This is a genomic window from Limnothrix sp. FACHB-1083 (assembly GCF_014696485.1).
Classification (GTDB): domain Bacteria; phylum Cyanobacteriota; class Cyanobacteriia; order CACIAM-69d; family CACIAM-69d; genus CACIAM-69d.
Map to the genome: position 1 here is coordinate 230,687 of NZ_JACJQD010000002.1, position 230,686 is coordinate 461,372.

203 protein-coding genes, 2 tRNA genes and 2 pseudogenes (1 of these 207 only partly in view) are annotated in these 230,686 nt (G+C 55.2%); 100 read left to right on the forward strand and 107 right to left on the reverse strand.

The features are described from left to right. From H6F46_RS02950 to H6F46_RS02970, 5 genes are all read left to right on the forward strand, one after another. Positions 1-171, forward strand: the 3' end of a protein-coding gene (locus tag H6F46_RS02950) for a PstS family phosphate ABC transporter substrate-binding protein (RefSeq protein WP_190353487.1). Its footprint begins 807 nt before the window's first position; only the last 171 of its 978 coding nucleotides appear in the window; its start codon lies off the left edge, out of view; its stop codon occupies positions 169-171. Positions 172-354: 183 nt separating this feature from the next. Further along, positions 355-1,281, forward strand: coding sequence for a phosphate ABC transporter permease subunit PstC (gene pstC / locus H6F46_RS02955; protein WP_099532366.1), 927 nt, complete (start codon positions 355-357; stop codon positions 1,279-1,281). Beyond that, a complete protein-coding gene (pstA, locus tag H6F46_RS02960) occupies positions 1,281-2,222 on the forward strand; it encodes a phosphate ABC transporter permease PstA (RefSeq protein ID WP_099532365.1) in 942 nt (313 codons plus the stop codon). Before pstC ends, pstA begins: the two co-directional genes overlap by 1 nt. 17 nt (positions 2,223-2,239) lie before the next feature. Next, positions 2,240-3,019, forward strand: coding sequence for a phosphate ABC transporter ATP-binding protein PstB (gene pstB, locus H6F46_RS02965; protein ID WP_099532364.1), 780 nt, complete (start codon positions 2,240-2,242; stop codon positions 3,017-3,019). 139 nt (positions 3,020-3,158) lie between these two features. Next, positions 3,159-4,085 carry a hypothetical protein gene (locus tag H6F46_RS02970; protein WP_190353488.1) on the forward strand — a complete coding sequence of 309 codons (927 nt, stop codon included), beginning with the start codon at positions 3,159-3,161 and terminating at the stop codon, positions 4,083-4,085. A gap of 53 nt (positions 4,086-4,138) precedes the next feature. Here H6F46_RS02970 and H6F46_RS02975 read toward each other — a convergent pair whose 3' ends face one another. The 6 genes from H6F46_RS02975 to H6F46_RS03000 all read right to left on the reverse strand — a co-directional run bounded on the left by H6F46_RS02975 (position 4,139) and on the right by H6F46_RS03000 (position 8,109). Beyond that, positions 4,139-5,083, reverse strand: coding sequence for an anti-sigma factor (locus H6F46_RS02975; protein ID WP_190353489.1), 945 nt, complete (start codon positions 5,081-5,083; stop codon positions 4,139-4,141). A 4-nt stretch (positions 5,084-5,087) separates the two neighbouring features. Then, positions 5,088-5,723: a sigma-70 family RNA polymerase sigma factor gene (locus H6F46_RS02980; protein ID WP_190353490.1), complete on the reverse strand. Its 636-nt coding sequence runs from the start codon at positions 5,721-5,723 to the stop codon at positions 5,088-5,090. A 324-nt stretch (positions 5,724-6,047) separates the two neighbouring features. Then, positions 6,048-6,764 carry a CHRD domain-containing protein gene (locus tag H6F46_RS02985; protein WP_190353491.1) on the reverse strand — a complete coding sequence of 239 codons (717 nt, stop codon included), beginning with the start codon at positions 6,762-6,764 and terminating at the stop codon, positions 6,048-6,050. A gap of 354 nt (positions 6,765-7,118) precedes the next feature. Further along, on the reverse strand, positions 7,119-7,526 hold the full coding sequence (locus tag H6F46_RS02990) for a peptide chain release factor 1 (RefSeq protein ID WP_190353492.1): 408 nt from the start codon (positions 7,524-7,526) through the stop codon (positions 7,119-7,121). 21 nt (positions 7,527-7,547) lie between these two features. Next, positions 7,548-7,961, reverse strand: coding sequence for a preQ(1) synthase (gene queF / locus H6F46_RS02995; protein WP_099534845.1), 414 nt, complete (start codon positions 7,959-7,961; stop codon positions 7,548-7,550). Then, positions 7,942-8,109, reverse strand: a complete 168-nt coding sequence (locus H6F46_RS03000) for a hypothetical protein (RefSeq protein WP_190353493.1) — start codon at positions 8,107-8,109, stop codon at positions 7,942-7,944. Before H6F46_RS03000 ends, queF begins: the two co-directional genes overlap by 20 nt. 88 nt (positions 8,110-8,197) lie before the next feature. Between H6F46_RS03000 and H6F46_RS03005 the strand changes: the two genes are divergently transcribed. Next, on the forward strand, positions 8,198-8,893 hold the full coding sequence (locus H6F46_RS03005) for a septum formation initiator family protein (RefSeq protein WP_190353494.1): 696 nt from the start codon (positions 8,198-8,200) through the stop codon (positions 8,891-8,893). A gap of 26 nt (positions 8,894-8,919) precedes the next feature. Here H6F46_RS03005 and ispF read toward each other — a convergent pair whose 3' ends face one another. Beyond that, entirely contained in the window at positions 8,920-9,402 is a 483-nt protein-coding gene (gene ispF, locus H6F46_RS03010; protein WP_190353495.1) for a 2-C-methyl-D-erythritol 2,4-cyclodiphosphate synthase, read from the reverse strand. 94 nt (positions 9,403-9,496) lie between these two features. Continuing rightward, the gene (locus H6F46_RS03015) at positions 9,497-11,155 is read right to left on the reverse strand and encodes a DUF2079 domain-containing protein (protein WP_190353496.1); all 1,659 of its coding nucleotides are present in this window, start codon (positions 11,153-11,155) and stop codon (positions 9,497-9,499) included. A 365-nt stretch (positions 11,156-11,520) separates the two neighbouring features. On the opposite strand from H6F46_RS03015, the gene psaK reads away from it, so the two are divergent. Beyond that, positions 11,521-11,787, forward strand: a complete 267-nt coding sequence (psaK, locus tag H6F46_RS03020) for a photosystem I reaction center subunit PsaK (protein WP_099534849.1) — start codon at positions 11,521-11,523, stop codon at positions 11,785-11,787. A 489-nt stretch (positions 11,788-12,276) separates the two neighbouring features. Here the strand turns inward: psaK and H6F46_RS03025 are convergent, their stop codons facing one another. Further along, a complete protein-coding gene (locus H6F46_RS03025; protein WP_190353497.1) occupies positions 12,277-14,085 on the reverse strand; it encodes a hypothetical protein in 1,809 nt (602 codons plus the stop codon). A gap of 441 nt (positions 14,086-14,526) precedes the next feature. Between H6F46_RS03025 and H6F46_RS03030 the strand changes: the two genes are divergently transcribed. Continuing rightward, entirely contained in the window at positions 14,527-17,103 is a 2,577-nt protein-coding gene (locus H6F46_RS03030) for an ATP-binding cassette domain-containing protein (RefSeq protein ID WP_190353498.1), read from the forward strand. A gap of 69 nt (positions 17,104-17,172) precedes the next feature. Here H6F46_RS03030 and H6F46_RS03035 read toward each other — a convergent pair whose 3' ends face one another. From H6F46_RS03035 to H6F46_RS03045, 3 genes are all read right to left on the reverse strand, one after another. Then, complete coding sequence (locus H6F46_RS03035) at positions 17,173-18,129, reverse strand: glycosyltransferase family A protein (RefSeq protein WP_190353499.1); 957 nt, start codon at positions 18,127-18,129, stop codon at positions 17,173-17,175. Between the two features lie 74 nt (positions 18,130-18,203). After that, positions 18,204-18,410, reverse strand: coding sequence for a hypothetical protein (locus H6F46_RS03040; RefSeq protein ID WP_190353500.1), 207 nt, complete (start codon positions 18,408-18,410; stop codon positions 18,204-18,206). A gap of 273 nt (positions 18,411-18,683) precedes the next feature. Next, positions 18,684-19,892 carry an RNA-guided endonuclease TnpB family protein gene (locus H6F46_RS03045; RefSeq protein ID WP_190353501.1) on the reverse strand — a complete coding sequence of 403 codons (1,209 nt, stop codon included), beginning with the start codon at positions 19,890-19,892 and terminating at the stop codon, positions 18,684-18,686. 239 nt (positions 19,893-20,131) lie between these two features. On the opposite strand from H6F46_RS03045, the gene ureE reads away from it, so the two are divergent. The 6 genes from ureE (at position 20,132) to H6F46_RS03075 (ending at position 23,486) form a co-directional block, all read left to right on the forward strand. Then, positions 20,132-20,728, forward strand: a complete 597-nt coding sequence (gene ureE, locus H6F46_RS03050) for an urease accessory protein UreE (protein ID WP_347278270.1) — start codon at positions 20,132-20,134, stop codon at positions 20,726-20,728. Continuing rightward, the gene (locus tag H6F46_RS03055) at positions 20,655-21,413 is read left to right on the forward strand and encodes an urease accessory protein UreF (protein ID WP_242027754.1); all 759 of its coding nucleotides are present in this window, start codon (positions 20,655-20,657) and stop codon (positions 21,411-21,413) included. The genes ureE and H6F46_RS03055 overlap by 74 nt, the downstream gene beginning before the upstream one ends. Positions 21,414-21,488: 75 nt before the next feature. Next, complete coding sequence (locus H6F46_RS03060; RefSeq protein WP_190353503.1) at positions 21,489-22,061, forward strand: Uma2 family endonuclease; 573 nt, start codon at positions 21,489-21,491, stop codon at positions 22,059-22,061. Positions 22,062-22,111: 50 nt separating this feature from the next. Further along, the gene (locus tag H6F46_RS03065) at positions 22,112-22,684 is read left to right on the forward strand and encodes a Uma2 family endonuclease (RefSeq protein ID WP_190353504.1); all 573 of its coding nucleotides are present in this window, start codon (positions 22,112-22,114) and stop codon (positions 22,682-22,684) included. 105 nt (positions 22,685-22,789) lie between these two features. Beyond that, the gene (locus H6F46_RS03070; protein ID WP_199291362.1) at positions 22,790-23,149 is read left to right on the forward strand and encodes a nucleotidyltransferase domain-containing protein; all 360 of its coding nucleotides are present in this window, start codon (positions 22,790-22,792) and stop codon (positions 23,147-23,149) included. Continuing rightward, positions 23,112-23,486, forward strand: a complete 375-nt coding sequence (locus H6F46_RS03075) for a HEPN domain-containing protein (protein ID WP_190353506.1) — start codon at positions 23,112-23,114, stop codon at positions 23,484-23,486. Before H6F46_RS03070 ends, H6F46_RS03075 begins: the two co-directional genes overlap by 38 nt. Positions 23,487-23,588: 102 nt before the next feature. Here the strand turns inward: H6F46_RS03075 and H6F46_RS03080 are convergent, their stop codons facing one another. Beyond that, positions 23,589-23,783: a hypothetical protein gene (locus H6F46_RS03080; RefSeq protein ID WP_190353507.1), complete on the reverse strand. Its 195-nt coding sequence runs from the start codon at positions 23,781-23,783 to the stop codon at positions 23,589-23,591. A gap of 396 nt (positions 23,784-24,179) precedes the next feature. Here H6F46_RS03080 and H6F46_RS03085 point away from each other — a divergent pair, with 396 nt between their 5' ends. Further along, the gene (locus tag H6F46_RS03085) at positions 24,180-24,599 is read left to right on the forward strand and encodes a type II toxin-antitoxin system VapC family toxin (RefSeq protein ID WP_099534855.1); all 420 of its coding nucleotides are present in this window, start codon (positions 24,180-24,182) and stop codon (positions 24,597-24,599) included. A gap of 51 nt (positions 24,600-24,650) precedes the next feature. On the opposite strand, the gene H6F46_RS03090 is transcribed toward H6F46_RS03085, so the two are convergent. Then, positions 24,651-24,830, reverse strand: a complete 180-nt coding sequence (locus H6F46_RS03090; protein WP_190353508.1) for a hypothetical protein — start codon at positions 24,828-24,830, stop codon at positions 24,651-24,653. Between H6F46_RS03090 and H6F46_RS03095 the strand changes: the two genes are divergently transcribed. Next, complete coding sequence (locus tag H6F46_RS03095) at positions 24,829-25,245, forward strand: hypothetical protein (protein WP_190353509.1); 417 nt, start codon at positions 24,829-24,831, stop codon at positions 25,243-25,245. The genes H6F46_RS03090 and H6F46_RS03095 overlap by 2 nt on opposite strands. Before the next feature lie 89 nt (positions 25,246-25,334). Here H6F46_RS03095 and H6F46_RS03100 read toward each other — a convergent pair whose 3' ends face one another. Both H6F46_RS03100 and H6F46_RS03105 read right to left on the reverse strand, forming a co-directional pair. Next, positions 25,335-25,748, reverse strand: coding sequence for a hypothetical protein (locus tag H6F46_RS03100; protein WP_190353510.1), 414 nt, complete (start codon positions 25,746-25,748; stop codon positions 25,335-25,337). Between the two features lie 231 nt (positions 25,749-25,979). Next, a complete protein-coding gene (locus H6F46_RS03105) occupies positions 25,980-27,275 on the reverse strand; it encodes a VWA domain-containing protein (protein WP_190353511.1) in 1,296 nt (431 codons plus the stop codon). Between the two features lie 314 nt (positions 27,276-27,589). Here H6F46_RS03105 and H6F46_RS03110 point away from each other — a divergent pair, with 314 nt between their 5' ends. From H6F46_RS03110 to H6F46_RS03125, 4 genes are all read left to right on the forward strand, one after another. Further along, the gene (locus tag H6F46_RS03110; RefSeq protein ID WP_190353512.1) at positions 27,590-28,138 is read left to right on the forward strand and encodes a hypothetical protein; all 549 of its coding nucleotides are present in this window, start codon (positions 27,590-27,592) and stop codon (positions 28,136-28,138) included. A gap of 512 nt (positions 28,139-28,650) precedes the next feature. Then, complete coding sequence (locus tag H6F46_RS03115) at positions 28,651-29,817, forward strand: FIST signal transduction protein (protein WP_190353513.1); 1,167 nt, start codon at positions 28,651-28,653, stop codon at positions 29,815-29,817. Positions 29,818-29,824: 7 nt separating this feature from the next. After that, on the forward strand, positions 29,825-30,904 hold the full coding sequence (locus H6F46_RS03120) for a sensor histidine kinase (protein WP_190353514.1): 1,080 nt from the start codon (positions 29,825-29,827) through the stop codon (positions 30,902-30,904). Between the two features lie 45 nt (positions 30,905-30,949). Further along, complete coding sequence (locus H6F46_RS03125) at positions 30,950-31,288, forward strand: nucleotidyltransferase family protein (RefSeq protein ID WP_190353515.1); 339 nt, start codon at positions 30,950-30,952, stop codon at positions 31,286-31,288. 448 nt (positions 31,289-31,736) lie between these two features. Here H6F46_RS03125 and H6F46_RS03135 read toward each other — a convergent pair whose 3' ends face one another. The 3 genes from H6F46_RS03135 to H6F46_RS03145 all read right to left on the reverse strand — a co-directional run bounded on the left by H6F46_RS03135 (position 31,737) and on the right by H6F46_RS03145 (position 39,599). After that, positions 31,737-32,477, reverse strand: a complete 741-nt coding sequence (locus H6F46_RS03135; protein ID WP_190353517.1) for a hypothetical protein — start codon at positions 32,475-32,477, stop codon at positions 31,737-31,739. Positions 32,478-32,677: 200 nt separating this feature from the next. Further along, complete coding sequence (metH, locus tag H6F46_RS03140; protein WP_190353518.1) at positions 32,678-36,286, reverse strand: methionine synthase; 3,609 nt, start codon at positions 36,284-36,286, stop codon at positions 32,678-32,680. A 295-nt stretch (positions 36,287-36,581) separates the two neighbouring features. Beyond that, positions 36,582-39,599, reverse strand: coding sequence for an S-layer homology domain-containing protein (locus tag H6F46_RS03145; protein ID WP_190353519.1), 3,018 nt, complete (start codon positions 39,597-39,599; stop codon positions 36,582-36,584). A 354-nt stretch (positions 39,600-39,953) separates the two neighbouring features. Here H6F46_RS03145 and H6F46_RS03150 point away from each other — a divergent pair, with 354 nt between their 5' ends. Then, on the forward strand, positions 39,954-40,532 hold the full coding sequence (locus H6F46_RS03150) for a hypothetical protein (RefSeq protein WP_099531474.1): 579 nt from the start codon (positions 39,954-39,956) through the stop codon (positions 40,530-40,532). A gap of 15 nt (positions 40,533-40,547) precedes the next feature. Then, positions 40,548-42,029 (forward strand): DUF3685 domain-containing protein, encoded by a 1,482-nt coding sequence (locus H6F46_RS03155; protein WP_190353520.1) that lies wholly within the window; start codon positions 40,548-40,550, stop codon positions 42,027-42,029. A gap of 109 nt (positions 42,030-42,138) precedes the next feature. On the opposite strand, the gene H6F46_RS03160 is transcribed toward H6F46_RS03155, so the two are convergent. The 3 genes from H6F46_RS03160 to H6F46_RS03170 form a co-directional block, all read right to left on the reverse strand. Beyond that, positions 42,139-42,603, reverse strand: a complete 465-nt coding sequence (locus H6F46_RS03160; protein WP_190353521.1) for a YggT family protein — start codon at positions 42,601-42,603, stop codon at positions 42,139-42,141. A gap of 128 nt (positions 42,604-42,731) precedes the next feature. Next, positions 42,732-43,484 carry a pirin family protein gene (locus H6F46_RS03165; protein ID WP_190353522.1) on the reverse strand — a complete coding sequence of 251 codons (753 nt, stop codon included), beginning with the start codon at positions 43,482-43,484 and terminating at the stop codon, positions 42,732-42,734. Positions 43,485-43,688: 204 nt separating this feature from the next. Then, positions 43,689-43,943 carry a CDGSH iron-sulfur domain-containing protein gene (locus H6F46_RS03170; protein WP_190353523.1) on the reverse strand — a complete coding sequence of 85 codons (255 nt, stop codon included), beginning with the start codon at positions 43,941-43,943 and terminating at the stop codon, positions 43,689-43,691. Between the two features lie 421 nt (positions 43,944-44,364). Between H6F46_RS03170 and H6F46_RS03175 the strand changes: the two are divergent. Further along, positions 44,365-44,694, forward strand: a pseudogene (locus H6F46_RS03175) (winged helix-turn-helix transcriptional regulator); the annotation flags it as partial. 378 nt (positions 44,695-45,072) lie between these two features. Here H6F46_RS03175 and H6F46_RS03180 read toward each other — a convergent pair. The 3 genes from H6F46_RS03180 to H6F46_RS03190 form a co-directional block, all read right to left on the reverse strand. Then, the gene (locus H6F46_RS03180) at positions 45,073-45,528 is read right to left on the reverse strand and encodes a Fur family transcriptional regulator (RefSeq protein WP_099531468.1); all 456 of its coding nucleotides are present in this window, start codon (positions 45,526-45,528) and stop codon (positions 45,073-45,075) included. Positions 45,529-45,973: 445 nt separating this feature from the next. Next, a complete protein-coding gene (locus H6F46_RS03185) occupies positions 45,974-46,642 on the reverse strand; it encodes a hypothetical protein (protein ID WP_190353525.1) in 669 nt (222 codons plus the stop codon). 234 nt (positions 46,643-46,876) lie between these two features. After that, the gene (locus H6F46_RS03190) at positions 46,877-47,734 is read right to left on the reverse strand and encodes a sulfurtransferase (protein ID WP_190353526.1); all 858 of its coding nucleotides are present in this window, start codon (positions 47,732-47,734) and stop codon (positions 46,877-46,879) included. A gap of 115 nt (positions 47,735-47,849) precedes the next feature. On the opposite strand from H6F46_RS03190, the gene H6F46_RS03195 reads away from it, so the two are divergent. Next, on the forward strand, positions 47,850-48,572 hold the full coding sequence (locus tag H6F46_RS03195; RefSeq protein WP_370567073.1) for an ABC transporter ATP-binding protein: 723 nt from the start codon (positions 47,850-47,852) through the stop codon (positions 48,570-48,572). A 294-nt stretch (positions 48,573-48,866) separates the two neighbouring features. Beyond that, the gene (gene rseP, locus H6F46_RS03200) at positions 48,867-49,967 is read left to right on the forward strand and encodes an RIP metalloprotease RseP (protein WP_190353527.1); all 1,101 of its coding nucleotides are present in this window, start codon (positions 48,867-48,869) and stop codon (positions 49,965-49,967) included. 219 nt (positions 49,968-50,186) lie between these two features. Here rseP and H6F46_RS03205 read toward each other — a convergent pair whose 3' ends face one another. Next, positions 50,187-50,480, reverse strand: coding sequence for a 2Fe-2S iron-sulfur cluster-binding protein (locus H6F46_RS03205; protein ID WP_099535489.1), 294 nt, complete (start codon positions 50,478-50,480; stop codon positions 50,187-50,189). A 635-nt stretch (positions 50,481-51,115) separates the two neighbouring features. Here H6F46_RS03205 and H6F46_RS03210 point away from each other — a divergent pair. After that, positions 51,116-52,111: a Gfo/Idh/MocA family protein gene (locus tag H6F46_RS03210; RefSeq protein ID WP_190353528.1), complete on the forward strand. Its 996-nt coding sequence runs from the start codon at positions 51,116-51,118 to the stop codon at positions 52,109-52,111. Positions 52,112-52,302: 191 nt separating this feature from the next. Beyond that, the gene (locus H6F46_RS03215) at positions 52,303-52,896 is read left to right on the forward strand and encodes a CatB-related O-acetyltransferase (RefSeq protein ID WP_242027768.1); all 594 of its coding nucleotides are present in this window, start codon (positions 52,303-52,305) and stop codon (positions 52,894-52,896) included. Positions 52,897-53,001: 105 nt separating this feature from the next. Here H6F46_RS03215 and H6F46_RS03220 read toward each other — a convergent pair whose 3' ends face one another. From H6F46_RS03220 to H6F46_RS03240, 5 genes are all read right to left on the reverse strand, one after another. Next, the gene (locus H6F46_RS03220; RefSeq protein ID WP_099535483.1) at positions 53,002-53,643 is read right to left on the reverse strand and encodes an LON peptidase substrate-binding domain-containing protein; all 642 of its coding nucleotides are present in this window, start codon (positions 53,641-53,643) and stop codon (positions 53,002-53,004) included. Between the two features lie 107 nt (positions 53,644-53,750). After that, a complete protein-coding gene (locus H6F46_RS19745) occupies positions 53,751-54,332 on the reverse strand; it encodes a CPBP family intramembrane glutamic endopeptidase (RefSeq protein WP_199291363.1) in 582 nt (193 codons plus the stop codon). 100 nt (positions 54,333-54,432) lie between these two features. Continuing rightward, positions 54,433-55,521 carry a DUF3326 domain-containing protein gene (locus H6F46_RS03230; protein ID WP_190353530.1) on the reverse strand — a complete coding sequence of 363 codons (1,089 nt, stop codon included), beginning with the start codon at positions 55,519-55,521 and terminating at the stop codon, positions 54,433-54,435. A gap of 167 nt (positions 55,522-55,688) precedes the next feature. Next, entirely contained in the window at positions 55,689-55,889 is a 201-nt protein-coding gene (locus H6F46_RS03235; protein WP_190353531.1) for a hypothetical protein, read from the reverse strand. A gap of 238 nt (positions 55,890-56,127) precedes the next feature. Then, positions 56,128-57,408, reverse strand: a complete 1,281-nt coding sequence (locus tag H6F46_RS03240) for a pyridoxal phosphate-dependent aminotransferase family protein (protein WP_099535478.1) — start codon at positions 57,406-57,408, stop codon at positions 56,128-56,130. A 586-nt stretch (positions 57,409-57,994) separates the two neighbouring features. Here H6F46_RS03240 and H6F46_RS03245 point away from each other — a divergent pair. Next, positions 57,995-58,186, forward strand: coding sequence for a hypothetical protein (locus H6F46_RS03245; RefSeq protein WP_190353532.1), 192 nt, complete (start codon positions 57,995-57,997; stop codon positions 58,184-58,186). Between the two features lie 624 nt (positions 58,187-58,810). Further along, positions 58,811-59,641, forward strand: coding sequence for a photosystem II manganese-stabilizing polypeptide (locus tag H6F46_RS03250; RefSeq protein WP_099535472.1), 831 nt, complete (start codon positions 58,811-58,813; stop codon positions 59,639-59,641). Positions 59,642-59,819: 178 nt separating this feature from the next. On the opposite strand, the gene H6F46_RS03255 is transcribed toward H6F46_RS03250, so the two are convergent. After that, a complete protein-coding gene (locus H6F46_RS03255; RefSeq protein ID WP_347278271.1) occupies positions 59,820-60,830 on the reverse strand; it encodes an Npun_R2479 family HD domain-containing metalloprotein in 1,011 nt (336 codons plus the stop codon). A 326-nt stretch (positions 60,831-61,156) separates the two neighbouring features. Here H6F46_RS03255 and H6F46_RS03260 point away from each other — a divergent pair, with 326 nt between their 5' ends. The 7 genes from H6F46_RS03260 to H6F46_RS03290 all read left to right on the forward strand — a co-directional run bounded on the left by H6F46_RS03260 (position 61,157) and on the right by H6F46_RS03290 (position 67,771). Then, positions 61,157-62,809, forward strand: a complete 1,653-nt coding sequence (locus H6F46_RS03260) for a hypothetical protein (protein WP_190353673.1) — start codon at positions 61,157-61,159, stop codon at positions 62,807-62,809. Between the two features lie 44 nt (positions 62,810-62,853). Next, on the forward strand, positions 62,854-63,927 hold the full coding sequence (locus H6F46_RS03265) for a lysylphosphatidylglycerol synthase transmembrane domain-containing protein (RefSeq protein ID WP_190353534.1): 1,074 nt from the start codon (positions 62,854-62,856) through the stop codon (positions 63,925-63,927). Positions 63,928-64,861: 934 nt separating this feature from the next. Further along, positions 64,862-65,380, forward strand: a complete 519-nt coding sequence (locus H6F46_RS03270) for a phycocyanin subunit beta (protein WP_099535468.1) — start codon at positions 64,862-64,864, stop codon at positions 65,378-65,380. Positions 65,381-65,671: 291 nt separating this feature from the next. Then, positions 65,672-66,160 (forward strand): phycocyanin subunit alpha, encoded by a 489-nt coding sequence (gene cpcA, locus H6F46_RS03275; protein ID WP_099535466.1) that lies wholly within the window; start codon positions 65,672-65,674, stop codon positions 66,158-66,160. 138 nt (positions 66,161-66,298) lie between these two features. Further along, on the forward strand, positions 66,299-67,165 hold the full coding sequence (locus H6F46_RS03280) for a phycobilisome linker polypeptide (protein WP_099535464.1): 867 nt from the start codon (positions 66,299-66,301) through the stop codon (positions 67,163-67,165). A 23-nt stretch (positions 67,166-67,188) separates the two neighbouring features. Continuing rightward, positions 67,189-67,401 carry a hypothetical protein gene (locus H6F46_RS03285; protein ID WP_190404974.1) on the forward strand — a complete coding sequence of 71 codons (213 nt, stop codon included), beginning with the start codon at positions 67,189-67,191 and terminating at the stop codon, positions 67,399-67,401. 115 nt (positions 67,402-67,516) lie between these two features. Beyond that, positions 67,517-67,771, forward strand: coding sequence for a phycobilisome linker polypeptide (locus H6F46_RS03290; RefSeq protein WP_099535459.1), 255 nt, complete (start codon positions 67,517-67,519; stop codon positions 67,769-67,771). A gap of 225 nt (positions 67,772-67,996) precedes the next feature. Here the strand turns inward: H6F46_RS03290 and H6F46_RS03295 are convergent, their stop codons facing one another. Then, positions 67,997-69,775: a M61 family metallopeptidase gene (locus tag H6F46_RS03295; RefSeq protein ID WP_190353536.1), complete on the reverse strand. Its 1,779-nt coding sequence runs from the start codon at positions 69,773-69,775 to the stop codon at positions 67,997-67,999. 107 nt (positions 69,776-69,882) lie between these two features. Continuing rightward, complete coding sequence (locus tag H6F46_RS03300) at positions 69,883-70,566, reverse strand: Crp/Fnr family transcriptional regulator (protein WP_099535455.1); 684 nt, start codon at positions 70,564-70,566, stop codon at positions 69,883-69,885. Positions 70,567-71,140: 574 nt separating this feature from the next. Here H6F46_RS03300 and H6F46_RS03305 point away from each other — a divergent pair. Beyond that, the gene (locus H6F46_RS03305; RefSeq protein ID WP_099535507.1) at positions 71,141-71,896 is read left to right on the forward strand and encodes a 2-phosphosulfolactate phosphatase family protein; all 756 of its coding nucleotides are present in this window, start codon (positions 71,141-71,143) and stop codon (positions 71,894-71,896) included. Positions 71,897-72,064: 168 nt separating this feature from the next. Here H6F46_RS03305 and H6F46_RS03310 read toward each other — a convergent pair whose 3' ends face one another. From H6F46_RS03310 to H6F46_RS03325, 4 genes are all read right to left on the reverse strand, one after another. Beyond that, positions 72,065-72,637 (reverse strand): Rab family GTPase, encoded by a 573-nt coding sequence (locus H6F46_RS03310; RefSeq protein ID WP_190353537.1) that lies wholly within the window; start codon positions 72,635-72,637, stop codon positions 72,065-72,067. A gap of 325 nt (positions 72,638-72,962) precedes the next feature. Then, positions 72,963-75,389, reverse strand: coding sequence for an OmpA family protein (locus H6F46_RS03315; protein WP_190353538.1), 2,427 nt, complete (start codon positions 75,387-75,389; stop codon positions 72,963-72,965). A gap of 173 nt (positions 75,390-75,562) precedes the next feature. Beyond that, positions 75,563-76,156, reverse strand: coding sequence for a hypothetical protein (locus H6F46_RS03320; RefSeq protein ID WP_190353539.1), 594 nt, complete (start codon positions 76,154-76,156; stop codon positions 75,563-75,565). A 323-nt stretch (positions 76,157-76,479) separates the two neighbouring features. Beyond that, positions 76,480-76,689, reverse strand: a complete 210-nt coding sequence (locus H6F46_RS03325) for a glycogen debranching protein (RefSeq protein ID WP_099535445.1) — start codon at positions 76,687-76,689, stop codon at positions 76,480-76,482. 707 nt (positions 76,690-77,396) lie between these two features. Between H6F46_RS03325 and H6F46_RS03330 the strand changes: the two genes are divergently transcribed. The 4 genes from H6F46_RS03330 to H6F46_RS03345 all read left to right on the forward strand — a co-directional run bounded on the left by H6F46_RS03330 (position 77,397) and on the right by H6F46_RS03345 (position 81,365). After that, positions 77,397-78,014, forward strand: coding sequence for a TetR/AcrR family transcriptional regulator (locus H6F46_RS03330; RefSeq protein WP_190353540.1), 618 nt, complete (start codon positions 77,397-77,399; stop codon positions 78,012-78,014). After that, on the forward strand, positions 77,968-79,266 hold the full coding sequence (locus tag H6F46_RS03335) for an HlyD family efflux transporter periplasmic adaptor subunit (protein ID WP_199291365.1): 1,299 nt from the start codon (positions 77,968-77,970) through the stop codon (positions 79,264-79,266). Before H6F46_RS03330 ends, H6F46_RS03335 begins: the two co-directional genes overlap by 47 nt. Before the next feature lie 138 nt (positions 79,267-79,404). Continuing rightward, the gene (devC, locus tag H6F46_RS03340; RefSeq protein WP_190353541.1) at positions 79,405-80,562 is read left to right on the forward strand and encodes an ABC transporter permease DevC; all 1,158 of its coding nucleotides are present in this window, start codon (positions 79,405-79,407) and stop codon (positions 80,560-80,562) included. A 74-nt stretch (positions 80,563-80,636) separates the two neighbouring features. Beyond that, positions 80,637-81,365: an ATP-binding cassette domain-containing protein gene (locus H6F46_RS03345; RefSeq protein WP_190353542.1), complete on the forward strand. Its 729-nt coding sequence runs from the start codon at positions 80,637-80,639 to the stop codon at positions 81,363-81,365. Between the two features lie 12 nt (positions 81,366-81,377). On the opposite strand, the gene H6F46_RS03350 is transcribed toward H6F46_RS03345, so the two are convergent. Then, the gene (locus tag H6F46_RS03350; RefSeq protein WP_190353543.1) at positions 81,378-81,902 is read right to left on the reverse strand and encodes a peptidase C15; all 525 of its coding nucleotides are present in this window, start codon (positions 81,900-81,902) and stop codon (positions 81,378-81,380) included. 131 nt (positions 81,903-82,033) lie between these two features. Here H6F46_RS03350 and hisH point away from each other — a divergent pair, with 131 nt between their 5' ends. Continuing rightward, positions 82,034-82,690: an imidazole glycerol phosphate synthase subunit HisH gene (gene hisH, locus H6F46_RS03355; protein ID WP_190353544.1), complete on the forward strand. Its 657-nt coding sequence runs from the start codon at positions 82,034-82,036 to the stop codon at positions 82,688-82,690. A gap of 45 nt (positions 82,691-82,735) precedes the next feature. Here the strand turns inward: hisH and H6F46_RS03360 are convergent, their stop codons facing one another. Both H6F46_RS03360 and argC read right to left on the reverse strand, forming a co-directional pair. Further along, the gene (locus H6F46_RS03360) at positions 82,736-83,776 is read right to left on the reverse strand and encodes a DnaJ C-terminal domain-containing protein (protein WP_099535435.1); all 1,041 of its coding nucleotides are present in this window, start codon (positions 83,774-83,776) and stop codon (positions 82,736-82,738) included. 371 nt (positions 83,777-84,147) lie between these two features. Then, a complete protein-coding gene (gene argC / locus H6F46_RS03365) occupies positions 84,148-85,206 on the reverse strand; it encodes an N-acetyl-gamma-glutamyl-phosphate reductase (protein WP_099535433.1) in 1,059 nt (352 codons plus the stop codon). A 332-nt stretch (positions 85,207-85,538) separates the two neighbouring features. On the opposite strand from argC, the gene ribBA reads away from it, so the two are divergent. The 5 genes from ribBA to H6F46_RS03390 all read left to right on the forward strand — a co-directional run bounded on the left by ribBA (position 85,539) and on the right by H6F46_RS03390 (position 93,572). After that, a complete protein-coding gene (ribBA, locus tag H6F46_RS03370; RefSeq protein ID WP_190353545.1) occupies positions 85,539-87,224 on the forward strand; it encodes a bifunctional 3,4-dihydroxy-2-butanone-4-phosphate synthase/GTP cyclohydrolase II in 1,686 nt (561 codons plus the stop codon). A 140-nt stretch (positions 87,225-87,364) separates the two neighbouring features. Further along, a complete protein-coding gene (locus H6F46_RS03375) occupies positions 87,365-89,182 on the forward strand; it encodes a hypothetical protein (protein WP_190353546.1) in 1,818 nt (605 codons plus the stop codon). Further along, entirely contained in the window at positions 89,155-90,927 is a 1,773-nt protein-coding gene (locus H6F46_RS03380; RefSeq protein WP_190353547.1) for a hypothetical protein, read from the forward strand. Before H6F46_RS03375 ends, H6F46_RS03380 begins: the two co-directional genes overlap by 28 nt. 99 nt (positions 90,928-91,026) lie before the next feature. Beyond that, complete coding sequence (locus H6F46_RS03385; protein ID WP_190353548.1) at positions 91,027-92,775, forward strand: glycosyltransferase family 39 protein; 1,749 nt, start codon at positions 91,027-91,029, stop codon at positions 92,773-92,775. Positions 92,776-92,792: 17 nt separating this feature from the next. Beyond that, positions 92,793-93,572, forward strand: coding sequence for a hypothetical protein (locus tag H6F46_RS03390; RefSeq protein WP_099533132.1), 780 nt, complete (start codon positions 92,793-92,795; stop codon positions 93,570-93,572). On the opposite strand, the gene H6F46_RS03395 is transcribed toward H6F46_RS03390, so the two are convergent. The 8 genes from H6F46_RS03395 to H6F46_RS03430 form a co-directional block, all read right to left on the reverse strand. Beyond that, on the reverse strand, positions 93,569-94,090 hold the full coding sequence (locus tag H6F46_RS03395) for an ankyrin repeat domain-containing protein (protein WP_190353549.1): 522 nt from the start codon (positions 94,088-94,090) through the stop codon (positions 93,569-93,571). The genes H6F46_RS03390 and H6F46_RS03395 overlap by 4 nt on opposite strands. A 24-nt stretch (positions 94,091-94,114) precedes the next feature. Then, positions 94,115-94,456, reverse strand: coding sequence for a DUF86 domain-containing protein (locus tag H6F46_RS03400; protein WP_099533130.1), 342 nt, complete (start codon positions 94,454-94,456; stop codon positions 94,115-94,117). Next, complete coding sequence (locus H6F46_RS03405) at positions 94,446-94,736, reverse strand: nucleotidyltransferase family protein (protein ID WP_099533129.1); 291 nt, start codon at positions 94,734-94,736, stop codon at positions 94,446-94,448. Before H6F46_RS03405 ends, H6F46_RS03400 begins: the two co-directional genes overlap by 11 nt. A gap of 82 nt (positions 94,737-94,818) precedes the next feature. Beyond that, positions 94,819-97,326, reverse strand: a complete 2,508-nt coding sequence (locus H6F46_RS03410; RefSeq protein ID WP_190353550.1) for a S8 family peptidase — start codon at positions 97,324-97,326, stop codon at positions 94,819-94,821. 46 nt (positions 97,327-97,372) lie between these two features. Then, a complete protein-coding gene (locus H6F46_RS03415; RefSeq protein ID WP_190353551.1) occupies positions 97,373-98,359 on the reverse strand; it encodes an AAA family ATPase in 987 nt (328 codons plus the stop codon). 447 nt (positions 98,360-98,806) lie between these two features. Beyond that, positions 98,807-99,184: a nuclear transport factor 2 family protein gene (locus H6F46_RS03420; protein WP_190353552.1), complete on the reverse strand. Its 378-nt coding sequence runs from the start codon at positions 99,182-99,184 to the stop codon at positions 98,807-98,809. A 190-nt stretch (positions 99,185-99,374) separates the two neighbouring features. Continuing rightward, positions 99,375-99,971 (reverse strand): CAP family protein, encoded by a 597-nt coding sequence (locus H6F46_RS03425; protein WP_242027756.1) that lies wholly within the window; start codon positions 99,969-99,971, stop codon positions 99,375-99,377. Between the two features lie 426 nt (positions 99,972-100,397). Then, complete coding sequence (locus H6F46_RS03430; RefSeq protein ID WP_190353553.1) at positions 100,398-101,966, reverse strand: SpoIID/LytB domain-containing protein; 1,569 nt, start codon at positions 101,964-101,966, stop codon at positions 100,398-100,400. Between the two features lie 217 nt (positions 101,967-102,183). On the opposite strand from H6F46_RS03430, the gene H6F46_RS03435 reads away from it, so the two are divergent. From H6F46_RS03435 to H6F46_RS03460, 6 genes are all read left to right on the forward strand, one after another. Continuing rightward, the gene (locus tag H6F46_RS03435) at positions 102,184-102,666 is read left to right on the forward strand and encodes a Dps family protein (protein ID WP_099533125.1); all 483 of its coding nucleotides are present in this window, start codon (positions 102,184-102,186) and stop codon (positions 102,664-102,666) included. Positions 102,667-102,780: 114 nt separating this feature from the next. Then, positions 102,781-103,950: an ATP/GTP-binding protein gene (locus H6F46_RS03440; protein ID WP_190404975.1), complete on the forward strand. Its 1,170-nt coding sequence runs from the start codon at positions 102,781-102,783 to the stop codon at positions 103,948-103,950. A gap of 2 nt (positions 103,951-103,952) precedes the next feature. Next, on the forward strand, positions 103,953-104,624 hold the full coding sequence (locus H6F46_RS03445) for a DUF3226 domain-containing protein (protein ID WP_190353555.1): 672 nt from the start codon (positions 103,953-103,955) through the stop codon (positions 104,622-104,624). Between the two features lie 85 nt (positions 104,625-104,709). Next, complete coding sequence (wecB, locus tag H6F46_RS03450; protein ID WP_190353676.1) at positions 104,710-105,849, forward strand: non-hydrolyzing UDP-N-acetylglucosamine 2-epimerase; 1,140 nt, start codon at positions 104,710-104,712, stop codon at positions 105,847-105,849. A 730-nt stretch (positions 105,850-106,579) separates the two neighbouring features. Next, complete coding sequence (locus H6F46_RS03455; RefSeq protein ID WP_190353556.1) at positions 106,580-106,786, forward strand: hypothetical protein; 207 nt, start codon at positions 106,580-106,582, stop codon at positions 106,784-106,786. Continuing rightward, entirely contained in the window at positions 106,770-108,125 is a 1,356-nt protein-coding gene (locus H6F46_RS03460) for a murein hydrolase activator EnvC (RefSeq protein WP_190353557.1), read from the forward strand. Before H6F46_RS03455 ends, H6F46_RS03460 begins: the two co-directional genes overlap by 17 nt. A 62-nt stretch (positions 108,126-108,187) precedes the next feature. On the opposite strand, the gene H6F46_RS03465 is transcribed toward H6F46_RS03460, so the two are convergent. The 5 genes from H6F46_RS03465 to tig form a co-directional block, all read right to left on the reverse strand. Beyond that, complete coding sequence (locus H6F46_RS03465; protein ID WP_190353558.1) at positions 108,188-108,799, reverse strand: class II aldolase/adducin family protein; 612 nt, start codon at positions 108,797-108,799, stop codon at positions 108,188-108,190. Next, positions 108,792-109,913, reverse strand: a complete 1,122-nt coding sequence (gene mtnA / locus H6F46_RS03470; protein ID WP_190353559.1) for an S-methyl-5-thioribose-1-phosphate isomerase — start codon at positions 109,911-109,913, stop codon at positions 108,792-108,794. The genes H6F46_RS03465 and mtnA overlap by 8 nt, the downstream gene beginning before the upstream one ends. 101 nt (positions 109,914-110,014) lie before the next feature. Beyond that, positions 110,015-111,034, reverse strand: coding sequence for an LOG family protein (locus H6F46_RS03475; RefSeq protein ID WP_190353677.1), 1,020 nt, complete (start codon positions 111,032-111,034; stop codon positions 110,015-110,017). A 364-nt stretch (positions 111,035-111,398) separates the two neighbouring features. After that, positions 111,399-111,725, reverse strand: coding sequence for a thioredoxin (gene trxA / locus H6F46_RS03480; RefSeq protein ID WP_099533117.1), 327 nt, complete (start codon positions 111,723-111,725; stop codon positions 111,399-111,401). A gap of 522 nt (positions 111,726-112,247) precedes the next feature. Beyond that, positions 112,248-113,744 (reverse strand): trigger factor, encoded by a 1,497-nt coding sequence (gene tig / locus H6F46_RS03485; RefSeq protein ID WP_190353560.1) that lies wholly within the window; start codon positions 113,742-113,744, stop codon positions 112,248-112,250. A gap of 197 nt (positions 113,745-113,941) precedes the next feature. On the opposite strand from tig, the gene H6F46_RS03490 reads away from it, so the two are divergent. Then, entirely contained in the window at positions 113,942-115,036 is a 1,095-nt protein-coding gene (locus H6F46_RS03490; protein WP_190353561.1) for an aspartate-semialdehyde dehydrogenase, read from the forward strand. Here H6F46_RS03490 and H6F46_RS03495 read toward each other — a convergent pair. Beyond that, the gene (locus tag H6F46_RS03495; protein ID WP_190353562.1) at positions 115,033-115,209 is read right to left on the reverse strand and encodes a hypothetical protein; all 177 of its coding nucleotides are present in this window, start codon (positions 115,207-115,209) and stop codon (positions 115,033-115,035) included. The two genes, H6F46_RS03490 and H6F46_RS03495, sit on opposite strands and share 4 nt — an antisense overlap. Positions 115,210-115,238: 29 nt before the next feature. On the opposite strand from H6F46_RS03495, the gene H6F46_RS03500 reads away from it, so the two are divergent. Then, the gene (locus H6F46_RS03500; protein ID WP_099533114.1) at positions 115,239-115,520 is read left to right on the forward strand and encodes a hypothetical protein; all 282 of its coding nucleotides are present in this window, start codon (positions 115,239-115,241) and stop codon (positions 115,518-115,520) included. A gap of 176 nt (positions 115,521-115,696) precedes the next feature. Continuing rightward, entirely contained in the window at positions 115,697-116,410 is a 714-nt protein-coding gene (locus tag H6F46_RS03505) for an energy-coupling factor ABC transporter ATP-binding protein (protein ID WP_190353678.1), read from the forward strand. 11 nt (positions 116,411-116,421) lie between these two features. Here H6F46_RS03505 and ppsA read toward each other — a convergent pair whose 3' ends face one another. After that, positions 116,422-118,884, reverse strand: coding sequence for a phosphoenolpyruvate synthase (gene ppsA / locus H6F46_RS03510; RefSeq protein ID WP_190353563.1), 2,463 nt, complete (start codon positions 118,882-118,884; stop codon positions 116,422-116,424). 1,427 nt (positions 118,885-120,311) lie between these two features. Between ppsA and H6F46_RS03515 the strand changes: the two genes are divergently transcribed. From H6F46_RS03515 to mgtE, 4 genes are all read left to right on the forward strand, one after another. After that, a complete protein-coding gene (locus tag H6F46_RS03515; RefSeq protein WP_234406874.1) occupies positions 120,312-120,704 on the forward strand; it encodes a helix-turn-helix domain-containing protein in 393 nt (130 codons plus the stop codon). A 253-nt stretch (positions 120,705-120,957) separates the two neighbouring features. Beyond that, positions 120,958-122,295, forward strand: coding sequence for a sensor histidine kinase (locus H6F46_RS03520; RefSeq protein WP_190353564.1), 1,338 nt, complete (start codon positions 120,958-120,960; stop codon positions 122,293-122,295). A gap of 121 nt (positions 122,296-122,416) precedes the next feature. Then, positions 122,417-124,342 (forward strand): WD40 repeat domain-containing serine/threonine-protein kinase, encoded by a 1,926-nt coding sequence (locus H6F46_RS03525; RefSeq protein ID WP_347278277.1) that lies wholly within the window; start codon positions 122,417-122,419, stop codon positions 124,340-124,342. Positions 124,343-124,623: 281 nt separating this feature from the next. Next, the gene (mgtE, locus tag H6F46_RS03530; RefSeq protein WP_242027757.1) at positions 124,624-126,033 is read left to right on the forward strand and encodes a magnesium transporter; all 1,410 of its coding nucleotides are present in this window, start codon (positions 124,624-124,626) and stop codon (positions 126,031-126,033) included. A gap of 7 nt (positions 126,034-126,040) precedes the next feature. On the opposite strand, the gene H6F46_RS03535 is transcribed toward mgtE, so the two are convergent. The 5 genes from H6F46_RS03535 to xth form a co-directional block, all read right to left on the reverse strand. Next, on the reverse strand, positions 126,041-127,213 hold the full coding sequence (locus tag H6F46_RS03535) for an alanine--glyoxylate aminotransferase family protein (RefSeq protein WP_190353566.1): 1,173 nt from the start codon (positions 127,211-127,213) through the stop codon (positions 126,041-126,043). A 92-nt stretch (positions 127,214-127,305) separates the two neighbouring features. Continuing rightward, the gene (locus H6F46_RS03540) at positions 127,306-128,115 is read right to left on the reverse strand and encodes a J domain-containing protein (RefSeq protein WP_199291385.1); all 810 of its coding nucleotides are present in this window, start codon (positions 128,113-128,115) and stop codon (positions 127,306-127,308) included. 232 nt (positions 128,116-128,347) lie between these two features. Continuing rightward, positions 128,348-128,944: an ATP-dependent Clp protease proteolytic subunit gene (locus tag H6F46_RS03545; protein WP_190353568.1), complete on the reverse strand. Its 597-nt coding sequence runs from the start codon at positions 128,942-128,944 to the stop codon at positions 128,348-128,350. A gap of 80 nt (positions 128,945-129,024) precedes the next feature. Next, a complete protein-coding gene (locus H6F46_RS03550; protein WP_099533894.1) occupies positions 129,025-129,675 on the reverse strand; it encodes an ATP-dependent Clp protease proteolytic subunit in 651 nt (216 codons plus the stop codon). 168 nt (positions 129,676-129,843) lie between these two features. Next, a complete protein-coding gene (gene xth, locus H6F46_RS03555; RefSeq protein ID WP_190353569.1) occupies positions 129,844-130,641 on the reverse strand; it encodes an exodeoxyribonuclease III in 798 nt (265 codons plus the stop codon). 150 nt (positions 130,642-130,791) lie between these two features. Between xth and H6F46_RS03560 the strand changes: the two genes are divergently transcribed. The 5 genes from H6F46_RS03560 (at position 130,792) to H6F46_RS03580 (ending at position 137,238) form a co-directional block, all read left to right on the forward strand. Beyond that, the gene (locus H6F46_RS03560) at positions 130,792-132,888 is read left to right on the forward strand and encodes a prolyl oligopeptidase family protein (RefSeq protein ID WP_190353570.1); all 2,097 of its coding nucleotides are present in this window, start codon (positions 130,792-130,794) and stop codon (positions 132,886-132,888) included. A 242-nt stretch (positions 132,889-133,130) separates the two neighbouring features. Then, positions 133,131-134,282 carry a glycosyltransferase gene (locus H6F46_RS03565; protein WP_190353680.1) on the forward strand — a complete coding sequence of 384 codons (1,152 nt, stop codon included), beginning with the start codon at positions 133,131-133,133 and terminating at the stop codon, positions 134,280-134,282. 29 nt (positions 134,283-134,311) lie between these two features. Beyond that, positions 134,312-134,974 carry a TVP38/TMEM64 family protein gene (locus tag H6F46_RS03570; RefSeq protein WP_190353571.1) on the forward strand — a complete coding sequence of 221 codons (663 nt, stop codon included), beginning with the start codon at positions 134,312-134,314 and terminating at the stop codon, positions 134,972-134,974. A 183-nt stretch (positions 134,975-135,157) separates the two neighbouring features. Beyond that, positions 135,158-136,288 (forward strand): glycosyltransferase, encoded by a 1,131-nt coding sequence (locus H6F46_RS03575; RefSeq protein ID WP_190353681.1) that lies wholly within the window; start codon positions 135,158-135,160, stop codon positions 136,286-136,288. A gap of 62 nt (positions 136,289-136,350) precedes the next feature. After that, positions 136,351-137,238, forward strand: coding sequence for an S-methyl-5'-thioadenosine phosphorylase (locus H6F46_RS03580; RefSeq protein ID WP_190353572.1), 888 nt, complete (start codon positions 136,351-136,353; stop codon positions 137,236-137,238). A gap of 147 nt (positions 137,239-137,385) precedes the next feature. Here H6F46_RS03580 and H6F46_RS03585 read toward each other — a convergent pair whose 3' ends face one another. Further along, a complete protein-coding gene (locus H6F46_RS03585) occupies positions 137,386-138,288 on the reverse strand; it encodes a pentapeptide repeat-containing protein (RefSeq protein WP_099533857.1) in 903 nt (300 codons plus the stop codon). A 273-nt stretch (positions 138,289-138,561) separates the two neighbouring features. Here H6F46_RS03585 and H6F46_RS03590 point away from each other — a divergent pair, with 273 nt between their 5' ends. Both H6F46_RS03590 and H6F46_RS03595 read left to right on the forward strand, forming a co-directional pair. Next, positions 138,562-138,723: a hypothetical protein gene (locus tag H6F46_RS03590; protein ID WP_190353573.1), complete on the forward strand. Its 162-nt coding sequence runs from the start codon at positions 138,562-138,564 to the stop codon at positions 138,721-138,723. Between the two features lie 375 nt (positions 138,724-139,098). Then, entirely contained in the window at positions 139,099-140,643 is a 1,545-nt protein-coding gene (locus H6F46_RS03595; protein ID WP_190353574.1) for an ammonium transporter, read from the forward strand. A gap of 230 nt (positions 140,644-140,873) precedes the next feature. Here H6F46_RS03595 and H6F46_RS03600 read toward each other — a convergent pair whose 3' ends face one another. Then, positions 140,874-141,011: a hypothetical protein gene (locus tag H6F46_RS03600; protein ID WP_190404976.1), complete on the reverse strand. Its 138-nt coding sequence runs from the start codon at positions 141,009-141,011 to the stop codon at positions 140,874-140,876. A 62-nt stretch (positions 141,012-141,073) separates the two neighbouring features. Between H6F46_RS03600 and H6F46_RS03605 the strand changes: the two genes are divergently transcribed. Beyond that, entirely contained in the window at positions 141,074-142,114 is a 1,041-nt protein-coding gene (locus tag H6F46_RS03605) for a GDSL-type esterase/lipase family protein (protein WP_190404977.1), read from the forward strand. 79 nt (positions 142,115-142,193) lie between these two features. Continuing rightward, on the forward strand, positions 142,194-142,919 hold the full coding sequence (locus tag H6F46_RS03610; RefSeq protein WP_099533861.1) for a carbonic anhydrase: 726 nt from the start codon (positions 142,194-142,196) through the stop codon (positions 142,917-142,919). 210 nt (positions 142,920-143,129) lie between these two features. On the opposite strand, the gene amt is transcribed toward H6F46_RS03610, so the two are convergent. Then, positions 143,130-146,966, reverse strand: a complete 3,837-nt coding sequence (amt, locus tag H6F46_RS03615; RefSeq protein WP_190353576.1) for an ammonium transporter — start codon at positions 146,964-146,966, stop codon at positions 143,130-143,132. 525 nt (positions 146,967-147,491) lie between these two features. On the opposite strand from amt, the gene H6F46_RS03620 reads away from it, so the two are divergent. Both H6F46_RS03620 and cobI read left to right on the forward strand, forming a co-directional pair. Then, positions 147,492-148,118, forward strand: coding sequence for a precorrin-8X methylmutase (locus tag H6F46_RS03620; protein ID WP_190353577.1), 627 nt, complete (start codon positions 147,492-147,494; stop codon positions 148,116-148,118). Further along, positions 148,115-148,816, forward strand: coding sequence for a precorrin-2 C(20)-methyltransferase (gene cobI, locus H6F46_RS03625; RefSeq protein ID WP_190353682.1), 702 nt, complete (start codon positions 148,115-148,117; stop codon positions 148,814-148,816). The genes H6F46_RS03620 and cobI overlap by 4 nt, the downstream gene beginning before the upstream one ends. Positions 148,817-149,065: 249 nt before the next feature. Here cobI and H6F46_RS03630 read toward each other — a convergent pair. From H6F46_RS03630 to H6F46_RS03665, 8 genes and pseudogenes are all read right to left on the reverse strand, one after another. After that, a pseudogene (locus tag H6F46_RS03630) lies at positions 149,066-149,785 on the reverse strand (TylF/MycF/NovP-related O-methyltransferase); the annotation flags it as partial. Positions 149,786-149,793: 8 nt separating this feature from the next. After that, on the reverse strand, positions 149,794-151,248 hold the full coding sequence (lpdA, locus tag H6F46_RS03635; protein WP_347278272.1) for a dihydrolipoyl dehydrogenase: 1,455 nt from the start codon (positions 151,246-151,248) through the stop codon (positions 149,794-149,796). A 137-nt stretch (positions 151,249-151,385) separates the two neighbouring features. Next, entirely contained in the window at positions 151,386-151,910 is a 525-nt protein-coding gene (locus H6F46_RS03640; RefSeq protein ID WP_190353579.1) for a DUF1993 domain-containing protein, read from the reverse strand. A 261-nt stretch (positions 151,911-152,171) separates the two neighbouring features. After that, positions 152,172-153,965, reverse strand: a complete 1,794-nt coding sequence (locus H6F46_RS03645) for an ATP-dependent endonuclease (protein ID WP_190353580.1) — start codon at positions 153,963-153,965, stop codon at positions 152,172-152,174. 124 nt (positions 153,966-154,089) lie between these two features. Further along, positions 154,090-154,863, reverse strand: coding sequence for a precorrin-6A reductase (gene cobK / locus H6F46_RS03650; RefSeq protein ID WP_347278273.1), 774 nt, complete (start codon positions 154,861-154,863; stop codon positions 154,090-154,092). 201 nt (positions 154,864-155,064) lie between these two features. Next, complete coding sequence (locus H6F46_RS19750; protein ID WP_099533871.1) at positions 155,065-155,346, reverse strand: IS1 family transposase; 282 nt, start codon at positions 155,344-155,346, stop codon at positions 155,065-155,067. Between the two features lie 121 nt (positions 155,347-155,467). Beyond that, positions 155,468-156,343, reverse strand: coding sequence for an Rpn family recombination-promoting nuclease/putative transposase (locus H6F46_RS03660; RefSeq protein WP_190353581.1), 876 nt, complete (start codon positions 156,341-156,343; stop codon positions 155,468-155,470). A gap of 207 nt (positions 156,344-156,550) precedes the next feature. Next, the gene (locus tag H6F46_RS03665) at positions 156,551-157,144 is read right to left on the reverse strand and encodes a flavodoxin family protein (RefSeq protein WP_190353582.1); all 594 of its coding nucleotides are present in this window, start codon (positions 157,142-157,144) and stop codon (positions 156,551-156,553) included. 143 nt (positions 157,145-157,287) lie between these two features. Between H6F46_RS03665 and H6F46_RS03670 the strand changes: the two genes are divergently transcribed. Both H6F46_RS03670 and H6F46_RS03675 read left to right on the forward strand, forming a co-directional pair. After that, positions 157,288-157,674 (forward strand): helix-turn-helix domain-containing protein, encoded by a 387-nt coding sequence (locus tag H6F46_RS03670; RefSeq protein ID WP_190353583.1) that lies wholly within the window; start codon positions 157,288-157,290, stop codon positions 157,672-157,674. 115 nt (positions 157,675-157,789) lie between these two features. Then, the gene (locus tag H6F46_RS03675) at positions 157,790-159,493 is read left to right on the forward strand and encodes a DUF262 domain-containing protein (protein ID WP_190353584.1); all 1,704 of its coding nucleotides are present in this window, start codon (positions 157,790-157,792) and stop codon (positions 159,491-159,493) included. 32 nt (positions 159,494-159,525) lie between these two features. Here the strand turns inward: H6F46_RS03675 and H6F46_RS03680 are convergent, their stop codons facing one another. Next, on the reverse strand, positions 159,526-160,200 hold the full coding sequence (locus H6F46_RS03680) for a Uma2 family endonuclease (RefSeq protein WP_190353585.1): 675 nt from the start codon (positions 160,198-160,200) through the stop codon (positions 159,526-159,528). A 189-nt stretch (positions 160,201-160,389) separates the two neighbouring features. Here H6F46_RS03680 and H6F46_RS03685 point away from each other — a divergent pair, with 189 nt between their 5' ends. Then, positions 160,390-160,974: a Crp/Fnr family transcriptional regulator gene (locus H6F46_RS03685; RefSeq protein WP_099533885.1), complete on the forward strand. Its 585-nt coding sequence runs from the start codon at positions 160,390-160,392 to the stop codon at positions 160,972-160,974. Positions 160,975-161,105: 131 nt separating this feature from the next. On the opposite strand, the gene H6F46_RS03690 is transcribed toward H6F46_RS03685, so the two are convergent. From H6F46_RS03690 to chrA, 3 genes are all read right to left on the reverse strand, one after another. After that, positions 161,106-162,044: a glycosyltransferase family 2 protein gene (locus H6F46_RS03690; RefSeq protein WP_190353586.1), complete on the reverse strand. Its 939-nt coding sequence runs from the start codon at positions 162,042-162,044 to the stop codon at positions 161,106-161,108. A gap of 192 nt (positions 162,045-162,236) precedes the next feature. Continuing rightward, positions 162,237-163,190 (reverse strand): glycosyltransferase family 2 protein, encoded by a 954-nt coding sequence (locus H6F46_RS03695; RefSeq protein WP_190353587.1) that lies wholly within the window; start codon positions 163,188-163,190, stop codon positions 162,237-162,239. Between the two features lie 101 nt (positions 163,191-163,291). Beyond that, complete coding sequence (chrA, locus tag H6F46_RS03700) at positions 163,292-164,536, reverse strand: chromate efflux transporter (RefSeq protein WP_190353588.1); 1,245 nt, start codon at positions 164,534-164,536, stop codon at positions 163,292-163,294. Between the two features lie 345 nt (positions 164,537-164,881). Here chrA and H6F46_RS03705 point away from each other — a divergent pair, with 345 nt between their 5' ends. Next, the gene (locus H6F46_RS03705; protein WP_234406980.1) at positions 164,882-165,802 is read left to right on the forward strand and encodes a PhzF family phenazine biosynthesis protein; all 921 of its coding nucleotides are present in this window, start codon (positions 164,882-164,884) and stop codon (positions 165,800-165,802) included. Positions 165,803-165,812: 10 nt separating this feature from the next. On the opposite strand, the gene cysC is transcribed toward H6F46_RS03705, so the two are convergent. The 3 genes from cysC to H6F46_RS03720 form a co-directional block, all read right to left on the reverse strand. Beyond that, the gene (gene cysC, locus H6F46_RS03710) at positions 165,813-166,376 is read right to left on the reverse strand and encodes an adenylyl-sulfate kinase (RefSeq protein ID WP_190353589.1); all 564 of its coding nucleotides are present in this window, start codon (positions 166,374-166,376) and stop codon (positions 165,813-165,815) included. Positions 166,377-166,555: 179 nt separating this feature from the next. Continuing rightward, positions 166,556-166,843: a photosystem II assembly protein Psb35 gene (gene psb35 / locus H6F46_RS03715; RefSeq protein WP_234406981.1), complete on the reverse strand. Its 288-nt coding sequence runs from the start codon at positions 166,841-166,843 to the stop codon at positions 166,556-166,558. A 46-nt stretch (positions 166,844-166,889) separates the two neighbouring features. Further along, entirely contained in the window at positions 166,890-169,325 is a 2,436-nt protein-coding gene (locus tag H6F46_RS03720; RefSeq protein ID WP_199291367.1) for a transglycosylase domain-containing protein, read from the reverse strand. 489 nt (positions 169,326-169,814) lie between these two features. Between H6F46_RS03720 and H6F46_RS03725 the strand changes: the two genes are divergently transcribed. Beyond that, entirely contained in the window at positions 169,815-170,273 is a 459-nt protein-coding gene (locus H6F46_RS03725; RefSeq protein WP_199291368.1) for a hypothetical protein, read from the forward strand. An 89-nt stretch (positions 170,274-170,362) separates the two neighbouring features. Here H6F46_RS03725 and H6F46_RS19755 read toward each other — a convergent pair whose 3' ends face one another. Then, complete coding sequence (locus H6F46_RS19755; RefSeq protein ID WP_347278274.1) at positions 170,363-172,912, reverse strand: prolyl oligopeptidase family serine peptidase; 2,550 nt, start codon at positions 172,910-172,912, stop codon at positions 170,363-170,365. 685 nt (positions 172,913-173,597) lie between these two features. Further along, positions 173,598-175,787, reverse strand: a complete 2,190-nt coding sequence (locus H6F46_RS03735; protein ID WP_190353590.1) for a calcium-binding protein — start codon at positions 175,785-175,787, stop codon at positions 173,598-173,600. A gap of 313 nt (positions 175,788-176,100) precedes the next feature. Here H6F46_RS03735 and uvrC point away from each other — a divergent pair, with 313 nt between their 5' ends. The 4 genes from uvrC to H6F46_RS03755 all read left to right on the forward strand — a co-directional run bounded on the left by uvrC (position 176,101) and on the right by H6F46_RS03755 (position 180,990). After that, positions 176,101-178,188, forward strand: a complete 2,088-nt coding sequence (uvrC, locus tag H6F46_RS03740; protein WP_190353591.1) for an excinuclease ABC subunit UvrC — start codon at positions 176,101-176,103, stop codon at positions 178,186-178,188. 431 nt (positions 178,189-178,619) lie between these two features. After that, entirely contained in the window at positions 178,620-178,994 is a 375-nt protein-coding gene (locus H6F46_RS03745; protein ID WP_190353592.1) for an STAS domain-containing protein, read from the forward strand. Between the two features lie 39 nt (positions 178,995-179,033). Then, a complete protein-coding gene (locus H6F46_RS03750; RefSeq protein WP_190353593.1) occupies positions 179,034-179,585 on the forward strand; it encodes a GNAT family N-acetyltransferase in 552 nt (183 codons plus the stop codon). Between the two features lie 268 nt (positions 179,586-179,853). After that, the gene (locus H6F46_RS03755) at positions 179,854-180,990 is read left to right on the forward strand and encodes a hypothetical protein (protein WP_190353594.1); all 1,137 of its coding nucleotides are present in this window, start codon (positions 179,854-179,856) and stop codon (positions 180,988-180,990) included. A gap of 287 nt (positions 180,991-181,277) precedes the next feature. On the opposite strand, the gene H6F46_RS03760 is transcribed toward H6F46_RS03755, so the two are convergent. Together H6F46_RS03760 and hslO are read right to left on the reverse strand one after the other, a co-directional pair. Next, positions 181,278-181,350 (reverse strand) — tRNA-Ala (locus tag H6F46_RS03760). An 87-nt stretch (positions 181,351-181,437) separates the two neighbouring features. After that, positions 181,438-182,340, reverse strand: a complete 903-nt coding sequence (gene hslO / locus H6F46_RS03765; RefSeq protein WP_190353595.1) for an Hsp33 family molecular chaperone HslO — start codon at positions 182,338-182,340, stop codon at positions 181,438-181,440. Between the two features lie 102 nt (positions 182,341-182,442). Between hslO and H6F46_RS03770 the strand changes: the two genes are divergently transcribed. Then, positions 182,443-182,853: a hypothetical protein gene (locus H6F46_RS03770; protein ID WP_190353596.1), complete on the forward strand. Its 411-nt coding sequence runs from the start codon at positions 182,443-182,445 to the stop codon at positions 182,851-182,853. A gap of 73 nt (positions 182,854-182,926) precedes the next feature. Here the strand turns inward: H6F46_RS03770 and H6F46_RS03775 are convergent, their stop codons facing one another. Beyond that, positions 182,927-183,382 carry an SRPBCC family protein gene (locus H6F46_RS03775; protein ID WP_190353597.1) on the reverse strand — a complete coding sequence of 152 codons (456 nt, stop codon included), beginning with the start codon at positions 183,380-183,382 and terminating at the stop codon, positions 182,927-182,929. Between H6F46_RS03775 and H6F46_RS03780 the strand changes: the two genes are divergently transcribed. The 6 genes from H6F46_RS03780 (at position 183,362) to H6F46_RS19220 (ending at position 190,361) form a co-directional block, all read left to right on the forward strand. Further along, positions 183,362-183,712 (forward strand): hypothetical protein, encoded by a 351-nt coding sequence (locus H6F46_RS03780; RefSeq protein ID WP_190353598.1) that lies wholly within the window; start codon positions 183,362-183,364, stop codon positions 183,710-183,712. The two genes, H6F46_RS03775 and H6F46_RS03780, sit on opposite strands and share 21 nt — an antisense overlap. A 29-nt stretch (positions 183,713-183,741) precedes the next feature. After that, entirely contained in the window at positions 183,742-184,740 is a 999-nt protein-coding gene (locus H6F46_RS03785; RefSeq protein ID WP_242027759.1) for an alpha/beta fold hydrolase, read from the forward strand. Between the two features lie 355 nt (positions 184,741-185,095). Beyond that, positions 185,096-188,611: a transcription-repair coupling factor gene (gene mfd / locus H6F46_RS03790; RefSeq protein ID WP_190353599.1), complete on the forward strand. Its 3,516-nt coding sequence runs from the start codon at positions 185,096-185,098 to the stop codon at positions 188,609-188,611. A gap of 292 nt (positions 188,612-188,903) precedes the next feature. Continuing rightward, the gene (locus tag H6F46_RS03795; RefSeq protein ID WP_190353600.1) at positions 188,904-189,302 is read left to right on the forward strand and encodes a hypothetical protein; all 399 of its coding nucleotides are present in this window, start codon (positions 188,904-188,906) and stop codon (positions 189,300-189,302) included. 229 nt (positions 189,303-189,531) lie between these two features. Further along, complete coding sequence (locus H6F46_RS19215) at positions 189,532-189,966, forward strand: transposase family protein (protein ID WP_242027760.1); 435 nt, start codon at positions 189,532-189,534, stop codon at positions 189,964-189,966. An 8-nt stretch (positions 189,967-189,974) separates the two neighbouring features. After that, the gene (locus H6F46_RS19220) at positions 189,975-190,361 is read left to right on the forward strand and encodes a transposase family protein (protein WP_242027761.1); all 387 of its coding nucleotides are present in this window, start codon (positions 189,975-189,977) and stop codon (positions 190,359-190,361) included. A 96-nt stretch (positions 190,362-190,457) separates the two neighbouring features. On the opposite strand, the gene cobM is transcribed toward H6F46_RS19220, so the two are convergent. From cobM to H6F46_RS03815, 3 genes are all read right to left on the reverse strand, one after another. Next, a complete protein-coding gene (gene cobM / locus H6F46_RS03805) occupies positions 190,458-191,267 on the reverse strand; it encodes a precorrin-4 C(11)-methyltransferase (protein ID WP_190353688.1) in 810 nt (269 codons plus the stop codon). 29 nt (positions 191,268-191,296) lie between these two features. After that, positions 191,297-191,890: a DUF1997 domain-containing protein gene (locus H6F46_RS03810; RefSeq protein ID WP_190353601.1), complete on the reverse strand. Its 594-nt coding sequence runs from the start codon at positions 191,888-191,890 to the stop codon at positions 191,297-191,299. Between the two features lie 147 nt (positions 191,891-192,037). Further along, on the reverse strand, positions 192,038-192,187 hold the full coding sequence (locus H6F46_RS03815) for a hypothetical protein (RefSeq protein WP_190353602.1): 150 nt from the start codon (positions 192,185-192,187) through the stop codon (positions 192,038-192,040). A 205-nt stretch (positions 192,188-192,392) separates the two neighbouring features. Between H6F46_RS03815 and pheA the strand changes: the two genes are divergently transcribed. Next, a complete protein-coding gene (gene pheA / locus H6F46_RS03820) occupies positions 192,393-193,250 on the forward strand; it encodes a prephenate dehydratase (protein WP_190353603.1) in 858 nt (285 codons plus the stop codon). 102 nt (positions 193,251-193,352) lie between these two features. Here the strand turns inward: pheA and H6F46_RS03825 are convergent, their stop codons facing one another. Next, on the reverse strand, positions 193,353-194,690 hold the full coding sequence (locus H6F46_RS03825) for a glycosyltransferase family 4 protein (RefSeq protein WP_190353604.1): 1,338 nt from the start codon (positions 194,688-194,690) through the stop codon (positions 193,353-193,355). A gap of 211 nt (positions 194,691-194,901) precedes the next feature. On the opposite strand from H6F46_RS03825, the gene H6F46_RS19520 reads away from it, so the two are divergent. Continuing rightward, positions 194,902-195,027 carry a hypothetical protein gene (locus H6F46_RS19520; RefSeq protein ID WP_255508879.1) on the forward strand — a complete coding sequence of 42 codons (126 nt, stop codon included), beginning with the start codon at positions 194,902-194,904 and terminating at the stop codon, positions 195,025-195,027. 1,068 nt (positions 195,028-196,095) lie between these two features. Here H6F46_RS19520 and H6F46_RS03830 read toward each other — a convergent pair. The 3 genes from H6F46_RS03830 to H6F46_RS03840 form a co-directional block, all read right to left on the reverse strand. Then, entirely contained in the window at positions 196,096-196,575 is a 480-nt protein-coding gene (locus H6F46_RS03830; RefSeq protein WP_099533481.1) for an RNA-binding protein, read from the reverse strand. 943 nt (positions 196,576-197,518) lie between these two features. Beyond that, the gene (locus tag H6F46_RS03835; RefSeq protein ID WP_190353605.1) at positions 197,519-198,220 is read right to left on the reverse strand and encodes a MotA/TolQ/ExbB proton channel family protein; all 702 of its coding nucleotides are present in this window, start codon (positions 198,218-198,220) and stop codon (positions 197,519-197,521) included. 104 nt (positions 198,221-198,324) lie between these two features. Next, positions 198,325-198,696, reverse strand: a complete 372-nt coding sequence (locus H6F46_RS03840; protein WP_099533483.1) for a sulfite exporter TauE/SafE family protein — start codon at positions 198,694-198,696, stop codon at positions 198,325-198,327. A gap of 546 nt (positions 198,697-199,242) precedes the next feature. Between H6F46_RS03840 and rsmA the strand changes: the two genes are divergently transcribed. The 3 genes from rsmA (at position 199,243) to H6F46_RS03855 (ending at position 203,022) form a co-directional block, all read left to right on the forward strand. Continuing rightward, positions 199,243-200,124: a 16S rRNA (adenine(1518)-N(6)/adenine(1519)-N(6))-dimethyltransferase RsmA gene (rsmA, locus tag H6F46_RS03845; protein WP_190353606.1), complete on the forward strand. Its 882-nt coding sequence runs from the start codon at positions 199,243-199,245 to the stop codon at positions 200,122-200,124. 126 nt (positions 200,125-200,250) lie between these two features. Then, positions 200,251-201,471, forward strand: a complete 1,221-nt coding sequence (locus H6F46_RS03850) for a cysteine desulfurase family protein (RefSeq protein WP_190353607.1) — start codon at positions 200,251-200,253, stop codon at positions 201,469-201,471. Positions 201,472-201,546: 75 nt separating this feature from the next. After that, complete coding sequence (locus tag H6F46_RS03855; protein WP_143473029.1) at positions 201,547-203,022, forward strand: sensor histidine kinase KdpD; 1,476 nt, start codon at positions 201,547-201,549, stop codon at positions 203,020-203,022. Positions 203,023-203,051: 29 nt separating this feature from the next. On the opposite strand, the gene H6F46_RS03860 is transcribed toward H6F46_RS03855, so the two are convergent. From H6F46_RS03860 to dxs, 4 genes are all read right to left on the reverse strand, one after another. Continuing rightward, complete coding sequence (locus tag H6F46_RS03860) at positions 203,052-203,249, reverse strand: hypothetical protein (RefSeq protein WP_099533487.1); 198 nt, start codon at positions 203,247-203,249, stop codon at positions 203,052-203,054. Positions 203,250-203,524: 275 nt separating this feature from the next. Beyond that, complete coding sequence (locus H6F46_RS03865; protein ID WP_190353608.1) at positions 203,525-204,214, reverse strand: PEP-CTERM sorting domain-containing protein; 690 nt, start codon at positions 204,212-204,214, stop codon at positions 203,525-203,527. Positions 204,215-204,675: 461 nt separating this feature from the next. Further along, entirely contained in the window at positions 204,676-204,999 is a 324-nt protein-coding gene (locus tag H6F46_RS03870) for a DUF2499 domain-containing protein (protein WP_099534837.1), read from the reverse strand. A gap of 130 nt (positions 205,000-205,129) precedes the next feature. After that, a complete protein-coding gene (gene dxs, locus H6F46_RS03875; protein WP_190353609.1) occupies positions 205,130-207,034 on the reverse strand; it encodes a 1-deoxy-D-xylulose-5-phosphate synthase in 1,905 nt (634 codons plus the stop codon). 533 nt (positions 207,035-207,567) lie between these two features. On the opposite strand from dxs, the gene H6F46_RS03880 reads away from it, so the two are divergent. The 3 genes from H6F46_RS03880 (at position 207,568) to H6F46_RS03890 (ending at position 212,875) form a co-directional block, all read left to right on the forward strand. Then, positions 207,568-210,615 carry a GAF domain-containing protein gene (locus H6F46_RS03880; RefSeq protein ID WP_190353610.1) on the forward strand — a complete coding sequence of 1,016 codons (3,048 nt, stop codon included), beginning with the start codon at positions 207,568-207,570 and terminating at the stop codon, positions 210,613-210,615. Positions 210,616-210,675: 60 nt separating this feature from the next. Then, entirely contained in the window at positions 210,676-210,975 is a 300-nt protein-coding gene (locus H6F46_RS03885) for a 2Fe-2S iron-sulfur cluster binding domain-containing protein (RefSeq protein WP_099534830.1), read from the forward strand. Between the two features lie 148 nt (positions 210,976-211,123). Further along, a complete protein-coding gene (locus tag H6F46_RS03890; protein ID WP_370567077.1) occupies positions 211,124-212,875 on the forward strand; it encodes an FAD-dependent oxidoreductase in 1,752 nt (583 codons plus the stop codon). A 102-nt stretch (positions 212,876-212,977) separates the two neighbouring features. Here the strand turns inward: H6F46_RS03890 and H6F46_RS03895 are convergent, their stop codons facing one another. From H6F46_RS03895 to H6F46_RS03915, 5 genes are all read right to left on the reverse strand, one after another. Then, entirely contained in the window at positions 212,978-213,916 is a 939-nt protein-coding gene (locus H6F46_RS03895; RefSeq protein ID WP_190353611.1) for a polysaccharide deacetylase family protein, read from the reverse strand. A 55-nt stretch (positions 213,917-213,971) separates the two neighbouring features. Beyond that, entirely contained in the window at positions 213,972-215,120 is a 1,149-nt protein-coding gene (locus H6F46_RS03900) for a hypothetical protein (protein ID WP_190353612.1), read from the reverse strand. 93 nt (positions 215,121-215,213) lie between these two features. Further along, complete coding sequence (locus H6F46_RS03905; protein WP_099534827.1) at positions 215,214-216,125, reverse strand: hypothetical protein; 912 nt, start codon at positions 216,123-216,125, stop codon at positions 215,214-215,216. Continuing rightward, entirely contained in the window at positions 216,118-216,282 is a 165-nt protein-coding gene (locus H6F46_RS03910) for a hypothetical protein (RefSeq protein WP_190353613.1), read from the reverse strand. Before H6F46_RS03910 ends, H6F46_RS03905 begins: the two co-directional genes overlap by 8 nt. 27 nt (positions 216,283-216,309) lie before the next feature. Next, complete coding sequence (locus H6F46_RS03915) at positions 216,310-216,978, reverse strand: Npun_F0813 family protein (protein ID WP_099534826.1); 669 nt, start codon at positions 216,976-216,978, stop codon at positions 216,310-216,312. Positions 216,979-217,584: 606 nt separating this feature from the next. Between H6F46_RS03915 and H6F46_RS03920 the strand changes: the two genes are divergently transcribed. Continuing rightward, positions 217,585-217,657, forward strand: a tRNA-Arg gene (locus tag H6F46_RS03920). 84 nt (positions 217,658-217,741) lie between these two features. Here H6F46_RS03920 and H6F46_RS03925 read toward each other — a convergent pair. Next, complete coding sequence (locus tag H6F46_RS03925; RefSeq protein ID WP_190404978.1) at positions 217,742-217,906, reverse strand: hypothetical protein; 165 nt, start codon at positions 217,904-217,906, stop codon at positions 217,742-217,744. A gap of 1 nt (position 217,907) precedes the next feature. Between H6F46_RS03925 and H6F46_RS03930 the strand changes: the two genes are divergently transcribed. From H6F46_RS03930 to H6F46_RS03940, 3 genes are all read left to right on the forward strand, one after another. After that, the gene (locus tag H6F46_RS03930) at positions 217,908-218,648 is read left to right on the forward strand and encodes an EndoU domain-containing protein (RefSeq protein WP_190353615.1); all 741 of its coding nucleotides are present in this window, start codon (positions 217,908-217,910) and stop codon (positions 218,646-218,648) included. A 230-nt stretch (positions 218,649-218,878) separates the two neighbouring features. Then, entirely contained in the window at positions 218,879-220,330 is a 1,452-nt protein-coding gene (locus tag H6F46_RS03935) for a class I SAM-dependent methyltransferase (protein ID WP_190353616.1), read from the forward strand. Between the two features lie 1,019 nt (positions 220,331-221,349). Beyond that, a complete protein-coding gene (locus H6F46_RS03940) occupies positions 221,350-221,616 on the forward strand; it encodes a hypothetical protein (protein WP_199291370.1) in 267 nt (88 codons plus the stop codon). Positions 221,617-221,866: 250 nt separating this feature from the next. Here H6F46_RS03940 and recA read toward each other — a convergent pair whose 3' ends face one another. From recA to H6F46_RS03970, 6 genes are all read right to left on the reverse strand, one after another. After that, positions 221,867-222,913: a recombinase RecA gene (gene recA / locus H6F46_RS03945; protein ID WP_370567078.1), complete on the reverse strand. Its 1,047-nt coding sequence runs from the start codon at positions 222,911-222,913 to the stop codon at positions 221,867-221,869. A gap of 460 nt (positions 222,914-223,373) precedes the next feature. After that, positions 223,374-225,083, reverse strand: coding sequence for an urease subunit alpha (gene ureC / locus H6F46_RS03950; RefSeq protein WP_190353617.1), 1,710 nt, complete (start codon positions 225,081-225,083; stop codon positions 223,374-223,376). Positions 225,084-225,169: 86 nt separating this feature from the next. Next, positions 225,170-225,439, reverse strand: coding sequence for a hypothetical protein (locus tag H6F46_RS03955; protein WP_199291371.1), 270 nt, complete (start codon positions 225,437-225,439; stop codon positions 225,170-225,172). A gap of 166 nt (positions 225,440-225,605) precedes the next feature. After that, positions 225,606-225,977, reverse strand: coding sequence for an urease subunit beta (locus H6F46_RS03960; RefSeq protein WP_190353618.1), 372 nt, complete (start codon positions 225,975-225,977; stop codon positions 225,606-225,608). Positions 225,978-226,058: 81 nt separating this feature from the next. Further along, a complete protein-coding gene (gene ureA / locus H6F46_RS03965; protein WP_099534820.1) occupies positions 226,059-226,361 on the reverse strand; it encodes an urease subunit gamma in 303 nt (100 codons plus the stop codon). A gap of 110 nt (positions 226,362-226,471) precedes the next feature. Further along, entirely contained in the window at positions 226,472-227,353 is an 882-nt protein-coding gene (locus tag H6F46_RS03970; protein ID WP_190353619.1) for an urease accessory protein UreD, read from the reverse strand. Between the two features lie 458 nt (positions 227,354-227,811). Here H6F46_RS03970 and H6F46_RS03975 point away from each other — a divergent pair, with 458 nt between their 5' ends. Continuing rightward, complete coding sequence (locus tag H6F46_RS03975; RefSeq protein WP_190353620.1) at positions 227,812-230,571, forward strand: pre-peptidase C-terminal domain-containing protein; 2,760 nt, start codon at positions 227,812-227,814, stop codon at positions 230,569-230,571. Positions 230,572-230,686 lie beyond the last annotated feature (115 nt).

Consider the following 230,686-nt stretch of genomic DNA (forward strand, 5'->3'; position numbering starts at 1 on the left):
GCGCTCGATCGCCCCGAGGTGCGCGAGTTTTCGGAGTTTTACCTGAAGAATGCGACTCGTCTGGTGCGGGAAGTGGACTACGTGCCGCTGCCGGATGCGGATTACCGGGCGGCAACCCAACGCTTGAGCCAACGGGAAGCGGGCCGCAAGCCGTTGCGGGCGGGCCTGTAGGCTCGATCGCCCAGATAGCAGGCGGCTCTGGGCAACTGCGCATCGATCGAACTCCACTGGGGATTACGGGTCGATCGCGACGGTGGCCCAGCGCTTGAGCCGATCGAGCTGATCAAACCGAGTGAACTGGGGCAAGCGGTCTGCCGATGGGGTCGATCGCTTGCTCCTTTGATATCAAGACCTATGGCTTTGCGAGACTCAACTCCCCTCAACCCTTGGCGGCGATCGCGCGATCGACAGCGCTGGACTGAACGGGCGATCGAACTGTTGCTATTGCTGGCGGCCCTCTCTTCGATCGCCACCCTGCTCGGCATTCTTTACGTTTTGGTGGGTGAATCCCTACAGTTTTTTCAGCAAGTTTCCCTTTGGGAATTCATTACTGAAACCCGCTGGACACCGCTGTTTGGCGATCCCAAATATGGCATTTGGCCGCTGCTGTCCGGAACCTTAACGACCACCTTTGTGGCTTTGCTCATTGCCATTCCCTTCGGCACTGCGATCGCCATTTATTCCAGTGAATTTGCACCCGCCACGGTGCGCGAAATTCTAAAACCACTGCTGGAATTATTAGCCGGTGTGCCCAGCGTTGTTTATGGCTACTTTGCTTTATTGGTGGTCACGCCCCTATTGCAACAGGTGCTTCCTTGGCTCCCCGGTTTCAACATGATCAGCGCGGGCGCAGTCATGGGATTAGCCATTATTCCGCTGGTGAGTTCCATCAGTGAAGATGCCATGCAAGCCGTGCCCAATACCCTGCGCGAGGGATCCTATGCCATGGGGGCAACCAAGCTACAAACGGCATTGAAAGTGGTGTTTCCGTCAGCTATTTCCGGGATTATGTCCGCCTATATTTTGGGCACATCCCGCGCCTTGGGGGAAACGATGATCGTGACAATCGCGGCGGGGTTGCAACCCACCCTCACCTTCAATCCCTTTGAGCAAGCTGCCACCATCACGGCCTACATTGTGCAGGTCAGCATGGGCGATTTGCCCCACGGCACTTTGCAATATCAAACCATTTTTGCCGCAGGATTAACGCTGGTTCTTTTAACCCTTGTCCTGAACATTATTGGTCACTTACTGACAAAACGTTATCGTGAGCGTTACTGATGTTAGCTGCCAAGTTTTCAGACCTCATTACACCCCAACTGGGTCACCAACTCCATCAACGCAAGCTGCTGAATCTGGGCTTTATGGTGATGGGTTTGGTGGCAATTATGGTGGCATTGTTCACCCTGGCAGCCTTGATTATTCATATGGCCATGAGTGGCTGGCCAAGGCTCAGTACCTGGGAATTTTTCACGGCTTTTGCCAGCCGCCGCCCAGAACGCGCCGGTATTTTAGCCGCTTGGGTTGGCAGTTTGTTAGTGATTTCGGTGACTGCCATTGTGGCAGTGCCGATCGGGGTAGCAGCGGGCATTTATTTGGAAGAATATGCTCGCAAAAATTGGCTGTCAGAATTGATTGAGATAAACGTCACCAACTTGGCTGGAGTTCCTTCCATTATTTATGGACTCTTGGCCTTGGGTGTGTTTGTTTATGAATTCAAGTTTGGACGCAGTGTTTTAACGGCTGGTTGCACGCTGGCACTGTTGATTTTGCCGATCGTAATTGTGACCACGCGAGAGTCCTTGCGATCGATTCCGCAAATGATTCGCGAGGCAGCCTATGCGGTGGGAGCCACCCAATGGCAAGTGATTTGGCATCATGTTTTGCCCTACTCGATCGGGGGCATTTTGACGGGAACGATCATTGGTTTGTCGCGGGCGATTGGTGAAACCTCTAGCTTGATCACAATTGGTGCTTTAACCTTCATTGCCTTTTTGCCCGAGTCTCCTTTTCAAGGCAAGCCACCTTTTGTGTCCTGGGAATGGTTGAATTCTCCCTTCACCGTGATGCCAATTCAAATGTTCAATTGGGTTTCTCGGCCCAATCCTGAATTTCAGGTTAACGCGGCAGCGGCAGGCACAGTGTTAATGACCATGACTTTGCTGATGAATGGCCTTGCAATTTATCTCCGCTATCGTCTGCGTCAAGGAATCAAATGGTAACCAGCAGTTCACAGACTATGCAGCGACTTGATAGCCAATTTCCCATTAAAGCTGAAGTGCGATCGCTTGATTTCTACTACGGCCAGTCCCAGGTGCTGAAAGATATCAACCTTGCGATTCCCGATCGGCAAATTACGGCCCTCATGGGGCCTTCGGGGTGCGGTAAAACAACCTTATTGCGGTGTTTTAACCGAATGCATGATCTATATCCTAACAATCGCTATCGGGGCGAAATTCTCTTAGATCAACGACACAATATTCTCAGTCCCACCATTGACCCGATCGAGGTGCGGATGCGAATTGGGATGGTTTTTCAGAAACCGAACCCTTTCCCAAAATCGGTTTATGAAAATGTAGCCTACGGTTTACGGGTTCAGGGTCGCACTCAGCGATCGGACTTGGATGAAAAGGTGGAAGCGGCCCTCAAATCCGCCGCCCTTTGGCATGAGGTGAAAGATCGCCTAAAAGAGCCGGCTTTTAATCTTTCTGGTGGTCAACAACAGCGACTTTGCATTGCTCGCGCCCTCGTAACCAACCCCGATTTAGTGTTATTTGACGAGCCAACCTCTGCGTTGGATCCAATGTCCACGGCCCATATTGAAGAATTAATGCGGCAACTGAAAGCCCAAGTCACGATCTTGATTGTGACCCACAGTTTACAGCAGGCGGCGCGATTTTCAGACTATGCCGCTTTTATGTATTTGGGAAAACTTGTGGAATTTCAAAAAACGACAAAGCTGTTTGCTGAACCACAAGATCCACTGACCCAATCCTATTTATCGGGCAGTGTTGGCTAAAGAATTTTTAGATTTTTAGCATTCATTGCTGAACTGTTAATTAGCGTCGCTTTTGATTTTGGCTTTGCTTTTGATTTTGGCTTTGACTTTGATTGCTATTTAGACCGGTTGCCATTACTCACTTGGACGATCGCCTCCCATGGGTTCTTCACCAATGCTGAACTTTAAACTTGATTCCCTACCCTGGGCTGCCAACCAGTGGAAACAGATTCAGCGATCGATTCCCTATTTGCTGAACCTGTGCAATCGACCATTGCTGTTTGTGGCAATCGGGTTGCATGTGGCGGTGTTGATGTTGCCCACACCCGATCGCACTGAAACCGAAAAACAGCCCCCCAAGGAAGTGATTAAGGTTTCCCAATTGAGCGCCGCCCCCCCAAAACCGAAGCCTCAAAAACCCAAAAACGCCAAGCCCAAGCCCCCAAAACCGAAGCCCCAAAAGCCCAAAGCCACGCCCCCCAGGCGATCGACCGCGTTGGTAGCCACGCCGCCCAAACCCAAACCCCAGCCCACGGAACCAGCCAAACCCACCCCCACCGCAAAGCCCGAACCCACCCCTAAGCCCGATCCCCAAGGCGAAGATCCCTTAGCCAATACGCCGCCGGTCAACACGCCCCCCGTGAATCAGGCGGGCGGCGACAGCACCGGCAGCGGCAAGGGATTGGTGGATGAATTAAGCAAAGAAATCCTGGCTAAATTGCTGGAAAGTGGTACGAATGATGAGGCCACGCTTCAGGAATTTATGGTCAGTATTCCTGAAACTATTCCTGAGGGAATTTATGGGGATTTTGTGGGAGCCGATGGCCAAATTTTGGTCGATCGCGGGGCCTTTGCCTCGTTGGCGATTCCTCAAATGTCCGCCAATGCTGCTTATTTGGATTACATTGAGCCAACCCTGTCGCAAAAACTGGGATTTGAAGTCACGGAAATGGATCCCAACTACGGTGGATCCAAATTGTTCATGGCTAAAAATACCGGTGGGATTACTTTCTTTTTCAGTTTGGTGAAGCTGACCAATAGCAGTGGCGCTTTTATGGTGCTTTGGAAAACGGATCCGAGAACCTAGGAAAATCTGGGCTGAAGTTTCAGATCACTGAAGGCTAGATCAGCGGCACTTGATTAAAGACGTTCAATCAAAATGGGCGGTGACTGGTGGCGTTGGGGCGCTTTGGCATCTTCAACCGAAATGGCCAACGCCTTGACATATTCAAGATCTAAAAAAGCCTTCGGCAACACTAAATTTTGAACCCGATCGCTCGGTTGATTCACCGAAAACACATGGGTCAAGATGGCATTTTTATGATCCGTTGTGAATGGAGCCTGGGGATCCACCACCGTCCAGAGCACATAGACCTTGCCCGGCGCGAGGGGCGGCAATTGATCCACTCGCAAACGACCGACCATCCGGGACGGATCAACCTCGATCGCCACCGCTGCGTTGGTTCGGCCAGCAGGCGATTCCTGATTGGCGGTGCGCAACACCACCACGATCGGGCGGCCGGGCGCTTGGGCCTGTTGGGTTTGCAACGATCGCCACAACCACCAATTACTCGCCGCCAAGGCCGCAATGATCGCCGCCGCCGCCCAACCGGCCCGTTGGGCCCAACGAGGCAGTTGCTGGACTTCTGCCCACCAGGTCGATCGGGTCGATCGGGTGAAGGGGGGCGATGGTAAAGCCGACTCCGACGCGGCGGACAATGCCAATGGCTCCGGTGGTGCAGAGTCCAGCGATCGAGCCGCTGGGTCAGCTTCCGCCAAAATGCGCGATCGCAAGGCAGCAGCAGGCTGCACGGGCGCAGGTAAGTTCACCAAGTCCCAACTGGTTTGCAGTTCTTGCAAGGTTTGTTGAATCGCCGCCTCATCCCACCGTTGGGCCAGGGCGGCCGCCTCATCCGAATCCAAATCATTCAACACATAGCCCGCCAACAACCAATCCACCTCGATCGGCTCGATCGGCTCCAGGGCGAGATCGGTTGCGTCAGCATTGGTCAACGGCTCGACGGGGGCTGGCTCGGGCACGGGGTTGGAGCCGTCGGAATTGGGGGGAAGGATGGGAGAACTCATGGGGCTAGGCATCCTCCACAGCGGGCTGCAAGGTTTGGCGCAGCTTCAACAATCCCCGTCGGGCCCAAGCTTTGACCGTTCCGAGGGGAAGACCAAGGCGCTCAGCAATGGCCGACTGGCTCAGGCCGTCGCTGTAGGCTAACTGCAAAACTTGGCGCTGATTTTCAGACAGTTGGGCCAGGGCCGCACGCACCTGGGCCGCCGTCTCGGCTTGATCGAGCGACTCCGCCAACAGATCCGGCGGTTGAGCGATGGCCTGTTGTTGTTCCGTTTGCCAAGTTTCCAAGGAAGCCCGCGCCCGGCGTTGGGCCCGCAGCCGATCGAGGCCGCGCGATCGCGTCAAAATTGCCAAAAATGTGCGCAAGGATCCCCGATCGGGGTCATAGGCACTGCGCCCAAGTTGCAAAAAGATTTCCTGAGTTAAATCTTCCGCATCTTGCACATTACCCAACAATCGCAGGGCGATCGCATAGACCACCCCCACATGGCGATCGTAGAGCTGCCCCAAGGCGGCCCGCTCCCCCCGTCGCAGCGCCTGCCAGAGAACCGCATCACTCGGCTCGGGCGGGCCCACAACTCGGCTTTTTTCCTCCGCTGCCCAATCTGGGCCGGAGCCAAGCTCAGGGGATTGGGCATCCATAGGCAATGGCGGTGGATCTGGCTGTCTTGATACCGGCAATCCTGAGCCTCTGAGGGCTGGGGCCACGGGCGAAGCATCGGTCTGCGTAATGCTGTTGGCATTCTCCCCGCCACAGGCAGCTCGAGAATTGCAAACCCACAGACTGAAGCCACGAACCTCGCGGCCAATTGCAGCCTAGCACGCTCCAAAAGCGCGGAGTTTCAGACCCTAACTTTCTGCAATTTCCCGCTGCACTCTAGCCAGCGGCCGGCTCCCCGTCGATTGATCACGGGGAGTCCGTCAACCCCAAAGCTGAGCGCCTCCGTGCTTCAGTCAAGGGAGAAGCTAAAGCGGCTTCAACACGGCCCGCAGCTCGCCACCACGGTTTTTAGTGGTGTGCAAATCCACATAGAGCATCCCTTTGCTCAACGCATCCAACTGTTCCACCGTGAGCATGTAGTCACCCATGGCGCTGCCCAGCAAGCCACTGTCATCGGTCATCACTTGCAGGGCGTATTGGAAAGGGCCATTTTCGGTGGCCATGCCTCGGTGAATGTGAAAGGCGGAGGTGATGTTTGGGTTCGGGGGGCTAACGGGATCCGTAACGTAGTTGCGCAGGGGGCTGGATAGCTCCCGAAAACTGCCCCGCACCACCAAGCGGTTACCCGACAGGACGGCTCCCACGGTTCCCCAAGCGCCGCTGTTGGCTCGCACGGGCACTGTTTCGGCGGTGCTCATTTTGGCCACAAAGGTTTTTAGCTCGCTGGTTTTGGCTCCGCTGGCCAACAGGGTTGCCTTGGCTGCTTGCAGATTTTGATGCACGGCGCGATCGAGCAAATTTGCTGGCTGCATCGGGCCAAACTGGCTCGCTTCCACGAGCATAGGGCGATCGCCCGCCCAGGCCGCCCCTGGGCCACCCACTGGAGCCAGGGCAAAACCGTGAAATACAACGGTTAACAAACCACTAAGCACAAACAGCAGGGCCGATCGCACCCACAATCGCCAGCGAACGGCAGAAACAGCACCTTGGGCAACAGGACGGGGCAATGGATTATGGCGCATGAAAGATCATCCTGAAATCAAAATCGGGTTTGAGACCTCGGGGCGATCGCGCAGAAGCAAGGCCGGTTGCACTAAAGGCCGGTTGTACTGAAAGTTGCACAAAAATATTGCGCGCCTATGGCACGCCTATGGCACACCAGGCCCATTGGCCAACAGGCTGCACTGAGATCAGCCACCCTGCGCGATCGCTCGATTGGAGTACGTCACCCGATCGCGTTTTGGATGCAGTTTTTTAGAAATTTAGAAATTGGGATTCTAGAAATCTAGAAATTTAGATTTTGGAAATTGGGATTTTAGAAATTTAGAAATTGGGATTTTAGAAATCTAGAAATCTTGGAAAGCTGGCAATCTGGCTCAACGCCAGTGGGCCCGGCCCCGCCAAAACACACCGACTAAAATCGCCATCACCATCAGCTCGCTGAAGGAAATCAGCAACACCGGCAACGGCAACAAACTCAAAAGACCCAGCTCGCCCCCCACACAAGCCACCAACGTCCACAGGCTGCCCCCATTGAGTCGCACTTGCGGAAACAGCCGCTCGGCACAATGCACCGCCAAGGCTCCCACACCCAGCCCGATCGCCAGGATTAAAAAAATAGACCAGGATCCCAACCCCATCAGCCCCGCCGCGAGGGGCGGCCAGGCTTCGGCCAGGACAATTACGCCTTGGTCGATCGCCATGGCCAGGGCGAGGCTGAGGGCCGCCGCACCGGCCATGGATCCCCAGGGTTGTTGGGTAATTTGTCGCCAAGGTTGGCTCACGCGATCGACTCCGAAATTGGGCTAGGCTTGGGCGGGTTTTTGGTGGCGCACTTCCACCACGGTGTGGACATTGCCACGGGGGTTAAAATCACCGACGATCGTCGCTTCCAACGGATCAGCGGCTGCCACAAAGTCGTCCAAAATTTGGTTAATGGATTCCTCGTGGGAAATGTAGCGATCGCGGTAGCTGTTGATATAGAGCTTGATCGCCTTCAGTTCCACAACTTTTTGATCGGGCACATAGTCGATCGAAATTTTGGCAAAGTCGGGATAGCCGGAAAAGGGGCATTTGCAAGTAAATTCCGGCAAGCTAATTTGCACATGATAGATCCGACCCGGCCGCGGATTGGGGAAGGTGATCAATTGCCCTTCTTCGATTTGGCGCTCACCGTATTTCACGGGTTCGTGGGCGGTGTCAGCGGTGGCTTGGCTCATGACTGTGGCTCTGTGAGGTTGCGAGACTGGAGAATAGTTTACAAAACTTGATGGACTGACTCCAGCCAACTAGCCCCATTTCGGCCACGGGCGATCGGCCGCGCGATCGCCCCAGCCCGATCGGGAAATCCACATCGCGCCAGTCCACAACCCAGATTGGGCAGTCGATCCTGAGGGCGATCGTTGATAATGGCCGGGAGTCTTTGCCGTTATTCAACGTTGGGTTGAGTTGAGCTATGGATAGCAACGTTTCGCCGAAGTCCCTTGTGTCATCCGGGCCAAGCGGTTCCCAAGGCACAATTCCCGTGGCGGTTTATCGCCAATTGGCTTCGGAGCTGCAAGCTACCCGCGCCATGTTGGAAGCGGTGCAAAAGCACAATGCCCAACTGACCCAACAGCGCGATCGCCTGCGATCGGACTTGGATGCCTTGGCGGAAGCCGTGGCCACCCTGCGGGCCAACGCCACGCCCCAGGATGCCCCGCGCCCCTTAGATCCCAATCCCTTGAGTGTTGCGCCCAGCGCCCCGATCGCCCCGCCACCGCCGATGGCCGCCAGGCCGCCCCAGCCCGCCTTGGCCCCCAACGCCCCGATTGCGGGAGATCCGTTCCAGCAAGCGGCCGTGAGCGATTGGAACGCCTTGCCAGACTTGGAACCCATGGCAGAGTTCTATGGAGCCGCCAACGAACCGCAATCGACCCGGCTGGGAGGCTTGGGCAACTTTGGGCGATCGACCCCCAACGGCGGCTCCGGCGAGTCCAGCTCTGGCATTTGGCCCATTTTGGCGATCGCCCTGATTGCCATGACGGCCTTTGGCATTAGCTTTGCCCTGGTGCGGCCGATCATGGACAGCAAGCAAAAACCCTTCCAGCCAGCCCAACCCCAAATTCAGCCCAACCCCAGCCCCAACGCAGTGCCCGCCAACCCTCGCTAGTCGTCACCACCGGCCTCAAACATCCCCTAAGCCACGGTCTCCAAGAGCGCCACGGCATAGGCACAGATGCCCTCCTCGCGTCCCGTGGGGCCCAATTTTTCGTTGGTGGTGGCCTTCACGCCAACGCGATCGGGTTCAATGCCCAAAACTTCCGCAAGGCGCGATCGGATGGCGTTGATGTGGGGTTTCAGTTTGGGCCGTTCCGCCACCACCACCGAGTCAATGTTGCTGACCTGCCAACCCCGATCGCGCAAAAGCTGGTTCACCTGCGCCAGAAGTTTCAGGCTGTCTGCCCCTTTCCATTGGGGATCCGTGGGCGGAAAGTAGTGACCAATATCGCCCAAGCTGAGGGCCCCCAACATCGCATCCATAATTGCGTGGGTCAGCACATCCGCATCGCTGTGGCCTTCTAATCCCAACTCGTGATCGATTTTGATGCCGCCCAAGATCAAGTCCCGATCGGGCCCCAGGCGATGAATGTCATAGCCATTGCCAATCCGAATTGCCATCGTTTTTCCTCCTGTATTTGCATCCCCAATTCAGCCACTGTTGAGCATGTCTGAACAGCCCAAATTGATCTGCTTGATTCTGCTTAATTTGCCTCTAGGATTGGGTGGGCTGAATCAGCGGCAATAGCTCCGATCGCCGTTGATTCCAAGCAGCCAAAGCCGCCGGATTCGAAGGGGTATTGAGCTTCAGCAAAACTACCCCATCTTCTACCATTTGCACCCCGTATTGGCCTTGGGCCAACGTGCGATCGACTAAGGGAACAAACTCCCGCAATTCCCCCCGTTCCTTGCTGAAGGCCACCTGATAGCGGGCTAAATGCCAAGTATCCGCCACCAAATAATCAGCGAAATAAATCTGTTGATCATCACGGCGAATTTCCGTCCAAGGGAGGCGAATAATCGCTCGGCGGCTGGAAAGGGGCGGAACCAAATAGGTCGTGGCCGCAATGCTCGCATCTTCAGGAATTTGGGCCAAAACCTTGCGCACATGGCCCACATGGCTCCACTGTTCCGGCAGCGACACATAAACCCAAGGCTGCACCGAATCGGGAATCAGAAAATATAAAGCTCGATGGGGATTGGAGGTGAAGGAAAACAGCAGCGAGAGGGCAATGCAAGCGGCCCAAAACCGCCGAAATTTCGGTTGTTTGAATCGATCGCCATGGGACTTCCACCACAAAATCGCCCCATAGAACATCCCCGGCACGATCGTGATCGCGTAGCGAATATTAATGGACAGGGCCGATTCCCCTTGCTGCAAGAAAATTTTCAGCAACCCGAACCCAGAAATAATCCAACTGGCGGGAGACAAGGCCGGCACAAAAGCCAAAGGCAACCAGTGACCCGCCAAATATTTCAATGTTTCAAAGGGCGGATTCACCAGCTCCCAAACCAACAGCCAAGGCTGGGTCAACATGGCTTTCAAAATGTCGATCGAGGAAGCCTCCTCTTCTCCCACATATTGCCCAAAGCGCTCGATCATGAATCGCTTGGAAATATCTGGCGAAAAGAAGGGCATGAATACATTGGTACAAGTCACCACATACAGAAACGACAGGGTGCAAAGTCCCAATCCTTGGGATGGGAACCGGCGACTCAAGACCATGTAAGCCCCAATGCCAAATAACCCAATCCCTTGATCTTCACGCACCAATAGGCTGAGGCCTGCCACCAGCCAAAACAGCCACCAAATCCGCTTTTCCATGGCCAACAAAATGGTGAAGAAAAAGAGCGGAATTTGGCACAGATCGTGAAAGTTGGAAAAGGTGGGGCCAATGACGGCGTTGGCCGCATAGTAGCCCGTGACAATCCAAGCGGAAACGGGGCCACTGAGGTGTTGCCGAGCCAGGGCATACAGCACAAAGCCAGCGGCGGTAATTAGCCCCACTTGCAAAAACACCAGGGTGACTGCTTGGGAATGGAGGGCATAAATTGGCAGCCACAGGAGCAAGGCGGGGGTGAAGTGTTGCCCCAAACGGCGATAGAACACTTCGGCGGCTTGCCCATCTTGTTTGACGGCGCTGGAGAGGGAGGAAGAGAGAGAACTCTCGAACCAGCGCCCGTGCAGGTTATTCCAAAAAACTTGGTTAAAGATGCCCTGATCGTAGGAGGCGTAGAGGGTGAAGTAGCGGTGCAAACCCAGGATCAGGGTCACTGCGCCGAACAGGGCGGCCACGATGCAAACATGGCGCAGATTGGGGCGATCGCGCAGGGTATTGCGCCCGAGGGTGAACCATTGGTTAACGACTTGCATGGTCGATCGCGCCTTGAGCCGGTTGATGGGGAACTGAAGCGAATGGGGAATCCGGGGGCTATTGTGCCACGCGGGGTTGTCCTTCGTGGGAATCCGAGGGCCAAACCGGTCTGGGGCGAGTCTGGGGGCGGGCGATCGGGCAATCTTAGGCGATCTCGGGCGATCGGTTGGATCTGGGGGATCAGAACAGGGGATCGGAAGATTGCGAATCTTCCGCAGGGCCGCTGAAGGGGCCGCTTCAAGAATTGCTGGAACTCTTCAAAGAAACGTTAAATCTTGCAAACAAACTCCACCGTTCCCCAAGGTTTCGGTTCAAGATAGCCTCAAATTTGCTGTGTTTCGGGCGTTTCACCCCTTCAGAATCTATGCTGAACGTTTCCTTGTCCTTGCTGGCGGCTGTCCCCACGACTCTCGAATGGAGTCCGAAGGTGGGTGCGGTGATGATTGCTTGCAATGTGCTGGCGATCGCCATCGGCAAATACTCGATTAAGTATCCCAGTGCGGCTCCGGCCCTGCCCTCGCCCGCTTTGTTTGGGGGGATGGGTTTCCCGGCCCTGCTGGCCACCACGAGCTTTGGCCACATTCTTGGGTTAGGGACGATCCTGGGCTTGTCCTATCTGGGTGCGCTGTAAGGGGCGATCGCCCGATCTTGAAACTACCTGGTCATTCAGGGTGCATCGAACTCACCCAGGTTTTGGCAAGGCGCGTGTCCAAAGGAGACCTGCAATTTCGCAAGACTCGGGCCGCAATGTGCTAAAAGTTGGTGTGCCAAAAATAGTTTCCACTCCTCGCACCGCCATCGTCTAGCAATCGTTTGTGTGCCGATCGGGTAGGGTTGCGTTTTGAATTCCAAAGCGACTCCTCTAATCCAAAGCTTCTTCAGAACTGATTGATAACGAATGGTTGACGCGCCAAACTTCGGGACAGCATCCCCCGAGTTTGGCGCATTTTTTTGGGCTGGCCAGGGCGATCGACTAAGCATTCACCAAGCATTCGCTGCAAGAGTCCCAGGAGCCACAGGATCCTTGGGTGCAAGGGGTTTAAACCCCTTGTTTGGCGGGTGGGTGCTCTGGTGGGTGGGTGCTCTGGTGGGTGGGTGCTCGGGGCAGAAGGACGAAGGATTAGTGGGTGAGGCGATCGATCACGGCCGGCAGCCATTGGCCGGGAATGCTGGAGAGGGCGCGGCTTTGGCCCTCCAGGCCCAGATGTTGATAGATGGCGCGAATGGTGGCGATCACCCCGCTGAGGGCCCGATCGCGCAGGGGAGGCTGATCCCCATGGGCGGTCAGAATTTGCACGTAGGTCGCGAGGGCCCGATCGAGCTGGACTGCCCGATCGCTCACCGTCAGGGGCAAGTAGGAATCGATGCCCAACTGTAAGTAAATCCAGGCCAACTGGCTGGCGGCGGCGGCGCGATCGAACCCAACGGGAATGGTGGGGTCAATGGTCAGGGCTTGGGCATAGGCCTGGGCGGCCCGTTGCCAGCAGTCTCGCCGCCGTTGGGGATCCAGCGGTTGTAGTTGCCGCCCCAGTTGCCAATAGGTTGTGCCCAGGTTGTTTTGGGTGGCCGCATAGGCAGCGGGGCGATCGGCCGGGCTGCGATAGGGCAAGGCCGCTTCAAAGGCGCTGGCGGCCAGCAGCAGCCATTGTTCTTGGGTATCCACTTGGGCCAGGTTTAGGTAGGCGGTTCCCAAATTCGCCTGCACCGTGCCATAGAGCAAGTCGGGTGGCAGACGCTCATCACCGGGATGCGATCGCCCGGCGGCCGGTTCGGCCCCCGGTTGTTCTGCATAGTCCGCCAAAGCCGCTCGGTAACTGTCGATCGCTCCTTGCAACCGGGTCACCGAGTCGCCATAGCGGGCCCAACTCCAAAGGGCCGTGCCCAAATTATTGCGGGCCGCCACTCGCCAAGCCCGATCGCCACCGGAGCCATCCCCGATCGCCGCTCGGTAGGCCAGCACCGCCCGCTCCCAAGCCCAGGCCGGATCGCCCCAGCGCACCCAATCGCCATAAACTCCGCCCAGATCGTAGTAAAGCGATCGGAGGGCGGCCGGCTCTCCGTGAGTTTTCACCCAGTCGATCGCCCGTTGATAGCATTGGGCCGCCGTTTCCAAGCTGGCCCGGGCCACCTCCGCCGCCACTCCCTTGGCCGCAGCCTTGGCGCGGGCCGCCGTGGCTTCCATCACCCACCGCTCCCAAATCGTCGGCGCGGGCGGACAGGGCGGCACAATCGGCTTGGCTCCTTCGTTGGGTCGGGGCAACACCGTCAGGGTCGGCCGTCCCCGATCGCGCCCAACCCAGGATGCTGCCCGATCAGCTCCCGACAAGGGATTCAGCAACACCGCTGGCTGGCCTTCAAACTCAAACGTGCCCGTGCAACAGGCCCAAAACTGGGGAGCCGATTCCCGAATCGTGTATAGCCAAGGTCGGGGAACCCACAACAACAGACTCAAATTTCCATGGGCCCAATTGCTGGCCAAGGCTTCCAATTCCGCTAAAAATTGCCGTTGCAGCCGGGCCGCTTGCCGGGTCAGTTGTTCCACCCCCAACAGTTGCACCGTGGTTTCGGAAAGGGACTCGATCGCCCCCGCCAGGGTGGGTTGATGGGGTTCCAGGCGCAAAGTGGTTAACTGCGGCGCGGGCAACTCCTGGGCCAACCGTCCCGCCAGTCGATCGCGCAGGGGCAAATCATCACAAACCACCAAAAACACCTGCCGCCGCAACCCCAACCCCAAGGACAGCCGCAACCGTTGATATAGCTCTTGGTTCCAACTGCCGGCCGCGGCGGAACGGGCGATCGAACGGCTGGCCCGAGGGCGATCGGTCAAATTCTGGCTCGATCGACGGGCAGACCGAGCAACCCCCGGTACTTCCAGCAAGGACGAACCGGAACCGGCAAAACTTGACAGGATAGGCAGCAAAGTGGGCATGGCCAGCGTCCAGAAGCACGAGCGTAATCTCCTCTTCAGGACAGGGTGCGCCGCTTCGGGATTTCCAAGGGCGATCGCCCGCCGATCGCCATTCAATTGCCGTTCAATAGAAAATATTGGCGAAAATTGGTAAAAATTGGCGAAAACCGATTGGCGCGTTAGCCATAGCCCCTGAACATTTCGCGATACTTTGATCGCAGGACTCGATCGCAGGACTCGATCGCCCCGCTTTCCTGTTCCGCTGCCCCAAGCAGTTCATACAGAAACGCTGGCCTCCAATGGGGCCTCCCGAATTCTGCATTTTCTGTCACGATTTCAACAGAGCACCCCGAGGAAGCCGCCAGGAAGCCGCAGCAAAGTAATCACCGTTTGAGCACTGTCTAGCCCCTGTTCAATTCCTGTTCAATTTCTGTTCAATCGCTGTTGATTGGCCCCCTTGGCATGAAACTTTCGCCCAGCAACCGTTTACTGTTTGCCATTGCCCTTCGCAATTGGCTTTGGATTCTTGGGACGGTGATTCTGAGTTTCTGGAGCGGCATCTTTAACGGTGTCAGCATTGCCCTCCTGGTTCCGGGCATCCTGGCTTTTTTGGGTCGCAAAATTGACCTCGGAGCCGATGCCCCAGAACTGGTGCGCAACCTCCTTTCCACCTTTGATGCCTTGCCCGAAGAGCAGCGGGGTGCTGCCATGGTGGCCACCATCGTGGGAGCCATTTTGATTAAAAACATCCTGGCTTTTTTGAGCACTGCCGTTGGGGGGCACTTGTCCCGGGCCCTGGTCAATGACGGCACATTTCAAGGAATTCGGATGCTCCTAGGGGTGGGCTTGGATTTTTATAGCCGCACCAAAGCTGGCGATTTAATTCAACGCCTTGGCTCGGAAATGAGCGGAGCCGTGGGCACAATCAACACCGTGGTGCAAATTGTGGCCACCATGGTCACCTTGCTCACCTTCATTGGTTTATTGGTGGCTATTTCCTGGCAACTCACGATTATTTCCAGTATTTTTGCCCTATTGGTGGTGCTTAGTAACCAACGATTTGCCAAAAAACTCAAGGAATATGGCAAACGGGGGGTGCAGCTCAGTCGGCTTTATACCAGTCAGCTTTTGGAGGCGATCGGGGGGATTCGGTTAATCAAGGCCACCAGCAGCGAGGATTTGGAATATAACCGCTTAACGGGCACATTGCTGAAGCGGCAACGGGTGGATTTACATTCCCAAACCTTCAGCTCTTTTGTGGCTTCGGTCAATGAATTTTTGGTGGTGGCTTCGTTGCTCTCGATCGTCTGGATTGGGCGATTTGTATTTCCCGGATCCCTCGAAGCCTATGCGGCCATTCTATTAACTTACCTATTCTTAATTTCGCGGGTTTTTGCCTTTGTCACCACCCTCGGGAAGGCACTCAATAACTTAGCCCTTTGCTCGGCGGCGGTGGATGCCATGGTGCGTTTTTTAAGCCGCCAAGGCAAACATTTTGTGCCCGATGGAGCAGTGCCCTTCCCCGGTCTGCGGCAAGAAATTCGGTTTGAAAATGTGTCCTTTGCTTACCCCAGCCGCGACAAAAGCCGGGTGCTCGATCGGGTCAGTTTGCGCATTCCTCGGGGGACAACCCTGGCCCTGGTTGGCTCCTCAGGGGCCGGCAAGTCCACCCTGGCGGATTTGATGATTCGGTTTTATGACCCCACGGGCGGCCGGATCACGATCGATGGTCAGGATTTGCGCACGTTTTCCCTCCGCAGTTTGCACCAGTCCATGGGCATCGTCAGTCAAGACACCTTTTTGTTTAACGACACGGTGCGGGCCAATATTGCCTATGGCTGCGAGGAGTTAACAGACAAGGCGGTAATGGAAGCGGCCAGGCGGGCCAATGCCTATGACTTCATCATGGATTTGCCGGAGCAGTTTGAAACCATGCTGGGCGATCGAGGGGTGCGCCTGTCTGGGGGCCAACAGCAGCGAATTGCGATCGCCCGGGCCCTGTTGCGCAACCCCGATATTTTGATTTTGGATGAGGCCACCAGCGCCCTGGATACGGTCTCGGAGCGCCAGGTACAACAGGCCATTAACGAATTAAGCCGCGATCGCACCACGATCGTGATTGCTCACCGCCTATCCACGGTGCAAAATGCCGACCAAATCGCCGTGCTCGATAAGGGGCAGGTGGTGGAAGTGGGAACCCATGCGGAGTTGCTGAGCAAGCGAGGTTACTATGCTCGCCTTTACGCGGTGCAGTTTTCCGAAAGCGCCACGAAAACCCCCGTGCGCTGCGACAACGCCATGGAAAAACTGGTGATGGAGGAAACCATTTCCCAGTTGGGGGCACTGGAAGCGGAGGGGGTGAAGATTACCTTCGATCCGGGCAGTGTGATGGCTTGGGCCCTGAACCGGTTGCCGTCGCTCTATGCGGCCACCCAAGAGGGGGCTGCGTTTCAGCGCTATGTGGCGGAAGATGTGTGGCGATCGACGGTCAGCGATCGGGTGGCGGAGGCGATCGAACAAGTCCAGCAATCCCATTGGGAAGATGAGCGGCATCCACTGATTGAACAAATTCGGATGCGATCGGTGGTGTTGGTGGAGCGGTTGTCCTACGAGGGACGGTTGCGGTTGAATGCGGTGATTGGCACGTTGGCGCTGTTGGCGGATGGGTTGGTGGAGTCGCCCCAGGAGGAATATGAATCCTTGAAGGAGGCCTACCGAGCCACTATGCAATTGCTGGCCACGCTGGAGTTGTTGGAGGATGCCACCGGGGGGCTGGAGTTCAAACCCCGATCGGGCAAAAAGGGCGATCGCGATGAGGCACAAACCTCCATTTCCCGCGCGGTTTATCCGCAGGTGAAACAGTTGGCGGAAATGCTGGAAATTTTGGCCAGCGAGTTGATTGATGAATTACTGCCCGATCAGTCCATTTCCCAACAGGCCAATCGTCAAAATGACTATCGCGCGGCCTACGATGTGTCGATTTCGCTGCTCGATCGACTGGCGGCCATTGAAACCCGCGCCACACCCTTAACTGCTTAGGTGCAGAAAGTTGTTGAGTATTACGAGTTGGGTATCACGGATTTTGATCAGTTTTTGATCAGCTTCTGATCAGCCGAATTTGGACGCACCCGATCGCGACCACAGGCGATCGAACCGCGTTGGCCCCAACAGAATCGTGAGGCCAATCTTGCCGCTGAGGATTGCCAAAAATCGCCATTCTCGCCACAGGTGCGGCCCAAACCACAGGGCCAACAACAGCAACCGAGCCGATCGCCACCCACGCCCCCGATCGCGCGGCCCCGCCGTCAGCGCTTTGCAGGCTAATCCTTTATAAAACCGCGATCGCGCCGATCGCCCCAAAGCCGAAGACCTTGGCCCCGTCTGGGCCAAATGGCGCTCTAACACCGCATTACAGGCCCGCTCCAACCGCCGCAGATTGGCCGAGGATGATCGATCCGAAACCCGGTAGCGCACTTGGGCCTCGGGAATCAGCACAAATTCACCCAACCCAGCCAAGCGCAACCACAAGTCCCAGTCTTCCGCCGGAATGAGTTCCGTTTGGAAGCCCCCCACCTGCTCCAGGGCCGATCGACGAATCAGGGGATTGGAGCCATTTTCAATGAAATTATTCAGCAACAGGGCGGTGAACACCTGGCCCTGATGGCGATCGCGAAAGCCCGGGTGACGCAGTTGGTTGTCATCATCCACATAGTCCGTCCAACTGTAGGCCAACACAGCGGCCGGGTTGTCTTCCAAGGCAGCCACCCGATCGGCCAAGGCCGTTGCCGTCCACCAATCATCCGCATCCAAAAAGGCAATCAGGGATCCCCGCGCCGCCACCAAGCCACAATTCCGGGCGATCGCCTGACCTCCATTGGGTTGGCGCAACACCCGAATTCGCGGATCGGCCGTTTGCAGGGCAATCTCCCCCGTCTGATCCGTGGAGCCATCATCCACCACGATTGCTTCCCAATCTGTCCAAGTCTGCGATCGCAAGGCGGCGAGGGTTTCGGGCAAAGTAGCCGCCGCGTTATAGGCCGGAATGATGACTGAAACCTTAGGCATGTTCTACCCACACCAGGCAGCGACTCAGAAATTTCAGAAATTTCTGAAATTCCAGAGATTAACGTTATGGGCAATTATGGGCGATCGCTCCATTCCGCAAAATCTATAGTCATAGCCTGTTCAAAGTTCAAGACTGGGGCGGTTGGGAACTGGTCGATCGGCAGATCGGTTAACGAGATTGTTGACGGCGTTATTGATGGCGGCCCACCGTTGATCATGCCGGGGCCGTGGTCAGTACTCCACAGTGCAGACCACGATCGCACGGTCGGGGCCGTCGTCATCAGCGCTGTCTTAACATCCTCTCCAGCTTAAGCGGTGTCAAAGTTTCCAACCCTAATTGCCGCAATTCGTGCAGGTACAGTTCGCACCGCAGGTACAGGAACCGGAACCACCGCAACCACAGCCTGAGGCATAGGCAGCGGTCGGCGCGATCACGGTCAAAGCAGCAGCCACAGCACCCACAATCTTGATCGTGCGGCGACCTTTAGACGATTGCGATGTCGAAGTCTGTTGATTGACATCCTCCCCGTCCTAAAGGAGCGGGGATTCCGGCCCTAGGCAAACAACCGAAGTTGCTCGACTAGACCACGGGTTGACGCTTCATCGGCTGCTACCAGCGAGCTGGATTTACGCTGGCCTCCACGTCCGTTTTGAGTCTCGGACTGCCCGCCCGCGACTTTGATATTGATGGCGGCATTCACATCGCGATCATGTACCGCACCACAGTGCATACACACCCACTCGCGTACATCAAGGGGTTTCTTTCCACCCAATTGGCCACAAAATGAACACCGCTGACTGGTCGGCTCCCATCGGCTGATCACTTGGAAATCCCGCCCGTAGCGAATTGCCTTTCCCTCGATCATTTGGCGGAAGCTGTACCAGCCAGCATCAGAAATTGCCCGCGCCAACTTGCGATTTTTCACCATGCCCGACACATTCAAATCTTCCAGAATGATCGCTTGGTTCTCGCGAACGATTCGGGTCGATAACTTGTGTAGGAAGTCGGTTCGGTGATCCTTGATGCGGGCGTGAATTCGGGCCACCTTACGGCGGGCGCGGTTACGTCGGTTGCTGCCCTTAACCTTGCGGCTGAGGGATTTTTGAGCGCGGCGCAATCGCTTCAGGGATTTAGCCAACGGCTTGGGACTCAGCACCTTTTCACCTGTGGACAGAGTGGCGAAGGTTGTTAATCCCAGGTCGATACCAACCCCATCGTTGACGGCTTTCAGGGCGATCAGATCCACTTCACAGACAAACGACGCGAAGTAGTGATCGGCCGCATCCTTGATGATCGTCACTGATGATGGATCCGATGGCAGATCCCGCGACCACTTGACTCGAACACAACCGATCTTGGCTAAGTAAACCGAGTTGGGTTTAACCGAAAACCCATTGGTCGTGAATCGAATGGATTGAGTTGAGTGTTTCTTTTTGAACTTCGGAAACCCAATCTTGCGACCTTTGCGCTCACCCTTCAAGCTTTTGAAGAAATTACGAAAAGCCAGATGGGCATCTTGCAAGGATTGAACTAACGGTACAGATGCAACTTCCGATAGCCATTCACGTTCAACGGTTAGCTTGGCTTGGGTAATCACCCGTTTCTGAATTTCAGTATCGCTAACTTTCTCCCCTTGCCGATAGAGGTCTTGACGCAACCGAATTGCATCGTTGTAGACCACACGAGCGCAACCGAACGTCTTCGCCAGCATTAATCTTTGCAGGCGATTGGGATAAATTCGGTAGCGAAATCGTGCTTTCATAACTAACATTATAAGCGGGGTTGATCGAACAAGCAGCCCTAGAAGGGCGGGGCTTGTACCCTTTATTTTGGTCATGGATTTGTTCTCCTGCTTGCACAAGGGCAAGTTTGACTAACAGCTCAACTCCATTTTCTCCAGTGAGCTATAGAGTCAAGAAGCGGCGTGATCGGGTAGGACGATTTATCGGGTAGGACAATTGAATGAGTGATGATCAAATGAGTTGTGATGGAGTAGCCCCCGTGATCCCGGGAAATTCGACCCAACAACCCAATAACTCAACCGAGTCCACAGTTCCGCCTCACTGGGTGTTCACTCAGGTCGATCGCCCGGAACTGCCCAAGACCCAGGCCCAGGATTCTGCCGCCTTCGATCCCGCCGCTGCCGATCATGGCCTGCGTCAGTTGGCCTTGGTTGCCGAAGATCGGGTGAAGGTGCGCCGACAGGTCACCCTTGATGATGGGACGGTGGCTTGGTTGCAACTGGCTCGGGGCACGGTGCTGCGGCCGGGCGATCGACTGCGCACCGCCCAGGGCGACTGTTGCCGGGTGGTGGCGCAACCGGAACCGGTGCTGACGGTGCGATCGCCCGATCGGCTATCCCTGTTGCAAGCGGCCTATCATTTGGGCAACCGCCATGCGCCCCTGGAAATCGCGATCGACCATTTGCGGCTTGCGCCGGATCCCACCCTGAAGGATTTGCTGGAACGACGCGGCCTCCAGGTGATTGAGGAAATCGCTCCCTTTTTGCCGGATCCGGGAGCCTATGCAACGGTCGATCGCGCCCACCATGCCCATAGCCATCACCACGACCACGCCCATTCCCACCACCATGAGTGAGCCACTGTCCCGATCGCTTGCCCTGTTGCAATTGGCTAGCCCGGCCTTGCCCGTGGGAGCCTTCAGCTATTCTGAGGCGATCGAAACCTTGGTGGACAAGGGCCGGGTGCGATCGGCTGCCGATTTGACCGACTGGTTGCGGCAGGAGTTACGGGTGGGCAGCATTCGCCTGGAAGCGGCGGCCCTGTTGAAGGCCCGACAGGCGATCGACCAGGGCGATCGGGACTCTATTCACCATTGGAATCAATGGATTTCGGCCCTACGAGAAACGGAAGAATTGCGGTTACAAAGTTGGCAAATGGGGCGATCGTTGGTCACCTTGGCCAAAGATCTCAACCCAACCGATGCCACCTTAGTGGCACTGAACTTGCAACCGGTAAACTACGCGATCGCCTTTGCTAGTTTGGCCGCCCATTGGCAACTGAGCCACGCAGAAATGTTGACCGCCTATCTACAATCTTGGGCTAGTAATTTGGTGAGCGCCGGGGTTCGCTCGATCCCGATCGGTCAAACCCAAGGTCAGCAAACATTACTCAATTTATGGCCCGATTTAACTGCCGCCATTGCTGAAATTCAGCAACTCGCCACCGCCGACACCGATGATGATTGGTTTGCTTGTGGTTGGGGTCTCTCGATCGCCAGTATGATCCACGAAACCCAATATAGCCGCCTCTTCAGAAGCTAGTTAGACGCTTGGCTGATGTTTTTCTCGTTGACCTGAAGCACAATAGAATCAGCCCAAAAAACCAGGAGAAAAACAATGGTTGCTGCAAGAGAGAATCAGCCCCATTTCACGCCGGAAGCCTATTTTGAGTGGGAAGCCCAACAGCTCGAACGGCACGAGCTAATTGATGGTCATGTCTACGCCATGAGCGGCGGTACTCAAAATCACGGTGAGATCGCAATTAACATTCTTACGTTGATTCGTCCTAATGTGCGAGGTGGTCAATGTCGAGTTTTGAATTCTGATGTGAAGATCAATATTCTTAATACGTTTAATTATATTTATCCTGATCTGAGTGTGACTTGCGATCCACGCGATCGGGAGCATCCACTTTACATTACCTATCCCTGCTTGATTGTTGAAGTTCTCTCCCCCAGTACTGAATCCTACGATCGCTGGAAAAAATTTGAAAAATATCGCCGCAATCCAAATCTGATTGATTACGTGTTAGTTAGTTCCGAAGAGGTAGCCGTTGATATTTATCACAAGAATAGTGCGGGAGATTGGGTGATTTTGAGCTATCGATCGGGCGATCAGGTCGAACTGCAAAGTATTGGGATAACCGTTGCAATTGAAGAGTTTTACGAAGGAATTATGTTTGAGAAATAATGCAAATCGCTGACTAACCTACCAATCTGAAATCATGAGGGTCAATGACCATGATTGCTGTTAAAGATGATTCATCGTATTTCACGCCCGAAGCTTATTTCGCCTGGGAAGAGAAACAGCTCGAACGGCATGAGCTAATCGATGGCCATGTCTACGCCATGAGCGGCGGCACACAGAACCATAGTGCAATCAAACTAACAATTGGTAGCTTGATCAGCAATCATTTGCGCAGTGGTGATTGTCGAGTTTTTAACTCTGATTTAAAGATCAATATTTCTAATACGTCTAACTATACCTATCCTGATTTAAGTGTGACTTGCGATCCACGAGATCGGGAACATCCACTTTACATTACCTATCCCTGCTTGATTGTTGAAGTTCTCTCCCCCAGCACGGAAGCCTACGATCGCGGCAAGAAGTTTGAAAAATATCGCCGCAATCCAAATCTGATTGACTACGTGTTAGTTAGTTCCGAAGAGGTGGCGGTTGATATCTACCACAAGAATAGCGCTGGAGATTGGTTGATTTTGAGCTATCGATCGGGCGATCAGGTTGAACTGCAAAGTATTGGGCTAACCGTGGCGATCGAGGAATTCTATGAAGGAATTATATTTGAGGAATAGTCCGAATCTGCCAACACGAGATCATGAGGGTAAGGGGATTAAATTTCTTGTAATAAAGACTGGGAGCAAGACAATCAATCACTCTATTTCTACCAGGAGTGTTGAATGATGAATTCATCGATTCGTCTGATTACCGATCAACAGATTTCAGGAATTTGTCAGGCTATTGTTGAGCAGTTTCAACCTGAAAAAATTATCTTGTTTGGTTCCTATGCTTACGGTCAACCTCACGAGTGGAGCGATCTCGATTTGTTGGTAATTATGGATTTTGAGGGACGGGCAATCGATTTATCTGTGGAGCTTTGGCGAGCAACAGAGCCAGAATTTTCAGTGGATTTTATTGTCAAGACCTCTCATGAAGTTCAATGGCGGTATCAACAGTTTGATCCGCTAGTGCGAGTGGCGATTGATCAAGGCAAGGTTCTTTATGACGCAAGTTATTCAAGAGTGGCTCAAGCGATCTGAAGAGGATTGGCAAATTGCAAACCTTCTCATTCAATCAGATTTAGATAGCTATGGATCAATTTGCTTTCATGCACAACAGTGTATTGAAAAGTTGATGAAAGCACTCTTAATCCAAGCTGAAGTTGTGCCACCCTACAGCCATGACTTGTTGACACTCGATCGAATGCTCAGTTCCAATTATCCAAACTGGCAAGTTAACACTCAGGACTTAGCCTTTTTGACTCAATATGCTGTTGCAGCGCGATATCCAGGACTGGATGTTGATCGCAAAGATGCTCTGGACTGCATCAGTAAGTGTGCCAAGTTACGATCAACAGCTTTAACCTTTTTGCAATAATTTTAATGATTGTGAGCGCTGCTCGCAGATTGCTGCACAGATACAGCCCTACTAACTTTGATCCACCAATATTTGGCGATTGTTCCAGCAATCTCTTCAACCTCAGTTGTCAAAATACTCCGCTAGCTCGATCGCGTGGAATTTGTGGGGAGTGGGTTCCCTGAGGGCGGCCAGTTCATACACAGGAAGTGCCTCCACGATCGGGTGGAGTGTGGGCCGCATACTGGATTTATTCGCGATCCGGCGTTCTGCCAAGTTTTGGAGGCCCGGCTGCTCACCATCAAGAGATGCTGCCATGAAAACCAACCGATTTTTCTCAATTTTGACCGCCAGCCTGGCGATCGCCACGATCGTGCCTTGGGCAGCGCCGGCCCGGGCCGAAAGGAATAGTATTTGAAGTGTAAGATATTACTTGCTCAGAACCCCAAATAACATTAATTAGAAAAACACAAGCATGACTTTACTGGAACTTCGTGAAGCAACCTTAGCCTTGCCATGGCGAGATCGGTGGTTACTACTTTGGACTGTCATTCGATCGCTCTTCATGTTCAAACCACAGGAAATGCCACCGACGATCCTTGAGCGCATGGGTGGATTACCAGAGCATTGGCTGCATGATGGTGATTTGGCTGATCGAGATTTAAGACGAGTAGCCTTGGCCGATCGACTCCATCAATCCACTACAGATCAGTCATGAAGCCAGCAAAAGTGCTAGTGGACTCAGGCGTTTTAATTGCTTTTTATAATGCTGAGGATCGATACCACAGTCGAGTTGTTGATTTCTTTAGAACTTGTCGAAGTGAACTGATTACAACTTTGGCTTGTGTCACGGAAGTACTTTGGTTATTGAATAAAAGCTGGCAAGTTCAAAATATTTTTCTGAACCATTTAGCACAGAATATTTATCGCTGTGAGTCATTAAATCGTCATGATTTTCAAAGAATTGTAGAACTCAATGAACAATACTCAGATTTGCCTGGAGACTTTGCAGATTTAGCATTGGTAGCTATTTCAGAACGATTACGAATTGCAGAAATTGCAACTTTAGATCAGGATTTCGATGTTTATCGTCGCTACCGCAAAGAGCCTTTTATTCGGGTCTTTCGCCCCTAACTTGATCAAACTTAGGTTACGCATTGCCCACTATCTACTCGCTAGTGAAGTCTAGCGGCATGAGATCGCGCGGAATTTGTGGGGAGTGGGTTCCCTGAGGGCGGCCAGTTCATAAACAGGAAGTGCCTCCACGATCGGGTGGAGCGCGGGCCGCATACTGGATTTATTCGCGATCCGGCGTTCTGCCAAGTTTTGGAGGCCCGGCTGCTCACCATCAGGAGATGCTGCCATGAAAACCAACCGATTTTTCTCGATTTTGACCGCCAGCCTGGCGATCGTCACGATCGTGCCTTGGGCAGCGCCGGCCCGGGCCGATTTGATTGCCCTGGGGCCGGGCATGAGTGAACCGATTCTTCGATCGGGCACGGCCGGCGGCAGCACCAGCACCAGTTGTGGCTTTGTGGCCGGTGCGCCCAACCATCGCCTGGCGGTGGGTCAGGATTTTGGCTCCCTGCGGGTGAAGGTGCAGGGGGGTGATGGTTTAACGCTGTTGGTGGTGGGGCCGAGCGGTCAATTTTGCATTCCGGCGGCCAACGGGGTGGCGGAAATGCCGGGCTACTGGGGCGCGGGCAACTATGACATCTTTGTGGGCGATCGCAACCCCAGCGGCCGCCAACCCTATCAACTCTCGATTTCCACTAATTAATTCCCACTAATTAATTTCCGTTAATTAGTGCTCAAGATTAGTGCTCAAGGTGAGTACTCAAGATGAGTATTCGAGAACTGCAAGAGCGTTCAATAGCGTTGGTCGGGTGGGGTGGCATCTCTTAGCTCTCGTTTGCCCACCTCCACCGCTTGCACATCGATCGTGCCGGGGGCCGATTGGCGCTGCACCGTTTGCCCCAAACCGCTCAGGGGTGTGCCGCAGTTCGGGCAGTTGCTGCTGAAGCCGCGCAGGGTGGTGACGGGATAGCCACAGGCGGGGCAGGGGCCGGCCACCAAGTTGCGCCGCAGCCACCATAAACCAACCACACTGAGCACGATCGGGGTCAAAATCACCAGCAACAGCAACCAACCGATCGCCTGCACCACCACCCCTAAACCGATCGCATTCAGCAGCCCGATCGCCCCTAAAATCAGCAACCAGGGCCCCAGGGCCGCGATCAGAATGGGCCAAGCTTGGGTTGATTTCCAATTAAAACGGTTCACGATCGGGTCAGCCTCTCAGCGAAACAATGGGGGCGATCGGGGTTCCTCAGAATTGGTTATTTAACCTCATTAAATAACCCCAAAAATAATCTCAAGTGCAGCAATGCCATGTTCAGCGCTGAGCTGTCTGGAATGCAGAAAATACCCCATTTCCAGTATGGGCCGCAGGGGTGGCCAACCCAAGCCGATCGGGAGTGGGGTTGCCCGGCGCGATCGGGCGGGATCGCCCCCCTAGCGAAGGGTGGTTTTTGAGGCAATACGGGTCTTTTTGCGATCGGCCTCCGACAGGTCATCGCCCGCCTGGAGTTTGGTGGCCTGGGTTTGCAGCACCGTCGCCGCGTTGCGATCGCCCATTTGCAAAGCCGTTTGGGCCGCCGCTTGCAGCATGGTCACCGCACCTTGGCGATCGCCCGTTTGCAGCTTGGTTTCGGCAATTTGGGTTTGGCGATATTTGGCCAATGCGCCGATGTGAGCCTGTACCGGGGCATTGGGAGCCGGGTGAAAGAGTTCCAGCGATCGCCCAATCACCGAGATCGGCTCCGACAGCAGATCCACCTGACCCGTCGCCGGATCGTCATAACAAACCTGCACTTGAACCAACCGATGATCCCCCGGCGGCAACTGGGCCACATAGGCATTCACCAACACCACCCGCGGCCCATCCACCATCAAATCGCCCAACCGCACCTCCAGCCGACCATCGGGCAACTCCTGCGCCGTCAGTTCCACCGTTTCCGGGGCCACCTGGGCGATCGGCTTCAGCTCCGCCAAGCGCACAGGTGACTCCAACGCCAACAACAACCGCGCATTGGTTAACTGCACCGACTGCACTCGGGCCAAGAGCCTTTCAAAAGCGGCGGGCGCATCTTCCGGCTGTTCGATGTAGCAAAGGGCCCCGGCTCCCGCGTCGGCAATCTGCTCCAGGGTGTCTTGGTTCCAGTGGCTGCCGAACCCGAGGCAATGGACTGAAATGCCGTAGCTCGCGGCCAATTCCGCCATCTTTAAGCAGCGGGGATCGTTGCCGTGCTCATTTTCCCCATCGGTGAGCAGGAAAATTTGCGACACCGAGGGTGCAGTGGGCAAAATTCCGCTGTGATCGGCGTTGACGTTGCCCAAAAGGCCCGATTCCTTACGCGATCGCGCCAGTTCTTCAATGCCCAGCTTCAGACCCTCATCAATGCAAGTGCCGCCACCGGCCGCTAAACCCTCGATCGCCTGCAAAATTGACAGCGGCTCCGGGGCCACTTCCTGACAAGGCAAAATCACTTGGGCCTCGTGGTCAAAGGCCACCAACGACAGGCGATCGCCCAGGGCCAACTGACCCACCAACTGACGCGCCGCCGCTTTCACCATCTCCATCGGTCGGCCGCGCATGGAACCGCTGCGATCGAGAATCAAACACAGGTTCGATCGCACCCGCCCATGGCCGGCCTGGGCCGCCACCGAAATCGCCAGTTGCCGCTGGTTGCGGGCCAACTTGGCATCCAAATTGGCATCACTGAGGGCACATTGCACAAGGGCTGGCATGATTTGCACCTCCTGCCGGAGAAAAACGCATGGAACGCTGGCGGGCCTCAACCATCGCCATCAAAACGATAGCAAGGAACCCAACGCTGAAACCTGCAACCGCACTGAAGACCACTCATCGCCCCGGCAACCGGCGCACCGGCAGCTCCAGGAATCGCCACCCACCGCAAACCACCCACAGCAAACCACCACCGCAATAATTGATTGAGAACCATTGAGCAGTCACGAGCGATGGCTTTTTTCTAGGCTATGACTGAAGCGCGACCGGAATCTATTCTGAATCGTCCCGCTTTCTCCGGTTCTAACAAAATTCTATGCAGAAGATTCACCCGAATCTGCGGCGATGGTTGCTTGGCTTCGTGAGTCCCGTGGTGATGATCGGGGCGATCGGGTTGCCAGCCCAAGCGGAGACCGTTGCGCCCAGCTTTTTCCAAGGATCGACTCCCCTCAGCCTCACGCTTCAGGAATTGGACGATCAGTGGCGTGTGTTTAGTGTCACGGGGCAAATTGAAACCAGCAATATGCTGTCTCTGACGGCGGCAGTTTTTGGCGCATCTCCCAGCGACTATTACACGAAGGGCGAAATTGCGGAGGTGGGCGGCGAGCGATTTTTGGTTGCCTACCGTGTCATGCCCGGCAGCATTACGGAACCGGCCGCCGTCAATGGCAGCACGCCGATTCATGTGTCGCTGATTCATCTCGATCAGGTGGCTTCTTTGAATGATTTCCGGCCCTTCGGCCTGGTGACGGAGATCGATCGCCTCAAGGCCCTCATCCAAAGCCGCGCCGCTTCGCCGTTCAACATGTTCAACAGCGGTGGCCCTCCTCGTTCTTTGCCGCCACTTCCCCGATCGACTCCCTAAAACCTTTTCCAGAAATTTTACGGGGCGATCGGTTTGTATCGCTCGCCCGATCGTGATCGATACTGCGAGCCAAGAGACCGGATCAACAAAAGCGGGTTAGTCGTTTAGTTTGGCTAGTTCAGCGCGCCCGATTTTTTCCAAATTCTTGGTAGATCACGAGGTCGCAATCGGATGATTAATTCATCCATGCAATGCCTCGTTGCTGCTCGCTTGATACCTTATCCTTACTTTATAGGTACTACCCATAGTTGTAATGCCTGAATAGCTGGTAATTATTTATACATTCGCCATGCAATTATTGATCAGACCATAATGACGACGCAGAGCGCTAAGCCAAATGTGCTCTCCATTACAGATTAAGCAGCGCATTTATTATTTTTTGCTCATGAAACTTAACTTGATCGTCAGTGTCGGTCAGGTAATAATTCCTGTTGAAAGATGACTGACATCGTAAAGCTTTCAGGACAATCAAGCTAATCACGTTGATCAGTCCCCTTGCAGAGGAAAGACACATGCTCAAAACAGTTCTTGGTCATAGTGATGATCCTGACTCCCAAGATGCTATTGAAGAAGTGCTAGAGCAATGTACCCGTGAATTAGCAGGAATGCTGCCCAAGGCAGGACTGTTATTTGCGGCTATTGATTTTGATCATGCCTTAATTTTACAAAAAATCAATCAGGTTTTCCCGGGTTTGCAACTCATTGGTTGCACCACCGATGGAGAAATATCTTCAATTTTAGGGTTTCAACAAGACTCGCTGACCCTAACGCTATTTTGCTCAGACACCGTAGAAATTTACGCGGGTGTGGGTCGCCAAACCGAACAGGACGCGATCGCCGCTGCTCACCAGGCCGTGCAGCAAGCCACCGAAAAAAGCCTAACCCCCGCCAAACTCTGCATCACAGTTCCAGCCAGTTATACGGCTGATGGTTCAACAACCAGCGGCGAGCAAATTTTGGAAGGATTGGAGCTAGCTTTAGGGAAAAATGTCCCCGTTGTGGGTGGAACCGCAGGCGATCAATTTCGATTCCAGAAAACCTATCAATTTTTTGGAACAGAGGTCTTCACCGATGCTCTGCCGGTTCTGATTTTTGCTGGAGATTTGCGCTTTTCCCATGGCACTGGTTGCGGTTGGCAGCCCATTGGCTCTAAGAGCACGGTCACCAAATCTCACAACACAGTGTTGTATGAAATTGATGGTCAATCGGCGCTGAACTTTTACCAAAAATATTTGGGCGATCGCCCTCCTACCGCAGAGCATCCTCTCTATGTTTATGAAGGAGATAGCGATCGTTGCTATCTACGAGTTCCCAACACCTGCGACTTAGAAACAGGCAGCATTAATTTTTTGGGAAACATCCCCCAAGGCGCGATCGTGCAATTGGCTGAAATTAGCCGAGACCAAGTGATTGCTGCCTCTGAAACTTCTTTCAAGATGGCCCTAGACAATTACCCTGGAACCGAACCAGAAGCAGTGCTGATCTTTTCTTGTTGCTGTCGTCGTTGGCTGTTGGGAACAAGAGCCAAGGAAGAATATGATTTAGTTAAAACTGCGCTGCCTAAAATCATGCCGATCGCGGGCTTTTATACCTACGGCGAGTTTGCACCACTTCAACAACAGGGTTCTAATTACTATCATCAAGAAACTTTCGTCACTCTGCTTTTAGGCACAGCATAAAAGTCCTATGGAAGCCAATGCTGATCAGCAAAAGCTACGAGAGCTAGAGAAGAAAGTACGAGTTCTCACGAAAAAATTAGAGCGTTCAGAGGCTGATCGACGACAACTGGAAGATGCGAGCGAAGAGAGAGAACGTATCCTTAAAGTTGTTATTCGAGATTTTGAACTATCCCAAGCCAATCTGGAGCATCGCACTCGCGAACTAGAAGTGGCGCTGAGGGATCTCAAGCAGTTACAAGTCAAACTAATTGAGTCTGAGAAAATGTCAGCCTTGGGTGTGCTGGTAGCTGGCGTTGCCCATGAAATCAACAATCCCATTAATTTCATCCATGGCAATTTAACTTACATCAAAACTTATACTCAAAATCTATTAAAGCTTGTTACGGCCTATCAAAAATATGTTTCTAGCCCCATTCAAGAATTACAAGATTTGAGTGAAGAAATTGATCTTGACTTCTTGCAAGATGACATGATTAACATTCTCAGATCAATGCAAACTGGGAGTGAGCGAATTCAAAAAATTGTGCTCTCGTTACGCAACTTTTCGCGGTTAGATGAATCCAAATTCAAAGCAGTTGATATCCATGCAGGAATGGATAATACTCTGATGATTTTGCAGCATCGGCTTCAAGCAACGGCAACTCGCCCGGAAATTCAAGTTAGAAAGCAATATGGCAACTTACCTCCAGTGGAGTGCTATGCCGGATCGCTCAATCAAGTGTTTATGAATCTGCTGAATAATGCTATTGATGCAATTGAAGAGGCCAATCAAGCCTGCACTGATCAAGAGCTACAGCATAAGTCTCATGCAATTTGGTTGCGCACAGAAGTTAATGGTTCAGATCAAATTAAAATTACGATCGCTGATAATGGACAAGGTATTCCTGAAGAGGTGCAATCATGTATTTTTGACCCCTTCTTCACAACAAAACCCGTCGGTAAGGGGACAGGTTTGGGACTTTCCATTAGCTATCAAATCATCACTGAAAAACATAAAGGTAAACTCTACTGTCATTCAACAAGGGAAGCGGGCACGGAGTTTACGATCGAGATTCCCGTGCGGCAACAGTCGCCAAACTCTCAATAATGCAATAGCGCTGTATAGAAGCCAAGACAACAGAAGTGATGATTAATGACTAGACAGCGACTCAACCCTAACCTCCAATCCCGATTAGGCATTACTCCAGAGCAGCTTGTTGAGTTTTGCCAACGATGGAAAGTGGTTGAACTCGCGCTCTTTGGCTCAGTTCTCAGGGATGATTTTTCCGTGAGTAGCGATGTGGATGTCTTGGTCAACTTTGTTCCTCATCATTCTTGGGGCTTGGAGTTTATTCAAATGCGAGAAGAATTAGCGACTCTCTTGCAACGCCCAGTTGATTTGTTAACTCGTCAAAGCGTGATGAACAGCCATAACGCCCTTCGCCGCCAAGCAATCTTAGATTCAGCGGAAGTTATTTATGAAGCGAGATAAGCAGTAGGGTGGGCAATGCCCACCTACACTTATGACCCATTGATGACGCAATCTGATCGCACTGCGATCAATGCGCGATCATTATTTTGAGGATGAATGCTGTTTTAGCTGGATAGCGGTGGGCAATGCCCAGCCTACTCGCTACAAGCTACTGGGCAATGCCCACCCTACTGCTTAACTAGTCAACTTGCAGATTGAGTACCCCCACGAAAAAAGATGTGAATTGCAGCATCTATCAATGGTAAATGATGTTCTTGCCAATTCCTCACTGGTCGCCATTGTCCGTCAATCAACTGCTTTCTATAACTGGGAGCAAGACCGATACTGTGACTGAGGGCAGTTGCAATTTTCCCAATTTCCCGCAGTTGGGCACGATGAGGTTTGCCATAGCCTAGTTGAGAAGCTCGATCAGAAATATGAATGATCATCGTCGTTACCTCCTTTGGAATTAGTCAAATGAAGTGGTCAAAAGCTTGTCTATAAAGAATTCTAAAAATTCTTTCAAAAGATTGATATCAGTGATGGTTGTCTGTAGTGCATAAGGAAAAAGTTTATCTACGCCTAAAATCAAATAGGTGTCTGGACTGCTGATTTTCCATGGATCAAACTCTTCTCGTGGAATAATTTCGCTACCTGGAATGAAATGGAATTCATAACCATCATCCTCCCATTTATGCATATCAATAGTCCTAGCTTCATGCATATCAGTAGTCCTAGCCCCAAGATTTTCATTCCTTTGCAAGCCATCCAGTTCTTCAAATTTTAACCAATAGCAAGGATTCAGACTTGCCGTGAAATCTTCCTTCTTACTTGGAATGATCCAAATTTTTGCAACGTATTCATCTATATCTATTTTGGCTTCAGGACAATATGCTCCGTAACGGAATTGAATAATATATTGCTTAAGAAACTCTTCTGGCAAAGAAATACAGATACCATCTTTGCGCTGAGAGATAATGAGTTGAGATCTTTTAGAAACTCCACCTGCAACTTTCTTACGATATCCAACGTACTGAGAAGCTTTCCTTTCAACAAAGAAATCGGAAAAATTGCGCTCCTCTAGTAATTTTTGAGCAGTAGAAAACAAATCTTCTCCACCAGAAATCACATTGAGAGTACTAGCGATTAATCGCGGAACTCCATCCTCAACTTCAAAGCGTTGAATCAAATCGTAGATAACTTTGCTCATTTCCAGGGATTTGATCTAAGATTCCTGGAATAAACCTAGCAAGTAATTGAGAAGCTGTCAAGATTCCAGGCTAAGATTTTTGGAAAAAAGAACAAAAGCCGTGAAACCTTTGGCTGATAAAGATTTCACGGCTTTTAGAATTTTGCTGGATAGTAGACTGCCGCTTCTTAACTTGCTGCGGTCATCACGCCGGCCACAGCTTATGCGGTGAAGTACTTCGCGATCGGGTGGTAAGCAACGATCGCCGTGGTGGACTGCTCCGGATAAAGCTGCTCGCTCTCGTCCATATACATGTTGATTCGATCGGTTTGCAGCAACTGCAACTGAATCAACTGATCCTGAATATTCGGACAAGCCGGATAGCCAAAGCTGTAGCGCGATCCCTGATAACGCTGGGCTAAAATGTCCCGCAAACTATCCGGTTCCTGCGCGCCAAACCCCAACTCCCGACGGATGCGAGCGTGCGTCCATTCCGCCAGGGCTTCCGCTGTTTGCACCGCCATCCCGTGGAAGTACAAATAATCGGAATATTGATTCGCCCCAAACAGTTTTTGGGCATATTCCGTGGCAATTTCGCCCACCGTCACCGCTTGCATCGGGAACACATCAAAGATGCCCAACTCCTTCGGTGCAAAGAAATCGGCAATGCAAAGGCGACGCAACGATCCTTGGCGCGGAAACTCAAATTGGGCGATCGGCTCTAGGTTGGTTTGCCCCGCGCTGACCGCTTCCGGGTCGTAGATATAGAGCGTATTCCCCTCCGCATTGCAGGGAAAATAGCCATAGATCACCTGCGGTTGCAGCAGGTTTTCTGCCAGCACCTTGGCTTTCCATTCCGCCAAAATCGGCCGCACTTTGGCATCAATAAAGGCATCGTAATCCTCGCGGGATTGCTCCTTCGGTTTACGGAATTGCCATTGACCGACGAACAAGGCTTGTAAGTCGAGATAGTTGAACACCTCCTCGATCGCAATGTCCGAGGGATTCAGCAATTGGCTGCCCCAGAACGGCGGTTGGGGGCGATCGATGTTTGGGTCAACCGCTTCCGATCGCCGCGTGTCAATCACCTTGGGTTTCTCGGCTTTGGCGGGTTTCTCAGCCGCATCGTCACCATCCGCCTTGGCTTGGCCATAACGACCCAGCGCCGCCGGATCATCGGCAAATTCCCCTAAAAAGCCCTGGAAATCGTCCCACTGTTCAGCAGCTTTTGCGGGCATCAACTTATCCATAAAGCTGAGATCCGAGAAGGCATCTTTGCCATAGATCACCCGACCGCGATAGGTCTTTTGGCAATCCTCATAGACAAATTTCGGTGTGAGGGCCGCGCCGCCCAAAATCACAGGCACGGTAATGCCGCGATCGTTGAAGGTCTCCAAATTTTCTTTCATGAATGCCGTCGATTTCACCAACAAACCGCTCATGGCAATGCAATCGGGCTTGTGTTGCTCATAGGCATCAATGATATTCTCTACGGGCTGTTTAATGCCCAAATTAATCACCCGATAGCCATTGTTGGTGAGGATAATATCCACCAGGTTTTTGCCAATGTCATGCACATCGCCCTTGACCGTGGCGATCACGAAAGTCCCCTTGGCATTGTTGCTGGTTTCGGATTTCTCCATGTGCGGTTCCAAAAAAGCCACCGCCGCTTTCATGGTTTCCGCCGATTGCAACACAAAGGGCAATTGCATTTGACCCGAGGCAAACAATTCCCCCACCACTTTCATCCCATCCAACAGATAGGTGTTGATGATTTCTAGCGGTGGATATTGGGTCATGGCCTGCTGCAAGATGGCTTCGAGTCCCAACCGTTCGCCATCAATGATGTGGCGTTTTAGCTTCTCTTCTAGGGAGAGATTTTCATCCACACCCGCCGCTTTTTTGGTGGTGGCTCCTTCAAAGAGTTGGGTGAGCTGGGTCAGGGGGTCATAAACACAAACATCCCCCTCAAACCGGCGGCGATCAAAGATCAAATCGCGGCAGACTTCCTGATGTTCCGGCTCAATTTTCGCCAGGGGCAAAATCTTGGCCGCACTGACGATCGAAGAGTCCATCCCCACCTGCATACATTCATGCAGGAACATCGAGTTCAGCACCTGCCGTGCCGCCGGATTCAGACCAAAGGAGATGTTGGAAACACCCAGCAAAATGTGGCAGCCGGGCAGATTTTCCCGAATCAACCGAATCGATTCGATCGTGGCGGCTCCGTTTTTGCGGTCTTCTTCAATGCCGGTGGAAATCGGCAGGGCCAGGGTATCAAAGAAGATTTCATGGGCGGGAATCCCAAACTCCACTGCTTGCCGATAGGCCCGCTGGGCGATCGCAAATTTCTTTTCGGCGGTGCGGGCCATCCCGTCTTCATCGATCGTCCCGATCACCACCCCAGCGCCGTAGGTCTTGGCCAGCTCCAGCACTTTCAAAAAGCGCTCTTCACCGTCTTCATAGTTGGTGGAATTCAGCAAACATTTGCCGCCGGCCACTTTCAAACCGGCTTCCATTTTTTGCCATTCCGTGGAGTCCAACATCAGTGGCAAGGTGACATTATTCACCAGCCGCGAAACCAACTCCCGCATATCCCGTTCGCCATCGCGGCCCACATAGTCCACGTTCACATCCAGCACGTGGGCCCCTTCGCGGACTTGGGCTTTGGCCAGGGAAACCAGCCCATCCCAATCTTCGGCGTTCAGCAGTTCTCGACATTTTTTGGAACCGCTGGCGTTCAGGCGTTCGCCCACAATCAGGAAGGAATTATCTTGCTGATAAAGCTGCGTTCCGTAGATCGATGCAGCAGCAGGTTCGTAATGCAATGGGTTGCGATCGAACCGGCCTGGCTCCAGGTTTTTGGGAACCCGAATCTCGCGGGCTTTGGGTTGCAAGGATTCGGAAATGCCGACCAATTCCTTGATGTGATCGGGGCGCGTGCCGCAGCAGCCGCCCACCACTTGCACGCCCCAATCTTCCACGAATTTGTGCAGGGCCATCCGCAATTCCATCGGGGTCAGGCGGTAGTGGGCATGGCCGCCGACGTTTTCCGGTAAGCCCGCGTTGGGAATGCAAGACACCACAAAGGGCGATCGCTCGCAGAGGTAGCGAATATGCTCCGCCATCCGATCGGGGCCGGTGGCACAATTCAACCCCAAAATATCGATCGGGTAGGGTTCCAAAATCGCCACCACGGCGTTAATATCCGTCCCCACCAACATCGTGCCGGTGGTTTCCATGGTCACCGAAACCATCAACGGAATCCGCGATCCTTGCTCGACAAAAACCTCTTCGATCGCATTCAGTGCTGACTTAATTTGCAACACATCTTGGCAGGTTTCAACAATCAACAAATCAGCCCCACCATCGATGAGCGCTCGGGCCTGTTCCGCGTAGGCCGCTTTCATCGTGTCGTAGTCAATGTGGCCCAGGGTCGGCAACTTGGTTCCCGGCCCCATGGAACCGGCCACAAAACGCGGTTTTTCAGGGGTCGAAAATTCGCGGGTGAGTTCCTTGGCCAGTTCCACGGCCTTGCGGTTAAGAGCATAGGCTTGGTCGGCTAAATCGTATTCCGCCAAGACGATCGAAGTTCCCCCAAAGGTGTCGGTTTCGATCACATCTGCGCCCGCCTTCAGATATTCCCGATGCACATAGGCCACGGCTTCCGGCTTGCTTTGCACCAAATACTCATTACACCCCTCATACTGCGGGCCGCCAAAGTCATCGGCCGTCAGGTTCTGCGCCTGGAGGAGCGTCCCCATGCCGCCGTCAAAAACGATGACCGGACGCGAAGGGTGATGCAACCGTTCCAAAAAGGGATGAGTCATGGTCAGGGATGGAGCAGCAATTGGAATGCGAATGGGTTGGGGCGTGGCACTGTACTGTTGACCAGCGCGGTTGATTAGCCCATGGGGCCAATGTCCCTATTGTGCCGGATTTGGCCGAGAGGTCTAGGCCCGGCGTGATTTCCGCAACCAGGGAGCACCGATCGCCCAGGAGGTCTGAGCAGCCCAAACCGCCACCGGGTGAGCCTCATCAATCAGCAGAGACCAGATGCTCAAGCCCTGGCCCCCAGGACTACGAGGGCTTGGCCAGTCACCCAGGTGACTCCTCAGACCACTCCTAAGACAGTCGCCCTTCAGCGATCAGGGCCTGGTGAATGAAGCTGGCCAGATCGGCGCGGGTGGTGGGTTGGTTGGGATTCAGGCGATCGGGACTGGGTTGCCCTTGCAGGATTTGGCGCTTGAGGGCGGCGGCAATTTTGCCCTGCACGGCGCTGGGAATTTCGGCGCGATCGTCCAGCACTGCCAAGCTTTCGGGGGACTCATCGGGCCAAGCCAGCCCTCCGGCCAGGGCCGCGGCCAACTGCCAACGGGGCACACCCAGCTCGGGGCCAAATCGATCGGCATCCATACCCGAGAGGAACTGACCCCGGTAGGCGCGATCGATCGCCGCCGCCGCCCAATAGCCCGATGGCACATCTTGAAAGACCTTGCCCGATCGCCGATCGCCTGGGTCAAAGGCTTTGACCAACACCGCCGCCAATTGGGCCCGGTTAATCGGCTCATCGGGATGGAACGAGCCGTCCTCGTAACCGCTGAGAATGGCCTGTGCCGCCAGGGTATTGATGAAGGGGGCGGCCCAATGGTCGGTGATGTCGCTGAAGGCGCTGCTGGCCGGATCGCTGTTGGTGTTGTTGCTGCCCAAATCGACAATGTAGGGCGATCGCAGGGCGCTGGCCAGGCCCTTGGTGACCAGGGCTTGGTAAAGGAAGGCGGACACTTCCCCCCGGGTGATTGCCCGCTCGGCTTCCAGGCGGGTGAGGTCGGGATAGTTCACCACCATGCGCCGCACTGTGGCCGTGGCGATCGCGTCGCGGGCAAAGTTGGGAATCCGAATCGCATCGCTGTAATAGCTCAAAACACTCAAGGTTCCCCCCGTCAAACCCAGACCATTCACCAGGGCGACCAACGCTTGGGCCCGGGTCAGGTTGGCATTGGGCTTAAAGCTGCCGTCGGGAAACCCTGCCAGCAATCCGCGTCGATAGCATTGGTCGATCGCCCCAGCGGCCCAAAAACTGGCCGGCACATCCCAAAATTTCGCCCCCGATCGCAGGTTAGGCAAACTGGGAAAAGCCTTCACCAACAGGGCCGCAAACTGCCCCCGCGTCAGGTTGGTGTTGGGGCGAAAGGTGCCATCCTCCTTGTAGCCGCTCATGATTTGCCGTTGGATCAACTGGCGAATAAACGCTTCGGCCCAATGGCCCGTCACGTCATCCCCCAGCGGGCCAGGACTGGGGGTTGGGCCAGGACTCGGAGCCGGACTGCCGCCGCCCGCCCGTCGCCGGGCCTCCAACACCGCCTTGTAAGCGTTCACCTTGCCGTAGCCAAACCACCGGGAAAACCCGCGACTGTCATAGGAACCGTAGCGAAATCCAAACTGTGGATCGGCGTTGGTGTCCACAATTTTGTCCGCCGTTGATTCCAGAATTTGTTTCACCTCCCGCGCCGTCAGGTTGGGATTCGCGGACAACACCAGGGCCGCCACACCTGCCACCACCGGGCAAGCGCTGGATGTGCCCCCAAAGTCGGCGGTGAAGTCCGTGCTGCTGTAGCCCGCTGACCCCAGGCGATCGGTCGTGAATACTCCGGCTCCGGCCAGGTTGCTGGTCACCTGAGGCGGAGTCAAGATTGCGCCGGTTTCCGGCAACCAAATTCCCGGTGATGCATTGTTGCTGGGGGCGCAAACGGAAATGTTATCGCCCCAATTGCTGTAGGCGGCTTTGCGGTTCAAGCTGGTGGAAGCGGCAACGGCAATCACGTCCGGATGGGCCGCAAACCCGGACAGCCATTCCGTGGATCCCGACAACACCTTGTTGGGCCAACCCTGCTCATTCACCGTGCCATTCACGGGCCGGTTCGCGTTGCCGGCCGCAAACACAATCACACAGCCTTTGCCGTTGCGGCCCTGGGTGGCTGCTCGGTTGAGGGCTGCTCGCTGCCGGGTGGACAGGGGAAAGTAAATGCTGCCTGGGCCCCAGCTACAGGAAACCACGGCGGCCCCCCGGGACACACACCAATCAAACAGTTCTTCCACCGCTTGGTCATCTAAATAGCCGGTGGTGCGAATGGGCATCAAGGCACAACGGGGAGCCACTCCCACAATGCCGCTGCCGTTTTCTTCAGCCACGGCAACCCCGGCGCAGGCGGTTCCGTGGCTGTCGTCCCGCGTGCCGGGCAGGGGGTTAAAGTCGTTGTCTTTAAAATCTTTGGGGCTGACAATTTTGCCGGTTCCCTGAAAGTCCGGGTGGCTGAGGTCGATGCCATCGTCGGCGATCGCGATGATGATGGATCGATCGCCCCGGGTAATGTCCCAGGCTTTTTCCGCATCGATGTGGGAACCGGCGGTGATGCTGCTGCCCCCGTTGTTTTGCAAATACCACTGGGAACTGTAAAACCCATCCCGTGGCCGGTAGAAGGGTTGGCTTTCGAGGATGGCGTTGGGTTCGGCGCTCAGAACGGCCGGATTTTCCAGCAGGGTGTTGGCAATTTTCAGGGGGTTGAGGGGCGTTCGATCGCTCAGGCGATAGATAAACGCATTGGGAACGCCGTCCAGGGGTTTTACCAACACCAGCCCCAGGCCTTGGGCGATCGCATCCACCGCCTGGGCCACCAGGGTGGGATGGAACACGATCGTCACCTCATCCCCCAAATAGACCCTTGTGGCCCCTTGGCTTTGGTACTGATAAACATGGCTCACGTAGTCAAAGGCTCCCGATCGGCGAGCCTCATCCATCACCGAATCCAACCGGGCCGGAGCCACCAGCAACTCCACCAGGGCCACGCCTCGCCCCAGAGGTCGCACCTGGGTTACGTCCGGCAGACGGGTGGGATCGATCGACTGGGCGGCTTTGGGGCGCACCACGAAGCGATCGGGCACTTTTTCTAGGAGGACTTCATCTCCGCCCCGTTGCAACACCAGGCCCAGAAACTGGGGCGGCACACCAACGGCCCCCACAGAGTCCAAATCGGACGGCACGGGATGAGAAGAAGGTTGCAAATCCGCCACGGGGAATATCTCCTGAAACAGGCTGGAAACAGGCTGGGAAGCAGATTGCCCTGAAGACGACAGGGGGGTCATCGACGGCGACGGAAATCAGCCAGCCAGAATGGTCAATGCCGCCACCAATCTAGGCTGATCGGGCGCGGAGGGGCCCAAGGGCGATCGAACCTTGTCGTAGAATAGAGCCGATTTGACCAAAGTAATGGATACAAGCCTCGCCCTTGGAGAGTGGCTTGATCCCAGTCGCGGGCGGGCAGTCCGAGACTCAAAACGGACGCAGAGGCCAGCGTGAATCCAGTTCGCTGGTGGCGGCCCATGAAGCGTCAACCCATGGTCTAGTCGAGCAGCCTCGGTTGCTTGGTTAGCACCAGAATCCCCACGCCTTTGGGGTGGGGAGGATGTCAAGCGGCTCCTAATCAATCCACCCAGCCCATGCTAGCCCTTCGATTCCCCCGGTTGCTGCGTGTTGTTTTTCCCTTGTTGGCAGTTGCCGCGCTGGCCCCCAGCGTGCGGGCCCAAGAAACGAATTTGCCCGATGCCACGCCAGCTAACCCTGAACCGGCGGTGGTTCAAGCAACGGGACTGTTGAGCATGGCCGGCGGTCAACGCTTGATGGACGAAGCTGCCCGCGCGATCGAGTCCCAAAACTACGGTTTGGCTCAACAGCGCTTGCAGCAAGCTCGACAGGTGTTTAACCAGTTGTCGAACTTCCATCAGCAATTGTCTGGTGCATTTTCCGCGATCGACAACCGCATTTCCCAAGAACAGCGCAAGAACGCCCTTGAAGCGGCCCAAATGCGCGATTTATCGACCTATCAGCTTGCCTTGGTTCACCGGGCCCAAAATCAACCGGAATTAGCCATTCCTCTGTTGGTGCAGATTGTTTCGAGCCAAAGCCCCACGCGAGATTTGGGAACCAAGGCCTATCAACAACTGGCGGAGCTGGGCTTCATCAGTCCGGGGGCCCTGCGTCCAGCGCCCGCACCGGCTCCCGCTGCCACACCTCGCTAGTTGGGGTAGGGACAATTGAGCCGACCGCCAGCCCTCAGCAATCGGCAGCGCTGGTTCCAATCCCAGTGGCTGGAGGTTGATCGGGCCCTGCGAGACGGGGCCACGCTGGCCCAACGACGCGATCGCCCTTGGTGGGATCAGTGGGTCTTGGCGGGCCGGCAGCGCGAGTTGCGGGCGGCCCGCTCGGTTCTGGGCTGGCTGGCGGGTGGCATTCCCGACCCATCGATCAATCTGGATCCAACCAATGTGGATCCAACGAATCGGGGCGGGAGCGGCTGGGATCCGGAGGACGATACGGCATCGTCAGCATCGGTGCTCAGTTCGCCTTTGGGTCGATCGGCAACGCGCCCGATTAACCGCTCACCAACGCAACCGGCCAATTCAGCCGCTAATCAGGCTGCGGGTGGGGCCAATCCATCGGCCAATGCGCCACCCAATCGCCCGATCGGCTCCGGAGCGATCGACTCCAGCCGTAATCCACCCCCGCCCCCTGAGGATCCGGCGAGTGGTTCCACACCAACCGCCCTAGACCTGACCCTCTGGCGATCGACCCTCTTTGACGATGCGGTGGCCCGGCTGACGGTCGATCGACTGGTGAATTTGACCGGTTCCCCCCTGGAAATTGAAATTTTGCATCCCGATCGCCGTCGGGAGCTGTTGGCCCTGGTGTTGCGGCGGGTGGAACGGGGTCTGGAGGAAGTGCGCCGCGATCGACTGCGGGGCGATCGGCTGCTGGCCCAACAGGAAGCCTTGTTGCGAACCTGGTGGGTTCAGCTTCTGGATGACTTTTTAGGCGACTGGCTCACGGAGCGCTCAACCCTGCGATCGGGCAGTGGGGCCTTGCGGCTCCAACGTGATCGACTGCTTCAGGATTGGCCGATCGTGGCCACAGACATTCTGAATCGCGCCGTGGAATTGGGTCCCCTGCTAGAACATCTGCTGTGGGGTCTGCCCCTAACGGTGGATGGGGTGACGGTGGAGGCGGGAACCGGAGCCGCCCTCGATCGGGCCAGCGCCCTGCTGCATAACCTGGTGCTTTGTTTGGCCTGCGCCGTGGTGCAACCGGTTTTGAATCGCTATGGCGATCGGGAAGGCCTGAAGCTGGCCCTGTTCGATCGGCGCTGGTTGCCCACCCGGGAAGTGGAACGGTTTCGGAATGACCTGGCTTGGAAATATCGAGTGCAACGCTGGGTCAGCGAACCCAAAGCCATCTACGAAAGTCGCTATTGGCTGCTGACGGCCAGCGATCGGGGCATTGTGGCCCTGCCGGTTTATGCGCCCCGCAACCAGGAGTGGCGGGCCCTGTCCGGTGTGCCCTTGGGGGTCACATTGCTGATTGAAGCCCGCGACGCGATCGCCCCTCGGGTGCGGGCCACGGTCACCCTGGCCGGTCGTGGGGCCCTGATGGTGCTCCAGGCGATCGGCCGAGGCCTTGGCTTCATTGGCCGCGGCATCATTCAAGGATTGGGCGATGCGCTCGATCGCCGTAAGACTTGATGGATCGCGAGTCAGGACTTTTCTTTGGGGCTGCCGGATGGGCATTGCTCCCCTGCGACCCAACGCCCTCGATCGCTCACCTTCGAGGATCATCACTGGCCCCGATCGGCTAATCCGACACAATCTTCAGCAGCCGCACAAACAGCACCCCCAACAGGGCATAGGTCAGCATCGCCACGATCGCATTCAGATCCAACGCATTGAACTGACCAAACCGAAACACCGGGAATAACGTTGAAAAGGGGCCAATGTAAGGACTGGCCAAAAACTCAATGCCCTGAGCAAAGGGACTGCGGGGATTCGCTCCCGTCAATTGCAACAGGAATCGCATCCCAATCAAAATTTCCAGGGCCACAATCAGGTAGTAGGTTCCCTGTTGCACCCGCCGCAACACCTCATTGCGCCGTGCGATCGCCATTTGCCGGGCCTCTTCCCGCAAGCGGCGCTCCTCCGCCCGCAACTGCATTTCATAGAGCTTGCGGGCGTAGTCTTCGGGGGGCAGTTGGTCACCCGGCAGGCTATCAGCGCCCGGTTGAGAGGGGCGATCGTGAAACGGATTGCCGTTGGTGCTCATGGATTCGGGATCAGGCCCTAAAAACAGCGATCGAATCCATGCAATCGTTTTGCGGCTCCGTCGTCAAGCGATCGCCCCTCCAAATCCATGATCCACGCAGCGGCCATTGGCTCGGCCTTAAGCCAGCCTTAAGCCAGGTCAAACAGCAACAGCTCCGCATTCTCGGAAGCCGTAATTTCCACCTGCTCCAGGGCCGTGATGGCCGCCGCGTCGCCCGCCTCCAGCGTCACCCCATTCAGGGCGATCGCCCCACGAGCCACCTGCAACCATCCGCCACGCTCAGGACTGGCAAATTGATGCACCACCCGATCGCCCGCCGCCAACGAGCTGGCAAAAATCAGCGCATCCTGATGAATCGTCACCGAGCCATCGCGACCATCGGGCGAAGCCACCACCCGTAACCGCCCCTGCTTGTCTTCCGGCGCAAAGAACACCTGCTCATAGCCCGGTTGCAAGTTGTTGCGATCGGGCAAAATCCAAATTTGCAACAGGTGCAGCGGCTCCGAATCCGACGCATTAAATTCGCTGTGCAAAATGCCCGTTCCGGCGCTCATCCGTTGCACATCGCCCGGCCGAATCAGGGAGCCGTTGCCAATGCTGTCCCGGTGCTCCAGCAACCCACTCAGCACATAGGTCACGATTTCCATGTCGCGATGGCCATGGGTGCCAAACCCTTGCTTGGGGGCAATCACATCCTCATTGATCACTCGCAACGTCCGAAATCCCATGTGATTGGGGTCGTAGTAACTGCTGAACGAAAAACTGTGATAGCTATCCAACCAACCGTGATTGGCATGGCCCCGATCGCCCGATCGCCGAATCGTGATGTTGCCCGCAGCGGTCGGGGCGATCGAGGTAGCAGCAGAAGACGAAATAGTCATGGCTCAATTACTCCACTGTTCAACCTAATCAAACCCTGCAAAATCCAGAAACGCAAAACTCAGAAACGCAAAATCCAGCAATCAGCAAATCACATCAACAACCGAAACCACCGGTAACGCCGATTCACCTCAGGATCATGATCTGATCAGCCTTTGACCACTTCAATGCACCGAAAAATCAGCCATTTTCACCGAATTCGAGTCCTAATGAGCCACCAGCGGCTGATGGGAACCATCACAGAAAGGTGAATTTTGAGTTTGCTTGCAATTACAAATCGCGACCTTCTTCGTTTCTGTCACCTCAAAGGCGAAGGGCGTGAAACTCGTTCCCCGGTGGGATCCATCGCAGAATTTCTTAGCAGCCGATCGACCACAAGTACACCAGAAATATTTTCCCGGTGTCAGTTCAATCACTTCAGGCTTTGTATCAGCAATCACAGCCTCATTAGGAGCAGTCATGCTTAAAACTCTCTCTCGGTTCAGTAAACTAGGCGATTGAATTGATCCTAGGGGCTTCCCTTGGCAGCAACAAGTACGCACAAAAAAGTGCGGTAGTTACCAAAAAGAAACCACCCGGCCACTCAATCAACTCAATCAACCGAATTAACTAATTCAATGAAGAGACCTAAGAATAGGAAAAGCTTGAGAATATTCTTAAGTCAAAATTCAATTTTAGATTTTCTTGAAAATGCAATTTCTAAGTGCAATTTCTGAGTGCAATTTCTGAGTGCAGTTCTTCAGCATAATTTCTAAAAAACTCAAGCGAGTATTCAAAAGCATATTCAAGAAACATTTCAACCATCAACTTGAAGAAATTGATCTATATTGCTTTTGATATGGTTTGCTATGGCTTCCTTCGCTGTATGAGGATCGATCGCCCATGATTACCCCGAATCCAGCACCCACCACAGGCTTCACGCGCCTCAGTTGTGCCGTTGAGACAACACTCAACATTATTGATGGGCGATGGAAAGTCCTGATTTTGCGCGAGCTATTTGCAGGAACCATGCGCTTTGCTCAACTGCGGCGAGCGCTTCAGGGCGTGACGCAAAAAATGCTGACCCAGCAGTTGCGGGAGTTGGAAGCCGATGGCATTGTTCACCGGCAAGTTTATCCAGAAGTGCCGCCCAGAGTGGAATATTCCCTCACGCCGCTGGGCGAATCCCTGTGGTCAGTGCTGGAAGCGATGCATACTTGGGGGCTGCACTATCAAACCACCCAAGGCATTGCTGATCATCCGGTTCATGGGGAACCAGCATTGCCACGTTTGCCGATCGACTATGGCGATCCAGGCTATGGCGCTCAAGACTTAGACAATCAAGACTCTGGAGATCGCAATCTGGATGATCAAGACTCGATCGATTAGTTCACTCGATTAGTTCACTGGGTTCAGATAGTTCAAGGTGCTGAAACCGTTTTTATAGCCCCGAATCGATCGGGTGAATCAAAATTTAAACCCCTACAACACCCAGATTTCAGAATACCGGAATTTCAGAACACCAGAGCCTAGCACGCCCGATCATAATCAAAGGTTGGCTCAATGGTTTTCCACTCAGCCAACCCCTAATTCAAGATCATTATCCACAGACTAAAGCGGCAAGAGCGATCGCTGACAGGAGGGGCAAATGGCGTGGATGGTTAACTGGCAATCGAGCAGATGGTAGCCCTCTTTTTCCGATTGCTTAATTCCCATTTTCAAAACCGAATCGTTCTTGAATTCGATCGTTTTGTTGCACTTAACGCAAATTAAGTGATGGTGATGATGGGGATAGGGCTGATTCAGTTCGTAGTGCTTGTGGCCTTCTGCTAATTCTAGTTCGCGCAAAATGCCCATGCGCGACATTAATTTCAGAGTTCGATAGATCGTAGAAAGGCTGATGCCTTGGTCTTGCTCTTCAAGCAAGTGATACAGATCTTCGGCGCTGAGGTGGCGACCTTCGGGCAGATCCTTAAAGACATTAAGGATCACTTCGCGTTGGGGAGTCATCCGCCAACCGCGCTCGTTTAACTCGGCTTTTAGGGACTGTGGTGTGTAGGAAAACATAGGGGTTGGCGAGGTTTGACCTGAAGCGTTTCCCTCTGCCAAATGGTAACAGGTACAAATGAGCATTTGCAAGAAGCTCGCATTATTGAGAATAAATCTTAAGTCGAGTTTCAGAGAATGGGCCGCTGGGGTCTTCCCGGGCCGATCGCCCTGACGATCGGGTGAGCCATCAAGTTGTTGAGAGGTGGGGCTTTAGGGCGATCGCGCCGGAATCGGGTCGGGTCAATTGGAGGACGATCGCCCCTTTGCAAAAGTTTATAGATCCCGAGGAATCAGAGCGATTAACTTGCGATTAAGGGCGACAACCACCCTGTTTAAATGCAGATCTTTGCAAATATGGGCGCGATCGGGACGCTAAAGCGACCAAAAAGGAGAAATTGCAGCGATCACACTGGCCATGGCTGGTGAATTGGCCGCCGAGGCCTGGGCGATCGCCCGGATTGATTCAGGAGGGGTTCAAGTCCCGGAATTTGGCTTGCTTCAGTTGCTCATACCGAGCTTGGAGCGATCGAAAGTTGTGCTGAATGAGGGGAAACAGCTTGGACGGAAAGGGTTCGTTTAAATCCATTGGGTTCACCCCGCGCATGGATTCGATCGATCGCACAGCTTTGTAGATTGCCACATGTTTCAGATATTTCAGCAATTCTTCAATCAACTCTTGGCTATTCTCTGCCCGTTCAGCTAGGTGAATTTTGGATTCGATGATTGCAACAATTTCATCGTGATTTTTTAAAATAAAGTCCCGCTCAATAATTTCTCCGGCAGAATCCGGCAATGCATGGTCTCTTGCGCCCAAAGTGGCGATTCGCTGCCACATGGCATTATCTTTTTCAAGGCGTAAGTAAATTGGCCAATAGAATTCGGAAATTTGGCGCTCCAAGAATTCCAGTTCCGCTTGATGACGAGCCAGCACAATTTCTTGTTCTAATTCGGCAACGCGCTGTTTCTGCTGATTTTCTAAATCGACTAGGATTTGGCGCTGGCGATATTTTTCATTAATGTCACTTTTGAAAATTTCAAATCGCTTGTTTAACCAATAACCGGCAATCAGCACAATGCCGCCAATGAGCACTTTATCAACAACCAGTTCAATGAGTTTTTCAGAAAGGGCCATGTTGATCATGCTCCGTTGGAAGATTCAAGCTCTTTTGAGGGAAATTCTTGAGAAGCTCTTTGATTAGAAAAATTACCGTAAAAGGTTGGTTCAAAGAACAACAACCATAGGAGCAAGGGGCTTAAGCCCCTTGTTTTTGGTGATTACTAGCCCCTTGTTTTTGGTGATTGCTAGCCCCTTGTCCTCAACGATCGATCAGTCAGCAGAATCATCATTTAGGCTCCTCAAACATACTCACTCAGCCGGAGCAGTGACTTTGGGTAAATCGGGATAGGAACACCAGTCACTCCAACTGCCAGCGTAGAGACGAGCTTGGGGCAGTCCAGCGCGGGCCAGGGCCCACAGGTTAACGCAGGCCGTCACGCCGGAACCGCAGTAGACGATCGGGGGCGGATTGGGGGGCAAGTCCTGAAAGTGGGATTTCAAGGAGGCGATCGAGTGGGCGCGGCCTTCTGGGTCGCAAACCTGCACCCAAGGATAGTTAATGGCTCCGGGAATGTGGCCAGCTACGGGGTCGATCGGCTCCACTTCACCGCGATATCGAGCAGGTTCTCGGGAGTCAATGATGGTTCCTTTTGCCAACCGCTGGGCTTGTTTGATGGTGTCGATCGAGGCCAGCAGTTCCAAGCGCGGGCGGGGCACAAACTGACGGACGATCGGGTGGCTGGGTTGGCTGGTGGTGGGCAAACCCGCTCTTCGCCAGGCCGACCAACCGCCATCCAGCAGCACCACCCGATCGTGGCCCAAATAGCGCAACAGCCACCAGAACCGGGCCGCAAACCCAAATTGGGAATCGTCGTAGACCGCAACCCACCGATCGGTATCAATGCCCCAAAAGCCCAATTGATCCACCAGGCGATCGATCACCGGCAGCGGATGCCGACCGCCATGGGGGCCAACGGGCCCAGACAAATCCCGCTCCAAATCCGCATAGACCGCGCCGGGAATGTGGGCAGTTTGGTATTGCTGTTGTCCCAAGTTGCGATCGCCCAAGGAAAACCGACAGTCCACCACCACCCAATCCGGATCCGACAGCATTGGGGCCAACTGTTCCGGAGAAATCAGTTGCTCCAACAGCAATTTCGCGGCCATGGTTGAGTTTTCCATGCTGAACCCCAGGTCATTCGCCAAAACAAGGCATTTGCCAGAAATGGCATTTGCCAAAAATGGTATTACGATTAGTTGAAACTTCCACCCCTGCTCGATCGTGTCAGTTCTCCTTGAAGTCCAAGACGTATACGCTGGCTACCTGAAGGGCCTCGACATCTTACAAGGGGTGAATTTGACCCTGGCCCCTGGCGAACTGGTGGCGATCATTGGCCCCAACGGTGCGGGTAAATCCACCTTGGGCAAAACGATCGCGGGGCTGCTGAACCCCAATCGGGGCCAGATTTTGTTCCATGGCGAGTCGATCGGGCACCTGAAGGCCAATGAGGTGGTGCAACGGGGCGTTTGCTATGTGCCGCAAATTGCCAACGTGTTTCGATCGCTCACGGTCGAAGAAAACCTGGAAATGGGCGCATTCATCCTAGAACGACCGATCGGGTCGCTGAAGGAACGCATCTTCACCATGTTCCCCCGATTGCACGAGCGCCGCCACCAGCGAGCGGGCACATTGTCCGGCGGTGAGCGGCAAATGTTGGCCATGGGCAAGGCCCTGATGCTGGAACCGGCGTTGCTGGTGTTGGATGAGCCTTCCGCTGCGCTTTCGCCCATTTTGGTCAACGACGTGTTTGAGCAAATTAAGGCCATCAACAGCACGGGCACTTCGATTATTTTGGTTGAGCAAAACGCCCGCAAGGCTTTGGAAATGGCCGATCGGGGCTATGTGCTAGAAGCAGGGCGCGATCGCTTCACGGGGCCCGGCCGCGATCTGCTCAACGATCCAAAGGTGGCGGAACTCTACCTCGGTGGCGCTGCCGCCCACTAGGCCGCCCAATAGTTGGTTGGCCGCTCGTCCTTCCATCCCGTTACTCTAATTCCTACTTCAAGATCCGTTGGCTGTGCGATCTTCGATCGGTTATCCCCAAGAACAGTCCACAGACTCCGAACCTGGGCCTTGCACCCACAGATCTCGCCAGCCTTTTATACTGAATCTTTACTGGATTTTCTGCGCTGGGTTCTGTATGGCATCACTGCGCATTCTTCGCAGGTATTAGCCCTCATCCATTGCGTTAGCTTTCACGCATTTGCATTTTTTGCATTTCTATTGAGCAGCAAGCCTATGTCGGTATTGGTGGCGATCGGTGTATTGGCGTTGCTGGTGTTCGTTCACGAATTAGGACACTTCGCAGCGGCTCGGTTACAGGGCATTTACGCCAACAAGTTTTCCTTGGGGTTTGGGCCCGTCCTCTGGAAATATCAGGGGCCGCAAACGGAATACGCCATTCGTGCCATTCCCCTCGGGGGCTTTGTGGGCTTCCCGGATGACGACGAAGACAGCTCCATTCCCGCCGATGACCCCAACTTGATGCGCAATCGCCCGATCGCCGATCGAGCCATTGTGATTGCGGCCGGCGTGGTGGCTAATTTGATTTTCGCCTATGGAGTTTTGGCGGCTCAATATGGCTTCATGGGCGTGCCCGATGGCTTCCGCTATGAAGCAGGGGTGATTGTGCCCCAAGTGATGGCTCCTGACAATCCAGCCGGGCGAGCCGGACTGAAGGCGGGAGACATTGTGCAGGCGATCGATGGGCAAACCCTCAGCGCCGAACAAGCAAGCGTGAAGGTGTTGATGGAGCAGATCAAGGCGAGTCCCGATCGCCCCTTGATCTTGGAAGTGCAACGGGGAGCCGATCGCCTCACCCTCCGGGTCACCCCCGAGCTGGATGAAGCGGGCCAAGGGCGCATCGGCGTGCAACTGGCCCCCAACGGCCGACCGGTCTATCGCCCCGCCCACAACCCGATCGAAGTGTTGACCCTGGCAGCCGATCGGTTCCAAAACATGGTGACCCGAACCGCTGGCGGCTTCTTGACCCTGGCGGCCAACTTCCGAGAAACTGCACCCCAAGTGTCTGGCCCCGTCAAAATCATTGAATGGGGAGCCAACATCGCCCAATCCGATGCCGGGAACCTCTTTCCCTTCATGGCGCTGATCAGCATTAACCTCGCCGTCATCAACATCTTGCCCCTGCCGGCCTTGGATGGTGGGCAGCTCTTTTTCCTGGCGATCGAGGCCCTGCGCGGCGGTCGGCCCTTGCCCCAGGAATTTCAAGAAAACGTCATGCAAACGGGTTTGGTGCTGCTGTTGGGCTTGGGCATTTTGTTAATTGTGCGCGACACCACCCAACTGGAATGGGTGCAACGGCTACTGCAACAACAATAGGCTAATAGGCTCGCCCATCAGCTTGCCAATCCAATCGGCTCGCCTAGGCAAATCAGCCAACCCAGCCCAAGGATGGGGCCCAGTCGGGCCCCAAAAGCCAAAGGCTAAAAACTCAGAAGCGAAAACTCAGAAGTGAAAACTCAGAAGTGAAAACAAAACGGGGCCAACCATCGTCGGCCCCGTTTCGTATGAGTTGGGCATTGCTACCCGAAGAAAGGCTTAGTACAGCTCTTCTTCCTTGTGGGTTTCGATCGTGCAGTCTGAAGTGGGGTAAGCAGCACAGGTCAGCACATAGCCCGCTTCGATTTGATCGTCATCCAAGAAAGACTGATCCGATTGATCCACCGAACCGGCAGTTACCTTACCAGCACAGGTCGAACAAGCGCCCGCACGGCAGGAGTAAGGCAGATCGAGGTTTGCCTCTTCAGCCGCATCGAGAATGAACTGATCGTCGGCGCAGTTGATGACCTTTTCGCCGTCGGGAGTAATGAGCGTTACCTTGAAGGTCGCCATGGTTGTGACTCTCTCTCTCGCGTAAAAACAGGGGCGGTATGGGGCTAACGCAACGGATTAACCGGGTCAATGGCGCAGCTTGCACGGGGTTGCCAACTTGCGACCATGGGATTTTGACTGCTGACACAACAGTCGAGATCGGGAGTCTCAGTCAACGCGATCGGCGGGATGCCCACTGAACCCTTAGTTACGTTTGAGGCCACCGACAACTGAAGCCATGGGGTTAAGACATGGTTCACTTCCGGCGTAGCCAACCTCGCCTTCTGATGTTACGAGAAATTTTTATTGCTACTACGGATGAGCACAGAGATCCGAGAACGTTATTCTTAATCGTTTTTCCAGATTCGATTCTAATTACTTATACTTATTGGATATTTTTGCGAGAATCGGCAGAGTTTTTGTGGGTTCTTGGCTTAGTCTAAAGTCTTGAAACCAATATTTTCAAGGCTTTCCAGGCTTATTGTTCTGAGACTGCTTCGATTTATAACCCTAGCTAAAGCTTTGTTTTAAAATAAGAAATTTTTATAAAAACACCCCGAATTGTCGGTTTTCCGGCCCTTCCGCCACCCGAAATCAGCGCTAGGAGACCGGGGCAAAAGGCTAAGATCGGGGGGCTATGTTGGTGATCTGTAGTCATGCTATTGGGTAATCCGGTGCGCGTCGGCCTGGTGGGCACGGGCTTTGTGGCAAAGTTGCGGGCAGAGGCCCTGTTGCCGGATGCACAGGGAGATTGGTTGGCGGCCAAGCTGGTGGCGGTGGCGGGTCGCACACCGGAGAAGGTGGCGGATTTTGCGGCAACTTACGGGGCGATCGCCCTGGACTCTTGGCGGGAGCTGGTCAGCCACTCGGATGTGGACTTGGTGATGGTTTGCAACACCAACGCCGAGCGGGGGGCGATCGTGCGGGCAGCCCTAGAGGCCGATCGCCATGTGGTGACGGAATATCCCCTGGCGCTGGATCCCAACGAGGCGGCGGAATTGGTGGAATTGGCCCGATCGCGCGATCGGCTGTTGCACGTGGAGCACATTGAGCTGTTGGGCGGCGTGCATCAATCGCTGCGGACTTGGCTGCCCAAAGTGGGCGAGGTGATCTCCGCTCGCTACAGCACCATCGCGCCGCAAATTCCCACCCCAGGCAAATGGACTTATAACCGATCGCTGTTTGGATTTCCGCTGGTGGGGGCCCTATCTCGGCTCCATCGTCTGGTGGATGTATTTGAAAACGTCCGCCAGGTGGGAGCTGTGGCTCGCTACTGGCCAGCAGAGGTGGAGGATTATCACGCCTGTTGGTGCGAAGCAAGGCTGATTTTTAGCAGCGGCCCAATCGCCACGGTCACCTATGGCAAGGGCGATCGATTTCACGGTTCCCAGCGGCTGTTGGAAGTGCGCGGCAGTCAGGGCACGTTGATTTATGAGGGCGATCAGGGGCAACTGATCCAAGGTGATCAGGTGACACCGCTGGAGGTGGGCGGTCGGCGGGGGTTGTTTGCCCGCGACACCCACGCGGTCTTGGCCTACCTGCTGAATGGCACGCCGCTGTATGTGCGCCCGGAAGAGAGTTTATACACCCTGCGGGTGGCGGATGCGGCGGCGCGATCGGCCAATACGGGCCGCCCGATCGACCTGCTCTAGAACTTGCTTGAAGCGAGTTCGACGAAACCGGCGACTATCAGCAATGGTCTATGTCCTCTTGTCCTGAATCTTCTCGTCCTGAATCTTTTAGCTCTGAATCTTCTCGTCCTGAATCTGTGAGTGCTGAGCCTTTTAGCCCTGAATCCTCTAATCCTGGCTCCTGTGGCCCCGATCCAGACCAGCCCTATCCCATGCCAGGTCAAGGGCGCTTGGTTTATTTGAAGCCTTTAATTAAAAATCCTCAGATCATCGTGGGCGACTACACCTACTACGATGACCCCGCTGGGCCGGAACGCTTTGAAGCCAATGTGCTCTACCACTTTGACTTCATTGGCGACAAACTGCGGATCGGCAAATTTTGTTCGATCGCCGCCGAGTGCAAATTCATCATGAATGGTGGCAACCACCGCACCGATTGGTTCACGAACTATCCCTTTCCCGTGTTTGGCAACGGTTGGGAAGCCGCCATGCCCGACGACTGGCCCCACAAGGGCGACACGGTGATCGGCAATGACGTGTGGTTGGGCTATGGGGCGACGATTATGCCGGGGGTGCAAATTGGGGATGGGGCGATCGTGGCGACGGGGGCAGTGGTGACCCGATCGGTTGATCCTTACACAATCGTGGGTGGCAATCCGGCCCAACCCATTCGGCAGCGGTTTGATCAGGAAACGATCGCCGCGTTGCTAGAAATTCGTTGGTGGGATTGGGAGATTGCCAAAATCACCCGCAATTTGCCCGCCATCTGTGGTGGCGATTTGGCAGCGCTGCGATCGGCCCAATAGCAATAGCCCAATAACCGCCCTCGATCGGCTCATGACCATGGCTATCATGGGGCGATCGCCCACACTGAAAACCAGAAGCTGAAAACCAGAAACCCCTAAAAAACCTCAAGGGAGTGCGTCTTTCAGGGCCGTGCGAGCCGCCAGGTGGTTGCGCGTTGAACTCAGAATTTCGGCTTCCCGTTGCAGGCGCACCGCCGTATCTTGCATTTCCAACAGGGCCTGTTGTTCCGCCGCCACGCCATAGAGCTTGGCCGCAACCCAGTAGGACAGTTCCGTGGGCAGGGTGGGAATTTCGTCCGGTAGCTCAATTTCCCGATCGGACAATTTGGCCGACAACCGCACCACGTCCTTCAGCAGGGTTTCCACTTCCCCAGCTAACCCGTACAGATCGTCACTGGGTGGATCATCTTGAATCCATTCCACCAAACCAACGCGGTAGGGCTTTTCGCGCACATATTCCAACAGCCGAAAGCGCTGTTGGCCGAGGGTCAACATCTTCAGCCGGCCATCGGGTAACCGTTGATAGCGCAGGACTTCCGCACAACAACCAATGGTGGCAATTTCGCCGCTTTGCTCATCGGACATCAACACCCCAAACCGTCGATCGGTTTCCAGGATGGTGTTCATCATGATCCGATAGCGATATTCAAAAATGTGCAGCGGCAGAGGTTGTCCTGGAAACAACACAAGGTCGTTAAGGGGGAACAACGGCAGTTCACGGACGGCGATCGAGGACGGAGAACCCATCGGCAAAAAGCTGGGAGAGTGAACAAAGCCGCCGCAAACCGCAATGGCGGGCGGATGCTGGCAGCCCCTAGTCTATCGCACTGGGCGGGTACTGGACGGTTTCGCCCCTAGGCCTTGGCTCGTTGATAGTGCCAGATCAACACAGCCAATGCATTGGTGGTGATGTGGGCAATGGTGGGAACCAGCAAATTGCTCGTCCACCAAGCACTGCCGCAGAGAATGGCCCCGGTGATGCCGGCCCAAGCGGCGTAGGGCCAGTGCTTGCGTCCTGCCAAATGCAGCCAACCAAAGCAAAGGCTAGATCCCAACAGGGCCAGCCAGTCAGCGCCCAAGCCGGGAAACATCACCCCCCGAAAGAACAGTTCTTCGCTGGCTCCGGGCAACAGGCCCACCCACAATGCGTCCCAAGGCAAGAGGGAAGGCATCAACCAGTTGAGATAGGCTTGGGCGCTGCGACGATATCCGGGCCAAACTAGGGCGATCGCGCCGCTGAGGCCGGTGATGGCGAGGCCCAGCCCCAGCCCGATCGCCACCCCAGTCCAAGACCAAATCACAGGCCAGCGCTGCACTTGGCCCAACCAGAGCCACAGTTGCGCCCCTCCCCAAAAGGCCAGGGCAGTGAGGGCGATCGTCATCAAAAGCTGCGATCGCTCTAGGGGTTCTAGATCCAAATCCTCAAAATCATTCACAGGGCTTGACGGGGCGGAGCGGGGATGGAGCGAGGGCAGGGGTGCATGAAAAGTGGCTCTGAAGGGCGAATCAACGGCGATGGGTGGCGATGGGTGGTGCTTAATCCCCAGGCGAATCAACCGTTGGCAATAACGGCATGATTGGATTCGATCGCAAGGCATCGGGCCAGAGGCCAGCCCGGCGGGCCGTGAGCCAACCGATCGCCTCTAAGTATGATCGCACCCGTGTGGCTCGCAAATTCAGCGCTTCGGGGGGGACTTGCATCGCCGTGGCGTTGTCGTCCACCGCGAGGATATCGGCCCCGGCGGCGGCCCAATGCAAAACGGCCGCGCCGCCACAGGCACTCGTGGGCGTAATCACCACATCGATCGAGTTGCGGGTGATGTCTAGGGGCTGCCATTGGGCCCAATCGCGCAGGAATTGGGGCGATCGCCACAGGCCAGCCAGCACGCAGGGCAGGAAAGTATGGCCCAATTCTTCAGCGGCCGATCGCGGGGCTAAGTCTGCCGCTGGGGGGCCGCTGACCAAGGCCGGCGCATGGGCACAGGGCACGGCAAATTCTCGCACCACCAAATGGCTGATCACCGCTTCGGCTCCGGCGATCGGATCCACGCCCCGGCCTTGACGATAGGCGGTGGTTAGGGGGGTGTCTTCGTCGGGAAAACGGGCCACCACGGCGATCGCCTCGGCTCCGGCTTCGATCGCCCGTTCCGCTGCCCTCAGCAGGCTGGCGGGTTGGGCAATGGTTCCCCAAGAGGCCCCGGAAGCGGAAATTTTGAGAGCCACTCCCAGGGGGCGATCGGTCACAATTGCCGCCATCACATCAATGCCCAAGGTGGCCCGGGCCGCGTCGGCCGCTTGCAGTTGTCGCCGCTGCAACTCCGGCTCAATAGCCCGATCCAAAATCAGAGCGATCCGGTTTTGGCGCACCGGCCGCAGCCCCCAGTCACCCGCCGCGAGGCGATCGAGCGCATAGCCTTCCACATACAGGGTGTTGGGCAATGGCCAATAGAGCATGGCCCCGTTCAACACATTGGGATGGGTGATTAAACAATCCACCGCCGAGGCCATGGCCCGCGCCACCGGTAGCCCATCGCCTGCGTAACCCCCGATCGTTGCACCAATGCCGGTGGGAATCAGCAAGACCGCCGTAAATGGGCGAGTTCGGTCAACGATCGCGGATTGCATCGGGCACAGCTTGCATCAGACGTAGGACATGGAACAACAACGGCTTGGCCCCCGGTCTCGCGCATCGGCCGGGTTTGATCCGGATATTTGCGGAATACAGCCGGGAGCCAAACAGGCGCTTCCGGTCTGAAGTTTAAGGCCTGGAGTTTAAGGCCTGCGGTGCGCCATTAAACGTTTGACTCGATCGGTTCGCTGGTCACCAGGCCCGTGGTCACAATCGCCTCCACATTGGCCAAATCATCCTCTACCTGGGTCACCGCCCACCGCAACGGCTCACCCCGTTTGTGCAATTCCGTTTCGATCGCCTGGGGCAGAACCATCGGCGACTCATTCAAGTCAATCTCAAACTCAATGAAATGGGTGGTCATAGAATTATCCAAATTGATGAGAAATCAGCAGCATTGATGAGAAATCAGCAGCGGCCAGGGCAGCCCCCTAGGGCCTGTTAAGGAAAGAGCTTGGATTGATTGGCGCAAGGAGTTTTGGCCAGCAACCTTAGCCAGCAACCTTGGCAACTAGTTTCGGCAAAGAATCTTGGCAAGCCGTCCCAGCAGTTGCTATCTATCCTAGGCAGCTCTTGGCCCACTGGGGCCCAACGGGGTCAACCTAGGCTGACTTGCTGGCGGCATACATAGATTCGCGCACCTGCACCATGGCATCCACCAACCGATCCATCTCGTCTTGGGTATGGAGCGCATTGGCCGTGATCCGCACCCGAGGCTTGGCAATGAACCAAATCGGAGAAACCCAAATTCCATGCTCAGCCATCAGTTGGCGGGCAAAATATTTCGGGTTCATGTCCGGCGGCAACAACACGGGCAACACATTGGTTTCGCCCATCACTTCAAAGTTGGCGGCCGTCAATCGCGATCGCAAATAGCGAGTGTTGTCTTGCAGGCGCTTCACCAGCTCTGGATGTTGGCGCACTTGGCGAATACTCTCCAGTGCGGCGGCGGTCATTGGCGGTGGCAGGGAAATTGTCCCGATCGAGGTGGGCGACACATTCATCAGCGGCTTGAATTCCGCCACATGGGTGCTGATGGCCGCACCGGCCGAAGCCGCAAACTTCGAGAAGGTGGTCATGATCAGGGGCACAACGCCTTTGGCGATCGCATCGCTGGGCAAAATCCCAAAATGCTCATAGATGCCGCGGCCCGTGGGCCCCAGAGCACCGCTGGCGTGGGCTTCGTCCATCAACAGCACGGAGCCGGGATAGCGACTGAGCACCTCGATCATTTCCGGCAGAGGAGCCACATCCCCATCCATCGAAAACACCGCATCCGACACCACAAAAATGCGATCGCCTGGCCGCGCATGGCGTTCCAGCTTGCGAGCCAAATCTTGCGCATCGCAGTGGCGGTAAGCCTTCACCCGCACATGGGGGCTATAGCTGAACGTTTTGCCCGATCGCGTCCGGGCGTGAGCCAAGGCCGAGATAATGCAGCCGTGGTTCAGCACGTCCGACATGATCAGGGTTTCGCGATCGTGGGTAAAACCCGGCACCTGAATGGCCAAATGGCAGAAACCATCAATCACGGCCTGCATGGCCATCCAGGCATTCATGAACAGTTGCGTGTGAGGCAAATGCTTGAAGCTGGAAATTTCATCTTCCAGTTGGCGGTGCAGATCAATCCGACCACTTAACACCGAGCAGGAACTATTCGAGGTGCCATATTGCAAAATTGAGTCGATGGCAGCCTGGCGCACGGCCGGGTTCATCGTTAACCCCAGTACGTCATTCGTACAAAAGGTCAGCACCTCGAAGCGTTCCCCCGTTGTCGCCTCCTCAATTTCGACCCAGTTGCCCTGCTTCTGGTGGCAAATATATTCATCTGGATCGAGATCGCTCTCATACCAGCGCTGGACGTACTCTTTGACGACTTCCACAGGTTTCTCCTCGCCTCAAATTGCTGGTTGCGATCGATCCTTATCCGACCCAGGGTGCGATCGCGTCGTTGCAGTCACTGCCGCAGATTTCCCGCCAAAACAGCTTAGGAGGGGTTAGGAGTCGGGGGGAATGATCCGAGTCTCCTTCCCAGTCACTGGGCAGGGTGTGGGGTTGCGATGGTTTCGGTGTATTGCGATTTGTTGCGCTCGCAAATTGCTCTTAACTGTATCTCAGTTCGCGCCTGCTCTTGCAAGGGGCAATGGATTGGTCGTGCAATTGGGCCCCTCTCTACACCCCGCGCGATCGCGCGCAACCCCTTTGGGGCAATTCTAAAGATTTGTATTCCGTAACTCTTGATACAGAAATTTGGCAGAATTTTTTATCTGCGCTACTCTCAGAAGTAGGACAACGGCCTGAAACCGACCTTGATTTCTGACCCAGCAGAGCCAGTAACCAAGGCCCGATCGGGCCAGGGATTGCCGCCCACCCGGCGCAATGCCTGCATCGCCCTCCAACAGTCCGGGAGTTAATCAACGGTTGTTGTCGCTATAACCCTCAATCAGTTTTTCCTCGGAGGTTGCTCCCATGTCTAGTCTCGACCGCGCTCGTGCCCTGATGACCCAGCGTCACCATTCCGTTAAGCACCGTCATCAATCCCTGCTAGGCCGCGCTAGCGTCACCATGGGTCTGACCACCGATGCGGCCAATCGCCTGACCCACATCCAAGGCAAGTTGGTTAGCGATAGTTACGATCGCAGCCCGGCCACCATGAGCTAGGTAAACGTCAATGTTCCGGGCGATCGGTTGACCGACTAATCGACTGATCGCCTAGTCCTGATCCAGACCCAACCCACCGGCCCCCTGCTCCACAACAGGGGCCACTGAGGGAACCACCGGGTCAAGCACAAAACCAAACCCAAAATCAGCAGCGGGGCCGGATGTTTAAATCTGGCCCCGCTGCGCTTGGGGGCTTGGCTCAGAAACCAGCTTGGGGACGGTGTCCTTGGGTGATGATCGAAAGCGATCGATCAAATCAGCGAAATCGATTGGGCGGTCGCTGAGGCGTGTAGAATGCTCTATTGGGACGCTTGGCTTGGTATATCCAGCGATCGTTGGGATTGATTGAGATTGATTGTTTTCTCAATTAACCCCAAAATTCGGATGCCTAGTGGCGTGGTGTTGCGCTGTAGATCGCTTGCTCAAGCGGATTCTTCGGGTGATTTCACGCGGGCCATCTAGAAAACCTTGGACAGCGGGCTTGGGTTTAGTAACTGCCCGATCGGGTAGCCTGCTTGCCCCTTACGGTCGTGACCCCTCGCCGATCGCTGCCACGAGACTTGTCCCAGTCTTCTTCTAATATTCCTTGAGACCTTAGCAAGACTTTAGAGATTGAGGTTCACCATGCGATACAAAGCTTTGATCGCCGCGCTTCTGGCCCTGTGCCTGAGTGTGCTAACGGCGGCCTGCGGCGATGCCTCAATGGCCAGCGATCGCCCCCTGACCTACGAAGAAATTCGGAACACCGGTCTGGCGAATAACTGCCCTGATGTCGATACCGTCACGCGCGGTTCGATCGCCCTTGAAGCAGGTAAAAATTACAGCATTCAAGCCCTGTGCTTACAGCCCCTTAATTACTACGTAAAAGAAGAAGGCCTTAACAAGCGCAGAGAAGCGGAATTTGTGGAAGGTCGTTTGCTGACCCGCAAAACCAGCTCCCTCGACCAAATTCAAGGCTCCCTGGCCGTGAACAGCGATGGCTCGCTGACCTTCACCGAAGAAGATGGCTTTGACTTCCAACCTTCAACCGTGCTGCTGCCCGGTGGCGAAGAAGTGCCCTTCCTGTTCACGATCAAGCAACTGGTGGCCACCAGCCAAGCCGGTCAAGCGGCCATCACCTCTTCCACCGACCTGAAGGGTCAATTCCGCGTTCCCTCCTACCGTGGTTCCACCTTCTTGGATCCGAAGGGTCGTGGTTTGGCCAGCGGCTATGACAATGCCGTGGCGCTGCCCGCTGATGCTGACAGCGACGAACTGGTGAAAGAAAACGTCAAGAAATACGACATCGGCACGGGCAACATCTCGCTGCAAGTGTCGAAGGTGGACGCTGACACCAACGAAATTGCCGGCACTTTCGTTAGCTACCAACCCTCGGATACCGACATGGGTTCCAAGAAGCCGAGCGACATGAAGATTGTCGGTCGCTTCTATGCCCGTGTGGACAGCGATGCCTAGGCCATAAACAAGGGACAAGGGGGACATGCAGGGCCAGCGCTGGGCAGGGGAAACCAAATTCCCATGACAAGGCGGCCCTCACATCATGCCCCCTAGGTTCTTTGGTTGAGAACTTTTTAGTTGAGAACTCTTCACCTAGAAACTCTTTGCCTAAAAACTCTTTGCTTGGGAGCCATGCCTAATCGGCGTGGCTTCCTTGTTTTTGCACGTTGTTTTTGGTGGAGATGGCTCCACTGCTTGAGGTTCCTGAGTTGGCTGAAGTCCCTGAGCTTATTGAAGGGGATGCTGAAGCGGAAGTGGAATTAGCGGAAGTGGCTGAGCTTAAGGAGTGGGCTTCGGGGGCAAAAAAGGGCGTGTATTGCTGGTGTTCGACCCGGAAGACGTTGGCATAGAGGTTGGCGGCGATTTGCTTGCCGGTTTGGGTTAGCTCCAACAGGCCGAGGGCTGGCTCAATGTACCGGTAAACCACATTCCAATAGAAGCTGGGATATTTGGCGCGCAAGTCATCGGGGCTGTGGTAGCCCAATTGTTGATTGGTGCCAATTTCCTCGAATTCGTAATAGAGGGCGGGAATTTTTTGTAAATAGCGCGGGTCGGAGAGTTGGCCGATCAAGTCGGCGGCTCGCACCAGGCCGGGATAGCCTACGGTGTCGGCGTGGTCGTTGTCTTGGGGAACGGGGAAGCGGGTGAGTTCAATGTTGTCTTGCACGGCCTGGGTGTCGATGAGGCGGTGCTTTTTGAAGCGGTCTTTGATGAAACGTTTGCCCCGATCGACGTGGTAGGGAGCCATGCTGGCATCGGTGGCTCCGGTGGGGAGGGCGATGGTTTCGTCATCAATGCCGGTGGCGTAGATCCGCTGCTGGGGGCGATCGCGGTGACAAACGCCGCGCACATAGCCAATGTCGTGACACAGCAGCGAGACATGAAAGAGCAGCCAATCTTCGCAGGTCACGCCGCCTTGGCGAATATGCTTGCCTTTCAAAATTTCTTGGCCCACCAGGGTGACGTACATGGTGTGCTCAACGTTGTGGTAGAGCGCGTCACTGTTGGCGATGTTTTCTAGGGCCATGTTGGCAACCCACCCGAGAATTTCCGCATAGTCCGGTTTCATACCGCCGTAGGTTTGGCGGTAGCCGTCTGCTAGTTCTCGGGTGAGTTCGTCCACGATCGACTTTGTGGGGTTGAGCACGATCGCTACCTCCGCATGAGTCGGCTGAGTTGAGAGGGCAAGGCACTCAAGGGGTTCAAGGCAGTTGCTGAGAAATCGACTGGTGCGAAGTTAACTGGCGCAAAATTAACCTGCATGATGTTTCTATCCTAGCGAGTGGCCGGCGGGATACGGTGACAGGGGCTGGGATGGGTGGTGATGACGGCGGGGGCCCGGGGCGATCGTATCTTGGTTGTTGCTGCGATCGAACTCGCGATCGTTGGTGACCCATGCCCCACGCCTCAATTCACACATCCGCTCAACCACAACCGCACTTCCCTATGGCGATCGATGAGTTTTCTAGCTCCATGCCTCATCAGCCTTCATCTTTCCCATCACAGCCCGATCGGGATCAGTTTGCCCAGGCGGCGATCGCCCAAATTCCCAAAATTTTGACCCTGTGCGATCGCAACCCCCATAGCCCCACCTACGGTTGCTTCGATCGCAACTACTGGCAATACAAAATCGTTGACTTTCCCAGCGGCATGAGCCAGGAATTTGTGCTGCCCCTGGCGTTGGTTTGGGCCCTGCCTTTGCCGAACAATCCTTTCTATCAGCAGCCTAACCTTCGGCGCTGGGTTGAGGCAGGCATTCGCTACGGGGCCCAAAGCTCTCATCCAGACGGCTCCTGTGATGATTATTTTCCCTTTGAGCGGGCCGGAGGGGCGGCGGCCTTTTCTTTGCTGGCCTGCATTGATGCCTGCGAGCTGATTGGGCTGGATGATCCGCAAATTTGGCAATTTTTGAGTCGGCGGGCCGATTGGTTGGCCCATCACCAAGAAAGCGGCCGGCTCACCAATCACCAAGCCTTGATTGTGCTGTGTTTGGAGTTGCTGGGGCAACGGCTCCAGACCGATCGATGGCAACGGGCCAAGGTCGATCGCCTCAATCAGGTTTTGTCTTGGCAGAGCACCGAAGGCTGGTTTCAAGAATATGAAGGGTGCGATCCGGGCTACCACACCCTCACCATTTCCTGTTTGGCGCGGTTGCTGACTTTGCAGGGCGACAAGGCGGATCCAAGATTGCAGCCCGCCTTAGCCCAAGCGGTGGAGTTGGTGCAGTGGTTTGTGCATCCCGATGGCTCTTTTGGGGGGGAATATACGAGCCGAAATACTTATAATTTCTTTCCCCATGGCTTTGAACTGGTGGGGCGGTGGATGCCGTCGGCCCTGGCGATTAATGACCAAGTTTTGCAAGGACTCGCACGGGGATTAGGGGCCTGTTATGCGGATGACCATATTGTGGGCCATCACACTTGGAATTATTTATTAGCTTGGCGGGATTTTGTGCCCGATCGCCCGTCCATTCCAGATCCCACGCCCCTACGAGTTTGGCTACCAGAAGCCAGAATTTTGATCGATCGTCGCCAAAACCATGAAGGTCACTGGTTGACCTTACTGTTAGCCCTCAACAAAGGCGGCACTTTCAAAATTTTCCGAAACCAACACCTATTGGCATCCGATACGCAATTTTCACTACAAGTGCAACAGGGCAAAAAACTGAAAAATGCTGTGGGTCACCTGGTGGATCAATACGATTTGCAAGTGGAACCCGATCGCATTGGCATTTGTGGGCAACTGGGCTGGGCAAAACAAGCCCTCATGACCCCTAGCAAGTTAATGATTTTGCGGTTGGTGATGTTGAGTGTGGGGCGATTTTTTCCGAACCTGATTCGGCGCATTTTGCAGCAGATTTTGATCGTGGGCAAGCGATCGACCCCCTATCGTTTTATTCGTCGTTTGGAATGGGTGGGGCAAGGCTGGCGGGTGCAAGATGAGTTGCTGGCTCCCGATTGGCAACCCGTGCAAGAAGTGGAAATCGGTACTGATCAAACTTCGATTTATGTGGTGATGAGCCGCACTTACCAAGCGGGTCAGCTCCAAAAAAGCTGGGATTTGACGAATCAGGTTCAGCATCTCCAGCCCGGTGAACCCCTGAAGGTCGATCGCCTGTTTTCCTAAAGCCGCCAACCTATCCCCATCATTCTTCCCGCCTGAGATTTTCTATGAAGCGTTGGGTTTCAATTGCCGTTAGCTTGCTGATTTTGATTGTGATTTACACCCGCATCGACTTTGCCGGGTTGGTGCAAGTGTTTCAGCAATGCGATCCGGTATGGATGGCCATCAGCTTGGGCATGGTTGTGCCCTTAACCTTGCTGACGGCCTGGCGGTTGCAGCAGTTAATGCCCCGGGTCAGGCCCCAGGGGGCTATGCCGCGCGGGATTCCGTTGCCCAACCCAGCAAGCTCGGAGGATTCAGACCGGGCAGCATCCCCGGCGATCGAGTCGGCGGCGGTTTCCGCTGCAACCTTGAGCTTTGGAGAAGCCAATCGGCTGATTTTGGCGGCCAGTGTGCTGAATATGGTGCTGCCGTCCAAAATGGGCGACCTGGCCAAGTCCTATTTCATGCGCGATCGGGGACATTTGGATGGTTCCCTGGCCTTTTCGTTGGTGGTGTTTGAAAAGGCTTGCGATATGTTGTCGTTGCTGGTGTGGTGCGGGTTTGGCCTGCTGCTCTATCCCAGCAAGGATCCCCTGTTTTGGATCATGACGTTGGCCACGATCGGGGGGCTGGTGGCCGGGGTGGCACTGTTGAGTTGGCCCGCCTTTGCGCGATCGGTCTTTGCCGCCAGTCAGCGAATCGCCCCCGGCAAGATGCGCCGCAAGCTCGATCGACTCAGCGACTCCTGGCAACTGATGCACAACTACTTTTGGAGCGATCGCCGCCAACTCGCGATTGTCACCCTCACCTCGATCGTGATTTGGTTTCTGCATCTTTTGCAAATCTGGTTTTTCATCTTGGCCCTGCGTGCCTTTGCGCCCTTCCTGGCTAACTTAGCCCTCTCGCCGCTGGCCATTCTGGCCGGCCTGTTGCCCTTAACCTTCGCGGGCGTGGGCACTCGGGACGCAGCCCTCATTTTGTTTTACCAACCCTACTTTGCCGCCCCGATCGGGGCCGCCCTTGGGCTGTTGTGTACCTCCCGCTACCTGCTCCCCGCGATCGGAGGGCTACCGTTTTTGGGGCAATACCTACTTCAGCTCAAGCGCTGGCAGCAGCCCACAGCCGGCCCCGACCAATAAACTTTTCTCGGTTCGCCAGGGATTCCGCAAACCCATTTGCCATCCCATCCTTGCCATCTCGCCCACAAGGAGGTTGATCAGTAGGGGGTTTACCAACAGGGGGTTACCAACAGGGATTTACCAATAAGGGTTACCAACCCAGCAAATCTCGCATAGGAGCCATGCAAAGTTTGCGAATCCGATCACTAGAGGATACCAACCGCCAAAACCGAGATCCATCGGGCATTTTCGCGGACTGACCTCGCCCATTGACCAATTTGCTAGCCTTTATTCAGGGATCTCACAGCCAGCAGCCAACATCGATTTTTGTTAAAGGTTTTGACCTTTTCTAAAGGAAACATTAAGGATTTCTGACGAAATTCTAGACAATTACCGTTTTTGATCGGGGCGATTTCAGTTCCTGATTCTTCGAACTAAGTTTTTATACCTAACCTTTGCAAAAAAGCACAAAACTCAGTAAATCCCCACACCACAAAACCTTGAGTTCCCAACAGCCCAGAAATCTACCTCCATCGCCCTCAGCCTTTAGCAACATGGGAGTTTCCTTAATCCTTCGTTGCTCATGCCGAACATCCCTGAAGAAACTTAACAACTTGTAATGACCAAACCCCTTTCTGCGTTGTATAAAGAAATAGCCGAGAGGTGTTTAACAAGCAAACGTTAGTCAACGCGCTACTGCTAGGGATTTTTTTCGGTTCTCATAAAACTTGAAAAGTCTCTCAGATTTTGAGCCATGACTGCGGTTAATTTAACCGGCAGATTTGCCATGGCTACCTATTGAGATCCCCAATTTAAGCAAAGCGTTGCTGAACTAAGACGGAGCTGAAAAACCTTCTCGCACTGCGCTAGCAGGTGAAGGCAGCGAACTGAGTTGTCTACAGCGCAAAACCACAACCAACCTCGACAAACACCTATTCCTTAGGAGATCGATTCCATGTTCGACGCATTTGCGAAGGTTGTTTCTCAAGCCGACGCTCGTGGTGCTTATCTGAGCAACGAGCAACTGGATGCTCTGAGCGCCCTCGTTGCTAGCGGCAACAAGCGTCTCGACGTTGTTAACCGCTTGACCAGCAACGCTTCGACTATCGTCGCCAACGCTGCTCGCGCTCTGTTCGCTGAGCAACCCCAACTGATCGCTCCCGGTGGTAACGCTTACACCAACCGTCGCATGGCTGCTTGCTTGCGCGACATGGAAATCATCCTGCGTTATGTGACCTACGCAACCTTGGCTGGCGATGCTAGCGTTCTGGATGATCGTTGCCTGAACGGTCTGCGCGAAACCTACGTTGCTCTGGGCGTGCCCGGCGCTTCGGTTTCTGCTGGCGTTGCCAAGATGAAGGATGCTGCGATCGCGATCGCTAACGATCCTGCTGGTATCACCCCCGGCGATTGCTCTTCGTTGATTGCTGAAGTGGCTGGCTACTTCGATCGCGCTGCTGGTGCAGTTGCCTAATCGAAGCTGCCGTGAAGTCACTTAGGATTTCAATCTTCTTTTGACTTCAATCTCGTCTCGATTTATCGGAAAACAGGGTTTAAAGCCCCGCCCTTCAGGGCGTTTTAGTCGATGAATGGCCGCTAGGCTAGCGGTTTCAGTCTGCGGAACAACTGTAAGACCAAACATCCTTCGAGGTGGAGGCAGGTGGTGTGAAGCAGAAACCCAAACTGTGAAGTTTGGGAATCCCTGTCCGCTTGCGGTAGGGAAGATGTCAACAACGCTAACTTTAGAGACACCTAACACGGGACTATGAAGACTCCGATCACCGAAGCTATCGCAGCTGCTGATTCGCAAGGTCGTTTCCTGAGCAACGCTGAACTGCAATCGGCTCGCGGTCGCTTCGAGCGCGCTCAAGCCAGCATGGAAGCTGCTCGCGCCCTGACCACCAAGGCTGACAGCCTGGTGAGCGCTGCTGTGCAAGCTGTGTACGGCAAGTTCCCCTACACGACCCAAATGAACGGCGCTAACTACGCCTCGACCCAAACCGGCAAGGACAAGTGCGCTCGTGACGTGGGCTACTACCTGCGCATGATCACCTACTGCTTGGTTGCTGGTGGCACCGGCCCCATGGATGACTACCTCATCGCTGGTTTGGCTGAAATCAACAGCACCTTCGAACTGTCCCCCAGCTGGTACGTTGAAGCTCTCAAGAGCATCAAGGCTAACCACGGTCTGAGCGGTCAAGCTGCTAACGAAGCAAACACCTACATCGACTACGCTATCCAAGCCCTGAGCTAGTTGATGCAATCCCGGAAGAGTGTCCGAGCCGGTTGTGGCTGGTTTGCCCAGCAACGGTAACCTGGTTCAATTGGTTGGCTCCTCTTCCGGGAGCTTTTTTGTAAGCCGTGCTTGCTGTGATTTTTGGGAGATTTGTTCATGGCCGTTACTGTTGCTGCTTCGCGCCTGGGGACGGCAGCCTATGCAGATGCTGCACCCGTTGAGCTGCGGGCCTATGCTTCGGCAGATGATGTTGAACTGGTGATCCGGGCGGTTTACCGTCAGGTACTGGGCAACGATTATGTGATGCAGTCCCAGCGCTTGATTAGCTCTGAGTCGCTGCTGCGTAATCGTTCGATCACGGTTCAGGAATTTGTCCGCTCCGTGGCGAAGTCCGATCTATACAAAGAGAAGTTTTTGTATAACAACTTCCAAACTCGGACGATCGAGTTGAATCTGAAGCATCTGTTGGGTCGCGCGCCCTACGATGAGTCGGAAGTGATTGAACACCTCGATCGCTACCAAAACGAAGGCTTTGATGCTGACATCGATTCCTACATCGATTCCGCAGAATATCAAAACGCTTTTGGCGAAAATATTGTTCCCTACTACCGCGGTTTCGCGACCCAAACGGGTCAGAAGACCGTGGGCTTTACGCGTATGTTCCACCTGTACCGGGGCTATGCCAATAGCGATCGGGCACAGATTGAAGGAATCAGCCCGCGTCTAGCCACGGAGTTGGGACGCAATTCTGCTTCGGCCGTTGTGGGTCCCTCGGGCAGCAACATTGGCTGGGCCTTCCGTAATTCGCAAGACCTGGGCCAAGGCAGCCTCACCCCCACCTCTTTTGGCCAAAGCCAAAGCGATCGCCTGTATCGCGTGGAAGCAACGGGCCTGTTGGGCGCTGGCTATCCGGCCGTGCGTCGTAGCAGCCGCACCTTCACGGTTCCCTACTCGCGGTTGTCGGATCAAATGCAAAAGATCCAACGTCAAGGCGGCAAAATCGCCAGCGTTACCCCTGTTTAGGGTCTTGGCTTGAAATAAATGGAATGATGACTCAGCCCCATTGGAAGGTTGTGTTGCTTGGTCACCCTGCCCTGTACCCAGCTCGATCGGCTTGGATTGTCGGATGGCAACGACTGCTGACTGGGCTGATGCAGCACAGCGGTGACACGCCGCAACAGGGCCAAACCATGAATGGCTGGGACTTGTTTGCTTGCTCCTGTTTGCTTGTAGTGGTTGCGATTGACGAGGTGCAATGATCATGATTCATTCATGCGTTGTACCTCGTTTTCTATCGTCTTGAGAAAGACAGTATTCCACAGTTAAACTGCGACATTTAACTGCGAAGTTTTTTAACAGTTTGAGGGAGAGTTTATGCTCGGTCAAGCGCTTGCGGGTTCGTCGGCCAACACCACTGCTGGGGCCCGTGTGTTCCGTTATGAAGTGACGGGTTTGGCTCAAAATGACCAAACCGATCGCCAGTCCTATTCTGTGCGCAATAGCGGCAGTATCTTCATTAACGTTCCCTATAGCCGCATGAACCAAGAAATGCAACGGATTCTGCGGTTGGGCGGCAAAATCGTCAACATCACTCCTGTGGTTGTGGGCGACGAAGGCGCGGCTGAATAGTTACGGTTCCATCCCCAGGTTCTTGGATCGATTCTCGAATCTGTAGGGGTTAGTTCCGGTGGGAATTAGCCCATGGATCAGGTTCCGTGACTTGCTTGCCAGTTTCGTGCCTCTTCGGCATTCCTTTCAATCGCTAAGATCCATCACTAAGATCCGTCTCGCCAGCGGGAGTCCAGCTTCAAAATCTGAAGTGGCTCCCGCTTTTTGCATAACGAACCGCATTCCCTAGGCAGCTCCTAACCAACCGGCGAGGAGTTGTTCTTGCAGCGGGCTGATGTCTTTGAGAAGGGCAACTTCGTAACGACTGGGCTTGGGATCAGCCAGTTCTACGGTGGTGGATTGGAGTTGATCCTGATGGAAATAGGTGATGGTGAGTCGATCGCCCGGTTGATAGTCTCGGAGGCGATCGGGCAATTGTCCCGCTGCTAACCGAATGCCATCCAGCGCCAGGATTTCATCACCAGGATCAATGCCCGCATGATGGGCAGGTGATTGAGCTTCGGTGAATTTCACCATTTCGCGGCCCTGCTCGGTGGCCAGACGCAAACCCAAGTAGGGAACTGCGCGATCGACAATTCCCCTTAGCTCTAAGCCAAAGGGTTGCAGATAGGTTTGGAGTGGCAATTCTTCGGTGGTGTGCAAATAGCGCTGGAAGAAATCACTCAGGTTTTCTTCAGCCACTTCAGCAATAATGGACTCCAATTGTTGAGCGGTAAAGCCCACTTCTGGTTGGCCAAATGCTTGCCACAGGCGTTGCAAAACATCATCGAGCGATCGAGCATTGTCAAACTTAGCCCGAATTTTCAAATCCAATAGCAAGGAAACCATTTCTCCCTTCAGGTAATAGGAAATTTGGTTATTGCCACTGTGGGCTTCAGCCCGATAAAGCTTAATCCAAGCATCAAAGCTCGACTCGGCCAAAGGCTGAATTAACCGTCCCGGTGTATTCAGATAGCGAGTAATTTCCTTGCTCAATTGTGTTAGGAAATCTGCTCGGCTATAAATACCCGCACGGCAGGGAATTTGCAAATCATAGTAGCTGGTGGTTCCTTCGCAAAACCACAGGGACGGCGTGTAGTTTTCCGCATCATAATCAAAGGTTTCTAGCTCTTTGGGCCGGATCCGCTTCACGTTCCAAAGATGGAAAAACTCATGGGCCACCAATTGCATGAACTGATGGCGTTTTTCCGTTTGCTGGAATCCATAGCGGTTATAAATCAGCGAGCAGGAATCTTTATGCTCTAGTCCGCCATAGCCCTGACCGGTGAGATGAAAAATAAATAGGTAGCGATCGTAGGGCAGGCCGCCAAATAGGTTAGCTTCAACTTTGATGATTTTTTCCAAGTCCTCAAGGATCGATTGGGGTTCCAGGTTGCCATTACCCCAAATCGCTAATTCATGGGATTTACCCAGCACTTCAAAGCGATGCAGTTGATGGGTTCCAATTTCAAAGGGACTATCAACCAGTTGATCGAAATCGGCCGCTTGAAAGGTTTTGTGGGTTCCTTGATCGTTGACCAAGGGCAGAGCAGTGGCCACTTGCCAGTCCGATCGGGGCAGGGCAATAGTCACTTGCAACGGAATTTCTAACCCCCCAACGGGATAGAGGAACGTGGCTGCCCCGTTGAAGTAGGCATGGGTGCGATCGAGATGGTTCGTGCGCACGGTCAATTCGTTAGCAAACAGCCGATAGCGAATAGTGACCGTTTCTAACTGCCCGATCGCCACTTGCCAGTGATTTTTAGCCAGCTTTCGCCACAGCAGTTGCTGTTGGTTTGCCCCCCAAGCACTGAAGTCTTGCAGATGCCGTTCATACTCCCGAATCAGATAGGAACCGGGAGTCCAAACGGGAAACTTGAGATCTAAGGTGGTGCTTTGCCAACCCTCCAACACCAGTTCAATTTCAAAAAGGTGGGTTTGTGGCTCGGGCATGGCCACTTGATAAGTTAACCGTGGCAACTGGGCTGCTCGACGATCGGGCGGGGTGGCAATTGCTTGGGTCATGGGTCGGAGAAAGAGAAAACGTCATCAACAGAATGCAATCACAACAGAGGAAATGGTCAGCAACCAACCGACCATGCCATCTGACTATGCCGCTCAATAGCCTCTCACTAACCTTGGCTTGCCAGTTGTCGTAACTGTGGCAAAAAGGGCAAGTGCATAATTTTTTCGTGCGGATCGATCTTCACCCAACCTTTTTCTTGCAGTTTCGCCATAATTTTGGCGGTTTCTTCGAGGGTAATGTCACTGACTTCTGCCAAATCCTTGATCGGGATATTCAGAATGTCGCGTCCCCGATCGGCCGGTTGTCCGTAGTCATCGGCCAAAGAAGCCAAGGTGTTTGCTAATTTGACGGCGCTCGGTTTTCGGCGCAACTGCAAGCGGGTGTTGGCATTCCGAACCCGGCGCACCATGAGTTGCAGCAGTCGGTGGTGTAGCTGGGAATCTTTAAACAGGGTTTGGACAAATCGTTGAGCGGAGATGCTAAATAGTTCCACTTCGCTCAGGGCCAACACATCGGTCGATCGAGGCGATTCGTCCAAGATGGCCATTTCTCCAAAAAAGTCACCCTGACCCAAAATGGCCAAGGTCATGTCTTTGTCCCCCGAGAGCCGACGGACTTTCACCCATCCGGAGGCAATGAAATAGACCGCATTTCCCCAAGAGTCTTCCATTAAAACGGCGCGTCCTGCGGGGTAATCATGCTCGACTGCGGCCGCCAACAGCCAATCGAGCGTTTCTTGACTGGCCGCATTGAACAATGGAAAAAGCTCTGTAAAGGTTTCAGTTTGCATTGCCGGAGAGTTAGTTGGCATGGTTCTTTGAGCCTAGCAAGATTCTGTCCTAGATGGCAGATGAAACACCCAGAGTCTTGACGAATTGCGGTTGGGTTTCAGCGGTTCGGGACGGGGCGATCGCCCCATTCTCCTACGCTCAGTTATGGGTCTTAATGGTGACTCTAAATGCCTGACCCCATGACTTCGCTCAATGGCTGGCCACAACGGGCCGCCATCAACCATCGGTTGAATTTAGCTGAATTTAGCGCCCCATGGCCATCTTCTGGTCACGGGTTGAATGGTCTGGTTGAATGGTCTGGTTGAATCATCTTCGATGACGTTCTGAAGCAACATTCCGGCCAGCTCGAATTAACCCTAGTTGCTTATGGTTAATTCCCGTTAATCGTCCCCTCCTTAGGATCTTCGTCGGCTGATGGGGAAAATCCTCCCAAAACCAAACGAAATTCCGGCCCTTTAGGCTCAGCGCCGATCCACAATTCCCAGAACATCTTGGGGCTGACCATGCTTGCGCGATCGCCCCCATCGTGATGCACTAAAGGGTGTCGTTGCGTTCTGTAAAGAAATCTGTTCTGTGAAGATTTCTGTATTTCATACCCCGGAGTTAACCCCCCAATTTTCGGGGAGCGAGTCGCCGACGACCCCAGCGCCGGACTGTGCGATCGCCATTGATGTGTTGCGGGCCACGACCACGATCGCCACAGCGCTGGCCGCCGGAGCGGAATCGGTTCAGGCCTTTTGCACCCTTGAAGAATTGATGACCACCAGCGAGGCTTGGCCGGCCGATCGTCGCATTCGGATTGGCGAGCGGGGCGGCAAAACCGTGGAAGGCTGTGATTTGGGCAACTCTCCCCTAGACTGTACCCCCGATCGGGTGGCGGGCAAACGCCTGTTCATGAGCACCACCAACGGCACTCGGGCCCTGCAAACCATCCAAAACGCCCCGGTTGTTTTGGCGGCGGCCCTGGTGAATCGACGGGCGATCGTGGACTTTGTGTTGGCCCAACAACCCGCCACCCTCTGGATGACCGCTTCCGGCTGGGAAGGCAGCTTTTCCCTGGAAGATACGGTCTGCGCTGGTGCGATTATTTCTGCCCTGTTGGAAAAACTAGGTCAGGACTCAGATTGGTTCGGCAACGATGAGGCCGTGGCGGCGTTGGCGCTCTATGACCAATGGCGCGATCGACTGCTGCAACTGTTTCACCAGGCAAGCCACGGCCAACGCTTGCTGCGGCTGGGTTTGCTGGAGGATTTGGAATATTGCGCCAGTCAGGATCGCCTAGATGTGGTGCCCATCCAAACGGCCCCGGCAGTGTTGACCCGCGCTTAGTTTGCATTTAATTGGCATTTAATTGGCACTTAATTGGCATTTAATTTGGCGTTGAATTCGTGCTGAGTTCTTGCTGCGTTCTTGCTGCGTTCTTGCTCAACTTGCATCATTCGCACTGAGTGAGCCAAACCTGAGCCAAAACCTAAGCCAAAACTAACGCCCAGTCAGCTATCGGCCCCGGCTGATGGCTGGCTGCACCATGGACAGGGCTAATTCACTAAAGATCTCATCCACATTGCTGCCACTTTTGGCGGAAGTCCAATAGAGCGAGTAGGTCACGCCGGCCAGGAGGGTTTCCACCTGAAGCTGTAGATGGTGTTTATGGGACTCGTCCATCAAATCGACTTTGTTGATGGCCAAAATCACGACACTGGTGGGCGAGACCGATCGCACTAAATTGGCATGGTCGCGCAGATGACTAACCGTGTCGGGGCGGGTGGCATCGGCCACGACGATCGCCCCAGAGGATCCTTGAAGATAGCTGGGGGCAATCCGCTGAAACCGGGTTTGGCCCTCCACATCCCAAATCAGCAACTGCAATTCCATCGGCTCCGGCCGCTCAGAGGCTCGATCGAGAGACGGATCTGGCAGCGGCACGGGCACAATCTTCCGAGAGATTTTTACCCCAATGGTGGACAAGTAGCGATCGCTAAATTGCCGATCCACAAATCGACGAATCAGGCTGGTTTTGCCAACTGCATAATCACCGACCAAACAAATTTTTTTTGAAAGGGTTTGCATGGCTTTAGGGGGTTGGCAAACGCACCGGCGACTGGGCCGATTGTAGAAGACAGGATGGAAACTGGCCGAAATTCAACGGCAAAACTCCCGATTTTCGGGCCCCCTGGCGATCGCGGATGGGCAATTCAGGACATGATTCAAAGCAAGGGAATTGCTCAGGAGCCTTGTTCCAGCGGGTTAATGATGCAAATCAAGCTGGTCGAACATAGCAGGCAAATCCAGCAAACCGAAGCGATGGCTCATTCATGGGCAAGCCAGGGAGGAACATCGTGAATCGAGTCGTGAATCGATTGGCTTCACGATGGATGGGGAATGGATCAGGAATTTAAGGCGCTGGGATTGCTTCAAAGCGCACGCAACGACTCATCCATTCCCCATCGCCTTGGGTCACATCCGGCGGGGGCCCAACCTGGGCACTGGGCACTAGCCGCTGGGCCGAAATGCCTCGGCTAATGAGGGCCGATCGCACCAATTGCGCTCGCTGCAAGGCCAGGGCCGACGCATTCGGTTCGGTGGGGGCGCTGTGGCCCACCACACGCAGGTTCAGATCCGGATAACTTTGCAGGAATTGGCGAATGGGGTCGATTTTGCCGGCAATATCGACATCAACGAATCGATCGGCTCCTAACTCAAAGTACAACCGAACGGTCAGACTCGGAATCACAATTTGCAACGAATTGACGACACGGTTGGTGCCGGGAACCCGCTCAAAGGCCGCCGCGATCGCGCTGGCTTCGGCTCGGCTGCGGGCGGAGCCGGTGACGGTGACCGTTCCGCCGGATTGCGCATCGATGCTGTAGCTAGCGTTGACCACGTTGCCATCCCGGTTCAAGGTTTTGGCAATCCGCTGCACCTCGGCAGCCGCCAGAATGGGATCCGTGGGCAACTGCACGGCAATGATTTGATTTTTGGGGGGTGTGGCTTGCTGAAACCGTTTTGGGTCGATCGCCCGATAGGTGTCGGTGGCCGTGCGTTCCGCCTGGAATCGCAGCCAAGGATAGGGAACCTTGCCCCGCAATCGCAACTGATCGCCTTGTAAATCAACGGATAGGTTATACACCGCCAATTGGGGAGAGGTATTCAGGGCCCCTTGCACGGCCGCCAACAGGCCTCGGTTGCGCTGGTTTTGATAGTTCCACCAAATCCAGGGGGCCGCGATCGCCGCGCTCAGCACCAAAATTAGCCCCGTCAGGGCCCAAGGAAACCCACCCCGCCGATTTAGGTTCAGGTACGAACGCCGTTGGATGGGGCGCACCAAACCGGTCACGGCCGTGTGAACGGGGGCCGGCAGGGTGCGGGAGTCGCCATCAAAGGATTGCAGGGGGCGATCGTACCGTTCCACCAACCGCTCCAGGGTCGATCGCAACTGACGGTAGAAGCCCTTGGACGGTTGACCTTTCACAATCACCGCCAAATAGCAGTAACCGGCCACCTCCATGGCAATTTGCGAATCGTTGTACTGAATTTCGTGCAATTCGGACACGTTGCCATCTTGCACCATGCAATCATTCACGAAGCTACGAATGGCCGTGAGCATTCCCGCCAGCATGTCCCCTTCGAGGGGATCTTGGTCAGTGGATTGACATTCGCTCATCACCAGACCCGAGGCCTTGTGGATCAAAAAAGCAGCCTGTACCCGATAGGGCATGGCTTCCCGCAAAATCAGCTCCGCTTCGGAGACCCCTTGCATTTTGGCTCGCATCTTGCGGCCCACCCCTTCCATGCTCAGGGTGTTATGCACCTTTTCGTTGATGGAGTCGATCGCGTCTTTCATGTACTTGGCGATCGTGTTGCCAATGACGGGATAGAGCGCATCCACCATGGCATCCCGTTCTAGGGCAATTTGCTCTTTGATCGAAGCCCCCATCATGGGCCCGAGGGCTTGAATCATCGAGTCCGCATCAAGCTGGTACTGCTCCCGCATGGCGGAGGCGGTTTCGGGCGCAATGGCATGGGCGATCGCCAGGGCCAAATCAGCGGGAGCGTCTTGCATTCGCTGGACGATCGCCGCATCCAGCACGGGGGCGATCGCCTCGGCCATGGCTTGTCGATCCTGGAGCGATCGCTCATAAATCAGGCGATCGATCGTGGGCAACAGGGCTTGGCAAATTTCTTCGCGGGCATCCAGCACCCGCCGTTCAATCAACCGCGCAATCAGGGGCGATAGGTGCGCCACCAGTTGATCGGCATTTTGCAGCAGGGACTCAATCGCATCCACCTGCTGCTGAACCCGTTGCATTTTGCCGCGCAGGGCTTCCACCCGGTCTTCCACGCGGACAAAGTTGTCACCAATCAGCAGCGATTGCAACTGCTCCCAGGCATCTTCCCCTGAGCTGCCGTTGCCTTCGGAGGGTGCACCGTTGCCGTTGGCCCCGTTCCCTGCTTTGGTGGTTGTATCTTGCCCCGATCGCCCCGTCGCGGGCGGAGGCGGGGTCAACAAATCCGGATCGGCCCCAAATGGATTGATCGGTAACTCATCACGATCTGCTGAGTTTTCTGCTAAATCGGCTGTTAAGTCGGCGGCCAAATCGGCTTCTACCAAGGTCGAGCGAGATCCTGTTAAGTCGGATCCCGCTCGGCCTTGCAGTGTTTCATCAGGAACCGCGAGACGGCTCGCCACCGAACCTTGGGGTTGCGGGGCGATCGAACTGGGCGGCCGCTCCGTGGGCGACTGAGACGATCGGCCCAACTGACTCAGCAGATCTAGCCAATCCTCCACCGGCTCCGACTCGGAATGATTGCGATCGGGCATAGGGCCAGCACTCCAACCAACTCAATCCAACAGTGACAACGGGTTCCATCCAGTCTAGGAAATCTTCCTGAGAAAAACCCACCGTTGGCCCAATGCCCGATCGGCCAGGATTGGCGAACCGGCCCGCATGATTGTTGCGCCCCAGTCCGGTTAACCGTTGACTAACCCTCTGATTAACCCTCCGGCGACACCAACTCCACCGACAGGGCACTTGGCGGATCGATCGCCGCTTGCAACGCCGGAACCACATCCTGACCCTTCAGGCGCATTCCCAGCTCAAACATCAACTCCGCCAAAGTCTCGCGCTCCACCTTGTTATCGCGCAAGGACGAGAACCGCGCATCCAGCTCCTCAAAAATTTGAGTACGCAGGGTGCGAATGTCCTCTTGCAGCTTGTCGCGACTTTCGTTCAAACGGCCATCAATCGCCGTGGTTTTTTCCTCAAAGGCTCGATCCAACTCCTCAAAGATGGCCTGAACCCGCCGACCCAGGCGATCGTTCTGTTGCTGCAAGTCCGTGGTTTCCTCTTGCATCTTGGTGGTGAACCCCTTCAACCGCTTATCCAGCGCCTCCAGGGACGCTTGCAATTGGGTTGAGAGGGAAACCTTCACCTCCTCAATCCGATCCTGCAAATCCTGATGCAACAGATTGAGTTCCGACTCCATTTGCGCAAAGCGATTTTCATAGTCGCGAAGCTGGGAGCCGACCAAGATGTCGCGGATTTGATCAATGTTGCCTAACCGTTCCCGAATGTCTTGGCGATCCATGGCTTGCCTCGCTGTTGCTGATACCTAAAAACAAACGACAGAGCTTGTCAGAAAAAGAGGGTGGGTGTGGTTCGGCAGGAGCGCGCTGCAAAAGCCGATCTGTGATGGCACAGGGTGCAATGGCACAGAAATAGCACCGAACGGCCTGATTGTATCTCGATCGCCCCCTAGGGTCGGCCTCGAATCCGTGAACCACAGATTCAAAACCACCGGTTCAAAATTTGATCTGGATTTGATCTGGATTTGATCTGGGCTGCTGCATAGGCTCAGACCGCACTTCAGACAGCACTAAGGCGAATCAAGGGGCGATCGACTGAACCGGCTTAAACACTCAGCTTCAGGGCCGCCACGGGCACATCATCCCAAGAATCCACGGTGCGCATGGTCACCACCCAACCCTCCTGGCGCTGTTCATCGGTCAGATTTTCTTGGAAAGACTCATAGCAGGCCTGGGCCTGTTCTTCGCTGGTAGAAGCAATGCAAGCGTGGGAAATGCCTGCGGGATCCATTTGTTCGTTTACCCAGATGGTCATGACGACTGATTCTCAATGGCTGCAAGGAGTGGCAATGGATAGATTGCAATCTCCGTCTCCAGTCTATCCATTCCCACCCAGCGCCCTGGGAAATGTGTCGGGTCGGCAATGCAAGGGTTAGGGCGATCGGGGCGCTGCCCTAGAAAATCAGCCGAAAATCTACTATCCGGAAATTTTGACAAAAATTTGAGTTGGGGACTAGAAAAATAACGAACGTTCGATTTAAAATAAATCCGAGTTCAGAACCCCAACCCTCAACTCATCAACTGGCAGCCTGCGACCCCATGTCGAGGGTTCGAATCCTGAAGATGCAAATTAAATGCAAATCTTTTGGTCTTGAATCTTTCGGCTGAGGATTCGTCCCAAGTTGCCACCATTTCGGTTACAAAATTCAGTCATCCAAGCCTGAAAACAATGACCAACCATTCTTGATCACCGTTTCTGAAAACAACCCCCAAGAGAATTGCTCTAGGGAACTAATCGAGAGTATTCCTCAATAAGTTGCTAGTGATTTCACTGATGAACTCCTTGATTCAGCATTGCTCAGGCATCGATTCGGCATGAACACGACATTCACTGGGCATCGATCGACCCCTGATCATGCATTACACAATGTCGATTTCAATGCCAATTTCAGTGCCAATTCTGCGCAGGTGAGGTAGTGTGGCCGCACAAAAACCGATTAAAAACACTTGCGTATTGAGCCAATGCCCAAAATTGTTGATCACGAGAGCTATCGCCAAGAACTCCTGAGTCGTTGCTTTGCTTTGTTTGCCGAACGGGGCTACCACGCACTCACGATTCGGGAAATTGCCAAGGGACTCGGTGTTTCCACTGGAACCCTTTACCACTATTTCGAGAGCAAAGAAGACCTTTTCATCCAACTCATGGACTACCTGAGCTTGGAGGATACGGGAGAACAAGTGCTCAGTCAGTTGAGCCATCCGCTGACCCTGACCGAACGAATTGTGGTGGTGATGAATTGCGTGATTGACAACGAGGAATATTTCCGCCAGCAGGATCTGTTAATTGCGGAGTTTTGCCGCCATCAGGGGGAAGTGGTGCGCAAAAATCCCTTGATTCAGGGGGCCCACGATCGCTATGTTCAGGCGCTGGCGGACTTTTTGGGAATTCACGATCGTCCGGTTTTGGAGTGTTTTTTGGCTTGGGTGAGTGGCTTGCTGTACCGCCGAATGCTTTTGGGTGAGCAGTTGGACTTGGCGGAACAGGCAGTTTTGATGTCCAAGATGCTAGCGGGCTACTGGGAGCAAACCAATCGTGATTGCAAAGTTCAGGAATTTCAACACGCTGGCTCTGGCGGCTAGCGCGGCGGCGGCAAGCATTGCCCTGGGGGCGATCGGGCTGTCGCAGTGGAACCGGGCCACGGCAGAGCAGCAGGCCCAAAGCTCAACCCCGGGCCCGGTGGTGCGATCGGGCGTGACGGCCCTGGGGCGGCTGGAGCCGGAGTCGGAGGTGGTGCGGCTGGCGGCTCCCTTGGCGCTGGATGGCGATCGGGTCAGTGAGTTGCGCGTGCGGGAAGGCGATCAGGTGCGGGCGGGGCAAGTGGTGGCCTTGTTGGCTTCGGAAACCGTGTTGGCCGCCGAATATAACGAAGCGAACCGCCAAGTGCAGGTGGCTGAGGCTCGCTTGGCCCAAGTGAAGGCCGGAGCCAAAACCGGCGACATCAACAGCCAGCGGGCCACCGTGAACCGAGTGCAAGCAGAATGGCAAGGGAACACCGACGCTCAACGGGCCCAGCTCAGCCGGTTGCGGGCCCAGTGGCAAGGGCAGTTAGCCCAACAGTCGGCCGCCGTCCGTCGCCTGGAAGCGGAGTTAGCCAACGCCCAATCGGAATATCGGCGCTACGAGGCGCTTTATCAGGAAGGGGCGGAATCTGCCTCCCGGTACGATGCCAAGCGGCTGTCGGTGGAAACTTTGTTTCGGCAGCTTCAGGAAGCCCGGGCGGAACTGAACCGGCTCGATCGCACCGGTCGCCAGGAAGTACAAGAGGCCACGGCGGTGCTGAGTCGAGTTGAGCGGGCGGGCCAACAACAATGGCAAGAGGCCAAGTCCACCCTCAGCAGTGTGGCGGAAGTGCGGACGGTGGATGTGCGCACGGCCTTGGCGGAAGTGGCGGCGGCCCGGGCCGCGCGAGATCGGGCGGCGGCGGCCCTGGAACGGGCTTATTTGCGGGCCCCCAGCGATGGGCAAATTTTGAAGATCCATGCCCGGGCAGGCGAAAAGATTGGTGATAGCGGCCTGCTTGACCTGGCCCAGACCGATCGAATGGTGGCCGTGGCGGAGGTTTACCAAACCGATGTGGGGCTGGTGCGCGTTGGCCAACCGGCAACTATTGTGGGCCAAGCTGTTCAGGGCAACTTGCGCGGCACGGTGACCCAAGTGGGACTGCAAGTGTTGCAACAAAACGTGTTTAGCAATCAGCCGGGCGAAAACCTCGATCGGCGGGTGGTGGAAGTGCGCATTTTGCTCGATCCGGCCAGCACGGCCCGCGTGCGATCGCTCACCAATTTGCAAGTGGAAGTGAGCATCGAAACCGGCACGGGCAACACTCGCTAACTCGCTAATTGGCGGTTACTTGATTAATAGTCATTTGATTAATAGTCACTTGATTAGCAGTCATTTGATTAGCAGTCATTTGATTGTTATTGAATCAATTCTTTTGCCAGCACGCTCGCTAGCGTTGCAACCGATCCCATGCCCAAAAAAACTCCCCTTTCTTGGCTATTATTGGTGCGCCAGAAAAGCCGCCTAATTGTGGCCACTGCTGGCATTGCTTTTGCAGATATTTTGATGTTCATGCAGTTGGGGTTCCAAAGTGGTCTATACGACGCAGCCATCAAACCCCACCTCAACCTTGATGCGGATTTAATCCTGATTAATCCTCAGTTTCGGACGCTTTTTTCTGTTAAGAGTTTCCAACGCGAACGGCTCTATCAAGCTCGCGCACTGCCCGAGGTGAAAGAGGTGAGTTCTATTTACATCAACACCGGCCAATGGCGAAATCCAGAAACCCGTGAAAGTCGCGCCATTTTGGTTTGGGGTGTGGAACCGGGAAAGCCCAGTTTCAAGCTGCCGGAAGTGGAACAGCAACTCAATCAAATCACCCTGCTGAAAACAGTTTTGTTTGACCAAGCAGGACGACCAGAATATGGCACGGTAGCCGATTGGTTAGCCCGATCACCCCATGGTTTAGAAGTGGAGTTGAGCGATCGGCTCTTGAACGTCAGCGGTACTTTCACCCTGGGGGCCTCTTTTGCGGCGGATGGCAACACGATCGTCAGTGATTCCACCTTTTTGCATTTGTTTCCCGATCGCTCCGCCAGCAACATTGAAGTGGGGTTAATTCAACTGCAACCGGGTAGCGATCCGGTGGTGATGCAACAGAAACTGTCTGCCTTTTTGCCCAAAGATGTGCGAGTTTTGACCGTTGAAGAATTTGCCAACGTTGAAAAACAATATTGGGCTGAAGGAACCGGCATTGGTTTCATTTTTGGTCTTGGGGCCATCATGGGCTTCATTGTGGGCATCGTGATTGTTTATCAGATTCTCTATTCCGATGTGTCCGATCACCTGTCGGAATTTGCCACCATGAAAGCCATGGGCTACAGCAACGCCTTCCTGGTGCGCGTTTTGATCACTGAAGCCTTGATTTTGGCAGTGATTGGCTTTTTACCCAGCATGGTTTTGGCAATGGGTTTATATCAAATCACCTATTCCGCCACCCTCCTGCCAATTTTCATGCGGCTCGATCGCGCCATCACCGTTTTTGTGTTGACCATTGCCATGTGTAGCGCCTCCAGCGTGATTGCCATGCAAAAGCTTTATCAAGCGGATCCAGCGGATATTTTCTAAGGATTTTTGCCCACTTTTTGGAAGATCAATTTGGGAAGATCAATCTAGCAGAGGGTTAGGTTATGGATCAAGTCATGGATCAGGTTACGAATCAAGCCCTTGGGCAACCATCTAGCCAAGCCAGTGCCATTCTGATTCAGAATTTGAATCACTATTTTGGTAATGGTGATCTCAAAAAACAGGTGCTTCATGACATTAACCTGATCATTCAAGCGGGTGAAATTGTGCTGCTGACGGGGCCATCTGGCTCTGGAAAAACCACCCTATTGACCCTGTTGGGAGGGTTGCGATCGGCCCATGAAGGAAGCTTGAAAATTTTGGGCCAAGAAATGTGTGGAGCCAGCAAAGAACAGCTCTTAAAAACTCGCTGTAACATTGGCTATATTTTCCAGGCCCATAATCTTTTGAGCTTTCTAACAGCTCGCCAAAATGTCCGCTTGTCCTTAGAATTACATGACCATTACACCGATGCAGAGTGCGATCGGCTGGTGGATGAAATGTTGACGGCGGTGGGACTGGGAGAGCGATTGGACTATTATCCCGAGCAGCTTTCAGGGGGACAAAAACAACGGGTGGCGATCGCCCGGGCCCTGGTGAGTTCTCCCAAAATTGTTTTGGCCGATGAGCCAACGGCCGCGCTCGATCGCAAGTCGGGGCGGGACGTGGTGGAAATTTTGCAACGCTTGGCCAAGGAGCGAGATTGCACCATTTTGTTGGTTACTCACGATAACCGAATTTTGGATATTGCCGATCGACTGCTGTATATGGAAGATGGGCGATTGGTGAAGGATAAGACTGAATAAACTCGCAAGGGATCAAACTTGGCGATCGTGCTCTAGGTTATGCAAAATTTGACAGAAATCCGCTGCGATTTTCTCTTGGTTTTCAAGGGTCAAAACCGGCACATGGATAAACAGAGCCTTGGCTAGTTGACGATGGAGCAACAGCCATTGCAAGACTCGGTAATAGAGCGCATTGCAAACAAAATTTCCCGCATCAAAGCTAATTTCAGAACACTCAGTGCCCGCCAACAGTTGCGGCAAATGAAAACCCGTTGCTAACCGACTGCCCCCTTGGCTAGCTTGAGCTTCGAGGGAGAGGTGCGATCGCCCCTCAGCCATGCCACACAACAGGATTTTCCGAGGACGATGTTGCTCGATCGCCTCAATCACCCGCTGAGGAGCCAGATCAAAATCAACGGGTAATTGCCGCAAGCAAATCGCCTGCGGGGGCAGTTGTCGTTGTTCGATCAGCAAAGCCAGCAAATCATCGGAGGCGTTGGATTTCTGATGGGGTAACCAAGTTTGAAAGGAGGTGATCAGCCAGGGAGATTGCGCCATTTCAAACCTATAATTTCAGTGGTTTCGATCTTTTGAATGATTTGGATGATTGAGATCGCTTTCGATCGCCCGTCATCCAAATCACAGTTTCAGTCAATACAATTGCAGCAATTGCAGGGGTTTGGTGTCCTATGACAACGATTGCCGTGGTCGATTACGATATGGGCAACTTGCATTCCGCCTGCAAGGGGCTAACCCAGGCGGGAGTTGAGCCGATCGTGACTGACTCGGCAACGGTGATCGATCGCGCCGATGCGATCGTCCTGCCGGGAGTCGGGTCTTTCGATCCGGCGGTGCAGCAACTGCGCGATCGGGGATTGGAAGCGCCCATTCGCCAGGCGATCGCCCAAGGAAAACCCTTCTTGGGCATTTGTTTGGGTTTGCAAATGCTGTTTGAAACCAGCAGCGAGGGCCGGGAACCGGGCCTGGGCATCGTGCCCGGCTCCGTGCGGGCTTTTCAGCCAGAACCAGGAATCACTATCCCCCATATGGGTTGGAATCAAGTGACCCTCACCCAACCCACATCCCTTCTGTGGCAAGGGTTGGAGCCGTTGCCCTGGGCCTATTTTGTCCATTCCTACTATGTGGATCCGGCGGATCCAGGGGCGATCGCCGCCACGACCACCCACGGCAGCCAAACGGTGACGGCCGCCATTCACTGCGAAGCGCTCGGTTCCGGTCGGCCCAATGTGATGGCGGTGCAGTTTCACCCGGAAAAGTCAGCGGCGGCGGGCCTGCGGATTTTGGCGAACTTTGCCACCACGGTTCGATCGATGGTTCCCTGCTAGGGTTAATCGACTGGTTTGGCAACGCTTAAAAATGCCTAAAAACGCTTAAAGCTGAACAGAGCGCAGGTGCGATCGGGGATCGGTCGATCGCGCCGCCCGCACCTGTTCATAGGCGGCCCGCTCGGCCGCCGTGGGTGAACTGGGCAAAGTCACCGCCACCCGCACCAACAAATCCCCTCGTTTGCCGCTGGGTTCAACCCAACCCTTGCCCCGCAACCGCAGGGTTTGACCTGACTTGATGCCCGCTGGCACATTCATGGTCACCAACCCATCGGGGGTGGGCACATCGGCCTTGGTTCCCAACACCGCTTCATCTGGGGCGATCGGGATTTCGCAAACCAAGGTGTCGCCCTCAAATTGAAAAAAGTTGTGGCTATTGAGGCTGACCTTCAGGTACAGATCTCCCCGTTGACGGCTGTAGGGGTCGTATTGCCCCTTGCCCTTGAGACGAATTTTGCTGCCCGGTTTGGCCCCGGGAGGAATGCGCACGGTGATGGTTTCGGCTCCCAGGCTCAGGCGCTTTTGCGTGCCATTAAACGCTTCCCCAAAGGACAGGGCCAAAGTGGCTTCCCGATCGCCCGCGGCCGATTGGGGGCCAAAGCCGCCCACATCCCCAAAGCCGGAGAAGCCACCCCCAAAATTGCTGCTGTTGTAATTGCCGCTGTAGTTGCTGCCTGTGCCGCTGCGATAGTTGTAGCTGCTCGATCGCGTCCCGGCGGCCCCTGGCCCGCCAAACCGTCCCAGCAGCTCATTAATAAATTCATCAAAGCTGCCGTAGCGGCCAAACTCAAAATCATCAAACCCGGCTCCCCCGGCTCCAGTTCCTCCCCAGGCTTGACCGGCGCGATCGGCCTGTTGCCAATATTGACCAAAGCGATCGTACTTTTGGCGCTTGTCCGCATCGGACAGGACTTCATAGGCCTCGTTCACTTCCTTGAACCGCGCCTCCGCCTGTTTGTCGCCCGGGTTCAAGTCCGGGTGGTATTTGCGCGCCAACCGTCGATAGGTTTTCTTGATTTCCTCGGCACTGGCGGTTTTGGTCAGACCCAGCACCGCATAGTAATCCTTAAAATCTGTCGCGGCCATGCGCTATCACCTTATTTTGCTGCGGTCGATCGGGATGGATTTAGCCTAACGAAGTCTAGCGCTGGCTGGAGATCGGGTGCGATCGCGCTGATTGGTGCAATTCCCGAACCTAACCAGATTTTGGCTGTCACCTGGATCCTGATCCTCAGCGGTTTCCGCCCCCTTTCCGGCCATGGGAAAGGGGTTGGGTTGATCGACCATTTCGGGAGCAAGTTTCGGGGGCAAACCTAGTAGCGCGCCAAGCTTATTTGGATAGGTCAAATCAAATGACTGCTACCGTCACCAGATCATTAGGCAGCAAGGGGCTTAAGCCCCTTGTTACGACGACTGACTTCGCGACTTTGACCCAAGAAATTAAGGCAGCCGCGCCACTAGGGATAGAACGCCAACTGGGGCAACCCGATCGTTTCATCCAAGCCCAACATCAGGTTCATGCACTGCACCGCCTGACCCGATTGGCCCTTCATCAGGTTATCGATCGCCGACAACACAATCACCCGATCGGTGCGTGGATCCACCTCCACACCCAAATAGCAAAGGTTGGTTCCTAGGGCCCACTTGGTTTGGGGATAGACCCCACTGGGCAACACCTTCACCCAAGGACTGTTGCGATAGAAGGCGTTGTAGATGGTCAGCAGGTCTTCGCGCACCAGGCCCGGATCGCGGAGGGTGGCATAGACGGTGGACAAAATGCCGCGCGGCATCGGTATCAGGTGGGGCGTGAATTGAATCCGCACTTCATGGCCCGCCAAATCCGTGCAAATTTGCTCAATTTCCGGCGTGTGGCGATGGCGACCGACCCCATAGGCAGAAAAGGAACCGCCCGCTTCCGCCAACAGCATGTTGGTTTTGGCCTGGCGGCCGCCGCCGGATGTGCCGGACTTGGCATCAATGATCGCCGTTTCCGGAATGATAATCCCCTGTTTCAGCAGGGGCAGCAGGGCCAACAGGCTGGCCGTGGGATAGCAGCCGGGACAACCAATCAGGTTCGCCTCCGCGATCGCCTCGCGATTCAGTTCCGGCAGCCCATAGACCGCCATGGCCGCCACTTCCTGATCGCTGCGACTCTTGCCATACCAGTCTTCATAGGTGTTCAGATCCCGGAACCGGTAATCCGCCGACAGATCCAGCACCTTGCAGCCCCGATCGACCAGTTGAGGGGCCAAGTCACAGGCAATCCCATTGGGCAGCCCCAAAAACACCACCCGACAGCGCCGGGCAATCTCATCCAGGTCGATCGACTCCACCTTCAGGGAAATGCGGTGGGCCAGGTGAGGATAAACTTGCCCATAGCTTTGGCCGGCACTGCTTTCGCCGCCCAAATAGGTCAGTTCCACATGGGGATGATCTAACAGAATTCTGACCAGTTGCACGCCGCCGTAGCCCGATGCGCCAACGATGCCAACTGGAATCTTGTCTGTATTACTCATAATCCGGCTTCTGATTCCCTTTGCTTGTGTGGGTGCCTGTGTCTGTGGACGGGCGCGGTGCTGCTGGGTGCGGGCCAGCCGGCGGGTGCGCGCGGCTTGTTGCCATGCATTCTAGTACCGTTTGCCGGTGTTCCTGCGTTCGGTTGCAGGGGGTCTCACCCCTAGGGGATACAGGGCGATCGCACAGGATCAGAAAAGCCGCAATTCACCGCCGGGTGAAACTGCTACAGGAGATACAATGGAGACCATAAGTTAAGAACTGTAACTGTTTATTAGCGTCCGTCCTAGCCTCTAGCCGACAGACGCACTGTTCGCCTTTGGTTGCTGCCGCAATGACCCACCACACTGTCCCCCAGTCTGTTCCCGCGTTTGTGTTTGACACGATTCCCGCCATCCTGGCAGACCTGAAGGCCGGGCGGCCTGTGGTGATTGTGGATGACGAAAACCGCGAAAACGAAGGGGACATCATCTACGCCGCTGAAAAGGTGACGGCGGACGCGGTGAACTTCATGGCCACGGAGGCGCGGGGGCTAATTTGTTTGGCCATGACGGGCGATCGGCTCGATGCGTTGGAGTTGCCCTTGATGGTGACCAACAACACGGACAGCAACCAAACGGCCTTCACCGTCAGCATTGATGCCTCGCCGGCCTTGGGGGTGAGCACGGGCATTTCAGCGGAAGACCGCGCCAAAACAATCCAAGTGGCGATCGACCCCCGAACCCGGCCGGAAGATCTGCGGCGACCGGGGCACATTTTCCCCCTGCGATCGCGCGAAGGGGGGGTGCTGAAGCGGGCAGGGCACACGGAGGCGGCCGTGGACTTGGCTCGCCTGGCGGGGCTTTATCCAGCGGGCGTGATTTGCGAAATTCAAAATCCCGATGGTTCCATGGCCCGGTTGCCGCAACTGATTGACTACGCCCAGCACTACGACCTGAAAATCGCCACAATCGCGGACTTAATTAGCTATCGGCTGCAACATGAGCGGTTTGTGATCCGGGAAACGGTCACCAAACTGCCCACGGAGTTTGGCCTGTTTGAGATCTATGGCTATCGCAACGAAATTGACGGTTCCGACCATGTGGCGATCGTCAAGGGCGACCCGGCCACCTTCCACGATCGCCCGGTGTTGGTGCGGGTGCATTCGGAATGTCTGACGGGGGATGCGCTGGGATCCTTGCGTTGTGACTGTCGAGCGCAATTGATCGCGGCCCTGAAAATGATTGAGCAGGCCGATGAAGGGGTGGTGGTTTACCTGCGCCAGGAAGGTCGCGGCATTGGCCTGATTAATAAGCTCAAGGCCTATTCCTTGCAAGATTTGGGCTTTGACACGGTGGAAGCCAATGAAAAGCTCGGTTTTCCAGCGGATTTGCGCGATTACGGTGTGGGCGCACAAATTTTGAACGATTTGGGCATTAGTCAAGTGCGGCTGATTACCAATAACCCGCGCAAAATTGCCGGTGTTCGTGGCTATGGGCTGGAAGTGGTCGATCGCGTGCCCTTGTTGATTGAGGCTAACTCCTTCAACACGCGCTATCTGACCACCAAGGCGGCCAAGCTGGGGCATCTGCTGCTGCAAACCTATCTGGTGACGATCGCCCTCCATTGGACTGATCACCCCACCACTAGCGAAGCCTACGAACGGTTAGCCCAGTTGCGACAGTTGGTGAGCGATCGAGATTTGCGATTGCGGGAAGAGGCGCGGCCGGTGGCGGTGGCCCTGTTTGGCAATCCGGCGCTGATTGTGCATTTGGGCTTTGACCAATCCAATTTGGCCATGGCCGGTTGGTATCGCGAACCGGGCCATCCTTACCTGGAGGCGATCGCCCAACTCCTGGATCAGTTGGCGGATTGGCAAGCGGTGCAGCGGCTGGAATTTTTGGTCAGTGAAGGGGGCGACCCCATGGCCGGGCTACAGGTGAAGCTCGATCGCCTGACCTACAAGCTGTCGAGCGGGCATCGACCATCCACCATTTGCCAAGATGTGGAAAGCCAGCAAATTTATAGCTTCCTGCGCTAGCGGCCTGCGTTAGGGCTGTCGGGGCGATCGTCCTGCGCTAAAGTGCCTTTGTTGCAAACTGCGGGCCGCCGATCGGGAAATGTCCCCTAGCTAGCGGTTCTCCGGCGGTTTGGCAACGGTTTTTCAGGGCAGGACAGCGCGTGCAACAGGAACCGGGCCATCACCCCCCTCAGGCCGTTCAGGCATTTTGGGCACAAGTTTGGAGCGTTCTTTTTCAGCCGATCGCCCATGGGCGCGATCGACGGCTCTGGTTTTGGGGCGGCCTCTGCGGAGCCGTGGCCTTGGCCTATGGCGGGTTGGCCCTGCAACAGGCCCTGGCGGGCCCCTACGTGATCCAAGACGATGCCCGACAGCATGTGTTTTGGATGCGACGCTTTTGGGATCCAGAAGCCTTTCCCCAAGATCTGATTGCCGACTATTTCCAGTCCGTGGCCCCGGCGGGTTACCAATGGCTCTATGGCTTGGCGGCCAAGCTGGGGCTAGATCCTTTGCTGTTTAACAAATTTGTGCCCCTGGGGTTAAGTCTGCTGGCGGCGGTGGGAGCCTATGGCTTAGCGGTGACCCTCTGGCCGATTCCATTGGCGGCGGGGTTGAGTGGGCTGCTGGCGGTGCAGGCCCTGTGGCTGCGGGATGATTTGGTTTCCGGCACACCCGCAGCCTTTGCGGGGCCCCTGTTGCTGTGGGGGTTGTGGGCGATCGCCCGTCGGTGGTTGGGGTTGACGGTGGGGGCGATCGGGCTGCTGGCTTTGTTTTATCCGCAAGTGGCCCTGGTGCTGGGCGGCGCGTTAGGACTGCAATTGCTGCGATCGGGGCGATCGGTTGCTTGGCGCTGGCGGGCGGCCTGGGAACGCCCGGAGGTGCGGGTGGCCTTGGCGGGTTTGGGGGCGCTGGTGGTGACCATGGTTCCCTACCTGTTGCGCGATTCTCCCTTTGGGCCGGTGCTGTCCGTGGATATGGCCCGATCGATGCCCACCTTGGCCGATAAGGGTTGGTCTGCCTTTTTCACGCGGGATCCTTGGAACTATTGGGCCTGTGGCCAACGCAGTGGCTTTTTGCCCACCGAATGGTGTCGGATCATGGCCTTCCATTCGGTGCTGGTGTTGCCTTTGGGCGTTTGGTTTGGCCTGTTGTGGCCCCTGCTGTGGTGGCAGCGTGATCGCTTCCCCCTGGTGCGAGCGGCCCAAGGAGCCTTGCCCCTGTTGGGCGATCTGTTGCTGTCCTCCGCGATTGGGTTTGGGGCGGCCCATGGGTTGCTCTTTAAATTGCACCTGCCCAATCGGTATGGGGAGCATTCGGTGCGGCTGGTGGCGGCGCTGGTGGCGGGTTTGGCGATCGCGGCGGTGCTGGAGCGAGCGGTGCAACGGCTGCGGCGGGGCGGCTCCCGGGCGATCGGGGCCGGGCTGGGGGCGGGCCTGTTGGTGCTGTGGTTTGTGGCCTATCCAGCGGCTCTGACGGCTCAAAATTACGCCTTTCCGGTCACCAACTACGTGCCGGGCAATGCTCCGGGGCTTTACGCTTTTTTGCAACAACAACCGCGTGATACCTTGGTCGCTTCCTTGGCCCGTGAGGGGGATAATTTGCCCGCCTTTGCGGGGCGATCAATCTACGTGGGTGGCCAAGGCTATCTGCTGCCCTATCATCTGGGGTTTTATCAAGAACTGGTGCGGCGGCTCGATCGACTCGTGAGCGCCCAATTTGCCCCCAGTTGGGCCCCCATTCGCCGGTTTTTGGCGGAAACGGGCGTGGATTTTTGGTTAGTGGAGCGATCGAGCTTTCAGCGGGACTTTTTGGATAGTCGTCGGTTTCGCCAATTCAACATTGGTGCAGCCCCATTAGCCCAGCTTGATCGGGGCGAACAACCGGTTTTACCTAGCGCGATCGACCGTTGCGCCCAGTGGCAAGCGGGCGATTTGGCACTGTTGGAGGCGAAATGCTTAATGGCTGGCTCCGCGCCCTAGACCCAACCAGCCCCAGGGGCGATCGCGCGGGCCGCTGGGCCTTGGCGCTCAGTTTGGCCGTGGCGATCGGTTGTGCCCTGCCCGCCCTCTTTCAGGCCTTCAGCGGCCCCTACGTGGTGCAAGACGATGCTCGCCAACATGTGTTTTGGATGCAACGGTGGCTCCATCCCGATCGCTTCCCCAATGACCTGATGGCGGACTATTTCCAATCCGTGGCTCCCTGGGGATATCAAGGCCTCTATCGGTTGGGCAGCATCCTCGGCTTAGATCCGATGGTTTTCAATAAATTGCTGCCGATCGGCCTAGGAACCCTGACCACATTTCTGTGTTTTCAAGTGGTTTGGCAACTGTTGCCCGTGCCCTTGGCGGCCTTCAGCGCCTGCGTATTTTTAAATCAAAATTTATGGATTGCTGACGATCTCGTTTCCGGTGTACCCGTTGCTTTTATTTATCCCCTTTTCTTTCTGTTTCTCAAGGGTTGGTTAGGGCGATCGCTCTGGCAACTCTTCAGTGCCATCGGGCTTTTAGCCGGCTTCTATCCCCATGGCGTTTTATTAGGATCTTCCCTGATTGGCCTAGATTTAATTTGGCAAGCTTGGCTAATTGCTCAGCGATCACCGTTCCAGGTGCGATCGCTACTGAAAACCCTATGGAATCAGCGTCAATTAGAACTCAGTTTGTTGATATTTTCAGGCTTAGTTCTATTGCCCTTCCTCGGCAAATCAAGTCAATACGGCCCGGTGCTAACTGCCGCTGAAGCCAAAACCTTTTGGGCCCAATTTTTCCAGGTGGAACCGGCTTGGGCCTATTGGTTCAAGCATCGACGCACGGGACTGATTCCGATCGATTGGTGGGAAATTGACTTCGCCTTCCCGCAAATCATTTTGACCTTACTCTTTCCGATTTTGTGGTGGCAGCGCGATCGGTTTCCCCTGGCCCAGGCCACGCGATCGAGCTTGGTCTTTGTGCCGCAGTTATTAATCGTCTCCGGGGCTTGGTTTACCGTTGCCCATCTCTTGCTCTTTCGGTTGCATTTGCCCAACCGTTACTCAGAACATTCCCTGCGGATCGTTGTAGCCATTTTGGGTGCGATCGCCCTGAGTTGGCTGGTGCAAAAGGCTTGGCAATGGGCCAAATCACGCCCGCCCAATGCAAAATTGAGCAATCCAAAAGCCAAAGGTTTGGTGTTGCTCATCACCGGTTTTTTGCTGATTTATCCCTTCACCTTTCCTGGTTTTCCCGCCACGCAATACGAAATTGGCAACCATCCCCAACTCTATGAATTTTTTCAGAACCAACCGGTTATCATTCGGATTGCTTCCACCACCCGTGAAACGGATAATTTGCCCAGTTTTGCCCAACGCTCCATTGTGGTCGGCCCCGGGTTCACCATGCGCTACCATCGTCGCTATGCCACGGAGCTATTGCAGCGGGCAACGGATTTAATTGTGGGTCAATATACCCCGAACCCCGATCGCCTACGGGAGATTTTGAACCGCTATTCAGTGGATTTTTGGTTGCTCGATCGGGCAGATTTTGACCCCAATCAGCTCCAAAAAATGGGCTGGGTTCGTTGGTTCCGCGCCAGCCCCCAAGAACCCCTAGCGATCGCCCATCGTCAAGCGATCGAACAATTACGGCGGGGCGAAGTGCCCGTGATGCAAACGCTGCTCGATCGTTGTCAGCAATTCACCGATCAATCGTTGGTTGTTCTGAATGGCAACTGCTTAAGATCGTCCCTTTAATCCCATGCATTCAGCCTGTCTGATCACGGCTTACTGATGAATTTCATTCATTCATTTGATTCACGCCCTTTATTCCATTGCAGATCAACTTCCCCAAAGATGATTAACCAAACAATTAGCCAAAAAATTCTGACAAGTTTGCAAAAGGGATTTCAAATCGGTTTCCAAGGTCCTCGCCAAGCTCCCCGCTGGACAATTTCCTTACCCCTCTTGGGTCTGATTTTGTTAAGTGGTGCGATCGCCCTCTATGGCATTAACTGGGGATTGCCCGACTGGAAAGGTTGGGCCGCCGATGAGCTAACGCCAGAACGGGTTTTAGAGGCGATCGATCAAAAATTTGCCAACGGTTGGCACTATAAATATCCACCCTTTCACTATTACCTACTGACCCTGCTCTATTCGCCCCTGTTGGTACTGAAACAACTGGGCTGGGTTTCCTTTGAAGACCTGAAAACCTATAGCCTTTTGTTCTATCTCAATCGGCTACTTTGTGTGGTCATGGGCATGGGAACCATGGTCTTGATGGTGCGGTTGGGAGAAATGATTTTTGATCGCAAAACGGGCTGGCTAGCGGCCTTATCCATGGCCCTCACGCCCCTTTATGTCTACTACGCCAAAATCGCCAACTTAGATATTCCCGTTTTGTTTTGGTCGATCGCCTTTTTAATTGTCTATGTGGAAATTCTGAACCATCACCGCTTTCGCGACTACATCATCGGCGCAGTTTTAGCCGCGATCGCCGTTTGTACCAAAGATCAGTTCTATGGATTTTGCATCCTCACGCCGTTCTTTGTGATTTGGCACTATTGGCAAAAACAGCGGCTGAGCAATCCTCAATTCACCCTCTGGCAAGCGGTGCGCGATCGACGGGTGGGCTATGGCCTTGGTGCAGGGGTTGGAGCATTTTTAATTCTGCAAAATGCCCTCTTTAATTTCCAAGGGTTTATCGATCGATTCAACTTAATTCTGTACGGAGGAGCCAGCATTCGCCCTCGCTACGAAGAAAGTTTGCAAGGGCAGTGGGAAATGCTGGGCCAAAGTTTCGGGCATTTGCAATTTTCCTTTGGCTGGCCCCTTTGGTGGCTGGCTTGGGTCGGCATGGCGCTCTATGGCTGGCGATCGGTTCGATCGCTCCGAGGCCATTCCCAACCAAACCGTACCTCTCCTCATCCCACCGATCGGCAATGGTTGCCGCTCTATCTTTGGGTTCCCGGTATTTCCTATTACCTGTTTTATATCGCGCCTATTTTGTATAACGATGTGCGCTATTTAATGCCCTTAATGCCTCTCTTTGCCTTCTTCGCGGGTTCTGCCATGGCCCAGTTGAGCAATCGCCTGAAACCCTGGTTTTTTCCCGGTGCTTTCATCACCACCCTCGCCTTGAGTTATAGCCTGGGTTATAGCTGGACAGTCAACAGTTTAATGACCCATGATTCGCGCTATTTTGTTGAAGAATGGATGCGATCGCAAATTCCCGCCAATCAATTAATTCTGGAAGTGGGCATTGAGAAATATTTGCCCCGCACCACAGGATTCCAAGCCAAATTGCTTGAAGAACCGGACTTGGGCCAGGTGAGCGCCCTCAAACCCCAATGGATTATTGTCAGCAGTGGCTATGACCAACGCCGCTTTTTGCAAAATTCTCCAGGTCACCAATTTTTTGAGCAGTTACAATCGGGAAAGTTGGGCTACGAACTGGCGCTGCAATACCAAACCAAGCCCAAGTGGTATTGGTTTGATCGCCCCACGGTGACCTATCGACTGTTGGATGACATGAAAATTTATTCCAACTTCGACAAAATCGACCCTGAAATCACAATTTATCGATCGAATAAATCGACTGAATAAACCGCCAACTTTTAATCATGATGCCCTTCCCCGCCCTGCCCCGCGCTTCCCGTCGCCCTCGGATCTTCGCGTCCCTCCTGGCTCGTTCTGGGGTGGTGGGCTGGGGGTGCTTGGCCTGCTTGCTGATCGGCTGTGGCAATGGGAACCGCAGCGACGCAGCAGTCACCACCGAAGCTCCGGCGGCCCCAGCGACCCAGCCTGTGGCCTTGAACAGCGAGACCCCATCGGCTCCGGGAGCGGGCCAGTCGCCCACCGTAGATCGGGTGGCGGCGGTGGATGCGAATCGCGAGATTGCCAATGGTCGCCTGGGGCGGGTGCGGCTGGGCATGACCCTTGCCGAAGCCAAGCGGCTGATGGGGCCCAATGTGCGCTGGGAAAATGTGCCAAATCTGCTGGTGGATTTTGGCGGCATCGCGGCCAAGTCGGGATCACAAACGCTGTTTTATGTCATTTACGAAGCAGCAGGCGGAGCACCACGCGATCGCGACCCGATTTCCATGCTGATGACGGAGAACGCCGCCTACAAAACCGCTGAAGGAATTGGCCCCGGCAGCTCGATCGCCCAAGCCGAAGCGGTCTATGGCAAAGCCACCCTCAGTTTCAATTGGGACGATGAAGCGCGGGAATATGTCAAATTTGCCAGCCAGCCGGTAGGTCTGATTTTTCGCACCCAAGGTCAGCCCAATGACTTCGATGGCAACTATCCCACCACCCAAGGCCAAAGCGACAGTTTTTACAGCACACAACGCTATCACCCCACCGCAGCCATCAAAGCCGTGTGGGTCGCTTCGCCCTAGGGTTCCACGCTGGCCGCCAACTCCGAAAACCGCTTTGCTCCAGCCGCCCGCAAGCGTTCCGCCCCCTCGGGCCAATCCATCAACAATGCCTGATCGAGATGGGTGAAGTCGGGGCCATAGTCACCGATTCGGTTGGGGTCGGCTCCGGCCGCCAACAAGCGGCCGATCGCGCCGGCCTGTCGCCAAGCCACGGCAAACCCAAGGGGCGTTTCTGAATCATCCGTGACGGCGTTGGGGTCGGCTCCCCGTCGCAACAGCAAATTGATCATCGGCAAGTCCCCTTCAACCACAACATTGAGCAGGGGAGTACAGCCAAAGTTACCGGGCGGGCCATCCACAGGCGCGCCCCGATCGAGCAGCCAAGTCACCATCGATCGGTTGTGCCAAATGGCGTAGTCCAGCAACCTGGCTTCGTTGGACTGGTAAAGCTCGGGATGTTTGCCCAACAGCAATCGCAGCCGCCGCCGATTGCCGCGTTGAATGTAGCTATGTGCTCGACGAATAAGACCACGACCCATGGGCGATCGACCTGCTAAATGAATTCACAGATTTGCTTGGAGTTGCTGTAGGGGATCGATGAGGATTGGTAAATTATTTTGAATCGTTGACCATGTAATTCGTAGACTAATTTGAAAATATTCATGAGCCATAATGTTTCTCATGTCGCCCATGAGTCGCCAGGGAATCTCAGGTGCTGAAGCTTGAATATCAGCAGGAATATTAATCGCAGCCTCACCAATAATAATCAAGTCATAGAGAACAGCTTTAACGATGGTTTCATTTTGGCTAAATTGATCGAAACTGATGCCAGCAGTTCGGCTCTGAATGCTATCAATCGCACTGAGAATATCTTGGATTCGCTCTTTTGCGGATCTAGAAGACATGAACTGCTTCCTCCAGAATGGGTTCCCTGAGATGTTCTTTAAGGGCATCAACAGTTCCCAAGTCAACAGGACATTGAAACAGATCTTCTAGATAATGCTTGATGCGGAAAAACTCAAAGAAGCCGATCGATTCATCCAGTTCTACTAAAATATCAATATCACTCTGAGAGTTGGCTCGATCGCGAGCAACGGAGCCAAAAAGATTAAGTGACCTAACGCCTAGTTGGCGCAGTTCTTCTTGGCGAGATTGAACTAGTTTGAGCGCGTCTAACTTTCTCATATCTTTACTGTTCAGCAGTCGCGATCGTGACCCATATGATATTAGCGCCTGTAAATACTGTGCTCGACTACCCAGGTATAAATTAAGTTTCAATCTCGATTTTTAGTGTTTGTCTCACCAAGGTCTCGACAGGTGTATAAATATCAGCTCCTTCTCCCATTACTCGAATCGAAACAATCAGCGAATACCTAATTTGCTCGTTCCATCGATTATGCATAGTGCGCTCTTTCCACCATCCTCCTACTGGATAAACAGTGATTGCATCCTTCGCCGCCAAGTCAGCAGCAGTTCCCGTCCAAATATCCGAATGCACAGAACCTCGACTACGCAGCTGAGGACCTAAAAACCAGCCCTTATCCTTTTGAGAGGCAGTTTTATCTCCTGCTTTTTGGGCAGTTCCTGTAATTCGTTTCTTGAAGTTTGTGAGCGTCTCAGTTGCATCTTTAGTCGCAAATCTTAAACCATGGGAAGGATAGGAATATCGACGAACCCAACCTCGCTCTCCTGGATTCGCTTCAATAAAATACGAAAGTGTCACCCTCATCTCAACCTCTCTTTCACCCAAAGCCTCTAGTTCCTTATTTGGCCAGGGAAGAGTATGAAGATTCATATCCTTCGTCGTCACATAGTCTTTCATCTGAAAGGGCTGAAACCCATCCTCAATAATCATAGTTAAATCATTCTTCGCACTCCGAAGTGCCTTATCTAAACTCGGTACACCATATCCATAACGCCTGAGCAGAATGTTTTTGTCCTTTTGCTGTGGTGTAGCAGGCAAATACTTTCGCATCGCCGCTGTCCAAGTCGCTGAGTGAACAATCAAGGCTCGTACCGTCTCCGGCCAAAAGTCAGGATTTTGAACCAGGATTTGCGCAGCAAAATGTCCCGCCAAAGCAGTCGCCGCGCTGGTATCCCTAAATAGCGTAAAGAGTCGCTGACCAACTTTGTGATTCGCTGTTAGCAAACCTAAATCATCCAAATCGCCAACCGACTTCCCATCCGTTGCCCAATTACCGCCCTCAAATACAACATCTGGGCGATTGGGCCACTGCTTTCCCCAAGTCAGCGAGGTTCTACTCTTAGGTGATAAATCACCCGCAGGCGCGATTGGCTTCCAATGGCAATATTTAGAATCAACGATATTTACCTTTTCTGTAAAAGCCCCAACGACCAATGCATTCCAAGACTGTGATGGATTCTCAGCGGATGCACTATCATTATTTGCAATATAATCTTCATAATCTTCAAGATTGATTCCATCACGAATATTACCAACTGGCAAAATTATTAGCCGTTTCACCAGTTCATTAGAGATTTTGTCTCGACCAAAGCATAAGTCATCGATTGCCGCAGACCAAGAAGAAGGTGTTCCTCGATTGGCTCCTCCGCTGGTCACTGGCATACAAATCACCCGCGTTCGAAATGGAGCTTGTATCTCCGCACGACTAATACCTTCCTGCACAATCCATCCATACAACTTAGGATCATTTTCCTTTTCCTCTTGCGAGGGAAGTATTTTCACTGATTCTAAGCAATGTGAAATCTCAATATTCTGATTACCAAACAGAGCTTTACATAGGTCTCCATAGAGCAACAGCCCAGCCATATTCGTGCCATGCCCTCCACGAGTATCGTGAGTTCCCCATATTGGCTCATAGCTATGCATATCATCTTCGCTGAGGCTATGCTCTAGCAATGGATGAGTTCTTATTACTCCACCATCCAACAAACATACAGAGATATTCGGAGATTGCTCAAATACGCATTTATTCAGTAGATCATTCATCCATGCCTGTTGCTCAGGCTCATTATTCTCGAAAAAGAATGATGGTAGATCTTTCGCAATTCTGAGTTCAGCAATTGCATCACACTTACGGATAGTTTGCCCAAGCTGAATAACATTAGCCAGCGCTAAAACCACTTCACGTTCAACAAATTTAACGGAGTGTGGCTGAACTCGAATATTCAGTTTTTCAGTGATCTCATCAAAACTTTCTTTTCGATCACCTCTAAGCCAGACCTCCCACCAAACCAATACAGTTTGGTCTTGCGGAAACAGTGACTTCTCATCGGTAAACAATGAAGTAACAGAACTTAGGGAAAAGGACTCTATGCAGCTGACTAGATTTTCATTTTTGGGTTTGCCAGTTTCTGTTTCCTCATTCTCATAAGAAGTAATTTTTTTCGTAAAATAATCTTTCTTGCTATCAGGAACAAATAGTGTCGCCTCTAAATATTCATTACTATTTGGAGAAATACTAACTGACATCAACTCAATCTTAGCCTTCCCTCTAAGACTTTCTATGCTTTGAAGAACCTTGTCCTTGTCATCAATGCCAAACTCCACATCCAAATAGAACCCAGGCTCGCCTACTACATCCACTTCGAATTCAGATGACTTCCTTTCTTGCTCTAAAGCCTCTAGAACATTACTCAGGTCAGAATAGAGTTTATTAGCATGTCTTCCCCGATCTCGCGGAGGATTACTTCGATTACTCCCTCCTGGTCTAGGAGTATAAGTTTCTCGACTGGTAATAGAGGGATGATGAGGAAGGCTTATGTGGGGTAAGTTACGCAGCGATTCAGACATAATTCAAGACAAAGATTGATTCTTCCACCCCAAACAATGAGTTGATTTACCAGTGAGTCATTGATTTACGCTCTAGGATTGATGCGATCAGCTCATCTTCCAAAATTGTTTTCCTATTCCCTAGAACAGCATCCTTTGCAACTTCTGTAATCGCTCGAATAACTTCGGCCTGACTTAAACCTGCTGCGGATTCCAGAATACCATCCCAAATTTTCCAGCCCAACTGAAAGGTCACAAGACGCGATTGAACCAACTTTTTTATAACTTCCGAGCTAGGTAGCTTGTATTGAATCACATCATCAAATCGTCTATAGAGAGCCTTATCTAAAAGATCAGGATGATTGGTCGCAGCAATAATTAAACTATCGCTATCATCATTCTCTAAAAATTGCAAACAAGAATTTAAAACACGCCGAATTTCACCAACATCGTTATTGCTAGAGCGCTGTGATCCGAGTGCATCAAACTCATCAAAGAAATACACCCCACGGGTAGACGACATTGCGTCAAAAATCAGCTTGAGTTGAGTTGCTGTTTCGCCCATAAATTTTGTGAACAGTCCCTCATAAAGCACTGTAAAGAGAGGCAACTTCAATTCTCCAGCGATGGCTGCTGCTGTCATCGACTTACCCGTTCCTGGTGCTCCCACCAAAAGCAGTTTACGACGAGGATTTAGATTATGCTCTTTCAAAAGATTTGAGTTTGCTTGTTCAGTCACAACCCTCATTAACCTTTCATACAAGATCTCAGAAAGTACCATGTCTGCCAGACGCAAATCCGAATATCGAGCAGACAAAAGGTTAATCAAATCACCTTTTGGTTGGATTAGAGGTACTGGCCCACCTTGCTTATTGACAAACCGAGATTTTTGATCTTTCGCCCGATCAATTAAATTTCGAATCTCCTCAGCAACTTTTCCATGCCCTTGACGTGCCTCATGAGCGGCAACCTGCATCGCAACAGTAAAAAACTGCTGTTCTTCGCCTTCTATGTGGCTCTTCAAAAGAGCAATGACTTGACGAGCAGTTGACATGGCTCAGGACAGATGATTGAGTAGAACTCTTATCTAAATGATGCCCCAAAAAAGTTCATCTGGTTAAAAAATGTAACAAACAATCAAATAAAGCTCTATAAGACTTGCAGGAATAGGCTTCGCTAACAGTGGAGGATTACTAGGCAGATCCCATTTAATTCTCTAACAACAGACAAAAAGTGGAGTTCATAGTTATCTATATCCTTAAAAAGAATTTCCTAAAGCGCTTAGGCCTACTCTTGGTTGAAGTCATTCCAGTTTCATTTGCTAGTGATTAAAGATGCCAGCCTCAAACCCTTGATTCAGTCTGGAGCTTGAGTAGCATTACTGAATGAAACTGATATCAGCTCTTTTGATATATTTATAATAGCAATCAAAGCAAAAAGCTCGATAGCTCTTAGCCGATGAAATGCTAGCCACAATGGAAGTTCGAAACCGTTGAAACTATCACACCATAGCAGTTACGCTGCCCCCAGCCACTTGCCAGCCCGTTTCGCCCCTGCGCCACACCCGCATATAGCGGAAGTCTCCCGCAAAAGCATTTCCTAAATACGATCCACTCAAGAAAATATGCGCCGATGCAAGCGCAACATTTTCGCTCAAAACTCGGATTTCTAGCGCCTTAGACACCAACTCATGAAACTGAGTGCCTCCTGTGCGATGTAACTCCAAATCCATCGCCTTAGTCGCTAGCTCCCCAGTTGGGCCAGAAAAGAGCAAATCATCAGCAATGAGCGCGTCCAATTCAGACAGATTAGACGTGCTCATTGCGGCACGCAGTCGCGCTTCAAACGCGCGAATTTCGGTTTCGATCGCTGAATTCATGGCGGCTGATGACGTTTTGATGATGCTTCATTATGACTCATCATTTCATTCACCAGCCGCCACCAATTTTCCAAGGTGTTGATCGTGACTATTATGGTTGTCGATCGCCCTAACACGCCATCAACCGATCGCAACCTAAGCACTCCCAAATACAGGATTTCAAGCCCGTATCAACTAAGCCTCACTCCCACTAATAAACGGGTTCTTCCTCATAATTACCCGGCGGACTATAGCGACAAACCAAAACTGCACTACCGCCCCCCATCGCGACACCACAGCCCACTTGCGTCGTGTTCCGCCAAACCACTTGGGTATAGTGCCCCACATCGGCCCAGTTGCCCGTGGTACTGACATCCGGGAAAATTCCGGGCTGAAAATATTGCTTTTCGCTACCCCAAAGATCAACCAATTTCGCAGCACTATCGGCTCCCACCGTGCCCTTGGCGAGGTTCTCGCCTTCCCCGTGGGGATCGGTTGAGTGATCGAATTGGCCAGTGCTGGCTAACTGGTTAGCCCAGGCTTGGGCATGGGCCGCCAATGTGGGCGACCAAGTGAGGTCGGGCACGCCAACTTCCTTTCGATATTTGTTGTGGGCTGCCAGAATTTCTTGCTCCAAGGCCTTGGCTTGCTTGGCTTGGCCAGAAGCAATCGCGCGGCCAATATCGCGAGTCTTGGCAACAGCGAGATCCGGCAGACCACTAGCCGCGATCGCCCCAGCCAGCACAACGGAACCCAGCACCCAAGGCGATCGGCTCCCCCCAAACTTACCCAACACTGACTTGAACATAGATCACCTCTTAAGGATTTCAAGCATGAGCATGATGGAGCCGATCGCCCCTAGCCAATCGTGCCAAATAGCCCCTATCTTCTTCGCTGTTTTTTCTGGTTTCTTACAGCGATTTTAGCTATCGTTCCTCGCCACAAAATACTGAACACCACGCTCAACGATCGCCTTGATCGGCTGATGGAAAGGAATCACCTCAGAGGTGCTCAGTTCAGTTTTTCAATCTGCTTCTGAGCAACTCGGTTGACTAACCTTAATTGAGGCGATTTTGTAACCGCAGTTAGCGGCAGGTGCGTCCTACAAACGGCCTGCTGTCATTATTTTTAACTCTAGAAATTTGGTCTGGGGTGATCGCTTAACGATCCCTTCATACCCAAAATCGAGGGTTAACAAGGGGTTGAGACCCCCTGGCTGGGATGGGAACGATCGCTATTGCGGTTGCGGATCGCGCCAGAGAATTAGCCGATCGCTCATGGGTTGTAACTGCGTGCCGGGGTAATAGAACTGCAAAATTCGGCTGGCATTCCACCCGAGCTGAGCCAGCTTTTGCGATCCGGCTTGGCTCAGGCCCGCGCCGTGACCCCAGCCGCCACCCACAAAGGCATAGCCCCGCAACGGTTGCGTGCCACCCCCGATCGGCTCCAGGTAAAACAACGTGCTGCGCGGAGCCATGAAGGCGCTGCGAACCGCATCTTTTTCGAGCACCAGGGGGCCGCGATCGGTTGCGACGGTCAGCTTGCGTACTCGGCCGCCGGGCGATCGCTCCGTCACGGTCAGGCTTTGGACGGTTTTCAGGTTGGCGCAATCACTGTTTTGGGCCCGACAATAGCGCTGCAAGCCTTGGGCAATTTCCGGCAGGGTGCTGCTGCGTCGCCAGCGGAAATCGCGCCAGCCCAGCTCGTTCCAGCCCTGGGCGATCGCTAGGAATTGCCGCAGGTTGCGCTCATCGGACAGGGGCCGCGCCGCCAAGTCCCAAATCGGTTGATGGGCATCGACTACGGGCCGCAGGTAGGGGCGATCAGGCCCGTCCCACACATCCGTGAAGTGGGCTGTTACGCCGCCGGAGGTGGAAAAGTAGAGCGCGTCGATCAGCTCGTTTTGGTAGGTGAGCACCTGGCCGTTGGTGGCGGCGATCGCCCGATCGACCCGGGCCGTGGCCGCTTTCAGGCCGCGATAGACCTGGCAGTGGGTGTCCGCGCAGAGTTGGTAGCCATCGATCGCGAACCGCCGCAAATTCCGCAGGGCATAGGTACGCGCCAAAATCGCTTGGGCTTGCAGGGCGGATTCCGGTGCGCCGGCCCCAATTTCGTAGGGAACCACGCCGCGCAGATAGGTTTCCGTGGGTACAGCATTGACGATTGTGTAGCTGCCATAGGCGTTGCGCTGGAGCTTCAGGGAACCGGCGAATCGATCGCGCCCCACCTCGATCACCCCTTTACCCGCCGAAATCTCTAAACGCTCACTGGCAAAGGATTGACCCCCGATCGCCCCGCTCACCAACAGGTTGCGATCGCGCCGCTGACTAAACAAACTGGGCTGGCCGCCGGTTGTGGCGGGCGGGTTGGCCCGAACGCTATCCAGCAACAACCGCCGCAACAGGGGCTGGTGATAAATTTCCCGCTTGGCCCACACCTGCCAGCGCTCCGACGGTTGGGCCAACTCCACCTGAATCCCGCGCGATCGCCATTGGTTCGCGGCCGCCTCCGCCGTTTCAAAGCTGCGGTAAGTACCCAGCACCACTCGCTCATCAACAACGGGTTCCGGCAAGGGTTGGGCGATCGGCTGCAACACCAAGCGATCGCCCGTCAAGGTTTGGGTGCGATCGAGCGAATCCACCTTTACTGTTAGGCGATCGCCCGGTTGCGCCTTCAACTCCAAGGTTCCCGGCTGTTCCCCAAACCGCTGCACAATCCCAATTTGCAGCACCGGATTGGTCGCCGCGATCGCTTCCGGAGCCATCACCCACAGCAGCGCTCCCACCCAAAAAACTTGCCGCATTGTTCCCCTCAAAAACGAACCCATACTAAGTGATTTTACTGATCTCCATTTGCCACAGGTCAAGGGATCAGCAGGCTGCACCCACCCCCCGCAGTCAGGATAATTTGACGTATTACAACTCGAAGTCAATATGACTATGATAAAGACAACCCGATCGCGCCCCTCCGTTTCCCCAGCCCCTGTCTTAAAGTCGTTTCATCAAGTTGGGTAATTCACCATGGCTGTTTCTGCTCCCATCATTAATATCGGCATTCCCGAAGCCGATCGCGCCAACATCGCCGCCGGCCTCTCCCGCGTCCTGGCCGACACCTACACCCTTTATCTGAAAACCCACAACTTCCACTGGAACGTCACGGGCCCGATGTTCAACACGCTGCACCTGATGTTCGAGGGACAGTACACCGAACTCGCCCTCGCGGTGGATTTGATTGCGGAACGGATTCGATCGCTTGGCTTCCCGGCTCCCGGCAGCTACAGCGAATATGCCAAGCTAACCTCCATTCCCGAGGCCGAGGGCGTTCCTAGCGCCGAGGTGATGATTGCCCAGTTGGTGGAAGGCCAAGAGGCCGTCGTTCGCACGGCACGGGCGGTGTTCCCCCTGGCTGATGCGGCGAACGATGAACCCACGGCCGATCTGTTGACCCAGCGCTTGCAAATTCACGAAAAGAACGCTTGGATGTTGCGGAGTTTGCTGCAGTAGGTTCAGCCTTTCGCCCCTCCCGATCGCGCTAAGGGCGATCGACCATCACGCGAGAACCCCGATCCTGCCAGCACTGGATCAGGGTTTTTCGCGTTAGTTTTGAACTAATCCACCTTGACCCACCAGGGCGATCGCCCCTTCTCTGTCCCTCAGGAGATCCCCACCATGCTCCAAAGTCTCGAAATCGAAAACTTCCGCCAGTTTTCTCACTTCACCATCCCGAAACTGGGCCGCATCAACCTGCTCACTGGCAAAAACAATAGCGGCAAAACCTCAGTCCTAGAAGCAATTTACTTGCTCATGACCCAGGAGCATCCCGCCCAGATCATGACTGAGTTGCAACTCAGTCGAGGTGAAATTTCTCCGGCTGCTGATCCTCAGAAGTATGCTTCGGAGATCATTCATTTTTTTCATAATCGAAAGATTACTTCTCAAAACATCATCAAAATTTCAGGTTTATCCAATACTTATCAAAAAGAGTTGACTATACAACTCGTGATGGATGATCACAAAACGGATTCAATCATTACTTTTGATGCCTTTTCGAAAGATTTTCAAGAATCAACGAGACCCAAGATCTTAATCAACAGAAAAAAAACAGGATCGAAAGATACTCAATACGGAGGAACGCTATCTCCCGATCGCGAAATTGTCTTTCAAAAATCAGGCGATATTCAAAGTCCTCTTCATCAGGATCAGGATGTTGATTTCATGATCTCAACAAAAGCAACATCTCAAGAAGCAGCTTATCTTTACAATGAAGTAGTTTTGCAGCCGACAGAGAATTTAGTCTTAGAGGCAGCAAAAATTCTAGAACCCAAAATTCAAAGAATTGCTCCCAGGTATGTTGATATTGAGAGAATTGGCTCAATTCCTAAGCAAGGCTTCTTTGCCAAGGTAGAAGGATTTGATGAAATCATTCCACTTGCGAGTATGGGTGATGGATTATGGCGCATCCTAGGTCTTGTTTTGGTGCTAGTCAGTGCTAAAAATAAGATCTTGTTAGTTGATGAAATTGATACTGGCTTCCACTACAGTGTCATGGTTGACCTTTGGAAATTAATTTGGAAAAGTGCCAAAAAGCTAGATATCCAAGTTTTTGCAACAACCCATAGCCGCGATTGCTGGGAAGCTCTAGGGGAGCTAATTCATGATGAAGGTGAAGAACAATTGAATAGTGACGATATTATTATTCACCGCATTAATTCTCAAAGGGCTGAGTCGGTCAGCATTTTCACTGATGAAATTATTGATGCGGTTCAAAGCCAAATTGAGGTTCGTTAACCATGAATCAGCGACCCTACAGAGTCCTACTGTCAGAAGGAAAAGAAGATCTTCGTGTTATTCCTGAACTTGTAGAAGCTAATGATGTTTTATGGGAAGAGTATCCGGGCAATAAAAATCGCTATACAGTTAATATTGAAGTGCTTGATGGCAAGCAAAAACTCAAGCCTAAAAAGCTGCAAAACTTTCTCGGAGCTGACTCTGAACTGACTGCATTGGGGCTGATACTAGATGCCGATGAAAGTACCATGAGCACATGGCAGAGCATCTGTGACAAATGTCTACAAGTACGATCGCTAAAGCACATTAACTTCCCATCTATGATTCCTCCAGAGGGTTTTATTGTCCAGGTGGAAGAGTCTAAGAAATTCGGCATTTGGATTATGCCGGACAATCAATCGCCAGGAATGCTCGAAACATTCTTGGCTTACTTAGTTCCAGACCATCAGAATGAATTATGGCTCTATGCCCAAGAGGCTGCTCACCGAGCCAAAGAATATGATGAAACATTTACTGAAAGTCATACGGATAAAGCCAATATATACACATGGTTAGCCTGGCAAGAACCTCCAGGCAGACAGCTCCATGATGCAATTAAGCAAAAGATATTTAATCCTAAACATCCGAAGTCAAAAGTATTTATGGATTGGTTCAGACGGCTATATGACTTATGAGCCGGTAATCTGTAGGGCGGGCTTGCACCCCAAAATTGATTCAACCAATTGATTCACAGGATGGATTGGCGCTGTGGCTGACCGGATGCGGATTTGTGTGACGATCGGGACTCGACCGGAAGCGATCAAGATGGCTCCGGTGGCGCGGGCGTTTTTGCAGGACGATCGCTTCGAGACCCAAATTCTGCTGACGGGCCAACATAAGGAAATGGTCGAGCAGGTGATGCGGCTATTTGAGTTGCGGGGCGATCGGGACTTGGCGATTATGCAGCCGGGGCAGACCCTGACGGATATTACCTGTCGTAGCTTGACCGGGTTGGGGGAGCTGTTCGCGGAAATTCAGCCCCACTTGGTGTTGGTGCAGGGTGACACGACGACGGCCTTTGCGGCGGCCCTGGCGGCGTTTTATCAGCAAATTCCCGTGGGGCATGTGGAGGCGGGTTTGCGGACGGACAATCTCTACAGTCCGTTTCCTGAGGAGGCGAATCGGCGGCTAATTTCCCAGGTGACGCAGTTGCACTTTGCGCCGACGGATTTGGCGGTGGTGAATTTGCAAAAGTCGGGGGTGATGGGCGAAATTCACCAAACGGGCAACACGGTGATTGATGCGCTGTTGGCGGTGGCGGCAAAAAATCCCCCTTGTCCGATCGCCCCGTTGGCTGGAACTGCAACGGCCGGGCGATCGCTCGATTGGTCGGCGGGGCCGGTGATTTTGGCGACGGTGCATCGCCGGGAAAACTGGGGCGACCCGTTGACCGAGATTGCCGATGGGTTCCTGGGGCTGCTCGATCGCTTCCCGGATTTGTCGTTGGTGTTACCGCTGCACCGCAACCCGACCGTGCGCGAACCGCTGATCGGCAAGCTGGGGCCCCACGATCGCGTGTTTTTGACCGAACCGCTGGACTATTCGGCGCTGATTGGGGCTATGCAGCGATCGACCCTGATTCTCACGGACTCCGGCGGGTTGCAAGAGGAAGCCCCGAGTTTGGGCAAGCCGGTGCTGGTGTTGCGCGACACGACGGAACGGCCCGAGGCGATCGCGGCGGGCACGGCCAAACTGATCGGCACGGCCACGGCGGATATTGTGCGGGAAGCGAGCCTTTTACTGAGCGATCGGGCTGCCTACGAGGCCATGGCCCACGCGGCTAATCCCTTTGGGGACGGTCAGGCGGCGGCACGAATTGTCCAAGCGGTGGCCGCCTGGTTGGCGCAACGATCGAGTTAGGTAGCGGACGACGCTGAGCAGTTCCATCGCTCGGGGACGGTTAGCGACCCCAGAGCGAGCGCACCACTGAAAATCACGGCAGATGGGAGCAAGCCAAGTGGCCGCCACGATGGTTTGCTCCCATTTTGCTTACGGAAGACCAGGTATGAATTAACACAGTTGTTTACGTTCTCCTGAGCCTAGCGTTGTCAGTTGCGTATTTTTTTTAACCAGTGAAAGGGACTCAGTAAACCTTGGTTAAGCACTAATTTTCTGGTGATGAAGCTGGGTAATTTTTTTGACCTCTAAAACTGGTTTTTCAATAGTTATTAAGATTTCCCGATCGCGCTGTGGGATCGGTCATTTTAATCGCGATATTTAGAGTATCCTCAAAAGCCCACAGTTCCTTGATCCCCGAGATCAGTCCTGAATTTTGCAGAATTTTGCAGCGGTCAGGGCGGGTGGTACTGTTGATGACCGTTTGCCTCGGTTGCATCAGGAGCCTGGTTTCAAAGGCCGTTTCTCAGATCCTTGAGCGAATGGTTATGATTTGATCCCCGCGCTCCCGCACCGATCGCCCCTTGAGGATCAGCCTCAGATGCAGCACTGTGACTCCTAGTCCAGATCATGGGTTTGTTCATGATGAAATCCATGGGTTTTGGGTTGTGCAGATGTCGAGTTTGGGGTTGAGCCGTCGCTGTGTGTGGGGCATTTGGGATGGTTAATTTTCTTAAAAAAAGTCATAAAGACCATGGCTAATTCTGTGAATTTATCGGATGCAACCCTGATGGAAATTTACGCAGATGCGATGACTTCAGGGGTCATTACAGAGGATCAATGCGAGCGGCTCCATGAGGCGCTGGTGGACAGTGACTTGACGGAGCATGAGCAACAGGCGTTGAATCGAATTTTCCATTCGGTTTGGCGAGGATGGCTCCGTTATGGCGATCGCCCCTGAGCGCGCCCCCCGATCGACTCATGCAGCGCCGTTGTTGGGCAATCCATTGCGATCGCCCACCCAGCGGTTAATGGGATGGATGATCCAATGGTTCACTCGATCGCGCCCTCGGTGGGTGGCGATCGGGTTGAGTTGGTTGTTGGGATGCCTGTTGGGATTGGGTTGGCTGTTGGGGTCGATTGACCTAGCCCGATCGCAGTCGTTGCCGGAGTTGCGTCAACAGCAACAGCAATTGGAGCAGCAACGGCAAACCGTCAAGGAACAGCGGCAAACCGTCCAGCAACAGCAACAGGCGACCCAGGAACAGATGAAAACCCTGGAGCAGTCGCTCGATCGCACCGAGGCGGAGTCGGATCGCACCCAAAGCCGTTTGGACGGGGCGGTGGATCAGTTGGCAATTTTGGAGCGCGATTTAGCCCTTGCGGAACAGAACTACCAGCGCAAGCGGTTGGCGATCGTGGCGCGGCTGCGGTTTTTGCAACAACAATCGCCTCAGTGGGGATTGGCGGCGCTGTTGCAAAGCAAGTCAATCGAACAGTTTTTTGATCATCAACACCGGCTGCAAGCGGTCTATGGAGCCGATCGGCGACAACTGAAGGAACTCGATCGGGCGGCGGATCAGCTCAGTTTGCAGCGCAGTCAGTGGCAAGAACGCCGCCGAGAATTAGCCAGCCTCAGCCAAGATCTGAGCCTGGAGGAGTTGGAATTGCGCCGCCGCACCCAAGCGGAGCAGGCCCGGGCGGCCGCCTTGCGGGCCGACCAAGCCCGTTTGCAAACGGAACAGGCCCAGCTCGATCGGGACTCGGCCAACCTCACGCGCTTGATTCAGCAGCGCATTACCGAACAGCAACAGGCCGAGGCGATCGCCCGTTTAAATCGCATGGCCGCCTTTCGAGTGCCGGGCCAGTTTGGGAGTCTGAATGCCGGTGAACCCAAAATTTTGAAGTTACCGGGCGGCATTTTGGCCACGCCCGTGGACGCACTGATCACCAGTGGGTTTGGCTGGCGGGTGCATCCCATTTTGGGCTACGGCCGACAGCACAATGGGATTGATTTTGGAGCAGCCCATGGAACCACGGTGCGATCGGCCCATGGCGGAACCGTGGTGGTGGCCGGCTCGTTTGGGGGCTATGGCAACACGGTGGTGATCGATCGGGGCGATGGCCTATCCACCCTCTATGGTCACAACAGCGAACTATATGTGCGGGTGGGGCAAACGGTGCAGAAGGGCGAGGCGATCGCCGCCGTTGGTTCCACGGGGCTGTCCACGGGGCCCCACTTGCATTTTGAAGTGCGGGAAAATGGCGACCCGGTGGATCCAGTGCCCTACCTGCGATAGAGCTGTTGATTAACGCTGCTGATTAATCCTGAGGGTTGGGGCCGCAGCCCGATCGACTCTGTTCAGCTCGCTCCCAGGGCCGCGAGGCGATCGAGTAATGGTTGGGCCGCCGTTTCCAGATCCTGACCAAAGGACAACACTCCATCCTCATGACCCGCCATCACCAAAATGCGGCATTCCGGTAAGGGGCTTTCGGTAAACAGCCGCGCCATTTCCCGCGCCATGGCCGGTGTGCCGTAGGGAACCGTTGCCCGAGTGGTGGGCAGGCGATCGCGCTCTTGATCCCAAAGGGCGGGACAGTGACCGTGAATAATCGCCCGAATGTTTGGATCCAGTTGGTAAATGGCTGCATGGGTCAGGGATTCCGAAGAGGCGCAGATCGGCCCCCAGCAGTGAAGCCAGTTGCGATCGATCTCCCAGCGATCGACCAGGGTGTAATGCTCGGGGCCGGTGCGGGTGAGGTGGCCCGTCTGCGTACCGGAGATCAAAAATTGATCGATCCCCAGACGAATGCTGAGGTTGCCGTAGCCAATGCCGTTGGGATACACCCCGATCGCCCCACACTGAAACAGTCGATCGCGCCAGGTGATTAGCGCCTGCAAGGCCACAGGATCAAGGGCGATCGGGGGAGCCTGCTGCCAATCGCAGGCAAATTTAATTACGCCCTCATCCATGGTTTTGGGCCCCCTGTTCGGGAAACAGACCCAGCAAACCCGCTTCGGAGGCCGCACAAAAGCCGCGCTCGGTAATCAACCCCGTGACCAGCCGAGCCGGGGTCACATCAAACCCATAGTTCGCCGCCGGAGAGGCTTCTGGGCAAATCAGCACAGAGGCGATCGCTCCCGATTCCGTGCGGCCATCCATATATTTCACTTCTCGATCGCTCCGCTGTTCGATCGGAATTTCCCGCACCCCGTCCCGCAACGTCCAGTCGATCGTGGAAGACGGCAGCGCCACATAAAACGGCAGATCATTATCTTTGGCGGCCAAGGCCTTCAGGTAAGTACCGATTTTGTTGGCCACATCGCCACAGCGTGTGGTGCGATCGCTCCCCACAATCACCAAATCCACCAAACCATGCTGCATCAGGTGGCCGCCCGTGTTGTCCGCAATCAGGGTATGGGGCACGCCATGTTGGCCCAACTCCCAAGCGGTCAGCTTTGCGCCTTGGTTGCGTGGGCGAGTTTCATCCACCCACACATGGAGCGGAATTCCCTGATCAAAGGCTTGATAGATAGGAGCGGTGGCGGTTCCCCAGTCCACACAGGCCAGCCAGCCCGCATTGCAGTGCGTCAACACGTTTACAGGGCGGCCGGTTTGGGCATAGATGTCTGCAATCAGGCGTTGGCCGTGGTGACCAATTTGGGCGCATTGCTGCACATCGGCCTCGATGATTTCGGCGGCCCGCAGCCGCAGCCGATCGAACGCGGCCGCCCCGGACTGACAATCGGCCACTGCTGCCAACTGCTGAGCGATCGCCCAATGGAGATTGACGGCCGTGGGCCGCGTTTTCAGTAGCCGTTGGGCCGCCTCCGCGATCGCCCCCTGAAAGTCCGCAGTCGATCGCGCCGCCATGCCCGCCAGGGCCATCCCCACCGCCGCCGTGGCTCCAATCAGCGGCGCACCGCGCACCACCATCTCCTCAATGGCCCAAGCCGCCGTTTCCAAATCCGGCAGCGGTTGCCAAACCAGTTGATGGGGCAATTGCCGTTGGTCAATCACCGCCACCGCTTCCGGGCGATCGGGATCAAACCGAATGGTTCGGGTCGCAACACCAGCAATTTTCATGAACCACCACCACAATCCAAAGGGCGATCGTCATCTTGGCATTGAGGGTTGGCCTTGCTCAAGCCAAGGGCGAATTCACAGCCGGGAGAACCCGTCGGCAACTATTTCACCTCCGGATGCGGAAACAGCGTCGTGGCAGGCTGAAATTGGTTGATTTGGTGAATTAACTGGTGCAACCGACCCAAATCCCGTTGGTTAAACGTCATCACCAAGCGCGGCAACCCCACCGTAGGGCTGTTGCGTTCTGCGGGCAGGGCGGCGGATTTTTCGATCGCCCCACTGACCAAAATGTCACTGAAGGTTTCGTTCAGTTTTGCCAACCACTCATCCGAAAGTTCCGTGCGCAATCGCAACACCAACCGATCGCCCACATAGCGACTGGAATGATAAATCCGATAGAAGTCGGCGATATAGTCACAGGCGGCGGCCGGGCGATCGGTCATGAAATACAAATTCAAATCCTCGGGGCTGATCAGGCCACGGTGCAGCAGGTGGTCACGGTGGTAGGCTTCCCAGGTTTGCCAATAGTCTCCACCGGGGCGATCGAGCAGCACAATGGGAGCCGGGCCAAACTTGCCCGTTTGCGACAGCGTGAGGCACTCAAACGCCTCATCCTGTGTGCCAAAGCCCCCGGGAAACAGCGCCACCGCATCGCTTTCGCGCAAGAAGAACAGTTTGCGCGTAAAGAAATACTTGAAGTTCACCAGCTTGGGATCCCCGTCAATGTGGGGATTGGAGGTTTGCTCAAAGGGCAATTGGATATTGAGGCCAAAGGATTTTTCCCGGCCGGCCCCCTCGTTGGCCGCTTGCATAATGCCTGGGCCGGCTCCCGTGATGGCCATGAAGCCCCGGGCCGTGATGCAACGGGCAAAGGTTAAGGCCGCCTCATATTCCGGCTCTTGTTTGGGTGTGCGGGCTGAGCCAAAGATGGCCACCTTCCGCACATGGCGATAGGGATAGAACACCTCGATCGCCCGTTGCATGTCGATCAGCGCACCGTTCAGAATTTTCCAATCCAGGCGATCGGCGTGGCTGTCGGCCAATTCCAAAACAGTTTCAAGGGCTAATTGCACCAGGCCGCTGTTGGGAAGGGTTTCCAGGCGATCGAGCAAATCCACCATCTGATGGCGTAACCGTTCTCCACTGTTTCGACGGTCTACGGATAATGACGAAAAGGCCACAGTCCCTCCCTGGCTTGCTTGGGCCAGCGCAATCTGTACTTTTCTTCAATATCTCACTTTACGATCCCCAGCGATCCCCCCTTAAATTGCCGTTAACGTTGCTTCCGCGCCCAGGAGTCACAATCGCCCCAAACAGCCTCCAAGAAATCGAAAACAAGGCAAAACAAGGCAAAACAAAACAAAGCAGCCCAAAACAAAAGAACCTGGCAAGGCCAGGCTCTTCAAACCGATGAATTTCAGTTCAGTTTCAGGGACTTTAAAAACGTCTGCTGACCTGAGCCAGAACTCGCCCCTTGGCTTTGCTCTAATCAACGTACTTGGCAAGTGTGCCGGCCAACGTGGTCTTCGGCACTGCGCCCACAACCATATCCACGCGATCGCCACCCTTGAAAATCATGAGGGTAGGAATGCTGCGGATACCGTACTGGCTTGCAATGCCAGGATTTTCATCGGTGTTCAGCTTCACAACCTTCACTTTTTTGTCAAATTCTTGGGCGATTTCATCAACCACCGGCGCTACCATCCGACAAGGCCCGCACCAGGGTGCCCAGAAATCTACCAATACTGGGACTGTGCTTTGGAGCACTTCTGCCTCGAAGTTTGCGTCGGTAACTGCCGTTGCTGCCGCCATGCTGACCTATCCTCTAAACCGTTACTAAATCAGTCTTTTGACTCAGACCAATCTTGACATCTTTCCTCGGCCAAAACATGGAAAATTTCCCAAAGCCAAGGTTAGTTCCTGAACCGCCGTTCCCCTGCCTAGACAAGTCCTTGAGGGATTTGGCACGCCATGCTTGATACGAGGCAAATCCAGATTACCACAAGCAAAACTCCAGCTCTGACGATTTGACCGATCGCTCAGAAACTTTACGAGATCGGGTACGAGATCGCGGCGGATCAAGGGAAATCACAGCGAAACCACCGGGGATCCGGGCTGTTTCGGGGTTGCGCTGGGGCGATCGCTGGCGGTGGCTCAGTTAGGGCGCGATCGGGTCGGAGAACCTAGGGATTGCTCCGATCCCGATCGGGCGATCGGCCTTGTTGTTGGCTCACTGGTTTTGCCTATGGCCCATATCAGCCACTTGCATTAGCTACCTGCATTAGCTACCTGCATGAGACACCACAGCGAGACCAACCGCGAGCCGGCCTTGGGTTAGTCGGCCTTCTTGCCCTTGCCCTTCTTGGCCGCGCCCTTTTTACCGGCTGCGTCGGTGTCGTCGGTGTCGTCGGTGTTAGTGTCGGCGGCGCTCTCAGCGGTCACATCGACCGTGGCTTCAGCGGCGGGGGTTTCCTCCGCTTCGGTTGCTTCTGACTCTTCCTCCTGGCTCAGGGAACCGGGTTCCAGCAGCTCAAAGCTATTGTTTTCCTTCAACCAAGTCAGCACCTTGCCCCGGTATAGGTCTTCGTAAACCACGGATTCCAACCGAGCGCGATCGACCTTTTGGCCAGAAAGGGCCGCCTTCAGCTCCTTCGCGCGGGTTTGCACTTCCTCATCGCTGACCTCGATCGACTCTTTGCGACCCACAGCCCGCAGCACCAAATCCGTCTTCACTTGCCGAACGGCATCCGGGCGCGCCGTTTGCTGCATGTTGGCCATCAGTTCATCGTTCATGAACTTGCGCACATCAATGCCCTGGCTTTGCAGTTGGTACATGGACTGGTTCACAATCCCGCGCACCTCTTGCTGCACCAGGCTTTCGGGCAAATCCACATCCACATTGTCAATCAAGGCGGCAATCAGGGCTGCTTCCTTGTTCTGCTCGGTTTGCTCGTCGGCTTCCTGTTGGTACTGGGACTCAAACTCAGCCCGCAGATCCGCCAGGGTTTCGTATTTGCTGATCGACTTGATGAATTCGTCGGTCAGCTCGGGCAGTTCGCGCTCTTTGATGTCATGTAGGGTGATTTCAAAGGTGACTTCGCGATCTTGCAGGTCTTCGCGGCCGTAATCCGCCGGGAAGCGCACGGTGATTGACTTGCTCTCACCGGCATTCATGCCCACGATCCCATCCACAAAGCCGGGGATGAATTTTTTCTGATCCAAATCCACTTGGAAATCCGTCGCTTCCAGACCGGAGAGATCTTCCGGATCGGTTTTGCCTTCTTCGGGGGTGAGGGTTCCTTTGTAGTCAATCACCACGGCATCGCCCAACTGGGCCGGGCGACCTTCCACAGGAATCAAGTCGGCGGAGGATTCCCGTTGCTGTTCCAGGATCCGATCGACCCGGCTGGGATCGGGATCAACGCGCTCAGCCTGAACGGTCAAACCGCTGTAGGGGGGCAGGTCAATGTCGGGAACCACATCCAGCTTGACCGCAAAGGTCAGGGTTTGGCCCGGCTCAAACTTCGAGAACAATTCCTCTTCGGAGGAGGTGATTTGGGCCTGGCCGGCAGGTTCGATTTTTTCTTGCTTGATGGCGGCTTTCACGCCCGCTTCCACCAACTCATCCAGACTGGCGGCCTTGAGGGCGGCGGGGCCAATTTGCTGAATCAACACGGCGCGGGGCACTTTGCCCTTGCGGAACCCAGGAAGTTTGACGGCTTTGGCGTACTTACTGAGGGTGTCTTCGTAGACCTTGGCCGACAGTTCAGCGGGCACTTCGATCGTGAGGCTAACCTGACTGGCGGACAGTTTTTCCTGGGTGACTTTCATGGATGATCCAACAACTGACAAACAACTGACAAAACAAAACGGACTCAACGAAACTTGCAACACAAGCTGGCCATAGCCAGACCTATAACCGAGCGACGTGCGGCGCTGGCATAGTGCTGCGGCATCGTGCTGAAGCGAGGTGCGACGTTGACGGGCAAGCTACGCCAGATGAACCGCAATAGACTATCCTAGCTGAAATGCGCCCCTCTGCATGGGCGATCGAGTTGGCTAGTTTTTGGCGTTCCTGGGGAGAGAAGACCTTGGCTGGATATCGCGTCGCCATTTTGGGCGCTACGGGCGCTGTGGGTACGGAGCTGCTGCAATTGCTGGAAGAACGGCAGTTCCCGATCGCAGAACTGAAGTTGCTGGCTTCGGCGCGATCGGCCGGCCAGACCTGTACCTTTGGCGGCGAAACCCTGACCGTGGAAGCCACCACCGCCGAAGCCTTCAAGGGTGTGGATATTGTCCTGGCTTCGGCCGGCGGCAGCACCTCCAAAGCTTGGATCGACACGATCGTGGCCACTGGAGCCGTGACGATCGATAATTCCAGCGCCTTTCGGATGCGGCCCGATGTGCCCCTGGTTGTGCCCGAGGTGAACCCCGACGCGGCAGCCAATCACGAGGGAATCATTGCCAACCCCAACTGCACCACGATTCTGATGGCCGTGGCCACTTGGCCCTTGCACTTGGTGCAACCAATTCAGCGGATTGTGGCCGCCACCTACCAATCGGCCAGCGGCGCGGGCGCTCGGGCCATGGAAGAAGTGAAGGTGCAGTCGCGGGCGATTTTGGATGGGGGCGAGCCGGTGGCGGAAATTTTGCCCTATCCCTTGGCCTTTAACCTGTTTCCGCACAATTCGCCCCTGGGAGCCAATGGCTACTGCGAAGAAGAAATGAAAATGGTGAACGAAACCCGCAAAATCTTTGGCACCGAAGCCCTGCGGGTGACGGCCACTTGCGTGCGCGTGCCGGTGTTGCGGGCCCACTCGGAGGCGCTGAATCTGGAATTTGCGGAGCCGTTCCCGGTCGATCGCGCCCGCGAGATCCTGAAATCGGCGGCCGGTGTGACCCTGCTGGAAGATTGGGAGCGCAACTATTTCCCGATGCCGATCGATGCCAGCGGCAAGGACAACGTGTTGGTGGGTCGGATTCGCCAAGACATTTCCAACCCCAACGCGATCGACCTCTGGCTCTGTGGCGACCAAATTCGCAAGGGTGCGGCCCTGAATGCGGTGCAAATCGCGGAACTGCTGGTGGAAAAAGGCTGGGTGAAGCGCAAATCCGCCCGTTAAAGCAACAGGTAAATCAAGGGGCCGGTCAGGTGCAGACAAGGGGCTTCAGCCCCTTGCCCCCTCACGGTGCGATCGCGGTGGGGGTGTGATCGGTTTTCTGGGCGATCGCGCCTTGGCCGCCGCGCTAAGATGATCCCGGCTGCGCCCCACTCGATGAAGGCTGAATCGGCCAACTCCCAAGCTGTTTCTGGTTTCCAGTGCTATGTTCACGATCGAAGTTGCTCTCAAGAGTTCGCCCGCCACGTTTTCGGTGCAGCGCAAGAATGCGGAAGATGCGGAAGCGCTCTATGCGGAAATTTTGGGTTTTGTGCAATCGGGTCAGGCCCAATGGCTTGATTTGACCTGTGAAAAAATGGTGGGCAAGAAAATTTCTATCCTGACCAGCGAAGTGGTGGCTGTGCAAATCAGCGATAAGTCTGGCGCAGCCCAAGCGGGTGGCCGGACGGCCGGTTTCTTGGCCGCCGCCACGGGCGCAACCAACTAAGTCTGCCGTGATCGATCCAATCACCACTCAACCAGACAAGGGACTTAAGCCCCTTGCTCCTCAACGGATTTGAGCACCATCATGCTGGTTCGTTGGGTTGAGGTTGCCCTGTGATTGGATCGGTCTTGCGGACGGTTCAACATCTCTATCGCGCACTGTTAAGGACGATCGCCCCCATGCAAGGCCAGCCCAAACCGGATGAGCGGGGATTGTTCCCAAACGATCGGGTGACGGAACCAGCGATCGCGGTGCGGCAGGTCTCGTTCCAGTGGGCAACTGATAAACCCGTCCTGAAAAACTGTTCCCTGAGCGTGCCCGCCGGGGAATTTTGGATGCTGCTGGGAACCAATGGCAGCGGCAAATCAACCCTGATGCAGCTCTTGGCGGGGTTGAACCAACCGAGCGCCGGCCAGGTGTTGTTGCGGCGGCCCGTGGGCTTTGTGTTCCAAAATCCCGATCGCCAATTGGTGATGCCTACGGTGGGGGCAGATGTGGCCTTTGGGTTAGCTGAAGAGAATTTGTCGGCGATCGAAACGCGCGATCGAATCCGCAGCGCCCTGGCTGAACTCAATATTTTGGACTTAGAGCGCCGCCCGATCTACGCCCTCAGTGGCGGCCAAAAGCAACGGGTGGCCATTGCCGGAGCGATCGCCACCCGTTGCGAAGTCTTGTTGCTCGATGAACCCACCGCCCTGCTCGACCCCGACAGTCAATTGGACTTGGTGCGCTGTGTGCGGCAGTTGGTGGACGATCGGGGAATTACGGCCCTGTGGGTGACCCATCGCCTGGAAGAACTGGACTATTGCGACGGGGCCTTTTTGCTGGAAAACGGGCAGGTTGTGGCCGCCGGCAAACCAGCGGCCATGCGCGATCGGCTCCTGACCCCGTAAGCACTCAGGGGCTATTGCGCGGTTTCCGTTTCAATGTCCGCGATCGCCAGCAGCGTCTTCAAGACCGAATCCGGGTTCAAGCTGATGGAGTCAATCCCCTCCTGCACCAGGAATTGGGCAAATTCGGGGTAGTCACTGGGCGCTTGACCACAAATCCCAATTTTGCGGCCGTTGGCCTTGGCGGTCTTAATCGCCATGCTCACCATCCGTTTCACCGCCGTGCAGCGTTCATCGAACAGGTGCGCCACCAATGCGGAATCGCGATCGAGACCCAACGTGAGTTGCGTCAGGTCATTGGAGCCGATCGAGAACCCATCAAACACCTCGCTGAAGGCATCGCCCGCGATCACGTTGCTCGGCAGCTCGCACATCACATAGACCTGCAAGCCGTTTTCGCCCCGTTTCAGGCCGTTTTCCGCCATCACCTCCAACACCCGCATTCCCTCTTCCGGTGTGCGGCAGAACGGAATCATCGGAATCACATTGGTTAAGCCCATGTCGTCCCGCACCCGCTTCAGGGCCTGGCATTCCAACGCGAAGGCGGCCCGGAATTTCGGATCGTAGTAGCGAGATGCGCCGCGCCAGCCAATCATCGGGTTTTCTTCGACTGGTTCAAACTGCCGCCCACCCAGCAGGTTGGCATATTCATTGGTCTTGAAATCCGACATCCGCACAATCACCGGCTTGGGATAGAAGGCCGCCGCGATCGTGCCCACCCCTTGGGCCAGCTTCTCCACATAGTATTGCGGACGATTGGTCTTATACAGGTGCGTCAACTCGCCCACCTGCTTACGCACCGACTTATCCTCCAGCTTGTCGTACTGGATCAGCGCCATCGGGTGTACTTGGATGTGGTTGGCAATAATGAACTCCAACCGGGCCAAACCCACCCCATCACAGGGCAACGAGGCCAGACTGAACGCCTCTTCCGGGTTGCCCACGTTCATCAAGATCTGGGTCTTGGGTCGGGGCAAATTATCCAGGCGAGTTTCCTTAATCTCAAAGGGCACTTCTCCGGCATAGACCTTGCCTTCATCCCCTTCACAACAGGACACCGTGAGCATTTGGCCCGTTTCCACGGCACTGGTGGCGTTGCCGGCCCCTACGATCGCCGGGATGCCCATTTCGCGGGCAATGATCGCCGCGTGACAGGTGCGCCCGCCTTGGTTGGTGACGATCGCGCTGGCCTTCTTCATGATTGGTTCCCAGTCCGGATCCGTGCGGTTGGTCACCAGCACTTCACCCGCCTCGAACTCGTCAATGCGATGCACGTCCAAAATCACCCTTGCTCGACCGCGGCCCACCTTTTCACCGACGCTGCGACCGGTAATCACCACCGGTGGCCGTTGTTCGGGCGGCAGCGTAATCACGTAGTTTTGCAGCACATTCCCGCTGCGTTGGGACTGCACCGTTTCCGGGCGGGCTTGCACAATAAACAAATCGCCCGTTTGCCCATCTTTGGCCCACTCGATGTCCATCGGAGTCGGCACGCCACGCACTTCGGAATAGTGATCCTCAATGATCACCGCCCAGCGGGCCAGTTGCACAATGTCATCGTCCCCGATCGCATAGCGGTTGCGATCGGCCACGGCCACCGGCACATTTTTGGTGGGTTTGGTGCTGCCCGGCGCGTAGATCATCTTGATCTCTTTCGTGCCCAGCCGCTTACTCAGAATGGGCCGCTTGCCCTGGGCCAAGGTGGGCTTAAAGACCACGTATTCATCGGGGTTCACCGCCCCTTGCACCACGTTTTCGCCCAAACCATAGGCCGCCGTCACCAGCACCACATCCCGGAAGCCGGTTTCCGTGTCCAGGGTGAAAATCACGCCCGAGCTGTCCATGTCGGAGCGCACCATCTTTTGCACCCCCACGGACAGGGCCACTTCAAAGTGGTCAAAGCCCTTAATTTGGCGGTAGGAAATGGCGCGATCGGTGAAAATCGACGCAAAACAGCGCTTACAGGCTTCCAACACCGCCGCCATGCCATGGACGTTCAGATAGGTTTCCTGTTGCCCCGCAAAGCTGGCATCGGGCAAATCTTCCGCCGTGGCGCTCGATCGCACCGCCACATCCACATCCGCCCCGTATTGCGAACAGAGCGCCTGGTAAGCCCGGGTGATTTCCTCTTGCAAATTCATCGGAAATTCCGCGTGCAAAATCAAATTCCGAGCCTTTTGACCACACCGCCGCAAACTTTCGCCATTATCCACATCTAAGGTGGCAAAAATGTCCCGCAGCTTGGCTTCTAACCCCGATTCTTGAATAAACGACCGGTAGGCAAATGCCGTGGTGGCAAATCCGTTCGGAACACGCACGCCCTTCGCGGTCAACTGACGAATCATTTCCCCCAAAGAGGCATTCTTACCGCCAACCAAGGGCAAATCGGCAATGCCCACTTGATCGAACCAAAGCACTAACGCCCGATCGCGATCGGCCGCAGGGCGGGCATGAGGCACTGACGTGGCATGTGTCATAACCAAAGACCTCAGAACAACCTTGAACAACCTTCTTGAACAACCTTCAAGAACGGCATCTGCAATCGGCAATTATTGTCAGGAATCCCTTGATTGATCCCCTCTTTAGCCAACAACGACCAGAGGCGATGGTTGCCATCCAACCCTCGCTAAAATTCGGTTAATTTTCCCTCTGACCGCTCGCAGAGCCAGCCCAATGACCCTTATCCTTCAGCAGCATTGCAGCAAAAAATCTGCATCACCGCTTATCGAAATTCACGGTTTGAGGCAAGTTAACGATCAAAACCCGACATTAATGGTCAGAAATGGTCAGATGATGCGAAACGATGGCACTCCGTTGAAATCAATCTTTTGAAGTCAATCTTGGTCAAGCCTATGCAACAATAATGGGGATCTCAGACCTTAACAGTTCGTAATCTTGAATGAAATGAGGGAATCGATCAAAATCTGAGGAGCCGCCACAGGGATCCACCGGATGACTCGATCGAATGATCGTGTTAAGAGAGTTTGTGAACCCATTGACAAAATAGTCCGATCATTTGCCGACTATTTTGGAATTTGCTGAACTTGACCTTTATAGGAGGAGATACTTCAATCGTTCCTCAAAGGACATGATTTAGGCAAGGTCATTTCCAAGTTGATTCTTGGAATCCGAAAGTAAAGAATTCAATCTGATTTGACGATTGAGGGCAATCTAAAGGAAAATAAAAATATCCGAAACGTCTTTGAGTCCTTGAGAACTCCCTGAGAAAGTTTGAAGTTTCCTGACTTTTAGTTCAGAGACTTTAAGTTTCCATGACTGTCGATTGGATTTCTATCAATTTTTAACCGCTGAAATCCCTTAACTCGGCGGTGATTTCAATCCAGTCAGTCAGTTCTTGGGTTGCTGCTTCTGGTCAGCCTTCACTGTGGACACCATCAGCCCCCAATTCCCAAAACCATGCACAGGAGCTGTGTTATCGCAATTTTTGGCTTGGGATGACGTAATTCAGTGCGTATGATGAGTAGATGGTTATCTTATCCAATCGTCATGGTGGTAATAGCAACCACTGCCGACGATGGATTAAGCATGGGCTATCGTGCCTTGAACGATCGTGCGTTAACGATGATGTGTCTACGGCCAGGTCATGGGCGGTGTTACGGCTAGTACGCCGCTGACTCACTAGTTGCCCCGCTGGCTCAGGCCCGCGCGCTGCAACCGGTGGGAATGACCGGTTATAGGGCTGGCTTGGAACAGGCCCAAGGGGCGATCGCCCTGCGCATCTGGCACTGCCCATCAATGGGCAGTCACAGCACCCAGTCAACGTCTAGACCGGCGATCTCAAAACTCTCATTCATTTCTCAATTCCTCATGTTTGAGGATCCACAAAGGGTGGAACTGGGAGGGGGAAATCAATCATTCCCAGTGTGTTTTAGGAGGCACAACCATGGGTAAACAACAGGGGTTGATGACGGCTGAGCAAACCTGCACCGATAGTGCTTGCCCAATCCAGGTGGTTTTGGAAGCGATCGGTCATAAATGGTCGATCTTGATTTTGCGGCTGCTGCGCGATCAACCACGGCGGCCCAGTGAGCTGATGATGCTGTTACCCGGCATTAGCAGCAAAACGCTCACTCAACGGCTGCGGGGTCTGGAACGCCACGGCTTAATTGTGCGGCGGGTTTATCCCGAGGTGCCGCCCCACGTGGAATATGCTTTGACGGCCAAGGGTCAGGAGGTGGAACCGGTGATGCAGGCGATGGCGCAGTTGGGTTTGAAATGGGTCGATAGCGACGATCCCTGTGGTTGCCACCCCAATGCTAAGTTGACGGTCGTTTAGGCTCGGCCGGGCTGGAGTTGTGCCGGGCTGGGACGGGACGGGACTGGGACAGCACCAGACGAGGACTGTACCGGCCTGGGACTGTTTGGAAACTAAAGTTCGGGATAAGCTGAAACCTGGTATTCCCGGTTGAAACGCCCCCAGTGGGGTTCATCAACCATCAACGGGAATCCTGGCTTAGCCCGAACAACCATTAACGCAGGCCCCACAACAGCCGGCCCCACAGGACGGAGCTTGAGACCCGTTTTTGCTGATGAGTGACAAGAGCCTATGCCCCCCGGTGTTGCATGAGCCGGCCAGTTCGTCCTTGGGGCTGGAGGCAACCCTGGCGGATTTACCAAGCTATGACTGCCTGGTGGATGTGGCGGTTTCGGGATTCGCGCTGGCGAGCTGGCTGGCCCGTTATCCCCGGGTTCCTGGGGCGATTGTGATCGATCGCGGCCGGCTGGAGGGGGTGATTACCCGTCAGCAATTATTGGAATTTGCCATTCGGCCTTCGGGGGCAGCCATTTTGGAGCAGCCGCTGCAGGCCCTATGGGGCTATTTGGAGCGAGATTGCCTAACTTTGCCGGTGGAGTTACCGATCGTCCAGGCCATGAAACGGGCCGTGAGCCGCACGATCGGGCTGTTGACGGATCCGATCGTCGTGCAATGTGCCGAAGGCCCTCGGCTGCTGGACACGCGCGCTTTGATTGTGGCGGATTGGCAAATTCGCGGCATTGAAACCCAGGCTCGCTATGAACGAATGCAGCTCCAGGCGATTCAAAACGACAAGTTGGCCAGCCTGGGGCGGTTGGTGGATGGGGTGGCACACCAAATTCTGGATCCGGTGGGGTTCATTTGGGGCAACCTGACCCATCTGGGATCTTACGGGGAACAGTTGGTGCAGTTGGTGGATGCCTACCGAGATTGGGCAGAACAGTCTAAGCAACCAATCCCCTGGACGATTACCAACTTGGAAGAGTCGGTGGATTTTGACTTTTTGCGGGATGATTTGCCGCTGTTGCTCAGTAGTTTGCGCAATGGGGCGGAACGGCTGAAGGCGATTGTCAGCAGTTTGCAAAATTTTTGCCATCTCGATGATGTGTATCCGCATCCAACGGATTTGCACCAACGGCTGAATAGCATTGTGCTGCTGCTGCAAAGCCGCTTGTCGGTGCAGATTGAGTTTGTGCGCAATTACGGTTCGTTGCCGCCGGTTTGTTGCTATGGCAGTCAGATCGATCGAGCATTGATGGCGGTGCTGGTGAATGCGGTGGATGTGCTGTTGGAGCGGGGAACGCGGGCCCAACTCAAGGCGGTGACCCTGAGCGCGGCGGAACAGCCCTACATCGAAATCAACACTTGGGTGGAACAGGATGCGACGGCTCATTCCTGGGCGGTGGTGTCGATCGCGGATAATGGCCCAGGGTTGACGGCTATTCAGCGCCAGCAAATTTTGGAAAATTTCCAACTCGATCGCCACCGGGTCAAGGAAACGGGCCTCACGGCGACCCATCACATCATCACTTCCCGCCATGGGGGGCAGTTGGATTTGCTCGATCGCCCCAGTGGGGGTCTGGAAGTGGTGATTCGGTTGCCTTTGGCCTAGGGAGTGGCGGTGGCCGTGGGCCGCAACTGCGCCAATTGTCCCCATTTAGGCTGTTGAGGCTTGGATCCTTGGCTTAACATGGAAGCAACTCAATCAAAGGGTGATTGCTGCCCTGTGCGGTATGGTTTGCTGCTTAAATCCGCACTGTCATCAACCGATGAATCGGGATGATGCCCAATTTTGCCAATCCTGCGGGGCAGCCTTGGTGGCACAGTTGCGCAATCGCTATCAACCGGTGCGGCCGGTGGGGCAAGGGGGATTTGGCCGCAGTTATTTGGCCATTGACCTCGATCGACTCCAGCAACCTTGCATCATCAAACAGTTTTCGCCCCAGGGCGGCAACCCAATTCACTCGATCGCCGGGGGTTCCATCAGCCGCGGTTTATTGGCGACGGACTCTCTCACCGGCACGATCGCCCAAGACAGCAGCTACGACAAATACGAGCAGCTCTTTGCCGAAGAGGCCCAACGGTTAGCGGAATTGGGCGAACATCCCCAAATTCCCGCCCTCTACGCCTATTTTGCGGAAGGGGGCCGGCTCTACTTGGTGCAGCAATTCATTGCGGGGGACACGTTGGCCCAGCGGGTGGCCCGCGTGGGCCCCTGGAGCGAGGCGGCGGTGCGATCGCTCCTGTTGGATTTGCTGCCAGTGTTGCAGTTTGTCCATGGACGCAATGTGATTCACCGGGACATTAAGCCGGACAACATTGTGCTGCCGGAGTCGGGCGAAAAGCCCGTGTTGATTGACTTTGGCGTGGCCAAGCAACTGACGGGTGAAACGGTGACCCGGGGGGGAACCCGGGTGGGCACGGAGGGCTATGCGCCCTTGGAACAATTGCGGAGTGGCCATGCCTACCCGGCCAGCGATCTTTACAGCTTGGCGGCGACGAGTTTGTTTGCGCTCACGGGCCATGCACCGGAGGAGTTGTTTGATCCTTTGGCGGGTCGGTGGGTATGGAGCGATCGCTTGCAGGAACAGGGGCGATCGGTTGATCCGCGCCTGGGGCAAGTGCTCGATCGACTACTGAGCGATCGCGTCAGCGAGCGTTACCCCAGCGCCGAAGCCGTGATCACCGCCCTGACGGAAGGCGACGCAGCCCCCGCAGCCGCACCCAGCCCCCCGGTCACCCGGGATCTCGGGCACTACAAGTGGCGACCCACCGTCACGATCGCGGCCCACAGCGATCGGATCTGTGCCCTGGCCTTTAGTCCCAATGGGCAATGGCTGGCCAGCGCCGGGGGCGATCGCCAAATTCGCCTTTGGCAGTGGGCCACGGCCAGCTTGCAAGCCGCCTGGGATGGCCATGATGGGCGGATCACGGCCCTGCTCTTTAGCCCCGATGGGGACAGCCTAATTTCTGCCAGCAGCGATCGTACCGTGCGGGTTTGGCCGATCACCGGCGGCCCTGCACGCCATTGCCTCAAACATCACCAAGATTGGGTCAGCGCGATCGCCCTCTCACCCGATGGTCAAACCCTGGCCAGCAGTGGCGACGATGGGCGCTTGGTGTTGTGGAACTGGCGCAGCGGCGAACTGCTCCACAGTTGGCGCGCCCACAGCCGACCGATTCCCGCCCTGGCCTGGAGCCACGATGGCCAGGTGCTGATTGGCGGATGCAGCGATGGGCTAATTGGCTTTTGGGATGCCCGATCGGGCGATCGGCTCCACAGCCTGCAACAACACCTGGGTCGAATTTGCGCCCTGCAAGCCACCCCCAACGGCCAATGGCTAATCAGCGCTGGCGAAGACAAAACCATCAAGCTCTGGCCCCTGCAAGCCGGTCAACCCAGCAACGACAAGCCCCAGCACATTTTCCGCGACAGCACCGAAGCCGTCTTTGCCCTGGCCGTTGCGCCCCATACGGGCCTGCTGATTGCGGGCGGGGAAGATCGCAAGGTCTATTGCTGGAACCTGGCCGACCAGGAACTATTACAGGTAATGAAGGGCCATGATTGGTGGGTCAATGCGGTGGCGATCGCCCCCGATGGGTTGACCTTGGCCAGCGGCAGTGGCGATCACACCATCCAAATTTGGCAACCCACCTAATTGGGCAACCCACCTAAGGCCAGCTCAAGGCCAAACTCAGTCCAACAACCGCCAGCCCATTCAGCAGGCGGCGGCCTTGACCAATGCCCGAGATCCGGAGGGCCACGCCCCAATTCACCGATCATCTGCAAAACGGGACTTTCAGCAACTTCCGTTGCCAAACCCCTTAAACTAATGGCTAGTTTGGCAGGCCCAGCCCGGGCCGTCGATCATCGTTATCGCCCCACCATGCCGTAACGCAACTTAATTCCAAGCAAGACGACCGATGAGGAGGATCGAGCATGGCCACTGAGCAAGAGCTAGACATGAATTCGGCTCAGGGGATTTCTCGGCGGGAACTCCGCGACCTCGTGCGTGAACAATTGCGAGTCCTCTTGGATCAAAACAACCTGACCGGTGCCAAGGCGCTGTTGGTTCCCGTCAAGGCCCCTGACATTGCCGAGGCGATCGAGGGGTTACCCGAAACCATGCAGGCCCTAGCCTTTCGGCTCTTGCCCAAGGACGATGCGGCGGAAGTTTATGAACACCTAGAATCCAACGTTCAACAACTGTTGATTGAAGACTTCAAGCGCCAAGAAGTCTTGGATATTGTCGATAAAATGTCGCCGGACGATCGGGCCAAGCTCTTTGATGAGTTGCCCGCCAAACTGGTGCGGCGGATTGTTGACCAACTGAGCCATGCGGAACGGGAAGCCACCGCCCTGCTGTTAGGTTATGAAGCCAGCACCGCCGGCCGAATCATGACCCCCAAATACATTTCCCTGAAAGAGGAAATGACCGTTGATGATGCCCTGGCTCGGATTCGCCGCCTCGCGGACACCACAGAAACCATCTATTACCTTTATGTAACCGATAACACCCGCTGCCTGACGGGCATTGTTTCCCTGCGGGATATCGTCACCTCCCATCCACAACAGTTGGTGAGCGAGCTGGTGACCCGGGATGTGGTCAGCGTCACCACCGATGAAGACCAAGAGGAAGTAGCCCGCATTATCCAGCGCTACGACTTTTTGGCCGTGCCCGTGGTCGATCGGGAAAAGCGTTTGGTGGGCATCGTCACCGTAGACGACGTGATCGACATTTTGGAAGAAGAAGCCACCAAAGACATCTACGCCTTGGGCGGTGTGCAAGCCGGTGATGATGACTATTTCCAAACCAACCTGGTAACCGTGGCCCAGCGGCGGGTGGTTTGGTTGTTGGTGTTGTTGGTCACCAATGCGGTCACCGGGGCCATCATTCGCGGCCAGGACGACATCCTGAAACAGGTGGTGTCCTTAGCTTCCTTCATCCCGCTGTTGATTGGGACGGGCGGGAACGTGGGGGCCCAGTCTTCCACCGTGGTGATTCGGGGACTGAACATTGACCAGATTCGATCGGGGCCCCTGCGGGTCATTCGCCGGGAAGCTGTAGCCGGGGCCCTGCTGGGGATGATGCTAGGAACAATGGTTTGCGTGGGGGCTATGCTGTTTCAATATCCGCCCGCCGTCGCCATTTCCGTGGGCGTAAGCCTGATGGCCATTTCCACCTTGGCGGCCACGGCGGGATCGGTCTTGCCCTTTTTGTTCCAGAGCCTGGGCTTTGACCCAGCTTTGATGTCAGCGCCCTTCATCACCACAGCAGTAGACATGTTGGGGGTCTTGACCTATTTCACCGTGGCGCGGTTCATGTTGGCCCGCTTCCACGGGGGCTGAAGCGGAACTAGCGATTCAGCACTTGCTCCAGGGCCTTCAGCAGGGTCAGCACCGTTTCGGGCCGACTGTTAAAGCCCATCAGCCCCACTCGCCAAACCTTGCCGGCCAACTCACCCAGGCCGCCACCGATTTCGATGTTGTAGTCCTCTAGCAGGCGGCGAGCCACGGCCTTGGCATCCACCCCCTCGGGTACGCAAACGGTGGTGAGCGACGGCAGGCGAATCTCTTCGGCTACCTGGCATTTCAGGCCCATGGTTGCCAGCCCATCCCACAACAACCGTGCATTGTCCGCATGGCGCTGCCAGCGAGCTTCGAGGCCCTCTTCGGCCACCAGGCGCAGGGCTTCCCGGATGGCGTAGTTCATGTTGATCGGGGCGGTGTGGTGGTAGGTGCGATCGCTCCCCCAATATTTGCCCACCAGCGCCATATCCAAATACCAGTTGGCCACAGGGGTTTTGCGGGCCCGCAGCTTGGCCAAGGCCCGATCGCCCAGGGTGAAGGGCGAAATCCCCGGCGGGCAGCTCAGACACTTTTGGCTGCCGCTGTAGGCCGCATCCACACCCCAAGCATCCAAAAACAGCGGCACACCACCCAAGCTCGTGACCGTATCCACCAACAGCAGGCAGTCAAATTCCCGGCAGAGATCGCTCACGCCCTCGAGGGGTTGCCGGGCCCCGGTGGAGGTTTCCGCATGGACTAAACCAAGGATTGCCGGCCGGTGGGCTTCCAAGGCGGCGCGCAACTCCGGTAACGAGAATGCCTCGCCCCAGGGTCGGTGAATTTGCCGCACTTCCGCGCCGTAGCGGCTGGCCATGTCGCTCATCCGATGGCCAAAATAGCCATTTACCCCCACCAACACCACATCACCCGGCTCCACCAAGTTGGCCAGGGTGGCTTCCATGGCGGCGCTGCCCGTGCCACTGACCGGAATCGTCAGGCTGTTATCCGTTTGCCAGGCGTAACGCAGCAGTTCTTGCACCTCGTTCATCAGCTCAATGAAGCACGGGTCGAGGTGGCCCACTTGCCGCATCCCGATCGCCTGGAGCACCCGGGGGTGAGCATTCGAGGGGCCCGGCCCCAATAGCAGACGCGGCGGCACGTTCAGTTGGCTGGTTTGCAGGCGGTGGCGATCGCTAACGGTGGGCGCGGAGGCGGTGGGGTTGGGAACTGCGGCAATCATAAGGCTCTAAAAAACAGGTCTTTTATGATTGACCCATGATAAAAGCTGGCCGATCGCCCAACGATGAAGCCTGATTAAGATTTTTTGGCCCCTCAGCCCGATCGCAAACTCAGCCGCTGCAACTCGTGATCGACCAATAGCCACAACTGACGATTGCGGGGGTCGGTGTTGAGGGCTTTTTTCAGATAGGTTTCGGCGCGGCTGCCCTGGCCTCGATTAATTAATTCCCGGCCCCAACGGTGATAGGCGATCGCCAACCACTGTTTCACCTCTTCGTCCCGATCGAGCCGTTGGGCCAACCCCTCCGCCAGGGCGATCGCGCTGGGGAATCGGCCCCCCTGGAACAGCTCCTGAAGCCGACGGAACGCATTTTCCTTCAACTCTTGCTCAAAGGGCGACAGGGAGGGATTCACCTGCACCTGAGGTTTCGCAGTCGATCGCACGGTCGATCGCGCAGTTGATTGGTAGCGATTAGACTGCGCCGCTGCTGGGCTGGGCCCTGGGTTAGTTGCTGGATTCGGCGCTGGGCCAGGCGCTTGATTCGTTACTGGGCGAGTTGCTGAGTTCGGTGCTGGGGCGGGTTCCTGAGGCGGCGGCGCGGCCGCAGCCGGTGGGGGTGGTGACTGGGGCGATCGGGCAGCGGGCGGCGGCGGGGACGGCGCAGCAACCGCAGCCGACGACGACCCAGACCAAGGAACCGTCGCACTGGGCCGCCCCGATCGCTCCATCAGGGCCCGGTAGGCCTGGGCCAACGCCGCAAAGGTTTCTGCCGAAGCCGATCGATGGCCCGAATCGGGATGGTAGCGCCGGGCCAGCCGCCGATAAGCCCGCTTGATGTCTGCCACCGGAGCACCCGGCGGCAGTTCCAGCAGTCGATAGCAGTCCCGCACCGTCAAGGCCATAGCCACCTCAGTTCCTCACCCAAAATCCTCAAGATTGCCCCAAACCCTTTTCAAAATAACCGATCGCCCTTGTTTGTCACGCCAGGCCACCCCCCAAAGATTAAGGGCGATCGACCCCTTTCAGAATCGATCGCCCCGTGGTAACCCCTAATGTGACGGGACAAGGGGCTTCAGCCCCTTGTCTGCTGGGATGCTTGGCTACCGGAAGGCTGCGCGACCGGCACTCCGGCCCCTAATCGCGGGATTCAATCACCCGATCGATCAGGCCGTACTCCTTCGACTCCTCCGCCGACAGCCAATAATCCCGCTCCGTATCCTTCTTCACCTTCTCCAGGCTTTGGCCCGTCCGCAGCGCCAGGATTTCATCCAACTGGCTGCGGGTTTTCAGGATTTCCTTGGCCTCAATGTCGATATCCGTGGCTTGGCCGCGGAACCCGCCCATACTCGGCTGGTGAATCATGATCCGGGCGTGGGGCAGGGCCAACCGCTTGCCCTTGGCCCCCGCCGCCAGCAGGAAGGCCCCCATCGAGGCCGCCAAGCCCACACAGACCGTCACCACGTCGGACTTGATGTGTTGCATCGTGTCATAAATCGCCATCCCCGCCGTTACCGAACCACCCGGCGAGTTGATGTACAGCACGATGTCCTTGCTGTTGTCTTCCGAGTCGAGGTAGAGCATCACCGCCACAATTTCGTTGGCGATTTCGTCGTCCACCTCTTTGCCCAAGAAGATGATCCGCTCCTGGTACAGGCGGTTATAGATGCTGATCCACTGGGTGTATTGGCTACCCGGCAGACGATAGGGAACTTGGGGAATGCCAATCGGCATAGGATCGAGACTCCTTCTTCAAATGGCTGACTAGTGGGTGGTTGGATGGATTGGGAGCGTCATCAGGGCGATCGGGCAACCTAGCCCAACCCCACCGAATTCACCACCGGCTTAGGCAGCCCCTCCGATGATTCTAGGATCGTGTCAATGATCCCGTATTCCTTCGCTTCGGCCGGAGTCATATAGAACCGGCGATTCATGTCTTTGGTGAGCTTGTCAGTGGTTTGCCCGGTGCATTCCGACAAAATATCCAGCATCACCCGCTTGTTGCGCAGCACCTCTTCCGCCTGGATTTGAATGTCCGTGGCCTGACCGCGTGCGCCGCCTTGGGGTTGTTGCAGCACAATCTTGGAGTTGGGCAAACTGGCCCGACAGCCCTTCGTGCCTGCTGCCAACAACATGGCCGATGTGCCCGCCGCCAAGCCCAGGCAAATCGTATGAACCGGCGGCTTGATGTAGCGCATCGTGTCGCAGATGGCAAAGGCATCCGTCTCGAACCCGAGATTACCGAAGGAGTTGATATAGATCCGAATTGGCTTTTCGGGATCGTCGTATTGCAAATACAACAGCTCGGCAATAATCAGCTCGGTGACGGCAGGTACGAGGGGCATTCCCAAGTAAACGATCCGCTCCTTGAGCAACAGGGAGGGAAGGTCTGGCGGGGGAGTCCGGTACGCGGTATCGCCGTAGTAGGGCGCTTGAACGGCCTCGATCTTGGGAGTCATCGGCAGATTCAGAAAATTCAGGGCGCTGCTGCGCAAACAGCAGTCATACTTCCAAAATACTAACGCGCAACGCTGACGGCCGGTTGAGTCCGGGCTTGGCGGTTCTCTGGGCAATGGGGGACGGTTGGACGATCGGTCAGCATGACCGCACAGCACGATCGACCCAAGGATCGGTTAATCGATCGCTAAATCCAACACCACTGGCGTGTGGTCGCTGGGCTTTTCGAGTTTGCGCGGCTCAATATCAATCTCGCAACTGCGGGCAGCGGGAATCAAGGCTGGCGACAAATAAAGATGGTCAATGCGCCAGCCGCGATTGCGTTGGAAACCACTCGATCGATAGTCCCACCAACTGAAGCGATCGCCTTCATCACAAAACAACCGAAAAGCATCCTGAAAGCCTAAGTCTAAAACGCTAGTTTTCAGGGCTGCCCGCTCATCATCGGAGGCCATGATGTGGGTTTCGCGGTTCTTGGGATTATGAATATCGCGATCTTCATAGGCAATATTAAAATCACCGCAAACACAAACCTGAGGATACTGGGCTAATAATTCCGTCAAATAGGTTTTGAGTAGTGCCAACCAACGCAGTTTGTAGGCATATTTTTCACTGCCAATTTCGGAACCATTGGGCACATAAAGATCGACCAAAATCAGGTCGCCCGATCGAACCATAATCACCCGTTTTTGATCGTCTAAATCGCCGACCAATTCCGCATCCAAAACCGCGCCAAACCCGATCGCGCAGTGATCCACCGGTTGCCGACTGGCGATCGCCACGCCGTTGTAGCTCTTTTGTCCCGAAATTTCCAGGTAATAGCCCAAATCCGTAAAAGCCGATCGGGGAAAGTCGCTATCAATCACCTTAGTTTCTTGTAAACACAGAAAATCGACGGGATTTTCCTGCAACCAACTGGTGACATGATCGAGGCGTGATCGAACAGAATTAACGTTCCAAGTGGCGATTTTCATAGGGGCGATCAACGTGGATGCAGCGTCTAAAAGGGGCAAAAAAATCGGTTGATGTTTGGCAAGGGGGCCCCAAAGCTTCCTCAGAATAGCGCTACAGTCGGGCCCGCGCCCGTACAATAGACCCCGGACATGAATTTTTTGCAGCATCCCATGGCCGATCGTCTTACCTATCCCGACAGCCACGCCGTTGACCAAGTGGACATCTACCACGGCGTTTCCGTGCCGGATCCCTACCGCTGGTTAGAAGATGCCAACGCGACCGAAACGGCCGATTGGATTGCCGCCCAAAATCAATTGACCTTTGATTATTTGGCGCAAATTCCGGCGCGATCGCCCATTTATGACCGGATGCTGCAACTTTGGGACTATGAAAAATTGAGCGTGCCCTGGAAGCGGGGCGATCGCTATTTCTATTACAAAAACGACGGCCTACAAAATCAAAGTGTTCTCTATACGCTCGATCGCCTGGATGGGGAACCGCGCATTTTGCTCGACCCAAATCGACTTTCGGACGATGGCACGGTAGCCCTGTCGGGGATTGCTTTCACCCAAGATGGCTCGCTGATGGCCTATGGCTTGTCCGCGGCGGGTTCCGATTGGCAAACCTGGCGCGTGCGATCGGTGGAAACCGGGGAAGATTTGCCCGATCGCTTGGATTGGGTGAAGTTTTCGAGAGCTTCTTGGACACCGGATAATCGCGGCTTTTTCTATAGTCGCTACGATGAACCCAACGCCGAGAACCAGTTCCAAGAAACCAACTATTTCCAGAAGCTTTACTATCACGAACTGGGCACTGAGCAAGCCGCCGATCGACTGGTCTATGAGCGACCCGATCAGCCGGAATGGGGCTTTGGCGGCACGGTCAGCGATGACGGTTCCTATCTGTTGATTTCCGTTTGGAAGGGAACTGAATCCAAGAATTTGTTGTTTGTGAAAGATCTGCGGCAACCGGATTCCCCTGTGCGGGAATTGGTGGGCGATTGGGTCGGCAGCTTTGGATTTATTGATAACGACGGGGCGATCGGCTGGTTTGAAACCAACTGGCAAGCTCCCATGGGTCGGGTGGTGGCGATCGACCTCGACGCGACCAGCACCGATTGGCAATCGACGATCCAAGAAGTGATTCCTGAATCAATCCACAAGCTGGATGCGGTGTCCACTCTGAATGATGGGTTTGTGGTGGAATATTTGCAGGACGCGCGATCGGTGGTGCAGTTCTTTAATTTGCAAGGGCAATTCCAGTTTGGAATTGAGTTGCCGGGTCTCGGTTCGATCGGGGGATTCCAAGGCAAACGGGGCGATCGGGAAACCTTCTACAGCTTCACCAGCTACACCACCCCCACGCGCATTTATCGCTACGACTTTGCCAGCCAAACCAGTCAGCTTTTCCGTGAGCCAACGGTAGCGTTTAACCCGGAAGATTACGAAACACGCCAGGTGTTTTATCACAGCAAAGATGGCACGAAAATCCCGCTATTTATTAGCCACAAAAAAGGCTTAGAGCTGACTGGTGATCACCCCACGATTCTGTATGGCTATGGCGGGTTTAACGTGTCCCTAACTCCCGTGTTTTCCGTCTCCAATTTGGTGTGGATGGAAATGGGCGGCATCTACGCCGTGGCTAATCTGCGGGGCGGCGGGGAATATGGCGAAGCTTGGCATGAAGCGGGCACAAAACTGCAAAAGCAAAATGTCTTTGATGACTTTATTGCTGCCGCTGAATGGTTGATTGCGAATCAATATACCAAGCCCCAACGGCTAGCGATTTCCGGTGGCAGTAATGGCGGTTTGTTGGTGGGCGCTTGCTTGATTCAGCGACCGGATTTGTTTGGGGCGGCCCTGCCAGCGGTGGGGGTGATGGATATGCTGCGCTTCCCGCAATTTACGATCGGTTGGGCCTGGTGTTCTGACTATGGATCGCCGGAAAATGAAGCGGAATTTCAGGCTCTTTATGCCTATTCACCGCTGCATAATTTGCGATCGGGCACAGCCTATCCCGCCACCCTCATCACCACAGCCGAGCGGGACGATCGCGTGGTTCCTGCTCATAGTTTCAAGTTCACGGCGGCCCTGCAAGCGGCTCAAGGTGGCGATGCACCGACCCTGATTCGGATTGAAACGAAAGCGGGACACGGAGCCGGGAAACCCACTACCAAGATCGTGGAAGAAGCTAGCGATAAGTTGGCATTCTTGGTCAAGACCCTCGATTTTCAGCCTCGGCTTGTAGCCAAGGTTGCTGAGTCCTAATGACGGGGTTTATGCCGACTGTGCGACCCACTTTGCGATCCATGGAAGCAGTTCCCACGGGTGAATTGTGCATCGATCCGCTACCGGATTTGCTGTTACATCAATCCACCTGGGGGGAACCAACCACGGCGGAGTTTCAAATCGAAATTCGCCATGCGGATCATCTTCAGCAACCCCTCAATTTAGATCAGGCGATCGCCCAGTTTTCTGACTTATCGCCTCGGGGCGGCAAGCTGACGGTCATGGCGCGATCGCTGCGGTTTTCCTTAGTAATTCCCACCTACGAAGAAGCCGAGAATATTGAAGCCTTGGTGCGATCGCTCGTGGCAGTTTTAGATCCCGTGCTGCCCCATGATTACGAAATTATTGTGGTGGATGACAACAGCACTGATCGCACCTGGAAAATTGCCCAGGAATTAACCGCCGAATTTCCCCAATTGCGGGTGCTTTGTCGTCACTATGAACGGGGATTAGCCACTGCCGTGATTCGCGGTTGGCAGGTGGCTAAGGGCGAAATTTTAGGCGTAATCGATGGCGATGGCCAGCACGATGAGCAACTGTTACCGGAGATGGTGGCGCAAATTTTGGCCGGAGCCGATTTGGTGGCCGCCAGTCGCAATGATCCCGGCGGTGGCATCAGTGATTGGAGCCTGTGGCGGCGGCTCACCTCTCGGGGCGCGCAGATTTTGGGGCTGACTTTGTTGCCGGATGTGGTGGGGCGCGTGTCCGATCCCCTGAGCGGCTATTTTGTGTTGAAACGCAGCGCGATCGCCCAAAAAATCCTGAATCCCTTGGGCTACAAAATCCTGATTGAAGTATTAGCAAAAGGTGACTTTGGGCGCGTCAAAACCCTCCCCTACGAATTTCGCGAACGGCAATCGGGCGAAACCAAAGTGACTTGGTACCACGCGATCGACTATTTCGCCCATCTGTTGCGGCTGCGGCTCGATCGCTTCCCGGTACAGCGCTTCATCCGGTTTGGCATTGTCGGCTTGAGTGGAGTAATCGTAGATATGGCGGTGCTCTACGCCCTCAGCGATCCCAGTACCTTGGCTTGGGGTCTTACCCGCAGCAAAATTATCGCGGCGGAAGTAGCGATTTTGAATAATTTTTGGTGGAACGATCGCTGGACATTTCGGGACTTATCCCAACGGCAAACCGGTTTTCGTCGTCGCCTCGAACGGTTCCTGAAATTCAATTTGATTTGCTTAATGGGGCTGATTCTGAACGTCCTAATTTTGAATCTCTTTTTTAATGTAATTTTTGCGGGTCAATATCGTTATTTAGCGAACCTAATCGCGATCGGCTTAGTCACCTTCTGGAACTTTTGGCTAAATACTAAACTCAGTTGGCGTGTGACCGATCGCGATCGTGCCGAACTACCCAATTCCTAGATCACCCAGCCGCTCCCCCCAAGCACCCCATGAAGCCCCCTAAAAAACGTTGGATTGTGCTGCTACTGTTCTTCTGCCTCGGGGCGATCGGGGCAATGTTTTACAGCTTGGGAATGATTGATGTGGAACGGCTGCGCATGCAAATTGGGGGCACAGGTTGGCTCGCACCATTGGTTTATATGGTGGTCTATCTTGCCGTCACCATGCTGATGCTACCCTCAACGGCTTTAAACCTTTTGGGTGGCGCATTATTCGGCTCAATTTGGGGCACAATTTGGACGAGTTTAGCCGCTATTTTGGCCGCGATCGCCTCCTTTTATCTCAGTCGTTGGCTAGCCCGGCCCGCCTTTGAGCGCCGCCTCGCCGATCGCTGGCAAGAAATGGATCAAGAAATTCGTCGCCACGGCTTTGCTTATATGTTTGCCGTGCGTTTGCTGCCAATTTTGCCCTACGGTTTAGCCAACTACACGGCGGGTTTAACCTCCGTGCGCTTTCGGGATTATTTAATTGCCACCGTGGCGGGCACCGGCCCCGGCGTATTTTTATTTGTGCAATTGGGCAGTTCTGGCACCGATGCCATTAGTCGAGGGCAATTTTTGCCCCTGAGTTTGACCCTCGGGGCGATCGGGCTGCTGATCATTGGAGCCACTTGGTATAGCCATCGGTTGGCGCGCTTGGCGGGGCGCGAATAATGCCGCCGGGGCCGATCGATCCCCCCCAAGCGGTATCCTGAGGCAAATATCGGCGGGAATAGGCTGAAACCATCGCCTAGTCTAGGCTTGGCATTAACCGAGCCTTAATCTACATCGGGCGATCGCCCGTCTTGCGCCGCTAGCCTCTTGCTCCTTTTGTCCCTGTTGCCCCGCACGGAACCTATGCGAATTGCGCTGTTTACCGAAACCTTTTTGCCCAAAATCGATGGGATCGTGACCCGTCTGCGCCACACGATCGATCACCTGCAAAAAATGGGCGATGAGGTACTAATTGTCACGCCCGATTTGGGGTTAAAGGACTACAACGGCTCAAAAGTTTTCGGGGTTTCGGGGTTTCCACTGCCGCAATATCCTGAGCTAAAAATTGCCCTACCACGCCCGGCAATTGGTCGCGAATTGGATCATTTTCGCCCCGATTTAATCCACGTGGTTAACCCGGCCGTCGTCGGTTTGGGCGGCATTTATTACGCCAAAACTCGTCAATTACCCCTCGTTGCTTCCTATCACACGCACCTGCCCCAATACCTACAACATTACGGCTTGGGAATGCTAGAAGGCTTGCTCTGGGAATTGCTAAAAACTGCCCACAATCTCGCAGAAATTAACCTTTGTACTTCCACCGCCATGGTGCAGCAACTGAGCGACCACGGCATTGAGCGCACCGCCCTTTGGCAGCGCGGCGTAGATACGGACAGCTTCACGCCCGATCGCGCCACCACCGAAATGCGCGACTTCCTCAGCCAAGGCCACCCGGACGCGCCCCTGTTGATCTACATCGGTCGCCTGTCCGCCGAAAAGGAGGTCGATCGCATCCGGCCCGTGCTCGAATCGATTCCCGGCGCGCGGCTCGCCCTCGTAGGTGACGGCCCCTACCGCGCCGAGCTAGAGGAATTTTTCGCGGGAACCAACACCCACTTCGTCGGCTACCTGCGCGGTCTGGAGCTGGCCGCCGCCTATGCCAGCGCCGATGCGTTCATCTTCCCCTCGCGCACGGAAACCCTCGGGTTGGTGTTGCTGGAAGCAATGGCGGCCGGCTGTCCCGTGGTGGCGGCCAACGCGGGCGGTATTCCCGATATCGTCACCGACGGCGTAAACGGCTTCCTGTTTGACCCCACCGATGAGCAAGGGGCTGTCACAGCGACCCAACGCCTGTTTGCCGACCCCAGCCAGCGGGCTGATCTGCGATCGGCTGCCCGAGCTGAGGCCGAACGCTGGGGCTGGGCCGCCGCCACCCGCCAACTGAAGGACTATTACTACGGAATCTTGAGCATGAGTCAGCGACAGGCGGCTTAGGCTGAAATGGCCAGCCCAATTCGGGCGATCGACCCTACTGGTTTATGGAGCACCTCTCAACAATGACGGACTCAACGGGCGACACAATCACCATTGGCATTCTGGGCGGCAGCGGTCTCTATCGGATGGAGGCGCTGCAAAATCCCCAAGAACAGCGGATTGAAACCCCCTTCGGCCCCACCTCCGACGCAATCATCACCGGAACCTTGGACGGTGTGCCCGTGGCCTTTCTGGCCCGCCATGGCCGCCACCATCACCTGCTGCCCACGGAAGTGCCCTACCGCGCCAACATCTGGGCCCTCAAAACCTTGGGCGTGCGCTATCTCCTGTCCGTGTCGGCGGTGGGATCGTTGCAAATGGCGGCTAAGCCTCTGGATATCGTGTTGCCGGATCAGTTCATCGATCGCACCCGTAACCGGGTTTCCACCTTTTTTGGCGATGGCTTAGTGGCCCATATTGCCTTTGGCGATCCCATTTGTGCAGCCTTGTCGGGCTTGGTGGCTGAGGCGATCGACTCCCTGGCCCTGTCGGAGGTGACGTTGCATCGCGGCGGAACCTATCTCTGCATGGAAGGGCCAGCTTTCTCCACGCGGGCCGAATCCCAGCTCTATCAAAGTTGGGGAGCCACCGTCATTGGCATGACCAACTTACCGGAAGCCAAGCTGGCCCGAGAAGCGGAAATCGCCTACTGCACGATCGCCCTGGTCACCGACTATGACTGTTGGCACCCCGGTCACGACAGCGTGACCACCGAGATGGTGATTGGGAACTTGCATCGCAATGCCGACAACGCCCGATCGATCATCCGAGAAACAGTCCGCCGCTTAGGGGCCCAACCGCCCGAGTCGATCGCCCATCAGTCCCTGGCCGGTGCGCTGCTCACCCCCCTCGACAAAGTGCCCACCGCCACGCTCGATCGGCTCGCCCCCCTGTTGGCTCCCTATCGTTAAACGCAGCACCCACTGAGCAAATGAGCAAAAGACCCAGGGCCTTTAGGCTCTGGAGTTCAGGGACGGGAGGCTAAACAACCGGCACAACCCAGCACTGGCGGGCCAATTCCCCTGATCGATCGGCTGAATGGGGTAATCCACGGCTTGTTAGTAATGGGCTTGGCCATCCGGGCCGATCGCCCCCGTCCAAACCACCGCCCGGGTGTTGGCCTGGGACAAATCCGCATCAATCAACACCGCCCCCCGCAGCACAGCACTGCTGAAATTCGTCCATTGCAAGCGAGCCTGGAACAAATTGGCATCGCTCAAATCCGCTTGGCGCAACGTTGACCAACTGAGATTGGTTTCCCGCAAATTTCCCTTCAGCAGTTTGGCCGCCGTGAAATCCGCCCCGATCGCCTTGGCTCGCCGCAGGTCGCAACTGGACAAGTCCGCCGCCAAAAACACCGTGCTACTGGCATAAACCTCCAGCAACATCGCCCCCACCAACACCGAATCTGAAAAATTGGCCTTGGTCAAATTGGCCCGCGTGAGGTTCGCCTTGGTCAAATTGGCTTCCGTGAGCTTGGCGTGGTGCAACGTGGCCTCTCGCATGTTGGCCCCTTCCAAGTTGGCCTGATGCAAATCCGCTTCACTGAGATTGGACTCGATCAACACCGCTTCCCGCAAATTCGCCCCGACCAACTTGGTGGCCCGCATCGAGCAACCGGACAAATTCGCCTGATCGCCCAAATCCACGCCGCTCAAGTCCGCCCCAATGCAGTTCGCATTCACCAAATTGGCTCCCCGCAACGACGCATCCCGCAACTTCACCTCGCGGAGATTAATCCCACGCCATTGCACATGATTCGCCTCCACGCTCAGTAAACGCGCTTCCCGCAGGTTTCCTTCTTCCAAATTGGAGCCGGACAACTTGGCCCCTGATAAATCCGCCCCCTGGAGCGAAATACCGGGCAATAGGGCCCCACTGAGATCCGCCGATGACAAATCAACGCGGTCAAAATCTCGCTCTCCGGCTGCGTAGCGTTCGAGCAATTCGCTAACTTCCATGGGGGAGCCTCATCACGGACTTCAATGCTGCTGTCTGGGGGATATGAACAATCCACATTTCAATCGTCCTCAAAATCCCCCGTAGGACTGGGGCAGAGATTTCAACACCAGCTCAGCAATTCAGCAGTTCTAGCAATTTCACAGAGCCATTCAAAACTAATTCACACCCTTGGACTTCAACCCCAGCAACTTGGCCAATCAAGGACAGGGCCAACCAGCGACATGGCGAAATGACTAGGCGATCGGGATTTTGTTTGGGCTGCGATCGTAACCATGCTGATTTTACACCTCGGCTTAGGGTCGCTCCTGACAGGACGGGGCTTGCACCCCCAACGGCCGCCAACGATATGGCCAGTCCTGCCCGATCGCATCACCCATCTTCAGCTTTTTGTCCCGGTGAATCTACCCACAGCCCAGAACGATCAGTATCGCTAGATACAGAACGATACTCGACAAAATTGATGCAATTGCCTGTGTTTAAAGCAAGTCCACGTCGATCGACAATTGCTGCGCCAAGAGACTGTCTTGGATTGCAGTCTAGCTCTCATTGAGTCCCTGTCAAACCCTGGGGCAAACCACTCCCAAAGGCGATGCATCTACAAAAGGCGGCCAGTCCGATCGTGTCAGCCTGTGGAGCAAATGAAGCCAACTTCGCCGCGATGGAGCAGGAAGCTTCCTGATTGCCGCATTCGTGAGCGAATCGCAGCAATTGTTAGTGAAGGAGTGATGGTCTTAGTTTTAACCAGTCAGCAACCGCCCTGTCTCTGAACCATCCATATCAACATCAACCCCTATAGGAACCGTTAGTCTATGGCTAGGCTCAAGTTCTCGGGTCGCCGTAAGGGGCATTCGCGCTCCCTTAACGAGGGCACCGATCGATCCATTGACCAGATCCTGAGTGCCGGGCGATCGTTCTTTCACGACGTATTCGGTCGCCGCACCTCCCTCGGTTGGTTAGCCTGCATTCCTTTGGCCGCCGTGATTGTGGCCACCTGGAACCTGGCTGCCCATGCCGCTGAACCCATCAAGCCCGAAGACGTTCAGGGCCTGCTGAACATGACCTGGGTTCTCGTGGGAGCCATCCTCGTGATCTTCATGAACGCGGGCTTCTGCATGTTGGAAACGGGCTTCTGTCGTCAGAAGAACGCCGTTAACGTTCTGACCAAGAACCTGATTGTATTTGCCCTGGCCACCTTAGCATTCTGGGCTTTGGGCTATGGCTTCATGTTTGCCCAAGGCAATAACGTGATTGGCACGACGGGCTTCTTCCTGTCAGGAACGCCCGAAACCTACGGCATTGAAGCAACGGGGCTGCCGGTCTCGCTGCACTTCCTCTTCCAAGTTGCCTTTGCGGGCACCGCCGCCACGATCGTGTCCGGTGCGGTGGCTGAGCGGGTGAAGTTCGTGGACTTCTTGATCTTTAGCTTGCTGCTGGTTGGGGTGTCCTACGCCATCACAGGCCGTTGGATTTGGAGTGGCACGGGCGGTTGGTTGTTCAACATGGGCTTCCGCGACTTCGCTGGTTCAACGGCGGTACACTCCGTCGGTGGTTGGGCAGCGCTGATGGGTGCTTCGATTCTGGGGCCCCGGATGGGTAAGTATGACAACGGCCAACCCCGCGCCATCCCTGGCCACAACATGAGCATTGCCACGTTGGGCTGCTTGATTCTGTGGGTTTGCTGGTTTGGGTTTAACGGGGCTTCGACCCTGGCGGTGAATGCAGCAGTGCCTTACATCGCTGTGACCACCAACTTGGCCGCCGCAGCGGGTGGCGTAACCGCCACGTTCACATCCTGGTGGCTGTCGGGCAAGCCGGATCTGTCGATGGTGATCAACGGCATCCTGGCTGGCTTGGTGGGCATCACGGCGGGTTGCAACGTGGTTGACTACACCGGTTCTGTGTTGATTGGTGGCATTGCCGGGATTCTGGTGGTGCTGTCGGTGGGCTTCTTTGACTCGGTGCTGAAGGTCGATGACCCGGTGGGTGCTACTTCGGTGCACTTGGTTTGCGGTGTTTGGGGCACGCTGGCGGTCGGCCTGTTCAGCATTGGTAAGGATGCAACGGGTGCGGATGCGGCTGGCTTGGGCCTGTTCTATGGTGGTGGTTTGACCCAGTTGGGTGTTCAATTCCTGGGTGTTGCCATTGCTGGTGGGGTGACAGTGTTACTGTCCACCATCTTCTGGTATGCCCTGAATGCCTTTGGTGGCATTCGGGTTTCGCCCGAGGAAGAAGCCATTGGCCTCGATATCGGCGAGCACGGGATGGAAGCCTACAGTGGCTTTGTGAAGGACAACACCTCGATCGGCCCCACGGGTACGGCGGCAATGGGTGTTTCGGATCAAACCGCATCCTAGGGAAAAGCCTCGGTACTGGGGCGAGGTCGGGTAACGATGCTTTTCTATCGTTTCGACGACCTTAGCTGTTAGCCGAGTTCGGATGCGACTGATTACCACAGGTGTTCAATGACACAGGAGGGGGCGATCGCCCTCTTTTGTGTTTAGGGATGTTTTTTTTGCGGCCAAAGTTCGCTAGAGTTCTTAGTGAATTGGTCTTTTGGCGATGGATGCAAGGTCAACGGAGCCAGTTAGGGCCGGTTGGCTTGCACCGAGGCAGGGTCACCACAACGTTTCAGGGCAAATCGTGTTTTCTCGATCGCGTGCTCGACGAACAGGAATTTTTGGCCGCTCGATTGGCTGGTCACGCCGATCGAGTGGTTTCTCACCGTCTAAGCCCCGCGCTCCTTGGTGGGTCAAATGGTCTCTATGGGGCAATGGATTGTTAGCAGTGGCCTTTTTGGTGGTCGTCACGGGCCTAGACCGTGCGGCGGCCAAGGCCATTGCCCAAGCGATTGACCAGATTCAGCAAACCCAAGAGTCTTTGGAGCGATCGCCCACCAGGGCCGTGGCAGCCACGGTGGCCACTCCGAAGCGATCGCCCGTCGCGGCCACCAGTTATGAAGGATGGGTGGCTCGGCGGCGGCAGGAGGCCAATGCGATGGCCCTGCGACGGCCCGCCCGGTTGGCGGTGTTGGTGGGCGATTCCTTAACTCTGGCCTTTCCGTCCCGTCTGTTGCCGGCGGGAACCACTTGGCTAAATCAGGGCATCTCTGGGGATACGACCCGGTTGTTGTTGCAGCGATTGGATGGGTTGGCGCGTCTGCAACCGGAGGTGATTTTTGTGGCGATCGGGATTAATGACCTGATGCAAGGGGTCAGTGATGACACGATCGTGGAAAATCACCGGGCCATCACCCAAGAATTGCGCCGGGCCCACCCCAATTCGCGGATTGTGTTGCAAAGCCTGTTTCCCCATCGCGGGGCTAGCTCCACTTGGGAAGGTCGGGCCCGCTTGCGCCAGGCCACACTCGATCGAATCAAGCGCATTAACCGCCGGTTGAACCAGGTGGCCCGGGATGAACGGGTGGGCTTCTTGGATTTGTTTCCGATGTTCACCGATCCGCAGGGCAATCTGCACCCAGATCTCACTACTGACGGCCTGCACCTGAGCGATCGGGGCTATTTGGTTTGGCGTGCGGCCCTCGATTCTTTCTTACAACTGTCGCGATCGGGAGCGGCGGGGTTAACCGTCGCACCGCGACCCACCGAGGAAAACCGGGCCGGGGCCCAGCGCTTGACCGATTCCGACAACCGGAGCGTGGCAACTCCAAGCGATCGCCCTTCCCCCACGCCCAAGGCCTCACCGGCCGATCGCAAACCGTCCAGCAGCAGCGCTGCGCCCGCCAATCGTCCAGCGGAGTCGCCCGATCGGGCCCGCAGCACCAACCGGCGCGAAGCACCCGCCACCACCGACGACCAGCGCCCCTAAGGCCGTAAGATATTCACCAACTCACCAGCTAGACGGGCAACGACCAGGCCACGGGTCACCAGGCCATGCACAGAACGCCATGCACAAATTGATTAAAGGCTTGCGGCAGTTTCAGCAAGATTACTTCGCTTCCCATCAAAAGCTGTTTGAAGAGCTGGCCCATGGGCAAAAACCGCGCGTTCTCTTCATCTCTTGTTCTGACTCCCGCGTTGACCCGGAACTGATTACCCAATCGGATCCTGGCGAAATTTTCGTGATCCGCAATGCCGGTAACATCATTCCCCCCTATGGCGCGGCCAATGGCGGTGAAGGAGCGACGATCGAGTATGCGATCGAAGCCTTGGGGGTGAGTGAAATTGTGGTTTGCGGCCATTCCCACTGCGGAGCCATGAAAGGCCTGCTGAAGATCAAAGAGCTGGAAGACAAAATGCCCTTGGTCAGCCGCTGGCTGGAACATGCGGAAGCAACGCGCCAGGTGGTTTTGCAAAACTACAGCCCCTGTAGTGGTGAAGATTTGCTGGAAATTGCGGTGGCCGAAAACGTGCTCACCCAAATTGACAACCTGCGCACCTATCCCTGTGTGCGAGCCAAGCTGAACCAGGGCAGCTTGCGACTCCATGCTTGGGTTTATGAAATTGAAACAGGGCGAATTTATGCCTACGACCCCCAAACCCAGGAATATGTGGAGCCGGAAAGTGCCTGGAATCGGCCCACGCCGACCCTGACCTTGCCCCAGCGCCAAGCCCAAGCCTGTGCCTGGTTGCCGCCGGAGCAGTCAGAGCGAATCTATCGCGGCGCACGCTAGGGCCCGCTGTCAAATCGCCCGCAACCCTGATTCCACCGTGACAAAATCGTGAGGGGCAAGGGGCTTCAGCCCCTCGTTACGACGATCGGGGCGTGAACAATCAACCGTTTTCGCTTGATTCCAGGAGCTGCCGACAGGCCGCTCAGCTTCCCGGCACGACGATCGGGGCGAGGTAATGATCGAGCGAATGATTCTCGATCGAGCGATTCCCTAATCCGTAGTGGGCAGGGCCGCATGAACCGATCGCTCTAAATAGATTTGAGCCACCCGATCGCCCGGGAATTGCCGCAAACATTCCTCAAAACAAACGGCCGCCGACTTGAACTCTTGACGGTGATAGAGCCAAGTGCCTTCCTCAAAATGGGCCATGGTGGAGAGTTTTTGGTCGCGGATGGGGGACGGATCGCCATCGATCGCCTCAAACACCGCCACGGGCCGAGATTTACCTGTCACCTGTAACCGATCGATAAACCGCAGGTGATAGCGCGTTGGATCCTCCATCTGGGCGATCGTGTGGTGGGAAATCAGGATGCTGCTTTGGTAGCGCTTGGTCAGGGTTTCCAACCGGGCCGCCAAGTTAACCGCGTCACTGATGGCAGTCCCATCCATCCGATTTTTACCGCCCACTGTTCCCAATCGCATTTGGCCAGTGTTGATGCCAATGCCAATTTCGATCGGCACTTCGCCCGCCTGTTGTCGTTCGCGGTTAAAGACTTCCAAATTTCGCCGCATTTCGATCGCGGAGGCCACCGCGTCATCGGCCGATTCCGGAAACAGCGCCATCACCGCATCGCCAATGAATTTGTCAATGAAGCCGCCATTTTGCTGAATCGCCGGTTCCATGTGGGCCAAATAGCGGTTAATGAACCGGAAGCTCTCGGCCGGTAAAAGGTTTTCCGTGATCGTGGTGAACGATCGAATGTCGGAAAACAAAACCGACATCTGCCGTTCCACTTGGTCGCCCAGTTCCACCTCCAAAATGCTCTGTTTATTCAGCAAACGCAGGAACTCGTGGGGCACAAACCGCCCGTAGGCAATATTGATGTGGGACAGTTGCAGATGGGTTTTCAGACGAGCCAGCAATTCCTTCTTGGAAACGGGTTTCGTGAGGTAGTCATTGGCTCCGGAGTCGAGACCTTGCACCAAGTCTTCCACCTGGTTTTTGGCCGTGAGCATCAAAATCGGCAGCTTGTGGGCGGGATAGCGCGATCGCAACTGCTGGGTCAGCTCATAGCCGGTCATTTTCGGCATCATCACATCCACCAACACCACATCGGGCTGAAACCCTTGCTCCAAAACAGCCAGGGCAGCGGGGCCGTTGTCGGCGGTCACGATTTCATACTCCTCCTGGGACAGGAAATTTTCCAGCACCTGAAGATTCACCGGCTCATCATCCACCATCAGGATTTTGAACCGTTGATTGGGTTGGGTGCGGGCGGCGCTGGCCTTGGCCAAGAGCTGTTCCGTGTCCCGCTGGCTGAGGGCTTCTAGGAGACGATCGCCCTCCACGGTGGCCGGAGCCAGGGTAATCGGTTCCGGTGAGATCGGGGCTTCGGGAGCCGGTTTGGGATTGGTGGGGGCAGACTTGCGCAACATCATGGGCGATCGCCGGAAGCTGGGCATTTCGTAGGTGAGGGCTGGCGCTTCCAGGGCCACCGGCAAGGTCAGCGTGAAGATGGATCCCACTTCGGGACGGGACTCCACCCAAATTTTGCCCCCATGCAGTTCCACCAGTTGCCGCACAATGGCCAACCCCAACCCCGTGCCGCCATATTCCCGCGCCGTGGAGCGATCGGCCTGTTCAAAGGATTCAAAAATGCGCTCGATCGCCTCTGAGGGAATACCAATGCCCGTATCACTGACAGAAATGGCCAGCCACTTTTGGGCAACCGTTTCCGGAGGCGACTCGGAAGGATGCCCCCGCTCCAACTGCTCAGATTCTGCCGGATCCAATCCGGGGCGATCGAACAGAGCACCCTGCCCGATCGCGCTTGAGGGCATCACCACCCCCGTTAATTGATCCAATTGTTGACCCAATTGCTGATCCCCCAATTGAGGATCTAGGGAGTTGGCAGGATCGACAGAAGGCGGCTGATGCAACTGATGCAACAGTTCCGCGTCCGGTTGCCAACGGCGAGCATGAACAATCACCTCACCGCTTTGGGTGAACTTGAGCGCATTGCTAACCAGGTTGTGCAAAATCTGTTGCAGCCGGTTGAAGTCCGCCAACACGGGCGGCAGAGCCAAATCAATGGCATTCACCAGCGCCAAGCCCTTACGTTCCGCTTGGTCGTAGTGCAGTTGCAACACCTGTTCCACCACCACAGCCAAGGTGCAAGGGCGCAGGGCCAGGTCAATCGTCTGGTGTTGCAGTTTGGAAAAGTCCAGCAGATCGTTCACCAAATTGGCCAACCGATGGCCACTGGCGGCGATCGTGTCCAGGTTTGACCGTTCCCGATCGCTCAATCCTCCCCGATCGTCATCCAGCATCGCCTCCGCCAAGCCAATGATGCCGTTGAGGGGCGTGCGCAGTTCATGGGACGTATTTGCCAGCAAATCATCCTTCAGGCGGTTCAGGCGCTGGAGTTCCTGGTTGGCGGTTTCCAACTCCGCCGTCCGTTGCTGCACCTGGGCTTCCAGGCTCGCATTCAGGGACTCCAGCGCCTGGGACTTTTCCTGCAAGGCATCCATCACCTGGTTGTAGCGCTCGGCAATGTAGCCCACCTCCGTGAACGGATCCACCGGCACTCGCAAGTGCAAATCTCCCTGGCGAGCATGGTGATCCATCACCTCAAATAGGTCATAGACCTCCGTTTTCACCTGGTGCTCCGCCACGTTCAGGCCCATCTGTTCTTCCGCAAGGGAAACCCGCAGGGGATGCAGGCGATCGACCCAACGCAGCAACCCGTAGGACAACCCAAAAGACCAGAGGGCGCAAACTCCAATGCCCAACAGTTGCACGGCAATTTGTTGGGGGCGCTCCAAACCGCCCGGCATTTGGCTCAAATCCCCAAATAACCCCACACAGAGCGTGCCCCAGGCCCCGGCTCCCGCATGGATGGGCACGGCTCCCACCGCGTCATCGATTTGGCGGCGATCGAGCCACCATTCCACCACCAACGCCACGGCGGCCCCGGTGAACCCCACCACCAGGGCGATCGGGGTCGTAATCACATTGCAGCAGGCCGTCACGGCCACCATGCCCGCGAGGGAACTGTTGATCAGGCATTCCACATCCGGCCGGTGGCGATAGTACCAACCCAGGGCCCCGCCGCCCAGCATCCCCGCCACACCCCCAATCACCGTATGCACCAGCACCGCCGGGACATGTTCATTGAGGGCCAGGGTGCTGCCGCCATTGAACCCCAACCAGCCCAGCCACAGCATCATGGCCCCAAGCATGGAAAAGGGCAGATTCGACCCGCTGATTTTGTGCTGCCGGGTGGCTTCGTCATAGCGCCCCCAGCGCGGCCCCACCACCAACAGCGTCGCCAGGGCAATCCAGCCCCCCACGCTATGCACCACTGTGGAACCCGCAAAGTCATAGAACCCGAGCGATCGTAACCAGCCCACCCCCTGGCCGGCAGGACTTGCGCCCACAATTTCCATTCCCTTCCAAGCCCAATGGCCAAACAGGGGATAGATCAATCCTGAACAAAGGAAACAAACGATTAGATAAGACGAAAACCGCATTCGTTCCGCCACCGCACCGGAAATAATGGTGGTGGAAGTGCCACAAAACATTAATTGAAAAATTAAAAAAGCCGCCAGCTGAGGCTGCGATTCCACCGATAGGGCAAAGTAGTCATGGCCCATCCAACCCCACCAAGAGGGGCCAAACATCACCCCAAATCCAAACAACCAGTAGAGCAGTGCCGAAATGCCAAAATCTGATAGGTTTTTGGCCGCCACATTAATGCTGTTTTTCGATCGGGTCATGCCCGATTCCAAACACATAAAACCAGGCTGCATCAGAAACACGAGTCCCGAGCACCCCAGCAACCAAGCCACATCGCGCATATTCAGCCAATTGAGATGAGCAGCCACAGGATCCCTACTCCAACATGGGGAGCATTTACCGTTCGTTGCATCTTTTCTTCAATAATTTTTAGCAACTGCTTCAGTCTAATCAGAAGTCTCCAGTGGGGGGCAGATTGGACTTGCCCGATCAAACCCCACAATCAACCCAAAGGCATGGATTAATCTCAGTCCGCATTGGGTTTTATTGCTTTTGCTGATCTTCTCACTGCCAAGGGAATTACGGAATCAATGTCCTATTTTAGGTATTAATTAATACATTTAAAAGGATTACCGAGAACCGCTTCAATCATCCGAATCTATCCTCTTTTGGACTGGTCTTGAATCGGTGGCCGCAGGCCATTGCCCATGGAGTTACCCAAGGACTGCTGACCCAGAATTCAGCAGTTGCCGGATCCACGATCGAATTCGCCTGATATTCTGAACAAGCTGACTGGCTGAGTCTTGGGCCCATTCAACCCCATCCATCGGCTCAGGAAACCATCCCCTTGGGTCAGTCTTAACCTGTTTTTGCGCTGTTGAGATCGCCCTGCTTTGCAATACCTGCGCGATGGTCAAGCCATTTATGAACAGTCCTTCGCCACGATTCGGGCGGAGGTGGATTTGGCACAATTGCCCACGGATTTGCAGCCGGTGGCGGTGCGGCTGATCCATGCTTGCGGGATGACGGATTTGGTGACGGATTTACAGGCCACGGCCAGTGCAGCGACGATCGGCCGATCGGCCCTGGCGGCCGGCGCGCCGATCCTTTGTGATGCGCAAATGGTGGTGCAGGGCATCATCCGCGATCGCTTGCCGGCCACGAATCCGGTGATCTGCACCCTGGGCGATCCAGCAGTGCGGCCGTTGGCCGAGCAAATTGGCAACACCCGATCGGCGGCGGCGGTGGAACTGTGGCGGCCCCATTTGGCGGGGGCCGTGGTGGCGATCGGGAATGCGCCCACGGCCTTGTTTCACCTGCTGGAATTGCTGGATGCGGGTTGGCCAAAACCAGCGCTGATTTTGGGCTTCCCGGTGGGATTTGTGGGAGCGGCGGAGTCGAAGGCGGAATTGGCGGCCAATTCGTGCGGTGTGCCGTTTATCACGCTGCATGGACGGCGGGGCGGCAGCGCGATCGCGGCGGCGGCGGTAAATGCCCTGGCGAAGGAGCTGGAAGCGTGACGGGCAAGCTCTACGGCCTGGGCGTGGGGCCGGGCGACCCGGAATTGCTGACCCTGAAGGCGCACCGAATTCTCACGACCGTGCCGGTGGTGGCCTATCCGGCGGCGGCCGATGGCGGCTCGGTGGCACGGGCGATCGTGGCGGCATTCTTGCAACCGACGCAAATCGAAGTCCCGATCGTCCTGCCCTTCAGCCCTCAGGAGTCGGCGGCGGCGGGCTACGATCGCGGCGCGGCAGAAATCGCAGCTCACCTGGCAGCGGGGCGCGATGTGGCGGTGCTCTGCGAGGGGGAACCGATGCTCTACGGTTCGCTCATGTATTTGCTAAATCGACTGGGCGATCGCTTCCCCACAGAGCTAGTACCGGGCATTTCCTCAACCCTGGCGGCGGCGGATATGGCCCAAGTGCCCCTAACCTATCGGCAAGATGTGCTGACGATTTTGCCGGCCACGCTCGATCGCCCGACCCTGCGAGATCGCCTGGCCCAAACTGATGCGGCGGTGATTATCAAGCTGGGGCGGCATTTTGGGAAGGTGCGATCGGTGCTCGATGAGTTGGGGCTAACGGGGCGATCGATCTACATCGAACGGGCAACCCTACCGCAGCAACAAATCCGGGCGATCGACCAGGTAGACCCGGCCGCCGTGCCCTACTGGTCGCTGATTCTGATTCCCAGCCGCAGCGACCCGGGAGCTTAGGGCATCTTTTCCTACGCCTACCACTCCAGACAAGGGGCTTAGGACATGTCATCCAATGCGATTGAGCGGCGTTGAAATGGCTAATTTTCCCAGTTCAACCACCCTAGACAAGGGGCTTAAGCCCCTTGCCCCCTCACGACCAAACGACGCAAACATCAGGACTTCGGGGATTTATTGACAGCCCCTAGGCTAAAAAATCACCATGGTTGCCGCAGGTGCAACGGCCGCTGTCCCCGGTGCTGGGGGTCGATCGGGCGGGCGAATCAGCAACCCTTGGCCCGTCGGCAACGAGGCGATCGCCACCTGTTTTTGGCGGGCAAAGTCATCCATTCCCAATTTTTGCGGGCGATAGCCGTTGTAGGCGTAGTCATCCAGCAAAATCACCGCTCCCGGCACGAGTCGCGGCCAGAGAAACTCCAGGGCCGCCACTTCCGGCGGTGAGCAGTTCAGGTCAATATGCACAAAGGCGATCGCCCCAGAATCAATCTGCGGCAAGGTTTCCGGGATCGATCCCTCAATGATTTTGGCTTTGGGCCATTCACTGAAGTTGCGGCGCACGGACTCCACACCACTGACGTAAAAGCCGTTGTCGAGTAGCTCGCGGTTTTTGTCGAGGATGCCGCCGGCCCGTTCGCGATCGGACACGTACTTGGGATCTAGCCCCTGGAACGTGTCGAGCAAATAGAAGGTGCGATCGCCCCGGTTCCAATCCAGGTAATTCATAATCGCCGAACTGAGGAAGCCGTGATTCACGCCGCATTCCACAAAGTCCCCCGGCAGTTGGGCCGCCGTGGCCGCCGCCCACAGACCCACATGGACGCGCCAATGCCATTGGTAATCCCAGCCCACGGCCTGCACGCCGCGCGCGTAGGCCCTTTGGAAGGCGGGATCGTCCATGAACTCGTGGTTGTGGACGCTGCGGAGACCGTCGCGATCGTAGACGACTTCCCCCAGTTCAGGATTATGCATGGCTCGCTCTAGACCTCAGCCAGTTCCCGTTCAGCGCGCTTGTAGGCTTCGTCGATCACTTCCGAAAGGGTCGGGTGAGCGTGCACCACAAAGGCCAGATTCTTCACGGAGTCGCGCTGGGCGATCGCCGTGGCCACCTCTTGGATCAAGTCCGAAGCGTGAATGCCAAAGATATGCGCGCCCAACACTTCGCCCGTATCCTTGCGGAAAATCACCTTGGCCAGGCCGTCGCCTTCGCCCTCAGCGATCGCCTTGGAGTTGCCCTTGAAGTAGGTGCGAGTCGTACCGACACTGAAGCCTTCCGCCTCGCCCAGTTCCTTGGCTTGGGGTTCCGTCAAACCGACGAAGCTAATTTCGGGGTGGGTGAAGGCGGCGGCGGGAATGCTGCGGTAGTCAACTTCCCGATCGCGCCCGCAGATGTTTTCCACGACGACCACGCCCTGGGCCGAAGCCGCGTGGGCCAGCATCATTTGCCCCGTCGCGTCCCCGATCGCCCAGAGGTGCGGCACCGGTTCGCCATCCTTCAGCACCTGCATCTTGCCGTTGACGGGAATGAAACCGGGTCGGTTAGTTTCCACACCCACGTTCTCCAAACCAATATTGGCCGTGGCGGGGCGACGACCCGTAGCCACCAAGCAAGCATCGACTTCCAACACGTCCACCACTTCCTTGGTTTTTGCGTCGGTTAGTTCGATCGTGACCGGCGCGCCGGGGGTGATCTTGGTGGCAAACACGCCGGTATAGGTTTCGATGTCGCGCTGATCGATCAGCGTCCGCTTGGCCACCTTGGCAATGTCCGGATCAAAACCGGGCATCAGTTGATCGAGGGCTTCGATCATCGTCACTTCCGCGCCCAGGGCCGTGTACACATCGGAGAATTCCAAGCCGATGTAGCCGCTGCCGATGATCGCCACCCATTGGGGCACGGATTCCAGCCGCACCGCTTCATCGCTGGTGAACACCGTTTTGCCATCCAGCTCGATTCCCGGCGGCACAAAGGGCACAGACCCGGTGGAAATCAAAATATTGCGGGCGCTGATCGTTTTGGTGATCGTGCGGTTGCCGTCGGCGGTGTTCACTTCCACCTTTTGGGGAGCCAGCAGCTTGCCCCAACCCTGGATGATGTCCACACCGATTCGCTTCAGGCTGTTGGTCAGGTCGCCTTGGATTTTGCCCACCAGGTTGGTGGCGTGGTCGGCGATCGCCTGGCGATCGAACTGCACGCCGCCCACTTGAATCCCCATGGCTTTGAGGTGTGCGGCATTGCGAAGATCGCGCACCCGGCCGGAAGCCGCCAGCAATGCCTTGGAAGGAATGCAACCCCGGTTAACGCAGGTGCCGCCCATTTCGGCTGCTTCCACGATCGCCGTTTTCAGGCCACAGGCGACGGCGTGCAGTGCTGCACCATGGCCGCCGACTCCGGCTCCGAGGATCAACAAGTCGTAGTCGAATTCTTGAGTCACGCCCGCCTCCTGGGTTTGGATTGCTCTCAAAGTCCCCATTGTCCGGCGAAAGGGGCGATCGGGCAATTGCCACCCGGCCACCAAGCCGCCCCGGCTCGCTCAGTCTCGCCGTTAGCATCCAGTGGATTGGTCGATCGCTAGCAACTGGGATCCCGTTTCACAAAGGGCACGAGGTGCATCATAAAATCTCGCTTCCCAATTGCAGCACCAGCCATCCGCAAAATGCCATAGGTTGTAGTTAGGTGAAAGTAGAAATTCGGCATCAAAAAATCATCCACATAGGCTAATCCTGGCAGCTCCAACGATAGGCCTTCTCCTAGGTCAATGCGATGAATTTCTGAGAGTTTGGCATCTCCGGCGTTAATCTGACTCAGCAACTCTCGGGTGGAGGTGATGTAATCCCGAGCAGTTTCCAAGGTGGTCACTTCGGGGTTCAAGTTGCTGGCGGGTTGGTCAGCACACCAAAGGGCAAAGTTACGCGGCTGGTTACAGGTAAAGGCGATTTGTGTGCCAAAGGGCAGCATGTCGGGCGCAAGCCGAAGCTGAAAGAGGGCAGCCCGATCGGTGACAAAGTGAGAATCGGCAATATCCAGCAAATGGCTCAAGGTTTCTAGGCGAGATTCAAAAATCGCCCGAAATCGCTTAATTCTGATGTTTTCCATGATGTTTGCAGCAATAGAGCGAAAGACCCCAAACCTGAGCAGCCACAGATAAGGCGCTCTTTCAAAACAATATTAACTGTAAATTTCAGTTTCCATCGTGGCAGTAATAGCCTGTAGGATCCAAGTTGCCTATCCACAATCCATAACCCAAGCGATGCGATCGTATTCAGGGAAAAGGTAATGATTGCTTTTGAAATGAATAGCGCCTCTCCTAAAGAGCAATGAACATTGCCCTCTCTACCAAGTCTATATAGACACGGACTATGAAAAGTCTTCATAATTGGAAATTCGTTTGAGAAAATCAAAGACAGCAGGATATTTTTCATATCCTGATCGCAATTTTTCTACTAGTTGTCTATCAGCATCACAAATTGATTGCTTAAAGATTTTAGAAAATTGTTGCTTCATGCTAGAACCAGAAAACTTTATTCGAGTCTCAGGATCAACATCATTAACCAAATCTTCTGCAACAGTTAGAATTCCTTTAGCAATGAAATATTGGTTTTTTTGACAGAGTTTTTGAATGGCATCTTGCTGATTTTTACTCGATATTTTCTTTTTTTTCATTTTATTGAGTTGCTTTTCCAAAATATAAAAGAATACTTCGGGATAAAGAAAGTCTTCTATTGAGTTTTGAGGCTTGCCCTCAGCAGGTATCACACCAAGAAAGGTTGGTATAAAGTCAACTGTCAAATTTATATTGGGGAAGTTTGATTTTTTTCTTTCAATTTCGGCTTTAACTTCTCTCCCTTTGTTATCATTATCTAAAATAAGCCTTACATAACCTTTAAATTCTTGACACTGATACTGGCTGTCAAAAAATCTAATCTTTTCTTCTGCATTATCAGCACCACTTAGATAAAAAAATTCTGGCTTTGGCAGTTGGAAATACTCCAGGAGGTTTTCAAGATAAACCTGATCAGTCTCACCTTCGACAAGCACAGTATAGGAAGGGAGTAAGTTAATATCTTGATTATCTAGTCCGAGATATTCTCGAATTCTTCTAGATCCTTCAGTTTGATTTAAATCAATATTAATTGTTTCAAAGACTGTAAACTCTCTATCTTGTTTTCTACGGTATGACACTTCCGAGGATTTGATATCAATTAAAAATAAATTGCTGGTATTACGAGGGCTGATGAAAGTAGGTGAATGAGTGGTTATGAAGACCTGGCATGAAAGATCAGAAGATAAATCTCGCAAATCCTGATTTAATTTCTTTTGAAATGCAGGATGAAGGTAGACATCGGGTTCATCAATCACTAGAATCGATGATCGATTAGTAGTTTTTTCTATAATTCTTCGACATAGCAATATATATGCAAGCCTTTGCAATCCAGATCCCTTACCTTCTAAATGACGACTCGCATTTTTGCCATCACTGATATAGAATTCAATATCTTCTGTAATCAGGTCTCTGACTTTCTGTAGGTTATTCTTGATGGAAAAGGCAACACCCCAGCTCTCGCTGTAATTTTTAAATAGAGAGTTGATATCTTTTTGTAGTATGCCAAGAATTTCTTCTAATCCTTCGTAGTAGCGCTCTAGTACATCCTTTAGTTCTCTTTTTGAGCCTGAAAATCTTGTGTTAGCGTATTCAACATTGTATACGTCATCAATTAAATTTTTAATCAATTCTGGGAACGAAACATTAATAGAAGGTACATACAAGAAGTTGATGTTCTTTAAGAACTCTTCTGTAGATCCCAAAAAGCTATTGGCTTTTTCAGGCACTAATCCATTGGCATCAAATTTTCGCTCGATTTTAATTCTCCTTTCTCCATATAAGAACTCAATTTCTATAACAGGGTGAACCGCATCTTGAGAACCTCCACTTCCCTTTTTTAGATGATAAGGAGCATCAATTCTTGATTCGTAGTTGCTAGGATTAAAGAATAGATTAATCGCTCTGAGTATATTGGTTTTACCAGAGTTGTTTGCGCCGCATATAACTATTGGTGATTTTAGATCGTTAACAGTCAGCGTTATTTCTTTGATAGATCTAAAACGCTTAATAGTTATTTTATTAATGGAAATTCTTTCTCTGTTTTTCATAAACAGCTTAAACAATCGAGAATCTTTAGGTACTTCAGTTGTTGAGAAAGTGGTTTTGAATTGTGAGTACAGAAGAGAAAAATTTGTTCACTTGCTGAGTATACTCTATTTTCTAAGTTAATGGCTAGGGATTGATCGCCCGATGGGCAAACGCCACCACCTCATCAATTTGATCAGTTTGCGCGGGATAGACAATCGAAGGGCGATCGATCACCAGCAACTGCACGCCTAATTCCCTTGCCAACGCTTGTTTGAGATCCAGCCCCCCTGCTGCCCCGGCTGCTTTGGTAACAACCACTTCGATCGCCCGATTTTGCCAGTCGGCTCGCTCTTGGGCCGGATCCACCGGCAGGCGCTGGCCAATCACCTCTGAGCGATCGAACCCGAGGGCGATCGCCTGGGCCACGGACTCCGGCAACACCCGCACCCACAAAGCCGCCACCCGATCGCGCCAGGGCAAAATCTGCGGCAAGGCCTTCACCCCCAAAGTGAACAACACCAGCCGATCGCGCAGGAATCGATCGCACAATGCGGCGGCTAGATTGGGCAATCGCAGGGCTGGCGGCTCCAGGGGAATGGCGGGCCGCTCAAATCGCAGATAGGGAATTGATCGAAGGGCGGCGGCGGCGATCGCCTGCTGGGAAATTTCCGTGGCGAAGGGGTGGGATGCGTCGATGATGCCCCGGATGGCGAGATCGGCTAGCCAGGGCATGAGGTCAGCAGGAGCAAACGCGCCCGATCGCACCACGCCGTTTAAGCCGTCATAGAGCCGAGCGGCCGCCGGGTTCACCACCGTGGCAATCCAGGGCAAACCAGCGCGATCGAGGACTTGGGCAAGGGTGCGGCTATCGCTGGTTCCGCCAATTAACCACAACATCAAGGGGCCAGAGCCTGCCACTCAGGGAAACGAAAAATTCAGTAGTGCCTGTGAAGTAATGATGAGTCATCAAGCGATCGACAAGGGGCATTGCGGTGATCAATCAATTGCTAGCTTGCTGCTTCGTGACGGGAAAAAGACAGGGTTCGCCAAACCAAACGATAGATCCGCTAACGCAATGCATGACTCAAATGCATGACGCAATTGTTGCTAGGTAATTGATCAATCTGGTTTCTTGGCCCGCAGAGTGCGACCACCTGCAACCGCCACATAGGATTCAATCCAAGATTCAGAAACCTGCGCGACTCGCGCAATGGCTGCTTGGGAAAGGCGCTCTAGGAGCAGACGATCAATGAGCGCAATCTGCTCAGGCGTGACTCGTTTCTGAGTGGGGTGCTCAATGAACTGTCGGCCACAGGCTTTGCATTTGAAGCGTTGCTTGCCGTTGTGGATGCGACCATTTTTGACCGTGTGGCTGGATTGGCATTGAGGGCAAGCAGGCATGAACTGAAGTCATAGATTACTGCTGCCAGGTTAGCATCATTACTCCACAGGCACTCCCCCTGCGACTGATGAAATCTAATACAACACCATTGTGACTATAAAACTTTGGTAGACGTGAGTTTTAGGGGTTTAGCGAATCATCAGTCCTGAGTTGGGCGATCGCTTCCAAATCAAGACCCGTGGTGCGACTAATCGCTTCATCATCCAAAACACCCAATAACTGTCGGGCGATCGCCCGTTGCGCCGCCAGTTTTCCTTGCTCGATACCCTGGCTGAGAGCCTTTTTAATGGAATTACGCTGATCCTGAATGAAAATTTCCTGATGCTCTAGCTCATCAAGCTCTTGAGCATTCAGGTTGGCTTGGTTCGCGATCGCAAAAGCTTTTTGAATCTCCGGAACCGCTTCCATGCTGGGTGGCACAGACTCCAGCTTTCGGGCAGCTTTCAAAAAATACAACCACTTATCCATCAAGGTTTCTAGATCCGGAAGTTCCTTCTGGAATTTGGGTAATTCAATAAATACCAGCTCAATATCATAGATTGATGAATAATCAGTCAGATAGGTTCTCTCTTTGAGAACGAAGCGCGAAATGAGTTGATCCAGCTCAGGAAACATCTCAAAATCAACGATCGTGAGCGCAATCACCGGTTGCAGATCCGTATAACCATCCCCGATCGCTAGTTGGTTACTATAAGTTTTAGCAGCGTTGTAGAGAATGCGTTTTTGGAAACCTTCGACATTTAAGACCTGCATTTCAATGATCACCGTCTCGGTTTGGCCGTGACTGTCGATGATCGTGGCTTTAATGTCGAGATAGGTATCTTTGAAACCACGGATTCGTGGTCTAAAAGGCGGATCGCGAATTTCCAGATCGCGAATGGTGGAATTTTCCTCATACAAAACCGCATTCAGAAAGCTAATTAAAATATCCTGGCTCTGTTCGGAACCAAAGATTTTTTTGAAAGCATAATCAGTTTTAGGATTGATAAAGCGCATAGTTCTTCTGGATAGCAGTAGGGATGCTACGTGATCGCCAGTCAAGCTATTGCCATCATAGCGATTGTTGATGCGATTCTTGGGTTAGCAAAACATCAAACCCGTTGAGCGCGATCGCCCCCAATTCACCAAAAATGAACAGGGCGATCGCTTTGTCCCAGTCGATCGCCCCTGTTCATTCCCTTTCGATGAATTAGATAGCTTGCCCTAGCTGCCACGATGGCGCTGGGCGATCGTGGCAATCCGCTGACCATATTTCTCAGCCGTTAAGCGATCGCCTGGGTGAACGATCGCTTCACCACCATTGGGATTCAGATCGCTTTGACCCATCACCCCCAAAAACGACCCGAGGCGATTCACCCCCTCATCACTGCCCACGTATTGGCTCGGCATTTCAGCCGCCCCCACCCAGATCATCCCGTGCTGGGCTGCATTGATCGCCATGTATAGCAACGTGCCCTGCTTGTCGCCGCTGGGCGAGCCGGAGTGGGTGAACCCGCCAGCGATTTTGTCCTTCCACTGTTGGGCAAACCAAGCTGAGCTGGCCGCATCCACAAACGCCTTGAACTGGGCCGCCACACCGCCCATATAGGTGGGCGACCCAAACACGATCGCATCCGATCGGGTCAAAGCATCCAGCATCTCCGGATCTTTCCAACGCCCCTCGGTAATCTGCGCGCCGGTAATCCGCAGCAACTCGGCCGTCACACCGTCCACTTGGCTGGCTCCCCGCGCCACCGATTCCGCCATCAGATGGGTGTGCCCAGATCCCGAAAAGTAGACCACTGAGATCGTCGTCATAAAAACCTCAATACGGACTGGAAACGAGCGGCCTCGGCCCGTAGCGCCGATCCTAGAAGTCAATGCCAACTAAAGTAAAGTAGGAACCTAAAAGTAACTAGCTTCCTTTTTACGCCCAAAATTGAGTCTGGAACTGCTTGCCCATGCCTCGCCCCTCCAAAGAAGTGAAGTGCTGCCCCGTCAGCCTGTTGATGGATATTTTGTCTGGCCCCTGGACGCTATACCTGCTGTGGGTGATGACGACGAAGGGGCCGATCCGTTTTGGAGCTTTGAAGCGGCAAGTGAAGGGCATTTCCACCAAAGTGCTCACGGAGCGGCTGCGGCGGCTGGAGCGTGAGGGGCTAATTTATCGCCACTACGAAGCGACCGTGCCGCCCCAAGTCAGCTATGGCCTGACCGATCGGGGGCTGGAACTGGTGCAGGTCTTGGATCAGCTCGGCGACTTGGCCCTGCGCTGGTATGGCGACGGAGCGATCGCCCTGTGTAACCCCGACTCCGAGGCCGCTGAAATTGTCGTGAACTATCCCTAGGAATCGATCGCTCAACTGTCCCGGTTAGCGATCACACGGGCTGGATCGTTTTACCCAATTCGTAAATTCCTATAATTTCAGCAGTAGGAACAAAAAATAGCACTCGACCTAATCTATGGCTCCGATTCACCTGCTTGATACCCGCACCGCCAGTTTTGGCGACCTACTAGGCAATGGTAAACGTTATCAAGTTCCGCTATTCCAGCGTGATTACTCTTGGACTGAAGAGAATTGGGAAGATCTTTGGCAGGATATTTTGGGCTTACATCAGAATCCCAAGACTAGCCATTACATGGGAGCAATCGTCCTACAAAATTCTAGAGAGTCTGATAAAGAATTTACTATTATTGATGGTCAACAGCGATTAGCGACTCTGAGTATTATCGCAATTGTAGTCATTAATAAAATTAAAACTCTAGCAAGTCAGGGCAACAAACCAGAAGAAAATCAGGAGAGGCAAGAAATTTTGAAACGAACCTATTTGAGTGATAAAGATTCTATTTCATTACGTTATTCAAGCAAAATTCGTTTGAATGGCAATAATAATGGATTTTACCAAGATTATCTAATTAATTTGAAGCAACCAAGAAATATTCGCTCTCTTCCCAAATCAAATCAACTCATTTGGCAAGCCTTTGAATATTTTTCAAAACAGATTGATCAACATTCAGAAATAGTAAAAAGCGGGGAAAATCTTGCTGAATTTCTCACAGATATTATTGCTCGTCGGCTACTGTTTATTCAAATCAGCGTAGAAGATGAACTCAATGCTTATACAGTATTTGAGACTTTAAATGCGCGGGGACTGGAGCTCAGTTCAACAGATTTACTTAAAAATTATCTATTCTCGCTAATACGAAGTTCGGGTGACTTGAAGGCACTACAACGCCAATGGCAGATGATTATTAATACCGTACGAATGGAGAAATTTCCTGAGTTCCTGCGGTACTATCTCAGTCTTGAGCAGCCATGGGTTAGACGAGAACGACTCTTCAAAATTGTTCGAGAATCTGTCAAAAATGGTCACCAAGTGTTTGACCTAATAGACCAACTTGAAAGCTACAGCAGCCTATTTGTTGCTCTTGGCAATGCCCAGGATGATTTTTGGCGCGAAACACCTGCTAATCGGGCCTACATTCGAGAATTAGAGTTGTTTCGGGTGAAGCAAGCTTATTCGATTTTATTTGCTGCTCATGGCAAATTTTCTGATGTAGACTTCACACGACTTCTGAAGCTGATTAGTGTGCTTTCTTTTCGATATACGGTTGTTTGTGGTCTGAATCCCAGTGAACTAGAGAAGGTTTATAACCAGGTTGCGATCGCGATTCAAAGTTCAGAAATTACAACTCCTAAGCAAGTCTTTGAAAAACTGCGATCGATCTATGTTTCCGATGAAAAATTTGCACAGGACTTTGAGCTGCTGACGGTTGCTACGAGAGGGCAACAGAAAAAACTGGCTCGCTATATTCTGTGGAAGCTCGAAAATGACGCAGCCAATCAAGAGATTGTTGAAGAGAGTTTTTCGATCGAACATATTTTGCCCGAATCACCGGAGCAGGATTGGCTCGATGATTTTACCGATGCTCAAATCACTGACATGGTGTACCGATTGGGCAATTTGACTCCCCTAGAGCCGCCTCTGAATCGACAAATTGGGAACCAGTCTTACACCACCAAGCGGGATGTTTATCCAACGAGTGCCTATCGCCTAACTCAAGAGATTTTGGCTGAAGAATGGACTCCGAATGCGCTGGCAAATCGCCAGAAACAACTAGCCAAACGAGCGGTACATATCTGGCGATCAGACTTTGCGACCTAGCAGCAATTGCCAATTAATTTCGCTACTTAATCCTAGGAACCGATCGCCTGGAATTGTTCCATGAGCCAGCGGATTGTGTCTGCGTCATCGTTGCGATCGGTGCGTTCCAAGGCCTCCGCGACGATCGCCATCGACAGCCCCGGCAACACCTGGGATTCCTCGATCGCCCGGCTGCCTCGATCGGCGATCGCGAAAGCGATCACCTGTCGCTCATTGGCGTTGATCACCCAATATTCCCGCACGCCCAATTGTTCGTAGAGCAAGCGTTTGGGGCCGAGATCGTCGTTGAAGCTGCTGGCTCCCACTTCCACCACCAAGTCCGGCGGCCCAAACCGATCGAGGTCGATCGGCTCGTTGCCCTTGGGTGGCCACTCGGGGCGATCGCCCACATAAACCGATAAATCAGGCTGGCATTCTTGAGCGCCGGTTTTTCGCAAGCTCACGTTCAAGTAGCGCACCACTCGCATCTGCCGTACCAGGGCATAGAACGCCACAATGTCGGTGGGCGGCAGGTTTTGGCGAGCGTGGTCATGGCCTAAAGGAGTCATCTCAAAGCGCATCCGGCCGTTGTAGTAGTAGCTGCGGCGATCGGGTGGGGCGGCGGGGTCATGGGCGATCGCCAGGAATTCGTCCCAGGTGGCGGGCAACCATTGATCCAGCGGTGGATCTGTAATGGTGGCAGGTGGTGGCGTTGTGGCAAGGGTCATGGGAGAGTCCCCCAGCGATCGGGCGGTGACTGTTTCCAGTGTAGCGAGGCGTTTGATCGCAACCGGCCAACAGGGCTAATCAACAGTTGATGGCCATTGGTTGACGACCATTGATGGCTATTCGGCCCCAATCGGCTAAACTACGGTTAGTCGATCGGAAAACCGGCTTATTAAGCCGTCAGATTAGCCATGACCGCTGTTGCTTCCCTCCATCATCCTCTTCTGTCCAAAGGAACCCGCCTGTTTTTGCGGCGATCGCCCTTGCCCCTCGCGCCCGATCGCCTGTGGCAAATCGAATCCGGCGTGGTGCGCACCTTGGCTTGGTTAGATGACGAATCCTTGGTCACTTTGGGGCTGTGGGGGCCCGGCGACTGGGTGGGCGCGCCCCTCTCCAACGTGGCTCACCACCACGCCGAGTGTCTGACGGATGTGAAGGTGCGGTCTGTGCCGATCGGCCAATGGGCCCCTAACCCTTCAGACCTGTTACGCCGCAGCCAACGCACCGAGGAACTGCTAGCCATCCGCAGCTATCGGCGCGTTGAAATGATGCTTCTGAAATTGTTGGACTGGCTGGGGCAACATTTCGGCCGCAACACCCAAAATGGTCGTGAGATTGACTTGCGGCTGACCCATCAGGATTTTGCTGATCTCCTGGGAGCCACCCGAGTCACCATCACCCGCGCCTTTGGGCAGTTAGAGCGCCAAGGATTAGTCACCCGATCGCTCCATCGAATTGTGTTGTGCCCCGATCGAACATGGCACTACGAAATCTAGTTCTCCCTCGATCGCGCAATAGCACCCAGATGCAACCGGCAAGTCATGATTGGCGGGAGACCTAGGGACTGATTGATGACCAATTCCTAGCCATGATTCATCGCAGGTTCTGGGGAAGTGAGTTGGGGAACTTAAGCTGAATCTCGAAATCCCAGCCGATTACTGACTAAGTAATAGGGCCGCTGTTTTACTTCGTCATAGATTCGACCAATATATTCTCCTAGGATCCCCAGGAAAACCAATTGAATTCCCCCCATAAAAAAGGTTGTGGTCAAACCATAGGCCCAATCTAGAAAGCTATGGCCCAAAACAAATTTGAAATAGAGACCGATCAACCCCAAGGCAAAGGCAATCAGCGCACAAAGCAGACCCACATAAACCGTAATTCGTAAGGGAATGACGGAAAATGAAAAGATGCCATCAAAGGCCAATTTAAACAATTTGCTGATAGTAACCCGAGGTTCGCCACTGAAGCGGGGCCCCCGTTCCACCACCACTCCCGTTTGTCGAAACCCGGCATAGGCCCGCAAACCACTGAGGTAGCGATTACGCTCGGGCATGGATCGCAGAGCCGCCGCCACTTTGCGATCCATGAGCGAGAAAATCCCAGCATCAAGGGGCAAGGTCAACCCAGACAGATAATTTAAGAGGCGATAAAACAATCGAAAGGCAAGGCGTTTAAGGATGAATTCTTTGCGTTTACGACGAATGGCATAAACCACATCATAGCCCGCTTGCCACTGTTCCACGAAGGATAAAATGGCGCTGGGCGAATCTTGTAAATCACCATCCATTAAGATCACCGCATCCCCTTGGGCGTGATCAATGCCAGCAGCAAGGGCGCATTGATGGCCGAAGTTGCGAGAGAGCTGCAAGAGGCGAACTTCAGGATCGCGATCGATCAAATCCTGCACAATTTTGGCAGAGTGATCAACACTACCGTCATCTACAAAGATAATTTCAGCGGGATCTGCTAGTTGATCAAGGGTGGCGCGGAGTTGTTGCCATAATTCCAAAATTGTTGCTGCTTCATTAAAAATTGGAATCACAATCGAGTAGCGAGGTTTCACGGTGTTTACCCTGTCGAACCGCTAGAGAGTATCTGAGAATTATCTTGGGAAATGTGTGCTGATTGATAACTTTGAAATTGATAATCTTGAAAAGGATGATTTTTAAAAGTAAAAGTGCCCTCTGATGAAAAAAGCTGAGTCATCAAGGCGATCGGGCGGTGGTGCGGTTCCTAGGGTTGATTGAACTGGGATTTAGCTGGATTTTGCGGGGCGATCGAACCCGATGACTTCTGACAGGGTATAGAGAGGGCGGCCTTTGACTTCTTCATAAATTCGCCCCACATATTCCCCCAAAATGCCAATGCTGACGAGCTGGACGGCTCCGAGGAAGAAGATGGCGATCGCGATCGCGGCAAAGCCTGTGACGGGGGATTGGGGTTGGGAAATGCGCCAGTAGAAAACCATGGCGGCCATGACCAGGGCGATCGCAGCGGAAAGCAACCCCAGGTAAACCGACAGCCGCAGGGGCGCTTTGGAGAAGGACACTAACCCATCGATCGCCAGCCGCGCCGATTTGCGGAAGGTATATTTCACTTCTCCGGCAAAGCGTGGATCGCGGTGAAACTGCACGGCGGTTTGTCGAAAGCCCACCCACGATCGGAGGCCACGGATATAGCGATTGCGTTCGGGCATGGTGTTGAGCAAGTCCACCACGGCGCGATCGAGCAGGCAAAAATCCCCCGTATCGGTGGGAATTTCAATATCCGCCAGTTGCTTGAGCAAGCGATAGAACCCATAGGCGGTGAACCGCTTGAACCAGGTTTCTTTCTGGCGGGAAACCCGTTGGGCATAGACCACTTGATAGCCCGATCGCCATTGTTCGAGCATTTCAAAAATCAGTTCCGGCGGGTCTTGCAAGTCCGCATCCAGAATCACCACCACTTGACCTCGGCAGAAGTTCAAGCCGGCCGTGACAGCGATTTGGTGACCAAAATTGCGGGCTAAGGAGAGATAGCAAACCCGAGAATCTTGGTCTTGCAGCTCGCGGATCATGGCTAGGGATCGATCGCGGCTGCCGTCATTAATTAACACCAGCTCAAAGGGCCCATCCAATTGCTCACCCACGGCCACCACGCGCCGATATAACTCTGCGATCGTTTCCTCTTCGTTGAAAATGGGCACAATCAGCGAGTAGCGCGGGTTCATAGAACAAGAGCCTAAAGGTCGCAGCAGCAGGGATCGGCTCTCAGGATACGCTGTCTTTGGCCTGGCGTTCAGGTTTCTTGGGCCTGGATCAAGGGGTAGACTTAGCCGATCGCGCCGGGAACCAATCCCAACAACACCCCTGCAATTGCCCCGCAGGCCAACACCTGCCAAGCCGCCAACCGCCACCGCAACAGGCCCACCATTCCCAAAATTAAGAGCGCCCCGGTGGCCGCCGAAAGCCAAGCCACCCCTCGATCGATTTGGAGAGCGGCCTGCACCAAAGGCAGAGTAACCGCCAAAATGGCCCCGAGCACGGCGGGTGTGATCCCTTGTAAGAAGGCGCGTACCCAAGGATTATGGCGCGATCGCCGCAACAGGGGCGCGGCCAACCCCACAAAGCCAAAAGAAGGCAAAAAAACCGCGACGGTGGCGGTTAGGGCCCCGAGAACACCGGCCACTTTGTAGCCCACAAAGGCGACGGTGAGCAGGACAGGGCCGGGGGTGACCTGCCCGATCGCCACGCCGTGCAAGAACTCGGGACGGGTCAGCCAGCCCAACCGCTGCACCACTTCCAATTCCAGCAAGGGCACGATCGTTAGCCCACCACCAAAGACCAGGGTTCCCGCCCGCAAGAACGTGCTGATCAGTTCGGGGCCGTAGGTGTGGATGCGTTCCCAACCCCAAAAGCTGGCAACGGTCAGGGATTCCGGCGGCAAGGCGGCAACAAAGGTGGGCAGCAAGATGCCCCAAGGGCCGATCGCCCCTAAGGCGGAGCGGCGCGGCCCAAAAAACACCAACCCGGCTAGTCCCGCCAAGACAAAGGCCCACAAGATTCCCCCAGTGCTGAACCGCAGCAGCCCAAAAGTGCCCAGGGCGATCGCCCAGCGGATCCAAGGGCGATCGCCGCCCAGCAAAACCTTGCGCCCCAATTTCCAACAAAAGGTCAAGACAATGGCCACCACGGCCGGGGAAATGCCCAAAAACAGGGCGGAAACGGCCGGTAATGCCCCATAGCGAAAGTAGGCCCAAGCAAGGGCCACCACCATCACCCAAGCGGGGGCAATGAAGCAGAGGCCTGCCAACAGGGCCCCGAGCCAACCGGCACGGCAATAGCCGATGTAGATGCCGAGTTGGGTGGAGGCGGGGCCGGGCAACATTTCGCAAACGGCAATGCCTTCGGTGAATTCTTCCGCCGTTAGCCAACCCCGCTGCACCACCACGGCTTCATTCATCAACGCCATGTGGGCTTGGGGGCCGCCAAACCCGGTCACACCCAAGGTAAGAAAGAGGCGGGCCAGTTCCCGCAGTCGATCGGGCAAGGAAGGGGTGGGCGATGCGGCAGTCATGGGCCAAGCAAACTCCATCAAAACCATCACATCCCAGCAGCCTAACGGACAGGGCGATCGAACCTAGGTATTCTGGCCAACATTGCTCTTGATTAGCGATCGGGCAATTTGGACAGTCAGGGATCGTAGGCTCAATGGGTTGATTGGGCACAATGGCGCTGCAAAATCACGCGGCAACGTTTTAGTTCGATCGGGCTAATGAACGGATGATTGCAGACGGTTAATCACCAATAATCACATAATCACAGAAGTTTGATTGCAAACGGTTAATTGCAAACGGTTAATTTCAAATCAATAATTTCCACCGGCTCAGGCGGTGGTGTTGGCAAGCTGGAGACTTTGACCTTGACCCTTTCCCCGATCGGCGATCGCTTTTACACGGCCGATGTATTTACAACCCAAGCCTTTGGGGGCAATCCCCTGGCGGTGTTCCCGCAGGCCAGCGGCCTGAGCGAGGAACGAATGCAGGCGATCGCCCGAGAGCTGAACCTGTCGGAAACGGTGTTTGTTTTGCCGCCGGAAACGCCCCAGGGTACTCGACGGCTGCGCATTTTTACGCCAGGGGGCGAAATTCCCTTTGCTGGCCACCCCACGGTGGGCACAGGCTATGTTTTGGCCAAAATTGGCGAAATTAGCCTCACGGGTGATGACACTCGTTTGATTTTTGAGGAAGGGGTGGGGCCCGTGCCGGTGACAGTGCGATCGCGGGCGGGACAACCGATCGCCAGTGAGTTAACCGTGGCTCAATTGCCGGTGGTGGAACCCTGGCAGGGAGATCGCGCGGCCATGGCTCGGGCGATCGGGCTAACGGTGGCGGATTTGACCGTGCCGGGCTGGGAACCGGCCACGGCTTCCTGTGGCTTGCCCTTCACGGTGATTCCCCTGCGCGACTTGGCGGCCCTGAACCGGGCCCGCTTGCAGATCGGCCCCTGGGAAGAAACCTTTGGATCCACGGCAGCCCCCCAGTTGTATTTGGTGACGGGGTTAACGGGCGATCGCCCCCTGACGGTACGAATGTTTGCTCCGGCCTTGGGCATTGCGGAGGATCCCGCCACCGGCTCGGCGGCAGCAGCCTTGGGGGGCTATTTGGTTCAGGGGCGATCGTTTCCCGACGGCGAACCGTCTTGGGCCATTGCCCAGGGGGCGGCGATTCAGCGGCCCAGCGAATTAACTGTGACGGTACGAATCGCCCAAGGGAATATCACCGAGGTGCGCGTGGGGGGCAGCTCGGTGCTGGTGTCGGAAGGGGTAATGTATCGCGCCTAATTCTGGCTGCCTAGTCCTGGCTGGGTAAATAACCCAAACGATCGAGCGCGGCCAACACCTGTGCCGTGCAATCCTCTAGGGAATCCCGATCGGTGCGGCATTCCACCTCCGGTTGCTCCGGCGCTTCGTAGGGATCATCAATGCCCGTGAAGCCTCGAATCAAGCCCGCCCGCGCCTTGGCATAGAGGCCCTTCACGTCCCGCGATTCGCAAACCGCCAGGGGGGCATTGACATAAACTTCCACAAACTGCCCAATCATCGATCGCACCTCTTGGCGAATGGCGCGATAGGGCGAGATGGCGGAAGCGACCACAAACACCCCATTCCGAGTCAGCAGATGAGCCACGAAGCCAATGCGCCGGATATTTTCATCGCGGTCTTCTTTGCTGAACCCCAGGCCCTTGCTCAGGTGTTGCCGCACCAGGTCGCCATCCAGAATTTCCACGCGCTGCCCCCGGGCTTTGAGGGCCTCGGCCACGGCCTGCCCGATCGTGGTTTTGCCCGCGCCACTCAACCCCGTTAACCAAATGGTTGCGCCGATCGTCGAAGCTGGGTTTGCCGTTGAAGATTCCATATCAAACTGCTTTAAAAGTGCGTCTCATTGACACTCCCCGGTCTAAAGACGCGGGGATTTTTGAATGAATTCGCGAAAGACTCTCAAAGGCATTGTCAAAGTGCCTCTATCCGCCTGGCTAGGCCTCCAGGGGCGGCCCCGCACAGCCACGCGGCAGCAGCCCGCCCCGATCGGGAAGATTACTCAGCCGTAGATGAATCTTGTGAATTGGTGGTCTCTTCCTTGTCCGTTGGTTTCAGGTCGGGCACAAAGTCGGGCCGGTCTCTGCCTTCCCAGCCCGCCGGACGCTTGGAGTTGTACCAGGCGATCGACCCGATCGACACCGCCGCAATGAACCCCACAACATAGACCGCCACAAACGCCCAAGGAAAACCCTGGCTCACGCCGGGCAGTGCCAGCAACTGGGAGGTCACCAACGAGCCAAACAACGTCGGCAAGGAATGGCCAAACAACAGGGCGGTGTCCATAAGGATTACAAAAAGTTACAAACCACTATCCAAACACAACAATACCCTAAGGGCTACCACCGCCGTCGCTGGTGGTGGGGGGTGCGACGGGTGGTGGGGGTGCAACCGGGGGCGGCGGCGGTGCAGCCGGGGGCGGCGGGGCAACGGGCGGCGGCGGTGGGGCAACGGGTGCTGAACGAACCGGGGTCGCCGGTTCCGAAGTTCTGGAGCGGGCTGGGGCTACCGCCGGACTTGGGGCACTGGAACGCGGGGAACGGCGCTCACCTTCACCACGGCTCTCTTCGCCACGACCCGATCGCGATTCACCGCTCCGGGGTTGCGGGGAACGCTCCGATGAACTGCCGCTCCGGGGTTCCTCTTCGCGCTCCTCCCGTTGACGACGCTTCAGATCGTCCTCGGAAGCGGCCTGGCCTTCCCGGGAACCCCGATCAGCCCGTTTCTTGGGTCGGAAGCGACGGCCAGACAGGTTCGGCAGCTTGTCAAAGGTTTCCACCTTGAACCCCTTCACGGCCTCTTTCATGAAGTCGTTCCAAGTGGCCGCCGCCGCCGCACTGGCTCCATAGGTGGGTTGGTTATTGTCATTCCCCAACCAAACACCGGTCACCAATTGCGGAATGAAGCCAATGAACCAAAGATCCCGCGCCTTATCCGACGTGCCGGTTTTACCCGCCACCGGGCGACCTTCCAGGGCTGCGGGGGCCCCAGTTCCGTCATTCACCACCTGCTGCAACATCCAGTTGATGATCGCCGCATCGTTGGTGTTCAAGGCTACGACGGGGGTCGTTTTGTTTTCATAGATCACCTGACCTCGGCGATCGCGAATCCGCCGAATGCCGTAGGTGGGGAAATGTTTACCCTTAGCGGCCAATGTGCCATAGGCCGCCGTCAGTTCCAGCAAATTCACCTCCGAAGCCCCCAGGGCCAAGGAGTAGGTGGGCTTTAACTCTGACTGAATGCCCATCTTGCGGGCCAGGTCAATCACGTTTTCCCGCCCCACATCCAGCATCACCTTCAGGGCGATGATGTTCACGGATTTGGTCAAAGCCGCAGTGGCTGACTGCCAACCGGAGAACTTACCGCTAAAGTTTTTGGGTTCGTATCCCCCAATGCGATAGGGTTCGTCCGCATAACCCGCATAGGGAGACATCCCCGCTTGGATGGCGGCGCTGTAGACGAAGGTTTTGAAGGTGGAGCCGGGCTGCCGTTTGGCTTGGGTGACGCGGTTGAATTGGCTGGCGGTGAAATTGGTGTCTCCGCTGCCCACCATGGCTCGAATTTCCCCGGTGCGCGGATCGATCGCCACCAAAGCCCCTTGGGAAAATCGTTGATATCGACCGCGTTTTTGGACAGCCTCTTGCACCGCGCGGGTGGCGACTGTTTGCCAGTCGGGGCGGAGGGTGGTTTCAACGGTCAGACCGCCGCGCTCAATCACTTCCGAAGGCAGGTGTTTGGGCAGCTCTTGCAGGATATAGGACGTGAAGTGCGGGGCCGTGACGATCAGGCGGCGCGGAATTTTTTGGTTGAGGGTAATTGGCTCGCTTTGAGCTGCGTCCGCTTCAGCCGCGCTCAGGAAGCCGGCCACCACCATTCGATCGAGCACAATGTTCCGGCGCTCTTTGGTAATTTCCGGGTTAACCAGGGGCGAAAAATAGCTCGGGGCGGGAGCCAAACAGGCCAGGGTTGCCATTTCCGCCAGGGTGAGGCGATCGAGGCTTTTGCCAAAGTAAACCCAAGCCGCATCGGAAACCCCATAGGCTCCGGAGCCGAGATAGACCAAATTCAGGTAGCTTTCGGCGATTTGGTCTTTGGTGAGCGATCGCTCCATTTTGGCCGCCAACAGCGCTTCTCGCAGTTTGCGGGTGGCGCTGCGCTCTTGGTTCAGGAAAACAATCCGTGCTAGCTGTTGGGTGATGGTGCTGCCACCTTCCACCACCTCTCCCGCGAGCAGGTTGGTCCAGGAAGCGCGCAAAATCCCGATCGCATCAACCCCGTCATGCTCATAAAACCGCCGATCTTCAGCGGCCATAAACGCCTGGAGCAGCTTTTTGGGAATTCGCTTCAGGGGCGTTTTTTCCCGGGTTGCGGGCCCCTGTTGCTGCAAAATCGTGCCATCGGCAGCAATGATCGTGACCGTGCCATCTCGGGAAAACGTGAAGACATCTTGGGCAGAAGGCAGAGTATCTTCAAAGGCTTTGACGGAACGCCAGCCGGCCCAGCCAAGGGCAGTGCTGCCACCTAAAAAACTGATCCCAATCAGGATTCCCCAATATTTACCAAAGGAGCGGGGACGGCCATCGGAGGGGTGGCGGGTCGATCGGGAGGGCAAACGCAACCACCAAGGCCAAGGAAAGGCTGCCCGTTGTGGTGTGGCAACCGTTGGCGGCAGCGTTGGCAATGGATCAGCCGGAGTCGCTGTCGATCCCTCACCACCCTGGCTAGGGGCTGGTGGTAAATCTGTAAATCCCGAATCTGATTGACTCACAGCTTTTCCTCGTTGCTGGCCCGTCGGTGCAGGAGGAGAGAATGCGGCCCGCCGGTTGGCAAATAACTTAACATGACCCCAAGGAAGTCTGAGGAAAAAAGTCGCTCAATGACTTATGAAGTCTAACTTTGGGCTGATTTAGAGTGTAGAAGCCATTGGGTAATATCTGCCTCTGTTGCTTGCCTCTGTATAAGTTGCAAAATCTGCATCATGCCGATGAAGGTTTGGATTCGGGGCGATCGCCTGGAACGGTCTTGTGCTGGCAAATCGAATTGATCGCCTAGAACGATGTCACGCTGACTGGTTCGCAGCAAATTTAGTGCAAATCCAAAGTAAATCCAAAGCTAAGAGGCCGAATGCGCGGGGAATCTAGGGGCTGAAATGTTGACGAGAGAACGAGTTGAGGCGATGCAAGACCGATTCGATCGCGATGATCGTGGCCTTAAGCTGGGTTACTGACCAAAACTCATGAAGTTGATTGATTGCTCTATGAGCCTTCCCTCCCACGTCACCGACTTAAGCAATCAAGATTATTTGGTTTTGGGCTTGGCCACTTGCTTTCTCAAAGAAGAGGGCGAGTTGCAGTCAGTCAGCCTCATTGAGCCGATTCCTTCAGCAGCCCTAGAAACGATTTTGCAAGGCATTCCCACCTCTTATCAGTGGGCGATCGCCCTGCCGATCGAAGCGGCTTTGGCTGCCAGTGCGGCGGGACAGTTGCCGGAAGGGTTCCCGCCCGAATCCCATTGGTGTGCTGATTTTGAACCCCGGGCGATCGCGGCGGCTCGCACCTACCGCAGCCGACCCAGCGCCCAACAACACATCCCGATCGGGCAACGGCGCACGGATTTGAATCACTCGGTCGATCGCAAGCGTGTTCTGAACGCCAACAGCATGGTGCGCCCCGAAGACAACGTGAAGCAACATGCCTACACCCATCAAGTGCTCTAGCCTTGGGGGTCAGCTAGCTGGTTGAGAGGGATTCAGAACTGCCGAGTCAGGATTGGATTGCCCAGCCCAGTCGGGACAAACTCACAGCTCTAGGGATGGGCATGGGCTTGCTGAAAATCCATCCGTAGCCGCTGCACCGTGGAAGTGCCAATATACAAATCACACCAACGGGCCATCTCCCACAACACATGACCGATCGCTTCCTGGGACTCGTAGGCGTGGTCTTCGTAGGGCAGCAGCACCAGCCGCGCTGTTCCCCCTAATCCGCGCATGGCATCATACATCCGTTCACTTTGAATGGGATAAGTACCAGGATTAGAATCTCGCTGACCATGAATCAGGAGCAGGGGTTCATTAATGCGATCGGCAAAGGTGAAAGGAGATAGACGGGTGTAGGTTTCTTGGGCTTGCCAGTAGGTGCGTTGTTCGCCCTGAAACCCAAAGGGGGTGAGGGTACGGTTATAGGCTCCGCTACGGGCAATCCCGGCCCTGAAGAGATTGGTATGAGCCAGCAGGTTGGCCACGGTGAAAGCTCCGTAGGAATGGCCCCCCACTAACAATCGCTTGGGGTCGGCAATGCCGCGATCGACCACATAGTTCACCGCCGCTTCGGCTCCCGCGATCAGTTGCTCAATGTAGGTGTCATTGGGTTCTGCGCCGTTTTCACCCACGATCGGGAGGCTAGGATCGAGCAATACCCCATAGCCCAAGGCCAACAGAAACAGGGGTGAATCGGCTTCAGGGCGACTGAAGAAGTTGGCGGAGGTGGTGACCTGCCCGGCGGTGTTGCGATCGGCATATTCTTCGGGATAAACCCAAAACACCATGGGCAAGGGCCCATCCCGATCGCGTTCGTAACCGGGAGGCAGATAGAGCGTGGCGGAGAGGGGAACACCATCAGCCCGCTGGTAGTAGACAATCTCTTGCTGAATGTCAGCCAAGGCGGGGATGGGATCGGCAAATTGGGTCAAGGGCTGGGCTGGGCTTTCGGAACTGGCTAAGTTCCGCAAAAAGTAATTGGGAGCCTCGCGCTGGGATTGCCGTTGGGTGAGCAGTTGCCCCTGACTGAGCAGGTCGATCGGGTATTCATAGTAAGGATCAGTGGCCTGCCACAGCCGTTCCGTTTGATTGGTTACCAAGTTCCAGCGGTCTAAAAACGGATGGATGCCCTGAGGCGAGGCCCCTTGACCCACGAGGTAAAGGGATTGTTGATCGGTCGCCAACCGCAACACCTCAAGACCATAGGGCCCTTGAGCCATCAAAGGGTCGCCGGGGTCACGGTATCGATCCTGATAGTTGCGATCGCCCCGCAGCACGGGGGCCGCGCCGGGGCGATCGGGAGCCACTTGCCACAACCGCACCCGCCGTTCATCGAACCAAAATTCCTCAATCAGGGCCAGGTTGCCATTGCCCCACCAGGCATAGCGAAACCGAAATGAGGACTGCCAAAGCCGCTGAGGTGGCTGATCCAAGGCAGTGGCTTCCTGGACGTAGAGAGCATCCCGATCGGTTGCGGCCTGTCCTGGATTGCCCCCGTCCAGGGCTTCAACCCAATAGAGCGTGGCGGGGCGATCGGTTCGCCACCCAAATAACCGTTTACCCGGTCGCACAGCATCAAAACCGAGCGGTAAGTTATCCGCCAAGGGCAAGCGGGTCAAGATCTGCGATCGCCCTTGGTTTCGCCCTTGATTGAGGTGATGCAAGGCAATGCGACGGGGAAAACGATCAATCGGTACCTTATAGGAAAAAGGCGTTTCCACCGTTTCGACCAGCAGATGTTGACCGTTGGGCGAGGGTGTAACGTGGTCGTACAAATCCGGGGGGAGCAGTAATGAGCGACGACCCTGTAGATCAATCTGCTCGATCGTGGCGCTTAGGTAATGCTTCAGGAGGGCCTCATCGTGGGGGCTGTTGAGCAGATTGGTGTAGGTGCGATTGGGCGATCGTTGTCCATCGTGATCCTCAATGATCGGCCCCTCAGGCGGCACTGGCATGGGTGGAGGCGCACCCCGATCGGTGGGAATGACCTTACAAACCAAGCCCTCTGTCCCCGGCAACCAATCGCAGGGCGGCCCGTAAGCCCCATTCAAGATTGGCCCCGTCAACATTCGGGAGCTAGCCGTTTCCAAATCAATGATCCACAATTCCAGCCCGCGATCGGTCGTTCGAGTTAGGGCCAGCGATCGGCCGTCCCGTGACCAGCGCAGATTACTGAGGCGACTGTTAGCCGGTAAAGATACCGCCTGCCGTTGTCTTGTACTTAGCTCAGTAATTGTTATGCCGCGATAGTAAGTCCCCAGCGAGGGGCCGTTCGTTTGGGGATTAATGCGCAAACCGGCCAAGGGTAAAGCCGGAGCAGCCAGATCAACAAGGGCCGCCATCCCCACCGGTAACAGCTCGATCATGTAGCGCCGGTTAGGGGAAACCATCACGATCGGCGTGGCCGGTGCTTTCAGCATTTGATCGATCGGTGGCGGTGCGGGTTGCCAACGGGCCGCCCCAGTCACCGACGGTAACTTCACCGATGGTTGTGCCAAAACCGATGATTCAACCCATCCCCAACCCATGACTGTGGCCAAACATCCCAGAACTGACCACCAGCGCGATCGATATCGGCTCGATCGATCTCCATCCACCACAGGCCTCACACTCCTGACTAATCAAAAACGGCAAGCAATCCAACTCCACCAGTCGCATCAACCATGACCGCGTTCTTGTTTGCCCCTTAAAAATCAATACTCGAATCAATAAACCCCACGCTGACATCCCAGTCGGGTCATGCTCAACACAAGCAAGATCTCAACTCAATTAACAAATACAAGGCGACCCCGTTTTTACGGTCAAGAATTCTCTTAAAGGCATTAATTTCGTCCTAGGTTTAATGACTTTAAGAGCCTAATTAACCCATCTTAGTCCTGATTACAGATCCTTTATAACCGATCCGATTTCCGTGAGTAGAACCAATGGGACGCAATCAAAAGCATCATTTTTTACATAGACAAATTGGCATTTTTTAAATCAGAGATTAGGATTTCACCACAACCTAACCCTGATCAGCCATTGATTAATATCCCGAATTTGACATAGTAATGACTTACGGAAAGTACCGCGTCAAAAATATAGCTAGCTTGACTAAGTTTGCAAATATTTCAGAACTCTGATCAATTTCTAACATTTTCCCCAACGACTGCTGCCTACCTTCTGACACGGTTTAAGCGGGCGATCGGCCCTAATCACCCAAAGAAAAACTCCCCAGACCCGGAATCCGAGCTGGGGAGGAAAGGCAGAGCCGAAACCCTGCCTTGAGAGTCAATCTGCCAAACCTTAGAAGATCACGATATCGCGACCGTAGGTCAGGTCGGTGACAGGTGCGCCGCCCTTGAGCACTTGCGCGAACGGAATCGGTAGCCCCGCAGTGATAGGAGGATTAGTCCCAATGCTAGCGGAAACGTTTCCACCGACGAACAGGACACCCGAAACAGGCGAAATCGGCAACAATTGGTACTGAAGCGTACCGATTGTGTTCGTACCACCACCAGGGCCAACCAAAGTGGCGTTGGTACCAGCCGAGAGAGTTCCATTGAGGAACACAGGAGTTGGGTTAAAGACGAACTGAGAGCCTAGTTGGTTACTGTTAGCTAGGAAGGTTCCAGTAGTGCTAGTAGTTCCGCCACCACTCGTAGTAGTAGTACCACTCAACAACACCGGAGCATTTGCAGTACGAGTGTACAAAATGCCGCTGGTTCGGTCATAGAGGAGTGATGCGTTTACGTTCGCGCCGACAAAGTTCGTGCCAGCACCGTTGAAGGACTCAAACACCCCTGGCGAGTTAGCATTGAGGGTCACTGAGCCGTTGGTAAACAGCTTCGCTTCAAGACGAATTTGGTCAACTCCGGCTTCAAAGTCAGTGATGGTATCGAAACCACTAACCGCGTAACCGTAGCCAGACTGGGGCAGCAAGAAGGTATTTGTCCCAACGGAACTGCCAAAGGTCGGGGGCACTAAAGTTCCGGGCCCACCAGTTGTACCGTAGGTCAGGGTTAGAGCAGCACCATAGGGAACGTTGGAAGTGAATACTGCAGTTCCGTTGCCACTGATTGTGCCACCACCACCAGCAAACGAGTAGCTGTAAGCATTTGAATTAGTGCCTACTCCATCAATGCTAGCACCCGGGAAGGCCGCGTTGTATGCAACAGTAAAAGTGCCACCAAACGCAGTTGGTGACTGGAATGTAGCATTGTTGAACGTTGTCGAAACAAGGTTCGTGAAGCGTTCCCCACGGAACAAGAACACATCAGCGCCAGCGCCACCAGTTAGACTATCGGCGTTGCCCAGACCTTCCAGAGTGTCGTTACCAGCGCCACCGGTCAGGGTATCGCGGTTCGGGGTACCGGTCAGGAACAAGCCAGTGCTGCCTGCGATGATCGTAAAGGGAGCGGTACCCGAGATGATCGTGTCACCTTCGCCGGGGTTGAAACCGGAGATTGCGCCACCGGCCAACACGTTGAAGGTATCGCGACCAGCGCCGCCCACCAGGGTGACGTTCGACCCTTGGGAAACCAGCGAGTCATCACCAGCGCCACCTTGGATCGTGTTCGCACCAGCGCCGACCAGGGTGTCACCCAGGCTGCCGGCAATCAGCACGTTACCCGAACCCGTGATGGTGGGCAGGATTTGCAGGAAGTTCTTGCCACCGCCACCGGAAGCAGTCGAGAAGGCAGCACCACCGTCAAAGGTGATCGTATCGTCGCCTTCGCCACCAGCCAGGGTGTTGTTAGCACCGGTGTTGCGGAGGATATCGTTACCCAGGTCGCCAGAGATGAAGGCACCCGAGCCGCTAGCGGTCAACACGTCAGCGCCCGAGCCGCCGTATACGGAGTCAGCGGCACCAGCCGTGATCGTATCGTTGCCTTGGTTACCGAACAGCAGGGTACGGCCACCACCGGTGATCGCATCGTCGCCGTCGCCACCGTAAACCGTGGTTGCACCAGCAACGCCGGAACCGCTCAGAACGATGTTGTCATTGCCGCGATCGCCGTACAGCAAACCACCAACGGTCGAGGTCAGGGTGTCGTTGCCTTGACCGCCGTAAAGGGTGTCGGCCCGGTTGCCAGCTACCAGTGCATCGTTGCCTTGGTTACCGAACAGAGCCGAAGGACCAACGGGGTTAGCAACCAGCGAGTCATCGCCTTCGCCACCGTACATGGTGTCGCCACCACCAGCAGTCGAACCGCCGATGATGCCAGTGGAGCTGGAGTCGCCAACAATCGTGTCGTTGCCGCGATCACCATACAGCAGCGAGCCGCCGCGGCTGCGGATAATGTCAGCGCCTTGACCGCCGTAGATGGTGTCACCACCAGCTTGGCTGATCAGCGAGTCAGCGCCTTGGTTACCAAAAATTGCGTTACGACCGGCGGTGCTACTGACGAGCGAGTCAGCATCCCCCAGACCGATCAGGGTATCTACGCCAGACCCAATCAAAAAGTTGGGTAGGTTGTTGCCGAACTGAGTCACTTATTCCACTCCTCTGAAATTTGCTGTAGCTGTATGTCTGTGCTTGTACCAAACGATCGACAATTCAGCGTTGCATCCAGTGACAGGCAGCTTATGAGCTTTCTGTTGATCTGAGACTGCCAAAAAGACTCGTACAGCCAGCGCAAGTTTACCTTAGGTTGACTGATACTGTCTAGCTGAAGCCCTTGACGACTAGGCTCTCCAATGGGTTCCCCAAGATTCACGGGAAAATTGGGAGAGGTGGTGGAGATCGTGGCTCAGGTTATGGGGCATTGTACAGGGGTGGGATGATTTTGATGAAATTCGGGTCAGCATGGGCGTTAATCAACGGTTGCTCATTCACGATCGCCCCCGTTTGGTGACCCGCTTGGCCGAGTTGCCTCGGGAGCCGGGGGTTTATTTCATGAAGGATGATCGCGATCGCATCCTTTATATAGGCAAGTCCAAAAGCCTCCGATCGCGGGTTCGCTCTTACTTCCGGCCGTTTCAGGGTCAGTCCAACAAGCCGATCGGGGAGCAACTGCACAGTCCGCGCCTGGAACTGATGGTGCGGCAGGTGGCGGAGATTGAATTCATCGTTACCGATACGGAATCGGAAGCCCTGGCCTTGGAGGCCAACCTGATTCGGCAGCATCAACCCCACTTCAACACGCTGCTGAAGGATGACAAGAAATATCCCTATCTCTGCATTACTTGGTCGGAGGATTATCCTCGGCTGTTCATTACCCGCAAACGCAAGCTGAGCCAACCCGGCGATCGCTACTACGGCCCCTACACCGATGCGCGGGCCTTGCGGGAAACTTTGCGACTGGTGAAGCGTTTGTTTCCCTTGCGGCAACGGCCAAAACCCTTGTTTCGAGATCGCCCCTGCTTGAATTACGACATTGGCCGCTGCCCGGGTGTTTGTCAGGGTTTGATTACACCAGCGAATTACCGCCAAACGGTGCAGAAGGTGGCCATGGTGTTTCAGGGACGATCGGGCGAGTTGATGGAGCAACTCCAGCAGCAGATGATTGCCGCAGCGGAGGAACTGAATTTTGAGCTGGCGGCTCAGTTGCGCGATCGACTGCGAGGCTTGGAACAGTTGGGGGCCGATCGCAAGGTGGAGCTGCCCAACGATCGGGTTTCTCGCGATGCGATCGCCCTGGCCACGAGCGATCGCCATGCTTGCATTCAACTGTTCCAAATTCGGGCTGGGCGGCTGGTGGGGCGGTTGGGTTTTGTGGCGGAAATTCCCGCACCGACCACCACGGCCCCCATAACATCCGAGTCCCGATCGCTCGTTGTCGCCGAAGCGATCGCCCCAGCCGCGACCGAAGTTGCTGCCGAAGCCGAAGCCGCTATTCCACCAGTTATGGCCCCAGCCATTGCCCCCAGCGTTTTGGGGCGAATTTTGCAACAGGCCCTCGAAGAGCACTACAGCACCGTGGAATCCGTTGAAATTCCGGCGGAGATTTTGGTGCAGTACGAATTGCCCGACGGGCCTTGGCTAGCGGACTGGCTGAGTGAGCGCCGGGGCCGCAAGGTGGCGATCGAAACCCCTCAACGGCAACTGAAAGCGGACTTGATTGCTCTGGTGGCCCGCAACGCGGACTACGAGCTAGCCCGCACCCAACGCAGCAGTGATCGAAACCAAGCCGCCCTCCAGGATCTGGCAGATCTCTTGGACTTGCCCGATCTGCCCCGTTGGATTGAGTGCTATGACATTTCCCACATCCAGGGATCCGATGCGGTGGCCTCGCGGGTTGTGTTTGTGGATGGCTTGCCTGCCAAGCAACATTACCGTCATTACAAAATTCGGAACCCTGAAATTGGCCCCGGCCACTCCGATGACTTCGCCAGCTTGGCGGAAACCATTCGGCGGCGATTCCGCGATTACCAACCCCGTAGCGCACCCAATGCGGCGCTGAGCGTTTTGGGTGGGCGTGAGCGTCAAACCCAAAATTGGCCAGATTTGGTTGTGATTGATGGAGGCAAGGGGCAACTGTCGGCGGTGGTTGCCGTGTTGCGGGATCTGGATTTGTTGGATGAGCTGCGGGTGGTGAGCCTGGCTAAAAAACGCGAGGAAATCTTTTTGCCCGAAGAATCCCAGCCCCTACGCACGGATCCAGAGCAGCCGGGGGTGCAGTTGGTGCGCCGTTTGCGGGACGAGGCTCACCGATTTGCGGTCAGTTTCCACCGCCAAAAACGCACGGAACGAATGCGGCGATCGCGCCTCGAAGAGATTCCCGGCTTGGGACACCATCGCCAAAAGCAACTGTTAGCCCACTTCCGCTCGATCGACTACATCCGCGAGGCTACACCTGCCCAGTTACAGGAAGTCCCTGGAGTTGGCCCCCGCTTGGCCCAACAAATTTATGAGTACTTTCATCCGAGTGATTTGGCCGGCACGGTTTCGTGATTGCCGCCTTTAGTCGATCGCCCAGCGGCGGGCGCAACCTGGCTCCGGGGGCCACGCTGGGGTTCATCAACAGAAAACTGGGTTGATCGCAACGTTTCAGCCCCTTGACTCCCTGAGCCAACAGCCCGATCGAGGAGCAGCGGCTGGAACCATCACCGCCCGTCTCAGGTCGTAATCTCCGAACCTTTTCCAGGGTGTGCCGGGCCGCTCTCTTGACAAAATAGCCTTGGTAACGGGCAACGATCAGGGGTACGCCCCATTTGGTAGTCCAGTTAGCCCCGTGTAACTTGCGATCGCGATTACCCTATTAGGGCGATCGCCGCCGCACCTCCACTCTCCTCCAATTAGCAGAATAGACCCGTGGCTCGAAACACGGGGCCGGCCCCGAGCCGGTTGTTAATGCTCGCTCTCTAGGAAGGTTTATGGTGCCCATGATGTACAGCCCTCATGTACTCGAACTCCAAGGTCGCTGCGACACCCACAGCAGCGCCGATCTGCGTCAACAATTTGAGCAACTGGCCCAGGAAGTTAGCGCTACGGACACTTCCGCCCCGGTTTGGTTGCTGGATTTATCTCAGGTGAGTTCAATCGACAGTTCCGGTCTTTCAGCGTTCATTGCTGGTTTCAAATTGGCTCGACAGCAGGGTGGAGCGCTGCTCTTCTGTGCGCCCTCGGATCCGGTGCGGATGGTGTTTGAAATTGCTCAGCTCGATCGGGTGTTTCCCATCTACGAATCGCAAGCGGCGGCATTGGCCGCTTGGGAACAACAAACCCTGGAGCCGACTTTTAATCCCTTGGCGGCCTAGTGAAAACCGCTTGGGTTGGAATCCTGCCTGTTAGATGCCATGGAAGCAGTGTTTAAGGGGTTTCGGATTCAGGATTGGCAACCTCGCGATCGGGCGGCTGCCGCAACTGTGATCCGTACTGTGCTGACGGAGTATGGTCTGCCTTGGGAACCGACAGGGGCCGATCGAGATGTCCTGGCCGTGGAAGATTGTTATCTTGCGACCGGGGGAGAATTTTGGGTGATCTATCAAGGGTCGCAGCTCGTAGGCACTGGAGCCTACTATCCGATCGACCGAGGCGATCGCGCGGTTGAGATCCGCAAAATGTATCTGCTTCCATTGGCCCGTGGTCAGGGTTTGGGGCGCTGGCTGTTGCAACAACTGGAGCAAGCTGCGGCTAGGCGTGGCTTCCAGATTGCTTGGTTGGAAACCGCCAGCGTCCTTGCGACGGCCGTGCAATTGTATGAAACCAGCGGCTATCAATTAACCCAAGGGGTTGAAACGCCACGGTGCGATCGTCTCTACTGCAAACCGATCGCCCGTGAATCAATTACCGCCCATCAACCCAGTGCCACAAACTCAATTTCCAAAAACCTATACACAAACTCATAAATTCATGAATTCATTGGCCGATTAGAGCCGGTGGTATGGTTATCGTTGGCTCCACTAGGCTTGGTTAATCCAGCACAATTGGCCTGATTGATCGCATCAGATCGATCGGGTTGGGGATCGAAGATTCGCGAATGCTGAATCACGGATGCTGAATCACAGACGATGAATCACAGATGCCGAATCGTCAGTCGCACCCCAATTGTGCATACCCCAAACCATTGCCCAGGAGTCCATTCAACTAACTCAATCCCTTCAAACTGAATTTCCTATGCTCGCCCTCGACACCCTGCTGCAAGAGTTGAGCACCCTCGCCAGTAGCTACAACAGCTTGGGGACCCGGCTTTCCCTGGCGGCCGGTGAGTTAACCAATTTGGGTACGCCACCCAGTGCCGGTCTGCTCCAGGAAGCTGCCCGCTATCAACAAGTTTTTGAAACCCTGCGCGATCGCGCGATCGCCCTAGCCAAGGAAGCGGGTTTAACAGGGGGAGCCATTCCGGCCAACTTGGTTTCTGTGCGGGAACTGGAAGCCTTTATTCGCTCCTTGATGCCCATTGGATCGCCGGAAGCGGTTCAACAACAGGCGCTGGCCATGCTCGATCGCCTGCTGTCCATTCGCTACAGCGGCAGCAGCGATGCCCAAGGGGCCCTCGAAGATTGCCAAACCCAAGCGCGGCAGGTGCGCGGCCTGGTGGCCACCGCTGTGCCCACGAATTTGCCCCAGGTGGCCATCTCCCTGGTGAAGGGCAATCATCCCCTTTGTGCCCTTTTGACCCTGTTGGAAGAAGCCGATCGCCTAGATGACGATCGCTGGGTGCAACTGGAAGACACCGTGGCCCGCTCCTTTGGGCGATCGCTGGCCGTGGCCGCGTCCCGAGGCAAGCTGCAAGTGGGTGGTCAAGCGGCCCCCGCTCCCCGCGAAGCCCCCAACACCCAAACGGTCGCGCCTTTGCAAGCCAACGATGTGATTTTTGGGGCCACGGCTTCGACAGTTGGCACGGTGGCATTGGAAGTGATGGTACACATCGGCGGCATTGGCGATCGCACCTTCAGCGATCGGGAATTTGCTGGAACCATCGGCGAATCTCGCGCCATCGAAGGGATGCAAATTCGCTTTAAGCAACCGATTCCCGGTTTGGGCATCCGCTACATGGGTCACCTGCAAAGCACTGGTGACACGGCTTGGGTGGGTGAAGGGGAATATGTCGGATCCCGCCGCGAGAGTCGCCGCCTAGAAGGATTCACGATCGAGCTGACGGGCCCCGAAGCCGATCGCTATCAACTCTTCTACCAAGGACACTTTGCCCGCTATGGCAACTCCAATGTGCTGAGTGGTGGCGAATTCTGCGGTTTGCGGGGTGATGGTTTGCAACTCGAAGCGCTGAAGGTTTGGATCGATCGCAAATAATCGCAAATAACATCCAGGCCGGCGCATTGAGACCCAACCCTCTCAGCAACACCGTTCCAGTGATCAACTAGCCCGATCGGGGCCGGTCAATTTGGCCCCTGGCCCCGATCGATGGCGGTGGTTTGCAAGCTGGTTTCATGCCCCCAACCGATCGCCACAGCCCACTAGAGCCAGCCCAGCGCAATCAAGGGCGAGAGCCATCAACCAAACTCTAGCCCTGAAGACCACGCCAAGAATACTGCCGTGGCTTCCAAGATTTAAGTTGTTTCAAATTGTTGAGATCTGAGTGGAGGTTAGCGGACTCGAACCGCTGACATCCTGCTTGCAAAGCAGGCGCTCTACCAACTGAGCTAAACCCCCGCGCCGTGGTGCGGCGAAACCAAGTTTAGCAAATTTTCCGAGAGATGCAAGCCCCCTGCGCAAAAAAGTTGCCCCGATGGCGTTGATCTAGGAATTCGCCGCCTCGGCCCGTAATTCTTGGATCAGTTGCTCCAAGCCTGAAACATCCGTTTGGTAGACCGAATTACAGAAGTGGCAGGTGGCCTCTGCGCCACCGTCCTTGACAATCATGTCCCGAAGTTCATCTTCGCCCAACGTCTTCAGGGCCCGCAGCACACGCTCATTGGTGCAACCACAGTGGAATCGCAACATTTGCACTTCCGGGAAAATTTCCAACCCCATGTCCCCCAACAAATCTTGCAGGATCTCGGGCAAAGACTTGCCGCTCCGCAAGAGTGGAGTGAACCCCTGAAGGGCTTCAATGCGGCTTTCCAACAGCGCCAGGGCCGAATCCTCGATCGAGGCCTGCGGCATGACCTGAATCAGCAATCCCCCGGCCGCCGTCACTCCGTCTGGCTCCACAAACACCCCCAAGGAAAGGGCCGAAGGCGTTTGTTCAGAATTCGCCAAGTAATGCGTCACATCCTCAGCCACTTCCCCGGACACAATTTCCGTGGTGCTGGAATAGGGATAGCCATAGCCAAAATCACGCACAGCGTAGAGGTAGCCTTTCCCGATCGCCCCGCCCACATCGAGCTTGCCCTTGGCATTGGGTGGCAACTCCACACTAGGATTACCCACATAGCCCCGAGCCGTGCCATCACAGCCCGCATCCGCCATCACCACGCCCAAGAGCCCATCACCCCGAAAGCGCAAATTGACGCGAGCTTCCGTGCGCTTCATGTTGGCAGCCAGCAGCAAGCCGGCCGTCATGGTGCGACCCAATGCAGCGGTGGCTACGTAGGATAGGTTGTGCCTGGCGCGGGCTTCGTCGGTCAAACGGGTGGTGATGGCTCCCACCGCGCGGATACCCCCATCGGCGGCAGTGGCTCGGATTAGACGATCGCCCATGACAAAACCCTTACATTTCTTAACCTGCGTTATTAATTCATTGTATCCATTGGATCTGTCCAAATCACTGCACAACCTACGGAATACGGAACCCCAAAGCCTATGTTCGGCACATTTCAACAAGCCCAGTTGCGCATTGAACTCGAAGCTTCCGCAACCCTCATTGGCGATAGCATTCTGCGCCCTAGCGAATGGCCCCATTGGATTGGCCCCCAGCGGTTTTCGGCAAATTTGCCCGATCGCCTGGTCACCGGCACGACCTACACCAGTTGGCTAGGGCCCCTGGAAATTCAGCATCATGTTCAGTGGGCAAACGATCGGGGCCTTTCGCTTATTCTGGCCGGGGCGATCGATGGCCACCACGAATGGCATTGGGGCGATGGGTGGCTGCAATCGCGTGTTGAAGGGATCTCGATTTTGCCCTTGCGGTTAGGCCATGTGACCAGTTTGTTGCGCCTGAAGGCCTATCTCAGCCGCCAGAACAGCACCGTGCGATCGGGCATGGCCACCTAGAGCCGTTGATTGCTCCATGCTCAGTGCCCCCCAAACGCCGGTTGCGCCAGTCCCGATCGCCCCAACAACGGCTTTACGTGGGGCCCGTTTGTTGCAAGGACTGTTCGGCATAGACCCGAAAGCGCTCCAAATCCGCTTGTAGCGTCGATTCCACAATCCGCCCCAAAAACAGCCGATCCATCAACTGCCCAACGATCCCCGGCATGTCGTAGGCGATGCTCATGCGGACGATGCTGCTGCCCTTGCGATCGTAAAACCGCACGGCTCCCCGGTTGGGCAACCCGTCGATCGATTCCCACTGAATAATTTGGTTATCCACCAGTCGCACAATCCGCGACTTCCAATCAAACCGGAAATTTCCCGAAGCAAATTGCCAAATGGAAATATCCGGATCCGCATCGGAAATATGCACCGAATCAATCCATTTCATCCAGCGGGGCATTTGTTCTAGGTCAGACCAAAGGCTCCACACATGCTCGATCGGAACCGGAACTTCTACTTGAACGCTGTGTTCGAGCCAGTCGGTCATGGGGAATTGGCGGGCTGTTGCGATCGCCCGGTGAAACGCTCAACCGATGCCTACGATAGCACTCTGGCTCTCGGTCGTGGCGATCGCCTGGCCCGCCGCCCGGAGTTGCCCGCCCTGCCGGAAACGCCAACGGGGGCGATCGATCCGCAGGTGCTGCTGATCTTCGGTGCGGAATTGGTGAACGACCCGCCCTTTGCTGAGAAAGTCCGGGCGATCGCCCAGGAATATCAACAACTGATCCAACCACAGGCACAAATGACTCAAAACAACTACGGCAGCAACAACAAAAACTATCAAATCGGTTCCATCAACGAAGTAAATCTCTCCTAGAAAATCATCCCAGTAGGTTGGGTTGAAGCATGAAACCCAACATCAGTAAAGTGTGTATTGATCTGAAAACGTTTCATAATTTGCCATCAAGTCAGTTTCTATTAATTAGGATCATGCTAGCTATGTCATCTTCAAATAACCTTCAGCTCATCATATTCTCGCAGCACGGAATGATGGATGGCAATAAAGATATGAAGGCACTGGCCTGTAAAGTGACCCCACCTCGATCATTAGTAATTGCTCCAGAGTTAGGCTATCTTGCAACTTTTTTTGATATTCATCCTCTAATTAATCAGGTCGAGAGGAACGCTAAACAGACACTACAGCAATATCCTGATTTGCCTGCACGGATTATTGCCACTTCTCTGGGTGGCGTGATTTGGGTAGAAGTCTTGTCGAGACATCCAGAGTGGTGGAGCCGATTTGAATCCTTGGTGTTATTGGGTTCTCCGATTGGTGGTGCAGATCGAGCCAGAATTGTTGATCCCTTTGGTTGGGGAATTGGTATTGCTAAGGATTTGGGCAAAAACCGCCGAGAGTTAGCAGAGCAAATTGCGGCCCGAATTCCTACCCTGGTCATTGCTGGAAATACCGACGGCGGGGGAGATGGTACGGTGACACTGGAGTCTACAAAACTCAAGCACGCTTACTTTGTTTGCTTGCAGAATGTCAGTCATGTGGCATTAAAAACCGATCGCGCTGTGATTCGGGCAATCCGAGAATTTTGGTCACAACCTCGGCAACCGCTACCCGAGCCGGAACATAACCTAATGTCGAGATTGATCGATCACTTCAGAGCTGTACCTGGTATTACTGATGCCAATGCTAATGATTTTGTTCATGCGAAAACTGTTTTCTCTTTTTCCGGGGGAGTTAGTCTCCGAACATGGAAGAATCCAGTCGGGGTGAAGCATATTTTTATTGCCAACCAGCAGGGAACGTGTGACTATGCGGGCTTTGTGGGATGGGTGCATACGGATGGACTCAATCGAGCGATCGAGCAAGCAATTCAGAATTTTGGAAGTTAGCGTGTAGGCAGCAGTAGGGTGCATGGGAGAACGCTTGAATGGTGACGAAAGGGTTGATTTTCACTCCCATGCACCGAGGATTGAGGGCGGCCCAACCGATCGGGGATCGTCAGAAATGCGACATGGGTGGCGGTGCGTGGGAGATGACCGGGAGATTGTTGTTGCAGAGGTGACGTTCTCCCACACGCCCTACGGCTCCTGATTGGTTTCGCCCCCGATCGCCCGGTCGGTAAATGTACCCAACAACCTCCTAGAATCAGAAGGGTTAACCATTCGCGCTAACGCTTCAAAAGAGCCACAATTTCCCTGTGGTGGGGATTCTGGTGCGCTTCTCAGGTTTTAAGGGGTCTGGATTATGGCTTTCGCGTCGATCGTTCGTGCCTTGCAGCGGTCTCCCTTGACGGAGGAGTTTTTAGGACGGCTCGATCGCGATCGCCAGTTGATTTTTAGCGGCGCGGCCCAGTTGCCCAAGGCCTTCACGATTTCGGCGCTGGCCCAGGCGCGGGGGCGATCGCTGCTGGTGGTGACGGCGACGCTGGAGGAAGCTAGCCGTTGGGCTGCCCAAATGGAGGAGATGGGGTTTGGGGCGCTGCATTTTTATCCCACCTCGGAAGCCTCGCCCTACGAACCCTTTGACCCGGAACAGGAAACCCTCTGGGGCCAGTTGCAGGTGTTGGCGGATTTGCGGGGGCGATCACTCCACAGTGACCCGAAGCCGATCGCGATCGTCACCACCGAGCGCGCCCTGCAACCGCACTTGCCCCCCGTGGCGGCCTTTGATCCCTACTGCATCAATCTGGAGCCGGGGGCCGAGTCAGATTTGGGCGATTTGGGGCGCAAGCTGGCGCGGCTAGGCTATGAGCGGGTTTCCTTGGTGGAAACGGAGGGCCAGTGGAGCCAGCGGGGCGACATCATCGATGTGTTCCCGGTGTCGTCGGAATTGCCGGTGCGGTTGGAGTGGTTTGGCGACGCTTTGGAGCGGATTCGGGAGTTTGACCCGTCTAATCAACGATCGCTCGATCCGGTGGCGCGGGTGGTGCTGACTCCGACGGATTTTGGGCCGATCGTGCGGGCGGCCTTGGGTTGGGAGCCGGAACCCTTGGACGAACCGGAGGCGGAAGCGGAGTTGCGATCGGACGCGGAAGGGATGCGGCGGCTGTTGGGGCGGGCCTTTGAGCAACCGGCTTGCTTGCTGGACTATTTGCCCGAGGGGACGATCGTGGCGATCGATGAGATCGACCATTGCGGGGCCCATGCCGATCGCTGGGTGGAGCAGGTGGGTGAGCATTGGGCGATCGTCAATCAGCACCCGGACAGCTTGCCCCACGGGGAACCCCTGCGACCGATTCATCGCACCTTTGGCGAGGTGTTGGCGGCGCTCGATCGGTTCGATCGCTTCTTTCTGAGTGAGCTGGCGACGGAGGTGGCCTCGCCCCTGATTGCCAACCCGCCTCGGCCGATTAATTTGGCTTCCCGGCCCGTGCCGCCCACGCCGCACCAGTTCAGCAAGTTGGCGGACTTCATTCGCGGCGAGGTCGATCGCAAATTCGCCATTTGGCTGCTGTCGGCCCAGCCCAGCCGCTCCGTGGCCCTGCTGCAAGAGCACGATTGTCCGGCGCAGTTTGTGCCCAGCCCGCGCGACTTTCAGGCGATCGATCGGCTCCAGGGCAACCACACCCCCGTGGCGGTCAAATATTCCGGCTTGGCGGAACTCGAAGGCTTCGTGCTGCCCACCTATCGGATCACGGTGCTGACCGATCGGGAGTTTTTTGGTCAGCACGCCTTGGCCACGCCCGGTTATGTGCGCAAACGTCGCCGCGCCACCTCCAAACAGGTGGATCCCAACAAGCTGGCTCCCGGCGATTATGTGGTGCATCGCAACCACGGGATTGGGCGGTTTTTAAAGCTCGAAAAAATCGTTTTTGATAACCAAACCCGCGAATATTTGGTGTTGCAATACGCCGATGGATTATTGCGGGTGGCGGCGGATCAAGTGGGCAGCCTGTCGCGCTATCGCCGCACCCAAGATAGCCCGCCGGAATTGCACCGGATGACCGGGAAAGCCTGGGAAAAAACGAAAGCGAAAGTTCGCAAAACGATCAAGAAATTGGCGGTGGACTTGCTGCAATTGTATGCGGCGCGATCGGAACAGCGGGGCGTGGCCCTGCCGCCGGATATGCCTTGGCAACAGGAGCTAGAGGATTCATTCCCCTACCAACCCACGCCGGATCAACTAAAGGCAACCCAGGACGTAAAACGAGACATGGAAAGCGATCGCCCCATGGATCGTTTGGTCTGTGGCGATGTGGGTTTTGGCAAAACGGAAGTGGCCGTGCGCGCCATTTTCAAAGCCGTTACCGCTGGCAGACAGTGCGCCCTGTTGGCTCCCACCACGATTTTGACCCAACAGCATTACCACACCTTAAAGGAACGATTTGCGCCCTATCCGATTCAAATTGGGTTGATGAATCGGTTTCGATCGCCCCAGGAACGCAAGGAAATTCAACGGCGTTTGGCCACCGGAGAATTGGATATTGTGGTGGGAACCCATGCCCTCTTGAGCAAATCCACTCAATTCAAAGATTTGGGTCTTTTAGTAGTTGATGAAGAGCAGCGATTTGGGGTGAATCAAAAGGAAAAAATCAAAGCCCTGAAAACCCAAGTGGATGTGTTGACCCTCAGCGCCACGCCGATTCCTCGAACGCTCTACATGGCGCTCTCGGGCATTCGAGAAATGAGCTTGATTACAACTCCGCCGCCCAACCGCCGTCCGATTCAAACCCACTTGGCTCCCTACGACCCGGAAGCGGTGCGATCGGCCATTCGGCAAGAACTCGATCGGGGTGGGCAAATTTTCTACGTGGTGCCTCGGGTGGAAGGCATTGAAAAGGTGGCGACGCAATTGGTGGAATTGGTTCCCAGCCTGCGAATTGCGATCGCCCACGGGCAAATGGATGAGGGCGAATTGGAAGCCACCATGCTGTCCTTTGGTAGTGGCGAAGCGGATATTTTGGTTTGTACCACGATTGTGGAATCGGGCTTGGATATTCCCCGCGTCAACACAATTCTGATCGAAGATGCGGAAAAATTTGGGCTATCTCAGCTCTACCAATTGCGCGGCCGCGTCGGTCGGGCCGGGGTACAAGCCCACGCTTGGTTGTTCTATAACCGCCAAGGATTACTATCAGAAGCTGCCCGCAAACGACTGCGCGCAATCCAGGAATTTACCCAACTGGGATCGGGCTATCAACTGGCCATGCGCGACATGGAAATTCGCGGCGTGGGCAATTTGTTAGGCGCGGAACAATCGGGACAAATGGAAGCGATCGGCTTCGATCTCTACATGGAAATGTTGCAAGAGGCGATCGATGAGATTCGCGGTCAAGAAATTCCGCAGGTGGACGATACCCAAATCGATTTGCACCTAACGGCCTTTATCCCCAACGACTACATTCCCGATCTGGAACAGAAGATGAGCGCCTATCGATCGGTTGCCGCCGCCAGCACCAAACGGGAACTCACGGAAATCGCCGCCGACTGGAGCGATCGCTACGGCCCCATTCCGCCCGCTTGTCTGCAACTATTGCGGGTCATGGAACTAAAACAGGTGGCTAAACAGCTCGGCTTCTCTCGAATTCGGATCGAGAATAAACAGCACGTAATTCTCGAAACACCGATGGAAGAACCGGCTTGGAAGCTATTAGCCGAAAACCTACCCGATCACCTGCGATCGCGCTTTGTCTACATGCCGAAAAAGGTGATGGTGCGTGGTTTGGGCGTGGTGAAACCGGAACAGCAACTGGATAATTTGATCGATTGGCTAGGTCGAATGCAAGGCGCATTACCGGAAGCCCCGCTAAAGGCTTCCTAGACAAAATGGAGCTTCTGAACTGATGTGTCAACCCAGGCGATCGCCCCATCAATTTTCAGCATTCGTAGATCTTGAAAATTCCAGAGCCTACGACAAACTAACCGCTAGATGAGTTCATCGGAGCAACTGCGCACCTTTCGATTGGGAATGTGAGCATTTGGAGGTGGCAATGGGGCGATCGGTATCAATATACTGATCGATCGGCTTGGACTTTTGGCAGACTTATATTTTGGGGTGATCTTTCTAGTGCAACAGAATAGAATCTTGAATGTGGTACGGGTATGGAGGTTAAATGCTGTTTAGAAGATTAAGACAGGCGATCGCTAACTGGTTGGATACTCTGCAACGTTATCTAATCAAAGATCAATTTAGTTCTATCAGTCGTCAACAACTGATAGAACGCTTTGTAGAATTGGAGAATCGTTACCAGAGTTCCACCGAATACTTAAATCCTCAGATCATTCATCTTCTTGAAGATCTTGAAGCGATCTATTTCGGGGATCTTTCTGTAAGAACCCATACGACCGACGATGAGAAGCAGTTAGATGTACTTAAATTCGGGGTTACTGGTGCGCATCATGATGTCTTAAATCTTTTTCTTGAAGATCTCTGCAAACTAATAGCTGAGCTACCAGAGGAATCTTCTTTGAAAAAAAGATATCGGCTCCCCGAAAAATTTTATAAACAATAGTCCAGAAAGAATAGTCCAGAAAGCTTTTCACGCTAGGAATTGCTTCTGCAAATTCAACTTTGCTTGCGGGTTGATATTGATAACTGTGTTGAGAGACAGTAGCACTTTGAGGGAATGATTTTCGGTAACGAATCGCCTACGTCACGAGGCTTTTAGTCGCTCATCATTACTAGACCTCTTGCACGAATAGAATAGCGGTGTGGAAATTCGCTGTCACCACCCTCGGGAGATGCTCTACGAAAGCCTCGCCTCGCTACCCCCATCACAGTTCCGCCGGGCCTGTGGCTTTAGTCGTTCCACCTTCCAAGCCATGCTGGAAGTTCTTCGTCCCGCGCTAGACCGGAGTGGTAAACGAGGGGGACAAAATAGTCTCAGCGTCGAGAATCAGCTCTTGCTGACCCTGCAATACTGGCGCGAGTATCGCACCCAATTCCATATCGGTCTCGACTTCGGGGTCTCAGAAGCCACCGTCTGTCGCATCATCAACCGCGTGGAGACTGTCTTGGTCAACAGTGGTCGGTTTGCATTGCCCGGCAAACGCCGTCTCTTAGACCCCGAAGCGGATGAGTCAGTAGTGGTGCTGGATGTGACCGAAGTCGCCATTGAACGCCCCCAAAAAAACAGCGTGCTTACTACAGCGGTAAGCAAAAGCGGCACACGCTGAAAGGGCAATTGGTGATTGATTGGCGCTCCGGTCAATTCCTAGCCGTGACGGTGGGTCGAGGTCGCACCCATGACCTGCGACTCTGGCGCGAGAGTGCTTTTCGCTTAGCCCCAGACCGGCTGTGTCTAGCGGATAGTGGATACCAAGGACTTGCTCGTGACCATGAGGCTACGATTCTCCCGAAACGAAAACCGCCTCGAAAGTGCCTGCCCGAAGTGGAAAAAGCTTGCAATCGGGCGTTGGCGGCGGTGCGCATTCGGATTGAGCACGCCATTCGTCGTTTGAAGCGATTTCGGATCTTCTCAGGACGCTATCGCAATCGTCGTCGCCGTTGTGGCTTGAGGCTTCATCTGCTGGCCGGGTTGCTCAACTACCAGGCAACACATCCAATTTGATTCGTGCAAGAGGTCTACTGAATTCTGGCACGACTCGAAACTCTATTGCTGCTGGGCTATACCCATTTCAGCGATGGGCAGTTGATCCCCTCAAGTCTAGGCTTGGCTGGCTTTGGGGCGGAAAATGTGGCGGTGATCGCCGCTGTAAAGGCGCGATCGGGCGGTGGTGGCCGTGGTCATGGCATCCAGGGCCGGACTAATCACATAAAGAACGGTGCGCGTTAGTTTTTCCTGGTGGGTGATGCTGGCTAACTCATCCAACCGGCAAAGCACCACTCGCTCATCCTCCCAGCCGATCCGGTAGCAAACCGCGATGGTCATCTCTGGTGGGTAATGGGCCGCGAGCTGGTCTTGGGCCCGCTGGGCATGGTGGGCACTCAGGTATAGACAAAGGCTGGCTTTGTGGGCGGCCAGGCTGGCTAGATCTTCCGCGTCGGGCACTTGGGTTTCGCCTCGGGCCCGGGTGAGGATGATGCTTTGCACCAGGTTGGGCACGGTCAGCTCCACGGCCAAACGGGCGGCGGCCGCTTGGAAGGCGCTGATTCCGGGAACCACTTCAAAGGGAATCTCTTGCTCCAACAGTTGGGCCACCACTTCATGGAGTGCGCCATAGAGGGAGGGGTCGCCGTCTTGCAGTCGCACCACCTGTTTTCCGGCCCGGGCCCGATCGATCAACGTGGGCAACCAATCTTCCAAGACGAGCGATCGGGTGTCGATCACTTCCACCTCTGGCCGGCAATGGCTCAACATTGCTTCCGGAACAAGGGAGCCAGCAAAAAAGACCGTATCAGCCGCCGCCAGGAGTTTTTGACCTCGCACGGAAATGAGGTCGGGGTCACCGGGCCCCGCGCCCACAATCCGTACGGTGGCGGGGCGATCGAGGGCCGACTCGGGCAAAGGGGTCATGGGATTGATCGCAGGGCTGGAATCGGAGGTCATGGGGTTTTGCGGCGGGCGGCATTGGAGCCTGGGATAGAGCGCAGGGGCAGCGAGGCGGAGGTGGACTCCGTGGCCCAACGGCGATAGTCAGCGCTCAATCGGTCTACCAAGCGATATTTCATCTTGGCCAGCACTTGGGTCAACAGCAGTTGGCCAGTGGACTGCATGGTGGCGGCCGGCAGGCGGTCGAGCGGTGGGGGCAATTTTACACTCACCCCTAAATCCACCACGCCCTTCAGGCGATCGCCTGCTGAGGTGCTAATGGCTCGCATTTGGCCCGTCAACTCCAGGGAAAAGCCGTTGTCCAACCCCTTGAGGCCCACCAGTTGGCAACCAACCGATCGCATCCGCACTACGCCTGCTTCGTCAGTCCAAACCCGCAAATCCACCATGGGTTGGAACTGCAAATGCGCAAAGGTTAGGGTTGGCACCGAAAGCCGATAGCGATCGCCCCCCAGGGCCACTAAGTGCCCCGGTTGGGCCGCCGCCAACGCGACCCGGTGCGGCTGACGCAGATATTCAGCGACCGGGCGACGCATTGGCGGCATCGGCATATCGATCGTCTGTGAGGCAGAGAAGCCAGCAGCCACCGAAAAAGTCTCCGCGTTAGGTTCAACTCATCCTTGGGCAACGGTGGTCACCGCCGGGCTGTCACCACAGGACAGCTCCTTGGCAAGCGGTTGACACGGATTAGACCCGATTAGACCCAAATTTTGGGGACTAAGCATGACTTAACGCTACCCAATGCATTCCATCATACCGGTTTGGCGATCGGCGGGGGGTGGCCAGCCGAACCCGAGCGATCGCCCAGAGTGGCGGTGCATTTTTCCAAAACCCCGGTCTCGGGGCGATCGGTTGGCTTCAATTCGGCCCAAGACTGGGCGCATCAACCGGCACAGTCGGGATCTGGAAATCGTATTCTGAGAACTATCTGCGGAGAGCTTTCTGCGGAGAACTTTCTGCAAACTGGGCAGCGATTCAAAACGAGGGTTCATCAACGGTTCTTGATGCCCGCTGCCGATTCCGCACCCTGCAACTCCCTAATTCCGCATACCGGATTTCATACCCCATATTCTGGCGATGGCGATGGCGATGACCGATTCCCCCCACCCAATCACGATTGGCTACCTTGGCCCGGCGGGAACCTATGCCGAGGCCGCCACCAATGGCTATGCCCAGTGGCGATCGAGCCAGGAAGCCTTCCTAGGGGAGTTTCGCCCCTACCCGAGCATTGCCAAAACCCTGGAAGCGGCCGCCAGCGGCGAAGTACCCCTGGTGGTTGTGCCCGTGGAAAATTCCATTCAAGGCAGCGTCACCACCACCCTCGACACCCTTTGGCAACTGGAGGGGCTACATGTGCAACAGGCGGTGTTGCTCCCGATCGCCCATGTGCTGGTGACCCAAGCCCCAGACCTGAAGGCGATCACCACGGTCTATTCCCATCCCCAAGCCCTGGCTCAATGTCAGCGGTGGATCGAAACCCATTTGCCCAATGCCAAGCCCCTGCCTACCAATTCCACCGCCGAAGCCTTGACCAACGTGCAGGAACAGCCCCAAACCGCTGCCATTTCCTCAGAGCGAGCGGCCCAACTGTACGATTTGCCCGTTTTGGCTCGTGATATCAGTGACTGCCCGGACAATTGCACCCGGTTTTGGGTCATTGCCCGAGAACCGGCGCACCTCACCGGCAGCCACACAGCGATCGCCTTCTCAACCATTAACCGGCCCGGCTCCCTTTTGCAGCCCCTGGCCACCTTGGCAGAGCGGGACATCAATCTTTGTCGAATTGAATCTCGTCCTTCCAAGCGTGGCCTGGGGGATTATGTTTTCTTTTTGGATTTGGAAGCCGGGCAACAGGAAGCTCGCACCCAGGCAGCATTGGCAGAACTGCGCGATCGGGTGGAAACCTTGAAGGTGTTCGGCAGTTACGATGCCCTGAAGCTGACCTAGGACTTTTTGACCCAGGCGCGTTGGGCAAACCTGGCGAGATTTCGCTGAATCGCTCTGAATCGCGCTGGATCAAGAAGGCTAATTGCTGAGATCGCGAGTAATTTAGTGCGATCGATTGCTGGCTGAGGGTTGGGGCAGTTGCAGAGGCCGCGCTGTGCCCGCCAAGTCCGCCGGAACTGTCACCGCAGCCGAATGGCGGCGAGACTGCTTCACCAAGTGGTTAAACAACTGTTCGTAGCGATCGAGCGACGAGTCAAAGCTATACATCTCCAGCGCATGTTGGCGACCCTGACGACCCAACCGTTCAGCCCGATCGGGATCCTGAGCCAGGGCCAAAATCGCCTCCGCCAAAGCCTGGGGCGACTCCGGCTCCACCACAATCCCCGCCTCACTGCGCCGGATGGCCTGGGCCGCCGTGCCATGGCCCGGCACAGATCCAATGATCGGCCGGCCACTGGCCAAAATGACCTGGGTTTTCGAGGGCATATTGAAGCCCACCACGTTGCGCCGCTGCACAATCAAGCTCACATCCGCCGCCGCCATCATTTCCGGCAGTGCTTCCCGAGGTTGAAAGGGCAACAGCTTGACCCGATCGCTCACGGCATTTTCACGGCAATATTGCCCCAATCGCTCGATCGCCCGCGCCTCACCCACAATCACGAACTGAATTTGGGCCGCCTCGGGCCGGCCATCCAGCACCTTCGCCGCATCAATCACCGTTTCCAGCCCTTGGGTCAAGGCAATGTTGCCCGAATAAAGCACCACAAACTTGCCCTGTAACCCATGGGCTGCACGAAATGCATTGTTCTTCGGCATGGGCTGCACAAAGTTCACATCCACCCAGTTGGGAATCAGGGCAATCTTGTTGGGCGACACCCCCTTGCTCACCAGGTTGTCCACAAAACCCTCCGCGATCGCGCTGATCGCCGTTGAGGTTTTGTAAGCAAATCGCTCCAGGGCCTCAAAAACCTGAATCGCCCGCTTGCTGGTAATCAGCCCCGTATGCACCGCCGCTTCCGGCAAAATATCTTGCAAATTTAGGATCAGCGGGCAGCGATACATCCACCGCAGCAGGGCCGCCGGAACCGTTGCCGCCAACGGAGGCGAAGTCATCAACATCACATCGGGCCGCCAGCCATTTAGGGCCCGCAGGAAACTCGTGATCGCAAAACTGCCATCCAGGGCCAACCGCGTCAGCAGGCCGGGCTTGGGTCGAATCCAGACATAGCAGCGATCGATTCGCACGTTGTTAATCACTTCCGTGCAATACAACTTGCCCCGATAGCCTTCGTAAATCCGCCGTTCCGGGTAGTTTGGCATTCCCGTCAAAACGCGAACTTCATGACCACGCCGAGCCAGCCCCTCCGCTAGCTCAGTCATCAACGGTGCAATCCCGATCGGCTCAGGATGGTAGTTGTAGGAATAGATCAGAATCTTCATAGCCTTGGGTTTACCAGGTTAAGGGTGACGTAGAACAAGGAGTGACTATGTTGTGGTTTCGCCCATTCAATTGCACTTGAGCATCCCGCAATCCAGCCGATCATGACGCGGCCGTTCCTATTCTGTTGATTCCCTGACGCAGCGTCTGTAACCAGGAAAAACCGCAGGCTGCGATCGGGGGCACACCCTAACACCCTTAGGATTGGTTGAAGTGCAGTTTTCATGGGTCAAAGCACCTGTGACCGGGCGATCGCGAATTCACACCACCACCCTGTATAACCTCCGCCTAGGAACCGGTGCAAAACTCACTGCGTCCGGCTCAAAGACGCGCCACTGACTCCTGATCATCCGTCAGCAAAATGGTCAAGTAACTCAATCAAAATGGGTCAGGACGCGATCGGCAATGACCAAATGGGCAGTGGGATCATGCAAGCTGCTCGATCGGCTCTGAACCGTGCTGAATCAATATCACTGGATTCTTGGTGCTGAACTAATCGCACTGAATGAATCACTGAATGAATGGCATTGAGGTTAACCCATTCCAACCTCCAATTCGGGATATGGTTTTTAGACTCCGGTCTAAATTCAGCCTTAAATCTAAGATCTAGTCCCTGATTCAGTCTGAAATCTAGTCTGGGATTCAGTTTTCAATAAAGCTTTGGGTTGAAAATCTTGGGTTGAAAATCTTGAGTTGCGTCTTACATTGCACTTTGCAGAGCAAGGCTAACCAAAGATGCCAGATTTCGCTGAAATTGTCCCTGATATGGGCCGATGAAAGCACTGGCGAAGAGGAGATCAGCGCAGGCGAATTAGAGTAGATCCCAGCCGATTGGAGTAGATTCCAGCAAATTGGAGTAGATGGCGAACTGCTAATCCCCAATTAGAGCTTACTCCGAAGATCGATTAGATGTTCAGCTAAAATTTCCAATTCGTAATTTTTTCCGAGAGATCCTTAAAGGGTCAATGTTTCCCTTGCTATCACGATGGAGAGCGATCGAGCGATCGCCCTTGCCCTCCGGTTCCGCCAACTCATGCTTGGAGATTACTCTTGGAGATTACTCTTGAACATTGCCCTTGGAGATTACTCTTGAGAATTTCTGGCATTCAGCCCAAAAAAAACACCACATCTGGCAAGGGACAAACCCACGACCAAACATGGTGTGATTGCAATTTCTGAAGAGTGGAAAACGTTGTGCGGTTTGGGCAACTGGTCTGGAATTAACCTCAACCGACTGAAGCCGACCTTAAGCCGTTGGGTTCATCAACAGGATCAGAGCTGCGATCGGGTCAATTGTTGCACGATGAACGTTCAATGGGCGTTCAATCTTTTCTGGCTGCTCGGGCAATTGAGGGCGATCGAACCGCTGACCTGAACCCAATTGACCCGCCAGAAACCTAGAAAACCTTAGGAGCCAGTCGTTTGAGCGTTCAGCAGTTGCTTCAGCTTCGCCAACTCACCGGCCCAGCGGGGATCTGGCTGGGCAGAAGCGGCGCTGCTTTCGGCAACCACAGCCCCACCAGGGGCACGACGACCGCCACCGTTGCCTTTTTTGCCACCACCACCGCCACCGCTGCGGCGAGCTGCCTTGACGGGGCTAGCTTCGGCGCTTTCGGGGGCTTCGTCATCGCCCTTGCCTTTGCGGGGCATGGCTTTCTCAATTTTCAGCACGGTGTCTTTGAAGGTGGAACCGTTGAACTGTTCGATGATTTGGTCGGCGAGTTCATCAGTGGGAACCGTCACGAATGCAAAACCGCGACATTTTCCGGTTTTGCGATCGACAATGACCTTGGTGGAGGTCAGGTCGCCCGTGCCGGCAAAGACGGCTTCGAGTTCTTTGCGATCGACTTCTTTGGGCAGATTGCCAACGTACAGGCGAATGGACATGACGGATCCCTCTGATGGTTTGCAGCAAGCGCCAGGAGACTAAGCGCCGGGTGACTGGATGTGGTGGTTGGCAGTTACCATTCGGTTGCCATTGAATCGAGAGCACCTCGATGGAAAAGACAAGTTTTGAGAACTTGCCAGCTCTGAGCAAAACACAGCTCGCGCGGGGATATCAAACGCTCTGCTGCAAGCTGCTGAATAAAGGTTGTTTGATAACTATTCAATTCAAATAGACTTGCTATTGCTCAATTGAAAGGAAAGGATCTGTCGCCAGTCTTGAGCAGTCAAGCGCTGACCTTTAGCCATCCGGAGCCGTGTGACCCGTGCGTTGTCGATCGGGTGTGTTGCTGCTGAAGATTTTGCCACGATGGGGGCAGCAAAACTCACCAAACAGTTAAAACAGCATCGATCGAGCGGCTGGTTTGCTGGCATAAAAGTCTATCACGACGCTTTGCAAATTGGGCCAAGATCTCCGGGGGCTGGGCAACGGGTTCGATCGCAGCGGTGATTGCTACCCCGATCGTGAAAAAGCCAGCCGTTGGGGCGGCTGGCCGTGCTTGCTGTGTTGGGAGAATACCAATTAAAACCTGGCCGGGGATGTCATCGACTTTGCATTTTGAGTGACAAAGACGCACACCATCGCAGTTTCAGCAGTTTCAACGAATAGGGTTGATGGCAACTTGAAGCGGCGGTTAGTGCTTGACAGTTCTCCGGGCGTTGGCTAATTAGCCTCCTGTGAAGAAATGTAACATCAATGAAGCAACACTGTAAATCTGGCGTAGGGAATCGGTGGAAATTTAAATTCGTTTGAATATTGGGGAAATTTGAATATTGGGGAAATTTGAACACCAGAGATTTGGACACTGGATCTGGACACTCAGGGATTCTGAGCAGTGGAAAGCCGGGAACTTGAAAAATCGAGAACTTGGAAAATCGGGTAACCCTAGAGCTGGGCGGGGCTTGAACGATCGCGCCGATCTCGCCGATCTCGCCGACGGCGGCGGTATCCGGGCCGATCGGGCGCGTTGAAGTGCCAGTAATGATGCAAATACAGCCGCTCCAGGGTACGACAATCGCGCGTAATGGCCATTTGCTCCCGTCGAGCATAGGCCCGGAACAGATTGCCCAGGGTGAGGGCCAACAGCGCCACCACCAGCCCGATCGCCGTGGAAACCAGCGCTTCACTCAGACCCGCATTCACGCGGCTGGGGCCCTCCCCGGCCCAATCGAGACCCGCAAAGGCTCCCATCAGGCCAGTGACCGTGCCCAACAGGCCCAACAACGGAGCCAGGGCCGTCACGGTTTGCAACCACAGGTCAAAGCGCCGCAGTTGGGGCCGTTCGGCTTGGGTGGCGGCGCTGAGGGCCAAGCGAAAGGCGATCGGGTGGGGGCGGTGTAGCTCCAAGGCTGCCAAACTAATGCGGGCGATCGGGAGGCCGTCGGCATATTGCTGGAACCGGGCGATCGCCGCCTTGGCATCGCGTCCATACAGCTCAAAAACCGCTGGAACCAGTTGGGATCGATCGCGCCGCACCTGGGCCCAGAACCAAGCCCGCTCGATCGCCACCGTCACCGTCGCGATCGATCCCAACAGCAAGGGCACAACCACCGGCCCACCCGCCTGCAAAATAGCCCAAGCAATCATGGGCGACTTTCTCCCATCGTTTTCATATGTATGGCGCTTGCCAGATCATCCCCCACCTTTATTCCCAGTCCGTGCGATCATCGCCCAACCTGTTGATCAACCTCTCAGCGCACCGTCAAATAGCGCAACCCAATCAGCAGCAAAAAGCCCCCATACAGTTTCTTCATCAGGGCCGAACTGATGTAGGGTTGATTGGCGAATATTGCCCCAAAGTAATTCCCCACCAGCAATCCCACCACAATCAACAACCCGTACTTGATGTTGAGATTGCCGTTGCGGTAATACACCATCGCCCCCAACAGCCCGATCGGCAACACCTGAGCCGCAAGGGATGTTCCCGTTGCTAATTTTTGGTCTAGGCCCAGCCACAGCACCATGGCCGGCACCATAATCGCCCCGCCGCCAATGCCAAACAGGCCCCCCGCTAACCCTGCCGCCAATCCAATCAGCAGCAATTGCCAAACCACGTCCGTCATTCGGTTTTCTCCTTTCTTGAGCAATTCTGGTTTTTGATGTTCAGCTTGCCTGTGAGCGCAATTTCGGCAATTTCGAGTGAATCCCTTGGGCTTGGTACTGGAGCCTAAGCCTGAGCGAGTCATGCTCCTAAGCGCTGCCTCGTCAGACTCTGGCACTGTTTTTGGAACCAAGACAAGTTAAAGGCGACACATTTTTCTTGGCAAGACCCGAGTGATCAGCGTTGATACGGGATTCATCAACCATCCACTTCCCTTTAACGAAGTATCAATTGGCGATTCAATGATGAATCAACCCGATGAATTAACCCGATGCATCAACCCGATGCATAAATCTCAATTAATTAACCCCCGATCAATGATTTCCTGATTCTCGATTCATTGGATCCTATAGATCGATCATGAGATCCATCATTGCCCTATTCTTCATGATCATTCCTTCAAAAGTGCGATCAGTCATTGATTGGATTATGAATCCATTTTTGATGCTGATTGAATAGTGAATTAATTACTGAGTACAGATCACTAAGCAAAGATTGCAGCAAAGCCATGCCAAAACCTCGGAAACGCTTTGGTCAACATTGGTTGAGAAGTGAAAAAGCCCTTGCCAAAATCATTTCAGCGGCGGAACTGACCCCAGAGGATCGGGTTTTGGAAATTGGCCCCGGTCAGGGGGTCTTGACTCGGCAATTGCTGGATCAAGCGGGAGCAGTGGTTGCCGTTGAGTTAGATCACGATCTTTGTCCTGAGCTGGTGAAAAAGTTTGGGCAGCGGGACAATTTCTTGCTGCTTCAGGGCGACATTTTGACTTTAGATTGGCCGGAACAGTTGGCGGCTTTTCCCAATCCCCAGTTCCAAAATCCCAATAAGGTGGTGGCCAATATTCCCTATAACATTACGGGCCCAATTTTGGAGCATTTGTTGGGGACGATCGCCCAACCGCGATCGCAACCCTTTGAGTCGATCGTGCTGTTGGTGCAAAAGGAAGTGGCCCTGCGGTTGGTGGCGAATTTGGGCAGCAAACATTACAGCGCCCTTTCGATTCGATCGCGCTTTTTAGCGGATTGCTCTTGGGTTTGCGATGTGGGGGCCAAGGCTTTTTCACCGCCGCCCAAGGTCGATTCAGCGGTGGTGAAAATTCAGCCCCGCCCTTTTCCGCAGTCGCCGCAAAATGTGAAGCGCTTTGAAACGTTGTTGAAACTGGGCTTTGCCAGTCGCCGCAAGATGTTGCGCAACAATCTAAAAAGCGTCGTGGATTTGGATCAGTTGCGTCATACTTTGGTTGAGCTGGCAATTCCTGAAACGGCGCGGGCAGAAGAACTGAGCCTGGAGCAATGGATTCAGTTAAGCGATCGCTTGGTTTTGGGTTCTTTGTCGATCGAGATCGCAGCAGGAGAGGCGGAAGAATCGATGGACAATGTTGCGCCTTGAATACTGCACCTTAAAGACTGCACCTTGAATACTGCGAATACTGCATCTTCAATGACCAAAGACCAAAATTCCTGAACCTTAATTCCTGCGCCAAAATTCCTGAACCTTGATGCCAACGGATTGTCCATGCAAATTTATCTAGACCACAGCGCCACCACGCCGCCCTGTGATGTGGCGATCGCGGCGGCCCAACGGGTGATGACGGAACTATGGGGAAATCCGTCAAGCATTCATAGTTGGGGCGATCGCTCGGCCATGGTGCTGGAAACGGCGCGGTTGCAGGTGGCGACGTTGATTAATGGGGATCCCACGGGGGTGATTTTCACCTCGGGGGGCACGGAGGCGGACAATTTGGCGATCTTGGGGGTGGCCCAGCGGTTCACCCAACCGCGTCATATCATTTCCTCGCAGGTGGAACATTCGGCGATCGAGCGAACCTTGGAGCGGCTGGAGGCCCAAGGCTGGGCGATTACGCGCTTGCCGGTCGATCGCGCCGGACGGGTGAATCCGTCGGACTTGGCTTTGGCCATTCGCCCGGAAACGGTGCTGGTGTCGATTATTTTTGCCCAAAGCGAGGTGGGAACCCTGCAACCGATCGCGGAGTTGGGGACGATTACCCGGCGATCGGGCGCATTATTCCACACGGACGCGGTGCAGGCGGTGGGCCGGGTGGCGGTGGATTTGCAAACCCTGCCGGTGGATTTGCTGTCCCTCTCCAGCCACAAGATCTACGGCATTCAAGGGGCTGGGGCCCTGTGGGCGCGGCCGGGGATTAATTTGGCTCCCCAGTTGCTGGGCGGTGGCCAGGAGAGTAAGCGGCGATCGGGAACTCAGGCCCTGCCGGCGATCGCGGCCTTTGGGGCGGCGGCGGAACGCATGGCCCAAACCTGGGAAACGGAGGCTCAGCGGCTTGGTCAACTGCGCGATCGCTTGTTTGAGCGCTTGGCTCCCTTGCCCGCTTTGCATCCCACGGGCGATCGGCTCCATCGCTTGCCCCACCATGTCAGCTTTTGTTTACGGGGACGGTTGCCCCTGCCCAGTGGTCGGGATTTGGTGCGCCAGCTCGATCGGGCGGGCATTGCCGCCAGCTCTGGATCCGCCTGCAGCAGCGGCAGCCTGACCCCCAGCCCCACCCTGTTGGCCATGGGCTACGATCCCGCCGAAGCCACAGCGGCCCTGCGCTTAAGCCTGGGCCAGAGCACCACGGAAGCGGATATTGATTGGACTGCGTTGGTGTTGGCTCAAGTGCTGGAGCGATTGGGCGTTGGCCAACCAAATGGCGGCGATCGCGACTCGCAACGTTCGGTTTTGGGGTGCGCGACTCCGGGGCCTTGCCGATACACTTGAGGCAAATCCCCTAAGTCTAAATCCCTAGCGCGTGTGACGACGCTCTCGACGATTGCGGCGAACCCCAAACCCGCGATGCCGCTTCCCTCCCCTGCTCTGAGCGATCGCCCGCTCGATCGCCAACGGATCGATCGACCAACTATGAATGGATGGGTGTTACCAACGGTGGGTCATCTGCTTGCTCCCCTTACCCCCGGAGCGGGCCCAGGAACCCTATCCGCCGAGGCCCAATGGCAGGGGGCCACGAAGGCGATCGCCCAAATCATGGCCCAATCCATGGAAGCGGCCGACGCGATCGAAGCGGCCTTCATCACGGACTTTGCGGAAGCCTTACCCTCCGAAGCGATCGATCAAGGGGTGGTGCTGTTGGGGCCCCTGCCCTTGTTTACGGGGTCCTGGCTCGATCGCCTCTCGGTCTGGACATTCAGCAGCCACCTTTGGCAATCCCTGTGGCTGTTGCCCTCCGCCGATGGGGGCGAACCCTGCCCGGAAGTGACGGAACGGGCGATCGGCCTAGCTCCGGTGGATCCCCTGGCCGCAGAATCCTTTTGCGTGGTGCGAATGCGGGACTTTAGCTTGGCCCTCTCACTCCAAGAAGACTCCACCGGCCAACTGGTGTTTCGCTTCTCCTTTGAGCCTCAGGCGATCGCCGCCGTCTGGCAAGCCTTGCGGGCCCGGGTGCAACTGAACGCCCCGCAGCAGCTCGGGCCGTTTGATGCCCTGGCTCAACAGTTTCCTTTGGTAGAACCCAGCTATCGGATCGTCAGCGCCTTCACAGAGCGCCTGCTGCAAGCCCTGCCAGCTCCCAGCAACCCCGCCCATTCGGAGCCGCGCCGTCGCCCCTTGCGGGCCTCAGCCCGGCCGCAACCGGCCAAACCCGCGATCGACCTGGAGCTTTTGCAAGCCCTCGCCCACAGCGTCCGCACGCCCCTGGCCACGATCCGCACCTTCACCCGCCTGCTGATGCGCCAGCAAAATTTGCAGGACAAGGCGGTGAACTACATCGAAAAAATCGATCGGGAATGTACCGAACAAATCAACCGCTTTGACCTGATCTTCAAAGCCGTTGAACTAGAAACCAGCAACAGCGCCCACCTGTCCCTCACGCCCATTCCCCTGGCCCAGGTGTTTCAATCCAGCATTCCCCGTTGGCAACAACAGGCCAGCCGCCACAACTTGGAACTGACGGTGAAGCTACCGCACAAACTGCCCACGGTTGCCAGCGACCCCACCTTGCTCGATCGAATGTTGGCGGAAATTATCGAAAACTTGGCCCGCACCCTGCCCGCCGGTAGCCGCATTGACATGGAAGCGGAAACGGCCGGCAGCCAACTGAAGGTGCAATTGCGCTACGACGCAATGGGCGCGGCCACCCGCCTGGAATCGCTGAAGTCGATCGGGCAGTTGCTGACCTTCCAACCGGAAACCGGCAGCTTTGGCTTGAATTTACATGTCACCAAAAACCTGTTCCAGGCGATCGGGGGCAAACTCACCATCCGGCAACGGCCCCAGCGCGGCGAAGTGATGACCATCTTCTTGCCCCTGCAATAGGGCGCTGCCACGGGACGGCCCGCCATCCACTACCAACGGCGCGATCGCACCCCCCAAACGCCCAACAGCAGCAACACCCCCATCGCCAAAAACAAAACACCAAACACAATCCCCGGCACAAAGCCCAACAGCCCCACCCCCCGCAACAACCACAACACCGCCGTCACCAGAGCCAACAGGCCCAACCAATTCCACCAAGGAGCCGGCCGCAAATAGGGAGGGGTCATAGCAAAACGTTCAATTCCAGTAATCAGGGACTTAACAACAACAGCGGAGCCAGCCGCCAAAGGCCTACCCCACCGGGTGAATCAGCTCTGGCTCTCCAGCCATCCTCGTATTAGGCAATTCTGCCATTCACGGGAGATCTTCAAAGCAAATCTTCAGTCGCCATGGGGACATGAACAAAACAAGGGCGATCGCCTGATTTCCAAGCGATCGCCCTCAACAGAACATGAACAATTGTCAAAAAGTAGCCAAAACGGCAGCCCTTAGCAATCGCGATTTAGTCGATCGCGTGCTGGCGCTTTTTGGCAGCCACGCCAACCGCCGTCCCCACAGCCAACAGACCCAGCAAGCTAACCGGCTCAGGGGTCGAGGCCACTTCCGTCAAGCTGACACTATCAATGTAGGCTCCGTAGGTGTCCCGCGTGCCCAGGTAGTTGAACTGCAAGCGCGTTAGATCAGACACCGCCTTCACCAACAGAGGGCCGCTGTTGAGCCAGTTGGTTTGACTGCCGCCGTTACCCGCATTGAAAACTTGGTTGAAGCTGGAACCAAACAAAACGGAGAAGGCATTTTGGTCTTTGCCGCCTTTCCAGTTGTTTGCAATTCCCGGACGAGCCGAGTAAGCAAAGGAAAGTTCATAGGTCTTTCCTGCTTTGGTCACGATGTCTTGGAACAGGCCCAGCTCGGATGCTTTGCTGTCGTAGAAGTGGCTGTCGAGTTCCACCAGGTTTTTGCCGTCGTAGGCTTTCCCGGCTACCCCGGCTTGCACCTCAATTTTGCCGCCCTTGGTTGCAGACCAGCCCTCAATTTCTGAAAAAGTCCGCCAGCCGCCGTTGAGGGGAGCGCCTGGGGTTACTTCAAAGCTGCCGTTTTTAACCAGGTTGGCAGCCTGTGCGGGCTGGGTGGCAATCAGAGCAGGAACTAGGGCAAGAGCCAGGGTGCTAGCAATTTGTTGGAAGCGTTTCATAGTGACAATTTTTCCGCAGTAGTGGAGAGGTCTAGCACCCAACGTTTAGGTTCTTGAGTTACATCTTAGATCACACTTTGAAAAATCGGTTTAAAGATTAAGTGATCTCTAGACGAAGATTTCATGAAGCATTCTTTGTGTTTAATGATTATGATTTTCAATTGTGATTTGAAGCGTTCCTTTTTGCTTCCAGAAAAATTTTTTAAAACAACAAAAGATATTTTAAAAATTCCAATTCTTGATTGAATTAATTTATACAAAGATTAAAAAGACTTAAAACAAAGAAAAAATAATTGAATCTCAGAGAAACAGTTGAAATTTTAATATTTTATAACTCTTCCAACGTAACAGATTCTAGATTTTCAGAAAAATTCGATTTAGCCCAACAATAACGGTCACAAGGATCAATCACAATCAAGGCCCCTGTTTGGGACAGGGGGCCGACTTTTAAGACCGAATTCCTAGAGATCTTTTTCAGATCCTGACGGGTCGATCGGGCGCGATCGCCAAATCCACCAAGCCCCCGCACAAAGCGTGCAATTACCGATCACCGTCGTGGCCGCTTGCACCGTCACCAGCCACTCCAAGCGCGGTGCATTGTCAAAAAAGTGCCAGGTACAGGCGCACATGGCGCTCACCAGGGCCGGCAACATCCCCCAAGACAAAGCCCGCCAGCTCGGATTGTCGGTGAGGTCGCCGTAGCGCCAAATCAGCACGATCGCCGCGATCCACTCGATGACGCTGGAAACATGCACGATCCAAGTGGGAATTGATAGGGCATTCATAGAAAAAGTGGTCTACCGTTTTGATGCTTTGAGCCATTTTGAACAACTGGGGGAACGATTCGCAGAAAGATTGGTGGATGGTTGATCGCCCTGTCAGCCAACCATCCCCCAACTAACCGTTAGCTCACCGTTAAACCGCTGCCATTTCCGGCTTACGGCCCAACTGTGTCAACAGGCGATCGGCAATCTGCGGCCCCGTCAGACCCAGGCTTTGCATCGACTGGCTCGGCGTGGCGTGCTCCACCAAAATGTCCGGCACACCCAAGCGGGTCACCGGCACGGCCACACCCGCATCGCCGAGGGCTTCCAGCACCGCCGAACCGAAACCACCCATCAGGCAGCCTTCCTCGATCGTCACCACCCGGCCAATCTTCTGGGCCAGGGGCACAATCAGTTCCGTATCCAGCGGCTTCACGAACCGGGCATTCACCACCGTGGCTTCAATGCCGTGCTCACTAAGGATTTCCGCCGCTTGCATGGCCGGATAAACCATCGTGCCGTAGCCCACCAGCAACAGATCATCGCCGGTTCGCAGCACTTCGCCCTTGCCGATCGACATCGGCTCCCAACCGGCTTCCAACAACGGCGCACCTACGCCACTGCCCCGGGGATAGCGCACGGCGATCGGGCCCGGATGGGTCACACCCGTTACCAGCATCCGCTGGAACTCCGCCTCATCCTTGGGAGCCATGATCGTCAGGTTGGGGATACAGCGCAGGTAGGCAATGTCATACATCCCCTGGTGGGTGGGCCCGTCGGCTCCAACCACGCCGGCCCGATCCATACAGAAGAAGACCGGCAGATCCTGGATGCAAACATCGTGGATCACTTGGTCAAAGGCCCGCTGCAAGAAGGTGGAATAGATCGTCACCACCGGGCGTGCTCCCTCGCAGGCCATGCCCGCCGCCATGGTCACGGCGTGCTGTTCGGCAATGCCCACGTCCACATATTGGTTCGGCAGCTTGGCTTGGAATTTATCCAAACCCGTGCCGGTGGCCATGGCCGCCGTGATCGCCACAATTCGAGGATCGTTTTCCGCGAGTGTAATCAGGGTTTCTGCAAAAACTTTGGAGTAGCTGGGCGGCGTGGGCTTGCTGGCGGGTTTGGCCTTGCCCGTTGCCAAATCAAAGGGATTTTGAGCGTGGTAACCCACTTGATCTTTTTCGGCGATCGCGTAGCCCTTACCTTTGGTGGTGGCCACGTGGACGAGCACAGGGCCCTTTTGCTTGTGGCCTTCGCGGAAGATGTCAATCAGTTCTTTAATGTTGTGACCGTCAACGGGGCCCATGTAGGTGAAGCCCAATTCTTCAAACACTGCGCCGACTTTCGACACGGCCAGGCGCTTCATGCCTTCTTTGACCCGATCGAGTTCCGGCGACAGGGAACCGCCAAAGAAGGGCAAATGCTTCACCTGCTCTTCGATGTTGTCCGTCAGGAATTGCATCGGCGGGCTAAGGCGCATTTTGTTCAGGTAGCGCGACAGGGCCCCGACGTTGGGTGAAATGGACATATCGTTGTCATTCAGCACCACCATCAGGTTGGTGTCGGGCAGGTGGCCCGCGTGGTTAATGGCTTCAAGGGCCATCCCGCCGGTCATTGCGCCGTCGCCGATGATCGAAACCACTTTGTAGTTTTCGCCGGCCATGTCCCGGGCGATCGCCATACCCAAACCGGCGGAAATGCTGGTGGAGGCGTGGCCCGCGCCGAAGTGATCGAACTTACTTTCACAGCGCTTGAGATAACCGGCAATGCCGTCCTTTTGGCGCAGGGTATGGAACTCGTTGTAACGACCGGTAATCAGTTTGTGGGGATAGGCTTGGTGGCCCACGTCCCAGATCACCTTGTCGCGATCGAGGTCAAGGGTTTGATAGAGGGCGACTGTTAATTCCACCACGCCTAAACCGGGGCCCAGGTGACCGCCGCTGGTGGCAACGGTTTGCAGATGTTTTTCTCGAATTTGGCGGGCAATTTCTTCTAATTGGGCGATCGACAGCCCATGAAGTTGATTGGGGTGAGTAAGTTCGCTCAGATGCATAGGCGGCCACCTTGGGTGTTGGATATGGGGAATTTTGGTTTTGTACTGACCCCTATCGACTCTAACGAATCTCCATACCGTTTTTATATTTGGCGCAAATTGATTGCCGCGATCGACCGCTCATCCAGCGGGATCCAAAATCGTTGACCTTACGGTTTCCGCAGTGCGTGGTCAGTACATTGCTTTTGAGTGACCCATTCCCTGAAGATAGAAATTGACATCTGTAAAAGATTGGGATCTTGAGATCTAGGGATCTGCAAAGCAAGCGGCACTGGTGCATCACCATCTAGCGCCTTGGGGCCAGTCGCGTGGGGATCAGCGCCTTGGGGGGAGCGGCCCCTTGGGGATCAGGGGCGAGGCGCGATGCTTTGGGGTTGTCTGCGGGTGGGGACGATCAATCCCCTGTTCAGCACCGTCTAGCCCGTCAATCGCTAGTCTTGGGCCAACGGTGGCGATCGTGTTGATGCACAGGTTAAGCAGCTATGGAATTAGAGTTACAGAAGCCACGCAAAGGCACTCAGGAACAGCTACTGATGGGGATTGCAAACCGGATTCGGCAGTCCCTGGAGCTGAGCGAAATCCTGGCGGTGACGGTGGCGGAGGTGCGGGCTTTTTTGGAGACCGATCGGGTCAAGATTTACCAATTTTCGCCCGAGGGCCATGGCACGGTGGTGGCCGAATCCCTCGTGCCCGATCGACTGCCTTCCTTGAAGGGGTTGCATTTCCCAGTGGATGATATTCCGCCCCAGGCCCGCGAGTTGTTCGTGCGGGCCCGCCAGCGAGTGGTGGTGGATGTGGCTGAATGCCAAACGGGCCTGAGTGCCATGGATCCCCCGGGCGATGGTGAATTACGCAGCCCTTCAACGATGTGCTACCGTCCGGTGGATCCATGCCATGTGGAATATCTGACGGTGATGGGGGTGCAGTCGTCGGTGGTGGTTCCGATCGTGTTGGATAACTTTCCGGCCACCTCTGAGCCGCCCGTTTCCAGCACCTTGCACATGGGCAACCTGTGGGGGCTGTTGGTTTCTCACCACGCGGAACCCCGATCGGTGGATGAGGAGGAACTGCAATTCATCCAAGCGGTGGTCGATCAGGTAGAAATCGCGATCGCCCAGTCAATTTTGGTGCAGCGGGTCACGGATCAAGCCCTTCAGGAGGCGAGCATTAACCGTGTCACGGCCCTGCTGCACGAAGCGCCCACGGGCCAACTGCAAAAGGCCCTGGAAGAAACGGTGCAAATTTTGGGAGGGAGCGGCGGCCGGCTGTGTCTTTGGCCCGGGGGGCAGACCGATCGGGAACTGTATACGGTGGGGCCCCAGCCCCATCCCCTGGCCACCACGGATCAGCGCCCCTTTGAGGAACACCGGCTGGTCTATGCCTTTTTGAAAGCGGGCGCAGTGCCCGAGCCACCGCCCAGCACCACCACTCAGGATTGGTCTGTGGAGTGGATGCGCGCCAACTATGGCCTGGCGGCCCCACCCCAGGACAGCAGCAGTTTTAGCCAGCGCGTTTGGGCGATCGGGGACATCCATCGAGAACCCCTGCTGCGATCGGTGGCCCCCTCGTTTCAGTGGCTGCCGATCCGGGGTCTGATTTTGGTTCCCCTCTATTACGGCAGTGAGTTACTGGGTTGCCTCAGCATCTTTCGGGATGAGGTCAACACCGATGAGCTTTGGACCGGCTGGCACGACCCGGACACGCGCCAACTGATGGCCCGCCATTCCTTTGAGGTGTGGCGACAAATCAGGATCGGCCAGGCCCAACAATGGACGGTTTCTGAGGTGAAGCTCGCCCAGGCATTGGGGGAACGGTTTGCCACGGCGGTCAAGCAGCATTGGCTGTATACAGAGGTGAACAGCCTGAACGCCAGCTTGGAGGCCCAGGTGCAGGCCCGCACGGCGGAGTTGCGACAATCAAACGAGGAACTTCAGCGATCAACTGCGGATTTGGAACGGGTGATCCATCAGCAACAGACCCTGGCGCGATTGATTGCCAAAATTCGCGAGTCTTTGGATCTCGAAACCGTGTTTCGCACCACAGCGCGGGAAGTGCGGCAACTGCTGCGGGCCGATCGCGTGGTGGTGTTTGCCTTTAATTCCCACGCTCCGACCGCCCAGGGCAAAATCATTGCGGAAGATCGGGCCCGGGGTTGCACCTCCATTTTGCACTTGGAATTAGAAGATCCCTGCTTTAGTGATCAGCATGTTCTTCAATACCAAGTGGGCAAAGTTCACAGCATCCCGAATGTCCACAATTCGACCATGCCCGATTGCCATTTGGAAATGTTGCGGACTTGGCAAGTGCAGGCCAATTTGGTGATTCCGATCATTCAAAGTGAGGAACTGTGGGGACTGATGGGCATTCACCAATGCACGGCTCCCCGGGACTGGCAAGACTCGGAAGTGGAGTTTTTGCGCCAGGTTTGTGCGCAACTGGGTGTGGCGCTCCAGCATACGGAATTGCTGCAACAAACCCGATCGCAAGCGACTGAACTGGCCCAAACCCTGGATGAGCTAAAGCAAACCCAAATGCATTTGCTCCAAAGCGAGAAGATGTCAATTTTGGGGCAATTAATCGCTGGCGTTGCCCATGAAATCAATAACCCGATCGGGTTTATTCATAGCAACTTGGGCCCCATTCGTGAATATTCTGAATTTTTGATTCAACTGGCCCGACTGGAAGCCCAGCAAGCACCACAGGAGCAGATTCAAGCCTTACTGGAAACCTTTGATTTGGATTTTCTGGCGCGGGATTTTCCCAAACTGCTGGACTCAATGCATTTGGGCACTAATCGAATTCGGGAAATTGTCTCGGCGCTGCGTGGTTTCTCACGGGTCGATCGCACCATTACCAACGCCCTTTACCTGCAAGAGGCGATCGAGTCTACCCTGATGATCTTGCAATATCACCTGAAGCCCAATGGCAGCTATCCCGAAATTGAGATCATTCGGAATTATGACAACATTCCCCCCATTGAATGCTATTCCGGTCAAATTCATCAGGTTTGCATGAACTTGCTTTCCAATGCGATCGATGCTTTGCGCGAGTCCCAAGAAGAGCAACTGAGTCGCGATCAATTGCCCTTCATTGGTCGCATTTGGATTGAGCTTTCACAACCGGATCCTCAGCATATTGGTGTCACCATTCGAGACAATGGGCCGGGGATTCCGGAAGCGATTCAATCCCAACTATTTGATCCTTTCTTCACCACAAAACCCCTAGGTAAGGGTACGGGCTTGGGCCTATCAATTAGCTATCAAATTATTCAGCGCCATCGCGGCAGCATGGTTTGTCGATCGGCCCCTAGCCAGGGTGCAGAATTTACGATTACCTTACCCATTACCCAAACGCCGTCGGCCAATGGGGCCTCGGAGATGGGCCCCCATGGCGACGGCCTGCCCGCTGCCCAGCAACCCGCTTGGTCACCGGAGCTAAGTCTCAACAAACCCGAGGCCCGCCTGAACACGATCACCACGCGCCAATTGCTGCCGGGTCGCAAATCGGAATTATCGTTCCTGCCGATCGAGCCGGACGCTCGGGGCGATCGACCCACCCTTTCCGCCGAGGCCACGGAATGAGCTGAGGCCACCCAATCACTGACTCCACTGCCCAACCCCCAAACCGCCGCCATCCGCCCTATGGAGATCTCTGTTACCTTTTTGCCCGATCAAGTTACCGTCTCAGCCCAACCGGGCGAGATGCTGTTAACCGTGGCCGATCGCGCCGGGGTTGCCATTCCCACGGGTTGCCTGATGGGGTCTTGCCATGCCTGCGAAGTGGATTGGGCAGCGCAACCCCTACCCAGCCCCGATCGCCCCGATCCGTCAGCGGCCCCCGACCGTTCCGAAGACCCCCAAACCGTTTGTGCTTGCATCAGTGCCGTACCCACCGGAATCTCAGCACTGACGGTCAATTTGGGCATTGATCCCACGTGGTAAGGTTGGGCAGTTGATCTGCTCGGAGTAATGCTCGGTGACCACGGAACGCTTCCCTCAGACAGCGATTGAGGGTTTTGCTCTCCCCTTGGGGGCGGTGTCCCCGACCCCTGATCCGCTGCCCCTAGACAGCCCCATTCTGGACAACCCGATCGCGGAAACCGATGTTTTGGTGGTGGGTGGCGGCACTGGGGGAACGGCGGCGGCCATCCAAGCGGCCCGCTGTGGGGTGCGGGTGCTGTTGGCCACGGAGTTTTCCTGGTTGGGCGGAATGTTGACGGCGGCGGGGGTCTGTGCGCCGGATGGCAATGAATTGACGGCCTTGCAAACGGGTCTCTGGGGGGCATTTTTGCAGGAGTTGGCCCAGCGTCAACCCCAGGGGCTGGATTGGGGTTGGGTCAGCTTTTTCACCTATGAACCGGCGATCGGGGCGCAGATTTTTGCGGATTGGGTGGCGGCCCTGCCCAGTTTGCGTTGGGTTTCCGGAGTGCGGCCGGTGTCGGTGCAGCGATCGGGCGATCGAGTCACCGGGGTTACTTTTGACTCGGGGTTACAGGTGACCGCCCAGATCACGATCGACGGCACGGAATTGGGAGATCTGCTAGCCCTGGGGGAGGTTCCCTATCGCTGGGGTTGGGAGTGGCAAGACCAATGGCAAGAACCCACGGCCCCGGCGGGGCCTACGGCCTTGACCGAACGATTTCCGGTGCAGGCTCCCACTTGGGTTTTTTATCTTCAGGATTTTGGCCCCGAAGCGATCGCCCCGGAAATTCCCTGTCCCGCTGACTATGACCCCACCCGCTACCAAGCGGCCTTTGCGGGCTATGCCAGTGCCCAGCGCGTGTTGGACTATGGGCGGATTGCGGGCGATCGGTTCATGATCAACTGGCCCCAGGCCGGCAATGACTATGGGGATGACCTCGATCGCCTGGTGGGAACAGCGGCCGATCGGGCAGCGGCGCTCCAAGCAGCCTACGATCGTAGTTTGGGATTTGCCCATTGGTTACAACAAACCCTCGGACGGCGCTATGGCTTGGCCGATCATCTCTTTCCCGACACCGGAGCCTTTGCCCTATATCCCTACTTTCGGGAAAGCCGCCGCCTTCAGGGATTGGCAACGGTGACGGAAAACCAGATCTTGCCAGTGGTCGGAGGCTGGGGAGCGGCCCTGCCCCGAGATCCCCACAGTGGAGCCAGCAGCGCGATCGCCTATGGCAACTATCCCAATGATCACCACTACCCCGGGGAGGTCTTTCCCCTAGCGCCCAAATCACTTCGATGGGGTGGTCGCTGGACGGGGACGGCCTTTGCGCTGCCCTATGGCTGCCTGGTGCCGCAACAGGTCGATGGGCTGTTGGTTTGCGACAAAAATATTTCTGTGTCCCACATGGCCAACGGAGCCACGCGCCTCCAACCGGTGGTGTTGGGGTTGGGTCAAGCGGCGGGGGCGGCGGCTGCCCTTTGTGTGCAGCAGCATTGCCAACCCCGATCGCTGCCGGTGGCCGCTGTGCAAACGGCCTTGCTCCATGACCCGCAGGCTCCGGCGGCGGTGATTCCCTGTTTTGGCCTCACGCCCGATCGCGATGATTGGCGATCGCAGCAGCAGCACTGGATTGCCCATCCCCAAGCCTACGAGCAACTGCTCACCCAGGAGCATCCCCTGAATCTGATTCCACCGCCGGAACCTTCAGCCACTTTGGGGTTCACCGGTCAGTTTCAGCGGCGCGGCCCCCAGGACTATGCCCTAGAAACGGCCTTGACCCCGGAGCCAATTTCTCTGGTGGCGCTCCATCCTTGGGTGAATTACCACCTTGGCCAACTGGAATCCGGTAGCTCGATCGTTCTGCGAGGGCGCTATAACCCCTCTGGCCCCTGGATCATTGTGGAGGATCTGCCGGATTAGGGCCGGGAGCAATGGCGGGACTTTGCGATCAGCGATCGTTGGGTCGTTGATCGACAGATACCAGCCACCGAACCCAGTTCATACCTCAAGATTTTGCGGGCCTCAAGGTTTTGCGGGGTTTGGCCCTGGCTCCAGGGGATGGCTTTCCCAGGGGCCACCACCGCTGGGTTTTCCCGATCGCAACAGTTCCCCCAAGGTCACCAGGCGATAGCCCCGAGCCTGGAGGGTTGGAATAATTTCACCCAGCGCCGCCACGGTGCGATCGCGGGGCTGACGGGTCTTGAAGCTGCCGTCATGGAACAGCACAATGGAGCCAGGCCGCACCCGCTGCAACACACCTTGCACCAAATCCGCCACTGAATTGGCCGGGTCATAGTCACCGGAATCCACTTCCCACATGGCCAAGGTGCGCCCCGATCGCCATAGCCAGTAGGGCAAACCAAACCACCGCTTACCCAAGGGCGGCCGCAGGGCGATCGGCCCCTCAGCCCCCGCCGCCCGCAGTCGTTGATCGGTTTCGAGGATTTCAGCGGCAATTTCCCCCGGCCAACGCAGGATCAAATTCCGGTGTGAGTAGGAATGATTGCCCAACTCATGGCCCCGTTGCACCACCGATCGGGCTAAGGCCGGCTCCCGATCGATCTGCTGACCAATTTCAAAGAAAGTGGCCTTCACCCCAAAGCGATCCAACACCTGCAAGACCTGCTCCGTGTAGGGCGCTTGGGGCCCATCATCAAAGGTCAGAGCCACCAGCGGCTCCGTGGTGAGCACCCGCCGCACCCCAAACAAAGGAAAACTATGGGCCACCGGCAGTACTGCCCCATACCAAAGCCCATGGGCCACCAGCAGCAACAGCGCCACCATCACGCACAGGGATTGAACCCAGGATGTCCAGTGGGATCGGCAATTTTGCCGCCTGCGCCCATGGTCAACCCCCTGCCCGATCGATGCCGGTTTGTTTGTCCCGGATTTCAGAGGAGTCCCCTGCTCCGATGGTTCAGACCAACCGGCAGGCTGATTGGGCTGCTGCTCCGTCTTCACGGGATGGGCGCTCCACAGACTTGAGGGGGGCAATCAAGAAATTCGGCAGCCAGGCCTACAGTAAGTAAACCTGCCCATCAATTAACAGGTGAGTGATGCCCTTGGCCTGGAGATAGGGGCCTGTTTTCTGGAACAGGTCATTGGCATCGGGCACTTTAATAATGCGCTGATTGCGAGCTGAAAATCGCCGCGCCACGCGATGGTTGTCAAAGACCGGTAGGGTGCGGCTGGCGGCTTCCTGGGGTGGAATTTGCCCCAATTCTCGAAAATCCTCTAAGGGACGGGCCACTAACTCCGCTGCTCGATCGATCACGAGATAGCAGGGGTTGGGGATCCGTGAGGTTTCCAGGGGCATGATTTCGATCGGTTGATCCGGATTGGCTCCGCGCCCAAACATGGCGGCAATGCCCGCTTCACCGTCATCATCCCCAAACTCAAAATCATCTTCGTCTAGATCCAGATCGTCATCATCTAGATCTAAGTCAGCTCCCAGATCCGCATCGTCGGCTTCTTCTGCGCTGGCTTCGTTGATCTCGGCCACGACAGGGCCACTACCTTTACGCCGCCGATTTGATCGCCCCCCTTTACCATTGGTGCTGGTGGTCGCTTCTGCCTGCTTTTTCACCGGCCGGCCCACCCGCGACGATCGCACCTCTTCCTTGGCCTCAGCTTCTAACTCCGCAACAACCTCGGTCAAGGGTTCCGCCGCAGCGGTGGCAAAGGCGGTTTCAAACAGTGGCAGGGTTTCCATGGCGGGGAGTTCCATGGGCTTGGCCGGCGTTGGCTCCGGGGCCGCGACGGACTCCGGCAGCGCAGATTCCGACAACTCCGAGGCTCCACTGCGCGATCGACGGCGCACCCGTCTTGTGCCCGTTGTGCCGTCGGTCGGTTCCGCTGATTGGTTGGAGATCGATCGCCCGCCCGATCGGCCGCCGGAGTCCACCATGGGATCCACCTGGGGCGGCTGGGGATCCAATTCCAGCATCGGAGCTTCCGGTGCGGCAGTGGCCACAGGCGGGGCGATCGGGGCCGGGGCTGAAACCGGCGCAGGAACTGGCTCTTCGGCCGCCAACTTCAAAATTCGGCCCACGGTTGAAGTGCTGACTCCATAGCGCTGCCCCAGGGTGGCCATGGTGTGGCCGCCCTGGCGATAGAGCGTAATCAGTTCGTATTTTTCGGAATCCGATAACTTGGGAGGAGTCATGCCCAAACCTGGGGAATTGTGCAAATGCCTGCGGACAGTTCAGGGCTCCAAAGGATGGTCGCCACCGCCCGGGGCCAGCGACAACCTTGAACCCTAGTTAGCCGCTCCCGATGAGCGCCGACGGGCACTACGGCGCGATCGCGTCGAAAGATCGTACTCCAACACGGCACCGATGCCAAACAGCACGCCACTGAAGATCCAGAACACTTCCAGCAGGCTACCGCTTTCATAGTTGCAAATGTTGGCCGTGGCGTACTTGAACCACATATCCGCAATGTAAAGCGAAATGGAGGCCGCCGCAATCATCCGCCAAGATTGGGCCGATCGCCCGCCCCAAAAGGCCAACAGCAACGCCGAAGCCAACACCAGCAGCACAATATCGCCAACGGTATAAACCGGCAAAATATAGTCTGCAATCGGCGAGAGGGCCCCTTGGATCTGCTCAGCCCAGGCCGGCACATTGGCCACGGACTCGGCGGTGCGTTCCGGGCAAGCGGCCTCGCCCAAAACCAACGGCGAGAAGGCGAAGGCAGTCCCCGCCAGACCAATTCCCCCGATCGTCAGCCACTGCCACAGTTCCAAATTCAAACGCCGGGGCAACACCGCCAACAACAGCCCGATCGCCAGGGAAGCATAGGTGACGATGTAGAACAGGTCACCGGGACTCACATCCGGCTCAATCCCCAGACCAATTTCCCAATAGCTGAACAGTAAGTTGCCCAAACCATAGCAAAGCATTCCCAACCCAATCAGTAACCAAACCGTCCGGCCACTGAGGATTTGATTGCTGCGCCAGTTCCGAAAGCACACCAGCGCCGCCCACAGATAGGACGTTGTTTCCAACACTGAAGTGGCAATGCTGTACCACTGGGGCAGGGTTTCCCCCGACGGAGTCACACTGAAAAACAGAAACACCGCCAAGGCAACCAGAGACCAAGAAACAGCCCCGATAATTAGGTTGCGCGATGAAAACAGTTTTGGCGATTCGCTCGCAGTCTTAGTCATAGGGGTTGGCTTCAAAAGGTTCTAAAAACCAGGAGGTGACGATCTCAAGAGGGACACAGACCACCGCAGACCGGGGATGGATCGCCCAACATCCCTGAGCCTGGAGCCGTCGATTGCAGTTGGGCATTCGATCGCCCCCATTGCCCCAGACGGCCATGGCCATTCGGTTTAGCGCCGCCCAAGGCTAGCGCCAGAGCTTGGCCGCGGGCGATCGCCCCAGCCAGTCCATGAATTCCGAACGCTCGCCCGCATCCATCTCCTGCAACGCATCAAACGCTCGGCTGGTGAAATTGGTATTGCCAAAATAGCCTTTACCCAGCGTGTGCAGTTCCTGTAGCAACCCCACGATTTGCAATTCTTGCCAGGGCGGCAAGGCCGTTTCAAAGGGGTTCACTTCCAAAATGTTGCTCACGGCCGCCTGGTTGTCCAGCCCTGGAAACTGGAGCCGCTTGAACACCTCGCCAATTTCCTGGCGAAACTTCGCGCCCTGGCGTTCTCCCAGCAAATCTTCAATGTCGAAGTACACCGCCTGGAGCAGCAGCATCCCCGCCAGCACATAGGACGACTTCGCCGCCCCGCTGTCGCCTGCGCCAGCATCCGCGACTCCCAGGCGATCGAGCCGCACCTTGCCCCACACACTGAACCGATCCGGCTCTTCCAGCAGGACGCAAGCTTTCCCTCGGTTATCCGTCAGATCTCGCCATAAGGCCCGCGCCTCTTCCGCCTGATTTGCGCTAAAAACATTCAGCAACGTGAATGTTTGACCCTGATAGCTCAGGATCGGAATTTGCTGATCTTTTTCGGGATGCCGGACGTTGGAAATGTCCACGTCTTGCCGCTTCAGAATAAACATGCGTTATTCAAAGAACTCATGCTTGGAGCTACGCCATCCAAACCAGAGGCCACAGGGCTGATCTAGCTTGAACTCATGCAGTCGGTCAACCAGAGCTGCTCCAGAAGCTAGCCCCAGCAAGGTCGTGAGGGCTGCATAGACAGCTTCCCAACCGGTGAACTGAGCCTGCGCTGGGCATCATTCTAGCCCAGGGCCCTTAGCGTAGAGCTATTGGGGGATCTAGGGTCGAAAATCAACTTTGGTCTCTCAAGTGTACCCCGCGACCTTCTAAAAACTGGCTCTTGGCGGAATTGCCTCTGAATGGATGTTCTGAGGGTGGGTTGATCACTCCCATCAACCTCCTCAACGGCCTTGCTTGGGGTTAGGTTAACTCGATACAATTCGTAAACCTTGAAAGGCGGCCAGTCCGGGCGTGTCATCCTGAATCGCGGATGAAACCCACGCCGCCGCGATCGAGCCGGAAGCGCCCTGATGACAGCATTCGTTGGCGAACAGTTGCAATCAGGAGAAGCAATGGTTTTTTCAAGGCCCAGGGAACTTCCGCCGATGAATTTTCCCCGGATTGTGTGTGGGAATTTTCACGGAAATCTCTACAGATCTCAGTCTGGGTGCGTAGCTCAGTGGATAGAGCAGCCGCCTTCTAAGCGGCCGGTCGCAGGTTCGAATCCTGCCGCACCCGTCCTCTGTTCGAGTCTTTAACTTGTGTAGCAAGAGCTTGCTGAGCAAGGGGTTAATCAACGGCGAAATAGCAATCCGGCAAAAGTCAGGAAAGCAGCACAAAGACGGCAATAACAGAACAGAAGCGCAGCGGGAACCCGGCGAAAACCCACCGGAAACTCGGCACAAATCCGGCACAAATCCAGCGAACAACAGTCACCGGCACAGCAACCACACCAACAATCAATACAGACAAAACAGACAACACCAATATGACTCAGCCGTTGAATCAGCCAACGATCGGGAAAACTGCCTCCTCCTCGGCTTACCGCAAAGGGCGATCGCGCTGGAGTCTGGTGCTGGCGGGAATTGTGGCCCTGGTGCTGGCGGTTCCCGAGGGCCAAACCGCGGCCCCCAAACTGGTGAACTGCGATCGCCTGCCCCACTGGAGCAACTTTGCCAGCGGCCCCCAGGTGAACCAACCCCATATTTTTTGTGGTGAATTTAGCAACGGTCGGCCCAAGGGGTTCCATTCCCGACCGGGCGGCACCAATCCCCGCACGGTGGCCCGGTTTCAAGTGACCCAACCACCCAACCGGCGAGGGATCTATGGGGTGCGCTGGAGCCATGGGGCCGATCCCAGTCGGGAAAAGTTTTCCACGATGTTTCCCGATCGCTGCTCCCAAGCGCAGGTATTGGAATCGATCCGCTATGCGGCTCGCAATCAAATTAGTTGCCCAGGGGGCGCGCCCGATTGGGCTTGGTGCGGTTATAACCGGCCTGGCAACCGATCGACCTCAGCCCAAGCAGCGGTTGCGCCGGTTGCTCAACTGATGCCCGCTGCGCCTGGGACAACCGCCTTGGCACTCCCTCAAGATCCTTCGGCGGTGGAAAACTCCCCGATCGCCCAAGCCAGTCGGTTTTGCGAGGCCAACGATGGGCAGCGGTTTGTAATTGCAGGGGCATTTGTGCGGGGGCGCAATCAAATCAACACGGCTTTTCCCCTGCGCTAGGGTACAGGCCCGGGCGCATGATGAGTTCCCGGGCGCATGATGATTCGCGGTGCAGAATTTGCAGGGCAGAATTTGCCGAGCAGAATTTGCCGAGCAGAACTTGCCGAGCAGAACTTGCCGAGCAGAACTTGCCGAGCAGAACTTGCCGGGCAAAGCTTGCAGCGCAGAATTTGCAGCGCAGAACTGCCCTTGCGTTATTTGTGGCTCGCGGTTTTTACGGATGGTTTTCCATGGCGGATTCTGTTGTTTCTTGCTTTGAGCAGGCCCAAGCGGCGATCGCAGCGGGCCAGGTCGATCGCGCCGGTCAGTTATACTTGCAGGTCACCGACTTCCTAAAACCCCAAGAGCATCGTCGTTGGGGCGAACTGTTCCAACAGGCGGGCCAGTGGGATTGGGCGGAAACCCTGCTGCGTCGCCTCACCCGACAACACCCCACCATGCCCGAGGCCTGGACGGATTTGGGAACCCTGTTGGTCAGTCGTGATCAGCTTCCGGAGGCGCAAACCTGCTTTGCCAAGGCCCATCGCCTGCGGGACTGGCCCGAAAGTGGCGATCGGGGCTATTGGTTTTCCCGAGACTGGTTTTCCAATCAATTACCCAACTGGGTGAATTGGGTGCAGCCTTTGGCCGATCGGGGGCCGGTACAGGCTTTGGAAATTGGCAGCTTTGAAGGGATGTCTGCCTGCTGGTTGCTCGATCGCGTCCTGCTGAATCCGGAAGCAAGGCTCACCTGCATTGAACCGGAAATTCGTCCCACCCTGCGGGACAATCTCGATCGCACCGGTCGGGCCCCGCAGGTCACCCTTCTGTCTCAGCTCTCTTGGGAAGCCCTGGCCCAGCTACCGGTTGATCACTACGACCTGGCCTACATTGACGGTTGCCATGCGCCTTGGGTGGCCTTCCGCGATGCCGTCATGACCTGGCCCCTGGTGAAGGTGGGTGGGCTGGTGGTGATTGATGACTATCGTTATGTGGGTTTGCCGGAGGATTGCCCACAATTCGGTGTGGATTTGTTTATGTTGCTGTTTACCCACTGTTTTGAGGTGGTTTTCAGCGGCTATCAGCTTTTTTTGCGCAAAGTTCGCGATTGGCAACCCCTCACGGCTCCCTGGCAACGGGCGGCTGAGGCCACAACGGATCCGCTGCTCTTGGATGCTCTGGCTTGGGCCTTGGCGCGATCGCACCAGTGGGATGCGGCTCAACAACTCTGTGAACGGGCGATCGGGCTGGCTCCCCAAGTGGCGGCTCCCTATCTCACCCTGGCGGAAATTTGGGCCCAGCGCCAGCCGGAGTTTAGTGATCAAGACCTGGCGCACTACGGGCCCTTGACCCGATCGCTAGTCCAGGTCTTTGGCCACAGTCACCCTGGCTTTGCCCTCAAAACCTTGCCCGTCGGCACTGGCTACGATTTGGAACCCCTGGTGGCCTATCTGCAAGCCCTGGAAAAGGATACCTACTGGCATGAACCCATTGCGAATCTTTTGACGGTTTTGGAGCGACAGGGGAAACAACAGGGAATGCCGCAAGCCATGGCCGCTTGGCTCGATCGGCTGCATCATCCCCCGGCGGGCGGCTTGGCCTTGCCCCACCGCCCCGATCTTTGGCGCTTGATTGGTGACCTGGCGATCGGCTCCAACAATGCCACCGCCGCCGCCTTGGCCTATCGGTGCGCTCTTCATTAGCCCCCAACCCCGGCATTGAGCCGCCAAAACCGCCAGCCCTTGCCAATCCACGGCGACGGCTAGCCATTGCTCCCCATGCGCCAAGCCCGAAGTGATGTTTAGGCGATCGCCCCACCCAGGTCTCCATTCACCCGGCCCAGCCAGACCCGGCCAGACAAAACCCGCCAAAAAGTGATGATCACCACACCCAAATCCGGAAACGGGTCGCTAAACTGAGATCCGACGATTGCGCTCGATTGCTACCATCTCCATGGCGACTCGATTGAGTTGTGCTGCCCAAAGAACTTTTTCCGAAGAAACTTTTTGGGAAGACAGTTCGTCAGGGTTCAGCAAATTTGGCAAAAAATTTGAGGAATTTGCCTAAATCGCCTTGAAAAACGGTTGATTGCTGTTTTTTTCACTTTCCTCAGCCTTGAGCACTCTCCCTTACCTTGCCACTGCTCAATCTACGCTTAGCTTCTACGCATCTCAATTAGGTTCTCCTTAGTCTCCCTGCGTCGTTTTCTTTCCTGTTTTCGTCCGTAATTGTGACCGGTTGCGCAAGTTGGGCGGAGCAAAAGCTTCGCTCCGGAACCTGAGCCGTTGTTGAAACCAGGCTGCGATCGCGATCGACCCTCTGGCCCTCGGAATGGGAATCAAGGCTCATGGCTGCGGTCAGGAGCGCACTCAGCCATGGGCCTTAGATGCACGCTCGCTCAATCACTCCACGAACCAGCAACCCAGCATCAGTCTTGGTTGTGGGCTTTGGTCTCGATGGATCTCAACTGGATCTCGATCGGCCGTGACTGAATTCCAGCCTGGCTGAATTCAAGGGCTGGTCAGTCCATTGGGGGAGGGGGTCTCACCCTGTGACGGCGATCGCACCCAAGCCCTGTTTTGATCTCAGGGGATGACGCTCAAGATCCATGCGGGGTCAGCGATCGGTCACTTCGCTGATTAGACTTTCCCCCGATACTAAAAACTGTGGCAACCGGAAACTTCCCAGATCCTTGCAGTCGTTGAGTAGGTCTCAAAGCAACATGACTTCCATTCGCGAGATTGTGTCCGAAGCGTTAGCTCATCAATACCTGTCGATCGAGGCAGAGGAATCCCTGCGCCAACTCATGCGCGGGAAATATGGCCCCGATGACTTCGAAGCGTTTATGGCCCTTCAGCGGGCGTTTTTGTCAGGAAGCTTGCGCCAAGAGTCCCGTGAACGGTTATTGGGTCAGCAAAATTTCACGATCGCGGCGGTGGCTGACTCGATCGCCCCGGCCTGCACCGCCCGCGATTTATCCTACGCCTAGACTCTCAGTTTCAGTTCAGGGATTCAATCCCCGGGATTTCGTTCCCCCAGGCCCTCAACCCAGCCGCTAGCCCAAAATGCAAAGCTGATCAAAAACAGCCACCTCCCCAACTGAATGAGGGAGCTGGCCGCTTAACTAATGATTGGGGTTACCGCTGTTTAGGGTTTGGTCTGGTCGGGTTTAACTCAGCTCAGCTTGTCGATTCCGCTCGATCGAGTGTCTCAAAATTTTGAGTGTTCCGAGATTTGTCCTAGAACGCTTCGCTCAGATCTGCTTCATCTAACTCGTCAGTGGATCCCCCAGTAATTGCCCCCGCTTCCTCCAGCTTTTGGCGCACGGCCAACTCCATTTCTGCCGCGATCGCCGGATTTTCCTTCAAGTACTGAATAGCGTTGTCACGTCCTTGGCTGATGTTTTCGCCCTTGTAGCTATACCAAGCTCCCTTGCGCACCAAAATTCCGGTGGACTCAGCCAAGTCCACTAAGCAGCCGATCGAGGAGATGCCTTCGCCAAAGATGATGTCAAATTCTGCGATCCGGAACGGCGGCGCGACTTTGTTTTTGGCGACTTTGACCTTGGCCCGAATCCCAAACTCTTCGGTTCCCTTCTTCAGGGTTTGAATGCGGCGAATGTCCAAGCGCACCGACGCATAGAACTTGAGGGCATTTCCGCCCGTGGTGGTTTCCGGGCTGCCGTAGGTGACTCCAATTTTTTGGCGCAATTGGTTGAGGAAAATCACCGTGCAGCCCGATTTACCGATGTTGCCGGTAATGCGCCGCAGGGCGTGGCTCATGAGGCGGGCTTGGCTGCCCACTTGGGCCGCGCCCATTTCTCCTTCAATTTCCGATCGGGGAACCAAGGCGGCCACCGAGTCCACCACCACCAGGTCGATCGCGCCCGATCGCACCAGTTGATCCACCACTTCCAGCCCCATTTCCCCCGTGTCCGGTTGGGAAACCAGCAGATTATCAATATCCACCCCAAGGGCCTTGGCATAAACCGGATCCAAGGCATGTTCTGCATCCACAAAGGCCGCAATGCCGCCCGATCGCTGTACCTCCGCGATCGCATGGAGTGCTAGGGTCGTTTTTCCGGAGCTTTCAGGGCCATAAATTTCCACCACACGGCCCTTGGGAATGCCGCCGCCCAGGGCCAAATCCAAGGTCAAGGCCCCGCTGGGAATGGTTTCCACCCGCATTCGGGCCGCATCTCCCAACCGGACGATCGCCCCTTTGCCAAAGCTGCGTTCAATCTGCTGAACCACCAGCCCCAGGGCTTTTTCCTTTTCCTTGCTAATTTCCTTGGTCGGCCCGTCTTTGGCGGCGCTCTCTTTGGCCGACTCCTTAGCCGCTTCCTTAGCGTCCTTGGATCCTTTAGCGCTGCTGGCGGATTCCTTGGCGGTGGCCGTCTTCGCCGTGGGGTCAGAATTTGCGGATGCGTTGGAAGCCATAGTCGCCTGGGGGTCAACGGTGATGGAAGATTTTCTGCCCGATCGCACCGTGGCCGGCTCCGGCAAGCCCTGATCGGCCGGGGTGCCTGCTAGGGGAGCGATCGAAGCGGCTTCTATTGTAGGAGGAACTGGAGTCGCAACGGAGGCAGCGGCCATCCCGAAAACCCTCAAGACGAAAGAGCTTCTCCAATTTAGCAAAAATCTGTACAAAAATCAAATAATCGCCCGACGGGGCCAGCAGGTTCAACCGAGCATCCCAAACTGGCCCCCTAGGCAAACGGCAATCCCTCAAGCGATCTGGAACAGGCTAGAACAGGAAATATCGCTGGGCCATGGGCAGCACCGCCGCCGGTTCGCAGGTCAGCAGTTGCCCATCGGCGAACACTTCATAGGTTTGCGGATCGACCTCGATCGCCGGTTGCGCATCGTTCAGCTTCATGTCGGATTTGCGGATCGATCGAATTCCCGACACGGCCACCACTTGCCGCCGGAGACCCAACTTTTCGGGAACCCCGGCCTTGAAGGCTGCTTTAGAAACAAAGGTGAGGCTGGTGCTCTGGATTGCTTTGCCGAAGCTGGCGAACATCGGACGGCCATGCACCGGTTGCGGCGTGGGGATGCTGGCATTGGCATCGCCCATTTGGGCCCAGGCGATCGCCCCACCCTTGATCACCAACTCCGGTTTCACGCCAAAAAACGCCGGTTTCCAGAGGCAGAGATCCGCCAGTTTGCCCGGTTCGATCGACCCCACATGGTTGGCAATCCCGTGGGCGATCGCCGGGTTGATCGTGTATTTGGCGATGTAGCGTTTGGCGCGGGTGTTGTCGTGGCGGGCGGGGTCTTGGGGCAGGGAGCCGCGCTGCACCTTCATTTTGTGGGCTGTTTGCCAGGTGCGGATGATGCTTTCGCCAATTCGGCCCATGGCTTGGGAGTCCGACGACATCATGGCGATCGCCCCCAGGTCGTGCAGGATGTCTTCGGCGGCGATCGTTTCCCGGCGAATCCGCGACTCGGCGAAGGCCACATCTTCGGGAATCGCCCGATCGAGGTGGTGGCAAACCATCAACATATCGAGGTGCTCCTCGATCGTGTTCACCGTGTAGGGGCGCGTTGGGTTGGTCGAAGAGGGCAGCACGTTGGGCAAGCCACAGACCTTGATGATGTCTGGGGCATGGCCGCCGCCCGCGCCCTCGGTGTGGAAGGTGTGGATCGTGCGGCCCTTAAAGGCGGCCACGGTCGCTTCCACAAAGCCCGCCTCGTTCAGGGTGTCCGTGTGGATCGCCACTTGGATGTCGTATTCGTCGGCGACGCTCAGGCAGGTATCGATCGCGGCGGGCGTGGTTCCCCAGTCCTCATGCAGCTTCAGCCCGATCGCCCCGGCCTTCACCTGTTCAATCAGCCCCGCCGGTTGGCCGCTGTTGCCCTTGCCCAAAAAGCCCAAATTCATCGGAAAGGCTTCCGCCGCTTCTAGCATCCGCGCCATGTGCCAGGGGCCGGGGGTGCAAGTGGTGGCGTTGGTTCCGGCGGCGGGGCCCGTGCCACCGCCAATCATCGTCGTGATCCCAGCGGCCAGAGCCGTTTCGATTTGTTGGGGACAGATGAAGTGGATGTGGGTGTCAATGCCGCCGGCCGTGACGATCGCCCCTTCGCCCGCAATGATTTCCGTGCCGGGGCCGATGATGATGTCCACGCCCGCTTGGGTGTAGGGGTTACCGGCCTTCCCGATCGCCGCGATTTTGCCCTGTTTGATCCCAATATCAGCCTTAATTACGCCCCACCAATCGAGGATCACGGCATTCGTAATCACCGTATCCATCGCCCCGTCGCTGTTAGTAATGGGCGATTGACCCATGCCATCCCGAATCGTTTTGCCGCCACCAAATTTCACTTCATCGCCATAAACCGTCAGGTCTTGTTCGATTTCAATGAGTAATTCGGTGTCGGCCAGTCGCAGGCGATCGCCTGTGGTGGGCCCATAGGTTTCAGCGTAGGTGCGGCGATCGATTCTGTAGGGCACGTCTTCTCTCCAAATGGGGTCTTTAGTTTAAAAACAAGGGTTCAATTAATCCGATCCATGGAGCATCATCAGCCAATTTATCGCCTTTATCGCCGAACGATCGAAGTAATCAAAATTGTCACTGTGGCGCTAGCAATTAACCCAAAGGCAAGCTGCACAACCCATTGTGTTGCTTTTTGATAAACCTCAAACCGCTCATCGCTGCGATCAAGCCGAGTATTCGTCTCTGCTAACTTGGCGTTAGTTTCAGAGAGATCATGGGATAACTGATCAATTCGCTCATTGGTTTTAGTCACTTCGACAACCAGCGAGTCAATCTTTTCTGCGATACCTTGCAAACTGGGTTCTGTTGACATAGAAACGTTTGAAATCTCTGACGACCTGCAAGAAAAATGAAAAGCAACTGATGATTATGCCGATTGCAATCTTGATTGAGTTATCCCAAAATCATTGACTACTCAAGCATGATCATCAGAAACTGAAGCTTCCTGTTAGGAACTCTGAAGCCAGGATAAAAATAGACTATTTGCGCGTTTTTTTCTCGGTTTTTCCTCTGGATTTATCCTTGGATTTTTTACCCAATTCCCGATCCAAACTGCCTTCTACCAGTGCATTAAACCCGTAGATTTCCCGGGTTCCGGCAAAAGGAACCAGCGTCACCGTTTTCTCATCACCCGGTTCAAAACGCACCGCCGTTCCTGAGGGAATATCCAGATGGGTTCCCCGAGCCGCCGCGCGATCGAACACGAGGGCTTCGTTCACTTCAAAAAAATGAAAATGGGAGCCAACTTGAATTGGGCGATCGCCTCGGTTTTCCACCGTGATCGTCACGGGCGATCGGCCGACATTCAATTCAATCTCGCCAGGTTCAACAATTAATTCACCGGGAATCATGGCATTTTTCCTTATCGCAAATGATGACAATCATCCTAGGAGCCGATTGCGAATCGATCCCTACCAAAGCCGCAACCGAAATTAACGAATGGGATCATGTACGGTCACCAATTTCGTGCCGTCGGGAAACGTCGCTTCCACCTGCACATCGTGGATCATCTCTGCGACCCCTTCCATCACCTCATCTCGGGTGAGCAGCGTTGTCCCCTCCGCCATCAGTTCCGCCACGGTTTTGCCGTCTCGCGCCCCTTCCAAAATGGCCGCCGTTAGATAGGCCACGGCTTCCGGATAGTTGAGCTTCAGTCCGCGATTTTTGCGGCGCTCGGCCAGCAGCGCGGCGGTGAAAATTAGCAGCTTGTCCTTTTCTTGGGGCGTGAGTTGCATAGGGCGATCGCGCAGGTCATCTTGCCAATACTCTGTTGTTGGTTGTACCGCGATTTGTCTAGCAGGCCACCGATTGATTGCGAAGATTTTGGGTTTCGGGGCGATCGCAGCTATAGCGGCCAAAACCGGGAGACGATCGCCGGGCGATCGCGCTGGCTGCGGCGCACCAAATCCCATACCTGCCAGAACCAGCGCCGGGCCTCACTGACCGAATGGCCCCGATAGCGACAAAGCAGCCCCGTTTGCAGCCGCGTGATGCCGCAATCAACTCGATCGCCTGTGGGCAGGTGCGATCGCGCTTCCGTGATCAGCTCTTTCGGGATTTCTTGACCAATCCAAGCCAGCGTCCCGACGATCGGGCAGCCAGCCAACCCGTGGGAGCCGTCGCGGATGGCCGGGTCGGTCGCGTCGATTCGTTGCGGATCCAGCCACACCAGTCGATCGCCCTGCCACACTTCCAGGCGCGATCGCCACTCGCCGCACCCGTAACGCTCACCGCCGGCCGTGCGCCCCAACCGCACAATCTCACTCCCCAGCCAAGTGGCTCCGGCCGCCAGGTCAATGCGCGATCGCTGCTCGTACAACGCGCCATCGAAAATAATCGTCTCCTGGGGCAACCATTCCAGGTGCGCCCCCTCACCCACCCGCACCCGCACCGACTGCTGGGCAAACCGCCCGGCCGGGTCAACCAGCGATCGCCCCCGGCTGCCATAGATCTTGGCCGCCGACACCGTTGTCACCAGGGCGGCCGTTTCCGGCTCCAAGTCCAACGTGATCGACAGGCGATCGCCCCCAACCATCCCCCCCGCTACATGCAACATGGCCGCGTGGCAAACCGCTGGCCCCTCGGGATAAAAGGGCCGCTGAAATTGCAGGGGCGATCGGGTTTTAGCCTGAACCTGGGTGCGATCGCCCGATCGGTCAAACCGCAACACGAACGATCCATGCCAGGTGCGATCGGTCTCAGCGACAGCATTCGGTGCAACGGTCACGGCATTGTCTCTCCCGGTGAATCTTCAACCATCATCGGGCGGTTTTAACCGCCGTCAACGACTGAGAACTATTGAGCAATTGGAAATTACTGGGTGATTGAGAACGCTCGATCGCTTTTCCGAGCTGAGAGAATTGCTGCCAACACTACTGACAATCAACACTGACAATCAACACTGACAATCAACACTGACAATCAACACTGACAATCAACACTGACAATCAACACTGACAATCAACACCCACGATAATTGGTTTATAAAATTTTTATGAAAAAGTATCAATAATGGCATCATTTTCTCTTTAAGTTTAATTTTTCTAAAATCTCTTAAATACCTTACAAATTCTTTCTCTAGATTGACAAACTTTCTGCAAAGCAGCTAGCGTGACTTTCGAGGAAATTTCGTTCCTCGAAGCATACTTTTGTTAAGAACTTGACACATCAGGGATAAGTTAATCGATGGACTTTGATCTCACTCCTCAAAATGATGTCTTTACCATTGGATCAACCGTTCCCAATGGTTCTAGTGTTCGCGGATTGAATGGCAGTGATCGCATCTTTGGGGCAGCGCGTGCCGATGTGATCTATGGCAACAACGGTGGGGACTATATCCTCGGCAATGCTGGGGATGATGTGATTTATGGTGGGCGAGACTCCGACTTTCTAGCTGGTGGTCAGGGGGCCGATCGAATTTTTGGCCAGCGGGGTAATGATGTCTTATTGGGTGGAGCCGGAAATGATCTCCTCGAAGGTAATGAAGGGGATGACTTTCTCGCCGGAGATGTGGGTGTTGATACCCTAACTGGTGGTGATGGATCGGATGCATTTGTTTTATCAACCTTGCAAACTGCTACCAGCATTACCTCAGCCGATCTAATCACCGATTTCAATGCCGAAGCTGGCGACTTATTCGCTTTGACTGATGGCAACAACGACAACCTCTCCGAAGCCGATGTCAGGCTGGAAGCCAATGGCAGCGACACCATCATCCGCCTCGCATCCACCGGGGCCATCTTGGCTCGTGTGCAGGGAGTCGCTCCCACAGCATTGGCGGGGACATTTAGTACCCGAAAAGCCACGATCGATGACGTAGAGCCAGGTGCCAACAATCTGGGTAACCTCGGCGTAGCAGCCTCCACGAACAACTTTGTTGGCGATGCAGACTATAACGACTACTTCCGGTTTACGGTCACCAACCCATCAGTCCTAGAAGCAAATCTCACAGGTCTTGCCAATGGCAGCGATATAGACATTGAGCTGTATCGAGATGCAGACGGAGACGGGGAATTGGGAACCGATGAAGTGATCGCCTCTTCCGCCCAGTCAGGAAATGCCGCAGAATCCATCAGCAACATGTTGCTGCAACCCGGAGACTATTTCCTAGCTGTTACTCAGTTTGAAGGCAGCAGCAACTACACCTTGAGTGTGGCGGGGGCCGCTGGAACACCACGGGATCTGGCCGGTAGTAATGCAGCTTCTGCACGAGCATTGCCGACCAATGAGGATACTCAACTGAACGACTTTGTTGGCGGTAGTGACCAGAGCGACACTTACCGTCTGGCGGTGGATATTGGGTATTTGGACATCACCACTTCCAATCGCACGAGTGATGTGGATCTGCAACTATGGCGCGACAGCAACGGGAATGGGGAGCTGGATCCGTCGGAAGTCGCGGCCGAGGGCAAGAATGACATCCTGCTGGATGGGGGGCTGACACCCGGGGACTACTACGTGAGCGTGAAAGCAGCTAGTGCTGCCACACCGTACCAAATTACTGCTCTCAATGAGAGAGGCAATCGGGCGGAGATCGAGAACTTTGAGCCACTGCTCCCAGGTATTGACAATAAGGGGCGGCTTGATCAAAACGACTTCCCCGATCCTGGAGATCCGGATAACTATGCGGATGTCTATCAGTTGCCGGACTTGCTCAGCGGGCTAACGGTGGAGTTAACCCAATCGTCTACTGAGTTTGATGCTTATTTGACGGTGGTTGATGCCCTCACTGGGGAAGTGATTGCGGAGAATGATGATATTGACACCGAGGGCGGTAATTATGACGCTCGCGTGACGTTCACAACGGATGCCGCTCGCCAGTACTTGGTCTATGCCTCCAGTGTTGATGCTCCCGGTTTGGGAGCTTACAACATCACCGCTAGCGTCACCGGCACTCCAACCACAACCGTGCCGCGCATCAGTCGTACCGATGAAGAATTGCCACCGCCCGTCTACACCGGTAAAGGCGATACCGCAAGGGGTGAAGCGGCCGCCAAGGTCGTTAACCTGGAATACGCGCCCTTAACAGGCGGTGTGGTTGAAGCACCCTATCGCATCAATGGCATCAACCAAACCAGTTTGGGTAACTGTGCGGCACTGGCTGCCATCACAGCAACCTTTGGCAAGATTGAAAATCCGGCGGCAGCGGCAACGGCTACTAGCGCAATTCTGAACAGCAATTTGCAGGTGACTGGAGCAAATACTTATAGCCTCAAGACCTATGACTACGTGACTGGCCAGGAGAAGGTTCAAAGTGTCAACAATCAAGTGATTGTCAAACCCGATTCGCAACGGTTGTTTTCCAATTTGCCTGCTCCAGGACTCTATGATCCAGAGCAAGCTAATGGTGTTGCAATTTGGGGATCAGTGGCGGAGCGTGCTTATGCTAAACAGCGTGGAATTGACGAGAACCGCGATGGATACACGGTAATTGGCAATGGCGACATTGGCTTTGTTCCCCTCCGTCGGTTCACCGGTAAGAGGACGGAATTCATTAATTTGAAGCCAGAACGGACAGAGGATCAGACGGAGTTTCAACCTTTCCTTGCGGTAGAAACTTCTAGCGAAACGAATGAGAAGGGCAACATTCGTATTAATAACTTTCAACCGTCAACTGACGCGCCCATTGGCAGGAACGAACTTTTCCAGAGAATTCAGGCGGCTCTGGATGGTGGACGTTATGTAATCGCCAGCAGCCCAGGTGATGCGACGCAGCGCTCTGGCGGTCTCATCCCCGGAGGTCATGCCTACAGTGTTCACAACGCCTATGTTGACCCGAGCACTCAGAACCAGATGATTATGGTTCGGAATCCTTGGGGGAAAGACAATAGCAAAAACGTGATCGCTCCTGAAGATCCCTACAAGGATCCTAGTGATGGATTCATGACGCTGACCTTTGACAATTTCCTCACGTATTTTGTGGAGGTCGCAATGACGATCAATTAGTCAGTGAAGCGTAAACGTTATCCGCTTTGACGACGATCGATCATTACGATCAACGTTAATTCATAACTTTGCTGGAAGGATCAATCGCTCATCGAGTGATTGATCCTTTTCTCCT

Bases quoted from the DNA above. Each gene is read 5' to 3' on its own strand.
- pstC (WP_099532366.1), top strand. From the start codon at position 355: ATGGCTTTGCGAGACTCAACTCCCCTCAACCCTTGGCGGCGATCGCGC.
- pstA (WP_099532365.1), top strand. From the start codon at position 1,281: ATGTTAGCTGCCAAGTTTTCAGACCTCATTACACCCCAACTGGGTCAC.
- pstB (WP_099532364.1), top strand. From the start codon at position 2,240: ATGCAGCGACTTGATAGCCAATTTCCCATTAAAGCTGAAGTGCGATCG.
- H6F46_RS02970 (WP_190353488.1), top strand. From the start codon at position 3,159: ATGGGTTCTTCACCAATGCTGAACTTTAAACTTGATTCCCTACCCTGG.
- H6F46_RS02975 (WP_190353489.1), bottom strand. From the start codon at position 5,083: ATGAGTTCTCCCATCCTTCCCCCCAATTCCGACGGCTCCAACCCCGTG.
- H6F46_RS02980 (WP_190353490.1), bottom strand. From the start codon at position 5,723: ATGGATGCCCAATCCCCTGAGCTTGGCTCCGGCCCAGATTGGGCAGCG.
- H6F46_RS02985 (WP_190353491.1), bottom strand. From the start codon at position 6,764: ATGCGCCATAATCCATTGCCCCGTCCTGTTGCCCAAGGTGCTGTTTCT.
- queF (WP_099534845.1), bottom strand. From the start codon at position 7,961: ATGAGCCAAGCCACCGCTGACACCGCCCACGAACCCGTGAAATACGGT.
- H6F46_RS03005 (WP_190353494.1), top strand. From the start codon at position 8,198: ATGGATAGCAACGTTTCGCCGAAGTCCCTTGTGTCATCCGGGCCAAGC.
- ispF (WP_190353495.1), bottom strand. From the start codon at position 9,402: ATGGCAATTCGGATTGGCAATGGCTATGACATTCATCGCCTGGGGCCC.
- H6F46_RS03015 (WP_190353496.1), bottom strand. From the start codon at position 11,155: ATGCAAGTCGTTAACCAATGGTTCACCCTCGGGCGCAATACCCTGCGC.
- psaK (WP_099534849.1), top strand. From the start codon at position 11,521: ATGCTGAACGTTTCCTTGTCCTTGCTGGCGGCTGTCCCCACGACTCTC.
- H6F46_RS03025 (WP_190353497.1), bottom strand. From the start codon at position 14,085: ATGCCCACTTTGCTGCCTATCCTGTCAAGTTTTGCCGGTTCCGGTTCG.
- H6F46_RS03030 (WP_190353498.1), top strand. From the start codon at position 14,527: ATGAAACTTTCGCCCAGCAACCGTTTACTGTTTGCCATTGCCCTTCGC.
- H6F46_RS03035 (WP_190353499.1), bottom strand. From the start codon at position 18,129: ATGCCTAAGGTTTCAGTCATCATTCCGGCCTATAACGCGGCGGCTACT.
- H6F46_RS03040 (WP_190353500.1), bottom strand. From the start codon at position 18,410: ATGACGACGGCCCCGACCGTGCGATCGTGGTCTGCACTGTGGAGTACT.
- H6F46_RS03045 (WP_190353501.1), bottom strand. From the start codon at position 19,892: ATGAAAGCACGATTTCGCTACCGAATTTATCCCAATCGCCTGCAAAGA.
- H6F46_RS03055 (WP_242027754.1), top strand. From the start codon at position 20,655: ATGCAACGGTCGATCGCGCCCACCATGCCCATAGCCATCACCACGACC.
- H6F46_RS03060 (WP_190353503.1), top strand. From the start codon at position 21,489: ATGGTTGCTGCAAGAGAGAATCAGCCCCATTTCACGCCGGAAGCCTAT.
- H6F46_RS03065 (WP_190353504.1), top strand. From the start codon at position 22,112: ATGATTGCTGTTAAAGATGATTCATCGTATTTCACGCCCGAAGCTTAT.
- H6F46_RS03070 (WP_199291362.1), top strand. From the start codon at position 22,790: ATGATGAATTCATCGATTCGTCTGATTACCGATCAACAGATTTCAGGA.
- H6F46_RS03075 (WP_190353506.1), top strand. From the start codon at position 23,112: ATGACGCAAGTTATTCAAGAGTGGCTCAAGCGATCTGAAGAGGATTGG.
- H6F46_RS03080 (WP_190353507.1), bottom strand. From the start codon at position 23,783: ATGGCAGCATCTCTTGATGGTGAGCAGCCGGGCCTCCAAAACTTGGCA.
- H6F46_RS03085 (WP_099534855.1), top strand. From the start codon at position 24,180: ATGAAGCCAGCAAAAGTGCTAGTGGACTCAGGCGTTTTAATTGCTTTT.
- H6F46_RS03095 (WP_190353509.1), top strand. From the start codon at position 24,829: ATGAAAACCAACCGATTTTTCTCGATTTTGACCGCCAGCCTGGCGATC.
- H6F46_RS03090 (WP_190353508.1), bottom strand. From the start codon at position 24,830: ATGGCAGCATCTCCTGATGGTGAGCAGCCGGGCCTCCAAAACTTGGCA.
- H6F46_RS03105 (WP_190353511.1), bottom strand. From the start codon at position 27,275: ATGCCAGCCCTTGTGCAATGTGCCCTCAGTGATGCCAATTTGGATGCC.
- H6F46_RS03110 (WP_190353512.1), top strand. From the start codon at position 27,590: ATGCAGAAGATTCACCCGAATCTGCGGCGATGGTTGCTTGGCTTCGTG.
- H6F46_RS03115 (WP_190353513.1), top strand. From the start codon at position 28,651: ATGCTCAAAACAGTTCTTGGTCATAGTGATGATCCTGACTCCCAAGAT.
- H6F46_RS03120 (WP_190353514.1), top strand. From the start codon at position 29,825: ATGGAAGCCAATGCTGATCAGCAAAAGCTACGAGAGCTAGAGAAGAAA.
- H6F46_RS03125 (WP_190353515.1), top strand. From the start codon at position 30,950: ATGACTAGACAGCGACTCAACCCTAACCTCCAATCCCGATTAGGCATT.
- H6F46_RS03135 (WP_190353517.1), bottom strand. From the start codon at position 32,477: ATGAGCAAAGTTATCTACGATTTGATTCAACGCTTTGAAGTTGAGGAT.
- metH (WP_190353518.1), bottom strand. From the start codon at position 36,286: ATGACTCATCCCTTTTTGGAACGGTTGCATCACCCTTCGCGTCCGGTC.
- H6F46_RS03145 (WP_190353519.1), bottom strand. From the start codon at position 39,599: ATGACCCCCCTGTCGTCTTCAGGGCAATCTGCTTCCCAGCCTGTTTCC.
- H6F46_RS03150 (WP_099531474.1), top strand. From the start codon at position 39,954: ATGCTAGCCCTTCGATTCCCCCGGTTGCTGCGTGTTGTTTTTCCCTTG.
- H6F46_RS03160 (WP_190353521.1), bottom strand. From the start codon at position 42,603: ATGAGCACCAACGGCAATCCGTTTCACGATCGCCCCTCTCAACCGGGC.
- H6F46_RS03165 (WP_190353522.1), bottom strand. From the start codon at position 43,484: ATGACTATTTCGTCTTCTGCTGCTACCTCGATCGCCCCGACCGCTGCG.
- H6F46_RS03170 (WP_190353523.1), bottom strand. From the start codon at position 43,943: ATGACTGCTCCTAATGAGGCTGTGATTGCTGATACAAAGCCTGAAGTG.
- H6F46_RS03180 (WP_099531468.1), bottom strand. From the start codon at position 45,528: ATGTTTTCCTACACACCACAGTCCCTAAAAGCCGAGTTAAACGAGCGC.
- H6F46_RS03185 (WP_190353525.1), bottom strand. From the start codon at position 46,642: ATGGCCCTTTCTGAAAAACTCATTGAACTGGTTGTTGATAAAGTGCTC.
- H6F46_RS03190 (WP_190353526.1), bottom strand. From the start codon at position 47,734: ATGGCCGCGAAATTGCTGTTGGAGCAACTGATTTCTCCGGAACAGTTG.
- rseP (WP_190353527.1), top strand. From the start codon at position 48,867: ATGTCGGTATTGGTGGCGATCGGTGTATTGGCGTTGCTGGTGTTCGTT.
- H6F46_RS03205 (WP_099535489.1), bottom strand. From the start codon at position 50,480: ATGGCGACCTTCAAGGTAACGCTCATTACTCCCGACGGCGAAAAGGTC.
- H6F46_RS03210 (WP_190353528.1), top strand. From the start codon at position 51,116: ATGCTATTGGGTAATCCGGTGCGCGTCGGCCTGGTGGGCACGGGCTTT.
- H6F46_RS03215 (WP_242027768.1), top strand. From the start codon at position 52,303: ATGCCAGGTCAAGGGCGCTTGGTTTATTTGAAGCCTTTAATTAAAAAT.
- H6F46_RS03220 (WP_099535483.1), bottom strand. From the start codon at position 53,643: ATGGGTTCTCCGTCCTCGATCGCCGTCCGTGAACTGCCGTTGTTCCCC.
- H6F46_RS03230 (WP_190353530.1), bottom strand. From the start codon at position 55,521: ATGCAATCCGCGATCGTTGACCGAACTCGCCCATTTACGGCGGTCTTG.
- H6F46_RS03235 (WP_190353531.1), bottom strand. From the start codon at position 55,889: ATGACCACCCATTTCATTGAGTTTGAGATTGACTTGAATGAGTCGCCG.
- H6F46_RS03245 (WP_190353532.1), top strand. From the start codon at position 57,995: ATGTCTAGTCTCGACCGCGCTCGTGCCCTGATGACCCAGCGTCACCAT.
- H6F46_RS03250 (WP_099535472.1), top strand. From the start codon at position 58,811: ATGCGATACAAAGCTTTGATCGCCGCGCTTCTGGCCCTGTGCCTGAGT.
- H6F46_RS03260 (WP_190353673.1), top strand. From the start codon at position 61,157: ATGCCTCATCAGCCTTCATCTTTCCCATCACAGCCCGATCGGGATCAG.
- H6F46_RS03265 (WP_190353534.1), top strand. From the start codon at position 62,854: ATGAAGCGTTGGGTTTCAATTGCCGTTAGCTTGCTGATTTTGATTGTG.
- H6F46_RS03270 (WP_099535468.1), top strand. From the start codon at position 64,862: ATGTTCGACGCATTTGCGAAGGTTGTTTCTCAAGCCGACGCTCGTGGT.
- cpcA (WP_099535466.1), top strand. From the start codon at position 65,672: ATGAAGACTCCGATCACCGAAGCTATCGCAGCTGCTGATTCGCAAGGT.
- H6F46_RS03280 (WP_099535464.1), top strand. From the start codon at position 66,299: ATGGCCGTTACTGTTGCTGCTTCGCGCCTGGGGACGGCAGCCTATGCA.
- H6F46_RS03285 (WP_190404974.1), top strand. From the start codon at position 67,189: ATGATGACTCAGCCCCATTGGAAGGTTGTGTTGCTTGGTCACCCTGCC.
- H6F46_RS03290 (WP_099535459.1), top strand. From the start codon at position 67,517: ATGCTCGGTCAAGCGCTTGCGGGTTCGTCGGCCAACACCACTGCTGGG.
- H6F46_RS03295 (WP_190353536.1), bottom strand. From the start codon at position 69,775: ATGACCCAAGCAATTGCCACCCCGCCCGATCGTCGAGCAGCCCAGTTG.
- H6F46_RS03300 (WP_099535455.1), bottom strand. From the start codon at position 70,566: ATGCAAACTGAAACCTTTACAGAGCTTTTTCCATTGTTCAATGCGGCC.
- H6F46_RS03310 (WP_190353537.1), bottom strand. From the start codon at position 72,637: ATGCAAACCCTTTCAAAAAAAATTTGTTTGGTCGGTGATTATGCAGTT.
- H6F46_RS03315 (WP_190353538.1), bottom strand. From the start codon at position 75,389: ATGCCCGATCGCAATCATTCCGAGTCGGAGCCGGTGGAGGATTGGCTA.
- H6F46_RS03320 (WP_190353539.1), bottom strand. From the start codon at position 76,156: ATGGATCGCCAAGACATTCGGGAACGGTTAGGCAACATTGATCAAATC.
- H6F46_RS03325 (WP_099535445.1), bottom strand. From the start codon at position 76,689: ATGACCATCTGGGTAAACGAACAAATGGATCCCGCAGGCATTTCCCAC.
- H6F46_RS03330 (WP_190353540.1), top strand. From the start codon at position 77,397: ATGCCCAAAATTGTTGATCACGAGAGCTATCGCCAAGAACTCCTGAGT.
- devC (WP_190353541.1), top strand. From the start codon at position 79,405: ATGCCCAAAAAAACTCCCCTTTCTTGGCTATTATTGGTGCGCCAGAAA.
- H6F46_RS03345 (WP_190353542.1), top strand. From the start codon at position 80,637: ATGGATCAGGTTACGAATCAAGCCCTTGGGCAACCATCTAGCCAAGCC.
- H6F46_RS03350 (WP_190353543.1), bottom strand. From the start codon at position 81,902: ATGGCGCAATCTCCCTGGCTGATCACCTCCTTTCAAACTTGGTTACCC.
- hisH (WP_190353544.1), top strand. From the start codon at position 82,034: ATGACAACGATTGCCGTGGTCGATTACGATATGGGCAACTTGCATTCC.
- H6F46_RS03360 (WP_099535435.1), bottom strand. From the start codon at position 83,776: ATGGCCGCGACAGATTTTAAGGATTACTATGCGGTGCTGGGTCTGACC.
- argC (WP_099535433.1), bottom strand. From the start codon at position 85,206: ATGAGTAATACAGACAAGATTCCAGTTGGCATCGTTGGCGCATCGGGC.
- ribBA (WP_190353545.1), top strand. From the start codon at position 85,539: ATGACCCACCACACTGTCCCCCAGTCTGTTCCCGCGTTTGTGTTTGAC.
- H6F46_RS03380 (WP_190353547.1), top strand. From the start codon at position 89,155: ATGCTTAATGGCTGGCTCCGCGCCCTAGACCCAACCAGCCCCAGGGGC.
- H6F46_RS03385 (WP_190353548.1), top strand. From the start codon at position 91,027: ATGATTAACCAAACAATTAGCCAAAAAATTCTGACAAGTTTGCAAAAG.
- H6F46_RS03390 (WP_099533132.1), top strand. From the start codon at position 92,793: ATGATGCCCTTCCCCGCCCTGCCCCGCGCTTCCCGTCGCCCTCGGATC.
- H6F46_RS03395 (WP_190353549.1), bottom strand. From the start codon at position 94,090: ATGGGTCGTGGTCTTATTCGTCGAGCACATAGCTACATTCAACGCGGC.
- H6F46_RS03400 (WP_099533130.1), bottom strand. From the start codon at position 94,456: ATGTCTTCTAGATCCGCAAAAGAGCGAATCCAAGATATTCTCAGTGCG.
- H6F46_RS03405 (WP_099533129.1), bottom strand. From the start codon at position 94,736: ATGAGAAAGTTAGACGCGCTCAAACTAGTTCAATCTCGCCAAGAAGAA.
- H6F46_RS03410 (WP_190353550.1), bottom strand. From the start codon at position 97,326: ATGTCTGAATCGCTGCGTAACTTACCCCACATAAGCCTTCCTCATCAT.
- H6F46_RS03415 (WP_190353551.1), bottom strand. From the start codon at position 98,359: ATGTCAACTGCTCGTCAAGTCATTGCTCTTTTGAAGAGCCACATAGAA.
- H6F46_RS03420 (WP_190353552.1), bottom strand. From the start codon at position 99,184: ATGAATTCAGCGATCGAAACCGAAATTCGCGCGTTTGAAGCGCGACTG.
- H6F46_RS03425 (WP_242027756.1), bottom strand. From the start codon at position 99,971: ATGTTCAAGTCAGTGTTGGGTAAGTTTGGGGGGAGCCGATCGCCTTGG.
- H6F46_RS03430 (WP_190353553.1), bottom strand. From the start codon at position 101,966: ATGCGGCAAGTTTTTTGGGTGGGAGCGCTGCTGTGGGTGATGGCTCCG.
- H6F46_RS03435 (WP_099533125.1), top strand. From the start codon at position 102,184: ATGGCTGTTTCTGCTCCCATCATTAATATCGGCATTCCCGAAGCCGAT.
- H6F46_RS03445 (WP_190353555.1), top strand. From the start codon at position 103,953: ATGAATCAGCGACCCTACAGAGTCCTACTGTCAGAAGGAAAAGAAGAT.
- wecB (WP_190353676.1), top strand. From the start codon at position 104,710: ATGCGGATTTGTGTGACGATCGGGACTCGACCGGAAGCGATCAAGATG.
- H6F46_RS03455 (WP_190353556.1), top strand. From the start codon at position 106,580: ATGGCTAATTCTGTGAATTTATCGGATGCAACCCTGATGGAAATTTAC.
- H6F46_RS03460 (WP_190353557.1), top strand. From the start codon at position 106,770: ATGGCGATCGCCCCTGAGCGCGCCCCCCGATCGACTCATGCAGCGCCG.
- H6F46_RS03465 (WP_190353558.1), bottom strand. From the start codon at position 108,799: ATGGATGAGGGCGTAATTAAATTTGCCTGCGATTGGCAGCAGGCTCCC.
- mtnA (WP_190353559.1), bottom strand. From the start codon at position 109,913: ATGAAAATTGCTGGTGTTGCGACCCGAACCATTCGGTTTGATCCCGAT.
- H6F46_RS03475 (WP_190353677.1), bottom strand. From the start codon at position 111,034: ATGGTGGATTTGCTCGATCGCCTGGAAACCCTTCCCAACAGCGGCCTG.
- trxA (WP_099533117.1), bottom strand. From the start codon at position 111,725: ATGGCGGCAGCAACGGCAGTTACCGACGCAAACTTCGAGGCAGAAGTG.
- tig (WP_190353560.1), bottom strand. From the start codon at position 113,744: ATGAAAGTCACCCAGGAAAAACTGTCCGCCAGTCAGGTTAGCCTCACG.
- H6F46_RS03490 (WP_190353561.1), top strand. From the start codon at position 113,942: ATGCGCCCCTCTGCATGGGCGATCGAGTTGGCTAGTTTTTGGCGTTCC.
- H6F46_RS03500 (WP_099533114.1), top strand. From the start codon at position 115,239: ATGTTCACGATCGAAGTTGCTCTCAAGAGTTCGCCCGCCACGTTTTCG.
- H6F46_RS03505 (WP_190353678.1), top strand. From the start codon at position 115,697: ATGCAAGGCCAGCCCAAACCGGATGAGCGGGGATTGTTCCCAAACGAT.
- ppsA (WP_190353563.1), bottom strand. From the start codon at position 118,884: ATGACACATGCCACGTCAGTGCCTCATGCCCGCCCTGCGGCCGATCGC.
- H6F46_RS03515 (WP_234406874.1), top strand. From the start codon at position 120,312: ATGGGTAAACAACAGGGGTTGATGACGGCTGAGCAAACCTGCACCGAT.
- H6F46_RS03520 (WP_190353564.1), top strand. From the start codon at position 120,958: ATGAGTGACAAGAGCCTATGCCCCCCGGTGTTGCATGAGCCGGCCAGT.
- H6F46_RS03525 (WP_347278277.1), top strand. From the start codon at position 122,417: ATGGTTTGCTGCTTAAATCCGCACTGTCATCAACCGATGAATCGGGAT.
- mgtE (WP_242027757.1), top strand. From the start codon at position 124,624: ATGGCCACTGAGCAAGAGCTAGACATGAATTCGGCTCAGGGGATTTCT.
- H6F46_RS03535 (WP_190353566.1), bottom strand. From the start codon at position 127,213: ATGATTGCCGCAGTTCCCAACCCCACCGCCTCCGCGCCCACCGTTAGC.
- H6F46_RS03540 (WP_199291385.1), bottom strand. From the start codon at position 128,115: ATGGCCTTGACGGTGCGGGACTGCTATCGACTGCTGGAACTGCCGCCG.
- H6F46_RS03545 (WP_190353568.1), bottom strand. From the start codon at position 128,944: ATGCCGATTGGCATTCCCCAAGTTCCCTATCGTCTGCCGGGTAGCCAA.
- xth (WP_190353569.1), bottom strand. From the start codon at position 130,641: ATGAAAATCGCCACTTGGAACGTTAATTCTGTTCGATCACGCCTCGAT.
- H6F46_RS03560 (WP_190353570.1), top strand. From the start codon at position 130,792: ATGGCCGATCGTCTTACCTATCCCGACAGCCACGCCGTTGACCAAGTG.
- H6F46_RS03565 (WP_190353680.1), top strand. From the start codon at position 133,131: ATGGCGCGATCGCTGCGGTTTTCCTTAGTAATTCCCACCTACGAAGAA.
- H6F46_RS03570 (WP_190353571.1), top strand. From the start codon at position 134,312: ATGAAGCCCCCTAAAAAACGTTGGATTGTGCTGCTACTGTTCTTCTGC.
- H6F46_RS03575 (WP_190353681.1), top strand. From the start codon at position 135,158: ATGCGAATTGCGCTGTTTACCGAAACCTTTTTGCCCAAAATCGATGGG.
- H6F46_RS03580 (WP_190353572.1), top strand. From the start codon at position 136,351: ATGACGGACTCAACGGGCGACACAATCACCATTGGCATTCTGGGCGGC.
- H6F46_RS03585 (WP_099533857.1), bottom strand. From the start codon at position 138,288: ATGGAAGTTAGCGAATTGCTCGAACGCTACGCAGCCGGAGAGCGAGAT.
- H6F46_RS03590 (WP_190353573.1), top strand. From the start codon at position 138,562: ATGCTGATTTTACACCTCGGCTTAGGGTCGCTCCTGACAGGACGGGGC.
- H6F46_RS03595 (WP_190353574.1), top strand. From the start codon at position 139,099: ATGGCTAGGCTCAAGTTCTCGGGTCGCCGTAAGGGGCATTCGCGCTCC.
- H6F46_RS03610 (WP_099533861.1), top strand. From the start codon at position 142,194: ATGCACAAATTGATTAAAGGCTTGCGGCAGTTTCAGCAAGATTACTTC.
- H6F46_RS03640 (WP_190353579.1), bottom strand. From the start codon at position 151,910: ATGGAAAACATCAGAATTAAGCGATTTCGGGCGATTTTTGAATCTCGC.
- H6F46_RS03645 (WP_190353580.1), bottom strand. From the start codon at position 153,965: ATGAAAAACAGAGAAAGAATTTCCATTAATAAAATAACTATTAAGCGT.
- H6F46_RS19750 (WP_099533871.1), bottom strand. From the start codon at position 155,346: ATGCCTGCTTGCCCTCAATGCCAATCCAGCCACACGGTCAAAAATGGT.
- H6F46_RS03660 (WP_190353581.1), bottom strand. From the start codon at position 156,343: ATGCGCTTTATCAATCCTAAAACTGATTATGCTTTCAAAAAAATCTTT.
- H6F46_RS03665 (WP_190353582.1), bottom strand. From the start codon at position 157,144: ATGACGACGATCTCAGTGGTCTACTTTTCGGGATCTGGGCACACCCAT.
- H6F46_RS03670 (WP_190353583.1), top strand. From the start codon at position 157,288: ATGCCTCGCCCCTCCAAAGAAGTGAAGTGCTGCCCCGTCAGCCTGTTG.
- H6F46_RS03675 (WP_190353584.1), top strand. From the start codon at position 157,790: ATGGCTCCGATTCACCTGCTTGATACCCGCACCGCCAGTTTTGGCGAC.
- H6F46_RS03680 (WP_190353585.1), bottom strand. From the start codon at position 160,200: ATGACCCTTGCCACAACGCCACCACCTGCCACCATTACAGATCCACCG.
- H6F46_RS03685 (WP_099533885.1), top strand. From the start codon at position 160,390: ATGACCGCTGTTGCTTCCCTCCATCATCCTCTTCTGTCCAAAGGAACC.
- H6F46_RS03695 (WP_190353587.1), bottom strand. From the start codon at position 163,190: ATGAACCCGCGCTACTCGCTGATTGTGCCCATTTTCAACGAAGAGGAA.
- chrA (WP_190353588.1), bottom strand. From the start codon at position 164,536: ATGACTGCCGCATCGCCCACCCCTTCCTTGCCCGATCGACTGCGGGAA.
- cysC (WP_190353589.1), bottom strand. From the start codon at position 166,376: ATGGAATCTTCAACGGCAAACCCAGCTTCGACGATCGGCGCAACCATT.
- psb35 (WP_234406981.1), bottom strand. From the start codon at position 166,843: ATGGACACCGCCCTGTTGTTTGGCCATTCCTTGCCGACGTTGTTTGGC.
- H6F46_RS03725 (WP_199291368.1), top strand. From the start codon at position 169,815: ATGAGCCTTCCCTCCCACGTCACCGACTTAAGCAATCAAGATTATTTG.
- uvrC (WP_190353591.1), top strand. From the start codon at position 176,101: ATGGGCGTTAATCAACGGTTGCTCATTCACGATCGCCCCCGTTTGGTG.
- H6F46_RS03745 (WP_190353592.1), top strand. From the start codon at position 178,620: ATGATGTACAGCCCTCATGTACTCGAACTCCAAGGTCGCTGCGACACC.
- H6F46_RS03750 (WP_190353593.1), top strand. From the start codon at position 179,034: ATGGAAGCAGTGTTTAAGGGGTTTCGGATTCAGGATTGGCAACCTCGC.
- H6F46_RS03755 (WP_190353594.1), top strand. From the start codon at position 179,854: ATGCTCGCCCTCGACACCCTGCTGCAAGAGTTGAGCACCCTCGCCAGT.
- hslO (WP_190353595.1), bottom strand. From the start codon at position 182,340: ATGGGCGATCGTCTAATCCGAGCCACTGCCGCCGATGGGGGTATCCGC.
- H6F46_RS03770 (WP_190353596.1), top strand. From the start codon at position 182,443: ATGTTCGGCACATTTCAACAAGCCCAGTTGCGCATTGAACTCGAAGCT.
- H6F46_RS03775 (WP_190353597.1), bottom strand. From the start codon at position 183,382: ATGACCGACTGGCTCGAACACAGCGTTCAAGTAGAAGTTCCGGTTCCG.
- H6F46_RS03785 (WP_242027759.1), top strand. From the start codon at position 183,742: ATGAAACCCAACATCAGTAAAGTGTGTATTGATCTGAAAACGTTTCAT.
- mfd (WP_190353599.1), top strand. From the start codon at position 185,096: ATGGCTTTCGCGTCGATCGTTCGTGCCTTGCAGCGGTCTCCCTTGACG.
- H6F46_RS03795 (WP_190353600.1), top strand. From the start codon at position 188,904: ATGCTGTTTAGAAGATTAAGACAGGCGATCGCTAACTGGTTGGATACT.
- H6F46_RS19215 (WP_242027760.1), top strand. From the start codon at position 189,532: ATGCTCTACGAAAGCCTCGCCTCGCTACCCCCATCACAGTTCCGCCGG.
- cobM (WP_190353688.1), bottom strand. From the start codon at position 191,267: ATGACCCCTTTGCCCGAGTCGGCCCTCGATCGCCCCGCCACCGTACGG.
- H6F46_RS03815 (WP_190353602.1), bottom strand. From the start codon at position 192,187: ATGCGCCCAGTCTTGGGCCGAATTGAAGCCAACCGATCGCCCCGAGAC.
- pheA (WP_190353603.1), top strand. From the start codon at position 192,393: ATGACCGATTCCCCCCACCCAATCACGATTGGCTACCTTGGCCCGGCG.
- H6F46_RS03825 (WP_190353604.1), bottom strand. From the start codon at position 194,690: ATGAAGATTCTGATCTATTCCTACAACTACCATCCTGAGCCGATCGGG.
- H6F46_RS03830 (WP_099533481.1), bottom strand. From the start codon at position 196,575: ATGTCCATTCGCCTGTACGTTGGCAATCTGCCCAAAGAAGTCGATCGC.
- H6F46_RS03835 (WP_190353605.1), bottom strand. From the start codon at position 198,220: ATGATTGCTTGGGCTATTTTGCAGGCGGGTGGGCCGGTGGTTGTGCCC.
- H6F46_RS03840 (WP_099533483.1), bottom strand. From the start codon at position 198,696: ATGACGGACGTGGTTTGGCAATTGCTGCTGATTGGATTGGCGGCAGGG.
- rsmA (WP_190353606.1), top strand. From the start codon at position 199,243: ATGCCAAAACCTCGGAAACGCTTTGGTCAACATTGGTTGAGAAGTGAA.
- H6F46_RS03850 (WP_190353607.1), top strand. From the start codon at position 200,251: ATGCAAATTTATCTAGACCACAGCGCCACCACGCCGCCCTGTGATGTG.
- H6F46_RS03855 (WP_143473029.1), top strand. From the start codon at position 201,547: ATGCCGCTTCCCTCCCCTGCTCTGAGCGATCGCCCGCTCGATCGCCAA.
- H6F46_RS03860 (WP_099533487.1), bottom strand. From the start codon at position 203,249: ATGACCCCTCCCTATTTGCGGCCGGCTCCTTGGTGGAATTGGTTGGGC.
- H6F46_RS03865 (WP_190353608.1), bottom strand. From the start codon at position 204,214: ATGAAACGCTTCCAACAAATTGCTAGCACCCTGGCTCTTGCCCTAGTT.
- H6F46_RS03870 (WP_099534837.1), bottom strand. From the start codon at position 204,999: ATGAATGCCCTATCAATTCCCACTTGGATCGTGCATGTTTCCAGCGTC.
- dxs (WP_190353609.1), bottom strand. From the start codon at position 207,034: ATGCATCTGAGCGAACTTACTCACCCCAATCAACTTCATGGGCTGTCG.
- H6F46_RS03880 (WP_190353610.1), top strand. From the start codon at position 207,568: ATGGGGATTGCAAACCGGATTCGGCAGTCCCTGGAGCTGAGCGAAATC.
- H6F46_RS03885 (WP_099534830.1), top strand. From the start codon at position 210,676: ATGGAGATCTCTGTTACCTTTTTGCCCGATCAAGTTACCGTCTCAGCC.
- H6F46_RS03900 (WP_190353612.1), bottom strand. From the start codon at position 215,120: ATGACTCCTCCCAAGTTATCGGATTCCGAAAAATACGAACTGATTACG.
- H6F46_RS03905 (WP_099534827.1), bottom strand. From the start codon at position 216,125: ATGACTAAGACTGCGAGCGAATCGCCAAAACTGTTTTCATCGCGCAAC.
- H6F46_RS03910 (WP_190353613.1), bottom strand. From the start codon at position 216,282: ATGGCCGTCTGGGGCAATGGGGGCGATCGAATGCCCAACTGCAATCGA.
- H6F46_RS03915 (WP_099534826.1), bottom strand. From the start codon at position 216,978: ATGTTTATTCTGAAGCGGCAAGACGTGGACATTTCCAACGTCCGGCAT.
- H6F46_RS03930 (WP_190353615.1), top strand. From the start codon at position 217,908: ATGACTCAGCCGTTGAATCAGCCAACGATCGGGAAAACTGCCTCCTCC.
- H6F46_RS03935 (WP_190353616.1), top strand. From the start codon at position 218,879: ATGGCGGATTCTGTTGTTTCTTGCTTTGAGCAGGCCCAAGCGGCGATC.
- H6F46_RS03940 (WP_199291370.1), top strand. From the start codon at position 221,350: ATGACTTCCATTCGCGAGATTGTGTCCGAAGCGTTAGCTCATCAATAC.
- H6F46_RS03955 (WP_199291371.1), bottom strand. From the start codon at position 225,439: ATGTCAACAGAACCCAGTTTGCAAGGTATCGCAGAAAAGATTGACTCG.
- H6F46_RS03960 (WP_190353618.1), bottom strand. From the start codon at position 225,977: ATGATTCCCGGTGAATTAATTGTTGAACCTGGCGAGATTGAATTGAAT.
- ureA (WP_099534820.1), bottom strand. From the start codon at position 226,361: ATGCAACTCACGCCCCAAGAAAAGGACAAGCTGCTAATTTTCACCGCC.
- H6F46_RS03975 (WP_190353620.1), top strand. From the start codon at position 227,812: ATGGACTTTGATCTCACTCCTCAAAATGATGTCTTTACCATTGGATCA.